A 230,686-nucleotide genomic window follows, 5' to 3' on the forward strand; every position below is an offset into this window, starting at 1 on the left:
CGGTCGAGCGCGGCCGGCGTCGGAAGAAGGTGCGACCTGCGCCGGCGCCCACGTCTGCCCGGAGCGCCTGCCCGCCTCGTGACCACCACGACCCGAGCCTACCTCGAAGGGGGGTCTGCGACCGTCGAGTTTCCTCGCCGTCGGCGCTTAAGAAGTCCGCTTCTCCGGGAATGCAACTACCATAACGGGGTGGTGGCAAAGATCGATGACCGGCCGGAGTCGAGCCTGCACGCCGCGTTCGATCGCTCGGACGCGCACCGCGGCTCGCCGGACAAGCAGCTCGCGTCGTGGCTGTCCGAGCTCGACGTCGGCGTGATCGAAGTCGACGCCGAGCAGCGCGTGGTGCGCGTCAACGGGGCAGCGGAGCGGCTGACCGGCTGGTCGATCGTCGAGGCGCGCGGCGCGCTGCTCGATCGCGTGCTCCGGCTGATCCCGGCGGCGGGGACGACGAGCGGAGATCCGGACATCGACGTCGGAGAGATGACGGAGCTGTTCGACGAGGGCGCGCCGGCGAAGGCCGCCGCGCCGCCCGCGCTCACGCCGCGGCGCGAGCCGGTGGCGCCGCTCGCGCCGGTGATCATCGACGAGGGCGCGCTGCGCACGCCGGGCGCGCCGCTCGCCGCGCCCGAGGCAGCTGCGGCGAGTAGACCGACGTCCGCGCGGTACACCGCGCTGCTCGAGCGCCGCGACGGCTCGGTCATCCCCGTCGTCCACACGATCGGCACGCTCACGGGGCGGCCCACGCGCGAGAGCCAGCGCGACTCGAGGCCGCCGCCCGCCCCCGGGCAGCTCATCCTCTTCCGCGAGCTCGGCGCGCCGGGGCCCTTGCCGATCCACCCGGCCAAGCCCCGCTACGACGCGCTGACGCGGCTCCTCGATCGGTACGCGATCATCGATCGCATCGAGGAGGCGCTGAACGACTGCAGGGCGAACAACACGCCGTACGCGCTCTGCTACATCGATCTGGATCGCTTCCGGCTCGTGAACGCCACGTGCGGGCACGAGGCGGGCGACGATCTGCTCCAGTGGGTCGCGACACGCGTGCACGAGATCGTCGGCCCGAAGGACGCGGCCGGGCGGATCGGCGGCGACGAGTTCGTCCTCTTGCTCGCGGACAAGAGCGAGCGGGAAGCGGAGCGGATCGCGCGCGACCTGCAGATCTGCCTGCTCGAGTTCCGGTTCGGGTGGGCGGAGAAGACGTTCTCGATCGGCGCGAGCATCGGGCTCGTCGTGCTGACCCCGCACTTCGAGCGGGCCGTCGACGTGCTCGGCGCCGCCGATCACGCGTGCCGCATCGCGAAGGAGAACGGGCGCGGGAGGCTGCAGGTCTACCTCGACGACCAGCAGATGACGACGAGCCGGCGCTCGATGCAGTGGGTCGCGAGCCTGCAGCGCCACCTCGCCGAGGGGCGGCTCCGGCTCTACTCGCAGGGCATCCACCCGCTCATCAAGCCGGGCGCGGCGCACACGCCCCACGGCGCGCACTTCGAGGTGCTCGTGCGGCAGCTCGGCGAGGACGGCCGGTTCTATTCGCCGGTCGGCATCATCCAGGCGGCGGAGCAGAGCGGCTTGATCCACGTGATCGATCGCTACGTCGCGCGCCAGGCGTTCCGGCTCATCGGCGCGCTGCCGCAGCACGCGCTGAGGCGCCTCGACACGTGCTCGATCAACCTGTCGGGCGTCTCGCTGCTGCGCGAGGGCCTGCTCGACTTCCTCGTCGAGCAACTGCACCGGGCGCAGGTGCCGCCGAGCAAGATCTGCTTCGAGATCACGGAGACGGCGGCGCTCGCCAACCTCGGCGAGGTGCTGTGGTTCATGCAGGAGCTCGGCGCCATGGGGTGCCGGTTCGCGATCGACGACTTCGGCAGCGGGCACGCGTCGTACGGCTACCTGGAGAGCCTGCCGGTCGACTACGTCAAGATCGACGGCATGTTCGTGCGCGATCTGAAGGACAACTCGCTCCACCGCGCGATCGTGGAGTCGGTGCACCGCATCGGCGACACGCTCGGCATCAAGACCGTCGCCGAGCAGGTGGAGAACCAGGAGATCGCCGATCTGCTCACGTCGATGGGCATCCACTACGCGCAGGGGTGGCACTTCGACAAGCCGCAGCCGCTCGTGGACCTCTGCGGGTCGCTGCGCGCCCAGGGCGAGCCGAGCATCCCGGACGCGACCGGCTCGCCGGAAGGCCGCTGACGCGATCGCGGCGGGAGCCCGGCCGGGCCCGCCGCGCGATCCGCTGGATCTTCCCTAGAAAAGAAGCGCTGACGACGTCGTGAGCGTGACGCCGGCGGCCTGCATCTCGGCGAGCGCGGCGGCGACCCCGGCCTCGGTGATGCCGGCGACTGCGTCGGTCAGGAGCACCGTGCTGTAGCCGCGCTGGGCGAGGCCGAGGGCTGCGGCGCGGACGCAGTAGTCGGTCGCCACGCCGTAGACCACGAGCTCCGGCGCGTCGCCGAGCGCCGCTGCGAGCTCGCGCAGGAACGCCTCGGCGAGCGGGTTCGCGAAGAGGCTGTAGACCTCCTTCTCGAAGTAGACGGCGTGGCTCCTGCGCGCCGCGAGCTCGCGCACCGCCGCGTCGATCGGCGCGCGCTCCACGTTGGGGAGGAAGCGGTAGCGCGGCGGCAGCGTCCCCTCGACCTTCAGCCAGCCCGGCGTCCCCTTCACGCAGTGGTCGGGGAAGCCCGGCTTGCCGCCCTCGGGGGCCGGCGTGTCGTTCGACGCGAACTCCCACGCGTCCCACGCGTGCGAGTCGACCGAGCCGACGATGGGGATCCCGTGCGCGACGGCGTGCTCGGTGAGCCTCCGAAACAGCGCGTTCGGCGAGCCCTTCACGTACAGCGCGCCGGTCTCCTCACAGAAGTCCCGCTGCACGTCGACGTCGACGAACACCCTCGGGGGCGAAGATTGTCGGGGCCATTTACCGCTCGCCATGTCGTCGTCTCCTGTCGTGGGGGGCGCGCGGCCTCTCGCGGCCGCGCACGCCAGGGGTCTCGCTCGCTACCGCTGTCCTGCGCCAGAGGCGACGCGGGCGCGCACCGCCTCCACGAGCGCGCCGAGCCGCGGCGACACGTCGGCCGCGAAGGGCGCGCCCTGCTCGGGCTCGTCGTCGATGGAGAGGAGCGCGTCCGGGAGCCCGGCGAGCTGCGCGCGCGCGCGCAGCCGGACGGCGTCGAGCCCCTCGGGCGGCGCGACCCGGGCGCCGCGCGCCATCACGGGCACGAGCAGCGGCTCGGCGTCGGGGCTCATCGGCTCGGCCTCGAGCGAGATCACGTCGCGGGCGAGCTTCCCCGATCGATCGCGGAAGCGGTGCACCTGGTGCGCGCCGGGCAGGGTCGCCTTCCCTTCCGAGAACTTCGCGATGGGCGTGCGCTCTCCGCCCGCGCCCCGCTCGACGTCGCCGATCTCCACGAGCTTGTAGACGCCGCCCAGCGCCGGGGCGTCGATCGACGTCACGAGGTCCGTCCCGACGCCGTAGAGATCGATCGGCGCCCCGGCGCGCCGGAGCTCGGCGATGCGGTGCTCGTTCAGATCGCCCGAGGCGACGATCTTCGCCGACGTGCAGCCTGCGTCGTCGAGGATCCTGCGCACGGCCACGCTGAGCGCGGCGAGGTCGCCGGAGTCGAGCCGGACCCCCTTCAGCTTGTTGCGCGCGATCGCCGCGGCGCGCGCCGCGCCGACGAGCGTGTCGTAGGTGTCGACGAGCAGGATCGCCGCGCTCGGGAAGACGGCGACGTAGGCCTCGAACGCGGCCTGCTCCGTCGGGTGAGCCATGGTCCACATGTGCGCGGCCGTCCCGAGCACAGGGATGCCGAAGCGCATCCCGGCCTCGACGTTGGAGGTGCCGACACAGCCGACCGCGTACGCGGCCCGCGCAGCGTCGATCGCCGCCTCCGGGTGTGCCCTGCGGCTGCCGAACTCGATGACCCCCGCGTCGCCGGCGGCCAGGACGACGCGCGCGGCCTTCGACGCGATCGCGGTGGCGTGGTTGATGGCGGACAGGGCGAACGTCTCGATGAGCTGCGCCTCGATGAGCGGCGCCGTGACGCGCAGGACCGGCTCGTTCGCGAAGAACGCGGTCCCCTCGGGGATGGCCCAGACGTCGCCGTGGAAGCGGAAGTCCCGCAGGTAGCCGCAGAACGCCGGCGTCATCGCGTCCGCGAGGGCGGGCAGCGCGCTCAGGTAGGCGATCTGCTCCTCGGTGAAGCGGAGCTCCTCGAGGTAGCGCATGACCCGCGCGAGCCCCATCGCGACAAGGAAGCGCCGGTGCCGGGGCAGCCGCCGCACGAAGAGCTCGCACGTCGCGACGCGCGAGGCCATGCCGCGGTGGAAATAGCCCGCCGCCATGGTCAGCTGGTAGAGATCGGTGTGCAGCGCGTCCACAGATCATGGCTAGAGACGCTGGACGTACGGGTCAACCGGAAGATCGCGTCGCGTGAGGCGGTGTGCCGGCCATCCTCACGATCGCTCCCCGGGCCGCCGCGGGCAGCCCCCCGCGACGGCCGCGGCTGGACTAAGCTCCGCGGCCATGGCGGCGAAGATCCTGGACGGCAAGGCGATCGCGCAGAAGGTCCGCGACGAGGTGCGGGAGGGGGTGGCGCGCTTCGTGGCCGCCCACGGTCGGCCCCCCGGCCTCGAGGTGGTGCTCGTCGGTGAGGACCCGGCCAGCGTGACGCACACGCGGAGCAAGGAGCGGATGTCGAACGAGGTCGGCATTCGAGGACGGCTCCGCGCGCTCCCGGCCGCGACGACCGAGGCCGAGCTGCTCGCCTGCGTCGCGGAGCTCGACGCGGACGACACCGTCGACGGGATCCTCGTCCAGCTGCCGCTGCCGGCGCACATCCGCGCGCACGCCGTGCTCGACGCCATCGATCCCGCGAAGGACGTCGACGGCCTCCACCCGGTCAACGCAGGGCTGCTCGCGATGGGCCGCCCGGGCGGCATCGCGCCGTGCACGCCGGTCGGCTGCATGCGCCTGCTCGCCGAGGCGGGCGTCGAGCTCGCCGGCGCCCGCGCGGTGGTGGTGGGGCGGAGCAACCTCGTCGGCAGGCCGATGGCGCAGCTGCTGCTCGCGCGGCACGCGACGGTCGCGATCGCCCACACGCGCACGCGCGATCTGAAGGCGCTCTGCCGCGAGGCCGACGTCCTCGTGGCGGCGGCGGGCAAGGCGAAGCTCATCGGCGGCGACTGGATCAAGGAAGGGGCCACGGTGATCGACGTCGGCATGAACCGCGACGACGCGGGCAAGCTGGTGGGCGACGTCGATTTCGACGCCGTCAGGGAGCGGGCCGCCTGGATCACGCCGGTGCCCGGCGGCGTCGGCCCCATGACGATCGCCTCGCTGCTCGAGACGACGCTGCGCGCCGCGGAAGCGCGCGTCGCGAAGCGGTAGCGATGGCCGTGACGAGGGGGCTCGCGCCCGCGCCGCACCCCGACGCCGACGCGGAGGACGCCTCCGCCGCCGAGCGCGCCGCGGCGTTCGTCGCGCGCGAGACGGCCGTCGCCTGCCCGCCGTTCGTCCCCGAGGTCAAGCTCCACCTGGCGACCGAGGTCACGCCGCTCTGGCACGCGACCGAGGCGGCGCTCACGCGCGCGGGCGTGCCGCCGCCGTACTGGGCGTTCGCGTGGGCGGGCGGGCAGGCGCTCGCGCGGTACCTCCTCGATCATCCCGCGACGGTCTCTGGCAAGCGCGTCCTCGACCTCGCCTCCGGCGGCGGAGTCGTCGCGATCGCCGCGGTGCTCGCCGGCGCCGCGCGCGTGAGCGCCGCCGACATCGATCCGTTCGCCGCGGCGGCGCTCCGGCTGAACGCGGCCCTGAACGGCGTCACCGTCGACGTGATCACCGAGGACCTCACGGCGAGCGCCGCGACGGCCGCGTGGGACGTCATCGTGGCGGGCGACGTCTGCTACGAGCGCGCGATGGTCGACCGCGTGCTCCCGTGGCTGCGCCGAGAGGCCGCGCGCACCACCGCGGTGATCGTCGGCGATCCCGGGCGCGCCTATTGCCCCTCGGAGGCGGTCGAGGAGCTCGCGCGGTACCAGGTCCCCACGTCGCTCGACCTCGAAGGCCGCGAGCAGCGCGAGACGCGGGTGCTGCGGCTGCTGCCGCGCCGTTCGGGCCGCGAGTGGAGGCAGCCCGGCCGGTAGGCGGCGTCCGGAGGCGCGGCGCCTCACGGGCCGAGGCGCCGCCTACTCCGCGCCGAGCCGTCCTCCGTTCAGCCGGCGCACGTGCCCCCCGGTCGCCGCCGCGAAGGCCGCGTCGTTCGTCGTGAGGAGCGTCGCCTTCCCCTCCGCGCGGCGCTGCTCGATGAGCTCCAGCACCGTGCGCGCCCCCTCGGCGTCCAGCCCGTTGGTCGGCTCGTCGATCACGAGCAGCCAAGGATCGCCCACCAGCGCCGCGAGAACGAGCGCGCGCTTGCGCTGACCGAACGACAGGCCGGAGAGCCGCTGCCGGTAGAAGGCGGCCGCGCCGAGCCGCTCGATCCACGCGCGCCACGCGCCGTCGAGCGGCGGCGCCTGCTTGAGCGCGCGCACGAGGGCGCAGAGCTCCGCGACCTGGAGATCGGGCAGCGCCTCGGTCGCGTCGGGCGCGTAGCCGAGCCGGCGCCGCGCCGAGGCCGCGGCGCCGTGGACGGCCTCCCCCGAGAGCGTCACGGCGCCGCGATCGGGCTCCAGCAACCCGACGACGACCCGCAGCAAGGTCGATTTGCCGGCGCCGTTTTCGCCCATCACGACCGCCACCTCCGAAGGTCCGCAGCGCAGTTCGACGCCCGAGAGCACGTCCCTGCCCGAGAGCCGCTTGTGGATCCCCGTCGCCTCCAGCGTCACAGCGCCCTCCCCTCTCCTGCCGCCGCGCCGCGCCCGCGACCCGGCGAGAGCCAGCGCGCGCCGGCGGGCCCCGCGAGCAGCGCGGCCGCCGGAGCGAAGGCCGCGAGCGCGAGATCACCCAGCGTCCACGCGGCCGCGATCGACGCCGCGATCGCCGCGAGCACCGAGAGCAGCACCCGGCTGCTGTCGCGGCCGTCCTGCCGCACGGACCACCGGACGCAACCGAGCGCGATCGCGGCGAGGAGCAGCCCCGCGAGCCCCGCGCCACCGACCAGGCGCAACGTCACCGAGGGGGCCGCGCCGGTGAGCGCGCCGACCACCGCGCCGTGCCCGAGCGCGAGCGCGACGAGCGGCGCGGCCACCGCCGCGGCGACGGCGCCCGCGCGGAGCCCGGCCGCCGTGCCGCACGCGTCGAGGAGCCACGCGAGCCGCCGCTCCTCGCGCAGGACCGGACCGGAGAGGCCAGCGCCCGCGCAGAGCACGACCGGCGCGAGCGCGACGAGCGACGCCGCGGCGAGCGACCCGCCGCCGAACCGCCCGCTGTTCCGGGCCCAGGCCGCCGCGGCGAGCGCGCCGATCGCCGCGAGGGCGAGGCCCCGCACGAGCACCGCGCGGTGGCCACGGACGAGCGCCGCCAGGTAGGCGAGCGCGAGCGCGACGAGCGCAGGCGCCGCCGATGGAATCATCGAGCGCTCGCGGCCGGCGGGGATCTCTGGCGCGCGGGCGACGGCCGCGCGCAGCCCGACGGCCAGCGCGGGCGCGGCGCACGCGAGCAGCACCGGCGCCGGGGCCCCGAGCGCGATGGCGCCCACGAGCAGCGCGAGGGCCGAGAGCTCGCGCGCGCCGCGCGGACGGGCGAGGAGCATGCAGCGCGCCGCGAGCGCCGCGGCGCCGGCGGCGCAGCCGGCGAGCGCGCCGGCGCCGACCGCCCAGAGCGCCACCCACGGGAGCTCGGCGACGGCGAGGAGCAGCGCGTGAGCCGAGAGCAGCTCGCGGCGCGGGACCGGCAGCGCGCGGAGAAAGAACGTCGCCGGAGCGCGGAGCAGCGCGCGCGCCGCCGGCGTCCCTACGAGCAACCACGCCCCCCACAGCGCGACCCGGAACAGGGGCGACTCGCCCGTGAGGCCCGTGAGCTGCGAGGGGTGCATCCCGTTGCCGCCGAACACGACCGCCGCGACGAGGCCCATGCCCATGTACAGCGGCATGGCGCGCGCGAAGGCGTCCTTCCCGGCCGTCGAGACCAGGACGCGCACGACGAGGGCGAAGCGGCGCAGCACGTCACGTGCTTGTACCCCACGGCGGGCCGGATGCTCCCCATCGGAAGCGCATGACGGGGCCGCTCCACGAGCCGATCGCGGAGAGGGAGCGGATCCCCTCGCCGCGTCGGTGTCCTGTTGCGATGGATCCGGACCGGAAGCGGCGGCCGCGCCGCCCCCTACCGCGCTGGCCAGCGCGGCGGTCGTCCCCGCCCGCGTGGCTGGTGTCGCGGAGCGCGCCGGAAGCAGTAGACTCGACCGGGTGAGCCGCTCCCCTGGGCGCCGTGGCCCCAACCCATCGCAGCTCTCGCTGTTCGGTGCAGCGCCGGAGCCCGCCGCTGCCGAGGCGGCGCGCGAGCGCGACGCGATGGCGGCGGTCTACGACGACGCCGCCCGTCTGGCGGCGCGGCTGCCGCCGGGGCTCCACCTCGGCACGAGCTCGTGGAGCTTCCCCGGCTGGCAGGGCCTCGTCTACGCCGCGCGGCAGAGCACGGAAGAGCTCGCGCGCGATGGCCTCGCCGAGTACGCCCGGCACCCGCTGCTCACGACGGTCGGAATCGACCGCAGCTTCTACGCCCCCGTCCCCGACAGCGACTTCCGCCGTTACGGAGCGCAGCTGCCGGACGGCTTCCGCTGCGTATCGAAGGCGCTGCACGCCGTCGTGTCCCAGACGCTGGAGCGATCGCAGACCCCGCCGAACGAGGACGAGGGGCGCGGCGCGGGCCCCCCTCGCCTCGAGCCGAACCCGGATTTCCTCTCGGTGCCGCTCTTCCTCTCGCGCGTCGCCGCGCCGCTGCTCACGGTGTTCCGGGCGCACGCGGGGCCGGTGCTGCTCGAGCTGCCCCCGGTCGGCCCGCCCCACCGGCTCCCGCCGCGCGCGTTCTTCGAGCGGCTCGACGCGTTCCTCGGCGCGCTGCCGCGCGAGCTCTCCTGCGCGGTCGAGCTCAGGGAGCGCGCCTATTTCACCGGCGAGTACCGGGAGATCCTTGGCGCGCGCGGCGTCGCCCACGCCTACAGCTACTGGCGCAACATGCCGTCTCCCGGGGCCCAGGCCGAGGTGGTGCCCGTCTCGAACGCCCCGTTCGCGGTCGTCCGGCTCTCGCTCAAGCCCGGTCGCCGCTACGAGGCGGAGAAGCGCCGGTTCCACCCGTTCAACCGGGTGGTCGAGCCGGATCCCGAGATGCGCGCGGAGGTCGCGCGGATCCTCTGCGAGGCCGCGGCGCTGCGCATCGAGAGCTTCACGCTCGTGAACAACAAGGCCGAGGGCTCGGCGCCCCTGACCGTGCGCGCCATCGCCGAGGAGGTCGCCGCGGCGTGGCGCGAGCCCACGGCGCCCACGACGACCGCCGGCGGGTGAGCCCGACCGGGGCAGGACGGAGCGGGCCGGCGCGACGCGCGCGCCAGCGCCGCGGAGAGGACAGGCTGGAAAGGGTCGCCGTGCGGGCAGCCTCGGGGCCGCGCGGCGCGCCCCTCCCCGCTACCGCGCGCGAAAAGGGCTCTCCTCGCCGTACCATTCGTGCAACACCTCGTGCGCCATGGCCCGAGCGCCGGCGCGCCGGCCGCGGCAGAGGACGCGCACAGCGCTTGGAGGTGCCCAGTGAAACGCAGTGAAGCTCCGGCCCGCGCCGATGTGGTCATCGTCGGCGCCGGCCACAACGGTCTCGTCGCCGCCGTCCTCCTCGCCCGCCGCGGGCTCGACGTGGTGGTGCTCGAGGAGAAGGACGCGGTCGGCGGCGCGGTGAAGACCGAGCACCCCTTCCAGAAGGCGCCGGGCCTCGGCGTCTCGAGCGGCGCCTACCTGCTCGGGCTCGCCCCCCCCGAGCTGCTCCGCGAGGTCGGCGTCGCCCTCCCCCTCCGGCGGCGCGATCCGCACTATTTCCTCCCGACCACGGACCGGCGCTACCTGCTCTTCGGCTCGGACCAGGCCGCGATGAAGCGGCAGTTCCTTGAGTTCTTCTCCCAGGACGACTGGGACGCGAACAGCGCGCTCCAGGCCGAGCTCGCCGCGCTCCGGGACGACATCGCCCCGACGTGGCTCGCGGAGCCGCTCTCCATCGAGGAGACGGCGGAGCGTTACGTGCGGCCCGCCCTCCGGCAGACGTTCGTGGCGCTCTGCCGGGGCACGATCTCCGACTACCTCGCGCGGTTCGGCTGGAAGAGCGATCTCCTCAAGGCGATGTACGCCGTGACCGACGCCTTCTCGGGGCTCGCGGGCGGCTTCGAGTCGCCCGGCACCGGCATGAACTTCCTCATTCACAACATGTGCCGCCTCCCCGGCGCCGACGGGACCTGGATGATCGTCGAGGGCGGCATGGGCACGATCTCCCGCCTCTTCGCCGAGAAGGCGAGGGCCGAGGGCGCGACGATCGTCACCGGCGCGCGCGTCGCGCGGATCGAGGCGTCCGGGGGCGCCGTCTCCGGCGTGCTCCTCGAGGACGGCGCGCGCATCGCCGCGAAGGTGGTCGTCTCGAACGCCGATCCGTACCGCACCCGCGCGCTCGCCGGCGAGGCGGCGATCGGGGCCTCGCTCTCGGCGCGGCTCGACGCGCTCGCGAAGGACGGCGCGACGCTCAAGGTCAACATGGCGCTGACCGGCCTGCCCACGTTCAGCTGCCTCCCGGAGGATCGCGGGCAGTTCGGGCCGACGATCCACCTCCTGCCCGACGAGGACGTCGTGATGGACACGCTGCGGCAGGCCCACCGCGACGCGATGAGCGGGCGCCTCCCGGAGTTCCCCGCGATCGAGTGGTACTTCCACACGCCGATCGACCCGAGCCTGCGCGACGCGGAGGGCCACCACAACGCGGCGCTCTTCGTGCAGTGGGTGCCCTACGCGCTCGCGGGCGGCGAGACGTGGGACGAGGCCGCGCCGCGCTACGTGAAGCACCTCCTCTCGATCTGCGATCGCTTCGCGCCTGGGATGAGCGACCTCGTGCTGGAGACGTTCACGCTGGCGCCGCCGGACATCGAGCGGCACTTCGGGATCACGAAGGGGCACATCCACCACATCGACAACAGCTTCGGCTTCGCCGATCGCGTACCCTACCGGTTCGGGCTCGCCGGGCTCTACTCGTGCAGCGCGGGGACGCACCCGGCCGGGTCGGTCATCGGCGCGGCTGGGCACAACGCAGCGAAGGCCGCGCTCGCCGACCTCGGGAGATGAAGTGGCACCTCGTGGCGATGGGAGCCCTCGCCGTGGTGGCCGGATGCAGCAGGGAGCCGCCGTCTCCAGACGGCCCGCCGGGCGCGCCGGCGATCAGCGAGGCGGAGGTGATCCTGCGCGAGCACCTGGAGCGACATCATCCATCCATCCGGCCTGGCACTCCGGAGTATGGCGTCTTCATCAAGGACGTCCTCTGGGGTGTCTACCCGGAGCTGTCCGAGCACCGGAAGGCGGATGAGATCCGCAGGTTTGCGACCGAGTACGTGAATCGCGCCGACGCACCGGCGCGGTGAAGCTCGCCCCTCCCTGGTCGCAGGGACTTCTCCACCCACGTGCTCACCCGGACGCGCGCGCGACCGTCCCCTTCGCCGTCACCACCGCGCGCTCGAGCGGGGCGCCGGCGCCGAGGACCACCTGCGCGCCCGGCCAGACCACACACCCGCGCGCCGCGCCCGCCCCCTCGACCCGCGCCCCCGCCCCGACGACGCTGCCCGCCACGTCCACGCCTTCGGCGACGGACGCCCCCGGGCCGACGTAGCTCCGCAAGCCGCGCTGCGAGAGCCAGCGCGCGCTCGCCGCCAGGTACGCGGCCAGCGTTCCGATGTCGTGCCACACGGCGGGCGCCGCGAACGTCGCGAGCGAGCGCCCCTCGCGCAGCCACGGCAGGTACACGTCCCCCACCATGCACCCGCGCGGCGGCAGCCTTCGCCGGAGCGCCCCGCCGACCACGTGCACGCCCACGAAATCGCCGCCCGCGACCTCGTCGCCGAAGCGCTCGCCGCGGAGCCGCACCACCTCGCCCCGCGCGCCGACGCCGACCGTCCCCTCCCCGGCCGGCCGCGGCGCGACAGCGAGCGTCGCGCCCGCGCCGTGATGGCCGTGCGCCGCCGAGAGCGCCGCCACGTCGAGATCGATCAGGATGTCGCCGTTCCAGAGGACCACGTCGCCCTCGCCGAGCGCGCCCGCCGCGTTCGCGAGGCCCCCGGCGGTGCCGAGGGGCTCCGGCTCGTGCAGGACCTCGACGGGCACCGGGAACGCCGCGAGCAGATCGCGCGAGAATCGCTCCGCGAGGTGGGACTTGTTCACCGCGACGCGAACGACGCCGCCCGCGGCGAGCCGCTCGGCGATGTGCGCGATGAGCGGCCGATCGCCGAGCCACAGGAGCGGCTTCGGCATCTCGTCCGTGAGCGGGCGGAGCCGGGTCCCGAGCCCCGCCGCGAGGATCATGGCAGCGGCCATGGCCGCGAGGATCGCCCCTTCACGGGGAACGTTCAAGAAATCGAGGTCGCCACGGCGCGACCGCGCAGCCGCGCGACGGCGCCAGCGGAGATCGCGGCCATCGGCCCGATCCCTCGTTCAGCTCACTCCCCCCGCTCGGGCAGCCCCCGCGCCGCGCGCTCGAGCAGCTCGTGCCCCGTCGCGTCCCCCTCCTCGATGTGCGCGACACCGATGCGGAGGGTCATCCGGAAGGGCGTCGTGGCCGCTCGCCGGAAGCGGTGCTGGCGCACCTTCTCACCGAGCACCTTCGCGAACGCGGATGCCCGCGTCCGGCCGATCCCGGGGCAGACGATCGCGAGGGTGTCGCGGCGGTAGCGCCCGAGCAGCCCGCCTTCCGGCACGTAGATCCTGACGATGCGCGCGAGATCGCCGAGGATGCGATCGACCCCGGCTCGGCCCTGCGTCTCCTCGACGCCCTGGAGCCCCTCCACGCTGAGCAGCAGCAGCGAGAGCCTCCTCGTCCGCTGCTCCCTGGCGCGCTGCACCTCCTTTTTCAGGAAGGCCCGGAGCCGCTCCTCGTGGACGACCGCGGCGAGGTCCTCGTCGCGCTGGCGTGACTCGCCGGCCTTGGGCCCTGGCTCCGGAGGCTTTGGCCCGGGGTCCGACGGCGAGCTGGCGCGCCGGTCGTCCGCGTCGACCCCGCGGGCCTCGACCCCGCGGCGGGACGACGGCGGCGGGTTCGTGGGCCGCTCGGGCGGGGGCGGCGTCGACGGGGCGGGCGCGCCGAGCGCCTCCGCCATCAGCGTGACGGCCGCCGTGGCGCGCTCGAAGCGGTCCTTCGGGTCGATCGCGGTCGCCTGCTGGAACCACGCGTCGAAGGCGGGCGGCAGCCGGATGCTGCTGCGGCGCCGCGCGGCGCGGGCGCTCGGAGGCTCGGGCAACCCCGCCACCATCCGCTGGAGGAGCGCGTAGACCGACGGCAGCACGTTGGCCTCGGTCAGCCAGTACGGGCTGCCCACGAGCAGCGCGAAGGCGACATGCGCGAGCGCATGGATGTCGGTCTTCGGCCCGACGGCGACGTCGCCGCGGATCTGCTCGGGCGCCATGTAGAGGGGCGTCCCGACCATTGCCGTGCGGTCCGCCATGCTGCGGTGCGCCACGACCTTCGCCAGCCCAAAATCAAGGACCTTCACGCAAGGGGAGCCGTCGTCCCGCCTCGTCAGGAAGAGGTTTGCCGGCTTGAGGTCCCGGTGGACGATGGCGGCCGCGTGCATCTTGTCGAGCGCGCGCGCGACCTGGCCCAGGTAGAGCACCACCTCGGCCGGCGGCAGCGGGCCCCGGCGCGCCGACAGGCTCGCGAGCTCCTCGCCCTGGAGCAGGTCCATGACGAGGAACGGCATCCCCGAGTCGGCGTCGATGCCGGCATCGGAGATGTGAACGATGTGGTCGCTCTCGATCCCGCCCGTGATCTTGGCTTCCTGGGCGAACCGGGCGCGCTGGGCCGGGTCCTGGATGGAGCCGGGGAGCATCACCTTGAGCGCTCGGCGGCGGTCCGTGACCACGTCCACGACCTCGTACACCGCCCCCATCCCGCCCGTCTTGATGGGGCGCACGACGCGGTACCGCCCATGGAAAGGCGTGTCGGGTCGGAGCTGCGCGAGGCTCGGCGGATCCATAGGGTGATCGCGGCCCTGGGAGCATAGATCGGACCGGGCCTTGTCCGGTCGCCGTTCGCGCCCCCCGAGGTGGGGTGGGCAGCTGGTGTGTGCCGGAAAACTCGACGCCTCCGGCGGCCGCGTGGTAGCTCCGCCGGGTGGGTTTCTCTGCGCTCGCCGTCCTCTCCGCCGCGAGGCGGAGCTCCGCGCCCTGGGCCGCGGCCGCGTTGCTCGGCCTCGGCGCCGTGACCCTGATCACAGCGCCGAGCTGCGGCAACGACGCTGTGGGCGTCGACGCCTGCCGGCGGATCGAGCAGGCCCGGTGCGAGGCGGCCGCCGTGTGCCCGGAGTGGATCGGCTCCGGGGACGCCGAAGAGCGGGTGAACACCTGCGTCGAGTTCTACTGGGACCAGTGCCTGCACGGCTTCGAGAGCGGCGCCGGCGGCGGCCAGACCGTGGCAGAGCCGACGCCCCTCCAGGTCGATGACTGCGTTGCCGCCGTCGGCGAGGCGCGCGCCTGCGCCAGCGCCAAGGTCGCGTCCATGGCGGAGTGCTCTGCGGCGCCGCTCGCCGCGGGCGTGGACCACGCGATCACCCCCTGCAAGGTGATCACCACGCAGGCGGAGGCGCTCGAGGCCTGCGCGTTCGTCGCCGCCCCGAACAGCGGCGGCGCCGGCAGCGGCAGCTCTGGCAACGCGGGCAGCGGCGGCTCCGGCGGCGGCAGCGCGGGCAACGGCGGCGGCAGCGATGGCTCCGGCGGCAGCGGCGGCAGCGGCGGCAGCGGCGGCTCCGGCGGCGGCAGCGCGGGCAACGGCGGCTCCGGCGGGTCCTAATACAGCTGCGGAAGGAGCCTGCGCTGACGCGATGAGCGGCGACAGCGTGCCCGCGGCGCTCCATCGACGTGGAGATGCGTTGCGGGGTCGGTTCCCGTAGAGAGCGGGCGCCGGCAGCTTCCGCGAGCTCATCACCGCCTCGCGAGCGCGAGCGGCGCATCGGGCAGCTCGCCCGCGAGCGCCGCCTCCGCCGGCGCCTCCTCTCGCGGGCTTCGCTCGGCCGCGCGCCGTGCCCGGCGCCGCGCCCGCGCAGCTGGGCCGCGTTTCATGTGGCGCCGTTCCCCGGCTTGGACTAGTGCCCCCTGCCGATGGGCCGAGCTCGAGCTGGTTTCGGAACGTTGTTCGCTGCGGATCACGCGCGCAGGCGCTCCCCGCGACCCCGGGCTGGCCGGTGCGCCCTGGCGCTCGCCGTCCTCGCGCTCACGGCCTGCGCCGACGGCTCCAACGGCGACGACGACCTGCAGCTCGGGACGTCGATGACCATCGACCCGCTCGCCTTCCTGGGCGACGTCCAGTGCTCGGGTTCGGACGAGCTGAAAGCCATCCGCAGCTACGTCGCCACGCTCACCGACAACAGCGCAGAGGGCGGGCCGTCCCCCCTCGCCTCGTCGCCGCCAATCTCCTGTGCGTGGAGCGTGTCGTTCACCTCCGTCGTCGAGGGGCACGAGTACACGGTCAGGATCGACGGCTACGGGGGGGAGTTCGCCGATGAGCTCACGCCCAAAGGTGGCGAGACCTCCGGAAACCCCGAAATGCTGCTCCCCAACGGTGACAAGGCCGACCCGATCTGGACGTGGGAGTGCCCCGACCCCGACGCCCCGGGCGGCGCCGGCTCGATCGTGGCGGAGAAGGACGTAGAAATCGTCGTCCGGACGTGCGCCAAGCCCACCCGCGTCGAGCCCTGACCCTTCCGGCGCCCCCGGTGTGTCGCCTCATGCTCCCACCGCGCCGTCCAGCTCCCCCGCCCAGGACGCTCCCGCGCTCTCGCTGCGCTGTCCGGCCCCCCTGATGCGCCCTCGCCGGACGCCTCGCGGCGTCCGGCGAGGAGCCGGCGGCAGGCCGCGATCCGCGACCGCGCGCGCGGTCAGGAACGCCCTCTGAGGCCGGCAAACCCTTTGCGCCGGCCTGCCCCTTGGAGTACCTGAACGCATCCGTCGCATCCCCTGAACAGCGTGGGTCATAGGGCGGGCGGCGAAGGCCGGACTCCACCTCGTCGTTCGAGGCCAGGGCCGCTTCTGCTGCTCCGCTCGACGCTCGAGCCGCGCTGGGATGGGCATCTACGACGGGGGCCGAGCGCGCGCCGCGCCCGCCCCCCGCGCCTCGGGTGCAGGTCCCCCATGGAAGAGACGTCGAACATCCAGCAGAAGGTTCCGGTCAGCATCCAGGACGAGCTCCGGACGAGCTACCTCGACTACGCGATGAGCGTGATCATCGGCCGCGCGATCCCGGACGTGCGCGACGGCCTGAAGCCGGTGCACCGCCGGATCCTCTACTCGATGAACGAGCAGAAGATCGGCCCCACCGGCTCGCACAAGAAGTGCGCGCGCGTCGTCGGAGACGTCCTCGGCAAGTACCACCCGCACGGCGATCTCGCGGTCTACGACGCGCTCGTCCGGATGGGGCAGACCTTCAGCCTGCGCTACCCGCTCATCGACGGGCAGGGCAACTACGGCTCGGTCGACGGCGACTCGCCCGCGGCCATGCGGTACACGGAGTCGCGCCTGTCGCGGATGGCCGTCGAGCTGCTCGCCGATCTCGACAAGGACACGGTCGACTTCGTCCCGAACTACGACGACTCGGAGCTCGAGCCGAGCGTCCTGCCGGCGAAGTTCCCGCAGCTCCTGGTGAACGGATCCGGCGGCATCGCCGTCGGCATGGCGACGAACATCCCGCCGCACAACCTCGGCGAGATCATCGACGCGACGATCGCCATCATCCGCAACCCCGACATCACCCTGGAGGAGCTGCTCCACCTCGTCCCGGGCCCCGATTTCCCGACCGGCGGCCTCATCTACGGCAAGAGCGGGATCGTGCAGGCGTACACGACCGGCCGCGGCTCGATCACGATGCGCGGGCGCCACCAGGTCGAGAAGACGATGAAGGGCGACCGCGAGCAGATCGTCTTCACCGAGATCCCCTACCAGGTGAACAAGGCCCGGCTGGTCGCGAAGATCGCCGAATGCATGAAGGAGAAACGCATCGAGGGGATCAGCGAGGTGCGCGACGAGAGCGACCGCGAGGGGATGCGGATCGTCATCGAGCTGAAGAAGGACATCTTCCCGCAGGTGGTCGTCAACCAGCTCTACCGGCTGACGGACCTCCAGGCGACGTTCGGGGTCATCAACCTGTCGATCGCGAACGGGCGCCCCGCGGTGCTGAGCCTGAAGGACACGCTCTCGCACTTCATCGAGCACCGGCGTGAGGTCGTGACGCGGCGCTGTCGGTTCGAGCTCCGGCAGGCCGAGGCGCAGCGCGAGCTCGTCGAGGGGCTCGGGATGGCGACGAGCGACATCGATCGCATCGTCGCGACGATCCGGGCCTCGAGCGATCCGGACGACGCGCGGGAGAACCTGCAGAAGCTGCCGCTCCGGGGGCTCGGCGAGTTCCTCCGGCGCGCCGGCCGCCCGGAGCCCGAGTGCGCCGAGGCCGACGGCCGCGGCGACTACTTCCTGTCGGAGCGGCAGGCCAAGGCGATCCTCGAGATGCGGCTGTCGCGCCTGACCGGCCTCGAGCGGGAGAAGCTCGCGAAGGAGTACGGCGAGCTGTCGCAGACCATCGAGCGGCTCCGGGCGATCCTGGCCGACATGGGGCTGCTCATGAATGTGATCGTGATGGAGCTCGAGGAGATCAAGGAGCGCTTCGGCGACAAGCGGCGCACCGAGATCGTCCCGGCCGAGGCCGAGATCCAGATGGAGGACCTGATCCAGGAAGAGGACATGGTCGTGACCATCTCGCACGCCGGCTACCTGAAGCGGACGCCGACCTCGACGTACCGGGCGCAGCGCCGCGGCGGCAAGGGGATGGTGGGGATGGAGGCGCGCGAGGAGGACTGGGTGAGCCAGCTCTTCGTGGCGTCGACGCACTCGTACGTCTTCTTCTTCAGCGACAAGGGCAAGGTCTTCGTCAAGAAGGTCTACGAGATCCCGCAGGCGCCTCGGAACGCGAAGGGCCGGGCGATCGTGAACTTCGTCGGGATGGAGCCGGGGGAGAAGGTCGCGGCGATCACGCCGGTGCCGAGCTTCGACGGCGAGACGTTCGTGGTGACGCTGACCCGCCGCGGGCAGATCAAGAAGACGGCGCTCAACGAGTACGAGAACTACCGGGACAAGGGGATCATCGGCGTGCGGATCGAGGAGGGTGATCAGCTCTTCACGGCGGCGCTCACCGACGGCAAGCGCGAGCTCGTGATCGCGACGCGGAGCGGGATGAGCATCCGCTTCCCCGAGGACCAGGTGCGCCCGACGGGCCGCGCGACGATGGGCGTGAAGGGCATCGAGCTCGACGAGGGCGACGTGGTTGTGGGCCTCGGCGTGAGCGGCGACGGGCGCGACCGGGTGCTCGCGGTGTGCGAGCGCGGGTACGGCAAGCAGACGCCGCTCGAGGAGTTCCGGCTCCAGAGCCGCGGCGGCAAGGGCGTCATCCTCATCGACGCGAGCGAGCGGAACGGGCCGGTCGTGGGCGTCGCCATGGTGAGCCCGAGCGACGAGGTGCTGATCGTGACCGATCGCGGGCAGATGATCCGCACCAAGACGAGCGAGATCCGCGAGACGGGGCGCAACGCGCAGGGCGTGCGGATCATGCACGTCGGCCAGGACGAGCGGGTCGTCGCCGTCGAGGCCTTCGCGGCGGACGCGGCCGAGGCCGAGGAGGGCGGGTCGACGCCGCCGGGTGCGGGCGTGGACGGGACCAACGGGGTCGCGGATCACGCGGGCGGGAACGGGAGCAGCGAGGTCAACTAGACGTCGACCGCGCGCGGAGCTCGATGGCCGACGAGGGCCGCTAACTCGGTCACGTGCTCGTCGTGGGCGCCCATCGCCAGGAGCGCATCGGCGAGCTGCAGGACATACTCGACGTTCGAGCCGCTCGGGCCGTGCGACGCAAGCACCTGAGCGGCAATCTCGGGGAGCGGCGCAGCGCCCAGGTAGTCGGGATTATCCGGCGTGGCCAGGTACACGATGGCCGATCGGGCCGTGATCTCCGCGCGCACCGCCGCCCCGTCCTCAAGGTGGAGCGGCACGTCGTGGCGCGCATAGCCGCCCTTCTCGCGGTGGTCCAGCGCGCGAAGCACCTCGTCGAGCTCGGTCACGGCAACGCGATAGGCCATCCCCCAGCAGCGCGCGCCAGGGGCCGCGATGAGCGTAACCACCCGCCCAGGCGCCCCAGGGACGCCCCGATGATCGGTAGACCCCTGCCAGAAGCGGCGGGTCCACCCCGTGATGTACCCGGGCACCATCTGCTCGAAGCGGAAGGCAGGACGCCAGATCAACGAGCCGTAACCGAAGATCCACGTCTCGCGGTGCACGGGGCGATTGTACCAAACCCCGCCGGCCGTCAGCCGCCGCAGCTCACCCCTCGAGCAGCTCGAACCGGATCCCCGCCGCCTGAAGCCGCTCGATGAGCCGCTCCCCCATCGCGACGACCGGCGTGATGACCCCGGCGCGCGCCGGCAGTCGCTCGCGGTCGAACGCCATGCAGAGCGCCGACTCTGCCACCATCTTGGCCGTCTCCGAGTAACCAGGATCGCCGCCGCTCACCCGCGTCACCACCTTGCGGGATGCGCTCTTCCCCTGGAAGGTCACCTGGAACCAGCTGCGCGCCCGCTCCTCCGCGCTCGGCCCCTCCCCCGGACTCCGCACCTTGCGGAGCAGCTCCCGCGTCGGTCCCACCTTGGCCAGCGCCGTGACCGCGCCGAAGCCGGCGATCCCCATCACGAGCTGCAGCCCGGACTTGACCTGCACGTTGTGGCTGTACTGGAAGTCGGGACCGTAGGCGTCGAGCTCCCGCGCGCTCCGCAGCACGACGAGCGGATCGATGCTGGGCATCGGGCAGAGCCATGCGCGCAGCCCCTTCTCGTAGTGGATACGCGTCTTGAGCCCCCGCACCCTGCGCGCCCCGTGCGCGTCCTCGCCGCGCGCGACGCCCTTCCTTGGGCCGGGGCGCGCCATGATCTCGAGCAGCGACTGCCAGGTGCCGCCGGAGAAGCTGCCGTGCGCGCGCACGATGCCCTCCACCACGATCGGCTCGCCCGCGGGGAGCTTCGTCACCGTGAAGAGCACCCCGAGGTCGTGCGGGATGCTGTCGAAGCCGCAGCAGTTGACGATCCGCACGCCCCGCGCGCGGGCAGCCTCGTGGTGGCGCTCGATGAGGCGGTCGACGAACCCGGGCTCGCCGGTGAGATCCGCGTAGTCCGTGCCCGCGCGGATGCACGCCTCGACGAGCGGCTCGCCGAGCGCCGTGTAAGGACCGACCGTCGTGATGACGACGCGCGCCTTCTGGGCCATGCGCTCGAGCGACGCCGCGTCGTCCGACGCCGCCTCGATGACGCCCAGCGAGGAGCACGCCGGATCGATCGCCTCCATCGCCGCCTTCACCTCGGCGAGGCGCCCCGCGTTCCGGCCAGCGATCGCCCAGCGGATGGGCCGCTCTTCTGCGCCGCGGGCAGAGGCGTCCTTGCCCTTGGTGGCGAGATACTCGGCGACGAGGCGACCGGTGAAGCCGGTCGCTCCGAAGACGATCACGTCGTACGCGCGGTCGCTGGTCATGGGGGCAGCCTTGATACCACGACCGCGGGCGGGAACGTCATCGCCGGCACCACGAGAGTGACGGCGGCACCCAGCCGCCGAACGAGCGCTCCAGGTGCTCCGCCACGGCGATCGTCACATGATCGTTGCCGTGGATCGCCGCCACCTGGACGCCGAGCGGCAGCCCCTCGCCGTTGAGGCCCAGCGGCACCTGCGTCGCCGGCATCTCCATGACGTTGAGCACCGCGGTGTATGTCCACTGGAAGGGCGGCAGGAGCGGCGCGTAGTGCCGCGGCGCGGGGCTCGGATAGGACGGGTAGAGCATCACGCCCTGCTCGCCGATGCGCGACACGAGCTCGGCGCGCAGCGCCTTGCCGAGCTCCAGGGCCCGCTCGACGCGCGCCGGCAGCAGCCCGCCGACGTCCTCCAGCAACGCGAGCCCCAGCGCCGGCAGCGTGTGCGGCGAGCGGCGGACCGACCAGCGGGCGAGCTCGCGCGGCAGGCTGACCGGGCGGCCATCACCGAGCAACGCCCGGAACGTGACGCCCCCGGACGTGCCCACCATCGCGGTCCAGATGTCGAGCGCCCGCGCCAGGAGGTCGACCTTCGCCTCGATCACCGTCGCCCCGCAGGCGGCGAGCGCCTCCGCCGCCCTCCGCTGCGCGGCCACGAGATCGGCGCTCACCCGGCGCACCCCGTCGTGCTCGACGGAGAGCACCGTCAACGTGCCGAGATCGACCGAGGCCGGATCACCGAGCGGCAGCGGCGCGCAGCCCGGATCGCGCGCGTCGGGGCCGGCGAGGAGGCGGAGCACCGGCATGAGATCCTCGGCGCGCCGAGCGATCGGCCCCGTCGTCATGAAGCGGAGCCCTCGCTCGCCCGGCAGCGGGAACTGGCCCGAGGTCGGCACGAGCCCGCCGGTCGGCTTGTGGCCGAAGACGCCGTTGAAGAACGCGGGCATGCGGATGGATCCGCCGATGTCCGAGCCGAGTCCGACCGGCGCGCCGCCCGCGCCGACCACCGCGGCCTCCCCGCCCGAGCTGCCGCCCGCGGTGCGCGCCGGGTCGTAGGGGTTGTTCGTCCGGCCGTAGAGCCGGTTGTTCGTCTCCATCCACATGCAGAGCTCCGACACGTTGGTGACGCCGAGCGGGATGAACCCGGCCGCGCGCAGGCGCGTGACCGTCACGGCGTCCTCCTCCGCGCGCACGCCGGCGCGTGCGACGAGCCCCGCGGAGTTCGGCATGCCGGCGACGGCGAAGCTCTCCTTGATGGAGCACGGGACGCCGAGGAACGGCGGCGCGCCCGCGGCCCCGCGTTGTTCGAGGAGGGCATCGGCCGCGCGCGCCTCGGCGCGGGCGGCGTCGAACCGGTCCGCCACCATCGCGTTGAGCGTCGGGTTCACGCGCTCGATGTGCCGGATATGGGCCTCCACGACCTCGGCCGACGTCACGGCGCGCTCGCGGATCAGCGCGGCGAGCCGGGTCGCGGAGAGCAGGAGCAGCGGATCTCGTGACAGCATGCGTGCGACCGAAGATCAGGCTCGGGACGACGACCCAGGTCAAGGGTCCGCCACCCCGGGTCCGTCGATCGCCCTCGCCCCATCCCGGGCGCGAGACGCGCGCGGCCCTCGCCGGGCGCCCTCTTGGACGCCGGAGGCGCGAGCCGCCTACTCCTCCGCGGCCTGCTCCGCGCCCGCGGCCTGCCCCGCGCCCGCGGCCTGCTCCGTACCCGCGCGCTGCACCCGCGCGGCGGCGACCGCGCGCGCCCGCGCTCGCTGCGGGAAGGCCCACCGCACCGCCCCGGTGACCAGCCAGTCGACCGCCCCCCGGTCATCGACCTGGACGCCGGGATCGACGTACACCTGCACCCGCTCGCTGAGCTCTGCGCCGACCTCCAGCACGCTCGTCGACACGACGCGGTGCGCTCCGCGGTGGTCGATCGAGAACGCCTGGTCCGGGCTCACCCAGAACCCGTGCGGCAGCTCGATGATCGCGAATTCCCTGATCGTCGACTTCTGGATGGCGTTCCGCCCCGGGTCGCCGCCGAACGACACCGCGTGCTGCAGCTGGGCCCCGAGCCGCGCGGGCCGCGCCACGCGGACGTACGCCTGGACGAGGGGCGCCACCTGGTTCTTTCCCGCGCCGAGCGCGCGCTTCGTCGCCGAGTCGAGGAGGAGATCCGTGCCCAGGACCAGCGCGAACCGCGGCGTGCCCACCACGCGGACGAGCGGCCGGATCAGGATGTCGCCGAGCCCCACGTCGCGCTGGCCCTCGATGTCGCCCGCGTACGCGAGCGGCAGGTCTGCGCGCAGCGAGAACGTCCTGGTGAAGGCGTAGTCCCCCCGGAGCACCGCTGCGTTGAAGAAGCCGTTCTTGCCGCTCGAGTAATCGTTCCGGAGCTCGAGGAACGTGCTGAAGTTGGCGGCCGCCCTCGGTTGCGTCCGGGGCGCCGCAGCGGCGGGCCGCTCCGGCGCAGCAGGTGGCTGCGCAGGCGGCGCGGGTGGAAGCGACGGCCGCGCGGGCTGTGCACCGGCGAGCGCCGTGGGATCCCCTGGCTGCGCAGGATCGGCGCGGGCTGCGGCGGCGCCGCTCAGCGCGAGGAGCCCGACCGTGCCGAGCGAGGCCACGCGGCGGCGCTTCAGACCCGAGGGCGAGACCGTTCGATCGGCAGGGCGCGCCTGCGCGACGCGATGCGCTTGCATGCCGGATTCATGGGTGTGTCGCGCGATCTGGCGGCAGTCAGTTCAAGACAGCAGTCTGCACTTCGGGGGCGCATGAGCCGACGTCCGGTGTTTGCGCACCTCTCCCCCGGCACCCCAGCATTCCTGGCCGCGCCCTCGCTTGCGCGCGCTCCACGCGACGCGCTCGGCGCGCCTCGCTCGACTCGCCCGGCGTCGCGCTCGAGCGACGCATCCGTGCACATCGAGCGCAGTGCATCGCCGTTCGAGACACCGCAGACCGAGCTCCCGGACAGCGCCGGTCCGTGCTGAACATCACGCGGTTCACGTGCGCGCGCTCGAACAAAAAACTGCACGAAATGCCGCAGAAACAAGCGATCTGTAAAGAAACAACTTGACGCGACGCAGCAGCTCTGTAGGGTAGAAGCATCTACGCCATGCAGAAGCCGATGTGCACCGCCAGCGCCCACGCCTCCGGCGATGGGACCCTCGCTGAGAAGGTTGTGCACCATGCTTCGTTGGCGTCCTCGGCGGCGCGTTCGTCCGTCGTCGTCGAAGGCGGCGTGTCCGTCGGGCTCCTAGCGGGCCTAGCCATTCCTGCGCTCATCAGCCTAGTTGACGTCGTCGGGCTGATTCGCGTCGGGAACGGGTGCGGGCCGCCGCTCTGAGCTGAAACAGCATGGAGATAGGCCCCCGCACCGAGATGGTCCGGGGGCTTTCGTTTTTTTCGGCCTGAGGGTTCACGGAGAGCAGCCGTCGTCGAAGGAGGATCAGGTGAGCAAGGAACATTCGAGGAAAAATCGGGAGGACGCCTCAATCGAGGCCGTCGGCCAGCGCATCGCGGAGCTCGCCGAGCTCGTCGCCGCGGGATGTGGGGTGCCCGTCGCGTCGAGCGCCGTGCGAGAGGAGTTCGAGGCGCTCGTCGACGAGATCCGCGCCCGAGCCAGCGGGGGCGCCGTCCGCGCGCCCCAGCGCTCCTCGACGCACCTCAAGGGCGCGCGCCCGCACGGCGACGCCGCGGAGGCATCGTTCGAGTTCCATGCTGACCCGCCCTCCGCGCGCTCCAACGTGGACCAGCGCGCGGATCTGCGCGCCAAGCCGGCGAGCGCACCGGGCAGCTCGCGCGTCGTGTCGCTCGACGACGCGCGCAGGGTGCTCGACGCGATCCGCCGCGAGGAGAGCAGCGGCGACGGCCCTCGGGAGGATCTGCAGCGCGCGATCGCCTAAGTTGCTGAGCCTCTGAGAAACGGCGGAACCCCGCGGCCAAGGCGCCCCCATGCGCCCCACCTTCACCCGCGTGACTCGATGGAGTCGGGAATTATGAAACGAACCGGTGCACAGATTATCTGGGAAGTCCTCGTCCGCGAAGGCGTGGACGTGGTCTTTGGCTATCCGGGCGGCGCGATCATGCCCGCCTACGACACGATCCTCGGTTACCCGATCCGCCATGTGCTCGTCCGGCACGAGCAGGGCGCAGCGCACATGGCGGACGGGTACGCCCGCGCCTCGGGCAAGGTCGGCGTGTGCGTCGCCACCTCGGGGCCGGGCGCGACGAACCTCGTCACCGGGATCGCGACGGCGATGCTCGACTCCTCGCCGATCGTCTGTATCACCGGGCAGGTGTCCTCCAAGCTGCTCGGGACCGACGCGTTCCAGGAGACGGACATCACGGGCGTCACCCTGCCCATCACCAAGCACAACTACCTCGTGACCGACGTGGAGGACATCGCCCCCGCCCTCCGCGAGGCGTTCTACATCGCGCGCTCGGGCCGCCCAGGCCCCGTGCTCGTGGACATCACCAAGGACGCCCAGCAGGCGTCGATCGAATTCGAGCCGCCGAAGGGCGAGGTCCGCTTGCCCGGCTACCGCCCCTCGCAGCACGCCGTCCAGACGGACATCGAGAAGGCGATCGACCTCATCGACGAGGCCGAGCGGCCGCTCATCCTGGCCGGTCAGGGCATCGTCAGGGCCGAGGCGACGCGCGAGCTCCTCGCCTTCGTGGAGAAGACGGGGATCCCCGTCGCCTCCACGCTGCTCGGCCTCGGCGGCTTCCCGGCGAAGCACCCCCTCAGCCTCGGCATGATGGGGATGCACGGCGAGGCGTGGGTGAACAACGCCATCCAGGAGGCCGACCTCCTCATCGCGCTCGGGATGCGCTTCGACGACCGCGTGACCGGCAACCTCAAGACCTACGCCGTCAAGGCGAAGAAGATCCACGTCGAGATCGACCGGTCCGAGATCAACAAGAATGTCAAGGTTGATGTCGGCCTCGTCGGCGACGTCCGGGACACGCTGCTGTCGCTCATCCCCGGGTGCAAGCAGCGCAACCGCGGCCCGTGGGTCGACCGCATCAACCTGTTGAAGGGCGACTCGGCGGTCCGTGACATTCAACAATTGCCGTACAACGACAAATTGTACGCCGCGCACGTGATGCACGACCTCTGGCGGCTCACCGACGGCAAGGCGCTTGTGGTAACCGACGTCGGCCAGCACCAGATGTGGGAAGCGCAGTACTACAAGCACGATTACCCGCGGAAGCTCATCACCTCCGGCGGGCTCGGCACGATGGGCTTCTCCCTGCCGGCGGCGATCGGCGCGCGCTTCGCGAAGCCGGAGGACGAGATCTGGGTGGTCGTGGGCGACGGCGGCTTCCAGATGACCGCGTGCGAGCTCTCGACCTGCGCGCAGGAGGGGCTCAAGGTCCACGTGGCCGTCATCAACAACGGCTACCTCGGCATGGTGCGGCAGTGGCAGGAGTTCTTCTACAACCGGCGCTACTCGGCGACCCCGATGCGCAGCCCGGATTTCGTGAAGCTCGCCGAGGCCCACGGGCTGACCGGCATCCGCGTCACGAAGCGCGAGGAGATCGCCGGGGCCGTGGAGCGCGCGCGCGCCACGCCGGGCACCGTGGTCGTCGACTTCCGTGTGGAGCAGGAGGATAGCGTCTATCCGATGGTCCCCGCCGGCGCCGACCTGAACGACATGATCCGGCGCCCGAGCCCCATCGTGGAGACCGGGGAGGACCCGTGAACGCGCCAGCAGACCCACGCGCCCTGGGCGCGCGCTCCAGCGTGAGCGTGCGCCCGTCGGACGGGCGGGGCGCGCCCGAGCGCGCCGCGGCCGGAGCCGGGCGCACCATAGACAAGAGGGACTTTCAAGAGGCATCCATGGATCGACCCATCCTGCGCACGTTCATCGCCTACGTCGAAGACCGCCCCGGCGTGCTCAACCGCGTCGCGTCCCTCTTCCGGCGGCGCGCCTACAACATCGAGTCGCTGAGCGTCGGGCGCACCCACATCGCCGGGATCTCGCGCCTGACCCTGGTCCTCGAGGCGGACGAGGACGGGGCGCGGCGCCTGGAGGCGAACCTCTACAAGCTGGTCAACACCCTCTGGGTCCGGGACGTCACCCACACCGCCTCGGTCGCGCGTGACCTCGCGCTCATCAAGGTGAAGGCGGACGCGACGAGCCGGGCGCAGGTGCTCCAGCTCTGCGAGGTGTTCCGCGCGCGCACCGTCGATGTCGCCCCCGAGGCGCTGACCATCGAGATCACCGGGACCGGCGACAAGATCGAGGGCCTGCTCGAGGTGCTTCGCCCGTTCGGGATCATCGAGATGGTGCGGACCGGGATGATCGTGATGACCCGCGGCGCCGAGGAGGCCGAGGCCAGGTTCGACTCGATCCCCGTGCGCACCGCCGAGAACAGCGCCTCCTGACGGTATGACGACGGTGTAGCGACGGTGTAAAGAGCGCGCGCAACACGTGAACGACGTGAAGGACGGGAGCCGCGAGGTGCGGGTCCCGGTTGTAAGGAGAGAGAGATGGCTAAGATTTTTTACGATAACGACGCGGATCTTTCGCTCATCCAGAGCAAGAAGGTCGCGATCGTGGGCTATGGCTCCCAGGGGCACGCGCACGCGCTGAACCTGCGCGACAGCGGCGTCACGGTGATCGTCGCCCTGCCCGAGGGCAGCAAGAGCCGGCCCAAGGCGCAGGCCGCGGGGCTGCAGGTGGCCACGGTGTCCGAGGCCGCGAAGGCCGCCGACGTCATCATGATCCTCGCCCCCGACACGTCGCAGGCGCGCATCTACAACGAGCAGATCGCGCCGCACCTCGGCCCGGGCAAGACGCTCATGTTCGCGCACGGGTTCAACATCCGCTTCAACACGATCACGCCCCCCCCGTCGGTCGACGTGTCGATGATCGCCCCGAAGGGCCCCGGCCACCGGGTGCGCGAGACGTTCGAGGCCGGCGGCGGCGTCCCGGCCCTCCTCGCCGTCCACCAGGACGCGAGCGGCAAGGCGGAGGCCCAGGCGCTCGCCTACGCCAAGGGCATCGGCGCGACGCGCGCCGGGGTGCTCCTCACGACGTTCGCGGAGGAGACCGAGACCGACCTCTTCGGCGAGCAGGCGGTGCTCTGCGGCGGCGCGAGCGAGCTCGTGAAGGCCGGCTTCGAGACGCTCGTCAACGCCGGCTACCAGCCGGAGATCGCGTACTTCGAGTGTCTGCACGAGCTCAAGCTCATCGTCGACCTCATGTACCGCGGCGGCCTCAACTACATGCGGTACTCGATCAGCGACACCGCCGAACACGGCGACTACGTGTCGGGCCCGCGGGTCATCACCGACAAGACGCGCGAGGAGATGAAGCGCATCCTCGCCGAAATCCAGAGCGGCGAGTTCGCGCGCAAGTGGATCGCGGAGAACGAGGCGGGCCGGCCGAAGTTCGAGGCGACGCGGGCGAAGGAGCGGGAGCAGCGGCTCGAGATCGTGGGCGCCAACCTGCGCAAGATGATGCCGTTCATCGATCCCGTCACCATCAAGCCCGGCGACTGAGCCTCTCCACTCGTGGGAGGCGGCGGAGAACACCATGCCTGAGATGATTGCGAATCAAGCGATGCCCCCGTCCGATTACGTCCGCATCTTCGACACGACGCTGCGCGACGGCGAGCAGTCGCCGGGCGCGACGATGACATCGTCGGAGAAGCTCGAGATCGCGCTCGCGCTGGCGAAGCTCGGCGTCGACGTCATCGAGACGGGCTTCCCCGCCGCTTCCCCCGACGATCTGCTCGCCGTCCAGACGATCGCCGAGCGCGTGGGCGCGGCCGCGGTCCCCGGCCGCCCCGCCGCGACCCCGCCGATCATCTGCGCCCTCGCCCGCGCCACCAAGGTCGACATCGACAAGGCGTGGGAGGGCGTCGCCCGGGCCGCGCACCCCCGGATCCACACCTTCCTCGCCACGAGCGACATCCACCTCAAGCACAAGCTCCGGATGACCCGGGCGGAGGTGCTCGACCGCGTGCGGGCCATGGTCGCGTACGCGCGCGACCTGTGCGCCGACGTGGAGTTCAGCCCCGAGGACGCCGGCCGGAGCGAGCCGGAGTTCCTCTACCAGGTGCTCGAGGCCGCGATCGCCGCCGGGGCCACCACGCTCAACATCCCGGATACCGTCGGGTACACCATCCCGAGCGAGTTCGGCGCGCTCATCGCGGGGATCCGCAAGAACGTCCCGGGGATCGACCGCGCCATCGTCTCGGTCCACTGCCACAACGACCTCGGGCTCGCGACGGCCAACGCGCTGGAGGGCATCCGCGCGGGCGCGCGCCAGGCCGAGGTGACCATCAACGGCATCGGCGAGCGCGCTGGCAACACCGCGCTCGAGGAGATCGTCATGGCGCTCGCCACGCGCCGGGCCGTCTTCGGGCTGCGCACCGGGATCGACACGACCCAGATCGCCACCGTGAGCCGCCTCGTCAGCGCGGCCACGGGCTTCAACGTCCAGCCGAACAAGGCGATCGTCGGCGCCAACGCCTTCGCGCACGAGTCCGGCATCCACCAGGACGGGATGCTGAAGCACCAGGAGACGTACGAGATCATGCGGCCAGAGATGGTCGGGGTGACGCAGACCCGGCTCGTCCTCGGCAAGCACTCGGGCAGGCACGCGCTCCGCAACCGGCTGGAGGAGCTCGGCTACCACCTCGACGAGGCCCAGCTCGCGGCGGCGTTCGCCAGCTTCAAGGCGCTCGCGGACAAGAAGAAGCACGTCACCGATCCCGACATCGAGGCGATCGTCTCGACCACGCGGGCGCAGGCCGACGATCTCTACACGCTCGACGCGCTCCAGGTCGCCTGCGGGACCACGGGCATGCCCACCGCCACCGTCCGCCTCCGCGGGCCGGACGGGGCGCTGCACGTCCGCGCCGCGATCGGCACCGGGCCGGTGGACGCCGCCTACCGGGCGATCGACGAGATCGTCCGCGTGCCGAGCAGCCTCCTCGAGTTCTCGGTGCACGCGGTGACCGAAGGCATCGACGCGCTCGGCGAGGTGAGCGTCCGCGTCCGGGCGGACGCGACGTCGAGCAAGCGGCACCCGCAGCACGACGCCGCGGCGCGCGTCTTCCACGGCCACGGCGCTGACACCGACATCCTGGTGGCCAGCGCGAAGGCGTACCTCACCGCCCTGAACCGGCTCCTCGCGACCTACGGCGTCGAGCCCAAGGACGACGCGGCGGCGTCAGAGAGCAACCAGAGCGGCCACGGCGCCGCCGTCGAGACCGCGAGGTAGGGCCGTGCGCCGAGCGCAGGAGGCCCCCCAGGGGGGCGACGAGCTCGGCGACCCGATCTCGCTGCACAAGGAAGTCGAACCTTATGAATCCGCCTCATAACGGCGCGGAGCAGGGCGCCCGCCCCTCGGACCGCGTCGACGTCTACGACACAACGCTACGCGACGGCACCCAGCGCGAGGGCATCTCGCTCGCGTGCGAGGACAAGCTGAGCATCGCGCGCCACCTCGACGCGTTCGGCCTGACCTTCATCGAGGGCGGGTGGCCTGGCTCGAACCCGAAGGACGCGCAGTTCTTCGAGCGGGCGAAGGACATCGAGTGGAAGCACGCGAAGATCGCCGCGTTCGGCTCGACGCGCCGGGCCTCGCTGGCCCCCGAGGACGACCCCGGGCTGCGCGCGCTCCTCGCAGCGGGGACGAGCGTCTGCACGATCTTCGGCAAGAGCTCGGTCCAGCACGTTACGGCGGTGCTGCGCACGACGCTCGACGAGAACCTCCGGATGATCGAGGAGACCATCGCCTTCCTGCGCGCGCACGGCCGCCGCGTGATCTACGACGCCGAGCACTTCTTCGACGGGTTCGCGCTCGACCGATCGTACGCGACCGAGACGCTGCACGCCGCCGTGCGCGGCGGGGCGGAGGTGGTCACGCTCTGCGACACGAACGGCGGCTCGATGCCCTGGCAGATCGAGGCGGTGGTGGCCGAGATGAAGGCGGCGCTGGGCCACCCGCTGGGCATCCACGCCCACAACGACGGTGAGTGCGCGGTCGCCAACTCGATCGCCGCCGTGCGCGGAGGCGCCCGGCACGTCCAGGGCACCATCAACGGCTACGGCGAGCGCTGCGGGAACGCGAACCTCTGCGCGATCATCCCGAACCTGGAGCTGAAGCTCGGCCTCCGGGCGCTCCCGGACGGGGCGCTCCGCGGGCTCACCGAGCTCTCGCACTACGTCGCCGACGTGGCGAACCTCTCCCCCGACGATCACATGGCCTACGTCGGGCGGAGCGCCTTCGCGCACAAGGGCGGCGTGCACGTCGCGGCGATGAGGCGCGAGCCTGCGTCCTACCAGCACATCGATCCCGCGCTCGTCGGCAACGCGATGCGGACCGTGGTCAGCGAGCTGTCGGGCCGCGGCAACCTCCTCAGCAAGGCCGAGGAGTTCGGGCTCGAGGTGCCGACGGGCGCCGAGGTCGAGGTGCTGGAGCAGATCAAGGAGCGCGAGGCGCGCGGCTCGTCGTTCGAGGCGGCCGAGGCGTCCGTCGCGCTGCTGCTCCGCCGGAGCTCGCCGGGCTACAAGCCGCCGTTCCGGCTGCTCGACTTCAAGGTCATCGCGGGCCAGCGCGAAGGAGTCGGCACCTTCGCCGAGGCGATGATCAAGATCGCGGTCGACGACGAGGTGGTGATCACGGCGGCCGAGGGGTCCGGCCCCGTCAACGCGCTCGACGGCGCGCTCCGCAAGGCGCTCGCGCCCGTGTTCCCGGCCGTGCGTGACATCCAGCTCGTCGACTACAAGGTGCGTATCCTCGACGGGCGCGACGGCACCTCGGCGACGACGCGCGTGCTCATCAACAGCCGCGACGCGCATCGCCAGTGGAGCACCGTCGGCGCGTCGACGAACATCATCGATGCGTCCTGGCATGCGCTCGCGGACGGGATCGAGTATGGGCTCACGCTCGCAGCGAGAGAGCCACAGCAGTACACATCCACGTTGCCTGCCAGCGAGGTCGCATGAAGGCCAATATCGTTCTTTTGCCCGGCGACGGCATCGGCGTCGAAGTGGTCGCCGAAACCCGCGCCACCCTCGACGCTGTCGCCGCCCAGTTCGGCCACAGCTTCAGCTACTCGGAGCACCTCATCGGCGGGTGCGCCATCGACGCGACCGGCACGGCGCTGACGCAGGAGACGCTCGACGCGTGCCGCGCGGCGGATGCCGTCCTGCTCGGCGCCGTCGGCGGCCCCAAGTGGGACAACCCGAGCGCGAGCGTCCGCCCCGAGCAGGGGCTGCTCGCGCTGCGCCAGGGGCTCGGCCTGTACGCCAACCTGCGGCCGATCCGCCTGTTCCCGGAGCTCATCCAGGCCTCTCCCCTCAAGGCGGAGCGGCTCGCGGACGTCGACATCCTGGTCGTCCGTGAGCTGACGGGCGGGCTCTACTTCGGCAAGCCCCGCCTCCGCGAGGAGGTGAACGGGCGCCGGCGCGCGGTCGACACGCTCGAGTACACGGACGAGGAGATCCAGCGCGTCGTCGAGCTCGCGTTCCGCCTCGCGTCGTCGCGCAGGCGCCTCGTCACGTCCGTCGACAAGGCGAACGTCCTCGAGTCGTCGCGGCTCTGGCGCACGGTGGCGACCGAGGTCGCCGCCCGCCACCCGGAGATCCGCATCGAGCACCAGCTCGTCGACTCGTGCGCGATGCGGCTCATCACCTCGGCCGCGGCGTTCGACGTCATCGTTACCGAGAACATGTTCGGCGACATCCTGACCGACGAGGCCGCCGTGCTCGCCGGCTCGCTGGGGCTCTGCCCGAGCGCGTCGCTGGGCGATGGGACGCGCGGGGTCTACGAGCCGATCCATGGCTCGGCGCCCGACATTGCCGGCAAGGGGCTCGCTAACCCGATCGGGACGATCCTGAGCGCCGCGATGCTGCTCCGGCACTCGCTGCGGCTCGACAAGGAGGCGGCCGTGCTCGAGCGCGCGGTGGCGCAGGCCATCGCCGGCGGCGCACGGACGGCGGACCTCGGCGGCAAGCTGTCGACCCAGGGGATGGGCGAGGCGGTCCGCGCGAAGCTCGCGGGCTGAGCGCTCCCTCCAGGCGGCCTCGGGCGAGCCCCTCACCGGGGCTCGCCGCGCGCATTGACGGCGCGATCGCTCTCTTCTCGCCCTCTTCCCTGCACGGCCATCGACGCGTGGACACAAGGCCCCTTCGCGGGCCGCTCCTACGCGGTGCTCCCAGGCTGTCCAGTCCACCGCTCTCCTCGCTCGAATCCATCGCTCTTCGCGCCCGACCATCGACCAGGACGGGACGGTATGTGTCGTGGACGGGTCCGATGGTGGCCCTGACGATCTCCTGTGTGAACCGCGGGAGCATGTGCTCCGGAGACGCAGTCGCGCGGATCTCCCCCATCAGCCTTCACGCTGGAGATCCTGGCGGACGACACGATCGCGCGAGCCTTCATGACGCATCCTTCGCCGCGCGGCGGTCGCTCGCGGTCGACGCCCGGGTGCTCCGCGCCATCCGATCCATCTCCGTTGATCGAGCTGTTCGCGTTCTAGGCACCACTGCCGAAGCCTCATAAGGACAGGCCTTCCCGCGCCCGGTCCTCGTAGCATCGCAGTCCGGCGCGCCTGCGCTCCTCTGCGCTGGCCAGCCAGAGCGATGACGCGGCGTCCGGCGCCCGGGATCTGCGAGGAGCGCGCGCAGCCGCCGGAGCACGTGGGAGGCCGGCGAGCGCCGCGCAGCCGCGGCTCGCGCCCTCCCAGGCAGCCGCGGCTCGCTCTCCCCGGAAGGAGCGCGTGACGCCTCCCTCGCGGCGCGCACGGCCTCGCAGAAAGCGTCCATGGTGTCTCAGGTGTCCTTTATGCGGTAATCGACATCACCTCCCGAACACCACACATGATCGTGCGGCGGGGGATCTCAGGTCCCCGCGTGTCAAAGCTCGTCGCCATGACGGGCGATGACTCCATTCGACATGGATTGATGTGCACAGGAGAACGGGAACATGAGCCAATTGACGAAGTTCGCATCGCTCATCGCCCTCTCGACGGCCCTCTCCGCGGCCGGTTGCATGGCCGAGGCGACGACGTCGGACGCGCCCACCGACGACGTGATGAGCGAGACCGACGAGGCGAAGCAGGCGTTCCAGGCCGAAGAGATGGATTCCGCTGATCAGGAGTCGAGCGCGAATCCGGCGATGGACGAGAGAGCGACGGATCCCGGCGCAGCAAGCGCCAGCGCGCCGGCCCCCGGCGCGCCCGATGTCGGCGCCGCGGACCCCGGCTCGACGAACCCGACTGGCGAGGAGGGCGTCGGCGAGAAGCCCGATGCGGCCCGCTGGTGGGGCGGCGGCTGGGGCTTCCGGCCCTGGGGCTGGGGCGGCGGCTGGGGCTTCCGGCCCTGGGGCTGGGGCTTCCGGCCCTGGGGCTGGGGCGGCGGCTGGGGCTTCCGGCCCTGGGGCTGGGGCGGCGGCTGCGGCTGGGGCGGCTGGGGCGGCGGCTGCGGCTGGTAGGACGCCGCGCTGACACGGTTCGCTTGAGAAGGCCCTGCTGACGCCCGCTCCGCGCCCCCGATGCGGCGCCGCCGCGGCTCGGTCCTCGCCACGGCAAGGCGCCGGCAAGGGGTCATGAGCGGACGATGAAGCGACGGGCCCTCTGACGGGTCGAGGCTCCCTCACGCGGCCGCGGAGGGGGCCTCGACCGCCACCGCGGTGCACCCGGATCGCCCGCACGGGTTTGCGAGCGGTCCGGGGTACCCGGGATCGAGCGTCGGCCTCGGCGAGGCTCGGGACGCAGCTTACGGGGAAGCGGGTCCTCGTGTAGCACCACCAAGTGACCCCCATGCAGGTGAGATAAAAGTCACGCGCGCGGCGCGACGGTGCGCTGGCTCTATCGAGCGGAGGCGGTCCGCGTCGAGCCCCCGCGCGCCGCGGTGGGGCGCTCGAGCGGCGCTTCCGGGCGGCCGAGCTTCTCCGCGCGCTCGGTCACCCAGAAGCGCTCCGCGTCGGCCGCGGTCCAGGCAGACTCGTCGAGCAGCGGGAGGAGCGCATCGAACAGCGCCCGCGCGCTCTGGAAACGGTGGCGCGGGTCCTTGGCGAGGCACCGCAGGACGAGGCGGTCGACCGCGCGAGGGACGGTGGGGCCGCGCCGCACCGACGGCGCGAGGGGCGCCTTCGTCATGTGCGCGACGAAGAGCTGCCCCGACGACGAGCCCTCGAACGGCAGCTCCCCGGTAAGCAGGAAGTAGAGCGTGCCGCCGAGCGAGTAGATGTCGCTGCGCGCATCCGCCCGATCACCACGACACACCTCCGGCGCCATATAGGCGGGCGTCCCGCAGAGCATTCCGCTGTTCGTGAGCTCGGCGTCCCGGCCGCCCTCGACCATCCGCGCGACCCCGAAGTCGAGCAGCTTGAGGAAGTCGTGATCGTCGCCAACGCGGGTGACGAAGAGGTTCTGCGGCTTGATGTCCCGGTGGATGATCCCGGCCTCGTGCGCCTCGATGAGCGAGCGGCAGGCCTGCAGGGCGAAGCGCAGGGCGCGCGCCACGGGCATGGGGCCGTAGCTGCGCACGATCGCGGCGAGATCGGCCCCGCGCAGGTGCTCCATGGCGATGTAGTAGATGCCGTCATCGCTCGCTCCGAAGTCGAAGATCCGGATGGTGTGTGGATCGCTGAGCTTGCTCGCCGCGTGCGCCTCCTGCTCGAAGCGCTTCGGCACCGCCGGGTCCGGCGCGTCCCGCGTCCTCAGGAGCTTGAGGGCGACGTCGCGGTGGAGCGTCTCGTCCCACGCGAGCCAGACCTCGCTCATCCCCCCTTTGCCGATCGGCGCCTCGAGCCGGTACCTGCCCAGCTTGCGCGCCTGATACACCTGCTGCTGCGCGGCCCACACGACGTGGCTCGACAGCGCCCCGATCACCCCCGAGGCAGGGACGAAGATGTAATGGCTCGCGGCCGTGAGCAGCGTCGTCGGATCGAGCCACGCCGCCTGGATGGACGGGGAGAAGATCGCGGCGATGCCCATCGTCGCCGGGAAGGCCAGGAACATCGGCGCGGAGGCGAGGAGCGCCTTGCTGAACGGCGCGGGCACGAGCGCCGTGCGGAGCAGCACAACGATGGAAAGCCCGTGCATGTACGCGCTCGTCAGGCCGCCGAAATCGAGCGCCATCAGCGAGATGAAGATCGCGGCGGTGAGGAACGCGGCCTCGTACCCGAGGAGCACGACGCGCCCCGAGAGCGTCGGGCGCCCCGAGAGCCGGTACACGGCGAGGGAGAGCGCCTGCTCGAGGACGCGCAGGACGATGCAGCGCCACACCGGCGCCGCGGGGTACAGCACGGTCGCCATGAACACGTCGACAAGCGTGAACGCCGGCCATATCCAGAGCGCGACCCGGAACGCGCGGCGGACCGCGCGACGGACGCTCTCCGCATCGTGGGCGCCCGGCGCGCTGCGCCGCGTGCCGAGCGGGCGAGTCTCGCGCTCTCTGAGCATGCGCGCCGCGGCCGATCGCTCAGCGCGGAGAGCCTCTCGGAGCAGCGCACGCTTCATGGCAATCTCGAGGGTCGCCAGAGCCACGCCGAACGTCAAGCGAGCGTTGTTGGCTTCTCGTGCGGCAGGTTTCCTCGGCCACGATGCCGGGCTGCGCTGCCCGCCGTCTCCCACCCCGGATGTCGTACCAACATGACCGTTCGCCGCCCCACATGCCGTGTTCGTCCGCCGTGCACACACATGCCCGTGAGGTCATGAATCCTGTCAGCGCCTCGGGGGAGCGGCGCGGCGGGACGCCGAGGCGCGGCGAGGTGACCGGGGCGCCTGGGGGCTGGGCTCTCGTCGCCTTGGCCGCCGGCCCGCGGCGCGGGTCAGGCGTCAGGCGCCGCTCGCGCCTCGGCGCCGCGGGCTCGAGCTCAGCGGGCCCTTACGCCTCGGGGCGCGGCGGTCGCCCTGGTCAACCGGCCGGATCCATGCTTGAAAGCTCGCCACTGTGCCGCTCTCGCCCGAAAGCTTTCGCCGGCTGTTCGCAAGCCGCCCCGTCGTCCTCGCGCCCATGGAGGACGTGACGGACGCCGTGTTCCGCCGCATCGGCCGGGAGCTCGGCGCCGAGCTGTGCGTGACGGAGTTCGTCAACGTCGAGGGGCTGCTGCGCGGGTGCAAGACCGCGCGGCGCAAGCTCGCCCTGGCCGACGGCGATCAGCCGACGGCGATCCAGATCTACGGCGCCAACCCGGAGCGCCTCGCCGAGGCCGCGCGCGTCGCCGAGCAGGCCGGACCGGCGTTCCTGGATATCAACTGCGGCTGCTGGGTGCCGAAGATCGCCGGACGAGGCGCGGGCGCGGGCTGGCTCCGCGATCCGGAGGCGATGGTGGCGATGGCCCGCCTCGTGACGCGCTCGGTCGCGCTCCCGGTCACCGTGAAGACGCGCATCGGCTGGGGACCGGAGTCCCATATGCCGATCGTCGACCTCGCGCGCCGCCTCGAGGACACCGGCGTCGCCGCGCTCACGATCCACTGCCGCACGGCCCAGATGGGGCACAGCGGCGCGGCCGACTGGAGCTGGGCCGCCCGGGCGCGCGAGGTCGTGTCCATCCCTGTCGTGGTGAACGGCGACATCAAGACCGCCGACGACGCGGACCGCGCCCTCCGCGAGACGGGCTGCGCCGGCGTGATGGTCGGCCGCGCCGCCATCGACCACCCCTGGATCTTCCGCGAGGCCCGGGCCCTCCTCGACGATGGCGTGCACCTCCCGCCGCCGACGGCCGAGGAGCGGCTCGGCCTGTGCCGCGCGCACCTCATCGCGAACACCGAGGCGCGCGGCGAGCCGCACGGCGTGCGCGTGACCCGGCGCCACCTGACCGGCTATCTCCGCGGCCTCCCCGGCGCGTCGGCCCTCCGGCGCGAGCTGCTCTTCTGCGACAGCCTGTCGGGGTGCCTCGACATCCTCGACAGCGCCGCGCAGCGGCTCGCGGCCTGAGGCGCGGCAGGCCGGCGGCCGCGCCGCCTACATGCCCACGGGCGTCGCGTCGTCGACCGGGGCGGGCTCGCCGTTCTGCCGCTCGGCGCCCGGCGGCGCGCCCATGGGATCGTGCGGCAGGCTCCCGCGGTGCGAGCGGAGCAGCACGTGAGGCGTCGCCAGGAGGAAATTGGAGACGCGGGACGTGTAGATGTCCGCCGAGCGCTCGATCTGCCGGGCCAGGTGGCTCTTGTCGTTGCCCGTGCGGAGGAGCAGCCCCCACCTCGGGTTCAACGTCTCGGCCGACGCCTTCGCGAGCGGCGCGATCCGCGCGTCGAGCGCCGCGAGGCTCGCCTTGAGCTCGTTCATCTTCGCCTGGATCTCGCCCTCCGTCGCCCCGGCGACCGGCCCGTAGCCGGCGCGCATCCGCTGGAGCTCCAGGCGCAGCCTGGCATAGACGCGCTCCGCGTCCTCCTTCTCCCGCATCCATAGATCGAGGCGCGCCTCGGCCCCGCGCGCCTCCTCGATCGCGAGGATCTCGTCCTCGAGCTCCCGGATGATGAGCGCCGTCCGCCACCGCAAGGCGCTCTTCGACACATGCACATCCCCATAGATGTGATCGCCGATGTAGAGGATCTCGTCGCCGGACAGCCCCAGGTGGTGCTCGACGAGCCCCGCGTTGCCGCCCAGGTAGTGCCCGCCCACGCGCAACCGGCCAGCCGGGCGCAGGAGGCCGTCCTCCGTGACCACCTCGAAGAGCGGGCTGCGGCTCGAGAAGAACTCCGGCTTCCGCGCGGAGACGATGACCACGTCGAACAGGTCGCGCCACGTCATACCGCCCGGCAGGAAGCGGTCGAACGCGTAGCTCATCATCGCGCGCGTGTAGACCCACTCCGAGTTCGTGATCAGGACGAGCTTCTTGCCCGCCTCCCGCTGGTCGAGCAGCGTGAGCGGGATCTCCGGATCGAGCAGCACGAACCTGTCCGGATCCCCGATGATCTCGGCCTTCAGCTGCCCCTCCATGTGCGTCGCGTCGAGGCGATCCTTCACGCGGCGATAGAGATCGCTGTAGCCGAGCACCTCGGGCAGCCGGCGCTGATCGAGCAGATCGACCAGCTTCGCGTACATGCACCCCTCCGACAGAGAGAAGAGCGTGTTCAGGAAGACGTAGCGCCCGTCGGCGAGGTCGACGATCGTCCGCGCGTAGGTCGCGCGCTGGGTCTCGAAGTCGATCGGCTTCGTGCCGTGGAAGGCCCGCTTCACGTAGCCGAACCGATTCACCTTGAGCAGATTGCCGAGCTCGGTGTCCAGGATGAGCCCTCGGATCACGAGGTCCGGCTCGAACGTCAGGTCCCCGACCGGCCAACCCTCGCTCTCCAGAAGATGCCGGAGGTGCTCATAGGCCCGACGCTCCCACGCCTCCACCCGGTAGTGGATCAGCGTGTAATCCATGTCGTATCCGATCGCCTTGATCGAACGGAGATTCAGCGTCCGGTTGCAGAAGATCCCCCGCTGCTTGGGCGGCGGGGCGGCGAGGCAATCCAGCTTGTCCATGGTGATCGCCCGGAGAGCGGTCGTGAGGCATACCAGGGACCCACGGCGTTGCCCACCCGGACAATCACCGTCACCCCGCCGTCAGGAGGGCGCGTTCGGCGTGTCGATGTCGTCACCGTCGTGGACGCGCACGCGCGGCCTCAGTCGTCGTCGACACGCACGCGCGGCCTCAGCGACGCCTGAGCCGGCTCTTCGCGCTCTGCCGCCGATCGATGCTCGTCGGGGGCCGAGCGGACCGCCCGTTCGTCGGCGCTCGGCGGGGGTCGCCGCGGTCGTCCGCTTCCCACCCGTCGTCTTCCTCGTCGTCCTCGTCCTCGTCGTCGAACAGGTCGTCGTCGTCCTCGTCGTCGTCCTCGTCGCGCGCCTCGGCCCGGCGCACCTCGAGCCCGAGCATCGTGAGCGCCTGCTCGAGCGTCAGCGCCGTCTTCACGGCCTCGAGCTCGACCCCCATGGCCTGAAGCGTCATCGCTATCTCGGGGCTCAGCCCGGACAGGATCGTCGGTGTGCCCATGAGCCGCGCGGCGGACGCCAGGTTCGAGAGCACCGCGCACAGGTGGCTATCCATGATCCAGACGGCCGTGAGATCGATGACCAGCCCCTTCGCGCCGCTCTCGTGGATGGCCCGCAGCACCTCGGTGTTCAGCTGCTCCGCGAGGTCATCGGTCACGTCCCCCTGGATGGGCACCAGGATCCGGTCCCACAGGTTGATGATGGGAAGGCGCTTGAGCTCCATGGTCATCCTAAGGTTCGATGTCGGCGATCAAGACCGTTGAGTCATCGTGCGAGCGCCGGTGTCGGCTCATGAGGGCGCGGCAAGCATCCGCGGCCTTCATTCCACGAAACAGCGATAGATCGAAGCGAGGGGAGACCCCGTCGGTGAACACGACGAGCCGGTCGCCCCGCGCGAGCTGCGCATCGAAGATCCGGACCTTGCTGAGCGATGCGCCGAGGATGCCCGGGCTCTGGAGCCACTGCACGCGCGTGCCGTGCGACATCAGCTCGACGTTGCCGATGCCGCAGCCCTGGAGCCGCCCCTCCCGGAAGCGACAGATCATGCCGGCGGCGCCGCGGGTGCCGCGGAGCCGCACGTGGAGGCGATCGATGAGGGCGCGGACGTCCTCGCCGCTCGGCGCGTCGGCGAGCGCCTTGAGCGCGACGTTCGCCGCGGCCGCCGCGTGCTCGCCGTGGCCGAGGGCGTCGATGACCGCGAAGAGGACGCCGTCTTCCCCGGCCCGCACGAACGCGGCGTCGCCGCTCACGAGCTCTCCGTCCTTGGGGAGGATCGCGTACTCCACGGAGAGCTTCACAGGTGGACCTCGATCTCCACCCGCGTGCCCTTCGGCCCCGAGTCGATATGAAAGCGATCGGCCAGCCGCTTGACCCCGATGATGCCGCGCCCCATACCGGTCTTGCTCTTGTAGCGCCCGGCGAGGATCTCCTGCAGGTTCTGGATGCCTGCGCCCTCATCCACGGCGACGATGAGGAAGCGGACCGGGCTGTCGCGCTGCACCGCGAGCTCGATCGTCCCGCCAGGGGTATAATGGACGATATTTCGCGCGAGCTCGCTGACGATGGTCGCGACCTTGTGCGACGTGAAGCTCTTTGCGCCGGCCGCATCGCAAACGGCCTTCGCGCTCAGGCGCGCCTCGCTGATGTCGGCCTCCACGTTGATGACCATGACCTTCGAGCGTCGCGAAGGTCGTTCGCCGCCAATCGCCGAAATTTCCGACCTGAGCCGACCGAGCCGCGTCGGATCCACATAGAGGCGGGCTCGGCGCTCGATGCTCGGAAGGATGTCGGGGAGGTCGTCGAGCGAGAACGCCTCGGGCTGGATCTCCGCCTCCCGCATGGCCCGGAGCAAGACTCCCTCTGCGTTCATCGCCGAGAGATAGCCGAGCAGGACGTTGAGAATCTGTTCGTGCGCGGGAGTCATCCGGAAAGCGCCTGGACCGGCAGGGTACCGGGGCCCCGGGTCCGCGTCGAGTACGCGGCGACGGCATCGCCGCGTTCGCCAGCTGTGAGGCGGAAACCGCCGAGCTCCGACCGGACAGCGCCAGCAGGGCTCGCTCGGTCAATCGTCCGCATCGCGCAGGGCGTCGCCCGGCCCGTGCCCGCGCCGACCGGACGGCCCACGGCCGGCTCCAAGCAACGCCCGTGCCTGGCTGACCGGCCCACCGAGGTCGCTCAGGCCGGGTAGTACGACGCCTGGCCTTGACGCAGCTCCTCGGTGATCTTGTTCTCCGCAAGGAGCTTCTTGAGCGGCTCCTGGAGCTCCGCCGCAGGGGTCCCCATCGCCAACGCAAGGTCGTCGATCCCTTGCCCAGGCTCGATCTCCACATGGGCGAGCAGCGCCTCGGCGATCTCGTCCCCGGAGCTCCCGGACGACAGGCTCGCGGGGTTCACCGGGCTCGCCGGAGCGGCCTGTTCGGCGATTTTCACGGGGGCCGCTACGGCGGGCGCCGGGGTGCGCGCGGCGCGCGACTTCGGCGCAGCGACGGCCGGACGCGCGCCACCTCCGCTCGTCCGCGGCGCGGCCGCCTTCTTGCGCGGCGCAGCGCGCGTCGGCGTCTTGGGCGACGGGGCGCTGCGGGGAGGCGCGGCCGGGCGGCTCGGCGCCGGAGCGCGCTCGCCCTTCCGGATCGGCTTGGCGGGAGTCGCGGCCGGCCCGGTCGATATCCCAGCGGCGCTGATGTCGACTTGCAGGTACCGCGCGGCGGTCCGGAGAACGTCCTTACGGACCAGCGCTCTCATGCCCTCCAAGAACTTGGCCACGGAAGCGCGAATCTCATTCTCGATCTCGACATCGGATATCACGCAGCCGCCGTCTCATGAATCCCTCGGAATGTCAACGTCTTCCACGCACAGTGGCCCGCACAGGCCGGAGAAACCAGGTGTTCCTGCGCCGGTCGGGGCTCGCGACCGGGCGCCGGATCCCTGGCTGGGGCCGCGCGCGTTCGGTGTGAATTTGCCGTTTTATCAAATGAAATGCTGGCAAGATCTGAAACGCATCGAGAGATCATGTCGGGACCCTCCGTCCGCACGCATGGGCCTCGCGCTCGGGCAGAGATCGACTCGCCGCTCACGGCCGCGCCAGGGTGGCGGCCCTGTGGGTGTGCTCAAGCAGCCTTGACGGCGCGGAGCGACGCGCGGCGCAACGGGCGGAGCTGCGACGCCGCAAAGGCCGCGCCGAGGGCGAGCCCGCGGAGCGTCAGCCGCATGCGGAGGACGTCGAGATACCCCTCGCGGTGCAGGGCGGTGATCGCCCGGCGAACGTCGGTCCGACGCACCTGAAGGGCCGTGGTCAATGTGTCGAGGGTCACCGTCTTGCCCTCGCTCTGGAGGGCAACCAGCGTCCGGAGAAGATGCGGAGCGAGGTCCTTGTTGGTCATGGAGCGCACCGTAACCGCCCCCTGAACGGCCGTACAGTTTGTAGCGGCGTTTTTCTCCGAGTCGCCTGCGGGGAGCGCTGGAGACGTCCCGAAGGCGACCGTCGTCTATGGTAGGTCCTCCCCGTGCGCTCCGACGCCTCACCTCCTCAAGCCGTGATCCTCGCCGGCGGACTCGGCACCCGGATGCGCCCCCGGACGGAGCGCACCCCGAAATTCCTGCTGCCCGTGGCCGGACGGCCGTTCGGGGCGTGGCTCCTCGAGCGGCTCGCCGCAGCGGGCTTTGGTGAGGTGGTCCTCTGCGTGGGCCACCTCGGCGACGCCGTTCGACGGGCGATGGGCGACCGGTTCGCGGGCCTGCCGCTCCATTATGCCGACGACGGCCCCGATCTCCTGGGCACGGCCGGCGCGCTGCGCCGCGCGCTGCCCCAGCTGGCTCGTGTGTTTCTCATGACCTACGGCGACTCCTACCTCCCGTTCGACTACCTGGCCCCGCTCCGGGACCTCTGCACACACCCCGGCGCGCTCGGAACGATGGCCGTGTACCGGAACGAGGGTCGGTTCGATGCGTCGAACGCCGCGGTCTCGGGCGACCTGGTGGTGCGTTACGAGAAGCGGCGCGCGGGCGCGCCGCCCGACCCTGCGCTCGACCACATCGATTACGGCGCCACCGCGCTCCGCCGCGAGGTCGTCGAGGCGCTGCCAGCCGACGCGCCGCTCGGCTTCGAGGTGGTGCAGCGCGACCTCGCGGCGCGCGGCCTCCTCCGGGCCTTCGCGGTCGCGGCGCGCTTCCACGAGATCGGCTCGGAGCAGGGCCTCCGCGATCTCGAGGCCGCCCTCACGACCGCCGCCGCGGCGGAGGAGCGGGGATGATCGTCTCTCGCGCCCCGGTGCGCTTCTCCCTCGGCGGCGGCGGGACCGATCTGCCCGCGTACTCCGGCCGCTTCGGCGGCTACCTCGTGTCGGCCGCCATCGACAAGTACATCTACGTGACGGCCAACAAGCGCTTCCACCGGGACATCCGCCTCGCGTACTCCAAGACCGAGATCGTCCCCTCGGTGGACGCGATCGAGCACCCGATCTTCCGGGAAGCGCTCCGGATGATGGGAATCGAGCACTCGATCGAGCTCACGAGCGTCGCGGATCTCCCCGCGAACTCGGGCCTCGGCTCGTCGAGCTCGTTCACGGTCGCCCTCCTCAACGCCCTGCACACGTACAAGCGCGACTTCGTATCGTCCGAGCAGCTCGCTCGCGAGGCCTGCTCCATCGAGATCGAGCGCCTCGGAGAGCCGATCGGCAAGCAGGACCAGTACATCGCCGCTTACGGCAACGTCACGGCGTTCACGTTCTCTCCGGACGGCTCGGTGCACGTCGAGCCCGTCCCGGTCCGCGACGAGGTGCTGGACGAGCTCGAGAGCAACCTGCTCATCGTGTGGAGCGGCGTCGAAAGAGCGGCCAGGATCGTGCTCTCGGAGCAGGGCCGGCGGCTGCAAGACCTGGAGCCCGCGGTGGTCGAGCGGATGCACCGCATCAAGGAGATCGGCCGCGACGTGCACCGCATCCTCGTCACGGGCAGGCTCGACGATTATGGCGAGCTCCTCCACGCCCATTGGACCCAGAAGCGTAAGCTCGCGTCCAAGATGACCGACGAGGTCCTCGACGAGATCTACGAGATCGCTCGAGGCGCGGGGGCGCTCGGCGGCAAGCTGATGGGGGCCGGCGGCGGAGGCTTCTTCATGTTCTACGTCCGGCCGGCGGAGCGGCGCCGGGTGCTGGAGGCGCTCGCCGCGAAGGGCCTGCGCGTCCTGCGCTTCCGCTTCGATCTCGACGGCGCACGCATCGTCGCGAACCTGCACCGATCGTGAGCGGGCGCGCCGGCGCACCCCTCCTGCTGGGCATTTCAACGGGACTCTGGCTATAGATCGGCCATGCCTCAGAGCACGCACGACTTCGTCGAAAAGTACCTCCGCGAGACGTCCGAGATCGCCCTCGCGACGAGCCCCGACGACATGGCTCGCGTCATCGAGATCCTCTTCGATGCGTACCGGAGCGATCGCACCATCTACACGTGCGGCAACGGCGGCTCGGCGGCCAACGCGAGCCACCTCGCCTGCGACATCGCCAAGTTCACGTGGGTCGATGGCAAGCGGCGCTTCAAGTGCACCTCGCTCTGCGACAACGCAGCGCTCCTCAGCGCCCTCACCAACGACGTCGGCTTCAACCGGATCTTCCTCGAGCAGCTCGACGGCCGCATGATCGCGGGCGACGTGCTCGTGTGCCTGAGCGTGCACGGCGGCTCGGGCGCCGATCGCGCCGGCCCGTGGTCGCAGAACCTCGTCGCTGCCGCGGATTTCGCGAAGAAGACGGGGGCCAAGGTGGTCGCGCTCGTCGGCTACGACGGCGGCGCCCTGCGCCAGATGGCCGACGCCAGCGTGATCGTGCCGAGGACGCGGGCGGGCTACACGTCGACGCCGCACGTGGAGGGCTTCCACGAGGTCTACCACCACCTCATCTGCGAGCGGCTCCTCCAGCTCGTGGCCGAGAGCTGAGCCTTCCGTGGCGAGGCGCGGGATCCTGCTCGACCGCGACGGCACGCTCATCGACGTGGTGCGCGATCACGAGCTCGGCGTCGTCGTGACCGCGTTTCATCCGGATCAGATCCGCCTCCTCCCCGGCGCGATCGAGGGCCTGCGGCGCCTCGCGGACGCCGGGTTCCTGCTGGCGATCGCGACCAACCAGCCGGGCGCGGCGAAGGGCCAGGTCCCGTGGGGGGCGATCGAGCGCACGAACCGCGCGCTCGTCGATCGGCTCCGCGAGGCCGGCGTCGCGATCGCGGCGCTCGCGGTGTGCCCGCACCACCCCGAGGGCGGGCCGGGCGGCGATCCGGCGCTCATCGGCCCGTGCGACTGCAGGAAGCCGCAGCCGGGCATGCTCACGGCGCTCGCGCGCGACCTCGATCTCGACGTCGCGGCGAGCTGGATGATCGGCGACGCGCCGAGCGACGTGGCGGCCGCGCGCGCGGCGGGCATGCGGGCGGGCCTCGTCATGGATGGACGCCGCTGCGAGCTGTGCCCGCTCCGCGGCGAGGTGGATCTCCCCTGCCCCGATCGCGCGGCGCCGCGCCTCGATCTCCTCGCCGCCGAGATCCTCGCCGAGCCGCGCGGCTAGCGGACTCTGGCGCGCCAGGCCGTGCCGCGCCGCCCGATGGCCCGCGCGCGGCGTGCTACCGTCCCGCCGTGACGCCTCCTCCGGATCACGACGGCGGTGCGCTCGACGATCGGGGCGCCCGCGACGACACCCCGGCCACCGCGGCCGAGCTCGACGCCCGCCTCTCGGCGGCCCGCTACATCTCCGATCCGGCGACCTCGCTCGCGCTCTGGCTCGCCCTCCGGATGGGGCGGCCGCTGCTGATCGAGGGGCCGGCCGGCGTCGGCAAGACCGATCTCGCCCGCGCCGCCGCCGAGGGGCTCGGCCGAGGGCTCATCCGGCTCCAGTGCTACGAGGGCCTCGACGAGGCGAAGGCGCTGTACGAGTGGGACTACGCGAAGCAGATGCTCTACACGCAGCTGCTCCGCGACGCCGTCGCGAAGGAGATCGCGGGCGCGGCGAGCCTCGCCGCAGCCGCGCGCGCGATCGCGGGGAGCGAGGCGTCGTTCTTCAGCGAGCACTTCCTGATCGCGCGCCCGCTCCTCGCGGCGCTGCGGAGCGCCGCGCCGGTCGTCTTGCTCATCGACGAGGTCGATCGCGCGGACCCTGAGTTCGAGGCGTTCCTGCTCGAGGTGCTCTCCGACATGCAGGTCACGATCCCCGAGCTCGGTACCATCCGCGCCGCGCACCCGCCGCTCGTCCTGCTGACGACGAACGCGACGCGCGAGATGACCGAGGCGCTGCGCCGCCGGTGCTTGCACGCGTTCCTGGACTACCCGCCTCCGTCGCGCGAGGTCGCCATCCTGAAGGTCGCCCTCCCGGGGATCGAGCCCCGCCTCGCGGCGCAGATCGTGGCGTTCGTCAGCGCCCTGCGGGCCATGGATCTGCGGAAATCGCCCGCGATCAGCGAGACGATCGACTGGGCCCGCGCGCTGCTCCTGCTCGGCAAGCGCGCGGTGACACCGGAGCTCGCGCGCGACACGCTCGGCGTCCTGCTCAAGCACCAGAGCGACCGCGGCGACGCGGAGGCGAAGCTCGGCGCCCTCGTGCGTGCCGCCGAGCACGCGGACGAGCCGGCTACCTGAGCTCGGCCACCTTCTCGCCGAACAGCTTCTCGAGCCGCCCGAGCATGGCGTCGTTCGGCTCGACGCGCAGATCACGCCCCAGAGACAGCACCGCCTCTGCACCGTCGTCGAGCTGGATCACGAGCTGCACCGGGCACACCCCGGGGCTCGCCCGCAGGAGCGCCCCGAGCCGATCGATGTGCTCGCGCCTGGCGCTGCGCGACTTCAGCGTGATCGCCACGCTCCGGGTCTGCGCGAGGATGGCGTCGGCGAGCGGCTGCACCTCGTCGAGCAGCAGGGTCGGCTCGCGCGGCGCGGCCTCGGCCTCCTCGGCCCCCTCCTCCACCATCGGGAAGCTGATCTTCCCCGAGATCAGGACCGGCTCCCCCCGGTTCAAGAGATCCGCATAGCTCTCGATCTGCTTCTCGCGCACCTTGACCTCGACCCGGCCCGTCGTGTCCTCGAGCACGAAGAACGCGATCTTGCCGCCGCCCCCCTTGAAGATGCGCTCTCGGTAGCCCTCGACCATCCCGCCGACGCGCACCCTGGCCCAGGCATCCATGCCGGCCAGCGCGCTCACCGCGGTCACGTCGAAGCGGTTGAGATCCACGCCGTACCGATCGAGCGGGTGACCCGAGACGTAGAACCCGAGCGACTGCTTCTCCCGCGAGAGCGTCTCGCGCAGATCCCAGTCCTCGACCATCGGGTAATCGTCCAGCCTCACCTCGCTCTTGGACGCCACCGCCGCGAACAGGCCGATCTGCGCGCTGTTCCGCTCCTTGCTCGCGGAGCGCGAGCGATCGAGCGCCCTGTCGATGCCGGCGAACGCCCGCGCCCGCGAGATGCCCCGCGCGTGGAGGCTCGCGTCGAACGCGCCGCACTGCACGAGCGCCTCGAACACGCCCTTGTTGACCCGCCGCGGATCGACCCGCTCGGCGAAGTCGAACAGATCCGCGAACGCGCCGCCCGCGTCCCGCGCCTCGAGGATCGCCTCGAGCGCCGACTCGCCGATGCCGCGGATCGCGCCCATTCCGAAGCGGATCTTCGGATCGTACGGGTCCCTTACCCGCGAGCCTCCGCGCCGGGTGCCGGCCACGCGCTTGCCGTTCGTCGCCGGCTTTGCGCTGTAGACGACGGTGAAGTCGGTCTTGGACTCGTTGATCTCGGGCGGGAGGATCTCGACCCCCCACGCGCGCCCCTCCGCGATGATCCGCACGACCTTCTCGATCTTGTCGCGGTCGGCCGTCATCAGGGCGCAGAGGAACTCGACCGGGTAGTGCGCCTTGAGGTAGGCCGTCTGGTAGGTCAGCAGCGCGTACGCCGCCGAGTGGCTCTTGTTGAAGCCATAGCCCGCGAAGTACTCGAGGAGCCCGAAGATGCGCTCGGCGTCCTCGGCCTTCACCCCGTTGTTGAGCGAGCCGTCGACGAACGTCGCCTTCTGCTTCGCCATCTCCTCGGGCTTCTTCTTGCCCATGGCGCGCCGGAGCAGATCGGCGCCGCCGAGCGTGTAGCCCGCGAGCTTCTGCGCGATCTGCATGACCTGCTCCTGGTAGACGATGACGCCGTACGTCGGCTGGAGGAGCTCGTCGACGAGCGGGTGCATCTTCTCGATCGGCTTGCGGCCGTGCTTGCAGTCGACGAAGTCCTTCACCATGCCGGTGCCGAGCGGCCCGGGCCGGTAGAGCGCCACGGCGGCGACGATGTCCTCGAAGGCGTCCGGCTTGAGGTCCTTGAAGAGCTGCTGCATGCCGCTCGACTCGAGCTGGAACACCCCGGTGGTCTCGCCCGACTGGAGGAGCGCGTACGTGGCGGTGTCGTCGAGCGGCACCGTGTTCACGTCGAAGCGCTTGCCCTCGTTGCCCGCTAGGTCGGGCCGCGCGTTCACGAGCCGCACCGCGATGTCGATGACGGTGAGCGTCTTCAGCCCGAGGAAGTCGAACTTCACGAGCCCGGCCAGCTCGGCGTCGTCCTTGTAGTACTGCGTGACGAGCTGCTCGCCGTTCTTGAAGCAGGGGACGTGATCCCAGAGCGGCCCCTCGCTGATCACGACGCCGGCGGCGTGCATGCCCGCGTGCCGCGTCAGGCCCTCGAGCTTCTGCGCCTGCTTCAGGAGCTCCGCGACCGTGGGGTCGCTCTCCTTGAGGGCCTTGAGCTTCGGCTCGATCTCGAGCGCCTCGGGGATCGTGTACATGATCCCCGGGCTCTTCTGCGGGATGAGGCTCGCGATCTTCTGCGCCTCGTTCGCGGGGAACGCCATCGCCCGCGCGACGTCCTTGATCACGCTCCGCGCCTTGAGCTCGTGGAACGTCGCGATCTGCCCGACGGAGGGTTTGTCGGCCTCCTTGCTGTACTTCTTGGTGACGTAGGAGATGACCTCGTCGCGCCGGTCCATGCAGAAGTCGACGTCGAAGTCGGGCATGCTCACGCGCTCCGGGTTCAGGAAGCGCTCGAACAGCAGGTTGTACGGGAGCGGATCGAGATCGGTGATCTCCATGGCATAGGCGACGAGCGAGCCCGCGCCCGATCCGCGGCCCGGCCCGACCGGGATGCCGTGGTCCTTGGCGTACTTGATGAAGTCCCAGACGATGAGGAAGTAGCCCGGGAAGTCCATCTGGACGATGACGTTGAGCTCGACGTCGAGCCGCGCGCGGTAGGTCGCCTCGTCCACTCTCCTGCCCGTCTGCGCGATCTGGGCGAGCCGCTTCGTGAGGCCGTCGTGCGCCACGTGCCGGAAGTACGACGCCGAGTCCGAGAACCCGCTCGGCAGCGGGAACGTCGGGAGCATCGGCTTGCCGAGCTTGAGCTTCAGCGTCGAGCACCGCTCGGCGATCTCGAGCGTCGCCCGCACCGCCTGCGGGTGGTCGCGGAACAGGTGCATCATCTCGTCGGCGGGCTTGAGGAACATCTCGAAGCTGCCGTGGTGCGCGGCGCTCGCCTCAGCGAACGTGCGGTTGGCCGCGATGCACGACAGGTAGAGCTGCCCCTCGCCGTCCTCGCGCGCGCCGAAGTGCGCGTCGTTGGTCGCGACGAGCGGAAGCCCCAGGTCGCCCGCCGCCCGCGCCAGGATGCCGTTGAGCACCGCCTGCTCGACCAGCCCGTGGTCCTGCAGCTCGACGTAGAGGCTCCCCGGCTGGAAGCAGTCCCTGAGCCGGCTGAGCGCCTCGCGCCCCTCCCCCTCGCCCTGCTCGAGGATCCGCTGGGCGACCACGCCGCCCATGCAGCCGGTCAAGCCGATGAGCCCCGCGCTGTGCTGCGCCACCGTGTCGAGCCGCACGCTCGGCGCGAGCCCGCTCACGGGATCGACGTGCCCTTGGGAGACGATGCGGACGAGGTTCTTGTAGCCCTCCTCGGACGCGGCGAGCAGCACGAGGTGATCGACGGGCGTCTCGTCCACGCCCGAGCGCGACACCTGCCCCGCGGCCGCGCCCCAGCTGCGGGCGACGTTGACCTCGCAGCCGATGATCGCGCCGATGCCCTGGTCCTTGCAGGCCTTGTAGTGCTGAATCGCCCCGAACATGTTCCCGTGGTCGGTCAGGGCGACGGCGCGCATTCCCAGCGATTTGGCGCGCGCGGCCAGATCCTTGACGCGCAGCGAGCCGTCGAGGAGCGAGTACTGCGAATGCACGTGGAGGTGGATGAACTCAGCGGTCACAGCAGGCTTCCAGGGGGCTTCTCATCGTGGTGGTAGTCGGGAAAGACCGGTAATCTGGGAGAGGGTGCGGAGCGCGAGATCGGGAGGCGCTGGGACAATCCACCAACGCTCGCCGGCGGGCTCACATATAGCGCATTGCGCAGCGGGGATCGCCCTTGATGAGCCGCGCAGGCCGGCGCTAGCATGTGCGCCCGTCTGAGAGCACTTGCCTGATCCGGGGTGGGGTTTCCAGAAAGTGAGGTCGATGATGCGTCAATCCCGTATCGCCGTCGCGGTGTATTTGGCGACCGCGCTCGTGTCCGCTGCCGGTTGTGGCTCCGAGGCCACGGCGCCTGTCGTTCAAGACGTCGACCTCGGCCAGCCGCCCGCGCCGGGGCCGGAGCAGGCAGGGGATGGCGAGAGCGTCGCGTTCGCGATCGACCGGCTCTTCCTCGGCGATACGGATCGCGACGGGAAGAAGGCGGCCGGCAGCTGGAAGCAGTACGGATTCAACCTCGACGGCAAGGTGTCCAGCACCGTATCACAGGACCTGTGCAAGCCGGTGGACGACACCGCCCCTTCGGAGGTCTATCCGGACGGCGCCGATGGGATCGACAACGCCTTTGGCAGCAAGCTCGTCGGCCTCATCTCCAACCTCCTGACCGACCCGTCGACCCGGGTCAGCGACGCCATCGGCAATGGCGATTTCACGGTGATCTTCAAGGTCGACGGGCTCGGCGAGCGGTCGTCCTACAACCCCCTCACCGCGAAGCTCTACGGCGGCGCCACGCTGGGCGAGGCGCCCACCTGGGATGGCGCCGACCGGTGGCCTGTCGTACCGGAGCTCCTCGACGACGCTCAGGACGTCGAGAGCTCCAAGGTGGTGTTCCCGGCCAGCTACGTCGTCGACGACACATGGGTTTCGGGCCCGGATTCACAGGTCACGTTCCAGCTGAACCTGACGGTCTCGGACACCATCATCGGTCTCACGATCCGCCACGTGAGGATCGCGATGGATCTCGCGCCCGATCACAAATCGGTGGTCAAAGGGACCATCGCGGGCGTGCTCGAGACGGCTGTCCTCGTCGAGGAGCTCCGCGGCGTCATCGGCGCCGTACAGCCGAATTTCTGCGAAAGCCCCGCGCTGGAGACGATCCTCGACCAGGTCCGCCGCGCCTCGGACATCATGAAGGATGGCAGCCAGGACCCGAGCAAGGAGTGCGACGCCATCTCCATCGGCATCGGGTTCACCGCGAAGGCGGTCCAGCTGGGCGAGATCGCGCCGCCTGCCGAGACGACCGGCGTGCCGTGCCAGCCGGCGCCCGCTGACGAAGGCTGATCGCCGCGCGACTCCCATCCACAGGCGGCCGCTGCGTCGCGCACGCCTCCTGGGCTCCGCGGGCACCTCCCGGGTGCCCGCGCCCGCCGGAATCCCCACAGCCTGCGACGTGCAACCTGCTCCGCTGGCCCCGACCACCCGCGAAGATCGTGCTCGCGCTTGAGCCGTCGCGCCCCCCGCGAGCGTCTCAAGGAGCGACCCCACCCGTCCAGGGTACGCGCTGAGGCAAGGGAGGTCTTGCCAGCGCGCTCTCTCGGTCCGCCCGCTGGTGGGCGGGCCGCGAGGCGCCCTCTTCCTGGTTTCGTTCGTCCTGACTTTTCGCTAGAAGTCGGCATCGCTTCGAGCGTCCACCACGCAAGTACCCGATGGCGGTGAAGATTCATGGCGAGCTGCCGTCCAAGGGCGTCAGCCCGGCGGGTCGCCGATGCGAGCTCTGGCTCGTGCCCCTCAGAGGAGAACAAGGTCCATGCGTAGATACGTCGCTTCCGTTCTGTGCGCCGTGATGATGATTGGCGCTGCCGCCGCGACGGCGGGTTGCACGGCCAGCGCCTCGTTCAACGCCGGCAAGGAGCCGGTGGCCGAGCCCCCGCCCCCGCCCCCGCCGGAGCCGAAGCCCGAGCCGAAGGAGGAGAAGAAGCCCCGCCCGCGCTTCAAGCTGACGTTCAAGCTCAAGGGCAACGAGGTCTCTCTCCCCGGCCCGGTGGTCTTCGAGACGAACAGCGACAAGCTCCTGCCCGAGAGCGACGAGGTCCTCAACCTCGTCGACGACTTCCTGAAGCAGCGGGAGGATGTCAGCCTGCTCCGCGTCGAGGGCCATACCGACTCGGATGGCGAGGACGCCGCGAACCAGACGCTGTCCGAGAAGCGCGCGATGGCGGTCGCTCGCTGGCTCGTCGCGAAGGGGAACGACTGCAAGCGCTTCATCGCCGTCGGGTTCGGCGAGACCAAGCCGGTCGCCGACAACAACACGCCCGAGGGCAAGGCCCAGAACCGCCGCACCGGGTTCTTCATCGCGGCCATCAAGGGCAAGGCGGTCGACAAGCAGCCCGTGGACGGCGGCGGCAAGGTCGCCGGCGACGCCTGCAAATGACACCGCTGCGCCCGGGCGCGCTTCGTGCCGCGCGCCGCGCTCACCGCGGGCCCGAGCACGTCGGGGCACTCCCTTTCTGCTGACGGCGGAGCCCAGCGGCCGGCGCGCGCCGGCCACCGGCGCCGCTGCGTTCTCCACGCGCCGGCGGCCGACGCCGCCCTGAGATCCTTCTTTTCTTGCCTCCCCCACCAGCTTCACTATCCGTACGTCTCCACGACATGCGGAGACGTCACGACAGGTCCCTGGGTCGCTTCCTTTCCATCGCCCTCCTCTCGGTCGGCCTCTTCGGCTGCAACTCCGGGGCGGGCGACGTCCGCCCGTGGACGCGGGACGACCACGATCCGCCGAACCCCGGCGAGGGGCAGGGCGGCAAGGTAGCCGCTCGGCCGGTCGCGTCCGATGAGACCGATCCAGGGCTGATCGAGCTCGCCTGGCAGCGAAACTGCTCCACCTGCCACGGCAGGGCCGGGCGAGGCGACGGCCCGCAAGGCCCGATGGTCCGCGCCCCGGACCTCACCGACGCGGCGTGGCAGGATCGGGTGACCGACGCCCAGATGGCCGACACGATCAGGAAGGGCAAGAACAAGATGCCCGCGTTCGACCTGCCGCAGCCGGTGATCGAGGGCCTCGTGAAGCGCGTCCGCACCAACCGAGCGCGCTGAAGCTCGATGAGCTCGACCCCGCAGCACGATCTCGATGAGGCGCCGGAGGAGAGGCCAGCGGAGCCGGAGGGCCGGCCGCCGTGGCTCCGGCGTCTCGCGCCAGCGATCCTCCTGCTTGGTGCGCTGGTTGCGGGGAGCATCCTCTTCAAGCGCCTGCCCGAAGAGCGGGAGGTCGAGCTGCGTCTCGACGACGCAGCGACGGTCGTGCAGCTCGACGTGACGTGGACGGATTCTTCGTCGGGCGACCGCGCGGAAGACACGGCGACGGTCATCGACAGCTCATGGCGCTTCGCCGAGGGCACGGCCCCACGGGCTGTCCTCACGAAGGTGTCGCTCCCGGACGGCCTCTACCAGGTGCAGATCACGGTCGGCAGGAAGGGCGGGCACGACGTGACGAGCCGGGCCATCACGCTCGCGGACGAGTCCCGGATCACGCTGTTCGTGCACTGAACGGCGCCCCGCGCATCCCGCCGGCCTCGCGGAGCGCGCTTCGGCCGGCGCTCCTGGAGCGAGCCCAACAGCATCCGGATGCGCCGGAGACCTGCCGCCGCTCATTGCGGCCGCCCGGCGCACGAGACCGTTGACGCCCGGAAACCGACAAGCAAGGCAGCGCCGTGAGTTGGACGCGTGTCTCTGAGGTACCACCTCGCGTCCAGCAAGCCGCACGCAGCCCTTGATGAAAGACCTTCGCCCTTAGTTATAAGTCATTGTTATTGTTTATATTTTTTTGCTTCCAGTGGCAGCGTTTCGGGTGGGAATGGAATGTGAGAACGAATTCCCTTGATGCGTTCCCCCCGAAACCGCTACTTCTTGGCCCGCGGAAGCAGGGCGTGGCACCTTATCCTACAACCACTTACACGCTCTGACTGGGACGATCGTGGTGCATCTTGGTGCCCCCCCGGAGGGAGCGACCATGCGGCCTGTACAGTGCCGCTGGAGGCGGAGAAGGAGAACCGATGAGGATCACCCCGTGGTATCTGGCTGCGCTCGCCCCGTTCGCCGCCATTGGTTGCAGTGGCGCGTACCTCGGCCACGCCGCTGTCGTCGCATTGACGATCGGCATCTTCCTCGGGACCCTTTCGCTCGGCCGCACCCCGAGTTCGAGCCCCGCCCCGCCGAACGCCCCTGTCTCCTGACTTTCTCGCCCAGCTGCCGCCTGCTGCACCTCGAAGCGAGGGTTTCCCGAGCGCGCGACAGCGCTGGCGCTTACGCTCGGGGAGCGTGAGGTCATGACGCAAGACGCCTCGGTCGGCCGGCTCAAGCGGCTCGAAGAGTTCACGCTCATGGACCTGGAGTCCGTGCACCTCATCCTGCGCGGCGACTCGGTCATCGACTGGAGGAGGCTCAACCTGCAGGGCGAGCAGGCGGCGCGGGATCTCTTGCTGGCGCAGGAGTTCCGCCCGGACGAGCCGGGGGATCGCGCCCACCTCGAGAGCGTCAAGAACGAAGCGATCGCGTACCTGCGCCGCCATTTCGAGTTCCCGATCCCGAGCCCGGTCGCACGCGCCTCGGTCGAGGAGATCCTGCTGCTCGCCTCGGGCAAGGGCCACCGCCAGCTCTGCGCCTGCACGATCCTCAAGGCGATGCACATCATCCATCACCTGGCCGGGCGCGAGCTCCTCTTCTCGATCCCCATGTCGGACCAGGACGTCTTCCACCTCGTCGAGGAGAAGGTGTACCGGGTGATCGGCGGCATGCTCGCGGCGGGCTTCCCGATCACCGAGTTCATCGGCGGGCGGAAGAACAAGGACTCGCTCTACACGAAGCTCCTGTCGAAGACGGACACGACCGCGGCGGCCATCTACGACAAGCTCCGCTTCCGCATCGTCTGCCGCACCGTGGACGATCTGCTGCCGGTGCTCCTGTACCTGTCCGAGCGGCTGTTTCCGTTCAATTACGTCGTGCCAGGCGAGAGCACCAACACGATCCTGCGGTTCCGGAGCTACTGCGAGACGCGGCCCTTCCTTCAGCCGATGCTCGACGCGTTGCAGACCGACGTCGACGACGGGCTCACGGCAGGCGACAACAGCTTCAGCGATCGGAGCTACCGCGTGATCCATTTCGTCGTCGATCTGCCGGTGCGGCTCCCCGCCGAGATCCTCGACATGGCGCCGCCCGCGGCCTGGGCGCTCGGGCCGATCATCTTCGTCCTGTGCGAGTTCCAGCTGATCGACCGCGAGACCGAGGCGGCGAACGAGGTCGGCGAGGCGAGCCACGCCAGGTACAAGGAACGGCAGAAGCAGGCCGTCATGCGCAGGCTCAAGCTCGGGGTCCGCTCCACCCGAGATCCGGCGAGCGGCGGACCCAAGCGAGATCGCTAGGCGCCGCGGTCGGCGCGAGTCGCCGTCCAGACGCCGTAACGACGAGGCCGCTGGCGCGCAGCACGCTGGACCGCGCAGCGCACGGACAGAACGGCCACGGCTGCGGCGGATGCGTGGGGTAACACCGCGACGAATCGAGCGGGCAGACTGGGGAGATCCGCGAGACATCCGGCCGGGGTGGGTCCCCGGAGAGCGGCACGCGTGAGCAGGGCGGCGAACGCCGCTGCGACGCCGGGAGCAGTCGGGCTATCGGAGCAGAGGCCGCCGAGCGAACAGCCTGGACGGTGACCGACGGCGCTCGATCGAGGAGGCCTGCCGGCCCCTCAATGACACCGCCGGACGAGCGGGCTCAGATGCGGCCCTTCAGCGCGTCGCGATCGAGGACGACGATCCGGCGGCGATCGATCTCGATCACCCCCTTGCGACGGAGATCGCCCAGGGTGAGCGTGACGGTCTCGCGCGTGGAGCCGATCATGCTCGCCATCTCCTGATGGGTGAACGGCGCGGAGATGAGCACCCCGCGCGGATCGGGGATGCCCCAGCGCGTCGCGGCCTTGAGCAGGAACTCACAGAGGCGGGCCTCCACATTGCGGAAGAGCATGGACGCCAGGCGCTCCTCGGTGTCCGTGTGCCGCTCGACCAGCGTGGTCACGATGGCGGCGGCGAAGTTGGCGTCGCTCGCCATCAGGTTGCGCACCGTCGCGAGGGGGATGAGGAGCGCCTCGACGTCCTCCGTGGCGATCGCGCTCTCCCGGTGGGCCGTGACGCCCCCGAGCGCAGCCTCGCCTAGCACGTCGCCGGCCCCTCTGTAGCCGAGCGACAGGCTGCGCCCGTCGCTCATCCCACGCACCAGCCGGACTCGGCCGAGGCTGAGCATGGCGAGCGCGGTCGCGGCGTCGCCCTGCGTCACCAGGTGACGCCCTTTCGCGACGCGTTGGATCGTCCCTCCGTCCGCCAGCGCCGACTGCGTGGCCGGAGAGGCCGCGTTGCCGATCGCGCCGCGCCGGACAACCCGCCGTTTGCGGGAGTCCAGGTCGAGTCCACCGTCGTTCCCGAGCGCGCCAGGCTGGACCCTGACGCTCCGTGCCATCGCATCCTTACCCATCATCATCGCGGCTGCTCCTGCGGTTTGCGGTGTCGCGGTCCTACTGTTCCGGGGGGCCCCACCGGCTGGGGGGGGCCCGACTTGTGCCGGAACCTCCCACTTGCGTTGACATCCTGGATACCCGGCCCGTACCTTTCGGTTCGAGCCGGGCACGCCCCGTGAATGAACCCCTGCACGGGGGAGCCAGTTCGACCGCTCCTCCAGCTACGGACGTTGGATGCGCCTCTTTAGCGGCAAAATTACTCCCCTCACAGAAGAACTCGTCCGCGCGCTCGTGGACAACCGCGATATCGAGTGCGAATCGAAGAAAGAGGTCGCGCTCGACGTCGAGTCGGTCTTCACGAGCTACCTGCACGCAGAGCGGGAAGCGACCGAGCGGGCGAAAGAGATCCTCCAGGCACGCGGACTGCCTCAGGGCGAGTTCAACCGGGTCAAGCGCCTGGCCGCGGAGCAGAAAGGGATCAAGACCGGCGAGGAAACGATGGATTATCTCCTCGACCAGCTGCTCGAGATGCTGATGCACTCGAACAACGTCGAGGAGGTGTTCGTCGAGGACCACGACCTGCGCCGCCGGATAAGGCCCATCCTTCGGAAGTACCTCGAGATGGACGAGGCGCTCGACACCGAGGTGCGCGGCAAGCTCCGCCACGTGCAGGAGGGCTCCCGCACCTGGGAAATCGAATACCAGCGGGTCATGGGCGAGATCCAGCGACGCAAGGGGCTGCTGTAATCGCCGCCGCCAGGCAGGCGGACTCTCAGCCGAGCAAGCGAACCGTCTGCGGCGTTTGCCGGTCCAGCGAGACGCCTCCGCCCCATGGCCTCGGTGCCCGATCCGCAGGGACATCGCCTGTGGGATAAACGCGTACCATCTGCGACCACGCCCGCGGCAGAGCGTTCCTTCTGCCGGATCGGGCTTCGTCGTGGTACCGGAGGACATCATGAGCTGGATTCCGAAGGTCGAGGCGAAGCGCCACTTCTGTCACAAATGCAAGAACGAGCTCATCTTCGAGGTGAAGCTCCAGCGCGCGGACACCTGCCCCCACTGCGGTGTCGACCTCCACTGCTGCAGGAACTGCGAGAACTGGGACCCGGCCGCGCACAACCAGTGCAAGGAGCACATCGCCGAGTACATCCCGGATCGGGAGAGAGCGAATTATTGTACTTTCTTCACGTTCAAGAACGGCGTACCGGAAGACAACTCGAAGCGCATCGCGGCTTCTCGCTCCAAGCTCGACAACCTTTTCAAGAAGAAGTAGGCGCCCGCCGGGGGAGCACGCACATGTCCACGCCTCGCTACTTGATCACCGGCGGTGCCGGGTTCATCGGAAGCAACCTCGCCGCGGCGCTGACCGCCGCCGGCGAGCGGGTCCGCGTCCTCGATAACCTCGCGACTGGCCGATGGGAGAACCTCGACGGGCTCCCCCACCAGTCGCTGATCGAGCGCATCACGGGGGACATCCGGGACGCGGCGGCGGTCGCGACGGCGGCCAAGGGGGTCGAGGTCATTCTCCACCAGGCCGCGCTCGGCTCTGTCCCGCGCAGCGTCGAGTCGCCCGTCGAGTCGAACTCCGTCAACGTCGGCGGCACGGTCACGGTGCTCGACGTGGCGCGCCGCCAGGGCGTGCGCCGGGTGCTCTTCGCCGCGTCGTCCAGCGCGTACGGCGAGACGCCCGTCCTCCCGAAGCACGAGGGCATGGAGCCGATGCCGCTGTCGCCGTACGCGGTCACGAAGCTCGCCTGCGAGCATTACATGAAGGTCTTCGCAGGCATCTACGGCATCGAGACCCTGAGCCTGCGTTACTTCAACGTCTTCGGGCCGAACCAGACGCCGGACGGCGCCTACGCCGCGGCGATCCCGCGGTTCGTCGATGCCGCCCTGCAGAACCGGCCGATCCCGATCTTCGGCGACGGCGAGCAGACACGCGACTTCTGCTTCATCGAGAACACCGTCCTCGCGAACCTCCTCGGCGCGACGTCGTCGAAGAAGTTCAAGGGTGAGGTCATCAACATCGCCGGGGGACGCAGGATCGGGCTGAATGAGCTCTGCAAGGAGATCTCGCGGGCCCTCGGGCGGGACGTCGCGGTCGAGCACCTCCCCGCCCGCGCCGGGGACATCCGTCACTCGCTCGCCGACATCTCGCGCGCGGCCGAGCTCATCGGGTACGAGCCCCGCGTACGCTGGGAGGACGGCATCGTCCCCACGGTCACGTACCTGCGGACGCTCCGTGAGAAGGGCCCCGCGGCCGCATCGGCCACGGTGACCTGTGGCAAGGTTCCGCTGCCCAAGGCCCAAGGGGCCTCGGACAGCGGGCAAAAGGCGAGCTAGGTAGAGCGGGGCGGCTCGTGCGGAGCATGACCGGCTTCGGGCTCGGTGACGCTTCGCTCACCGATGGGCGCGTCGTCGCCGAGATCCGCTCGGTGAACCAGCGCTTCCTCGACGTGCGCGCGCGGCTCCCGCGCGAGCTCGTCGATCTGACGATGTTCGCCGAGCAAGTGGCGCGCGAGCGCCTGCGGCGGGGACGCATCGAGATCATCGTGCGCACCGAGGGCGCGGTGCTGGCCCCGAGCACGCTCGACAAATCGAAGGCGCGCGCGGCGTTCCGCGCCCTGGCGGAGCTCCGCGACGAGCTCGCGCCGGGCGCCGACGTGCCGCTCTCGCTGCTCTGCGCCGTGCCGGACCTCTTCGCGCCCGCCGGCGGCCACGAGATCGCGGCCGTCCGCGCCGCGCTCAAGCTGGCCATCGAGCGCGCGATCGACGCGATGGAGGGCATGTGCCTGCGCGAAGGCGAGGCGCTCGCCAGCGACATGCGCGGGCGGGTGGCCACGTTGCGGGCGCTGTCGTCCGAGGTCGTGGCGCGCGCGGACGAGGCGCGCGAGGCGCTCAGGCGCCGCCTGCGCGAGCGGGTCGAGCGCCTGCTCCAGGGGGTCGAGGCCGGCTTCGAGGCGACGCGGATCGAGGCGGAGGTGATGCTGCTCGCCGAGCGCAGCGACATCACCGAGGAGGTCACCCGCCTCCGGAGCCACCTCGACCAGTTCGGCGGCGCGCTCGCGGCCCCGAGCGGCGACCCTTGCGGAAGGAGGCTCGACTTTCTGCTTCAGGAGATGGTACGCGAGGCGAACACGCTGGGCTCCAAGGCGCAGGACGCCGCCATCTCCCATCACGTCGTGGCGATGAAGGTGGAGCTCGAACGCCTGCGGGAGCAGGTCCAGAACATCGAGTGACAGGAGAGCATGTCGACCGAAGCACTCAGTGACGACTTCCTCCTCCTCATCGTGTCGTCCCCGTCGGGCGCGGGGAAGACGACGCTCTGCGGGAGGCTGCGCAGCGAGTTCCCCGACCTGCGCTTCTCGGTCTCCCACACGACCCGGCGCCCGCGCCCGAACGAGGTCGACGGCCGGGAGTACCACTTCGTCGACCCGAACACGTTCGAGCAGATGATCCGCATCGGCGCGTTCGCCGAGTGGGCCAGGGTGCACGATCACCTCTACGGCACGAGCCTGAAGGAGATCGAGATCGCCCGCGCCACCGCGCGCGGCGTGCTCTTCGACATCGACCACCAGGGCGCGCGGCAGATCAAGGCGAGCCTGCCCGAGGCGGTCGCCGTGTTCATCCTTCCCCCGTCGCTCGCCGAGCTCGAGCGGCGCCTGCGCGGGCGCGGCACCGAGGACGAGCCCACGACGCTCCGCCGCCTCCGCAACGCGAAGGGCGAGATCGAGCATTACGGCTTCTTCGACTACGTGATCGTGAACGACGAGATCAACCGCGCCTACGAGCAGCTGCGGTCGCTCGTCTTCGCCGAGCGGTGCCGCCGCCAGCGGCGCGCGGCCCTCTGCGAGCGGCTGCTCTCGGAGCGGAGGTTCGAGCGATGAGCGCGACGCGCGACGTGCTCGCGATCATCGGCGGCAGCGGCGTCTACGAGATGGGGTGGCTGGAGGACGTCGAGGAGGTCTCGGTCTCCACCCCCTTCGGGCTGCCGAGCGACGTGGTGCTGCGCGGGCAGGTCAAGGGCGGCGACGCGACGGTGCTCTTCCTGCCGCGCCACGGCCGCGGGCACCGCTTCTCGCCGTCGACGATCAACTACCGCGCGAACATCTGCGCGCTGAAGATGCTCGGCGCCACGCACGTGCTCAGCGTGAGCGCCGTCGGATCCCTGCGCGAGGACATCGTGCCTGGCGACCTCGTCGTCGTCGACCAGTTCATCGATTTCACGAAGCGGCGGATCTCGACGTTCTTCGACGAAGGCCTCGTCGCCCATGTGCCGTTCGCCGATCCGGTGTGCCCGATCCTGGCGAGCGCGGTCCACGACGCGGCGCTCGCCACCGGCGCGCGCGTCCACCGCGGCGGCACCTATGTCTGCATCGAGGGCCCTCAGTTCTCGACGCGGGCCGAAAGCCGCATGTTCCGGACGTTCGGCGCACATGTCATCGGGATGACCAACTTGCCCGAGGCGAAGCTCGCCCGCGAGGCGGAGCTCCCCTACGCCACGCTCGCGCTCACCACGGACTTCGATTGCTGGCACGTCAGCGAGGAGGCGGTGAGCGTCGAGACGGTCATCACCGTACTCAACCGCAATATCGGGTATGCGCGGGACGTCGCGAAGTCGCTCGCCCGCAATCTCCCCGATGTGTCGCAGAGCCCGGCCCGTCACGCGCTGGAGAAGTGCATCATGACCACGGCCGGCGCGTCATCGCCCGACGCAGAGGCGCGGCTCGAGTGGCTCATCGGCCCTCGGCGCAAGGCCGACTGAGCTGACCTCAGGGCCCCTCGCGCCCGCTCCTCCGCGCAGCGGGCGGGAGGGGGCGCGAGGGGGCGCAGCGGGCGCGAGGGGCAAGGCGGGCTCTGCTGGGGTCGGGTGCGGCCCGCGGCCCGGCGGCGCCGTCGCAGAAACGAAACGCGCGGCTAGCGGCTACGCACAAACCTGGCTAAGAGGCGTCCTGTGACGACCTCATCCGCGATCCTCATCATCGGCTCGATGGCGTTCGACGACCTCGAGCTCCCCGCCGGCAACGAAAGAGACGTCGTCGGTGGCTCTGCCACCTACTCGGCGTTCGCTGCCTCGTGCTTCGCTCCGGTGCGCACCGTGGCCGTGGTGGGCGATGATTTCCCCGAACAGACCCTCGCGGCGATGCGATCTCGAGGGATCTCGATCGAGGGCGTCGAGCGCGCTCCCGGGAAGACGTTCCGCTGGGCCGGGCGCTACGACGTGGATCTCATCCATCGCACGACGCTGGACACGCAGCTCAACGTGTTCGCGTCGTTCGCGCCGAAGCTGCCCGAGACCTACCGCGACACGCCGTTCCTCCTGCTCGGCAACATCCATCCCGCGCTCCAGCTCGACGTCCTCGAGCAGGTCCGCGCGCCGCGCTTCGTCCTCGCCGACACGATGAATTTCTGGATCGAGGGGGAGCCGAAGGCGGTCGCGGCGATGCTGCGCCGCATCGACACGCTCGTGGTCAACGACGAGGAGGCGCGCCAGCTCTCGGGCAAGTACAACATCCGCCGCGCGGCGAAGGAGATCCTGTCCCGTGGTCCGCGCCGGCTGATCATCAAGCGCGGAGAGCACGGCGCGCTGCTCTTCGACGAGGAGGGCGTGTTCGCCGCGCCCGGCTTCCCGCTCGAGGACGTCATCGATCCCACGGGCGCCGGCGACGCCTTCGCCGGCGGGCTCATCGGTTACCTGGCGTGCCAGCCGGAGATCACGCCGCTCGCGCTCCGGCGCGGCATGCTCCATGCGACGGCGACGGCGTCGTTCTGCGTCGAAGCGGTTGGCACGCGGCGGATCGCGACGGTGACTCGAGCCGACATCGCGGCGCGACTGACCGAGATCCGGGCGCTGTACGAGTTCGGCGCAAGCACCATGTGAAGCCCGCCTGGGGGCGGCGCTGGCGCGAGCGCCTGCCGTGTGCGGTCGCTGTTCACCTTCCGGCGCATAGCCGTGCTAGACGACCGTCAAAGTGAACATGAACCTCACCACCCGTACATTCGCAGGCATCGCCTTGCTGGCCCCCCTCGTCTTCGGCTGCGCGGCCCGTACGGCGCCGTTCGACGAGATGGACAAGGCGCAGATCACGGTCCTCCGCCTCCAGGGGCAGGAGCTGGCCCCGACGCCCGTAGCGACGACCGGGGCCCCTACCCTCATCCCGGGCATCCCGCCCGAGCTCCAGCAGATGGGGCAGGCAGCCCTTCAGGGGCTGCAGCAGGCGCTGCCCGGGCTCATCCCGCCCAACCTCATCCCGGGACAGACCGCCAGCACGCCGGTCCTCCCCGCGCAGCCGCGCTTCAAGAACTTCGTCATCCTCCAGCAGCGTCAGCTCACGACCAGCGACGCCGACGCGGAGCTCAAGGACCAGATCCTCGACGTCTTCGGCGACGAGGACAGCTTCACCGCGGACCGCGGCAACTGCTTCTATCCCGGCCTGGGCATCTCGATGGTGCGGCCGAACAACCCCACGCCTGTCGACCTGCTCGTCTCCTTCTCGTGCAACCAGGCCATGGGAGACGGCTTCCGCTGGCCTTACGCGACCAACGGCTTCTCGGCCGAGACCCACCAGAAGCTGAGCGAGATTTACCAGCAGCTCTGGGGACAGGCGGTCCCGCCCGGCGCGTGATCCACTGCCGCGGCGAGGAGCTCCGCTGGCCTAATTTGTAATCAGCACCACATATCGTGACCGCAGGGTCCGGATGGCTAGACTTGATCGAGCTTCCGAGGTCCCCGTGTATCGGTCAGGAGCGCGCCGCACGACGTCATGATGCCCCAACCCCAGCTGTTGCCGGGAAAGGAGCTCGGGCACTACGAGCTCCTCCTGCCCATCGCGCAGGGGGGAATGGCCACGGTGTGGGCCGCGCGCCACAAGGGTCGTCGTGGCTTCCAGAAGACGGTCGCCATCAAGACGATGCTGCCGTCGCTCTCGGATGATCCCCAGTTCGAGAAGATGTTCCTCGAGGAGGCGAGGCTCGCCTCGGGGATCCATCACCCGAACGTCGCCGAGATCCTCGACCTCGGCGAGCAGGACGACGTCCTCTACATCGTGATGGAGTGGGTCGACGGCGAGGCGCTGTCGGTCATCGCGAAGGCGGCGAACAAGAGCGGCGTGGCCATCCCGCTGCGCATCGCGCTCCGCGTCCTCGGCCGCGCTTGCCTCGGTTTGCACGCCGCGCACGAGCTCCGGGACCCGCAGAACGACGACCAGCTGCTCGGGCTCGTGCACCGCGACGTGTCACCCCAGAACATCCTCGTGACGTACGACGGCCACGTGAAGCTCGTGGACTTCGGGGTCGCCAAGGCAACCAATCGCACGCACAACGACACGACCGCGGGACAGATCAAGGGCAAGGTGCCGTACATGTCCCCGGAGCAGGCGCGAGGCGAGCGGGTCGATCGGCGCACCGACGTCTTCGCGATGGGGATCGTGCTCTACAAGTTGACGACGGGAGAGCACCCCTTCGCCGCAGAGAACGACCTCCTCACGCTCAAGTACATCACCTCGCGACCGGCGCTCTCGCCTCGCCTGAAGAACCCGGATTTCCCGCCCGAGCTGGACCAGGTCCTGATGAAGTGCCTGCAGAAGGAGCCGGAGCGGCGATACCAGACGATGCTCGAGCTGGAGAGCGCCCTGGAGACCGTGCTGGCCAAGGAGCCGACGGTGACGGACCACGACGTCGGGGCGTTCGTGCGCGGGCTCCTGGGAGAGCGCAACCAGCGCCGGCGCGCAGCGCTGCGCGACACGGTCCGCATGCTCGACGAGCGCGCCTCCCACCCGCCCGAGGTGATGCTCGTTCGCGACAGCATCAGCAAGCTCTTCTTCACGCAGCTCCCTCCTGGTCACCCGAGCGCAAAGCTCCCCGCGTCTCGCCGGAGCACCCCCGCGCCCTCGCGACCGACGCTGCCATCGCTGCCATCCGAGTCGCTGATCCCGAGCTCGCCTGGCCAGGACACTCAGCTGGGCCCGATCGAGGTCCCGGCGGCGCGCCGCCGCTCGGGGACGCGGGTAGCAGCCGCTGCGCTCGCGCTCATCACGTTGCTGGGCGCCGGGGTGATGTGGCTCCGGCGGCCCGCGCCGCAGCAGAGCATGTCCGAGGAGCTCACGGGGCACGCCCACGGCGCTGGCCCGGCGGCGACCGAAGCCACGACGGGCGCAACGCCAAGGCCGGACGGCGCGCCCACGCTCCTGGCCGACCACGGCGGCGTGGGTGCTCGGCCCGCCCCCGAGGCGAGCGACCCGGAGGGGCGCGGGGCGAGCGCTCCGGACCCGACGGCCAAAGGCGCAACGACCGCCGCGACGCCGAGCGCGACGGCTGCTGGATCGAGCGCCACCAGCGCGCGCAGAACAACCCCGGGCAAGCGTCCCTCGACAAAGTGGGTACCGACCGTGACCAACCCCGGGTTCTGAGCGGCCGCAGGGCACGGCAGCTCCGCGACGCGCTCCTCCTGGCAGCAAGCCTGGGCGTCGTAGGCGGCGCCCTGCTGTTGCGACGGAGCCGAGCGTCCAGCGCCTCGCCAACCCCGGCGCAGGCGAGCGCGTCCGCGGAACCGTCGCCCCTACCCAGGGGCGGTGAGCCCGAGCGCGCGGCGCTCGATCAGCACGAAACGCAGCACGAAGCGCAAGCGGGGTGCGGTTTTGCCGACCAAGGGTTCGGCGCCTACGAGCGATGGCGCCCGCTTCCGCTCGGAAGGCTCCTCGTCCCGCCGGCGCACGCGGTTCGCTCGGATGGCGGCTACGATCTTCTGATCCACTTCCACGGCGCCGAGCCTGTCCGGAAGGTGCTGGCTCCCAGGGACATGGATCTGGTCATCGCCGGGGTCGACGTGGGGACCCGATCGAGCGAATACGCGCGCGCGCTCGAGGACGGCGGCTGGGACGCGCTGCTCCAGACGATCGACCGCGAGGTCGAGAGCGCATCCGGGAGCGCGGGCGCGCACATGCGCCGCCTGGTGCTGTCGTCCTGGAGCGCTGGGTCCGGCGCGATCGGCAGGATCATCGAGCGCGGGAGCAGCCACGTGGATGCGCTGATCCTGCTCGACTCCCTCTATGGCTCCTACATGCCGGGGCATACGTCGCTCGCGCAGGGGCAGCTCGCCCCTTACGTTGCGCTGGCCAACGCCGCCGCGCGCGGCGCGCCGGTCTTCTACCTGACGCACACCGAGATCCCGACCAGCGGCTACGCGTCCACGAAAGAGGCGGCCACGTTCCTTCTTCGCGAGCTCGGAGCCACCCCCATCGCGGTGACCTCGAGCGGGGACGAGGCCCCCTCCGCCGCGCCGGGCGACCGCGCAGCGGAGGCAGGAGACGCGCTGCGGCTCACCCGGATGTACGACGGCGGCAGCCTCTACGTGCGCGGCTACGCGGGAGCGGGCCCCGGGGAGCACTGCGCGCAGCTGCGGCTGCTCCCCGCCATCTTGGCGGAGCACGTGCTCCCGGCCCTTCGCCGTTGAGGCGCCGCTGCTGCGAGGAAGCGCGCGGCGTCTTTTCGGTGAGGGAACGCGCCGATGCGTCGGCGCGCGCCCTGCGAACCGCCGCGGCTCAGTACGACTTCGCGAACACCACGCGCCGCGGGCTGGGCTTGCCGGTGAAGATGCACTGCCCTTCACCCGTCAGCGCGTCGGCCCACGGCGCCCCTTCGAACCCCCCGGTCGGGATGCAGCGAATGGTCACCTTGTGCGCATCCTTCACCGCCGTCTCGATCTCCGGATCGCCGGACCAGTGCGCCAGCGCGAACCCGCCTTGCGCCTCCTTGCCCCCGGTCGACGCGAAGAACGCGTCGAAATCTGCGCGGCTGTTGATCACGTGCGTGTTGCCGTCGCGCACGGCGAGCGCGCGCGCGTAGAGGGTCGCCTGAATGTCGCCAAGGATCTCCGTGATGCGGCCCACGAGCTCCCCGCGCGCCATGCTCGACTTGTCCTTCGGCGAGCGGTCCCTGCGCATCACCATGGCCACGCCGGCGTCGACGTCGCGCGGCCCGATCTCGATGCGCAGGGGGACGCCCTTCTTCACCCACTCCCACTGCTTGTCGCCGCCGCGGATGTCCCGCCGATCGATCTCGACCTCGACGCGACGCTCGCCGAAGCGCTGCGCCCGGAGCTCCTTCGCGAGCCCGTCGATGTACTCGTCGATCTTGGCGCGCGTGTCGTCGCCCCGGTAAACGGGCAGGATCACGACGTGCGCGGGCGCGAGGCGCGGCGGGAGCACCAGGCCGTCGTCGTCGCTGTGGGTCATGATCAGCCCGCCGACGAGGCGCGTCGATACGCCCCAGGACGTCGTCCAGGCGTGCTCTTCGGTCTCCTCCTTGGTCTGGAACTTGATGCCGCTCGCCTTCGCGAAGTTCTGCCCGAGGAAGTGGCTCGTCCCGGCCTGCAGGGCCTTCCGGTCCTGCATCATTGCCTCGATCGCATAGGTGTCGACCGCCCCGGGGAAGCGCTCGCTCGCCGTCTTCGGCCCCTCGAGGACGGGCATCGCCATGAAGTCGCGCGCAAACGTCGCGTAGACGCCGAGCATACGCAGCGTCTCCTCGCGCGCCTCGGCCTCGCTCGCGTGCGCCGTGTGCCCCTCCTGCCACAGGAACTCCGTCGTCCGCAGGAACAGGCGCGTCCGGAGCTCCCAGCGCACGACGTTCGCCCACTGGTTGATCAACAAGGGGAGATCCCGGTAGCTCTGCACCCAGCTCGCGAACGCCGCGCCGATGATCGTCTCGGACGTGGGGCGCACGATGAGCGGCTCCTCCAGCCGGGCCTGAGGGTCGGGAATGAGCCCGCCGCCGGGGCCGGGGACGAGCCGGTGGTGGGTGACCACGGCGCACTCCTTCGCGAACCCCTCGACGTGCTCCGCTTCCTTTTCAAGGAACGACTTCGGGATGAACAGCGGGAAGTAGGCGTTCTTGTGGCCGGTCGCCTTGAACATGCTGTCGAGCTCGCGCTGGATGTTTTCCCAGATCGCGTAACCCCACGGCTTGATGACCATGCAGCCGCGGACCGGGGAGCTCTCCGCGAGGTCGGCCGCGCGCACGACCTGCTGGTACCACTCCGGGTAGTCCTCGTTGCGGGTGGGCGTAATGGCGGTCTTCGGCGCTTCGTTCTTGGCCACGGTCTCTGCTCTCCTCGATGGGCGGCTTGGCCGGCGGCCTTCGACCGGGCCGCCTTCGTCCCGCTGCGGACGGTCGGCTGGCGCCGGCCCCGCTCCGGGCTGAGCGCGCGACGTATCAGGAGCGCGGCAGGGTGTCGAGCGCAGCGGTCCCAGCGCCGGAGCCGCGCCGCCCTCCCGCTGGCTGGAGCGATGCCGCTCGCCCCACCGGCCGCCGCGCGCCAGGCTGCCTTCGCGGCGGCGCGCCGTCGTGGTACGCGCAGGAGAACGACGTGGACTACGTCATCCTCACGCACGGCGGGGTGACCGCGCCGCAGAGCGGCTCGGAGAGCTGCGCCAGGGCCGCCGACGAGGCGCGCCGCGCGCTGGACGGGGGCGGAGAGGCGCTCGCGGCGGCGATCGGGGCGACTGTGCGCCTCGAGGACGACCCACGCTTCAACGCCGGGACGGGCGCGAACCTCCGCCTCGACGGGCAGACGATCGAGATGGATGCGGCCGTGATGGCCAGCGATGGACGGTTCGGCGCAGTGGCGTGCATCGAGCGGGTGAAGAACCCCGTCCTGGTCGCCGCGAAGGTGATGGAGACGCCGCACCTGCTCCTCGCCGGCGCCGGCGCGACGGCGTTCGCTCGCCGGCTGGGGTTCGCCGACCATGATCCGGTCACCGAGGAGGCGCGCCGGAAGCACGCCCGCGCCCTCGCCGCGCTGCGCGGCGAGGGCGGAGACGACGAAACCACGAACGACGCGGCGCGCTTCCGTGCGCTCACGGCGACGCGGTTCTGGAACTTCGACGCCGAGCCGATCGAATGCGACACCGTCGGGGCCGTCGTGCGCGACACGCACGGCCGGTTCGCCGCCGCAGCGTCGACGGGCGGGTCGACCTACTCGCTCCGCGGCCGCATCGGGGACGTGCCGCTCCTGGGCGCAGGGATCTACGCTGGCCCCCACGGCGCCGTGGCGGCGACCGGCGTCGGCGAGGAGATTGCGCGCCGCTTCCTCGCGCGGACCGTCTATGACTGGCTCGCCGATGGCGTCGCGCCCGCGCGCGCCGCGCAGCGCGGCGTCGCGATGTTCCCCGACGTGCTCGCCGTCGGCGTGCTCGTGGTGGGGCGGAGCGGCCAGGCGATCGCCTCGAACCGCACCATGGCAAGCGCGCAGCTCGTGGGCTGAGGAGCCGCAGACGACGATGCAAAGTGGAGACCCTGATGCGATCGTGGTGGGCGCGGGACCGAACGGCCTCACGGCGGCGGCGTACCTCGCCCGCGCGGGCTTCTCGGTGCTCGTGCTGGAAGCCGAGCGAGAGCCGGGCGGCGCGGTCCGCACGCGCGAGGTGACCCTCCCCGGGTTCCGCCACGATCTCGGCGCGGCGTTCTTCCCCTTCGGGCAGACGAGCCCCGCGCTGGTGCCGCTCGATTTGCCGGGGGCCGGCCTCGTGTGGCGGCACGCGCCGATCGACAGCGCTCACCCGGCGCCCGACGGGACGTGCGCCTCGATCGCGCGGGACGTCGAGGCGACGGCGCGGTCGCTCGGCGAAGATGGCCCCGCGTGGCGCCGGATCGCCGGCTGGCACGCGGCCACCCGCGAGCGGCTGCTGAACGCGCTCCTGTCTACGCCGCCCGCCCTCGGGCCGCTGCTCCGGCTCGGGCCCCTCAACCTGCTCCGCCTCGCGCAGGTGGCCCTCTCGAGCGGACGTGGCTTCGCGACGCGCACCTTCCGGACAGAGGCGGCCCGGCGCGTTGTCCCCGGGCTCGCGCTCCACACCGACGTGGGCCCGGACGATCCCTGCGGAGCGATCGTCGGCTTCATGCTCACCGTGCTCGCCTCGAGCGGCGGCTTCGCGGTGCCCGAGGGCGGCGCCGGCGCGATCACGAGCGCCTTGCTCAGGCGCGTCGAGGAGCGCGGGGGCGCCCTCCGCTGCGGCGCGCGCGTCGACCAGATCATCGCCAGGGAGGGACGAGCGGTCGCGGTCCGGCTCGAGGACGGCCAGGAGCTCCGCGCCCGCCGCGCGATCGTCGCCGACCTCGCCGCGCCGACGCTCTACCTCCGCCTGCTCGCGTCAGAGCTGGTTCCCGAGCGGGTGCAGCGCGCCATGCGCCGGTTCCGCCAAGGGTTCGGCACCTTCAAGATGGACTGGGCGCTCGACGGCCCGACGCCGTGGTCCCACGAGGACCCCGCGCGCGCGGCGGTCGTGCACGCGGGCGACAGCCTCGACGACCTCTCGGCCTTCACGCGGCAGGTGCGCGCCGGGGCGCTCCCCGAGCACCCCTATCTCGTGATCGGGCAGCAGTCGCTGGTCGATCCGACGCGCGCGCCGGCCGGCCGCCACACCCTGTGGGCCTACTCCCGCGTCCCCTCCTCCATCGAGGGCGGCTGGGCGGACTCGCGCGAGCGCTTCGCCGATCGCATCGAGGCGCGGATCGAGGAGCTCGCCCCTGGCTTCCGGCAGAGGATCATCGCCCGGAAGATCTGGGCGCCGGACGATCTCGAGGCGATGGACGCAAACCTCATCGGCGGCGATCTCGGCGGAGGCTCGGCCGACATCCGGCACCAGCTCATCTTCCGGCCGGTGTTCCCCTATTTCCGCTACCGCACGCCGCTCCGCGGCCTGTATCTAGGCTCGTCCTATGCACACCCCGGCGCCGGCGTCCACGGCGCGTGCGGGCGCAATGCGGCCCTGGCGGTGCTGGAGGACGAGGGCTAGCGCGCGGCGCATCTTCGTGCGCCACGGGCTCAGCCGCGTCGTTCGGCTCGCTGCGGCGTACTTTCGGATGCCTCACTCGCCCGTCTGGCGGCCGAGCCCGCATCCCACGGACCTGCACCCCGCTCCAGAGGCGCCGCGCTTCGCTACTTCGACCGCGACGACGGGCCGTCCCGGTAGTCGGAGCGCTTCAGGCCGTGGCTCGCGATCTTCTCCTGGAGCGTGCGCAGCGGCATCCTGAGCCGCCGAGCGGCCATCGCCAGGTTGCCGTTGGTGCCGCGGAGGGCATCGAGGATGATCTCCGTCTCCAGACGGTCCATCTGCGCCTTGAGCCCGATCGTCGGCGCGGAGCTGGGCGGCCCTGCCAGCTCGACGGGCGTCCGATCAGGCGGCGGCGTGGAGCGTTTGGGCGCCGAGAGGGAGTGGATGCTCTCCGGCAGGTCGAGCGGCGTGATGGCATGCCCCCGCGCGATGACGACGGCGCGCTCGATGGCGCTGCGCAGCTCGCGTACGTTGCCCGGCCAGGGGTACTGCTCCAGGAGCGCGAGCGTCTCCGGATCGAGCGAGCGCACGTTCCTGCGGTGCACCTCGCTCGCCTGCCGGAGGAAGCGCTGCGCCAGCGGTCCGATGTCCTCCCGCCGCTCGCAGAGCGGCGGGATGCGCAGCGGCGCCGCGTTGAGCCGGTAGAGCAGATCCGAACGGAACGTGCCCGCCTCGCACATCGCCTCGAGATCGCGGTACGTGGTCGCGACGATCCGCACGTCCACCTCGATCTCCTTGGTCGAGCCGAGGCGGACCATGCGACCGGTGTCGAGGACGTGCAGCAGCGCGGCCTGGCAGGAGGGCGGGAGATCGCCGATCTCATCGAGCACCAGGGTGCCGCCCGCGCACGTCTCGAAGACGCCCTCTTGCGCGTGGACCGCGCCGGGGAAGGCGTCGGCCTCGTGACCGAAGAGCGTGCTCTCGAGGAGCTGGGCGGGCACGCCGCTGCATCCGACGCGGATCATCTGCATCTTGTGGCGGGGGCCAGCCTCGTGGATCAGCCGCGCGAGCACGTCCTTGCCGGTCCCCGTCTCGCCCTGGAGCAGCACGGGCGCGGGCGAGCGCGCGAGGCGCATCGCGGTCTCGAGCACCGGGCGCATCGCGGGGCTGCGCATCACGAGCCCCTCGTCGCCGACCGTGCGCAGCCCACCCACCGGCGTGGATCCTCCCACCAGGTTCTCGATGCTCGGCATCTTTCTCCGCTCCGAGGCGCCACGACGCCCGTCGAGCGCGTCGAGGTTCAGCACCGGCAGCTCGGCGCTCGCGATCACGCGCAGCGACGCCGTGATCTCCCCGAGCATCACCTCGTCGCCGGGCTTCAAGACACCGTGCTCGACGCGCTGCCCGCTCAGGAAGGTGCCGTTCGTGGAGCCGAGATCCTGGATGAGCACGTCGCCGCGCTGGAACGTGAAGCGCGCGTGGCGTCGCGACAGGCTGCGCTCGGGGATCGCGACGTCGGCGCTCGGATCGCGGCCGATGACGACGCCGACCCCCTCGATCAGCCGCACCGTCTCGGCGCCTTGCCGGTGGTAGATGATGAGCAGCACGTGCGGCTGCGTCCCGCGCTCGCGGCTCAGCTGCGTCAACGCATCACGGACCTGCGACATGGCGATCGGGTCCGTCACGCCCAGCTGCGACTCAACCTGGACCTCCTGTGCTCCGAGGTCATCGTGCAGCATGGATGGCCGTGCGACCGTGGGCTCCACAGGCAAGTCGACGCCAGCGTGGCCTTCCTCAGACGCGCCCGGCTCGCGGACGTCCGGCGAAGATGGACTCGTCGGAGCGGCCGGACGCGAGTGATTCATACGTTCTCTCTCATGCGTGCCCGAGGAGCCTCCGGCTCCAAATGTTGGCCCGCGAGCCCTGCTCGCGCTCGTCCCGTTATCCTATGACCATAAGCCAGAGGTTGCCCGGCGCGCAAGGCGCGAGCAGCACTTCGTCGGCGCTGCGGCGGTAAGCTTTGTTTCTCCGCTTCCTCCGCTTCTTCTGCTTCCTCCGCTCCCTCGCTGCCTTTGCCTCTGCTGCCTCTACATCCCAGTTCTTTCTCTTTCGTTTCTGCAGTGTAGCCCTCGGACGCATCCTCTGCAGGCCACCTCGGCGCTCCGCTCAGATCTGGCGCACAACGCGCTCGCCAGAGGCGAGCGATCGCGCGGATGGCTCCTCGGCGCTGCAGTGTGCGCTGAAGCGAGAGCACGGGAGGTCCTCGAGCGATGGGAGCTCCGCATAGCCGCGGGGACCGGCGATCTCGTTGAAGCAGCGCCCGAGCCAGCCCGGAATGACGAGCGCATAGGTGCGCGCAAGCCGTCGAGGATCGTCCAGTGTGCGCAGCATCGCAAGGTAGGTCACTTCTCCATAGGTCGCCTTGAAGGCAGCCGCCTGCTCAGGGCGCGCCAACCAGCTCATGACGCCGGCGCGATCCGCCTCTGGGTGGAACTGGACCGCCTCGACGCCGGGCGCGACCTGCAACCCGAGGATCGCCCGCCCCTTGGAGATGCCGTCACGGCTCTCACGAGCGAGGAGCTGGCCGCCGAGGGAGCTCAGCTGGCGCTCGTCGAGGTTCACCGCCTCCCAGTTGCGGTGCTCGAACGCGAAGAGACGGTCCCCAAACGGCGCCAGCAGCGGGTGTTGCTGGCCGACGGGGGTCGTGTAGATCGGCATGACGCCGAACTTGCGATCGGCGCGGGGCACGACGTCGGCCAGCTTGTAGTGATGGACGACGAGCTCGAACGAGTAGCAGATCGCGAAGAGAGCACGCCGGTGCGCGCCCCCCTGGATCGCCGACTCGACCACGCCGTCCACGAAGCGCGCAAAATCCCGCGTCCAGGGCTCGCCCTCCCCATCGAAGGGAGAGCCGGGCCCCCCTGACGCGAGGTACAGATCGCAGTCCGTGGGGATGGGTGCGTTGGTGTCTCTGGGAGACACCTCGACGACCTCGCAGGATAGGCCCGGATTGCCCGCCTGAACGCGTTCGAAGAACCCCGCGGCGAGCCCGCGTAGACAGCGCATCGCCTGGTTCACGTGGCCATTGTTCATGTCCACGATGCACAACCGCAGCGGCCGGCCGTTCGCGACGGTAGCTTGCCGGCCGGGAGTAGGTGGAAGTGGATTCGAGCTCATCGGAAGGTGACAGTTCGCAGACGTAAACCCCCGCGTTTTTTACCCATACCACCCCTCTGACCTCGCGAAAAGAATGGTTTTCTCCGGTACACCCGTTACACCCGGTACGCCGGTTACGCCGGTTACGCCGGTTACGCCGGTTACGCCGGTTACGCCGACTGTTCCCGCTACTTCGGCTTCATCGGCTGATCCCTTTACGTTTACGTCGAGCACCTCCGTCACATCCGTCATGTCCGTCACATCCGTCACATCCGCTGCGCGTGTCATGCCCATCACACCAGTTATGTCCATTACAGCGGTTACATCCGCTTCAGTTACGTCCGCTACGTCCGCTACATCGATTACGCAGCGGACGATTCGCCACCTTCTGGAGGAGACCAAAACTCCTTCCTCGGACCCGCGTTCATGGGAATCCTGTGCGTGATGAACAAACGGAATGCTTCGACCCGTGATCCTCTGACCCGCCGCCATGTGCTGACCGGGCTCGGCGCTGCGCTCGGCGCCTCGGCCTTCGGATGCAGCACCCCAGAGGGCGCGATGTTGCTCGGCGACGCCCCGACGAGCGCGGGCAGCGCGGACGAGAGCGACGGAGCCGGCGGTGCGGGTGGCTCAGGAGGTGCGCTCGGCTCAGGACAGCCGGAAGGTGGGGAGGCCGGCGGCGCTCCGGATCGGTGCGCAGAGACGGGAGGTCTGAGCCCGGCGGAGCTGCTGGCGCCCATCAACACCATCGTCGTTCTCTGTATGGAGAACCGCTCCTTCGACCACTATCTCGGCTCGTTGCTGCTGAAAGAGGGCCGGCAGATCGACGGTCTGACAGGCACGGAGTCGAACCGAGCGCTCGATGGGACGCGGATCTCGCCCTTCCAGCTCGACAACTTCACGCCCGCCGACCCGCCGCACAGCTGGGACGCTGCCCACACGCAGTGGAATCAAGGGATGAACGATGGGTTCGTCATCGCGCACGCAGGGCCGGACCAGCGCGACGTCATGGGCTATCACGTGCGGGAGCATCTGCCGGTCCTCTACGCGCTCGCAGACGCGTCGACGATCTGCGAGCGCTGGTTCTCCTCGGTGCTCGGCCCGACCTGGCCAAACCGGTTCTACCTGCACGGCGCCACGTCGAGGGGCGTCTCGAGGAACGTGCCGGTCACCGGCTTCACGAGCGTGTTCGAGCTGCTGAGCGACGCAGGGATCTCGAGCAGGAACTACTTCCACGACGTCCCGTGGTGCTCGGGTGCGTACTTCAAATTCAAGGGCGTCTCCGGGATCGAGCGCTTCTTCGAGGACGCGGCCGCGGGGATCCTCCCCTCGTTCTCCGTCATCGATCCCCAGTTCTTCGGCGCCACCGCGAACGACGATCACCCGGACCACGACGTGCAGCTCGGGCAGGTGCTCATCGCCAGCATCTACAACGCGCTGGCGAAGAGCCCCCAGTGGGGCCAGTGCCTCCTCGTGATCACCTACGACGAGCACGGGGGCTTCTTCGACCACGTCGCGCCGCCGTCGACGACGGACGACGATCCCCTGTTCACCCAGCTCGGGTTCCGGGTGCCGTCGATCGTGGCGGGCCCGTTCGTCCGGAGGGGCTGCGCGGTGAGCACCTTGCTCGACCACGCGTCGGTGATCCGCACGCTGGAAGCGCGCTTCGATCTCCCCTCGCTGAACGCGCGCTCCGCCGGCACGAACGATCTCTCATGCTGCATCGATCCGGCGCTCCTCCGCGCTCCTCAGGCGCCGATCCTGCTGCCCGAGATGGACATCTCCCTGTCGCGGCTGCGCTCGCGCACCGAGTCCGGGATCTCTCAGCCGGAGCTGTGGGAGGCCGCGGAGCGTGGGCTCATCCCGCGGCACCTCGATCGCCGGGATGAGGGACCGGCCATCGCCCGGCGGGTGCTGGCGCACGCCGAGCGGCTCGGCACGGCGAGGCTCAGGGACTGAGGCGCCGGCCAGCCGGCGCCGAGGTCGCCCGGGGGCAGGAGGTCTGATAGAAGCGCCGCCGTGCCGCCCGATCTCAATCCGCCCGCCGCCAACCAGGCAGGGACCACGCCGGCGAGCGCAGCCCCGGGCGCGCCCCCGGCGACCAGCGCAAGCCCGCCGGCGGCCGGGCAGGAGAAGGCGACCAGCGCGGCGCGCTCGTCGGCGATGGTCACCGCTGGGATCATCCTCTCGCGGCTCGTCGGGCTGCTCCGCCAGCGGGTGACGGCGCACTTCTTCGGGACATCCGAGCTCGCCGACGTGCTCGCCGCGGCGTTCCGCGCGGGGAACATCACCCAGAACCTGCTTGGCGAGGGGACGCTCTCCGCGACCTTCATCCCCGTCTACGCGCGCCTCCGCGCGGCCGGCGACGCGCGACGCGCGGCGCACTTCGCGCTCTCCGCCCTCGGGATCCTGCTCGTCGCCGCCGCGGCCGCGTCGCTCGCCGGCGTGCTCGCGGCGCCGTGGCTGTCCTTCCTGGTCGCGGCGGGCTTCGACGACGACAAGCTCGCCAGCACGACCCGGATCGTCCGGATCATCTTCCCGATGACCGGCCTGCTCGTGCTGTCCGCGTGGGGGCTCGGCGTGCTCAACGCGCACCGGCGGTTCTTCCTCCCGTACGCCGCGCCCGTCGCGTGGAGCGCCGCCCAGATCGCGGGGCTGCTCGCGTGCGGCGCGTGGCTCGGCATGCGCGGGGAGCCGCTCGCCGAGGCGCTCGCGTGGAGCGCGCTCGCGGGCGCGGCGCTGCAGCTCTCGCTGTTGCTCCCATCGGCGCGCTCGCTGCTCGGCGGGCTCAGGCCGCGCCTCGACGCGCGCGACCCGAGCGTCCGAGAGGCCGGCAGCAAGCTGCCCGCCGCGCTGCTCGGCCGCGGGATCATCCAGGTGTCCGGGCTCGTCGACACGCTCCTCGTGAGCTTCCTCGGCGCTGGCGCGAACGCCGCCTTCAACTACGCGCAGACGGTCTACCTCCTGCCGATGAGCATCCTCGGTGTCGGCGAGGCCGCGGTCGCGTTGCCCGAGATGGCGCGCGACACGGCCGAAGCCGACGTCGCGCGGCGCAACGAGGCGCTGTCGCGCCGGCTCGGGGCGTCGCTCGCGCGGATCACGGTGTTGACCGTGCCGGCCGCGGCCGTGTTCATGGTGCTCGGGCGGGAGCTCATCACGCTGCTGCTGCAGACCGGGACGTTCGACCAGGCCTCGACGGCGAGGGTCGAGCCGCTCGTGTGCGCCTACGGGCTCGCGCTGCTCGGGAACGCCGCCGGGCGCGTGCTGATCACCGCGTCGTTCGCGCTGGGGGACACGAGGACCCCCGCCCGCTACGCGCTCTATCGCGTGGTCGTCAGCACCGCCGTCGCGCTCCTCCTGATGCAACGGCTCGACGTGCTCGGCGTGGTGCTCGGCGCCGTCATCGCGGGATGGGTCGAGGCGATCGCCCTCGGGTACCGCGTGCGGCGCGAGATCGGCGGGCTCGGGCTGGATCAGATACGGATCGGCCGCGTGGCCTTGCTCGCGGCGATATCGGTCGGCTGCGGCGCCGCGTTGAAGGCGGCGCTGCCCGAGGCGGTGGCCTCGGCGCCCTGGGGTGCCGCGCTCATCCTCGCTGCGTGCGGCGGCGCCTTCGCCGTCGCAGCGCCTGCGCTCGGGCTCTTCAGCCTGAAGTCCCTCCTGCGCCGGAGGTGATCACGGGCGGCGCCGCGCGCGCACGGCGCTCCGCGTGCGCACGGTGCCACGCGACGTAGCGCTCGACGAACGCGCGCTGCACGGGGCGCAGCGCGACGCGCGGACGCCGTCGCTCGATCAGGGCGAGCGCCTCGCCCACCTCGATGCCGCCGCGGGTGGCGAGGTAGCAGAGCGCGAGCGTGACGCTCCTGCCCACGCCGCTCGCGCAATGGACGTGGACACGGTGGCCAGCGACGATATGCCGCTCGAGGAACGCCACGCCGCGCGCGGCCTCCTCGAGCGTGGGAGCGCACATGTCCCAGCAGGGGATGCGCAGGTACTCGACCCCCGCCGCGCGCAGCGCGAGCACCGGATCGTACAGCTCGCGCGACACGTTGATCACGGCGCGGACGCCGAGGCGACGAAGCTCGACGACGTCGCCTGGAAGAAGGAACCCCCCGATCAGGAGGTTCGGGCTCACCCACGTGCGCCACGGGTGCCGCGGCCGGAGCGACGCGGAGGCGCGGCGCAACGCCAGGAATGCATAGAAAACGAGGGCATACGGCGCGAGCAGGAGGAACACCACCGCAGGGCGAAAGCGCACGCGCACCTCATGGCGTCGACGCTCGCTTCGCGCCAGCGGCCTGGCGGCACGCGCGCCGATGACGCACGCCCACGACACGCGCGCCGAGCGCACCGACGATGCGCAGGCGACGCCACGGAACTTGGCCCAGCGCGCGCGAACCGGGCATGCATCGGCAGATGCCGCTCGCTTCCTTGCCGACGGATCTCTCCCGCTCGGTCTCGCCTCCTCGCCTCCGGACGCCGCTGCCCTGCGCGCCACGGCGCCTCGACGGCGGCCCCCGCTCGCGACGCGTCGATGGGCGGCTCGCAAGCTTGCTCGTCGCGCTGACCATGTGCGGATGCAAGCCGGCAGGGGCGGCGGTGGAGCTGTCGAAGGAGGGGGCGAGCGACGATGCGCTCGAGGTCGCCGCGCTGCCAGCGGACGGCCCCAAGCTGGTCGCGCTTCGCGCAGGGACGCCCGTGCTCGCGCGTCCGCAGGCGGGCGCACGCAAGCTCGGCGAGCTCTATCCTGGCGCCGCCGTCGTGAGGTCCTCGGAGCCGTACGGACGCGCGGGGTGCAGCGGCGGTTGGTATGCGATCCGCCCTCGCGGGTTCGTCTGCGCAGGCGACGGCGCGACGCTGAACACCGACGTGCTCGCGCTCCTGCCGGCTCTGCCCGACACGTCGCGGCCCCTCCCCTACCGCTATGGCCGCGCGCGAACCCAGGGCGCTCCGATGTATTTCGGGGTGCCCAGCCGCGAGGAGCTGCAGCACGCCGAGCCGGATCTCGATCGCCATCTCGAGCGTGCGCAGCGCAGCGACGCGCAGCTCGGCGCGTCAGCCAACGACGTCCCGCTGGACGCGCGCGGCGTCTCCTCCGGGCCCCCGGTGCTGCTGCCGCGAGGCGACGGCATCGGCGAGGACGGGCGCAGGACCGAGGCCGGATACTTCCTCTTCCCCATCGCCGACGCGATCGCGCCGCTCCCGCCTGTCGCCGCGCTCGGCATCGACATCGGCGGAACGGGCGGCGCCCGCGTCGATCTGCGCGCCGCGCTGAAGACGGTGGCGCTGCGCAAAGGCAGCGGGGTCGCGATCACCCGCACGTTCACGGCGGGAGCGACCGACGGACGCAGGTTCGGCGTGACGCCGGAAGGACGGCTCGTCCCGACCGACCGGCTCCAGGCCGCGCTCGGATCACCGTGGCACGGCCTCGACGTCGAGAAGCTCGGGCTGCCTGTGGCGTTCGTCCATCGCCACGACGTTCACACGTGGTCGCTCAGCCGCGGCAAGGCGAACGCGAACGACGAGGAGCTCGAGCGCCACACGGGCGTGCCGCTCACGGGCAGGTTCAGGACGGTGGACGGCGTCCGCTTCGAGGAGGCGCGCGACGGCTTCTGGATGCGCGCGCAGGACCTTGTCGTCGTCGTGCGTCGCACCAAGCTCCCCGACTTCGCCAAAGGCACGCAGCGCTGGCTCGACGTCAGCGTGGTGAACCAGACCCTGACGGCCTACGAGGGGCAGAAGCCCATCTACGCCACGCTGATCTCGTCCGGACGCGACCAGCTGCGCGACCCTGAATCGACCGCGTCCACCGCGCGCGGCACCTTCCGCGTGCGGAGCAAGCACGTCACGCGCAACATCGATCCGCGCGAGGTCGCCGACAGCTTCGACGTCACCGACGCCCCGTGGGTGATGGACATCGCGCCGAGCCAGGCGATCACCGGCATGTACTGGGGCGCCGGGGTCGGCGAAGCGCAAGGCTTCCACGACATCGCGCTGACGCCCATCGATGCGCGGCGCATCTTCCTGTGGGCCGAACCGGAGCTCCCCGAAGGCTGGCACGCTGTGTACAGCAACGACGAGGAAGGAACCCTCGTTCACGTGAGGCCTTGATGTTCACGCAGCCACCGCTGGCCCTCCGAGGGAGGCCAGCGGCCGACTGTCACCATTGCTGGTGCCGAAGGAGGGAATCGAACCCCCGACCCGGCGCGTATGAAACGCCTGCTCTAGCCAGCTGAGCTACTTCGGCAAAAGTGAGGGCGGACTAGTACCGCCCCGTCTCCGCTCTGTCAAGCGAGGTCGTGCGCGTTGCGACGCGTGATCGTCGCGGTCATCTCCGACTTCTCGGTCATCACGGTCATCTAGGTCATCACAGTCATCCCCAAAGATCGCTCGGGATCACCGTTCGCGCTCTCGGTGCTTCGGCAGGACCGCGGGGTTCCTCGCCTCGAACGGCATCGACCACCGGAAGCTCTCGCCGAGCTCGGGCGGCACCGGGGGGTACGGCGAACCGCGCAGCACCGCGCGCCGGCAGTTCTCATCGAACTCGGGGATGCCGCTCGGCCGCGTCACCGACGCGCTCCCCACGGTCCCATCCGCGCGGATCACGAAGGTCACGATCACGGTCCCCTGAAGCCCCTCGCCTGCTGCCCACTTGGGAAACGCGTCGGCCCACAGCGGGTGCAGCTTGGCCATGACCTGCCTCATGTAATGGCTGCGCCTGCGATCGAGCGGATCGTTGTCGAGCAGCCGCCCGCGCCCTGAGCCGAGCGCGCTGGAACGCGCACCACGGCCCGCCACGCCACCCGCGCCGGTCGCGCCCGGTCCTGCCTGTCCGCCTGGCCCGAACCCACGCGCCCCTCCGGCCGAGCTGGCGTGAACGAGCGACTGGATCGCCGTCGCCACCTCCTGCTCGCTGTCCACCGTGTCGTTCGGGTGCCCCACGGCGTCGGCGGGGACGGATGGCGTGCCCACCGCGACCATCGGCCGCGCCAGCGGAACCGCCGCGCTCTCGCGGCGATCCTCGCCGGGCCGCCCGTCGCGAACGCCCAGCCCCGCGGACGCGCGCTCGCCTCCCTCGACGGCACCGCCTGTGGCGCGCGGGCTCGCCCCCAGGGAAAGCGTCGCGTCGCGCGCAGCGGACGCGTCGGTCGCGCCGTCGACGCCTGCAGGCTGGGCCGCAGCGCCGAGCTTACCGCCGCGACGCTGGGGCGCGCCTCCATCGCGCGCCCCGAGCGACGGATCGCGCTCGGCCGACGCGCGTCGCTCGACCCGACGGCCTACCCGCCCCCCCGCGAGGAACGTGAGATCCATGGGCTCCCGGCTGGCGCGCCAGTCCTCGCGCGATGCGCGCTGCGACGACGAGCGGATGCGCTGGATCTGGCTCCTGTCGAGGCGCGAACGGATCTCTGGAGACAGAAAGGTCGCGTCGTCCCTGTCGGCGAGGTTCAACGCAGGCAGCTCCGCCGCGTCGGTACCGCCACGCCCGCTCGTCCCCGTGTCCGGCCGCGGTGCGTCTTCCCCTCCGCCGCGCGAAAGTCGGACGGCCAGCTCGGACGCGGTCGCCGCCGCGTGGTCGAGCGTGCCGTCCGTGACGACAGGCAGCTCGATCTCGATCGGCGCGCTCATCGGGGCTGGCGACCCGACCGTCCGCGCGCGCGCTATGTCCCGTGCCGAGAACGAGCCAGCGACGACCAGCGCGCCTGCGCCCACCAGCCCTGCGTGGGCCGCGACGGAGAGCGCCCACGCGGAGGCGATCCGGCGACCGTCGCGAGACCTCTGCGCCATCGTGCTGTCACTATGCCTCGAAACGTGCCTGGGGCGAGCCCGCAGGCGCGGACCCGCGCGCGCTCGTCTCAGCCGGTGAGCGCGCCGTCCTGCGGAAGCCGCAGCCGCCTGCGGGTGTTCTCCGCCGTGCGCGCGGCAAGCGCCTCGAAGGGCTCGCCCCGGAGCTCCGCGACGAAGCGCGCCGTGTGCAGCACGTGCCCTGGCTCGCACCGTTTCCCCCGGAACGGCACCGGCGCGAGGTAAGGGCTGTCCGTCTCGACCAGGATCCGATCCGCCGGAGCCCAGGCGGCGACCTCCTGGATCGCGCGCGCAGTCTTGAAGGTCACGATGCCCGAGAACGAGAGGTCGAAATCGAGCGCGAGCGCCCGCTCGGCGAACGCGCGATCCTCGGAGAAGCAATGGATGATGCCGCCGACGTCGCTCGCCTGGGCGCGCTCCAGGATCGCGAGCGTGTCTTCTGGCGCCTCGCGCGTGTGGATGACAATGGGCTTCTCCACCCTCCGAGCGAGGGCGACGAGGTCGGCGAAGACGCGCTGCTGTGTGTCCTTCGGCGAGTGCATGTAGTGGTAGTCGAGGCCGATCTCGCCGACGGCCACGACCTCGGGCAGGCGCGCGAGGACCTCGAGCTCCGCGAGCATCCGGTCGTCCAAGGCAGAGGCATCGTGCGGATGGACGCCGACCGCGGCGTACACGTCGGCGCGCCGCGCCGCGAGATCCGCGGCGAAGCGCGCCGCGGAGAGATCCGCGTCGACGCCGACGACCACGAACGCGTCCACGCCGGCGGCCCGCGCGCGGTCCAGGACGGCGTCCGCTCCCTCGCGGAAATGACGCGGATCGACGTGGCAGTGCGAGTCGATGATCATGCTTCGCTTCAGGTGACGAGCTCAGCGAAGCGCGCGCGGAGCAGCGCGCTCGCGGCGTCGAGCGCGCAGCGGTCGCAGTAGCCCATCCCGCGCAGCCGCTCGAGCGCGCGCGTCGCGTTCCTGCGCTCTTCCTCGCGCAGCTCGCCCCAGCCCTTCTCGGACTTGCCGTCGCTCTGCGCGTCGCGGAGGAGCGCGACGAGATCGCGAACCAGGAGCGCCACGCCCTTGCGCCGCTCCGTGAACACCGCCTCCCGCAGCTTGCGGATCTGCTGCGGGAACACGACCGCGTTGACGATCTTCTGCCCAGGGTGGTCGATGGCCCACGCCGCGATGGCCGAGATCAGGCCGCGCCGGTGATCGTCGTGCTTCGTGCGGACCCCGAGGAGCGCCTCCACCTCGCGCATCATGCGCTCGTCAGGGTTCTCGAAGTCGCCGGTGTGCGGGTTCCTGATCTTCTCCCCCTTCACCCAGACGCCGACGTGGGAGACGTACCGATCGAACAGCTCGGCGTAGCGCGTCTCGTCGACGAGGCCGCTGGCCGTCCGCATCTCCTCCTCGGTCGTGTCGAGCAGGCGCGTACGCACGACCTCGCGGAAGAGCCGGTGATCGTGGTAGCCGCCCGCGAGCTGCTTCTCCTTGAGCCAGTCGTACTCCGCCTGCCGCTTGCAGAGCGCGTCGAGCTCCGAGAGCACGGCGAACGGGGAGAGGCACGCGTGGTCCTCGCTCTGCGCCGCGTCGAGCAGGAGCGTCCGCACCTCCCGCGGCGAGACGCCGAGGCGCCCCTCGAAGTCCACGGACGCGTCGCTCTCGTGGTAGATCGCCTCGATGCCCGCGCGCAGGACCTTCTGCGCCTCCGCGTCGAACCGCTCCGGCGCCGTGCCCGTCGCGAACAGCTCCATCTTCTCGACGGCCGTGAGGCTCGAGACGAGCGGCGCGAGCGCGTCGGGGTACCGCTTCGCCTCCGGCTGCCGCATGCGGGTGAGCACGGCGAACTGCGCGGCGACGCGCGTCGCGTGCGGGGCGACGTGGCGGGTCACGAACGGGACGATCTGCGTGTCGTAGATCGCCTGCTCGTCGGGGTAGCTCCGGAGGTAGGGCGCACGCAGGAGCTCGAAGCGCCCGCGGAAGCTCGGGAACTCCGGGTGCTCCCGGAAGGCGTTGAGGTGCACGTCGTTGGCGCTTCCGATCATCACGACGTTCGTCTGCACCGTCTGCTGCGGCAGGCTGACCTCCCCCGTCTCCAGCGTGAGCTGGAGGTACCGGAAAGCGTCGAGCGGTCGCTTGAGGAGATCGCTGAACTCGAGCACGCCCCCGGCGGCCTCGATCAGCTCACCGTGCGCCTCGAAGAGCGTCGTCGCCTGAAGCGAGGTCGGGAGCGAGGCGAGCGAGCGATCTGCCGTGATCTGCCGCTCGCCGGCGTCGACCGAGAGCTCCGGGCCGATCGTGACGGCGCCGACGCGGTAGTGGCGGGAGATGAAGTACCGCTCGACCTGGACGTGGCGCAACGTCTCGACGAGCGAGCCGCCGCTCGCCACGAGGAGCGCCTCGAAGACCTGCTGGTTCTTGTGGGACAGCTTGCCGCTCATCAGCCACTCGGGCGGCGGCTCCGTCGCGCCGGCGTCCTCGTAAAGCTTCAGGATGAGCGCCCGCCGCTCGCGCACCGGGAGCAGGAACAGCGGGTGATCCCTGAGCTCGATCACGAGCCGGGCGTCGATCTGATCGTCCTCGAGGTGGGCGTAGCTCGTGCCGTCCGCGGCGCTCGCCTTCACGTCGCCGCCGAAGCCGATCGAGCCGCGCATCGTCTTGCGGCTCGGGAACACCCAGTGGAAGCGGTACACGGCCCCCTCATCGAGGGTCGAGTAGTGCTCCAGGGCGCGCAGGATGCAGGCGGCGAGCGTGCTCTTCGCCGAGCCGTTCGGCCCGTGCATCAGGACGAGCCTGTTGGCCCTGCCCTCGCGCACGAAGTTGCAGAGCACCCGGTAGACCTCGGCCTGCAGCTCTTCGTGGCCGATCAGCGCGAAGTCCCGCCCGTGGTACGAAGCCGCGGCCGGCGCGCCCTGCTGCGCGGGCTCGGTTGCGGGCAGCTCCCACGGCAGATCGAAGAGCTGGAACCGGGTCAGCTCCCCCCAGGGCTTCTTGATCGTCCGCGTGCCGAAATGGTCGAACATGTCGCGGACGTAGCGAGCCGCGTCGCGTCCGAAGCGGACCGGATTGGAAGCGAAGAGCTCCAGGTACTGCTGGAAGGAGAGGACCCGCTGCTCTTCGTTGAACCGCCTGGCCATCGAGGAGGCGATGGCATCGAGCTCGGAGAGGGCCTTTCGAGCCCGCTCAGCCGCACTGCCTTGGACCGTCTGGCTGGGGCCGACCTCGCTGGGCTGGCCCCCCCGGTAACCGGAGGTGTCGTTGTTCACGTGAGGCTGAGTTTACCGTTCTGTCTACTGCACGTCGACGACCGCCTCGAGCTCCTGCTTCTGCATCAGGCAATTCGCGGCGCTGCAGATGCTGAAGGAGAGCACGCCCGCCACCTTGGTCTTGCCCTTCTTGGCCGCCACGAACGGGACCTTGAGGACGCCCTTGGTCTCCTCGAACGCGCCGTCCTCGCGCTTGAGCAAGGGCTTCGGGTACGAAACGCCCTCGGCGGCCGCCTCGGTGACCTTGAACTTGATGGGGTATTTGTCGTTGATGTGGTAGTCGCCCTTGGACAGGAGCGACACCTCCACGAGCCCCTCCTGGCCGGCCTTGTACGTCCCTGTCGGCTTCATTTCGAGGGTGTAGACCGCATCCTCGACCTTCGATTTTCCGCCCTGGGGTGGGGCTGCAGGTGCTGCCTCGGTGGCGCCGCGAGAGGTCGCCGCTTCGCTCTGGCTACAGCCGAGGACGGGGAGCCCGGAGAGCGCGATCAGGCACATCGCGGCGGAGAGGGGCTTGCCGGTCCGAGTTGAAGGATGAGTGCTCATGGTCAACACAAATAACACAGCGGCGGCGCCAGCGCGAACGCGGGGCCCCGGCGCCCAGGACGATGGCGCACTGAACCGGAGCGCGCGCGCCTTCGTCCTGCGCCGCCGCCGGCGCCGCGCGTAAGGCGCAACGTCGCACGAGCGCACGGCCCGGCGCCGCCGTCAGCGCGAAATCAGCAGCACGACGAGCGCACAGAGCAGCACTGCCACGCCGGCCACCGCGGGGATGACCCACCGCGGCAAGCGCTGTGGCACGCCCATCACGATGTCCTCGGCGAACGCCTCGGAAGCGTCCGGCGAGGGCGCGATGACCGCGGCGGCGATCGACCCGCCGCTCGCGCCGGCGGGGACCGCGCCCACGCTCGCCGAGGCATGCCGCTGGCGGGCCAGGACCGACGGCAGCGCGGCGCGGATCCGGGCCGCGAGTTCCTTCTGTGGTAGGTACGCCCAGTCGCGGTGCGACCCCGCGAGGCCGTACGCCTGGCCCACGCGATCGGCGAGCAGGCCGACGGAGGGCAGGCGCGCCTCCGGGCTCTTCATGAAGGCCTCCTCCATCACCGGATCGAGCGAGGCCGGCGCCCCGTACGCCTTGCCCGCCACGCTCGGAGGCAGCGGATTGTTGCCCATGATGGCCACGAGGATCATCGGACCGGTCGGCGCGTGGAACGGGACCTGCCCCGTGACGCACTCGAACACGATCGCCGCGACCGACCAGACGTCGGCGCGATGGTCGAGCGCGAGCAGCCCCTGCGCCTGCTCGGGGGACATGTAGAAGGGCGACCCGATCGTCGTGCCGACGACGGTCAGCTTCTTCGCGCCCTCGCTGTTGTCGCGCACGCTGCCGAAGTCGAGGATCTTCACCATGTCGCCGTCGTGCGTGCCGACCAGGAAGATGTTGTCCGGCTTGAGATCGCGGTGCACGACCTTGCGCTTGTGCGCCTCCTCGAGGCCGAGCGCGATCTGCGACAGCATCCGCACCAGGCGCTCGGGGGGCAGCACCTTGTCGCGCTTGAGGACCGTCCGGAGCTCCTCGCCCTCGAGGTACTCCATGACCAGCGCGAAGCTGTGGTCCTCGGTCTTCTCGAAGGCGAGCACGTCGACGATCTGTTCGTGGGGCAGCGACGCGCTGACCTCGAACTCGCGGTGAAAGCGCTCGACGCTCACCTCGTCGAGCGCGACCTCGGGGTGGAGGATCTTCAGGGCGACGCTGCGGCCGGTCCGAAGATCGAGCGCCTGGTAGACGCGCCCCATGCCCCCGTCGGCGACAATCCGCCAGATCTGGTAGCGCCCGCCGCAAAGGGTCGCGCCGACGCGCCTGTCCTCCGGGTGGACCGGCGGCGCGACCTCAGCCACCGGGATGAGGCGCTGCCCGTCGACGGGACAGAAGCCGCTGTCGTGCGAGAAGAGCCTGAAACAGGCGGAGCACGTCTTCAAGCCGCACCCGGGATCAGGCGCGGGAGGGGTCCGCGGCCGGCGTGCTGCCCGTCGCGGGCTCCGGCGGCATGTAGTAGAGGATCCGGTTGCAGTTCGGGCACCGCTCGAACTCCTCCTGGCGGCGCATCTTCTGGAACATCATCGGCGGCACGGACAGGTGGCAGCCGAGGCATGTGCCGTCGTAGGTGCGGGCGATCGCGACGGGCCTGCGCGTCCGGATCGACTCGTAGCGGCGGTACAGGACGACCGGCAGCTTGCCGACCACCTGCTCGCGCGCCTCGGCGCGCTGGGCGCGCTCGGCCTCGAGCGCGGCCAGCGACGCCTGCGTCCCCGGCGCGCTGCCGTCGATCGCCCCCGCCAGATCGACGCGCTTCGCCTCCGCCACATCGATCGCCGAGCGCGCCCCCTCGGAGGCCGAGTTCAGCCGCTCGATCTCTTCCTCGCGATCGCGGTGCAGCTTGCGCAGCTCCTCGATCTCGCGCTGCGCCGCGTTGGACTCGCGCTCGTTCCGGGAGCGCTGCAGCTTCTCCCGCGAGCGCTCGATCTGGCTCGACATCTGCCGGAGCTCGACGACGAGCTCGGAGCGCGTCTTCTCCATCGCCGCCAGGGTCTCCCGATCGCCCTTCAGCCGCTCCTCTAGCCGCTTCAGGTCGGACCGCATCCCTTCCAGGCTGCCGCGCTGCTTGTCGAGCTGCTCATCGATGCGGCGGATCTCGCTGTCGATGGCCGACAGCTCTTCGAGGAATGCGATCTGCTCGCGGATGCTCACGTGCTTCCTTGTCTCCTTGTGTTTCGTGGCTTTCGTGGGCCCACCTGGACTCGAACCAGGAACAGCCCGGTTATGAGCCGGGGGCTCTGACCGATTGAGCTATAGGCCCTGGTACAAGGGCGAACCCCCGATCGGGGCCGCCCACTTTCGCACCGGCGGACAACGTAGTCCAAGCGGCGCGCAGTTGGAAGGGGAGCGGTTCGGCCGGACCGGGTTCGACGATGGCGCCACGGCGGTCAGGGGTGGCTCGACCGTGAGGGAAGCCCGTTCGCGGACCGGGCGCAGCGCGAGGGGGGCCTCGCCGGGCATGGCGCAGGGACATTGCGCCGGCGCGCGCGGTCAGTCCAAGCCAGAGGCCACGCCAGAGGCCCGGGCTGCGGCCCCTCACGGCCCCTGCCGCCCGCCCGGATCGACCATCGGGCTGCGGCGTGGGATGCGCGCTGTCTTGGCCGCCGGGGTCACGGCCTTGCCCCCGTCGAGGGCGTCGGAGCAGCACCGGAACCCGACCTGATAGAAGCGGAACCACCGGTTGTGCGTCGACGTGACCGGGCGGCATCGCGAGCGGATCGGCCCCCAGTAGCCCCCTTTCAGCGTCGATCGAAATGGCTTCTCGTCCAGCGTGCCGAGCTCATTGTTCACCCACTCGTCGACGTTGCCGGTCATGTCGCGCACGCCGAAGGGACTGACGCACCGGTGCATCTCCCCGGACGCAACCCGGCGATCGAGCCGCTCGACCTCCGCCGAGATCTTCCATGGGTCGGCGAACGTCTCGAGCACCGGCATCGAGATCTTCTTGTCGATGTTGCAGGCGTCGGGATCGCGAGCGATCCCGTAAGGATAGGGCCACATCTGCGGCCCCTCGCACGCGAACTCCCACTCCTCGCCGGAGCAGAGCCGCTTGCCCTCGATCTCGCAGGCGCGCTTCGCCTCCAGCCAGTTGACCATCACCACCGGGCGGACGCCCTCGATGTTCGGGTACTCGAAGACGTCGATGCAGAAGCGCCGGTGCTGGAGGCGCCCCTCGCAGAGGACCTCCGGCTCGAACCGCGCGCAGATGTCCTTCTCCTCATCGATGTAAGCGGCGCAGTGGTGCCCGACGTACGGGCAATAAATGCCGTCGACGAGCACCATCCCGCCGAGGCACGCCGCGCGGCTCTCCGGGTCGACGCGCACGTACGCAGGCAGCGGCGGTGGCGCCGGAGGCGCCACCGCGGGCGCGGGCGGGGCCGGCTCTGGCGGGGCGATGCTCGCAGCCGGGGCTGCGCTCGCCGCGTCGAGCGGCCCAGGCGACCTCTGGAAGCGGGGGGCAAAGAGGAGCGCGCTCACCAGGGCGGCGACGACGAGGGCGGCGATGAAGGCGATGCGCTCGCGCATGTCAGTCGTACACGCCGTCCTTCTCGCGGTCGCGCTCGATGAAGGGCCGCGGCGGCGGCGTGACGACGCCGTCGACCGTGTCCGCGCAGCAGCGGAAGCCGACCTGGTAGAACTTGAACGTCGGCCCGTGCCCTCCGGTCGTGAGGCGGCAGGTGTTCCGAACAGGACCCCAGTAGCCGCCGTTGAGCGTGGCCGGGCGCGACGTGCCCGGATCGTCGGCGAGGTTGTCGGTCCACTCGTCGACGTTACCGGAGAGGTCGTACGCCCCGTAGGCGCTGATGCAGTTCGGGTGCGATCCGATGGGATCGGCCTGCCACAGCCGGGCGATCTCGCCCTCGCGGGTCGCCTCGTCCACCATGGCGTCGATGTCGAACTCGATCGCGGCGCGGTCGATGTTGCAAGGGCTGGGCGTGCGCACGAAGCCCCAAGGATACGGCAGGCGCTTCGGTCCTTCGCAAGCGAGCATCCACTCGGAGCGCCGGCACAGCCGCCTGCCGATCGAGGCGCAGAGCGACTTCGCTTCGTGCCAGTCGACGTAGACGCGCGGGAGCTCGCCCACCCGGTTCGGCCACTCGTGGCGATCGATGCAGAAGCGCCGGTGATCCACCGGAGCCCGACAGCGGGCGCCGCGCCCGTACTCGGGGCAGCCATGGCCGGCTCCATCGCCGCTGCGGGTGCAGACATACGGGAGGGATGGACAGAAATCGCCCTCCACGAGGCTCATGTCGGCGGGGCACGCAGCGCGCGCCACCGGATCCGCCGCGAAGGGATCGACCAGCGGGGCCGCCGCGGCGGCCTGCAGGCTCGCGCTTCGCGGAACCGGGGCCGCACCGGGAGGCGAGCCCGGAGCGGGCGCTGCTGCCTCCTCCTGACCAGCGGCCGTGGCGGGTGCAGGCGTGGACGATGCTGGCGCCGCGGGCCCGGCAGAACGCGCCGCAGCGGGGCCGGGCTCGGAGCGCCCGGACGGAGAGGGCGGCGCGAGCAGCAGCGCGTCGAGCTCAGGGGCGTACCGCGCAAGGAGCGCGACCACGCCGAGCGCAGCGCCGGCGCCGACCGCCATCAGGACACTCCTTGCACGCGCTTTCACCTGCGCGCCCTCTCATAGTCCAGCTCGCAGCCCAGCGACGTGAGAAGAATTGTAAGACAACCGGAAGACCTGGCGCGCGCGGTGCGGTGCGGTGCGGGGCGCGTCGCGGGCGCGGCGCGCGACGGGGCGGGACCGCAGGGGCAACAGGGGCAACAGAGCCAACTGAGCAGCGAGCGACGAGCAGGAGCGGCGCCACGCCCGCTTCCGTGTGTGATAGCTCTCCGGTTCCCCCTATGGATCGACTGGTCGTTCGAGGCGCCCGGCAGCACAACCTCAAGAACGTCAGCGTGTCGCTTCCGCGCGACCGCCTGGTGGTGATCACCGGCCCGAGCGGCTCGGGCAAGTCGTCCCTGGCGTTCGACACCATCTACGCGGAAGGGCAGCGCCGCTACGTCGAGTCGCTCTCCGCCTACGCGCGGCAGTTCCTCGAGCAGCTATCCAAGCCAGACGTCGAGTCGATCGAGGGCCTCTCGCCCGCCATCGCGATCGAGCAGCGCGCGCTGGCGAAGAGCCCGCGCTCGACCGTCGGCACGGTGACCGAGATCTCGGACTACCTCCGCCTGCTCTTCGCGCGGGTCGGCACCCCGCACTGCCCCGCGTGCGGCAAGCGGATCGAGGCCCAGACCGTGCAGCAGATCGTCGACCGCATCCTCGATTTCGGGGACAAGACGCGGGTCACGATCATGGCGCCCATCGCGCGAGGCCGCCGCGGAGAGCTGAAGCTCGACATCGAGCGGCTACGCCGGGAGGGCTTCGTGCGAGCGCGCATCGACGGCGAGATCGTCGATCTCGGCGACGAGATCGTCCTCGACCGAACGCGCGCGCACGACCTCGATGTGGTCGTGGACCGGATCGTGGTCAAGGACGGCATCAAGGGCCGGCTCACCGACTCCGTCGAGCTCGCGCTCAAGCTGGGCGAGGGCAGGCTGCTCGTCGACATCTCCAGCGACGGCATGAAGATCGAGCCGCTCTGGATGAGCGAGCGCTTCGCGTGCATCGACTGCGGCATCTCGCTGCCGCCCATCGAGCCGCGGATGTTTTCCTTCAACGGCCCGCACGGCGCGTGCCCGGCCTGCGACGGCATCGGCGCGAGGACCCGCATCGATCCGGACCGCGTCGTCCCCGATCCTCGGCGCACGCTCCGCGAGGGCGCGGTGGTGGCCTGGGGGCGCCGCGGCTCGCTCTCGCTCGCCACGGAGACGGAGCGGGCGGTCAGCACGCTCGGCTGCGATCCGGACGTCCCATGGGCGAAGCTTTCGGCGGCGGTGCGGCAGGCGATCCTCGAGGGGGGCGACGCCCAGGGCGCCGGCGGCCGGGGGAAGAAGAGGGCCGCCTATGAGGGGATCATCCCGCGGCTCGAGCGCCTGCTGAGCAGCGGCGAGCCCGCCCTCGCCGACGAGGAGGAGGCCGATCCCGACGAGGACAGCGCCGCGCTCTCCGACGAGATCGGCCGCTTCGTCATCACGCGCGTGTGCGACGCCTGCGACGGCAGGCGCCTGCGCCCGGAGGCGCTCGCCGTGCGCCTCGGGGATCGCAACATCGCGGACGTCGGCACCCTGCCGCTGCGCACGCTGCGCGTCTTCCTCGAGGGCCTCATGCCGCCGAAGGAGGGAGCGCCGCGGGCCTCCGCCGATGCGCAGGCCGCGGGCGAGGCCCACGTCGACGGGGCGCTCGCGCCGCGCGAGCGCGCGATCGCCGAGCCGCTGCTCCGGGCGGTGATCGCCCGCCTCGGGTTCCTCATCGACGTCGGGCTCGACTACCTCACGCTCGACCGCTCCGCGCAGACCCTCTCCGGCGGCGAGGGCCAGCGCATCCGCCTCGCGACGCAGATCGGGGCCGCGCTCGTCGGCGTGCTCTACGTGCTCGACGAGCCCTCGGTGGGCCTGCACGCGCGCGACAACACGCGCCTGCTCGAGGCGCTCAGGCGGCTCGTGGACCTCGGCAACACCGTGGTCGTCGTCGAGCACGACCGCGACGCCATCCTCGCGGCCGACCACATCGTGGACATGGGCCCGGGCGCCGGCGTGCACGGCGGCAACGTGGTGGCGCAAGGCACGCCGGAGGAGCTGAGCGCCGATCCGGCGTCGATCACCGGCCCGTACCTCAGCGGCAAGAAGCAGCTGGCGATCCCCACGAAGCGCCAGCGCCCCGACGGGCGCTTCATCCGCGTCAGCGGCGCGCGGGCCCACAACCTGCTCAACGTCACGGCCGAGATCCCCGTCGGCCTCTTCTGCACGGTCACCGGCGTGTCGGGCTCGGGCAAGTCGAGCCTCATCGTCGACACGCTGCTGCCGGCCGCGAAGAACGAGCTGTACAGGAGCTCCGCCCCGATCGGCGCGTGCGACGGCATAGAGGGCCTCTCGCACATCGACAAGGTCATCTCGATCGATCAGGCCCCGATCGGCCGCACGCCGCGCTCGAACCCGGCGACGTACACGGGGGTCTTCGGGCTCCTCCGCGAGCTCTACGCGGGCCTCCCGGAGGCGAGGACGCGCGGGTACAAGGCGGGCCGCTTCTCGTTCAACGTGAAGGGCGGACGGTGCGAGGCCTGCCAGGGCGACGGCGTGCTCCGGATCGAGATGCACTTCCTGCCCGACATCTTCGTGACGTGCGAGACGTGCGGCGGTCGCCGGTACAACCGCGAGACGCTCGAGGTGCTCTACCGCGGGATGTCGATCGCCGACGCGCTCGACCTGACGGTCGAGCAGGCGATTGACCAGTTCGAGGCGCTCCCCCGCGTCCGGGAGCGGCTCGCCGCGCTCGCGCGGGTCGGCCTCGGCTACATCACCCTGGGGCAGCCCGCGACGACGCTCTCGGGCGGCGAGGCGCAGCGCGTGAAGCTCGCGCGCGAGCTCGCGCGCAAGGCCACCGGCCGCACGCTCTACGTGCTCGACGAGCCGACGACGGGCCTGCACTTCTCTGACATCGAGGTGCTCACCGGGAGCCTGATGAGCCTGCGCGACGCCGGGAACACCGTCCTCGTGATCGAGCACAACCTCGACGTGATCGCATGCAGCGACTGGGTGATCGACCTGGGCCCCGAGGGCGGCGAGCGCGGCGGGACGATCGTCGCTGCTGGCACCCCGGAGGACATCGCGCAGGAGGAGGCGTCATTCACCGGCGCGTACCTGCGCGAGGTGCTCGCAGCGTCGAAGCGTCGCACCCCACAGCAGCCGCGCAGCCGCGCAGCCGCCCGTAAATAGCAGAACGGGCGTGGCCCCGCCCGGTCCGCGCGACGTGGACCGGGAGCAGGAGCGCACGCCCGACGGCGCCGAGGCACCCTCGCGCAAGGAGGCGACCGACGGCCGGCCTCCTCGCGTGGCGCAGCGTCAGCCGTAGTCCTTCTCGACCCTCTCCTGATCCTCTTTGCAGCGGATGCACAGGGTCGTCTCGGGGCGCGCCTCGAGGCGCTTCGCCGAGATCTCCTCCTCACACTCCTCGCACTTGCCGAACGAGCCGTCCTCGATCTTCACGAGCGCCTTCTGGATCTTGTCGAGGAACGACTTCTCGCGGCCACGGAGCCGGAAGGTGAACGACTGCAGGTACTCGCTCGACGCGAGGTCCATCTCGTCAGGGAGATCGTTCGCGTCGAGCATCATGTCCTCGGTCAGCGTTTGCTTGGCCTTCTTGACGATCTCGTCGCGCTTCGTCTCAAGCAGGGTCTTGAACTTTTTCAGCTGGGCCTTGTTCATAGGTCCTCTCGCGTCGAATGCGCCGTTCGGCGCTGCCGTCTGAGCTCCCTGGCGCATGCAAGCCGCGGGGCGCTGACCCCGGCTGCCGGGACTTACGGCTCCGCGACATGTCCGAAGAGGCCAGACAACCCCCCGAAATTGCGAGGCGCGGGATTCTAGGCGTGGGGGCCGAGCCCGTCAACGACGCCTCCGTCGTAGGCAGAGATCGCCCGAGCGCACTGCAGCCGACGCCTCTCGATTCGCCATCGCTCGCCATCGAGCACCATCACGCCCGCGACCGACCGCACGCTGCGGCATCGGTTGGCATCGGTTGTCGGGACAGCGTGGAAAGCATCTGCGGGAAGTCCCCGAGCCACCGGAAAAGGCGGCGGACTTGGCCTCAAACCCGCATGCTCACCCCAGAGCACGCCGGAAATGAGACGCAGCGGACGGTTTGACGAAAGGCAGCTCACGTGGAACAAATTTATCCCATATTGCTGGATTTCGATCAGAACCGAACCCAGGTCCGTCCCCGCGATGCCTCCACGGTGATCGTCCTCCGTGACGGTCGCGCTGGAATCGAGGTGTTCTGCGTTCGCCGCCACGCGAGCTCGAGCTTCATGGGGGGCGCCGTGGTGTTCCCTGGTGGGAAAGTGGACGCGCAGGACGGCGCGGAAGTCTGGGCGGATCGGGCGACCGAGCCACCGGCGCGCGCCGCAGCGTTCGCGACGGGCGAGACGCCGGCGCGAGCGCTGTGCGTGGCCGCGTGCCGCGAGACGCTGGAGGAAGGGGGCATTCTGCCGACCGATCTTCCGCTGCCCGGCGACGAGGTCGACGCGGTGGGGCGGGAGATCGCCGCCGGGGCGCCGCTCGATGCGGTCCTCGCGCGGCGCGGCCTGAAGCTCGCGCTCGCGGCGCTCGTCCCGTGGGCGCGGTGGATCACGCCTCTCGCCGAGGCGCGGCGCTTCGACGCGCGCTTCTTCCTGCTACCGCTACCGCCAGGCCAGATCGGGCGACACGACGGGCACGAGACGACGATGAGCTTCTGGGCAGCGCCGTCCGAGGTCCTGGAGCGCGCCGCGCGTGGGGAGATCCTTCTCGCTCCGCCGACTTCACGCACGCTCGATCTCCTCGCCGCGGTCGCAGACGTGCGCAGCGCCGTGGCGCTCGCGGAACGCCAGTCGCTCCTGCCGATCTGTCCGCGCTTCGTCCCGGGCGATGGGGCCGAGCCGCCCTACCTGGCGCTGCCAGGCGACCCTTCGCACGAGGCCCGCGATCGGCCCACCGAGGGTCCGACCCGTTATGTCCTGCGCAATGGGCGCTTCGTCGCCGAAGAATGCTGCGCACATGGATCCCTGATCCACATCAAACAGGAACGAGAGCCAGATCCACCCGTGCCGACCAGCTTCGACACCCCCCAGACGAATGCCCCCTCCGTGCCGGCGACGCCTGATCTCGAGGAGTGAGCCATGGAAACGAACCCGAAAGAGAACACGACGCAGCCTGAGCTGTTCACCGCGAGCGACGTCGCGCGCTTCTGTCAGGTGGACCTCAAGACCATCCACAATTGGGCGGACAAGGGGGAGATCCGCCACTTCCGCACGCCCGGACGGCACCTCCGTTTCCGGCGGCTGGACGTGCTCGATTTCCTCCGAAAGTACGGCTACCCGATCCCGGAGATCCTCCGGATGGGCAAGCCGAAGGTCGTCGTGGTCGACGACGACCCCTCCGTCCTCGCCGCGCTCCGCAAGACGCTGTCGCGGAGGTTCGACCTGACGACGTTCCAGGATCCGTTCGACGCGCTCGTCGCGGTGGGCAACCTCCAGCCCGACGCGCTCATCCTGGACATCATGATGCCGGGCCTCGACGGCGTGCGCTGCCTGGAGCGGCTCCGCTCCATCGACGCGACCTCGCACATCCGCTGCATCGTGTACTCGAACCACGAGGACATGAAGAAGAACGCGACCGAGGCCGGCGCCTACGACTTCATCAAGAAGGGCGAGGCCGGCGAGCTGCGCGACTCGCTCGAGCGGCTCATGGGCCTCGAGCGAGGGTGACGCCTGAGCGGGCGACGCCCGCGCAGGCCAGCGGCACCCCTCACTTGCCCTCGCGGTAAGCGCGTATCGCGTTCACGATGGCGTCCGCCATCTTCTGCCGGAAGTCGGCGGTCGCGAGGCGAGCCTCGTCCTCGGGGTTCGAGATGAACGCGGTCTCGAACAGCGCGGCCGGCATGTCGGCGCCCGCGAGGACGAAGAAGCCCGCGCCCCTGACGCCCTGATCCTTCGTGTCGGGGTAGCGGGGCGAGAGCGAGGCGAGCGACGACCGCTGGAGGAGCTCGGCGAAGTGGCGCGAGCGGGCCGCCATGTCGCCGACGTTGAGGTTCGACAGGATCGCCGCCACCTCGAGGCGGGCGCCGGGATCACCTGGGTCCACGCCCTGCCCTGTCCGCCCGGCGCGGGCGGCGTTCTCGCGCGCCGCGAGCTGCGCCGACGTCGCCTCGCCGTCGTGAGGGGCCGCGAGCGAGAACGTCTGGACCCCACGAGCGCGGCCGTTCTCGCTCGCGTTGCAGTGGATCGAGACGAACAGGTCGGCGTGGAACGCGTTCGCGCGCGCGGTGCGGAGCTCCAGCGGGACGTAGGTGTCGCTGTCCCGCGTGAGGAGCGTCTCGATCTTGAGCTCGCGCGCGAGGAGCGGGGCGACGCGGTGGGCGACGTCGAGCGTCACGTCCTTCTCCTTCAACCCGGTCGGGCCGACGGCGCCGGTGTCGTTGCCGCCGTGCCCCGGGTCGATCGCGACGCGCCGGACCTCTCGCGCGCCGCCGGGGTTGTCCTTGTCATCGCGCAACGGAGGGCGGGTGCTCACGTCGACGACGATCCGGAACGGATCGGGGAGGTAGAAGATCCGGCGGTGCAGGTTGGCGGCGAGATCGAGGACGACGCGCGTTCCATCCGGCTGGACGCCGACGCGCACGCGCCGCAGGACGCCGCCGACCTCGATCTCCCTCGCGATGCCGCGCGACGTCGCCCTCGCGATGTCGACGAACACGCGCGCGTCCTTGCCGGCGCTCTCGTCGGCCGCGAGCGTGCCGACGTCGAACGTCGTCGGCGCGGAGAGCTGGACCACGACGCGCGCCCCTTTGTCCGAGCCGTGCCGCTCGATCGAGGTGATCTTCACCGGGCCGGTGGGCGCGGCCGGCGCACGGGGGGCGACGACGACGTCGCCGGTGGCTTCGGCGGTCGTCACCTGCACCGGCGCCGCGCCCGCGGAGCTCGCGGGCGCGGCGGAGGAGCCCGGCGCGGGCCCCGAGGCGAGCGCGAGCGCGACGCCCTCGATCCGGTGTCCTTCCTGCTCCAGCGCGCGCAGCGCATCCCCGCTCGGCCGATAGGCAGCGGCTTGCGCGAGCGCGAGCGCGAGCGCGCCCAGGCACTGCGAGCGCGGCGCGCCGCCGGACGGCGCGGGCGGGGCGAGGGCCGCGTAGCGCCGCGAGACCAGGTAGAGCTCGCGGTACGCGACGGCCGCGTCGTGAGCGAGCTCGCCGGCGAGCAGCGCGCGGCGGCGCTCGGCCTGGCACGCGCGCTCGACGTGGGCCGGATCGGCCGAGGCGCGGAAGGCCGTCGCCGCCGCGCTGTAGAGCTCCATCGCCTCGCGCGCGTCGGTGACCGCCTGATCGAGGCGGAAGAGCCGCACGCGAAGGTCGCCGGCCAGCTCCGCGAGCGAGGCCGCCTGCGCCGGCGCCCCGGCGCGCGATGACGCGATGGCGACGGCATCGGCGAGGGCGACCGTCTCGGCGCGGGGTGGGAGGAGCGCAGCCGGATCGAGCAGCGCGGCGGCGCGCTCCTCGTCGGAGATGCCGGCGGGCGCAGCCGGCGCGCCGCCCTCCGCGCTGCACCCGAGGGTGGCGTGCGCCACCACTGCAAAAAGCGCGATCGCCGCGAACGCCGGAGCGCTACGATGCAACCACGCCGGGCTGGTGTGCTGTCGGTTCGCCAGTTCAGCCCCGCGCGCCGAGCGACTGGCGATGCGTCCAGGAGGTTTCACGTGCCCGACCTCACGCCCACTTCATCCACAGGACCCCTCTACGCGGACCGCGCGTCGGGGGAGAGGTTTGCCGACGCGACGAGCATGGTCAACGCGTATCTCGCCCGGTACAACGCGAGCTCTCAAGGCGGGGCCAGAGCGCCGAGCGGCGCTGGCGCCAGCACGCTCGACGAGACGGGGTACGCGCAGCTTCAGCACGGGAGCGCGACGATCGGCGTCAACGTGCTGGAGGCTCAAGGCGTCCTGATGGTCTTTTCTCCCATCATGGCCGTCCCCCTGAGCGGGCGCGAGGCCTTCTACAGGCGTCTCCTGGAGCTCAGCTTCATCACCACCTCCGACGCGGCCTTCGCGATCGACAAGTCGCGCAACGAGGTGGTGGTGCGCTGCCTGCGGCGCCTCAGCGCGCTCGAGTACGAAGAGTTCGAGGATATCGTCACGACGGTGAGCCAGGTCGCCGACACCTGGGATGACGCGCTGCTGCGCGATGTGCGCGGCGGGTGAGCCGTTCGCGGTGGTTTCCGGGGGCGCCGGGGGCGCGCGCGCTCCCGCCGTGCGCGGCAGCCCGTGATGCGCCGATCCGTCGCGAGATTGCGGTGCAGCAGACCCGGGTGGTAAGTTCCTCACCGCGATGACTGCGGGGGAGCAACCGACGACCGCGGAACCTGGTGAGCGCTCCCTCTCTGCTGAGGAGGCGGAACGGATCGCGTCGTCGATCCGGCCATCCTGGGAGGGGTTCGACGAGCTGTCGGGCGCCCGAGGCGACGCGCGCGGCGGCGCCGTTGCTCAGGAGCCCGGCGCATCCGCTGCGAAATCGTCGGAAGCCCAGGCGGCCTCCCCCGCCGAAGCGCCGGCGGTGAAGCCTGGACCCGCGGTGGCGCCTTCTCCTGCTGCACCTGCGGCGCCCACGACGCGTGTCATCGAGGCCCCACCAGCCGGCGCGTCCGGCGTGTCCGACACCGTGATCGAGGGGGTCCCGACCATCGCGATCGGCGAGGACCCGCCGGGACCGCCCGCGGCGGGGGCCACGTCCCGCGACGCGGGAATGGCGGGGGCCGGTGAGCAGGCCAGCCCCTCGCCTCAGCCGGTCATCGACGCCCGGACGGCCGGAGGCGCCTCGGACGCGAGCGCCCCGATCGCGCTGGAGGGCGGCGCGGTGGCGCGGGACCAGCCCCCCGCGCCGGCAGGGAAAACACAGGTAGGAATGGGTGAGCCGGCGGCTGCGGCCGGCGCGCCAGGCGCCGCGGCCGGCACGCACGCCGCTGAGCCGCAGCCGCGGGTGGACCGGTCCCCCTCCCCGCCCCCGGAGAACGAACCGCCGTCGGCACGGCCGGCGCGCAGAGGCTCCCGCGCGGCGCATCCGGCGAGGGAGAACGTTGATTCCGTGGCCGCGTCCGGCATCCGCACGGAAGACCACGATCCGATCGAGATCCCCGTGTCCACGCCGAACAAGACGGCGCTGCGGGTCGTGCTCGCCCTCGCGGGCGTGGCCTTGCTGCTCTTCGTCGTTCGCACCTTGCGTCAAGACGACGCCGGAGAGGATCCCGGGCCCCCGGCGGCATCGTCGACGGCGGAGACACCCGCCGCAGCGACCACGCCCCCCGCCGCCTCGCAGGCGCCCCCCGCCGCCTCGACCGCCGCCACCGCTACGGACGACGGCGCCTCGCCGGCGTCGAGCGCCTCAGCGTCGCCTCCGGCTCCCACGGCGACAACATCTGCCGCCGCGGCGGCGCCTACCTCTGTCACGACGCCTCCTGCGGCCACGGCGCCTGCATCTGCCACGGCGCCCGCTTCCGCCGGGAGCGCAGCGACGCCCACGGTGCCAGCGACCAGGCCGAAGGCAGCCCCCCCTGCACAGAGGCCCGCGCCTCCAGCACCGGCGCAGCGTGGCACGAGCTCGACCGGAGGCAGCAAGGGCGGCGGCATCATCCGCGATGCGCCGTTCTGAAGCGCACCTCTTTCTCGCCTCGGCAGCGAGGCCTGCTGCAATCGTATCCTTTCGCGGACGCCGACGAGGCGAAGCCCGATCTGAGGAGCCATGAAAACACGCGCCTGCGCCCCAGTCCTCCTGCTCTCGCTGATCGCTCCCGCCGTGCTCACGGAGGCCGGGCTCCCCCCTTCTCTCTTCAGCGAACCGCTGAGCTTCGCGCAACCGTCCGACCCCGTGACCGAGGTCGCGCGCCAGCGCTACGAGGAAGGGGTCAAGGCGTACGACGCCGGTCGGTTCGAGGAGGCACGCACCGCGTTCCTTCAGGTCTACGCGCTCAAGCGACACCCGGCAGTGCTGCTCAACCTCGGACAGAGCGAGCTTCGCTCCAATCACCTCCAGGACGCCGGCAAGCACCTGCAGCAGTTCCTGCGCGAGCACGCCGCGGCGACGCCGGAGCAGCGCGCCGCAGCGGAGAAGGCGATCGCCGATGTGAAACGGAAGACCGGCTTCCTCGTCGTGACCGCCGACGCGAATGGCGCGGACATCAGCGTTGACGGCGTCCTCATCGGCAAGGCGCCGCTGCTCGATCCGGTGTTCGTGACGCCCGGCAAGCACACCTTGTTCGCGACCTACCTGGACCGATCAGCGACCACGCAGGTGGACGCGAAGATCGGCACAGCCACGCCCGCGACGCTCACCCTGGGCACGAGCGGTGCGACGCCCGCGACGCCGCCTGTCGGCGCGCCCCCCCCGGCGACGCCGACCGCTGCGCCCGCTTCAGTCCCCCCGGGCGCCGTGTCGCCACCGCCTCCGGCGACGAACATCGCGCCGCCAGCGCCGGGCGCGACCGCTCCCGGCGCGATGGCTCCGGGCGCAGCCGCGCCGAGCCCCTCACCGTCACCCGCAGCGCCGACGAGCTCGGGCGCCGTCAGCGTCTCGACGAGCAGCACGATGGGCTCGATGAGCCCGGCGCAGGCCTCCGGCGGACGCGAGCCGTTCTTCCACTGGTACGCTCGCAAGCCGCTCGCCTGGGCAGGGACCGGCGTCGCCGGGGTCGGCTTGGTCATGGGGATCGTCGGCTCGGCCATCACGGTGGACGCGCGCAGCAGCGCCGACGACATCGGGCAGCAGATCGAGACGTACGTCGCGGGTCACCAGAGCGCGATTCCTGCGAACCGCAGGTCTCAGCCCTGTGGCGCGCGCGAAGATCCGTCGGGCGACCTCCCCGACTTCAGGAACGCATGCGGAAAGCTCCGCGAGAAGCTCGACCGCTTTGACGGCGCGGTCCCTTGGGCGATCACAGGGTGGGTCCTCTTCGGCGTCGGGGTCGTCGGCACCGCGACCTACGCCATGATCGATTGGTACCCGCAGAAGCAGCAGACCGCGGCCGACGGGCCGCGCATCACCGCGATCGCGCCGTTCGTGGCGCCAGGTCAGGCCACGCTCAGCGTCGCAGGCGCCTTTTAGCGCTGCAGTCCGGTGCGCGGGCGCCGCGGCTCGAGCTCACGTATCTCTCGCGATACGAAGCAGATCCCGCATCGTCGACCGCGGGACATCCGCGAGGCGGGCAGCGGCGCTGACGTTGCCGCCCACCTCCTCGAAGGCGCGGAGCGCATCGGCGGGCGTGATCTTCCGGCGGACCGGGGGCTCGCGATCGGCGATGACCGCCGTGATGTGCTCGGGCAGCACACGGCCATGCGCGCGCAGCGCGGCTTGAATGAGCACGTTCCGCAGCTCCCGGACGTTGCCTTGCCAGCGGTGCGCCCTCAGCGCTGCGAGCGCCCCAGGGGACAGCTGGCGCCGGCCAATCTCGGAGCTCGCCAGGAGGTGCTCGGCCAGGAGCGGGATGTCGTCGGGCCGATCGCGCAGCGCGGGGAGCTGAAGACGGCACACCGCCAGGCGCTCGTAGAGATCCGCGCGGAAGCGACGCTCACTGACGAGGGTCTCCAGGGGCTCGCAGGTGGCGACGACGAGCCGCACGTTGACCTGCGTCGCCCTCTCCGCGCCCAGCGGGCGGACCATCCCCTCCTCGACGACGCGCAGCAGCTTCGCCTGGACCTCCAGCGAGAGCGCCGCGATCTCGTCGAGGAAGAGCGTCCCATGGCTGGCCTCGACGAACGCCCCCTGACGCTCCCGAACCGCGCCGGTGAACGCACCCCGACGATGGCCGAACAGCTCGGACTCGGCGAGCTCCCGCAGGATCGTGGCGGCGTTCAGGACCACGAACGGCCGGTCGGCCCGGGGGCTCTCCGCGTGGATCGCCCGGGCCACGAGGTCCTTGCCCGTGCCCGACTCGCCGCGCAGCAGCACGGGGAGCTGGAGCGGCGCCACCCGCCGCACCGCCGCGGCGAGCTGCCGCATGGGCCGCGAGCGGCCGATGAGCCCGGGGAGCGGCGGCCCATCCTCCTCGATCACCGGGACTTTTCGGGCCGCCTCGACGCACATCGCCGTGCGACCGATCTCGAAGCAGCCGCCAGGAACGAGCATCGCCTGCCGCACACGGACGCCACCGACGCGAACGCCGTTGCGAGAGCCGAGGTCCGTCACCTCGATCGATGCGCCGCGGTGCGCGACGCGGCAGTGCCGGGCGCTCACCGCGGCATCATCAAGCCTCACGTCTGCAGCCGGAGCGCTTCCCAGGATGAGCTCGGCCCCCGGCGCGACGGCGATGCGCACTGGAGCGCCTCCGCTGGGATGCTCGCAGCGGAGCCACACCGTGGCGAGCGCGTCGCTATCGTCCACGATCTCCACGGTGACGTCCCGGGTCGAGAGGGGCTCACCGCCGCGCGCGCCGGGGTCCGATCGACCGCCGGGCGCTCCGACGAGCGCTCCCGGCAGCGCCACGAGGGGCGCGGCTGGCGCCGCAGGCGGCGCGGACGCCGCCATACCGCCGTGAGCCGAGGTGAGGGGTCTGGAAGGGCTGTCGTGGTCGCTGCGGATCTGTGCGTCGTCCATGTCCAGGTGGTTTGTCGTCGGCACGCGAGGCGCAGTTGCGTCGCCCGGGCGACATTCCTGCTCGTCGGCACGCGCCTCCCTTTGCGCTCTGGACCGCGCTGTTCTAGAGGCCGTTCGTGAGATCGCGCTCGACAAGGTGGACCGCGCCGCTGCTCGGCGTGGCGGCAGCGGGCTGGGTGCTCTCGGCCAACCAGGCCCTCGCCCAGCCCGCAGATCAGGCGACGGCCGCAGCCGAGGAGACGGCCGCGGCCGAAGAAGAAGAGGAGGCCGGGCCGGAAGCCGGGGTGAAGCGCCCGGCCGGGCCCGACGATCGAAGCGGACACCTCCTGCTCCAGGGACGGGCCGGGTACAGCCAGCCCTTCGGCGGCATGGCCGCCGGCCAACCGGTCGCCGACACGGTCTCTGGCGGGTTCGCCTTCGGCGCCAACCTCGGCATCGGCTTGAGCCGCGTGACCGTCCTGGAAGCAAGCGGCTCCTACACCCTGCTCCCGGGAGCGGCAGGCTGCAGCGACTGCTCCGGCCGAAGCCTCGATCTGGGTCTGGGGTTCGTCTACCACGTCGCCCAGGGGATCGCGGTCGACCCCTGGATCAGCTACGGCGTGGGGTACCGGCGAGCGGTCTTCACATGGCCGGAGGCCTCGGCGGCCGGTCCCACCGGGACCGATCACGTGTTTCACGGTCTCGATGTCGCCCGCATCGCGCTGGGCGCCGACTTCTACCCGGCGCCGATCCTTGGCGTCGGTGTGTTCGCAGAGCTCGACGCCGGCACCTACCTCTCGCGCCCTGACGAGGGTTCCGACCCCACGGCCTACGGATTCTTCCAGATCGGTGTGCGCCTCGCGCTGGATCCCCTACCCCGGGGCACGCGACCACCGGCAGCCTCGGCCGGTACGTCACCGAGGATCGCCGCTAAAGCGACCGGCTTCCAGGGAGCAGCCCGCCGCTAAAGCAGCCGGAATGTGGGCGGTCCAGAGCGAGGGGCAGGTATAATCTGCCGCGAATGGGCGAGTTCAGGACGAGCAGCCGCACCCGACCCGTCGCGGCTGCCGTGACCGACGTAGGTCGCCAGCGAAAGCACAACGAGGACAACGTCCTCGTGAAGTCCGATCTCGGCCTCTTCGTCGTGGCGGACGGCATGGGCGGGCACAACGCGGGCAACGTCGCCAGCGCGCTCGCGACCAAATCGCTCGACAACTTCTTCGAGGCGACCCGCGCCGGCAGCTTGCCAGGCCCCGTCCCGGCCGACGAACAGGAGCTCGATCCGGAAGCACGCCGCGTCGTCGCGGCGATCCGCAAGGCGAACCACGATGTGTTCGTCATCTCGAACACGTACACCCAGCACCAGGGCATGGGCTCGACGGTGGTCGCCGCCTACGTGTCGTGCGAAACGGAGCAGATCCATGTCGGGCACGTCGGCGACAGCCGTTGCTACCGGATCCGACACGGCGAGATCGAGCAGCTCACGAAGGACCACTCGCTCATCAACGACGCCCTCGCGCTCAAGCCCGACCTGAGCCAGGACGAGCTGGCGAGGCTCCCGAAGAACATCATCACGCGCGCGCTCGGCATGAAGGACGCCGTGAAGGTCGACATCCGCTCGGAGCCCACCCAGCCCGGCGACGTCTTCCTGCTCTGCTCGGACGGGTTGAGCGGGATGATCTCGGAGCAGCAGATGCTCGATGTGTTCGACATCACCCAGGATCCGCACGAGGCCTGCGAGCTCCTCATCGAGATGGCCAACGAGGCGGGCGGGACCGACAACATCTCGGCGCTGATCGTCCGCATCCAGCTCGACGCGCAGGACGAGCGGCAACCGAACAGCGCCGAGCTCGACGACACCCGGCCCCTCCACGTCGATGAGTTCGGCGAGACGGTTCCGCCCGCGGCGGTCCACGACGGACAGCTCCCGGTCGACGAGGTCGATCTCGACATCGCGGCGCAGCAGGTCCACTCCATCGCGGACAGCGGTCTGCGGAGCCAGGCCCACAGCGCGCCAGGCACGGTGGCGCGCATGGCCGCCGCGCCGTTCACGGATCGGCGCTCGCGGGCCGCCGCTGGCTCCGGCCGCTACACCGCGGTGACGACGGCGGCGAGATCTCCCGTGAAGGAAGCCCCGCCATCGAAGCCCGCAAAGCGCGCGACCGAGGTGCGGGTCGCGCGGTGCGCGCACTGCAAGCACGAGCTCTTCATCGGCAACCGGTTCTGCGTCGAGTGTGGCGCCCCCATCAAGCCGTGAGCCGCGCCGCGGGCGCGTCGGTGCGGCCGCGGCGGCGTCGACCTGCGCGCCGCCCCGAGCGCCGGTCGCTGCTCGCGACCGACGCCGCGGGGCCGACGCGGCAGATCACTTGACCGCGAGCAGCTCGACCTCGAAGACGAGGGTAGAGTTCGGCGGGATCACGGGCGGGAAGCCGCGAGCGCCGTAGCCGAGCTCCGGCGGGATCGTCAGCTTGCGGAGGCCGCCGATCTTCATGCCGGCGACCCCCTGATCCCATCCCTTGATCACCTGCCCGGCCCCCAGCTTGAACGAGAATCCCTGGCCGCGGTCGCGCGAGCTGTCGAACTTGTCGCCGTTGGTCAGCGTGCCGACGTAGTGCACCGTCACGAGCTGGCCGTGCTTCGCCTCCGCGCCTGTGCCTTCCTTGAGGTCCTCGATCCCGAGCTCTGCTTGCATGGTCGACTCCTTTCGGCGCGATGGGAGGAGCGCTGCACGGTCGCGTCAAGCCGAAGCAGCAGATGAGCCCTCCGGACGAGCGCCCGCGAGCGCAGAGACGCTCGGGTAATCGTGGCTCAGCCGCCGAAACCAGGGAACGTGAACACGGGCGCGCCTCCGGTCATCCGCCAGGTGTTGGCGGTCTGCTGGACGACGGGCTGCCGCAGCAGCGGGTGCGGGTGCGTCTGCTCGAAGGCAAACAGGATCGTGGCCGGCGTGAGCTGATCGAGCGACGCGAAGAAGCCGAGCGTGAGCATCGCGCCGCCCTCGGTCCAGCGGTACCCCTGCTGCCGCGCGCCGGCGGCGAGCAGGTTGTTCACGCCCGCCACGTCCGCCGCGATCTCGTTCGGCTGGTTGAAGATAGGGAGCGTGCGCGACAGCATCCGCCCGAGATCCGCGGGCGTGACGCCCCGGCTCCCCCCCTGCCCGTTCGCGCAGCCCGTGTGCCCGAGGTGATGGTGGCCGAGCTCGTGGCCGAGAACGAACGCGAGCTGCTCGTGGTAGAGCTGGCGCTGCCGCTCGACCTTGCGCGCGTCGGTGTGCTGCACCGGATCGACGAAGCCCACCGGCGGCCGGACGATCGGCTGCCCAGGCCGCTGTCGCTGCGCGAGCATCCGCAGGAACTCGTCGAGCTTCCTCGTCCCGAAGACCTCGTCGGTCGCCTTGAACTGCGCGATCTGCGCCTCGACCTCGAGCAGCCCGTCGGTGATCGCCATGAACGGCATCCGCTGGTCGTCACAGCCGGCGAACGCGTTCACCTCGCCCACCGTCGGATCGGCGATGAACGGGATGCCCCTCACCTTCTGCTGCGAGGCCGCCGGCAGCGCGCCGATCAACGCGCCCATGACGACGCCGGCCTCGGACTGGAGCCAGCTGACGTTGATGTCATTGATGGGATCGCCGAGCACCGGCAGCCCCGGCATCGTGGGCACGTTGAAGGTAGGCGCCGGCACAGGCCCGGTCTGCGCCGGCGGGTACCCGGGTTGCTGCGGGTACCCGGGCTGCTGCGGGTACCCAGGCTGCTGTGGAGGAGCACCCTGCTGGGGCGCGCCGTACGGAGGATAGGCCTGGCCGTACGACGGCTGAGACGCAGGCCGGCGCGAGCTGCCTCGCTGACAGCCTGCGACCAGTCCGAGAGCCAGAACGAGGGCGCCGATCGGTCGAAGCAGATTCATCGCCGCGAGCATAGCGCACGGCGAGGGGGTCAACCTCGCCGCGCCGCACGCAAGATCTCGGCGCGCTGTCCGCGACGCCGCGGCGCCGCGATGAGCCGAAAGCCGGGCGCCGGGCGTCAGGCGCAGGAGGACCGATGAACAGACACCGTGCCTGGTCTGCCGCCGCCGCCACCCTGTGGATCAGCGCCGCCACGCTCTCTGGCTGCGGCGGCGCCTCCGTCGCGCAAGCCCCGGTGGCGCCGGAGCCCGCCGCTGCGACCTCGATGTCGGCGCACAAGGGAAGCGCCGTCGAGACGGCCGATGATGCGCTCGCGGAGCTCGAGCGCGCGGAGGACGAGCTCGATCAGGCGATCGGCGCTCCCGCGCAGCGCGACGAGGGCCGGACCGTGGCGGAAGCGGCGCAGCCGGGAGCGCCGCCGCCGGCGGCTTCGCCGCCGAGTCCGAGCGTACCCGACAGCCGCGCCGCGCCGTCACCGCGGGCGACGGCCGCCGGCGGCGAGCCCCCTGCCAAGAAGATCGAGGCCGAGCCGACGTCCGCGTCGCCGTGCGAAACCGCGTGCCGCGCGCTCGCGTCCATGAGCCGCGCCGCGCAGCACCTCTGCGGGCTCGCCGGCGATGCGGACCAGCGGTGCGACTCCGCACGCGCCCGGGTCAAGAGCGCGACAGACCGGGTCGAGGCGCGGTGCCCGCGCTGCGCCGAGCTCTGAGCCTCGACCAGGGACGCCCCGCCGGCCGCTCCAGCTCGACATGAGCGGTGCTGCCGTCGCGCACAGCTGTGCCCACCTCGATACGGGCCGAGCGCGCCTTCCGCTCAGACGGTGACCTCACGGGCCCGGCGCGAGGAGCTGAAGCAGCCGCACATTTTTGTACATATCCCCGAGCGAGCCTGCCGCCGCATGGCCGGCCTTCGCGAGCAGCTCGATCTCCTCGGGGCGCACCTCCACCTGCACCGTCAGCCGGCCGGCGCCCGGCTCCACGGCGAGGGTCGCGCGCTTCGCGATCTCGGCGAGCGCCGCCCCGGGCTCCGGGCCAACGAGCGCCTTCAGCGCATCGACGTTCGCGCGCTTCTCCTCGAGGAGCTTCCGGAGCTCTTCGGCCGCGTCGGCCGACGCGGCGTCGATCGCCACGGTCGCCGAGAGCCCGCCCTTCGTCGAGACGCCGACGGTGACGGCGCGCGGGCCCGTGGAGCCGGTGAGGATCGCGCGGAGGCTCGGCTTGCTCTCGGAAAGGAGGGCGACGCCCAGGAAGGGACGATCCCACCCGATGTGCGCGAGGCGCGACGTCGCCTCGTCCCGGCTCGCCAGCGACGTCCCGGCCTCCTCGGCGTCGATGCTCGCGCGGATCTCTGGCTCGGCGCCATACAGCAGGATCGATCCGTCGCGCACGGCGATCGCGTCCTCGCCGGCGCGGAGCAGGTACTTCACGCTTTTGTACTCCGCCTGGACGTAGCTGTGCGTCGCCAGGCGCTCCGCGAGCTTCTGCTCGTTGAAACGCCCGCGCGCGACCACGAGCGACGGGGCGACTACCAGCTTGTCGACGTCGAACCCGAGATCGATGCCCGTCGCCTTCTTGATGTCGTCACGGGTGCGCTCGATGTGCAGCCGCACCGCGCTCCCCTCCGCGCCGAGCGCCTGCAGATCGATCTGGTGAGGGTCGACGATCACCACGCCGGGGACGTTGCCTTGGACATATTCGAGCAGCGACTCGTCTCTCGGGAAGGTTGCGGCGCGGAGGTGCGCCACGCCGAAGCCGAGGAGCCCCGTCTGCTGGGCGAGGACGATGATGAGCACGAAGCCGACGAGCACGATGTACTTGGCCTTGCCTCGCTTCTTCGTAGCTCCGGCGACCTGGACCGGCTTCGACGCGCTCTCGGTGCTCATCTGTGCTCGCTGCGCCCTCTCTGGGATGCCGCACGCCGCCAGGCCCCTGCGGGAACCGCCTCCGCAGAACCGCAAGCGCCGCTCGTGGACCCGGGGCGCGCTGCGGCAGAGCATAACCGGAAGCGAGACGCCGGCCAGGCCTTCCGCCGGGGCCGCCGGCCGGATAGAACCGACGCGACGTGCCTCGATCCTCGTCCTCCGATGGCGGCGGCGCGCTCGCACAGCCGAGCGATAGCTCCGTGCTGCCCGCCGCCCTCGGCCGCTACCACGTGCAGCGCCTCCTCGGCGAGGGCGCGATGGGGCGCGTGCTGCTCGCGCACGATCCGCTGCTCGATCGCGACGTCGCGCTGAAGCACCTGCGCGACGACCTGCGCATCCCGCGCGACGTCCGCGAGCAGCTCATCGTGAGGATGCGCCACGAAGCGCGCGCCGCCGCCCGGGTGACCCACCCGAACCTCGTCACGCTCCACGACGTCGGCGAGGACCCGGACTTCGGGCTCTACCTCGTCTTCGAGTACGTCGAGGGGCCGACGCTCAAGCAGCACCTCCTCGGGCGGCCGCTCTCGGCGTCGCAGGCGGCGCGCCTCGCGTGCGAGCTCGGCGAGGCCCTCACGATCGCGCACCGGGCAGGCATCGTCCACCGCGACATCAAGCCGGAGAACATCATCCTCTCCGCGAACGGCGGCAAGATCGCCGACTTCGGCATCGCGCGGATCCCGGACTCGACGCTGACGCACCAGGGAGGGCTCATGGGGACGCCCGCGTACAGCGCGCCGGAGACGTTCCGCGTCGGCAAGTTCTCGCCCGAGAGCGATCAGTTCTCGCTCGCCGCCGTCATGTACGAGGCGATCTCCGGGAGCCGCGCGTTCCCGGGCGACGACGCGGTCTCGGTCGCCTCGAAGATCGCGAGCGACGAGCCGCCGCCGATCGCGAAGGAGCTCGGCCTCCCCCCGTCGCTCGATCAGGTGCTCGCGCGCGGCCTGTCGAAGCGACCCGAGGACAGATACCCGAGCTGCGACGAGTTCGGCGCCGCGTTCGCGAACAGCCTCGAGTGGGCCGTCTCCAGCCAGATGCCGAGGCGGATGCTGGACAGCGCCGTCACGGCGACGCCGGCGCTGCCCGCCGAGCCAGCCGCGGTGCGCGCAGATCCGCTCGACGCCGACTTCCCTCCCCGCGAGCGGAAGGCGGGGCAGATCGCCGTGGGTGCGGCCGTGGTCGTGGCCACGGCCGCGCTGCTCCTCCACACCGCGCTGCGATCTGCAGACGCGCCCGCCGAGGAGCCCGCCGTCGGAGCAGCGCCGATCGCCTCGTCGGCCACCACGGCGCCGCGACCGCGCGCCATCCCGTCGACGCGGCCTGCGCGCCCGAAGCACGACCCCGCCGACACCACGGCGCGCGCGACGGTCAGCGCGGAGCCCAGCGCCGCGGAGCCCAGCGCCAGCGCGCCGGGCAGCGCCACGACCTCGCCCGTGCCGACCGCGCTTCCCGAGGACGAGCAAGGCGCGGACGCCGGAACACCGGAGACCGACGACCTCGGCGTGCCAGAGACCACAGAGCCCGGCACGCAGGACGCCGGTGGTGCCGATGCTGCTGCGCGTTGAACGGGTGACATCGCGGATGCGTTGTCACGCGGAAAAAACTCCCGTAAAGGAGCCCGAGTAAGCACCGTCGCTGTCCTGCACGGCCGACGCCAAGCGCCTCGCTGGGTCCATCGCAAGCCCCGGAGAGGGCGCCCTGGAATCACGCCGATCGCTGCGCTAGCGACTGTCTGAATTGCTGTTCTGCCCCTTGAGATCTCCGCGATGACTACCCTGACAAACGGCGACGATCTCCATCTGTCGCTCTACCGAAAGATGTTTCAGATACGCCGCTTCGAGGAAGAAGCGGCCCGCGCGTACGCGCAGAGCAAGATCGGCGGGTTCCTTCACCTGTACATCGGTCAGGAGCCCATCGCCGTCGGTGCTTCCGCGGCGCTCCGCCCCGACGACTACGTGATGACCACCTACCGCGATCACGGCCTCGCGCTCGCCCGCGGGATGAGCTCGCGCGCCGCGATGGCCGAGCTCTACGGCAAGGTCACCGGGTGCTCGAAGGGGCTCGGCGGCTCGATGCACTTCTTCGACAAAGAGCACAACATGCTCGGCGGCTACGGCATCGTCGGCGGGCACATCCCCATCGCCGTCGGGACCGCGTTCGCGTCGAAGTACCGCGGCGAGGACCGGGTCTCGATGGTGTTCTTCGGCGAGGGCGCGGTGAGCATCGGCGACTTCCACGAAGGGATGTCGCTCGCGGCGCTGTGGAAGCTGCCGATCGTGTTCGTCTGCGAGAACAACGAGTACGCGATGGGGACGCCGCTCTCCCGGACGCTCTCGGTCGAGGACGTCTCGCTGAAGGCGCTCGCCTACGGGATGGAGCGCGATCGCTTCAACTCCGAGCACGTCCTCCAGGTGCGTGATCGCCTCGCCGAGGCCGTCACGCGGGCGCGCACGCAGTCGGAGCCGACGCTGGTCGAGATCAGGACGTACCGCTTCCGGGGCCACTCGATGAGCGATCCCGGCAAGTACCGGACGAAGGAGGAGCTCGAGGAGCGCAAGAAGAAGGACGTGCTCCTTCGCTCTCGCATCGAGCTCGAGGAGAAGGGCCACAAGGCCGCCCTCGAGGCGATCGAGAAAGAGGTGGAAGACGAGATCACCGACGCGATCCGCTTCGCCGAGGAGAGCCCCGAACCCGGGCCCGAGGTGCTCGAGCCCACAACCTATGCAGGACCTTTTGCGCGATGACCGTCCTAAGATTCCGTGAGGCGGTTCGCGCCGCCATGATCGAGGAAATGGAGCGCGACGAGCGGGTGTACCTCGTCGGCGAGGAGGTCGGGCACTACCAGGGCGCCTACAAGGTGACCGAGGGGATGCTCGACAAGTTCGGGAGCAAGCGCGTGATCGACGCGCCCATCACCGAGAGCGGGTTCACGGGCATCTCGATCGGCGCGGCGATGGTCGGGCTCCGGCCGATCGTCGAGTACATGACGTGGAACTTCTCCGCCGTGGCGTTCGACCAGATCCTCAACAACGCGGCGAAGCTCCGGCAGATGTCCGGCGGGCAGCTCACCATCCCGCTCGTGCTGCGGGCGCCGAACGGCTCGGCGAAGCAGGTCGGCTCGCAGCACTCACACTCGATGGAGCACTTCTACGCGCACGTCCCCGGCCTCAAGGTCCTCGCGCCCGCGATGCCGGCGGACGCCAAGGGTCTCCTCAAGTCGGCGATCCGGGACGACAACCCGGTGCTCTTCATGGAGAGCGAGACGCTCTACGGCGTGAAGGGCGAGGTGCCCGACGACCCGGATTTCGTCGTGCCGCTCGGGGTCGCCTCGATCGTGCGCGAGGGGACCGACGTCTCGATCATCGCGTGGAGCCGGATGGTGCACGTCGCGCTCGAGGCGGCGGCGGAGCTGGAGAAGGAGGGCATCAGCGCGGAGATCGTGGACCTGCGATCGCTGCGCCCGCTCGACGAGGAGACGATCGTGCAGAGCGTCACGAAGACGCACCGCGCGGTCGTGGCGCACGAAGGCTGGCCGTACGGCGGCGTCGGCGCGGAGATCGCCGATCGCATCCAGCGGCTCGCGTTCGACGAGCTGGACGCGCCCGTGCTGCGCGCGACGACGCTCGACGTCCCGATGCCCTACAACGCGCGGCTGGAGCAGTACGTGATCCCGCAGGCGTCGCGGATCATCGAAAATGTTCACCGCGTTCTCTACAAAAGCTGACTGAGCGGACCCACATCCCCGATCAAGGTTGATAGACCCATGGCGAAGGTTCTGGAACTTCCGAAGCTGTCCCCGACCATGGAGGAGGGGCAGATCAGTGCCTGGCACAAGAAGGAAGGCGACGCGATCGACATCGACGATCTGCTCGCAGAGGTCGAGACCGACAAGGCGACCATGGAGTACAAGTCCTTCGATCGAGGGACGTTGCTCAAGATCCTCGTGCCTGCGGGCAGCGTGGTTCAGCTCGGCCAGCCTGTCGCGATCATCGGCACCCCGGGCGAGGACGTAAGCGCCCTCGCCGGTGGGAGCGGCGGCGCTGCCGCGGCGAAGCCGAGCGCGGCGGAGGCTCAACCCAAGGGAGAGCGCGCCGCGCCGCCGGCCGGCGGCGACGCGCCCGTGACGAGCCCGCCGCCCGCGGCGCGCGGCGAGGCGGTCTCGCCGCCCACGCAGCCAGCCGCGCCGCAGCCGTCGTCGAACGGACGCGTGAAGGCGTCGCCCTACGTGCGGAAGCTCGGCCGAGAGCGCGGGCTCGACCTCAGCAGCGTCGCCGGCAGCGGTCCGCGCGGGCGCATCGTCGCGCGCGACCTCGAGGGGTTGAAGCCGGCGCCGGCCGCCGGGGCGGCCAAGGCGACCGCCCCCGGCGAGCTCGCTGCGCCGGAGGTGCGGCCGCTCAGCATGATGCGCAAGGCGATCGCCCGGCGCCTCACCGAGTCCAAGCAGACGGTCCCGCACTTCTACCTCTCGATCGACGTCGACGCCGATCCGCTGAACGCGCTTCGCGAGCAGATCAACGCGGATCTCGCGGCGACCGCCGCCGAGGGGGAGAAGCCGGCCAAGGTCAGCTTCAACGATCTCCTCGTCAAGGCGTGCGCCATCGCGCTCGTGCGCGTCCCGGAGTGCAACGCGCAGTTCACCCCGGACGCCATCCTCATTCACCAGCGCGTCGACATCTCGGTCGCGGTCGCCGTCCCCGAGGGCCTCGTCACGCCGGTGGTGCGCGACGTCGATCGCAAGCAGGTGCTCGACATCGCGGCCGAGGTGCGCGAGCTCGCCGGGCGAGCCAAGGCGAAGAAGCTGCGGCCCGAGGAGATGGCGAACGGCACGTTCTCGATCTCGAACCTCGGCATGTACGGGATCGACAACTTCGGCGCCGTCATCAACCCGCCCGAGGGAGCGATCCTCGCCGTGGGCCAGGTCCGTCGCGAGCCCGTCGTGCGCGGCGAGCAGATCGTGCCGGGCCGCCGCCTGAGCATGACGCTCTCCTGCGATCATCGCGTCGTCGATGGCGCGGTCGGCGCGACCTTCCTCAAGGTCCTGCGCCAGCTCCTGGAGCACCCGACGCAGATCCTGATCGGCTAGCTCAGGTCGCCTCGGCGCTGCTCCCCAGGGCGTCGCCGAGGCGCGCCAGGTTCCGCGAGAAGATCTGCACGGACGGGTGCGACGGCCCGAGCGCCTTCGTGGCGATCGCCACGGCGCGCTCGATCTGCTGCCACGCGCCCGACAGATCGCCGAGCGCCTGCAAGACGCGGCCGAGGTTGTTCACGATGCTCGCCACGACCGGGTGATCCGGACCGTACGTGGTTTGCGCGATGCCGAGCGCGCGCTCCAGCTGCTCGCGCGCCCCGGGCAGCTCGCCGAGCGCTTGCAGCACGCTGCCGAGGTTGTTGCAGCCGATCGCCACCGCCGGGTGGTCCGGGCCGTAGGTCGCCTCCGCGATCTTCAGCACGCGCGCGAAGTTCGCGCGCGCGCCCTCGAGATCGCCGAGGTCCCGCAGCACGCTGCCGAGGTTGTTGATGTCCCGCGCCACGTCCGGGTGATCCGGCCCGTAGGTGTCCTCGACGATCGCGAGCGCCCGCTCGAAGTCGGCGCGCGCCCCGGCCAGGTCTCCGAGATCGCGCAGCACGCGCCCGCGGTTGTTCAGCGCGAGCGCGAAGCGCGGGTGGTAGAGGCCGTAGCTGTGCTCATCGATCTTGAGCGCCTCCTCGAACTGCTCGCGCGCTCCCTTGAGGTCGCCGAGATCGTGGAGCAGCCGACCGAGGTTCGTGCGCCCGATCGCGACCGTCGGGTGGTCCGGACCGTAGGCGCGGATGTCGATCGCGAGCGCCCGCTCGAGGTGCACGCGCGCGCCCGCGAAGTCGCCGAGGTCGCGGAAGAGGGCGCCCAGGTTGTTGAGCCGTATCGCGACGCTCGGATCGTCGGGGCCGTACGTCGCCTCGTCGATGGCGAGGGCGCGCTCCAGGTGCTTGCGGGCGCCCGGCAGATCGCCCTGATCCATGAGCACGCTGCCGAGGTCGTTCACGTCGCGCGCGACGTCCGGGTGATCGGGGCCGAAGCTCGCGATGTCGATCGCCAGCGCGCGCTCCAGGTGCGCCCGCGCGCCGCCGAGATCGCCGAGGTCGTGGAGGACGCTGCCGAGGCTGCGCAGCACGGCCGCGACCTTCGGATCGTCGTGGCCGAACACCGCCTCGTGGAGCGCGAGCGCCCGCTCCAGGTACCCCTTCGCCTCCCCGAACGCGGCGCGCCCCTGCAGGTAGACGGCGAACCGGGCGAGGAGCCGCCCGCGCACCTCCCGCGCGACGTCGTGCGCTTCGGCCTGGCTCGCCGCGGCGAGCGCGTGCGGCAGCCATCGGGCGCAGAAGGGCCACGTCTCGACCTCGTCGCTGCTCTCGGGGAACGCGTGGTCGACGAGCCGTACCGCCGCCTCGGCCCACACCTTCCGGTCCTCGGGCGAGAGGCGATCGCGGACCACCGCCTGGACGAGCCGGTGCACGGAGAGCGCGCCTTCGTGCACGTCGATGAACGAGTAGCGGCGGAGCGCGGCGACCGCCTCGTCGAGCATCAGCGGATCGCTCAGCGCCTCGGCGAGCGCCGCCGGCAGGTGCGGCGCGGCGTCGGCGAGGCCCTCGCGCGGGATGTCATCGGGCGCCAGGTACGCGCACAGGCTCAAGAGGTCGACCGCGACGGGCGAGAGGCGCTGCGCCTCCTGGAACGCGAGGCCCCAGGTCGTGGCGATCGGCGTCGGGTAGTCCATCGGCATGCCGTGGAGCAGGAGCCCGCGCTGGTGATCACCGAAGGCGGCGTGGTAGGTCGCGATGGACGATCCCGTCTCCTTGATGGTCGCCGCCGCCTGCACCAGCGCGAGGGGGAGATCCCCGAGCGTCTCGGCGAGCTTCTCCGCGGCGCGCGCGTCGCTCTGCCCGGTCCGATCGAGCAGGAACTTCACCGAGTCGGCGCGATCCAGCGCCGGCACGGTGAGCGGGGTGGCGATGCCGCGGAAGCTCGGGTTACGGGAGGTGATAACGATGTGCCCGGTGCGCGGGTGCGGGAGGTACGGGGCGACGTCCTGCGGGTCGTTCACGTTGTCGAAGATGAGGAGCCACCTGTCGTTGCGCGACAGCCACGACCGGGCCGCCTCGATCGCGATCCGCTGGTCGGCCTCGTTCTGCTCTGGCAGGTCGAGGGCCGCGGCGAGGCGCGCGAAGTCCTCGGCCGCCGTGGCCGGCTCCTCGGCGCGGATCCACCAGACGACGTTGTACTGGCTCGCGTACCGGTGCGCGTACTCGGCGACGAGCTGCGTCTTGCCGACGCCGCCGAGGCCGCTGATGGACTGCGTGAGCGCAGCGGGCCCCCCCGTGGTGAGCGTGCTCCGTAGCTCGCTCAGGAGCTGGTCGCGCCCGGTGAAGCCCGGGTTCCGCGGCGGCAGCTTCTTGATGTGAGGCTCCGCGTCGGGCGAGCTCGACGGCCTTCGAGCGGCCGGCCGTTGCGTCGGCGGCTCCGTCTCGCGGACGGCGCTCCGGATCCCCTTCGCGATCTCCGTGAACGCCTCGCTCTGGTTGGGGTAGCTCGTCACGGGCCGCGCGCGGCTCGGCAGCGGCTGCAGCTCGCCGAGCAGCGTCTTCTCCCAGGCGCAGGGCCGAAGGATCACGGGGATGACCCGGCACTCGCCGGCCTCGTGGCGAGCGATCGCCTCTCGCATCTCCGGAGAGAGCCACGCGTCGGTGGCGAGGAAATCCGCGCTCACGAGCAGCAGCACGACCCGCGCCTCGCGCAGCCTCGCCGCGGTCGCCTCTCGCCGCTCCCTCCCTCCGCCGAGCGCGAAGCCCTGGTAATTCCGGATGACCCCCTGCCGTTTCAGCGCGTCGAGGTGGGTCTCGATCTTGGGCCGCAGGTCCTCGTCCCTCGGAGAGTAGGAGAAGAACACATCGGCGGGGCTCGTCGCCAAGGCAACCATAGTTCCTCTCGCGGGCCTTAAAGTCTCACGACCGACCTGACGCGCAACGAGAATACGCGGTCGGAAAAGACCCAGGAAGAGACGGTAGTTGACGCTCTCGGATACATGCGGGTCGAACCTCCATCGTCTCGTGGGGGGCTTGCCTTACCCCGACTCCGGCTCCGTCCTACCTTCGCGCTCCTCTTCCGTGCTCGGGGAAATCCGGCCGGAAGCCTGAACGATGCGGCGCGCCGCATCCATCCATCGCCGCCGATCGTCCCGCCGCAGCTGGTTGCGGACGACGATCTTCACGAGGCGGTGGACGCTGAGCGCGTGCGGCCGCACCTCGATCAGCGAGTGCAGCCGCAGCATCGCGATGGCGTCGTCGAGCGCGAGCGGATCGTATTCGCTGAGCGACCGCCGAGGGATCGCGTCCATCGGCAGGAACGAGCACAAGCTGAGGAGCTCCGCCGCTGCCTGGTGGCTGAACACGGCCGCGAGCGAGCTCTCCCAGGCGGTCGCGACCGTCACCGGGAAGCTGACGGGGCGCTCCAGGAGCGCGGCCGGCCGCTGCCGGAACAGGGCGAGGTACTCCGCGAGCGGGCGTCCGGTCTCCTCGATGTAAGCGCCGGCCTGCGCCAGGGCGAGCGGCAAATCGCCGAGCTCCTCTGCGAGCGCGTCGGCCGACTCCGCGTCGGTCTCGCCCGTGCGCTGGAGCAGGAAGCGCACCGACTCGGCGCGCTCGATGCCGCGGACGTTCACCGTCGTGAGACCGCGCCAGATAGGGTTCTGCGACGTCGTGAGGATGTGGCCGCCGTGGGAGACGCTCGGGATGTACGGCTCGACCTCGCTCGGGTCGCGCACGCCATCGAAGAGGAGGAGCCAGCGACCGCGGCGCCCGAGCTTGCTGCGCACCACGCCGACTGCGCGAGCGGGATCCAGTTGCTCGTGCTCGGGCAGCCTCAGCTCCGCGGCGAGCGTGACGAAGGAGGCGTCCATCGTCGCCTGGCTCTGACCGTCGATCAGGAAGACGGTGTCGTAGGCGCCGGCGTTGCGGTACGCGTACTCGATCGCGAGCTTGGTCTTGCCGGTGCCGCCGAGCCCGCAGAGCGGCGCCACGCCGCGCCTGGCGAGCGCGGCGCCGATCTCGGCGAGCAGATCGTCGCGCGCGGCCAGGTTCCGGCTGGTCGACGCGGGGACGCTCCAGATCCCGGGCGGCGGTGGCACCTCTGAATGGCTCACCGGCTGGGCGCCGGCGCTCGGTGAGCTCAGGAGGGGTTTTGGGTGAGCTGCTCGACCTGCTTTCGGATGCCCTTTGCGATGTCGGTGAACGCCTCGCTCTGGTTGACCCAGCTCGTCACCGGGCGCCCGCCCCGCGGCAAGCTGGCCAGCCTGCCGAAGGGCGCGCCCTCCCAGTCGCAGGCGTCGAGGATGACGGGGATGACGCGCGCCTCACCCCGTTCGTGGCGCTCGATCGCCTTCTGCATCTCGACGTCGTAGCAGAAGTCCGACGCGAGGAAGTCCGCGCTGATGAGCAGGAGGATGACCTTCGCGGTCTCGAGGTGCTCGGCCAGCGCCGTGTCGCGCTCCTCGCCAGCGCCGATCTCGCCGTCGTGCCAGCCGCGGATGACGCCCTTCCGCTTGAGGATGGTGAGGTGCGTCTCGAGCTTGTCGCGCAGCTCGCGGTTGCTCTCCGAGTACGAGAAGAACACCTCGATCGGGCTCGCCGGAGGCGCGGAGACGCGCTCGCGCCGCGACGCTTCGAGCGCCCCCGTCATCGTGACCGTGTCGTCGTACGGGGCCGAATCCGGCGGGAGATCGTACAGCGCGCCGAGCGGCGACGACGAGGGCGGGAGCTCGAGATCGGGGATCGGGGGCGGAAGGATCGAGCGACCGCGCGACGTGATCGCGCGCGGCCGGGGAGCGCACGTGCGCTCGAGGATCGCGAGCACCCGGTCGTGGCTGCCGTCGGGGGTGTCGTAAGGCAGGAGCAGGAACCCCATGTCCGCGAGCGTCTTGCGGCGGAGCGGCGTCAGGCTCGAGCCCGGGGCGATGACGAAGCGAGGCGGCGGCGAGGCCCCCGAGAGCGCGTGGATGTCCGTCAGCATCTCGTCGAAGTTCCCGTCGGCGCGCCCGAAGCCGATGAAGAGCACGGGGCACCGCGAGAGCACGGTCGTGAGCGACTTGCGCACGTCGGGCGGCGCGATCGACGCGAGGAAGCGCTCGCGCGCGAACACCCAGCTGTGTGGCTCCTTCAGCGTGCCGTGCAGCTTGAGGATGAACCGCCGCCGCCACGCGACCTCGTCGGTGACGCGCCACATGGTGTCCCACTCGAAGCCGAAGGCGCGCTCGAGCAGGTGGTTCAGGTTCGTGGTGAGCACGGCGCGCAGCTTGTCTCGCAGCGCGGCGATCGCGATCGCGATCCGCGGCGGATCGAGCCCCTCGTCGTCGAGCGCATCCTCGACGAACGCGTTGAACTCCGCTGGGCCGAGCGCCTGCTCCGCCGCGCCCAGCGCCTCGCTGTAGCGCTGCGATCGCGCGAGGGACGCGACCTCGGCGATCGCGACCTCGTCGCTGGTCTGCTCGCGCACCCTCTCGACGAGCAGGTCGACGAGCTGACGCCACGTCGGCAGCCCGGCCGCGGCCGAGATGCCTCCCCCCACGAAGAGCACGAGCTCTCCGCTCTCGAGCGCCTCATGCAGCGCTTCGATCACCGCGGCGTCGACCTCCGCGCTCACCGTGTTCGCGTTGTCCATAAGGGTTGACATCGAGCCCCTCGAGTCTATCGCTCCTCGGCGCGCAGCGCACTTTTGCGGCGCGTCGCGTGGTGCGCCTTCGCCGCGCGTCGCGCGACGCGCCGCAAAAGTGCGCCGCGCGGCGCAGGGTCGAACGCTCGACCAGGCGGCCCGCTGCGGTCATGACGTCCGAGACGACTGACCGCCGCATCGAGCGAAGTCGGAAGAGGCGGAAACAGTCCGCGAGGCTGGAGCATGCTACGTCTCCGACATGCGCCCGGCGGCCCTCTTCACGCTGGCGACGGTGGCCACGCTCGTCGCGTTCTCCCTGGCCGGCGTGGCCGCTCCACCACCCCGCGCGCGGCGCGCCCCGCGCCTCCCGGCGCGCGCGGAGGCCGCGCTCCCGGCGGCCGCCGCGGGCGAGCGCGCGCGCTCGCCCGCGAGCGTCGTCGCGCTGCGCGCGCCCGGTCCGCCTGCCGTCCTCGTGCGCGCGGGGAGCTTCACGATGGGATCGAGCGAGGTCGAGATCGCGCACGCGGTGACGCTCTGCAAGCTCGAGCCGGCCGGTGAGCTGTGCGTCGACGAGACCGAGGCGAGCTTCGCGAACGAGCTCGTGCCCCACGAGGTGTACCTGTCGGACTTCTGGATCGACCGAACCGAGGTGACCGTCGCGAGCTACCGCCGGTGCGTCTCGGCCGGCGTCTGCGCCGAACCTCCGTACGCCTCCGGCGGGCAGCGCTTCGATCGGCCCGAGGTTCCGGTGGTTCTCGTCTCGTGGAGCGACGCGCAGCGCTACTGCGTCTGGGCCGGCGGTCGCCTGCCGACCGAGGCCGAATGGGAGCGGGCGGCGCGGGGCGTGGCCGGGCGCCGCTACCCCTGGGGTCATGTCTACAACCCATTCCACGCGAACCACGGGAGGCTGTCGTTCGACGAGCTCGACGACGGCGACGGCTTCCTCGAGCTCGCGCCCGTCGGCTCGCTCGTGGCCGGCCGCACCCCCGATGGCATCGACGACCTCGCCGGCAACGTCGAGGAGTGGGTCGCTGACTACTACCATCCCGAGTATCCAAGCGGCAGCGCGAAGAACCCGCGGGGGCCCGACATGGGGGAGGAGCGTGTGCTGCGCGGCGGCAGCTACATCCTGGGTCGGCCCTGGCTGCGTGGCGCCGCGCGGGGGCACGACTCGCCGACCAGCCGCCGCGCGTGGCGCGGCTTCCGCTGCGCGCGAGACGCCTGAGCCGCGGCGGGCGACGCTCGAGCCGAGGCGCGCGCGACGAGCGCTCGAGGAGCGCGGCGGTTGGCCGCTGCGCGGGCTGAGGCGCGCGGCGGTTGGCCGCCGCGCCGGAAGAGCCCATACTGCGCCCGTGAGGATCGCGCACCTCTCTGACCTGCACCTCCTCTCCCTCGAGGGGGCCTTCCCGTTCCGGCTCCTGAACAAGCGTCTCACGGGCTACCTCAACCTCCGCTTCCGGCGCCACGCCATCCACAAGCCGCACGCGGTGCACGCAGCGGCGCGGGAGATACGGCGGCTCGGCGTGGACCACGTCGTCATCACCGGCGATGTCTCGAACCTCGCGCTCGAACGAGAGTTCGTCCTGGTCCGCAACTTCTTGCAGAGCGATCTCGCTCTTCCGCCCGAGCGGGTGAGCATCGTCCCGGGGAACCACGACGCGTACACGAAGGGCGCGCACCGCTCGCAGCGCTTCTCTCAGTACTTCGCGCCGTACCTGCGCTCCGACATCGTCCTCGACGCGCCTGGGAAGAGCGACGACGGTGGGGCCCCCCGCGATGGCGGAGGCTCGGCGTTCCCCTTCGTGCACCTGCGCGGGCCCGTCGCGATCATCGGCCTCTCGACCGCCTGGCCGCGTCCCCCGCTGGTGGCATCGGGGCGGCTCGGCCCGGTCCAGCTGCGCGCGCTCGAGCGAGCGCTAGAACACCCGGAGGTGCGGCGGCGAACGCCGGTCGTGCTTCAGCACCACCCCTTCCATAACCCGGCGAGCCGGGCGAAGACCTTGCTGGAAGGCCTGGGTGATGCCGCGGCAGAGGGGCGGCTGCTGCGGCAGGTGCGCCGCGGCTTGCTGCTGCATGGGCACCTGCACCGGCGCATTCACCGCAAGCTGCGCACCGAGCGGGGTCACATCGACGCCGTGGGCGCCACCAGCGCTTCGCTCCTTCACGACAGCGACGAACGGATGGCCGGGTTCAATGTCTACGAGATCGACGACGCGGGGACGATCGGGGGCATCACGTCGCACCGCTTCGTCCCGGGTCAAGACGCGTTCCGCGAGGTCCCGGTCCCCGAGCGATGAGCCCGCCGCGCGCTCGGCGCTCCGCCGAGCGCCCCACCGGAGCCGCGCGCAATCCATCCGCCGCACGCAGGACCGTCCAGGCGGGCGCGCGATGTTCGGGGCTCGGCAGTGCCGTGACTCGAGCGCAGCGGGGGCGCTGCGCGGGCAGTCCGGTGGGGCTCTGGTCAGGAGGAAAGTCAGGCGGTGGCGCGGATCACGTTGACCGCCTGCAGACCTTTGGGACCTTCTTTGATCTCAAATTCAACGGTCTCGTCCTCGAACAGACGACGGCGCCCCTCCCCGTTGATCTGCGAATAGTGAACGAAGACGTCGGGGCCAGTCTCTTGCTTGATGAAGCCCCAACCCTTCTCGTCGTTGAACCACTTAACCTTGCCAACTGCCATATTTCCTCCACTTCAGAGCTCGTCGATACCCGAGGCGCGCAGGCTGGCAGTCGGGAGGTGACCACGGCTGCGGTCCCTGATTCCGATGCGGGCTTGGCTGCATGCAGCAAACCCCCCTCGTAGACAGATCCAGCTTGCGCAGGGCGGCTGCCCAGCCGCTGGTTGATGTGCGTGCGCGGCGACTTCGACGATTCTCCCCGGTCCGAGCGGGCGCCAACGTAAACGGCTCGATGCGCCAAGGTCAAGCAGCGATGATGGTTCGGCGGGCGCTTGCGCGAGGCAGTACCGCTTCACCGGCAGTCTCCGGTTGCAGCAGCCTCCGATGAGAATTTCGCGTCGTACAGCGGATCCTGACGGCGAGTACACGATCACGCGCGGTGACGGCGCGCCGTAGGGTGCGAAGCAGAATTCGCGCAACCGTCAAGATTTGCGCTTTTATCGAAGAACTTTGTCCTTCGGCCCGCGCAGGGCGTCGTGGTCCGTGAGGGCTTCGCCATGTCACGCAGCGAGCCTCGCGCGTCGGGCAGCGATCTCCTGGCCTCCGCCGCAATGGCGCGGCGACTCGGGCGCGCTCCTCGTGCTGCGCGCGTCGTGGGAGCGAGCGACGCAGCGCGCTCCGGGCGGTCTCCGAGCGCAGGCCAGGCGCTTGCGGAGCTTTTGCCGAGAACATCGATCGAGCGTTGCAGCGGAGCAGGCGACCTGCTCGGAGGACATCACGCACCTGGCGGCGCCGGCTCAGCCTGTTCGCCGACGTTCCCCCTGCGCGCTGGCGCGACAGCTCGGCGGATCGATCACCGGACCGGCATCGCGCGCTCGACCTGCACCGCGCCCGGTGCGTGCGCGCAGGGGGCGTGGGCGGCGCAGTCCCGGGCTCGAGCCCGCTCGCCGCCCGGGAGCAGGAATCGAAGGCATCTCGTTGACATGTCTGTTCGAGCTTGCTCGTATGGCGTGGCGAGGGCATCGGGTCTCACCTCCGCCCTGGCCCCGCGAGGCGACGAGATGTTCTCGGTGATCATCAGCGAGAAAGGGGGCGCGGAGCGCCGCGAAACCTTCGACCGGACAGAGATCAACGTCGGCCGCGTGCAGGGCAACGACCTGATGCTGCCGAAGGGCAACGTGTCGAAGCGACACGCTCGGCTGCTCTTCCGCGACGGACGCTTCATCGTCACCGATCTCAAGAGCACGAACGGCACGTACGTCAACGGCCGGAAGATCGCTCAGGCGACGATCGTTCGCGAAGGCGACAAGATCTACATCGGCGACTTCGTGCTGCGGATCGAGACGGCGGCGGCCGGGACCGCCCCTCCGGACAGCACGGCGCCTCCGCGCGCGCCGGAAGAGATGTCCGGCGAGCCGGGACCTCTGCCCGATCGCGGGCCGCCGCCGTCCGCCGAGAAAGGGCTGCACCGGTCGGCGCCGTTGCCGCTGATCAACGAGAGGGGCGAGCCGTCGCGCACCAGCCAGGGCGTGATCAGCCACTTCCCCCTCGAGAACGATCCGGACGAGTCGGTCGACGCGGCCGCGGCCATCCCCGTCCCCGGTCCGCCGCGCATCCCCTCGCCTCGTCCGCCGCTCACGCCGGGCTCGCAGGGCGGTGCGTCCGTCCCGCCGCTGCCTGCGCACCCGGCGATGACCACCGCACCGCCGGCGCGCGACGGCCGCGCCGTCAACGCCGCCACCCCGCCCCTACAGGCGCCGCGCCCGTACGCGACCGCGACCCCGCTGCCTGCACAGAGCACAACGAGCACCGCCGCGGTGTCGCCGCAGGGCGCCTCGAACGTCGCCGTCCATCCGAGCGTGGTCCCCATCCCGAGCCGGCGCGCCATCCCGCCCGTCTCGGATCGGGTCGACCGGGGACAGGGCGACTCGGCGCATGCCGTGGCGCACCGCCGGGCGCTCGGGCGCCTCATGGAGCGGCTCGCCGACCTGGTCGACCTCACGCCGCTCGACAGCGGCGCGCCGCCGGACAGCGCGCTCGCCCAGCGCATCGCGCAGGCGAGCGCCGCGGGCGCGGAGGCGCTGCGCGCGGCGGGCGAGCTCCCCCCCGAGGTCGACGTCGAGGCGCTCGTGGGCGATGCGCAGCGGGAGCTCCTCTCGCTCGGCCCGCTCGACCGCTTGCTCGAAGACGCCGAGGTGAGCGAGATCCAGGTGTTCCGCTACGACCACGTGATCGCGATGCACGGGCGCAGGCGCGTCATCGCGGAGGTCGGGTTCAGCAGCGAGCGCGCGGTCGGCCGGGCCATCCGCCGGCTCTGCATGGCGGCCGGCCAGCCGATCGAGGCGGGCGCGAGCTTCGTCGAGCGGACCCTGCCGAAGGGGCGCCGCCTGTTCGCGGTGCTGCCGCCGGCCGCGACCTCCACCCTGGTGATCCGGAAGCCGCAGCGCCCCGACGTCACGCTGGACGACCTGGTGCGCAACGGGACGATCTCGCGCGCGATGGCCGGGCTGCTCGCCCAGTGCGTGCTCGGTCGCGGCAACCTCCTCGTCACCGGGACGCGGGACGCCGGGACGGGCTGGCTGCTCGGCGCGCTCGCTGCCGCGGCGCAGCCCGACGACCGGTTCGTGGTGCTCCAGGAGGAGGACGAGCTCGCCCTCGATCAGCCGAACACGCTGTCCATCGCGCTCGGGGCCACGACGGACGAACGCACCCGGGCCGTGCGGGCGGCCGTACGCATCCGGCCGGAGCGGGTCGTGGTGAGCTCGTTCTCGGGCCACGTCGCGGCCGAAATCGTGGACGCCATCGGCGGCGGCATGGACGGCGTGCTCGCGGCCTCCCGCGCGCCGACGTTGCGGCAAGCAGTGACGAGGCTCCCCGCCGACATCGCCGCGACCCGCCCCGGGATCACGCCGGAGACGGCGCGCGAGTGGCTCGCCTCGTCCTTCGACCTCGCGATCGAGATCGCGCTGCTCCGCGACGGTCGCCACCGGGTGCTCCGCATCGCGGAGCTCGCGGTGGAGGGCGGGCAGATCGCCATTCGCGACGTCTTCACGTTCGTGGTCGAGCGGACGGCCGCCGGCGGCGCGCTCGAGGGGACGTTTCACCCCTCCGGGCTGGTGCCGGACATCGTGGAAGATCTTCAGTCCCGCGGGGTCAGCGTCGATACGTCGACCTCGTTCCGGCGAAATCGCTAGCGGCTGTCCGCGCGAAGGCTGGCCAGCGTGGCCAGCGCGAAGCACGCGGAGCCCAAGCAACACGCGAGATGAGAGCGTCTTGACGGGCGCCAGCTAGGAACGGAGGTTATGATGCTCAGTAGCCATGGCCATCCGCACCATCCTCCACTATCCCGACCCGCGCCTGCGTCAGAAGGCACAGCCGGTCGGGGACATCACGCCCGAAATCACGAAGCTTATCGACGACATGGCCGAGACCATGTACGCGGCGCCCGGCGTCGGCCTTGCGGCCACGCAGATCGGGGAGCCACACCGCGTCTTCCTCGTTGACATCGCCGCGGACAACGAGCCGAGCAACCTCCTCGTGTTCATCAACCCGGAGATCGTGCGGCAAGAGGGGCAGCTGACCGGCCCCGAAGGGTGCCTCTCGTTCCCTGGCATCAGCGAGGACATCAAGCGGGCCGAGCGCGTCACCGTCCGCGCCCGCGGGCGCGACGGCGCGACGTTCGAGATCGCGGCCGACGGCCTGCTCGCCGTGGCCGTCCAGCATGAGCTCGATCACCTCGACGGCGTGCTGATGATCGACCGGATGGGCACGCTCAAGAAGCGCATCGTCCAGCGGAAGATGCAGAAGCGCGGCGCAGAAGCCGCGAGCTGACCTGCCCGGGCGCGCCGATCAGCTGCGCGCCGGGAAGGCGAGCGGGCCGCTGACGTACGCGTCGCGACCGCAGAGCTCCCAGCGTGGATCGACGATCCGGGGCGCGTCGCCTGGCGTGTCCGGACCCGCCCAGTCGACCGCGCCCGGCCGGCCGCGGGGGCCGAGCAGGATCGGGGCGACGAAGGCGTGCAGCTCGTCGGGCAGGCGCGACGCGAGCAGGCTGCCGGCGAGCTCGGCGCCACCTTCGACCAGGATGGAGACGATCCCCTGCGAGGCGCAGAGGCGCATCGCGGCGGTCACGTCGACCCGGCCCTCGGCCGAGGTTGGCGCGCGCAGGACGACGCAGCCAGCGTCGACGAGCACCTGCTCCGCCTCCTCGGGCGCGTCGGCGCCCGTGAGCACCCACGTCGGCACCTCCCGCGCCGTCTGGGCGAGGCGCGTGTGGAGCGGCAGCCTGAGCCGCGTATCGAAGACGAGCCGGATGGGGCTCCGCCCCCCGGGCGCGAGCGCAGACTCGCGCAGGGTGAGCCGAGGGTCGTCGGCGAGCGCCGTGCCGATCCCGATCGCCACCGCGTCGTGCCGCGAACGGAGCTCCTGGACCTTGGCGCGCGCCTCGGGGCCGGTGACCCACTTCGAGGCGCCCGTGCGGGTCGCGATGCGACCGTCCAGCGACAGGGCGAGCTTGAGCGCGATGTGGGGGATGCCTGTCGTGATGAACTTGGTCCAGGGCGCGATCAGCGCGCGAGCCTCGGCGCCGGCGACGCCGATCTCCACGGCGAGCCCGGCGTCGCTGAGCCGCTGCGCCCCGCCGCCGACCACCGCGGGGTTCGGATCGGGCGCGCCGACGACGACGCGCTTGATGCCGGCGCTCAGAACCGCGTCCACGCAGGGCGGCGTGCGCCCCTCGTGGTTGCAGGGCTCCAGCGTCACGTAGAGCGTCCCTCCGCGCGCCGCGTCGCCGGCGGCCGCGAGCGCCAGCCCCTCGGCGTGCTCCTCACCAGCGCGCGCGTGGTGCGCGACGGCGACGACCTCCCCCGCGGCGTTCAGCACCACCGCGCCGACCGGGGGGTTCGGCGACGGCATCGCCTTGTGCGCCTCCTCGATGGCGAGGCGCATCATCGCGGCGTCGAGCTCGGGATCGGGGCTGGGGGGCTTCGCAGACATCGAAGTGCCGGATCTACTAGGGCGCCTTGGCCTTCACAAGCTTGCCAAGCTCGACCATGAACTGGTCAATGTCCCGAAAGGAACGATAAACGCTTGCGAACCGGACATAGGCGACCTCATCGAGGGTACGCAGGTGGTTCATCACCCGCTCGCCCAGCTCGGTCGATAAGATCTCCCGCCGCTCGGACTCCTGCGCCTCGCGCTCGATCGCGTCGGCGATGGCCTCGATCTGGTCGGTGGACACGGGCCGCTTGTTGCATGCGATCCGGAGCCCTCGCACGAGCTTCTGTCGGTCGAACGACTCGCGCCTACCGTCCTTCTTGACGACCGTCGGCAGGATGTCCTCGACGCGCTCGTACGTCGTGAAGCGGCGCTCGCACGAGGCGCACTCGCGCCGACGCCGGATCACCTCACCCGCGCCGCCAGCGCGGGAGTCGATGACCCGGTCCTCGAGATGGCCGCAAAATGGGCACTTCATCGAGCCATCCAGCGCGGCGCGCGATCAGCCGTCGAACTGGGAGAAGACGAGCGACACGTTGGTGCCACCGAAGCCGAAGGAGTTCGACATCACGTGCTTCAGGCGGCGCTCGCGAGAGGTGAACGGGACGTAGTCGAGGGTGCACTCAGGATCGGGATCGTCCAGGTTGAGCGTCGGCGGCACCGCGCCGTGGCGCAGCGCGAGGGCGCAGACCGCCGCCTCGACCCCACCTGCGCCCCCGAGCAGGTGGCCCATCGCGGACTTCGTCGAGCTCACCCAGAGGCGCTTCGACGCCGCGTGATCGCCGAAGGTCTTGAGGATCGCCCGGGTCTCCTCGATGTCCCCTTGCGGAGTCGAGGTGCCGTGAGCGTTGATGTAGTCGATCGCGTCCGGCGCGAGCTTGGCGTCTTCGAGTGCCATCTTCATCGCTCGCTGCGCCCCGGCGCCGTCGGGCGCCGGCTTCGTGATGTGGTACGCGTCGCACGAGGCGCCGTACCCGACGACCTCTGCGTAGATCTTCGCGCCGCGCTTCTTCGCGTGGGAGAGCGACTCGAGCAGCAGCGACCCGGCGCCCTCGGAGCAGACGAAGCCGTCGCGACCCTTGTCCCAGGGGCGACTCGCCCGCTGCGGCTCGTCGTTGCGCCTCGAGAGGGCGAACATCGCGCAGAAGCCGCCGATGCCGAGGCCGGTGATCGTCGCCTCCGCGCCGCCCGTGAGCATGATGTGCGAGCGACCCCGGCGGATCCACTCGAACGCCTCGCCGAGCGAGTGCGCGCTCGACGAGCATGCGCTCGTGTTGCAGTAGCTCGCGCCCCGCAGATCGAGCGCCAGCGCCACCTGCCCTGCAGCGAGGTTGGCGATGACCGTCGGGATGAAGTACGGGCTGACCTTGTGGGGGCCCTTCTCGTGCAGCGTGATCGAGTGCTGGAACAGGTACTCGAGGCCCCCGAGACCGACACCGATGAACGTGCCGCACTGATCGCGGTCCTCGTCGGTGAGCTCGATCCCCGCGTCCTGCATGCACATCTGCGAGGCGGCGATGGAGAGGTGGGCGAAGCGGCCCATCTCCTTCACCTTCTTCTTGGGGATGTACTCCTCGGGCACGAAGCCCTTCACCTCGCCGGCGAAGCGCGTAGGAAACGTGCTCGCGTCGAAGAGGGTGATGGGCGCGATACCAGACTGACCAGCCAGCAAAGATTGCCAGGTGGCCTGGGTGCCGAGGCCATTGGGCGTGACGAGCCCGATACCGGTGATGACAACGCGTTCCATGGCTCTTCTTGCCCTAGCGCCACCACAGAGGTGAGAGCGCGTGCATCGGCGAAGAGCAGAGCCTTCGCTGGCTCACGCGCCAACCCACCTCCATGGTGACGCCGCGTCCGGTAGGGCGGTGGGGACGCTACTTCTTGTCCTTGGCATTCCTTTCGATGTAGTCAATCGCGTCCTGGACAGTCCGGATCTTCTCCGTGTCCTCGTCCGGAATGTCGATCTCGAACGCCTCCTCAAACGCGAGGACAAGCTCCACCAGGCCCAGCGAATCGGCGCCCAGATCGTCGATGAAACTCGCCTCAGGCTTGATGTCCTTCTCGTCGACGTCGAGCTGTTCCTTGATGATCCGCTTTACTTCGGCCGTGATGTCGCGACCTTCAGCCATGGTATTCCTCCCGGGAAAACGGAACCCCTAGTAGCCCATCGCCATCAGCGTTGCACCATCGAATTACCTGCGACCGCTTTTTTCGTGTGCGCCTGGTTTGCCGCTGTGCGTGACGCCTGGCAGCCGGGGTCCTCAAGCCAGCGCTCTCACACGTACATCCCGCCGTTGACGCGCAGCGTCTCGCCCGTCACGTAGCTCGCCTCGTCGGAGCATAGGAATGCGATCGCCGCGGCGACCTCCTCTGCTCGGCCCGTGCGCCCGAGCGGGACCATCCTCGTCAGCCCCTCTTTCATCTCCGCGCTGATCGTCGTCGTCATGTCGGTGTCGATGAACCCGGGCGCCACGGCGTTGACCGTGATGCCGCGCCCCGCGTACTCGCGGGCGAGCGACTTCGTCACGCCGAGCAGGGCCGCCTTCGTCGCGGCATACGCCGCCTGGCCGACGTTGCCCATCTCCGCCACAACGCTGGAGAGGAAGACGATGCGGCCTGTGCGCGCGCGCATCATGACCTTGGTCGCCGCGCGCGCGGACGCGATCGAGCCCTTCACGTTCACGGCGAAGAGGCGATCGAGGTCTTCCTCCTTGATCCGCAGGAGCAGGCCGTCGATCGCAATCCCCGCGTTCGCGACGAGGATGTCCAGCCGGCCAAGGCGCTTCGCCGCCTCGGCGATGGCGGCCTCGGTCGCCGGCATGTCCGCGACGTCGAACCCGAGCGCCTCGGCCTTCCCGCCGCGCGCGGTGATCGCGTCGACGACCGCGCGCGCCTCGGCCTCTCCGCGCACATAGTTGACGATCACGTGCGCGCCCTGCGCCGCGAGCGCCTCCGACGCAGCACGCCCGATCCCTCGCGATCCACCCGTGACGATCGCAACTTTGCCCGTAAGGTCGAACATCGATGCCTATGCCTCCGAAAGGAACGCGCTCACGCGCTCAATCCCCGCCATGTCGCTCACGCTGAGCACCTTGATCTGCTTCGTAATCCGCTTCACCAGCCCGGCCAGCACCTTGCCAGGGCCGATCTCGAGGGCGTGCGTCACGCCATCCTCTGCCATGCGCTCAATCGTCCGCATCCACTGCACGGTGCCATCGATCTGGCGCAGGAGGAGCGACCGCACCCGCTCCGGATCGGCGTTCGGCGCGGCGTCGACGTTCGCGATCACGGGGAAGGCGAGCGGCATCAGCTGCGTGCGCTCTAGCTCGGGACGCAAGCGTTCGGCCGCAGGCCGCATCAGCGCGCAGTGGAAGGGAGCGCTCACCTTGAGCGGGATGGCCTTGCCGCCGCGGGTGACGGCGAGCTCGCCCGCGCGCGCGACCGCGCCGGCGTGCCCGGCGATGACGATCTGCCCCGGCCCGTTGTAGTTCGCCGGAGCGACCACCTCGCCTTGCGCCGCCTCGGCGCAGATCGCGAGCACCACCTCCTGGTCGAGCGCGATGAGCGCCGCCATGGCCCCCTCGCCCGCCGGCACGGCCTCCTGCATGGCGCTGCCCCGGATCCGGCAGAGCCTTACCGCATCCTCGATCTCGAGCGCGCCGGCAGCGACCAGCGCGCTGTACTCGCCGAGCGAGTGGCCGGCCGCGTACAGCGGCGGATCGAGGTTGGGCAGGTGCTCGATGAGGGCCGCGGCCACGGCGCAGCTCGTCGCGACGATGGCGGGCTGGGTGTTGCTCGTCTGCGTCAGCGCCTCCATCGGCCCCTCGAAGCAAAGCCGCGAGATCGGCTCGCCGAGCGCCGCGTCCGCCCGCGCGAACGCGCCGCGCGCAGCCGCCGAGACCTCCGCGAGGGCCTTGCCCATCCCCACCTCTTGCGCCCCTTGCCCTGGAAACAGCCAAGCGATTTTCACGTTTGCCCTCAATTCCAAGCCAGGGAGGCGGACGTCGTCCGTCCCCCGAACCACGTCATGCGGCCGGCGCGCGCGAGACTACCTCAGGCAGGATCGCCCGGCGAGCTCAAGCGAACGCGCATACCTCGACCCCGACGCAGGCAGACGCGCATGGCCCGCTCACATCCGGATGACGGACGCGCCCCAGGAGATGCCAGCGCCGAGCGCGCAGAAGAGGACGTTTTGCCCCGGTTTGATGCGCCCGTCGCGCACCGCCTCGTCGAGGGCGATGGGGATCGATGCGCTCGACGTGTTGCCGTACTCCTCGATGTTGAGCACGAACCTCTCAAGAGGGAGGCTGAGCCGCGCGGCGACCTGGCTGATGATCCGCAGGTTCGCCTGATGGGCGACGACCCAGTCCAGGTCGCCGGCCGCCATGCCCGCCGTGTCGAGCGCGATCAGCGAGGCGCTGGAGAGGTTCTTCACGGCGACCTTGAAGATGTCCTGCCCCACCATGTGGACCTTGTTGCGGCTCTGCTCGATGCCCTCGGGCGTCAGCGGCTCGGCCGTACCGCCGCCCGGGATGACCAGCGAGTTCGCGAGCGTGCCGTCGCTGAAGATCCGCGTCGAGATGATGCCCCTGCCGTCGCCCGACGCAGGCCCGAGCACGACCGCGCCAGCGCCGTCGCCGAACAGGACGCACGTCGTGCGATCCTTCCAGTTCAGGATGCGCGAGAGCAGCTCGACGCCGATCACGAGGACGTGCCGGGCCACACCGTTCGCGATGAACTGATCGGCGATCGTGAGGCCGTAGACGAAGCCGGCGCAGGCCGCCGAGATGTCGAACGCGGGGATCTCCTGAGCGCCGAGCTTCTGCTGCACGTACACGGCGCAGGAGGGCATCGGGGTGTCGCCGCTGATCGTCCCGACGATGATCATGTCGAGGTCAGCCGCCGAGAGCCCGGCGGCGTCCAGCGCAGAGCGGCCGGCCGCAGCGGCCATGTCGCTCGTGAGCTCTCCCTCGGCAGCGATATGACGTCGACGAATCCCCGTTCGCTCGCTGATCCAGCTGTCGGAGGTGTCGACGATCTTCTCGAGATCGGTGTTGTGCACGACTCGGGCGGGCGCGTAGCTGCCCGTCCCGAGGATGCGGCTCCTCGGCTGCGGGGAGCTCATGCGACGGCCCCTCGCGCATCCGCGCGAGCCGGCGCCGCGCCCAGGTGCGCGGGCGCAGCGTTCGCGCGCGCCGGCGCACCCGCGCCCGTCATGAGGCCGCGGTCGCCTTGGTCGCCTTCGCCTTGCGCCCGTTGTAGTGCCCGCAGGCGCCACAGGCGCGGTGCGGGAGCCGGGCTTCCCCGCAGTTCTCGCAAGAGACGAGCTGGACGGGGGTCACCTTGTCGTGGTTGGCGCGCCGCATGTCGCGCTTGCTGGGGGTGGTTTTCCTCTTGGGGACGGCCACGGAACTACTCCTTCTTGGTCTTCTTCTTCGGTGTCCCGGCCTTGGCCGGGGGGGGCGATGCAGGTTGCGCGCGCCTGTCAGAGCCGCTGGGCTTCTGTCCAAGCTTCTCTCGGAGCGCGCTGAGCGGCGCGAGCCGCGGGTCGAGGCCTGGAGCGGCCTCATCCTCCTCCGCCGCCCCGCGGACGAGGGCCGAGGAGCCGCCTTCGCGGTCCTCTCGGGACGCGGCAGGACCGATACCCGGGCAAGCCTCCGAGCACAAGGGGAAGTTCGGCATCTCGAGGAGAATGGCCTCGCGGATGAACGGATCGAGCTCGACCGTCTCGCCGTCGTACGTGTCGACGTCGGCCTCGTCCGCCGTGAACTCGTACTCGGCCTCCTTGACCTTGCTCGCCCCAGGCTTCGCCGCGCCGTTGCGGGCAGCGCCGTCCCGCCGGTGGCCGTGACCGTCCGCCTTCGGGGCAGGACGCAAGAGGAGCGAGAGCTCGGCGTCAACGTCCAGCGTGGCAGGGGCAAGGCACCGCGCGCAGGGCGTGGCGACGGGCGCCTTGACGCGGCCACGCACGACGATCTCGTTCCCCGTCCGCGAGAGGCGGGCCGAGAGGTGACCTGGCGCGCGCCCGGTGACGTCGGCGTCAGCGAGCGCCGCGTTCATCCAGTCGAGCGGCAGCGGCATGTCCAGCGAAATACCGGAGATGTCGATGTCATTGGCAGAGACGGCAAACTGGGACATGGGGTTCCGGGCCAGTGAAAGCGGAGCGTTTAGCGCGGGGTGCGTTGGCTCGCAAGAACGACCGGCGGCCGCCGTCACATCAGGCTGCATGGTAGCGTCGCCCGCGCATGGACCGTAGCGCCACGCCCGAGGCCCGCGCCGCGGGCGCCGCCAATCGGCGGCCGGAACCTTCAGGGGAAGCACGGCGCGCAGGCCGCCGCGCAGCGGTCGCGATCGCCCTCTACGCGCTCGTGACGCTCGTGTACGCCGCGAGCTCCTCCCGCGAGATCTTCGCGGCTCACACGCCCTACAACCACTACGCGCTGCTCGCGGAGGCGTGGCTCCACGGCCGCCTCGATCTCGGCGGACCGCCGCCGGCGCACGCGGGCGGCAACGACTTCGCCGTGTTCGGCGACCGCTACTACGTCAGCTTCCCCCCCTTCCCCGCGGTCCTCATCGCGCCGCTCGTCAAGCTCGCCGGCAGCGCGGAGCGCGTGCGCGACGGGCAGTTCTTCCTGGCCTTCGCCGGCGTCGGGCCTGCTGTCCTCTTCCTCGCGCTGGAGAAGCTCTCGGCCTCGCGCCGCAGCCACCGCACGCAGGCCGAGAACGTCGCGCTCTCGCTGCTCTTCGCGCTCGGGAGCGTCTACTGGTTCAGCGCGGTGCAAGGGACGGTGTGGTTCGCGGCGCACGTCGTCGGCGTCGCGCTGGCGTGCGTCTATCTCTACTGCGCGCTCGAAGCCGCCCATCCGCTCGCGGCGGGCCTCGCCCTGGGCCTCGGCTTCGCGACCCGCACGCCGCTCGGCTTCGCCCTGCCGCTGTTCTTGTTCGAGGCGCTCCGCGTGGACCGTTCGGACCCGCGCGCCCTCCTGCGCCGGCTCGCCCTGTTCGCCGCGCCGGCGGCGCTCGTGCTCTCGGCGCTGCTCTGGCACAACCACGCGCGCTTCGGCGACGCGGCCGAGTTCGGCCACCGGTACCTCCACATCGCGTGGCGCGCGCGGATCGAGAAGTGGGGGCTCTTCTCGTACCACTACCTGCCGCGCAACCTCGCGGTGGTGCTCACCGGCCTGCCGTACACCCACGTGCAGGGCGCCCCCTTCCAGATCAACGCCCACGGGCTCGCGCTCTGGGTGACCACGCCGATCTACGCGTGGGCCCTCTGGCCCCGACGCACGCCGCCCCCGTTCTGGGCGCTCGCCGCCACGGTGTCCGCGGTCGCGCTGCCGAGCCTCCTCTACCAGAACACCGGCTGGCTCCAGTTCGGCTACCGCTTCTCCAACGATTTCGCCCCGTTTCTCTTCGCGATGATCGCCGTCTCCGGCCGCCGCTTCGGCGCGCCGTTCTACGCCCTCGGCGCGGCCGCGATCGCCGTCAACGGGTTCGGCGCGCTCACGTTCCAGCGCGCGGGCTTCGAGCGGTTCTACTTCGTCGAGCGCACCCAGCGGGTCCTGCACCAGCCCGACTGAGGCCGCCCGCGCCTCCGCGCCGCTGCCGCGACGCCGCGCCGACGGCGCTCCTCCTCCTCAGCACGGCCGGATCGCCCGCGCGCCCTCGGGCGCACGGGCGATCCGGCGGACAGCGCACGCGGGCCTTGGGTGCAGGGCGCTCGCCGTGCTAGCCCTCGCCGCGCCATGGAAGCTCTGCTCGACCCGGCCGCCATCGGGCGCGGCCTGCGGCGCATCGCGCTCCAGATCGCCGAGCGCGGCCGCGGCGTGGAAGATCTGGCGCTCATCGGGATCCGGCGGGGCGGTGAGCCGCTGGCCAAGCGGCTGGCCGCGCTGCTCCTCGAGATCGAGGGGCACGCGCCGCCGGTCGGCGCCGTCGACATCACGCTCTACCGCGACGACGCCGCGACCGCCCTGCCGAACCCGCGCATCGGCCCAAGCCACATCTCCTTCCCCGTCGACGGCCGGCGCATCGTGCTGATTGACGACGTCATCTACACCGGTCGCACCATCCGCGCGGCGCTCGACGCGGTGCTCGACTACGGGCGACCGCAGCGGATCGAGCTCGTCGCGCTCGTCGATCGCGGCGGCAGGGAGTTGCCGATTCACCCCGACTACATCGTCCGCGCGGTCGAGCTCGCCCCCGGGCAGCGCATCGACGTCGTGGAGCGCGCGGGCGAGCTCTGGGCTCTCGTCACCGCCGCCGGCACAAAGCTCTCGGAGCCCCCCCCGCCACCGGAAGGAACGTAAGCCAGCGCATGAGGAGGATCTACCCGCACCGACACCTGCTCGGCATCGAGGGTCTCTCGCGTACCGAGATCGTGGCCCTCCTGGACGCCGCCGAGTCGCTCTTCGACGTCTCCCGGCGGAGCGTGCGCAAGGTGCCCACGCTCCGCGGCAAGACGGTCGTGAACCTCTTCTACGAGCCGTCGACGCGCACGCGGACGTCGTTCGAGCTCGCGGGCAAGCGGCTCAGCGCCGACGTCATCAACATCAGCGTCTCCACCTCGAGCGCGGTCAAGGGGGAATCGCTGCTCGACACGGTGCAGAACCTCCAGGCGATGCAGCCGGACGTGCTGGTCATCCGGCACGCCGCGTCGGGCGCGCCGCACCACGTCGCCGCGCACACGCGCGCCGCGGTCGTCAACGCGGGGGACGGCACGCACGAGCACCCGACGCAGGCGCTGCTCGACGCGTTCACGATCCGGCGCGCCAAGGGACGACTCGAAGGGCTGGAGGTCGCCATCTGCGGCGACATCGTCCACAGCCGCGTGGCCCGCTCGAACGCGCACCTGCTCACGACGATGGGCGCGCGGGTCCGCTTCGCCGGCCCGCGCACGCTCCTGCCGATCGCAGGCGAGTCGCTCGGCGCGACGGTCTACGATCGGATCGAGCCCGCCCTCGAAGGGGCCGACGTGGTGATGATGCTGCGCGTGCAGCGCGAGCGGCTGAGCGGCAGCTTCCTGCCCAGCACGCGCGAGTACAGCCGCACGTTCGGGCTGAACCCAGCCCGGCTCGCGCTCGCCAAGCCAGACGCGATCGTGATGCACCCGGGGCCGATGAACCGCGGCGTGGAGATCGATCCGCGCGTCGCGGACGGCGCACAGAGCGTGATCCTCGACCAGGTCGAGGCCGGCGTCGCGGTCAGGATGGCCGTGCTCTGGATCCTGGCCGCGGAGGCCAACGAGTTCTCCGCGACCGGCGAGCCACGGCCCGCGCCCTGACGATCGCCCCGGCCCTCCGGGCGCGGCGGCGCAGCTGGGGCAGACGGACGCCCTGGCCCATGAAACCCACGGAACCATGAAAGACGCGGCCCCCGCGCGCGGCTCCCCCTGGCATACGCCCGCTGGCAGCGAACAGGGTTCCCTGTTGCGCCCCCTTTTAATAGGCTGGTCCATCTTTTTGAAAGGGTGGAGCCAACCATGTTTTCGCGAGACGTCCTCAGGATCGATGCCCCGGCAGTAGCGCAAGAGATCGAGCAGGCCATCCGGGATCAGGTGTTCGGTACGCTGCGGCGGCGCGGGGCCGTGGTCGGGATCTCGGGCGGGATCGACAGCTCGGTCGTCTCGACGCTGTGCGTCCGCGCGCTCGGCAAGGACAAGGTGCTGGGCATCTTCATGCCCGAGCGCGACACCTCCGATGACGCGCTCCGCCTCGGCAAGTTGCTCGCCGAGGGGCTCGGCATCGAGGCGGTCATCGAGAACATCAAGCCCGCGTTGACCGGCCTCCGCTGCTACGAGCGGCAGGACGAGGCGATCCGGATGGTCTACCCGGACTACAACGAGAGCTGGAAGTTCAAGATCACGCTCCCCTCGATCCTCGAGAGCGACAGGCTGAACGTCTCGCAGCTGACGGCGCAGCCGCCCGGCGAGGAGCCGCGCGTGAAGCGGATGCCCCTGAACGCGTACCTGCAGCTCGTCGCCGCGACGAACTTCAAGCAGCGCATCCGCAAGATGATGGAGTACTACCACGCGGACAGGCTCAATTACGCCGTCGCCGGCACGCCGAACCTGCTCGAGTACGATCAGGGCTTCTTCGTCAAGCAAGGCGACGGCGCCGCGGATTTCAAGCCGATCGCGCACCTGTACAAGAGCCAGGTCTACGCGCTCGCCGAGTACATCGGCGTCCCTGCCGACATCCGCAGGCGCGCGCCGACGACGGACACGTTCTCGATGCCGCAGGGGCAGGACGAGTTCTACTTCGCGCTCCCCTACGACAAGATGGACCTCTGCCTGTACGCCTACAACAACAACGTTCCCGCCGCGGACGCGGCCTCTGCCGTCGGCATCACGCCGCAGCAGGTCGAGCGCGTGTTCAAGGACATCGAAGCGAAGCGCCGGGTGGCGCAGTACCTCCACGCGCAGCCGCTGCTCGTCCGCGATCAGGGCCACGCCTGACGAGCCGCGCCGTCAGACCGCGCTCGCCGCTGTCAACGGCATTCTCAGCTTGGGACGCCGTTCCCCGGTCGTGAAACCCGCCGGAAACAGCGCGGAACCTCGCTGAAATTCACTCACGTTGACGACGGTGGCGGACGGGCTCACAGCGAGATCGTCAGTCGCCAATCTCACCTCCGCGGCGCGCCCTGGCGGCGGCTTTCGAACACGGACGGCACGGGGAACACCGCACGCGAACGAGCGCGGACGCGTGCATGCGTGAACGTGAACGTGAACGATGAACCGCGACCGCGTCCTGCCGCGATCCGCGCGCTGGCCGTCGCTCCGCGGAGTGTTCTCGACAGGAAAGCCGGGGGGGTGATAGACGTGGAGACTACCTCCATGAGCACTTCCAGCATCGAATCGACGATTCGCAACTTCCTGGTCACCTCGTTCGGATACCGGGGCGCTACCGCCGATCTCGGGTCCGAGGTCGCTTTGCTCGATCAAGGGATCCTGGACTCGACGGCCGTCCTCGAGATCGTTCAGTTCCTCGAGCAGGATCTCGGCATCCAGGTCGCCGACGAGGAGATGGTGCCGGCGAATTTCGGCTCGATCGCCAGGCTCGTCACCTACGTGAGCGGGAAGAAGAGCAGCAACTAGCCCGAACCCCGGGGGGCGCATGAGCACGCAGCACACCGCTCGTCGCGATCCGCGCTCGGATCGCTTCCTCATCGACTCCGCGCTGCGATCGTTCGCCGCCTCTCGCCCCGACCACGTCGCGCTGGTCTGCGAGGGACGGCGGATCACGTACCGGGAGCTGGACGCGCTGGCCGATCGCTGCGCCGCCCTGTTCCGCGAGGCGGGCGTGCAGCGCGGCGATCGCGTCATGGTCGCGCTCGACAACGGCGTGGACGCGGTCGTCGCGTACTACGGAGCGCTCCGGGCCGACGGCGTGCCGTCGCTGCTCGGCACCGCGATGCGGCCGCGGCGCGTCGGCCAGGTGATGGAGCTCGCGGGCCCCCGCGTGCTCGTGGCGGCGCGCGGCATGCGCGAGAGCCTCGCCGCCGTGGCCGAGCTCCCGCCCGGCGCGAGGCCGGCGGCGACGTTCCTGAGCGGCGCGGCTCCCCCGGCCGCGGCCGGGCCCCCGCCCGACGGGCGCGACTTCCAGGAGGCCCTGGCCGGCGCGCCCGGCGAGCCCCCTGCGCGCCGCGCGATCGAGCTCGATCTGGCGACGCTCTGCTGGACGAGCGGCAGCACGGGCGAGTCGAAGGGGGTCATGCTGACGCACCAGAACCTCCGCAACAGCACCGCGGCCATCGGCGCGTACCTCGAGCACACGGCGGACGACGTGATCCTCTGCGTGCTGCCCCTGTCGCACACCTACGGGCTCTTCCAGCTGCTCGTGACCCACGCGTTCGGCGGGACCGTCGTGCTCGAGAAGGGCTTCTCCATGCCGTGGCCCATCGTCCAGCGGATGGCCGAGGAGCGGGCCACCGGCTTCGCGGGCGTGCCGACGATCTTCGCGTCGATGCTCTCGCTCAAGAACTTCGCGAAGGCCGATCTCTCGGCGCTCCGGTACATGACGAACGCCGCGTACGGGCTCCCGGCGCCGCAGCTCCTTCGCCTCCGCGAGCTCCTGCCCAACGTCTCGTTCTTCGCGATGTACGGCCAGACCGAGTGCACGCGCGTCTGCTACCTGCCGCCCTCCCTGGCGCTCGAGCGGCCGTCCTCCGTGGGCATCGCGATGCCGAACGAGGAGCTCTGGATCGAGCGAGAGGACGGCGCGCACGCGGAGCCGGGCGAGGTGGGCGAGCTCGTCGTGCGCGGGCCGAACGTGATGCGCGGCTACTGGAGGAACCCCGACGCGACCGCACGCGCGCTCCGGCCGGGGCCCCTCCCGGGCGAGGTCGTGCTCCACACCGGCGACCTCTTCAAGATGGACGAGGACCGGTACCTCTACTTCGTCGCGCGCAAGGACGACATCATCAAGACCCGCGGCGAGAAGGTGAGCCCCCTCGAGGTCGAGTCGGTGATCTGCAAGGTCCCGGGCGTCGTCGAGGCGGCGGTCGTCGGCGTGCCGGATCAGGTGCTCGGGGTCGCGGTGAAGGCCGCCGTGGTGAAGGCCCCCGACGCCGCGGTGACCGCCGACGATGTCCGCAAGAAGGTGCGGGCCGAGCTCGACGAGGTCGCCGTGCCCAAGTTCGTCGAGTTCATGGATTCGCTCCCCAAGACGGCGAGCGGCAAAGTCAAGAAGAGCGAGCTCATCTGATATGTGCGGTATCGCCGGCCTCATCAACCTACGCACCGACGCGCCGAACCCCGACCGCGAACTGGCCCTCAAGATGGCGCGGGCGCTCCGCCACCGCGGCCCTGACGGCTTCGGCATCTACCGCGATCGCCACGTCGCGCTGGCCCACTCGCGCCTGTCGATCATCGACCTCGACGGCGGCTGGCAGCCGATGGCCAACGCCGAGGAGACGCTCTGGGTCTGCTTCAACGGCGAGATCTTCAACTACATCGAGCTCCGCGAGGAGCTCACGGCGAAGGGCCATCACTTCCGGACCAAGAGCGACACCGAGGCGCTGATCCACGCCTACGCCGAGTACGGCGAGGCCATGGTCGATCGGCTGAACGGCCAGTGGGCGTTCGTCATCTGGGACGTCCAGCGGAGGCGCGCGTTCTTCTCGCGCGACCGCGTCGGCATCAACCCGCTCTTCTGGACGGTCCACCGCGGCGTCCTCCGGTTCGCCAGCGAGGTGAAGTCGCTCTTCCAGGACCCCACCATCCCCCGCGCGATCTCCCGCGAGGGCCTCGACGAGGCGCTGACGTTCTGGGCGCCGACCGCCCCGCTCACGCCGTACGAGGGCATCCAGCAGATCCCGCCGGGCGCGGTGGCGACGCTCGACCTCGATCGCGACGTGGCGCCGCGCGTCTCGGTCCGCTTCCGCCCCGAGTTCCCCGTCGGGCGCGCGCCCGGCGGCGACGAGGCGGGGCTCGTGTCCAGCGTGCGCGAGGCGGTCCGCGGCGGCTCGACGATCCGCCTGCGCGCCGACGTCCCCGTCGGCAGCTACCTGAGCGGCGGGCTCGACTCCACGATCGTCGCGGCGCTCATCGCCTCGAACCGCGAGGTGCCGCTGCGCACGTTCTCGGTCGAGTTCGCCGAGCGCGAGTTCGACGAGGCCGAGTACCAGCGCGCCGCCGTAGCGCACCTCGGCACGTCGCACGCGTCGATCCAGTGCGGTGACGCCGACATCGCCGGCGTCTTCCCGGAGGTCGTCTACCACGCCGAGGCCCCGCTCCTGCGCACCGCCCCGGCGCCGCTGTTCATCCTGGCGCGCCTCGTCCGGCAGAGCGGCTACCGCGTGGTGCTGACGGGCGAGGGCGCCGACGAGTTCTTCGCCGGCTATGACATCTTCCGCGAGGACCGGGTACGCCGCTTCTGGGCGCGCCACCCGGACAGCAAGCTCAGGCCGCAGCTCCTCCTCCGGCTCTACCCCTACCTGCAGCGGTCGCCGGTCGCGCAGGTCGAGATGGCCAAGGCCTTCTTCGGGCGGAACCTCGCGCAGACGGACGACCCGTTCTACTCCCACCGCCCGCGCTGGGACGCCACGAGCCGCATCAAGCTGATGCTCGATCCCGCGATGCGCGAGGGCATCGGCGACACCGCCGCGGCCGATCGCCTGAGGGAGCAGCTGCCGCGCGACTTCATGCGCTGGACGCCGCTCGCGCGCGCGCAGTACCTGGAGATCACGACGCTGCTCTCCGGCTACCTGCTCTCCTCCCAGGGCGAGCGCATGATGATGGCGAACTCGGTCGAGGGGCGCTTCCCGTTCCTCGATCCCAACGTGATGGACGTGGCGGACGCGCTGCCGGACGCGCTCAAGCTCCGCACCCTCGACGAGAAGCACGTGCTGAAGCGCGCGATGGGCGATCTCCTGCCGCCCGGCGTCCTCGAGCGGAAGAAGCAGCCGTACCGCGCGCCCGTGGTGCAGCCTTTCTTCGGGAGCGGGACGCCGGACTATGTCGAGGCGTGCCTGTCGCCGGATGCCATCAAGGACGCCGGCATCTGGCAGGCGCAGCCCGTCGCGGCGCTCGTCGCGAAGTGCCGCAAGACCGGCGGCAAATCGATGAGCAACACCGACGACATGGCGTTCTGCGCGATCCTCTCCACGCAGCTCATGGCGCGCGACATCCTCCAGGGCGCGCGCGTCGTCTCGGCCGCCGACGACACGTCAGGCCGGCTGGGCGTCGACGTCGATCGGGTACGCGACGCTGCAGGCTGATCGGCCGCGCTCGGCCCCGCGCTGAGCGGCGGCGTGACGCCGCGGGGCGCATGTGCGCCGCCCCTCAGCGGGGGAGCTTGCGTATCGTGCCGCTGCTCTCGTCCGCCCAGTACACGACCCCCCCTGCGAGCGCGATCCCGCGCGGGGTGCCGCCCTCGTACAGCGGCCGAGCCCTGCCGGTGCCGTCCTTGAGCTTCCGCATCACGCGGGGCGACCCCTGATCGGTCCAGTAGACGAACTCATCGAGCCCATCGACGGCGATGCAGTCGGGGGACGCATGCGCCACGTCATCATCCTCCGCGGCCGTCCAGACAACCACCGCGTCCTCCGAGCCGTCCTTCGGCGCCCTCATGACGGCAGACAGCTCGCTGGCGTGATCCCCGCGCGGGCTGTTGGTCCAGTAGACGTGGTCGTCGTCCACGGCGATGGCGTACGGAAACGGCTGCTCGTCGGCCAGCCGCTTCGTGTCGCGGGTCTGCCGATGCGTCTGGTTCACCGTGCCGCGCAGGCTCCTGTCGACCCAGTACACGTGCTCTTGGTCGAGCGCGATGAGGTGCGGCGAAGCATTGCTGACCTCGAGGAACTCGTCGTCCGCCCATTCGCCGGGCATCAGGATCTGGCCGATGAGGCTCCCGTCGCCCGGCGTGCCGATGCCAGCTGCGCGCTGCGCCCAGAACACCGCGTTGTCGTCCGCAGCCACGCCGAGGGTCGCGAAGTCCGAGTCGAAGAGAACCTCTGGCGCGCGTGCTCCGTTGCGGTCCACCATCAAGACGTCCTTGTCGTTGAGGTTGGACCAGAAGACGCCGTGCTGGTTGACGGCGATCCCGTACGGAGCGTTCTGGCCGACGGCGAGCGTCGTGACGGCTCCGCCGAGGATCGACACTTTTTGCACGCTGCCGTCCGTGCCTTCGCCGGCGGTCCAGTAGACCTCGCCCTGGTAGACGGTGAGGAGGTTCGCGTTCGGAGCCTCGATGGTGGGAAACCCGCGCGCGATCTCCGTGGCCCCGCTGCAGCCGGTCGCGCTGCACGTCCCGCCGTCCAGGCACACCGCGCCGCAAGCGCCGCAGTTCTGGGGGTTCTCGAGCAGGTTCACCTCGCAGTCGTCGGGGTTGCCGTCGCAGTCCGCCGTGCCGGTCGCGCACGCATCGGATCCACCGGCCGAGCTCGCGCTGGCTTCGCTCACCGTGAAGTCCCCGAGCACGCTGGTGCATGCCGCGGCGGTCATGATGGCAACGCAGACCATCGAGCCGATTCCGAACGCCTGGCGCATCAGAAACTCCCCTTCGCTCCCGCGGAGCCGAGCCCGATCACGGGCGTGATCGATATCCCGGCGCGCTGCGGCGATCTCGGCGCTGTGAGCAGCAGGAACGCCCCCGCGCCGACGCCCGCCGCGCCGATCGCAAACCCGATCGTCGAGAGGGTGCCCATCGCGTGGTAGCTGTCGATCTCGCCCTTGAGCGACGGGGCGCACCGGCCGCCGGGGCAGCGCTCCGAGAGATCGCCGTGCTTGCCGAACGCGAGCACGCCGCCGACGGCGCCGGCCGCGAGCCCGGCGCCGCCGAGCCCGAACGCGGCGATCGCCAGCACCGTGCGGCTGCTGCCGCCGGAACCGGAAGCAGGAGCGCCCTGGTCTGGCAGCGGCGCCACCGGTGGACGCGGCTTGACCGGAGGCGGCGGCGCGACCGGCTTGAGCTGGAGCGCGACGGTCTCGCTGGCGCCCTCGGCGAGCGTCACCTTCACCTCGATCGGAGCGAACCCCGCGGCCGACGCCCGGACGACGTGGTCGCCTGGATCGACCGGCCTCCGGACCCCGAGCGCGGCGCGCGGCACCGGCGCGTCGTCGATCGTGACGGCGGCGGTGTCCGGCCCGCTCACCGAGATGAGCACCTGCGGGATCCGGGGCGCGAGCGCGTCGAGCTCGCGTTGAGCGGCCGCGATCGCCTCGAAGAACTGCTCGGGCGACTTCTCCGGCACCCCCTCGCGGAGGATGCGGCTGTACGACTCCTGGGCCGCGATCCACTGGCCCACGCCGACCTGGGCTCGGGCTACGCCGAGCAGCAGGGTCGGCGCGTGGATGATGGCGTCGGCGCGGCTGAACCGATCGAGCGCGGCCGCGAAGTCCTTTCGTTCGAGGGCCTCCTGCCCTTCCACGGCGAGCGAGCGCGCGGTCGCGCGATCGGCGTCCGAGACCTGAGCCAGCGCGGCGGGCGTGAAGGTCAGGGCGAGCAGCAAGGAAGCGATCCCTAGTCGACGAGCCATACGAAGGAGGTCCGTGCGAAGTGCTGCGGGTGAACGTCAGATGCCGAAATCCGTCGGCTTCGGCTTGCGGCGGACGCTCCCCGGCGGCGCGGGGGAACGCGGCTTCGCCTGAGCGGGCTGAGCCGATGGCGCACGCGGGCCGCTCGCCGGCGTCGCCGAGACCGAGGACGCCGTCGCAGAGGCTACAGCCGTCGAGGCCACAGAGGGGGGCGGCTCCGGCGCCTGCGCGGAGGCGGTGGCCGGCGCCACGACGTCGGGCCCCCGCGGCGCATCGGACATCGAAGCCGTGGGGGCCGGCTGCGCGAGCGGCTGCCCCGTCGTGTCAGGGCTCCCGCCGCGCAGGACGAAGAACGCGATGGCCACGAGGACGACCGCGCCGGCCGCCGCGGCGGCGAGCGCGCGTCCGACGACAGGCCGCCGGACTGGGGGAGATACCACCGAAACCAGCGCGCTGGTGGTCTGCGGCCGCATCTGGCGGCCGGACATCGCGGACGCGCCCACCGCTGCTCCTGGCGAGGCCACCGTCGCGCCGGGCCCAGCCGAGGTCCGCGCAGCCTCGCCGTCCGCCGAGGCGATCAGCGTGACCGCGTCCCCGAAAGAAGGCGCCGCGCTGTCGGGCCCCGCGTCGGGGAGCGCCGCGCTCTCCCTCGATCGTGGCGCGAACCCGAGCTCCACCGAGATGCGCTCGCCGGACACGCGGAACGGGCCGACGATGCTCGTCCTGGGCTCGAAGCTCTCGCTCGCGATGTCGAGCGCGATCGCGAGCGCGTCGCAGAACTCCTTCGCGCTCTGGAACCGCGCGTCCGGCTCGCGCGACGCCGCGCGGGCCCACCAGGCGTCGAAGCCAGGCGGCACGGGGGCGAATTGCGACGGCACGGGCAGCGGCTTGACCATGATCTTGAGGAGCAGATCGCCGAACGCCTCGCTGTTGAACGGGAGCTTGCCGGTGAGGCACTCGAACACGACGACGGCGAGCGACCAGAGATCCGAGCGGTGATCGATGCTCTTGGTGCCCTGCGCCTGCTCCGGGCTCATGTACGCGGGCGTCCCGAGCAGCGAGCCGGTCTTCGTGGTGGAGGTGACCTGCGGCGTGCTGTCCTTCGCGATGCCGAAATCGAGCACCTTGGCGATCTCCCTGTCGTCGTCCCGGACGAGGAAGATGTTGGCCGGCTTGAGATCGCGATGGACCAGGCCGCTCGCGTGAGCCTTGGTGAGGGCGCGCGCCACCTGCGCCGTGATCGCCATGGTGTCGTGCGGGTCGAGCCGCCCCACGCGCTGGATGCGGGTGTCGAGGTCCTCCCCCTCGAGGTACTCCATCGCGATGTACGGCGTCCCCTGCCAGACGCCGTGGTCGAGGATCTGCACGACGTGCGGGCTACGGATCTGCGCGGCGACCTTCGCCTCGCGCTCGAACCGGAGCCGCACCTCCTTGGAGACGCCCTGCGCGTTCATGAACTTGATCGCGCACGGGATGTCGAGGCCGAGGTGCTGGGCGAGCCACACCGAGCCCATCCCGCCTTGCCTGAGCGGACGCACCAGGCGAAAGCGATCGGCAACGGTGTTCCCCGCGGCGGGTGTCACGCAGCCTCCCAGACCTTTTGGAATAACACAGGTCGTCATCCAGGGGCACGTTCGCGCCATGCAAAAGTGAACTGGGGCCGACGGCATGAAATGGCGTAGAAGCCCCGCCATCCCCCGCGCCCTGCATTTGCGACGTTTGCGTCGTTTGCGTCGGTTACGACGCTTCGCGGCGGAAGCTAGCGAGAACCCGAGCTCGCGGCGGCGGGCTCCTGCAGAGACCGCCGCTCGGCGGGCCGGCCCGGAAGCACGCCGCCGCCGTCGGCCTTGTCCGTCTTGTCGGTCGTGGACGTCTTGTCGAGCGGCGTGCCCGTCGTCTGCGCGAGCTGGCTGCCCCGCGGATCGTCCGGGAACGCATCGAGGAACTTGCGGACGTGGTGGCGCGACTCCTCGGCGATGCCCGCACGGAACGTCAGGAGCGCGAGGTTGTAGCGCGCATCGGCGCTCCTGGGCTCGGCCTTCAGGGCGGCGAGGTAGCCTTGACGTGCGCCGTTGTAGTCCCCGCGCTTGTCGGCGATGAGCGCGAGGTTGTAGAGCACCTCGGCGTCCGAGGGATCCTGCTCGGCGAGCGGCGTGAGGCGCGCCTTCGCCCCGTCGAGATCTCCGGCCAGGATCGCGAGCGCTCCCGCAAGGAGCTGCGCCTTCCGGCCTGCGCCGGCGCCGATCGCGCGATCCGCCTCGGCCCTGGCCTCGGCCAGGCGACCCGCGCGCTCGAGCGCGAGCGCGAGCGCATAGCGGAGCCGCGACGGGTCGCCGCCCTCCTCCAGCGCGGCCCGCGCCTCGGCCTCGGCACGCTCGGGGCGGCCGGCGACGGCGAGCGCCTCGGCCAGGACCGCGCGCGTGCTGCTCTGCTCCGGGCACCGCTCGCGCGCGGACTCCGCGTCGCGGAGGGCGGCGCCAGCGTTGCGGGCGTGCAGCCTCGCCTCGGCGCGCAGCGCGAGGCAGGCGCACGTGGCCGGCGCGGCGGGCGCGGCGGCGGGGTGCATCCTCAGGCAGCGCGCCGCGACGCCGTCAAGCTCGTCCACCTTGCGCCGCTCGCGGAGCGGCCTCGTGAGCTCGTCGATCGCGCGCAGGTGTGCGCCGTCGCGGCGCAGCGCTGCCCACCACATCCTCTCGCGCGACCCGAGCAGGGGCGCTGCCCCGTTCAGCTGGACGACACCGAGGCCGATCACGACGATCGCGGCCCCCATGCGCCGGTGCTTGAAGCTCGATCCGAGCCAGCGCTCCGCGGCGGCGGCGGCGAGGGTCGCGAGCGCCGCCCACAGGGGAACCGCGACGAACACGACCCCCTGCGCGAGCGGCGCGCGAGGCCCGCGGTAGTAGAGCGTGGCCGCGAGCGCCGCGGCGATCGCGATCCACAGCAGCGCCGCGCCGTTCCTGGCGAGCCGTGTATCGAGCCGCGCGGCGAACCACGCCGACAGGCCGAGCGCCGCGGCGAGCCCGGCCGCCGAGAGCGATCCCGAGAGGGCGAGCGCGCCGGCCGGGAGCGGCTCAGGCGAGAGCGACGTGGGCGCGATCGCCAGGACCACCAGGTGCAGCACGCGGCAGAGGTGCAGGGCGAGCTCGGCAAGCCAAGGCACGGCGTGACCTTAGCCCACCGTCCATCGCGGACCAAACGGCAGAGAGGCATCGCTGCAGCGCGGCCGCCGCGGTGAAGGCGCGCTCACAGCCACGGCGCGCTCACGGCAGGGTCATCTCGACCTCGACGGAGACGCGCGTTCCGGGCGGCGACACGACGAGCCCCAGCGGCATCATCCGGAGGCATTGCGCCGCGTCGGGACGATCCATCCCTCGCACTTCGCTGATGCCGCGGGCGATCTCGTCCCCGGACGCATCGAAGGTCATGTTGAAGATGTACCTGGCGCGCGCTGGAGCGGGGTTCTTCCTGAGCGAAGGCTCCCAGCACTGCTTCACGAAGAGCGACCGGCGCGCTTCGAGCTCCTTGGCGGCATCCCCCTCGACACGCTTGTAGAGCTCGCTCGTCAGCGGCGAGGCCCCTGCCGACGCAGGGTGATGCACAGGCAGCGAAGGGGCGCGCGCGCCCGCAGTCGCAGGCAGCGCGCCCGCGCGTGCTGTCGAGGCCTCCACGCTGGCCGACGGAGGCGCAGGTGGCGGCGGACGCTGCAGCCCGAGGTAGAGCCCTGCTGCGATGAAGAGGCTGCCGAGCAGGATCGCCGCGGGGGTCATCAGCTCCTTCTGCATGGTGGCGATCGGAGGGCAGGCGCCGCGCGCCTCGCGGCGCGCGAGGTTGGCCGCCCAGCCCGACCTTACTGCATCGAGACGACAGCGGAGGTGTACGAATAGTCGTTGTTGGTCCAGAAGGGGCTATCGGACTTCCCGCAGAGGCCGACGTTGTACTGGCCTGGGGGAGGCGACAGCACTGCGCTCAGCCCCATGGTGATGCGGGTGTGCGCCGGGACCTGGACCGCATAGACGCCCGTCCCTTCTGGGCTGAGCTCCCCGAGAGGCGAGAGCTGCTGAGAGCAGATCCAGAGGTGGAGCTGGTCCGCCGGGGTCGACGCGGCGCCGAGCGCCTTGTTGGAGACGACGATGACGCGCTGCCCCGAGGCGGTCACGCTCACGGTCGCGGGCGCAGCCAGGAACTGCAGCGGTTTCTGAGGAGCGGCACCCGCGGCGGAAACGTAGGTGCTCGAGATGACACCAGGAGGTCCCTGCGGCCCCTCCGCCCCCGGCGCCCCCGGGGGCCCGGCAGCGCCAGGCGGCCCAGCCGGACCGGCCGGACCGGCCGGACCGGCCGCGCCGGGAGGGCCCGCGGGCCCCGGCGCGCCCTGCAGGCCGATCGGATCGCCGACCCACACGCCGCTGCTGTCGATGACGACGCGACCGCCGATGGAGATCGAGTTCGGCGTGATGTCCCCCGCGACGTTGCTGGCCTGGAGCGCATACGGAACGCTCGCGATCTTGGCGCGGGGCACCATCTCGGGGTCGTCCCCCACGGTGATCCCCAGGTAGCGCGCCGCGCCGTCGAAGACCGGCTTGTCGACGGGCGCGAGCTCGCCGAGGTCGACCGAGAAATAACCTTGGTCGAACGTGATGGTGTGGAGCTCGCTCCAGACGGGCACGGGCGCGTCGGGCGCGTCGTAGAACGCGAACACCACGTCGAGCGTGTCGTCGATGGGCTGGCCCACCGAATCGAAGAGGCGTCCCTGGTGGGTGATCGTGACGGGGACCGCCGCGGCAGCGGGCCCGGACAGCGCGGTCACCGCCGCAAGGACCGGCGCGTGGATGGTTCGTGCCTTCATCGCGAGCTCCCCTCGTTCGCCCTCGCGAGCCGGCGCCAGGTGCGCCGTGGGAGGCGTCGCGCGGCGCGCGCTGAGCGATCGCGGCCGGAGGCGCCGATGATCCTGGAGCGGGCCGCGAGCCCTGCCACGATCTCGCGAAGGAGCAGCGCCTTGGATGCCGGCGGCCGACGGGCGGTTCCGATCGCGCTCCCGATCGTCCGACGCCGCTCGGACAGGCCGCCGGCGTCGCCAGCGCCGAGGCCTCGCCGCCGCGGGGCGAGATCGCCCGAGACGGCGCGCGCCCGGGTCTCGCGGCCTGCGCGCCGCGACGTGATCGACCTCGGCGCGGCGCCGGCTACTCGAGATCGTACGGCTCGATCTTCACCTCGGCCAGCTTCGGGACGGCCGCGGCGATCGCCTCGCCGATCTCCTCGTGCGTGCCGACGACGCCAATCACGAGATCGTCCTCGGAGATCCGGCGCCGCACGGCGGCGTTCGCCTCCTCGAGAGTGACGTCCTCGATCCGCTTCAGGTAGGTCTCGTGGTACCCCTCCGGCAGATCGTACAGGAGCTCGTCGAGCTTCTGGTGCACGCGCTTCCTCGCGGTGTCGATCTCGAATGCGTGCGAGCGGACGAGGTAGCGCTTCACGAACGTGAGCTCGTCCTCGGTGATCCCATCGCGCCGCAGCGCCTCGAGCAGCCCGAGCTGCAGGGAGAGACAGGCGGCGGCGTCCTGCGCCGCGGGCGCGGTCCACATGGTGAACGCGTCGCGGTGCCGATCGAAGCCCGCGCGCGACGAGGCGCCGTAGGACCAGCCACGCTTCGCGCGTACCTCCTGCATCAGCCGCGACGAGAAGGTGCCTCCGAAGGCGGTGTTCGCGACCAGGAGCGCCATGTGATCGGGGTCGTGGGCGTCGGTGCCGAGCCCGCCGATGACCATCTGCGTCTGCGTCCGCTCGGGTTTGTCGACGAACACGAGGCAACGCCCCGGCCTCGCCCCGGGATCGGTCACCGGATCGGGGATCGCCTCGCCCTCGGGCAGGCCGGACAGGAGGCGCTCGGCGACCCCGTGCGCCTCGCCGGGCTCGATGTCGCCCGAGATGGCGACGATCGCGTTGCGCCGGCTGTAGTGCCGCGCATAGAACGCGGCGACGTCGTCGCGCGTGATCTCCCGCAACGTCGGGATGGTGCCCGCGGTGCGGCGGCCGTACGGGTGCCCGGCGAACAGGGTCCGCCGGAAGGCGCGGCTGCAGAGCGAGCGATCGCTGTCGCGCGCCTCGATGAGCTCGGCCTCGGCCTCGCGCAGGAGCCGCGCGAGCTCCGGCGGCGAGAACGTCGGGCGCGCGAGGAGCGTGGCCCCGAGCTCGACGAACCGGTCGAGCGAGCGCTTGATCACCTCGAAATGCACCGTCGTCGCGCTCGTCGCCACGTCGGTGCCGAACTCCCCGCCGAGCGCGTCGATGGTCTCCTCGATCTCGTTCGCGCTGTAGCCCTCCGCGCCGCGGCGGAGCATGCGCGCCGTGACGCGCGCGAGCCCCTCGCGCCCGGCCGGATCGTGCGCCGAGCCAGAGGGGAACGCGACCACGATGCTGACGATGGGGAGCGCGTGGCTCGTCTCCACGAGCACCGCGCCGTCGCGGGGCGCCACGCGACCCCCCGTCGCTCCCCTGCCCTGCCCCTCGGCGCCCCAGGCGAGGCTGCTCTTCACGCTCTGGCTCACGATGCCTCCTCGCTCTCCGCGTCCGTCCCGTCCTCGTCGTCCTCGTCGCTCGTCCCGTCCGGGATCACGTGGATCACGGTCCGCGCCGAGCTCACCAGGTAGCGCCGCGCCACACGCAGCAGATCCCCCACGGTCGCCCGCCGGTAGGCGGCGAGCCGCTCGAACAGGGCCGCAGGATCGCCGAGCACCGTCTCGTAGAAGCCGATTTGCTCTGCTTTGCCGGCGACGGTCTCGAGCCCTTGCAGGACCGAGAGCTCGATGCGCGCCTTCGCCCGATCGAGCTCCGCCTCGGTAACGGGGGCGCGGCGCACCGCCTCCAGGAGCGGCTCGAGGGCCGCGAGCAGCGCCTCCCCCGTGTGCTCGCCGCGAGCCGAGAGATAGATGTCATAGAGCGAAGGATCGCGGAACGAGCCCACCCAGCCCCGGACCTCGCTCGCGATCTCCTGCTCCTGAACGAGCGCGCGATGCACGCGCGACGACCGCCCGGAGAAGAGGATCTCGTTCAGCAGGGCGAGGGGCGCGTGGTCGAAATCCCCGAGCGCCGGCGCGCGATAGCCGATCGCGACCTTGTGCGTCGCGGTCGGCTTCACCACCTCGGCGCGGCGCTCCGCGATCTGCGGCGGCTCGGGGCACACCTCTTCGACCGGGATCTTCGAGGGCTCCTGCGCGCCGTAGTGGTCCTGCACCCCGCGCAGCGCCTCGTCGAGCGCGACGTCGCCGACGATGACCAGCGCCGCGTTGTTGGGGGCGTAGTACGTCCGGTAGAACTCGACGCAGTCCTCGGTCGTGAAGCCCTTGATGTCCTCCATCCAGCCGATGGTCGGCCACCCGTAGGCGTGCTTGGTGAACGCCTCCTTGTAGAGCAGCTCGCTCACCGCCCCGTCGACGTCGTCGTCGACCCGCTGCCTCCGCTCGTTGGCGACGACCTCCTTCTCGCTCGACACCTGCGGATCGCGGAGGACGAGCCGCGCCATGCGCTGCGCCTCGAGGCGGAGGGTGAGCTCGAGCGCGTCCTTCGGCAGGTTCGTGTGGTAGTAGGTCCAGTCGAGGAACGTCGCCGCGTTCGTCTCGGCGCCGGCCTCCTCGAGCATCCGATCGAACGCGCCGTGAGCGACGCTCTCCGTCTCGCCGAACATGAGGTGCTCGAAGAGGTGGGCGATGCCGGTCTTGCCCACGCGCTCATGGCGCGAGCCGACGCCGAACCAGGTCTGCAGGCAGACCACGGGCGCTGAGGGGTCGACGAGCACGAGCACCTTGAGCCCGTTCCCGAGGGCGAAGCGCTCGACGCGCATCGTCGGACCGAACGCGACGGTGGCGTCGTGGCGCAGCCGGGCGAGCGGCGGGCGTTCGCGGTTCAGCTCGACGAGCATCTCGGCGAGCGGACCCGTTCGAGGGAGGGCGTTGGCGCCGGGGACCGAGTAGGCAAGCGTCTCCTGCATGGCAGGCGCAGCCCATACCACGCTCAGCGCCGCGGCGCTGCGTGGCACAGGACGTCGCTCGGATCCCGCGTCGACTGGTGGCACTCCCATCGGTCGTCGTGGCAGGAGACGACGAGGATCCCCGCGTCGTACGCCTCCTTCAGAGAGGAGCCTGCCCGCTGCGCGAGCAGGTTGGACGGGGTGCGCTCGGTGCACCCCTTGCCCATGTCGACCTCGATCTTCCTGTTCCCCTTGGTCGCCTTGACAGGGTTCGGCGGGGTCTTGCCCTTGTCGGCGGTGCGCACCGCCGCGGCGAGCTTCGGCAGGATGCCCTCGAGGTAGGGCTTGTCGACGAGCGGGTCGGTCGACCGCGGCGACACCATGGCGAGCGTGTACTGGATCGCCATCATCTGCTGCTCCGCCGGCGCGCTCGGCTGGATCGGCCCGCTCGACCCGATCGGGATCGGCCGCGGCGGCAACTCTCGCTTCGCGGCCTCCATGGCCGCGAGGGTCGCCGCGGCGCTCGGGGCCGGCGCCGCGCTGTCCGCGCCCGGCGGCGCGGGGGCTGAGGTGGACGCTCGAGGCGCCGGAGCGGGCGGCTCGTCGCACGCGAGGACGGCGAGGGCGAGGGCGAGGGCAGAGAACGCCGCGCGGAGCTCGCGCGGCCGGACGGGGGCGGGCTGCATGGGCGGCTTATACGAGCGTGCGCCGTGCGCCGCCACGCTCGCGTGGCCGCGCGGCGCGCGGTGACCAGCGCCCCCGCGCGTCAGTCGATCTTCAGGATGGCGAGGAACGCCTCTTGCGGGATCTCGACGCTCCCGACCATCTTCATCCGCTTCTTGCCCTCCTTCTGCTTCTCGAGGAGCTTGCGCTTGCGGCTGATGTCGCCGCCATAGCACTTGGCGGTCACGTCCTTGCGCATCGCCTTCACGGTCGTCCGCGCGATGACCTTCGACCCGATCGCCGCTTGGATCGCGACCTCGTACTGCTGGCGCGGCACGATGTCCTTGAGCTTCACCGCGAGGTCCCGGCCCCGGGCGTACGCCTTGTCCCGGTGCACGATGACGCTGAGGGCGTCGAGCGGGTCGCCGTTCACCAGCATGTCCAGCTTGATGAGGTCGTCGGCGCGGTACCCGACGAGCTCGTAGTCCATCGACGCGTAGCCGCGCGACACGCTCTTCAGCTTGTCGTGGAAGTCGAAGAGCACCTCGCTGAGGGGCATGTCGTAGGTGATGATCACGCGGTCGGACGAGGCGTACTGGATCGACTTCTGCTCCCCGCGCCGCTCCTGGCACAGGGCGAGGACCGCGCCGACGTACGTCGATGGCACGTGGACGGTCATCCGGAAGATCGGCTCCTCGATGCGATCGGTGAGGTTCGGCGGCGGGAGCTTCGCGGGGTTCTCGATCGACTTCATCGAGCCGTCGTTCAGGTAGCAGTGGTAGACGACGCTCGGCGCGGTCGTGATGAGGTCGAGGTTGTACTCGCGCTCCAGCCGCTCCTGGATGATCTCCATGTGGAGCAGGCCCAGGAAGCCGCACCGGAAGCCGAACCCGAGCGCCTCGGAGGTGTCGGGCTCGAAGACGAACGCGGCGTCGTTCATGTGGAGCTTCGACAGGGCGTCGCGGAGGTCCTCGTACTGGGCCGAGTCCGTCGGGAAGATCCCGGCGAAGACCATCGGCTTGACCTCCTTGAAGCCGGGAAGCGGCGTCGTCGCCGGGTGGACGGCGTCGGTCACCGTGTCGCCGATCTTCGTGTCGACGACGCTCTTGATGTTGCCGACGAGGAAGCCGACCTCCCCTGGCCCGAGCTCGGTGATGGCGGTCGCGTGGGGCGTGAACACGCCCATCTCCGTGACCTCGTAGTCGCGGCCGGTCGCCATGAAGCGGACCTTCTGGCCCTTCCTGATGATGCCGTCGACGACGCGCACCATGACGACCGCGCCGCGGTAGCTGTCGTACCAGCTGTCGAAGATGAGGGCGCGGGGCGCCGCGTTCAGGTCGCCCTTCGGCGCCGGGATGCGCGCGACCACCGCCTCGAGGATCTCCGCGATGCCGATCCCCGTCTTGGCGCTGGCGGGGATGGCGCCGGAGCAGTCGAGGCCGATGACGTCCTCGATCTCGCGGGTCGTCCGCTCGACGTCGGCCGAGGGGAGGTCGATCTTGTTGAGGACCGGGAGGATCGCGAGGTTGTTGTCCAGGGCGAGGAAGACGTTCGCGAGGGTCTGCGCCTCGACGCCCTGGGTGGCATCGACGACGAGGAGCGCGCCCTCGCACGCCTGGAGGCTGCGCGAGACCTCGTAGTTGAAGTCGACGTGCCCGGGCGTATCGATGAGGTGCAGCCGGTACGTCTGGCCGTCGTTCGCGGTGTAATCCAGGCGAACGGTCTGGGCCTTGATCGTGATCCCCCGCTCGCGCTCGATGTCCATCTTGTCGAGGAACTGCTCCTTCTGCTCGCGGGCGGTGAGCGCCCCGGTCGCGTCGAGGATGCGGTCGGCGAGCGTGGACTTGCCGTGGTCGATGTGGGCGATGATCGAGAAGTTGCGGATGAGCTTGGAATCAACGGGCATAGCGAGCTTCAGGGCGCGGCGACCTGACCAGCGTTAGCGGCCGCAGCGCGCGGCCTCGACCGAGATGCGAGGGAGCGGACTGGAACGTCCGGGCCCCTCAGGGGGAGCGAGCCGCGGCGCGCGGCTCTACGAGCGCCGCGGAAAATGGAGGACCGCGGCGTGCCTGCTCCTAGCGCGACCCGCGCCGCGAAGCTATCCACCCCGAGCGACCGGCGCCCAGGCGTCCGGCACCCCGGGCCCAGAGCCTTGCGGCCCCCGGCGCCGGTCATTTCTTCGGGATCGGCGGCGCGGCGACCGGCGGGCTCTCCAGGGACATCTGCCCTGGCAGCACGTGCTCGTAGTGCTTGAGGACCATATCTATCCCTTCGCGGATGTAGACCGCGATCGGGACCTTGGTGCGTTCGTGCAGGATCTTCAGCCGCTCGGCCTGCTCGGGCGTGATGTAGATGGTCGTCGAGACTTTCTTCCGCGACATGTCACGCCCGGGAGGGTAACCCGCCAGTCTCGAAGGGTACGACTGACAAGACGTTACCCTAGATGCCGGTACGTATGATGTCAATCGGAATGGCGCCACCGTGCTCGCCGGGGTTCGGGGATCGGCCGGGCTGGGCCGCGGGTCGCGTCCGTCGCGTCCGTCGCGTTTGGTGGGCTTCTTGATGTGCGCGCGGGCCGCGGTCTAGACTGCGGCTTGAAGCTGGTCCGCGTCGGGACGGCTCGCCCGGCGCGTCGAGCTTCTGTCCCGAGGGTTCCGGGCTGGCCGGAGGAATCTCTTGATGACGCGATTCCCGCTCACCTGGCGGTCGTCCAGGTGCTCGCTTGTGGCCCTGATCACCATTTCGGTCGCCTCCTGCGCGTCCTCGACGCCGGAACCCTCGAGCGCGAAGGGCTCCACCAGCGAACGGGACACGGCGGTCGTCCACGAGCCCTGCGACAAGGACTCCGCCTCTGCGGAGAAGGTCGATGTGAACGGCGACCGGATACCCGACATCATCCACGTGAAGCAAGACGGCCGGGAGGTCTGTCGGGTCGTCGACCTGAACCTGGACGGCGCGATCGACGCCTTCATCTACTACGACGGCAAGGGGGTGGAACGGCGGCGCGAATCGGACTTCGACCGCGACGGGCGGGCCGACGAGATCGCTCACTACGAGCGCGGCGCCATCGTGTTGAAGGAGCGCGAGACCAACTTCGACGACAAGCTCGACACCTGGGACCACTACGAGGGTCCGCGCCTCGCGCGCCGCGAGCGCGACTCCGACGGCGATGGGATCGTCGACCAGTGGTGGCAGTTCAACAACCCGAACGACGCGAAGTGCGCGGTCGTGGCGAGCGATCAGAACGCCGATGGCAAGGCCGATCCCGGAAGCGTGGTGGATCTCTGCGCCGAGTCGTACGGCGCGCCGAAAGCGCCCGTGCCCCCGCCGGCCGGCGCCGCGCCCGTGGAGGGAGGGGCGGGCGCAGGGCAGCCTGCGGCCGCCGGGGCGCCGGGCGCCGCGCCCACAGCTGCCCCCGCCGCGGGCGCGGCTGCATCGACGACCGCCGCGCCCACCGCTGCCCCCGCCGGCGCGGCTGCATCGGCGAGCACCGCGCCCGCGGGCTCCGCGCCCGGCCAGCCGGCCGCCAAGAAGGGACCGTGACATGAGGAGACAAGCGCTCATCGCGCTGGCCACGCTCAGCCTGCTCGGCGCGGCGTGCGGCTCGGATCCAGGGTTCGAAGGCGCGAAGGCGCCGAGGGTCGAGGCGGCTCGCAACGCCGACGGCAGCATCGACGATCGCTCGATGTGCGACTGGAAGGGCAAAGAAGATCGCGAGACGAGCGAGACCGCCGGGCCAGGCGCGATCCAGCCCAACGTGAGGCGCGTCTGGCAGATCGTGGGCACCGGCGAAGACCGCCAGAGGGCGCTCGTCTGCCGCGAGATCGACACCAACTTCGACGGGGTGAAGGACGTCGTCCGCAAGTACAACGACAAGGGCGAGAGCCTTCACGAGGAGTCCGACTCGAACTACGACGGCCGGATCGACACATGGCTCACGTTCGCCGGCGGAAGGCTGGCCGAGGTGAAGGTCGACTCCGATCGCGACGGCAACCCCGACGAGTGGAAGTACTACAGCGGCGGCAAGCTCGCGCGCATCAAGCGCGACACGAACCGCGACGGCAAGCCGGACGTCTGGGAGATCTACCGCATGGGTCGGCTCGAGCGGATGGGCGTGGACGTCGACGCCGACGAGCGGGTCGATCGGTGGGATCACGACAACGAGCTGAAGCGCCGCCTCGAGGACGACGAGCGAAAGAAAGAAGAGGAGGCCACCGCTGCAGCCGCGAAGAAGGCTGCGGAAGATCAAGCGGCCGCGGACAAGGCAAACGAGGCCGTGGGCGACAGCGGGAGCGCGGCGCCCTCCAGCGACAAGAAGAAATAGAGCGCGCCTCCTTCGAGCCGAGGTCGGGTCAACTTCGCCCCCTGCCCTGACGGCGCAAGCGCGCACAGGTGCTCCTGCCGCCGCAGCCGTTCGCCAGGGCAGGCGTGCCGGCCGTCGGCCTCGGATCCCAGCAGCGTACCGCCCAGGTCGGTCGACGCGGCGCGAGGAGCGTGCTTATCAGTGCCGTCGGCCGACACCATCGCGTCGGCGTAGGTCCCGAGCACACCATGGAAGAACGTCTGCAGAAGATCATCGCGCGCGCCGGCGTCGCCTCGCGTCGCGCATCGGAGGAGCTCATCCTCGCCGGGCGGGTGCGCGTGAACGGGCGCGTCGTGACCGAGCTCGGCTTGAAGGCCGACCGGCAAAAGGACCGCATCGAGGTCGACGGCAAGCGCCTCGTCTCCGAGGCGCCGGTCTATGTCGCGCTGCACAAGCCGCGGAACGTCGTCTCGACGCTGCGCGATCCCGAGGGGCGCCCGACGGTCGCCGACCACGTGCGTGGCACGGGCGCGCGGCTCTACCCCGTGGGTCGGCTCGACTTCGCGACGAGCGGCATCCTCCTCATGACAAACGACGGCGACTTCGCCAACGCGCTGCTCCATCCGCGCGGCGGCGTGCCGAAGACCTACGTCCTGAAGGTTCAGGGCGCCATGAGCGAGGACGACCTCACGCCGTGGCGCGAGGGGATCCGCCTCGAGGATGGCGTCACGCTGCCGGCCGAGGCGCGGCTGCTCCGCCACGAGGGCGACAAGACGTGGCTCGAGGTGACCCTCCGCGAGGGCCGCAACCAGCAGATCCGTCGCATGGGCGAGGCGACCGGCTGGCCCGTGATGCGCCTGGCCCGGACGACGTTCGCCGGCGTGAGCTCGGAAGGCCTCCGGCCGGGAGAGTGGCGCGCCTTGACGGTGGATGAGCTCCTCCACATCCGCGAGGCGTTCGGCGTGCCCAAGCGGATCCGCGGCGCGATGATGGGCGCGTCGTCGGGTCCGGTCGACCACCGCCGCACGGCCAGCTCGGCCCGGTCAGGCGCGAAGGCGTCACCTCGGCCTACACAGGAAGCCGCTGGTGCTGCCGCACGCGGCCGGGGACCGGCACAGCCGAGGGTTCGCTCCAGAACCAACGCCGACGCCCCGAGCGCACCTGGTCAGGGCCCGGCCGGGCGGATGGCTCGCTCCAGGACCGACACCACCCCGAGCACGCCCGCCCGGAGCCCGGCCGGGCGGATGGCTCGCTCCAGGACCGACGCCGCCCCGAGCACGCCCGCCCGGAGCCCGGCTGGGAGGACGGCTCGCCCCAGGACCGACGCCGCCGCGCCCGCGACGCCCGGACCGGGCGCCGCTAGATCTGCGCGAAGCGTCCGCTCCGAAACGAAGCCTCGAGCAGCTGAGACACGCGCGCCTCGAGCTCGCGGGCGCGAGCGTCGTTGATGCCGGCGAGGGCCTGTTTGATCTCGCCGAGCGCCTTCAGCTGACTGAACAGCTGGACGTCGCCGAGCGAGGCGCCACCCGTGAGGATCTGCCGGATCCGATCGATCTCCGCGGCGAGCGCCTCCACGCCGACGCCGAGCGCGCCGACGCGGCGGCGATCCGGGTGCTCGCGAAAGAAGGCCTCGAGCACCGGCTGCACGATGCCCTCGAGGATCGCCGCCTGATCCTGGTTGTTCCAGATGTGCTTGAGCACGAAGAAGTCGCTCGCGTCGGTCGTCTGGCGGCCATCGAGGTAAGCGCTCGCCGCGAAGAGCTTGAGCATCTTCACGACACGACGATCCGAGAGCGATATCCCCTCGGCGCGGATCTGGAACACCAGCCCCTTGTAGGCCGACAGGAACGCATCGCCGAAGTTCATCCGCGCGCCGAACCCTCGGCCGAGCTCGGCGAGCTCGCGCGCCGCGACGAGCGGGCGAAGCGGCTCGCCGGCCATATGCCGGATCTCCTGCTGAATGCCGCGCTGGAGCAGCTCGCTGAAGTGGTAGGCGTCGAGGTTGTCGGACTGCACCCGCAGGAGGAAGCGGTCGAAGATCGCGGTCAGCGTCTCGTCGCCGGGCACCTCGTTCGAGGCAGCGAAGACGCTGATGAGCGGGCAGCGGAGCACCTGGCCGCCGCTCGCGAACTTGCGCTCGTTCAGCAGCGTGAGCAGCGCGTTCAGGATGGCGCTGTTCGACTTGAAGACCTCGTCGAGGAAGACGATCTCCGCCTCGGGGAGCATCCCCGAGGTGTTCCGGCGGTAGACGCCCTCGCGAAAAGCACCGATGTCGACCGGGCCGAAGATCTCGTTCGGCTCGGTGAAGCGCGTGAGCAGGTACTCGAAGTACCGCGCCTGCATCAGCTCGGCGAGCGTGCGGATGAGCGCGCTCTTCGCGGTCCCCGGCGGGCCGAGGAGCACGCAGTGCTCGCCCGCGACGACCGCGATCATGAGCAGGCGGATGATCTCGTCCTTGCCTAGGAACTGCCGCTCGAGGCTATGGGCAAGCAGGCGCAGGCGCTCGTGGAGCGGAGCGGACATGAGGCGAATCCTCGTATCACAGGCCCGCCGCCTGGCGCACCGTTCGGCGCATCGCCCCGTGCGTTCCCACGACGCCAGCGCGCCGAGCGGTTGAGCAAAACGTTGAACAAAACACAGAGGCCGGTGGGTCACACCGGCCTCGCAGGGTCTGCTCGCTGCCGCAGAGCCTATGTCGTGGAGCGGGAGACGGGATTTGAACCCGCGACGTCAACCTTGGCAAGGTTGCACTCTACCACTGAGTTACTCCCGCAGATGTCAATCACTTAATTCAGGAAACCACTTCTAAAGGCGTTTGTCAGAAAAATCCTGATTCGCGCCGGGTCATCACCGGAGGTTCGCTCCGTCGATGCGTGGCGGATGAGTACCAATCGGCGTGGTGGGAGTCAAGCTCTCAACAACAAAACCTCAAAACTTCCGTCGCCGGCAGGTTGCACGGCCGCTCTGGTCGAGTATTGTGTGGCCATTGCGAGCGAGGGGGCTCGCCAAGCAGCACCACGAACGGTGCCGCTCACAAATGCCTTCGCGTTCGCGACAGCGGCACCGTGTGGGGGGCTCTTACATCATAAGGGGTGCCCGCCACTCGGCGCGCTCTTGGTTGGCCTGGGTCGACCAGGCAGGTCCTTTGGACTTGGGGGGAGCATGAACGAACAGACTGCTTTGCGAGTGGACGTTGCGGAGACAACGGCGCCGGTCCTTCAGAAAGAGTACCGGTCCGGAGTCCACGCCAAACGACAGGATGACGACGGCGGGTGGGGGCTCGTCCTGATCGGGCTCGACGCTCCGCCGCGGATCGTGAGCCTCATGGACGGCGCCGTGATCGGCAGCGCCGCGCGCGACGGGCGCATTGAGGGCCACGGGATCGCGCCGGAGCACGCGAAGATCAGCGTCCGTTCCGACGGTTGCTACATCGAGGACATGGACACCCACGACGGCACGTGGGTGAACGGCGTCCGCGCCCGGCGCATCGGCGTGATGCACGGCGACGTGGTGCGCCTCGGGCATCAGCTCGGGGTCTTCGTCGAGCGGCACCTCGCGCTGTATGACGGCGCGCCGTCTCGGCTCGGGCCGCTGGTGTTCGGCTCGAAGCAGCGCAAGGACTGGATCGACCCGGTGATGAAGCTCGTGCAGTCGGGCTCCAGCGTCTGCATCGAGGGTGCTCCCGGGGTCGGGAAGCGGACGCTGGCTCGCCTCGCCGCAGCGGTGCGCGAGGGCCTGGGTGAGACGCTGGTGGTCGACGGCAGCGCCGAGACGAAGCCGGCCATTCCGCCGGGCGCACGACCGATGACATGGCTCGTCCTCGACGCCGATCGCCTGCCGCGCCCGCAGCAGCTGGAGATCGCGCACTCGGTCGGTCGCTCGAACGGCGTCAGCATCATCGCGACGACCGGACAGCCGCTCGACCGTGCCGCCGGCGACGGGCGCGTGGCGCCGTGGTTCGCTTCGCTCTTCTCCGGCAAGCGGATCACGATCCCGACGCTCGAGATGCGGCGCGAGGACGTGCCGCTCATCGTGCGCGACATCGCGGAGCGCAACGCGATCGGCCTCGACCGCTTCACTCCGCAGCTCCTGGAGGCGCTCGTCCGTGCTGGCTGGCCGGGCGGCGTCCCGCAGCTCGAGTCCGCGATCGTGACCGCAGCCCAGGCTGCGCCGGACGGTCCGCTCTCCGTCACGCCGATCGCGGGATCGCTCGCGCGCGGCCCGCGGGTGAAGCCGAACCTCCCGCCCGCGACGGATCCTTCGCTCGCGCGCGCCCGCCTCGAGGACGCCCTCGCCCGGGCCAACGGCTCCGTCGCGTCCGCTGCGCGTGCCCTGGGCATGTCGCGGCAGGCCATCTACCGCGAGGCCGACCGGCTCGGCCTCGACATCGCGCGCCGCAGGGTCCCGCGCGGCTGAGTGACGCCCGTTCATCTGCGGGAGCCTCGCGTCGCGCCAGCGCGGGGGGCTCTCGGCGAGCTCGGACGAAGCGCCAGCGCGCGCCAGGCGGACGCCCAGGCGCGGATCTTCAACCGTAAAATCCGAGAGACGTATGGCTGACGATCGATCCCTCCTCGGGGTCGACGCACTGCTCGTAGTGCAGCATCTCGCCGCGTGACGACGGCGGGAGCGCGCGGAGCAACGTGTAGATGGGGCCGAGACCGCAGACGCGACGGCTGGCGAGGTCACGTGCGACGTCGACGAAGAAGCCCGGCGCATCGATCGACGTCGCGCGCTCGATCGATGCGAGATCGCGGTCGCGCAGCGCCGTCCGCTGCCGCTCGTCCAGGGGCGCGGGATCACCGAAGCGCGGGCCGACGTGGGCGAGGTCCGCTCCTGCGATGACGAGGACGCGACCGGGGCGCTTCGCCAGGGCGTCGCGGAGCGCCCTCAGAAACGACTCGGCGCCATCGTCTTGCGCGGGGTCGCGACGCCGCGCCTGACACTCCGAGAGGCCGCAGAGGATGGGTACGATCGACGCCGCGCGGCCGCCAAGGAGGTGCCGCACAAACACGGCCTGAAATTCGATCGAGTGCTCGTTCTTGTGCAGGTACTGGTCCTCGCGCACGTCGAAGCGGCTCGCCGCCGCGAGCTCTGCGATCATCTCTCGATCCGGCTCGAGAGGACCGAGCGGCGTCGCGAACGTCTTCTCGCAGACGGCGTACGGACGGCGCATCGCGGCGTGCGACGTCCCGAGCAGAACGAACGTGTCGATCTGCTCGAGCCCTGGACCCGCCAGCGCCTGCTCCAACGCAGCATAGGCATGCCCGTAGCCCGCCGCGGCGCGCCAGAGATCCATGTGCGGCGCGCAGAGCCCGACCATGCGCGATGGCGCGCTTTGCGGCGCTACAGCGCGCGTCGCTCCGCCCTGCGGCCGCGCGACCTGGAGGCACTTTCGTTCGATGAAGTCGGCGAGCTTCCGCCGATCGCCGTGGTACGCGCCGCCCGCGTGCGCGGCCATCCGGATCGGCGCCGCGTCGAACGATTGCACGACGCTCCGCCGGCGCGCTTGGAATCGCGGGCTGTCGAGCATCCACGCGCGCTCCAGCTCGTCGGCCAGCTGCGACACGTGGGCGGCGTCCACGTGCTGGCCCGTCGACCGGGCGACGTCACGCGCGATCTCGTCGATCGGTCGCCTCCCGTCGAAGCGCGCGAGCACGGCAGCGCTCGCGGCGGGAACGACGACCGGAGACGGCGCGATGCCCTCGGTGTCGCGCAGCATCAACGCGCGGCCATGGCGCTCATCCTGGATGACGACGATCTCAAGGGCTCGAAGCTTCGGGCGCAGCACCGGCATCCAGCGCGAGAATAGCGCGTGCGCGCTCGCCGCCCAGCGCGCGGCCTCGCGCCTCCGGGAACAGCGCCGACGCCCCCGCGGTCGCAGCGGCAGCTCGCTCCAGAACGGACAGCGCTGGTGCCCTGCGTCAGAGCGCCCGTCAGGATGGCGGATTGCTGCTTCGCAGCGGCGCTGCGTGGCACTAGGGTCGCTGCTTGAAGCTCCGCCCGGCTCCGCACCCCTCCCCTTGCATCGCGGCCGCTTCGGGCTGGCAGTACGTCCGATCACCACGAGAGCGCCTCCGAACGAATGCGTCGAACCACGACCCTCGATCCACCCGTCCGTGAAGCCGATCTGCTCACCGAGCTCTCGGCCGTGTACCGCGAGGCGGAAGAGGTCTTCAGTGGCTGGACGTGCGAGGCCTCGACCGAGTGCTGTCGGTTCGGGATCACAGGCCGCGAACCGTACGTGACCTCCGTCGAGCTCGCTGCCGTCCGGCGCGCGATCGCGGCTCGCGGGGGCCGCCGAGCGCTCGAGGGGATCGTGCGAGCGGACGGGGCAGGAGCGCCCGAGCCGGGGGCGTCCGCCGGCGGCCCGAGCCGGCGACGCGCGCTGCCGCAAGCGTCGGAGCGGCGGTGCCCGATGCTCACCGACGCCGGCCGCTGCGCGATCTACGCCGCGAGGCCCCTCGGGTGCCGCACGTTCTTTTGTGATCGCGCCTCCGCTGGATCCCCGGTCCGCCACCACGACGTGACCCGGCTCGTCCGCAAGATGCAGGAGATCGCCGCGCGACACGAGCCGGGCGGCGACCTCGGCCGTCCGCTCACCCGCGCCCTGGCGGAGGCTGGACCGAGCGCCGCGGGCGCGCCGCCCAGGACGAGCAGCTCGGCGCGCGCTCGCCGTGGCCGCTGAGCCCCGCCGCTCAGGTCCGCTCGACGGCCATCACGCCGGGGATCCGCTGCAGCCGCCGGATCACGCTCTTCAGCTGCGCGAGGTCGGAGCACAGGAACGTGAACGTGTTCATCGCCCGACCGTCGTCGCCCGCGCGACAGGTCGCCTCGCTGATGTTGATGCCCTGCTCGTGGAACGTGTGGCCGACCGTCGCGAGGATGCCCGGCCGGTTCGCCGTCATCACCTTGATCTGCACGGGGCGGTTGATCTTCGCGCGCGAGTCCCAGGAGATCTCCACGCGGCGCTCCGGGTCCGTGTCGAACGCCTTGGCGCAGTTGCGGCGGTGGACGGTGATGCCGCGGCCGCGCGTGATGAAGCCGACGATCTCGTCGCCTGGGAGCGGGTTACAGCACTTCGTGTAGCGGACGAGGACGTCGTCGATGCCGTTCAGCCGGATGCCGTGGCTGTCGCGCCCGGTGACCTTGCGGACGAGCGACTCGATGCGCCCCTCCTTGATCGACTCGGGCGGCGGGGTCGGCGTGCCCTTCTCGTTCTCCTTGGGCGTGGGCGCGAGAAACTCGCACACCGCGCGGACGCTCACCTTGCCATACCCGACCGAGATGAAGAGCTCGTCGGCCGAGGTGACCCCGAAGCGCTCCATGACCTTGCGCAGCTCGCCCTCGTGCTTCGTGAGGCGACTCAGGCTCATGCTGCGCTGGTGCATCTCCTTCTCGAGGAGCTCACGACCGAGCTTGAGCGACTTCTCCCTTTGCTCCGTGCGCAGGAAGTTGCGGATCTTCGAGCGCGCGCGGCTGGTCGAGACGTAATCGAGCCAGTCCTTCGAAGGGTGCTGGCTCGGGTTGGTCATCACCTCGACCACGTCGCCGTTCCGGAGCTTCGATCGGAGCGGGACGATGGCGCCGTTGACCCGTGCCCCCGAGCAGTGCTCGCCGACCTGCGTGTGGATCGCGTACGCGAAGTCGATGGGCGTCGAGCCGCGGGGGAAGACGCGCACGTCGCCCTTCGGCGTGAAGACGTACACTTCGTCCTGGAACAGGTCGACCTTGACGCTCTCCAGGAACTCGGCCGGATCCTTGAGCTCCTTCTGGAACTCCATCAGCTGGCGGAGCCAGCCGAACCGCGCGGCGTCCTTCGGGTCGATGCCGCCGGAGTTGTTCTCCTTGTACTTCCAGTGCGCCGCGATGCCCTGCTCCGCGACGCGGTGCATCTCGTGGGTGCGGATCTGGATCTCGATCCGCTCGCGCCCGGGTCCGATGACCGTCGTGTGCAGCGACTGGTACATGTTCGGCTTGGGCAGCGCGACGTAGTCCTTGAAGCGGCCGGGGACCGGGGTCCACTGCGAGTGGATCACGCCGAGCGTCGCGTAGCAGTCCGCCACCGACTCGACGAGGACCCGGAACGCGATGACGTCATAGACCTGATCGAAATCGCACTGCTGCGCCTGCATCTTGCGCCAGATCGAGTAGAGGTGCTTCGCTCGGCCGGTGACGTCGACCGCGAAGCCCTGCTCCGCGAGCTTGCCCGCGAGCACCTTCGAGACCTCGTGGATGTACTTGTCCCGCTCCTTCGCGGTCGTCTTGACCTTCTGCGAGAGGTCCGACCAGGCTTCCGGCTCGATGTACCTGAACGACAGGTCCTCGAGCTCGCTCTTGAAGCGCGCGATGCCGAGGCGGTTGGCGAGCGGCGCGTAGATCTCCATCGTCTCCCGGGCGATCCGGTCCTGCGCCTCGGGCTTCATGAACTCGAGCGTCCGCATGTTGTCGAGGCGGTCGCACAGCTTCACGAGGAGCACGCGGATGTCCCGCGCCATCGCCACCAGCATCTTGCGGAAGTTCTCGGCTTGCCGATCTTCCTTGGAAGCGAAGTTGATCTTCGAGAGCTTCGTCACGCCGTCGACGAGGAACGCCACCTCCTGGCCGAAGCTGTTCTCGATGTCGGTGGTCGTTGCGAGCGTGTCCTCGACGACATCGTGCAAGAGCCCGGCGCAGACGCTCGCCGTGTCCAGCTTGAGCTCGGTGATGATCGCGGCGACGCTCGCCGGGTGGGAAAAGTAAGGGTCGCCGCTCTTGCGGGTCTGCCCCTTGTGAGCATCAGAGCTGTAGGCGTAGGCCCGGGCGATGAGATCGACGTCTGCAGCGGGCTGATAGGTCCGGACGCGATCGACAAGCTCCGTCAACGTCAGCATGAAGAGTTCGGTGGGCGCAATGCGCCCCCTCCCTTTCGCACGCTAACACCGCGATCTAGACCCCGCAATTGTGTCACCATGCGCGACGCGCGCGCGCAGAGTAAGGTGCCCAGGCGCGTTGCCCGGCGCAGGGCACGCGCGCTCCGCCGCGCGTCCTCGTCGCCATCCACGCCATCCACGTCGTCCTCATCTCGGTTCATCTCGGAGTTTCCGCTTCGCCCGCTTGCGTCGGGTCGAATGTTGTCGCGGATTCATGAAAACCATGGAGCCGATCACCGTCTACGTCCACTTCCCCTGGTGCCTCAAGAAGTGTCCCTACTGCGACTTCGTGTCTTTCGCGAAGGCGCGGGAGGCGATCGACCACCGCGGCTATGCCGACGCCGTGCTGGCCGAGCTCCGGAAGCGGGAGGATGTGCTGGGCGAGCGCGAGCTCCGGAGCATCTTCTTCGGCGGCGGGACGCCGTCCCTGTGGGAGCCGGACGAGATGGGCAGGGTGCTGTCGGCCATCACCGCGGCCGCCGGCCGGCTCTCGCCGGACCTCGAGGTGACCGTGGAGTGCAACCCCACCTCGCTCGATGAGCAGCGGGCCCGAGCGTTCCGAGCGATCGGAGTGAACCGGCTCAGCATCGGAGTTCAGGGCCTCGACGTCGAGCGCCTCCGGTTCCTCGGGCGCCTGCACGACCCAGACGGCGGGCTCGGCGCGCTCTCGGCGGCGCTCCGGTCCGGGATGCCGCGCGTGAGCGGCGATCTCATCTACGGTGTCGCGGTCGGAACGGTCGAGGCGGCGCGGGAGCAACGCCCCGAGCACGCGGCCGCCGAGGCGCGCGCGGTGGCCTCGACGGGGGTGACCCATATCTCGGCGTACAGCCTGACGGTCGAGCCCGGCACCTCGTTCGGAGAGCTCGCGCGGCGCGGTCGCCTGCCGCTCGCCGGAGACGATGGCGTTGCGGACACGTTCTTCGCCATCGACGAGGCCCTCGAGGCCGAGGGGCTCGCCCATTACGAGGTATCGAACTACGCGAGGCCGGGCGACGAGGCGCGCCACAACCTGGGTTACTGGCAAGGCATCGACTACGTCGGTCTCGGGTGCGCCGCCTACGGGACGGTGTCTCGCCCGGATCCGCGCTGGGGCCTGCGCTCGGCCGGCGCGGAGGGGCATGGAGAAGCGTTCGCGGTCCGGTACCGGAACATCGTGAGTCCAGAACGGTACATGGCTGCGATGGCCGAGGGCGGCGAGGCGATCGCCGTGGAGAGCGAGGAGCGGCTCGACCCGGAGACGCGGCTGTCCGAGCGGATCATGCTCGGGCTGCGGCTGCGCGAGGGGCTCGATCTCGAGGCCGCCGCGGCGGCGCTCGGGGTGCCGGCGTGGCCGCCCTCGCGGAGGCAGGCCGCCGAGCGGCTCGAGCGCGCCGGCCGCCTGGAGGTGGCCGGCGGGCGGGTCCGCGTCCCGCGAGCAGCCTGGGTCTTCGCCGACGGCATCGCGGCCGACCTGTTCTGAAGCAGCGCCGCGAGGGCGTCACGTGGGCTCGCGGTGGACGCCGGGCCGGGACCACGCTCCGATGAGCGTCCCATGAGCCGTTTGCCTACCGTCGAGGACATCCGCGGCGCCGCCGTGCGCATCGCGCCCCACGCCCACGTGACGCCCGTGATGACCAGCCGCACGATCGACGGCATCGCGGGGGCGCGCGTCTTCTTCAAGTGCGAGAACCTGCAGCGGGTCGGGGCGTTCAAATTCCGCGGCGCGTGCAACGCGGTCCTGTCCCTCTCGGACGAGGAGGCGCGGCGCGGCGTCGCGACCCACTCCTCGGGCAACCACGCCGCCGCGCTCGCGCTCGCGGCCCGAATCCGCGGCGTCGCCGCGTACATCGTCATGCCCGAGAACGCGCCCGCTGTGAAACGCGCCGCCGTGGAAGGCTACGGCGCCCGGGTCGTGAGCTGCGCCCCCACGCTCCGGTCGCGCGAGGAGACGATCGCCCGCGTGATCTCCGAGACGGGCGCGATCTTCGTCCATCCTTACAACGACCCGCGCATCATCGCCGGCCAGGGCACGGCCGCGCTGGAGCTCGCGGCCCAGGTGGACGATCTCGACGCCGTGGTCGCGCCCGTGGGCGGCGGCGGGCTGCTCTCCGGGACCGCCATCGCCACCGGCTCGCTGTCGCGCGCGCGCACGATCGGCGCCGAGCCCGAGGCCGCGGACGACGCGGCGCGATCGATGCGCGAGGGGAGGATCATCCCCTCGAACGACCCGGTCACGATCGCCGACGGCCTCCGCACTTCGCTCGGCGAGCTCACCTTCGCGGTCCTGCGCGAGCGCGGGGTCGAGATCGTCACCGTGAGCGAAGAGGACATCGTCAAGGCGATGCGCGTCGTCTGGGAGCGAATGAAGCTCGTCATCGAGCCGAGCGCGGCCGTCCCGGTGGCGGCGGTCCTGCGGCGCTTGGTCCACGGGGCGCGGATCGGCGTCATCGTGAGCGGAGGCAACGTCGATTTGACCCGGCTCCCGTTCACCTGAGCGCGATCGCGGGAGCCACGCCGGCTCCCAGCTTCGCCGCGCCCGCGCGGGGGAGCTCGACCTTCACCTGAGCGCGCTCAGGCGTTCGAGCCTACGCGCGAGGGCGCGCTGGCGCTCCCCGCGCCCACGCTCACGTGCCGCGCCGCTCTCGCGCGAAGCGCAAGGCGGCGCGTACAGCGCTCGGCCCTGGGCCGGGCGGCGCCGCTGCGACCGACCGCCCTTGCGCGTCGAGGATGCGCGAGCCGCCCTGGCCGTCGATCGCAGGGCGGGAGGGCCCCCAGTTGGCGTTCACGATCGAGATGCGATGGCGCCGGGCGAGCACGGGCAGGAGATCGGCGCGCATGTCCCCTTCCCCGGGCGAGTCGACCCACGCCGTAGGAAAGAGCAGCAGATCGGCCTCATCGAGCGCGTCGCCCGCGTCTTCGGAGACGAAGTGAACATCGAAGCAGATCGCGACGGTGAGCTTGACGCCGCGCAGCTCGAGGACCGGCGTCCCGAGATCCCCCGGCGCCGCCCAGCGCTCCGGGAACCACGGATGACGCTTGCGGTAATGGCCCACGCGCCGTCCGTCGGCGTCGAAGACGAGCAAGCTGTTGTAAAAGCGGCCCCCGCTCGCCTCGACGAGGGGGCCGGCCAGCGCGATCCGGTGCCTTCGCGCGAGCTCGGCGAGCCGCTCCGCCGACTCCCCGTCGATCGGCTCCGCGAAGCGGCGCAGATCGCTGTCGCCCCGCGGCGAGACATAACCCGTGAGGATGAGCTCGGACAGCAGCACCAGGTCTGCCCCCGCCAGCGCTGGCGAGCCGAGGAGACCGTCGATCTCGGCAAGCGCGCCCCCTCGGTCGCCGAAGCGCTGCGGCAGCTCGAGCGCGACCACGTCGAGGGAGCGATCGCTCAAGGACACCACCGGACGCCCCCGCACCGCGAGCATGCTCCCGCGCCGCCCGCCGGCGATCCGGTCGCATCGCCCCGGACAGCGCACGGCGAAGCCACGGGGCGCCTTCGGCTCAGCGGTGGTTCCGCGCGACCTGGAGCTGGTGGAGGCTCACCGCCAGATCGACCTGGCGGCGAAGATCCGAGGCGATCCAGGGCTTCGTGATGATCCGGAAGGCCGCGCTCTCCCGGGAGATCTTCTGGATCTGCTCGACGTCGGTCGGGGCGCAGACCAGCACCGGGACGTAGCTCAGCCCCTGCCGGCGCAGCTCGCGCAGCAGCGCGAGCCCGCTGAAATGAGGCATCCGGTAGTCGGCGACGACCACGGCGGGCGGCTCCTTCACCGCGGCCGCCAGCGCGCGGCGAGGGTCCCCGAAGGTGCGGACCTGGTAGCCGGAGCGGAGCGCCCGATCCATGAGGTCCAGGTTGAGCTCCTCATCGTCGACGGCGTAGAGGAGGGCTCCTTGGCCCCGACCACTCGAAGGTGGCGGCATGCTGCCGGAGTGCGGGGCATTGCCCATCAAGCGCGAGGGTATCAGACCTCGTTCTCCTGCACCACGCGCTCAAGCCGAGGCGATCTGGTTGCCTGCATCACGCCCAGCGAAGGACAGCCAGGCACGCGACACAGCGGGAAGGCCGGCAGAGGTGGGCGCCGCTTCGCCCCGGCGCCCTGTCTCGCGTCGCTTCAGCGGGCCTCGCGATGCGCCGCGAGCGATCAACCTGGACCGGCAGCGGCGTTCACGATCCACTCCGGCGGCGTTCGGCGGTAAGAGATCAGGGGATGCCCGCTCGCGATGGATTGCTCGAGGTCGGCGCGCTCGTGGACGGCCGGTATCAGGTGCTCGGCCACCTCGGGAGCGGCGGCCATAGCGTCGTCTACGATGCGCGCCAGATCGTGACCACCCAGCGCGTGGCGCTCAAGCTGCTTCGGCCCGAGGTGCTGCGGCGCTCGCGCGAGTCGAGCTCCCAGGAAGCGCGCTTCGAGCGGGAGATGCAGGTCATCGCCCAGCTGAGCCACCCGAACATCGTTCGCCTGCTCGACGCCGGGCGCCTGCCCGAAGGCGAGCTCTACCTGGCGCTCGAGTACGTCGACGGCGAGACGCTGACCGCGCGCTGCCAGCGCACGAGGGGGGTCGAGCCGAACGAGGCGAAGCGGCTGATGCTGCAGGTGCTCGACGCCATCGGCTTCGCCCACGAGCGCGGCGTCGTGCACCGCGACCTCAAGCCCCACAACATCATGGTCGCCGGATCGGGCAAGCGGACGCACGCCAAGGTGCTCGATTTCGGCATCGCCGCGCTCATCGGCGAGGCCCGCTCCGCCGACTACCGCGCCCTCACCCCCACCGGGGAGTTCAACGGGACCCCGGCCTACATGGCCCCGGAGCAGCTCGTGCAGTCCACCCCGACCACAGCGGCGGACATCTATGCATGGGGGCTCACCTTTCTCGAGTGCCTGATCGGCGCGCCCGTGATGCACGAGGCGACGATCGCCGAGGTCATCTTCCGCCAGCTGAGCCCCGAGCCGGTGCCGATCCCCCGCGCCCTCCGCGGCCACCCCCTCGGCGTGCTGCTCGAGCAAGCGACCGCCAAGTCGCCGGCGCACCGCTTCCGGTCCGCCCGCGACGCCTACGAGCTGCTGGAGGAGTGCGACGTGTCGGGGATCCCGTGGCCGCTGCCGCCCGATCCTGGACATGGACACGCCGCCTCGCTGAAGGAGCGCGGCGGCGCCCTGGAGCAGCGGGCGATCGCGACGCGACCGGCGCGGCAGGTCGAGGCCGAGCAGGAGACCCAGCTCGTGCCCTCCGAGCAACCCGAGCCGCCGCCGGGCACGGTGCGCAAATCCCCCGAGCAGCAGCGGCAGGACGAGCGGCTCGGCGCCGCGCCGACGCTCGCGATCCCAGGCCGCAATGTCGCGCCCGCCGCGGCGCCGGCGAGGCCGATCCGCAACGCGTCGATCCACCTCGGCGCCTCGGGGAGCCCGCAGACGGCGCCGGCGACGAACTTCACGTCCCGCCCCAGCGTCGCGCCCGGGACGCGGCCGATGTCCACCACCGGCCGCGGCGAGCGCCGCCAGCTCACCGTGCTGGTCTGCGGGCTCGCCGGCGCCGAGCGCATCGCGGACACGGTCGACAGCGAGGCGTTCCACGAGCTCGTCCAGATGTATCAGGCGGTGTGCGCCCAGGTGATCGGGGCGCAAGAGGGGGTCTTCCTCCGCTCCCCAGGCGAGGAGACGATCGCGTATTTCGGCCACCCCGTCGCGAGGGAGGACGACGCCCTCCGCGCCGTGCAGGCGGCGCTCGATCTGGTCGAGCACATGTCCCGCCTGAACGCGCGCGAGCTCGTGTCCATGCCGCTGTCCGTGCAGGTCGGCGTGCACACCGGGATGGTCGTCGTGGCGGACAGCGACGCCGCGCCATCGCTCGCAGGCCCGACCTTGAACGCAGCGACGCAGCTGAAGGCCCACGCGGAGCCGGGCACGGTGCTCGTGAGCCGCGCGACGCTGAAGCTCGTCGAGGGCTATTACCACGTGGACGCGCTCGGCGAGATCAGCCCGAAGGAGGCGCGCCAGCCAATCGAGGTCTTCGCGGTGCACGGGCGCACGACCGCGCGGGACCGGCTGGACGCGAGGATGCAGCACGGGCTCACGCCGCTCGTCGGGAGAGACAGCGAGCTCGACGAGATCGCGGCCCGGTGGACGCGGGCCGCGGGGGGCGCGGGCCAGGTCGTGCTGATGACGGGCGAGGCGGGGATCGGCAAGTCGCGGAGCGTGCGCGCCTTCCGCGATCGGCTGGCCGGGACGCCCCACCTGTGGCTCGAGGCGCGCTGCTCGCCGCAGCTCCAGAACAGCGCCTTCTATCCGGTGATCGAGCTGCTCAACGCGCTGCTCGCGGGCGATCGCGAGCGCGCGAGCACGCTGAGCGGCGCCGCGCCGCCGACGGAGCGCGGCGCAGGGCTCGAGCCGCGCGAAGACCGGCTCGCGCGGCTGGAGACGCTGCTCGCCGAGGCGGAGGCGGGGCCGCTCGCCGTGCCGCTGCTCGCCGCGCTGCTGTCGATCCCGACCGAGGGACGTCACCCCGTGCCGGCCCTCACCCCGCAGCGCCAGCGACAGGAGACCATCTCCTCGCTCCTGCAGCTCTTCCTCGGGCTCGCCGATCGGCAGCCGCTCGTGCTCACGGCCGAGGACCTGCACTGGGCCGACCCGTCGACCCTGGAGCTGCTCGGCCGGCTCATCGACGAGGGGCGGCCGTCTCCGCTGCTGCTGCTCCTGACCGCGCGCCCGACGTTCGCGCCGCCGTGGCCGGTGCGTTCGCACTTCACCCAGATCTACCTCGCCCCGCTCAGCGCCGAGCGAATGCGGGCGCTCGTCCAGCAGCTGGCCGGCAAATACGCGACGAGCGGCGCGCCGGGCATGAAGGCGTCGCTGCCAGACGAGATGATCCGGACGCTCGCGGAGCGCAGCGATGGCGTCCCGCTGTTCGCCGAGGAGCTCACGCGCATGGTGGTCGAGTCAGCCGCCGCGCAAGCCGCCGCAGAGGAGTCGACCGGCGCGCCGAGCGCCGCGCGCCAGGGGGTGGGCGCGCCCGAGATCCCGACCACCCTCCAGCACTCGCTGATGTCGCGCCTCGATCGCCTGGGCCCTGCCAAGGAGGTCGCGCAGCTCGCCGCGGTGTTCGGCCGATCGTTCGGCTACGAGGCGCTCGAGCTGTGCGCGGCGGGCAGCGCGGGCGCGGAGCCGCTGCTCATGGCGTCGAGCCCCGAGCTGCTGCGCGAGGCGCTCGCGCAGCTCGTCGACGCAGAGCTGCTCTTCCAGCGGGGGCGCCCCCCGCGCTCGACGTACACGTTCAAGCACGCGCTGGTGCAGGACGCCGCCTACCAGTCGCTGCTCCGCAGCACCCGGCAGGTGTACCACGCGCGCATCGCCGCCGTCCTCGCCGAGCGCTCCACGGATACGCCGCCCGAGCTGCTCGCGCGGCATTACACCGAGGCCGCGCTGCTCGGCCCCGCGATCGCGGCGTGGCAGCGCGCGGGTGAGGCCTCGCTGTTCTCGTCCGCGCACGCCGAGGCGATCAGCCAGCTCAGCCGCGGGCTAGAGCTCCTCAAGCAGCTCCCGGAGACCAAGGAGCGGACGCGCGACGAGATCACGCTGCAGACCACGCTCGGCGTCCCGCTGATGATCACGCGCGGCTACGCCGCCCCGGAGGTCGAGGCGACGTACGCGCGCGCGCACGCGCTCTGCCACGAGGCGGGCTCCTCGCCGCAGCTCTTCCCCGCGCTGTGGGGGCTCTGGATCTTCTTCCACGTCCGCGGCGACTACGCGCTGGCGGAGCAGCACGGCGAGCAGCTGCTCGCGCTCGCCGAGAGCACGGGCGACGCCGGCATCACGCTGGGCGCCCACCAGGCGCTCGGCGCGACGCGCTTCCTCCGAGGGCACCTCCGCGAGGCCCGCGAGCACTTCAACAAGGTGCTCGCGCTCTACGATCCCGCGCGTCACCTCCCGCTCGCCTTCCTCTTCGGCCAGGACGCCGCGGCGTTCTCCCTGTCTCACCTCGCCTGGATCGCGTTCCATCTCGGCGAGCCGGAGCGCGCCAGGGCCTCGGTCGACGAGGCGATCGCGCTGTGCGAGGAGCTGAACCAGCCCGTGAGCCGCGGCTTCGTCGAGCACTTCGCGGCCGTGCTGTGCTGCCTGCTCGGCGATCTCGCGGGCGCGGAGGCGCACGCGCACGCGCTCAGCAAGCTCTCCGAGGAGGTGGGCATGCCCCACTGGGCGGCGCTCAGCCAGATCGACCTCGGCTGGGCGACGGCGGCGCGCGCGGCCGAGGGGCCGGCCGGCGAGGCGGCGCGCGCGCGGTATGCCGAGGGCGCCGCGCGCATCCGCGGAGGCCTGGCGATGCTGACGGGCGTCGGCAGCCGCGTGTCGCTCACCTACTGGCGGTCAGCGCTCATCGAGGCGGAGCTCGGCGCGGGCAACGTCGACGAGGCGAGCGCGCTGCTCGCCGACACGCTGGCCTTCGTCGAGAAGAGCGACGAACGCTACTTCGAGCCAGAGCTCTACCGTCTCGAGGGCGAGATCGCCCTCGCGCGCGGCGCGCCGACGGCCGCGGAGGCGCGGGATCGGGCCGAGGCGGCCTTCCGGCGCGGGCGCGAGATCGCGGAGGGCCAGGGCGCGCTCGGCCTTCTGGCGCAGCTCTCAGAGCGCCGCGCGGCCCGCCCCTGAGCGGAGGGCGGCGCGCTGGAAGAGAAGGAGCAGCGCGCCTCGGCGGCGCGCGAGGCGCGTCCCGCCGCGAGGCGACCGCGGGAGACGCCGCAGGAGCTCCGGAGCGCGGCGCTAGAGCTCGCCGTGCATCGGCACCCGCCAGGCGACGATCTCGGCGTGCTGCTCGCGGCTGAAGGGCCGCTCGAGGAGCCGCGTGCAGGACTGCCGTGAGCGGAACAGCTCGAGGATGTAGCCCATGCGCTCGGGCAGCGACGCCCAGTCCTCTGCGCCGCAGCCGTGCGTCGTCTGATCGTGCGCGTTGTACTCGCTCAGGAGGTCGAAGAGCTCACGATCCTCGATGGTCGCGAGCTCCGCGCAGTGGAGCGGCAAGCCGGGCGGCGCGGGCAGGTCGTGACCGAGATCGAGGAGCTCGTCCGGCAGGCGCATGGTCATCATTTCCTTCGTGGCCAGCAGACGCCAGATCTCCTGCACCTTCTCGGCCTGCTCGCGGATCACGGACCTGAGCGCGTCGGGCAGGTGCCGTCCGGGAACGCCGATCGAGTCGCGCAGGCAGCGGACGGGCGCGTTGAGCGCCCTGGCGATGTACGGCTGGAGCCGCACCTGCTCGTGCAGCCCGACGAGCGCGTTGGCGAGGAGGACCAGCTCCGCTTTCCTGTCCTTCTCCTCCGTGAGCATCGCCTCGTGGTAGCGCGCCATGGCGCTGCGGAGCAGCCCCTGTCCGCCCTCACGAGACTGCCCTGTCTGCAGCCCGTCGAGCAGCGCGGCCAGCTGCGCGTCGCCGGGCCGCGGGCACTCTCGATAGAGGTGGATCATGCGGACGAACAGAGGTCCGAGCTCCTCGAAGACCTTGAGATTGCCGAGGGCGATGTCCGAGCTCAGCTCGCGCAAGATCCGCTCTGGGATCTCCATCAGATCGAGTCCATGACCCCACCAGGGCGTGAGCAGGTTGACGCCGCTGGCGAGCGGCGAGCGCTCGGGCTCGCCCTTGCCGCGCCCCGTCACGATGCCGGCGCGCTGCGAGATCACCTCCCGCTCGTCCTCGTCCGAGAGGATCAGCTGCCGGAGCACCGCCGGCACCTCCTCGTTGCGGATGAACCGCCCCGCGGTCTTCGAGGCCCACGTGGCGAAGGTGCACCAGTGGGCGTTGCGTCCGCCGAGCAGCTTCACGAGCTCCGCGGAGATCTCGTAGTAGCACTGGGTGATGAGCAGGTTGCGCAGCACCGGCTGCCTCTCCAGCGCGATGACCGCAGGCACGTGGTCGAGAAGCGAAGGCAGCTCGGACACCTCCGAGAACCGCACGCCGGAGTGCGTCCTCGCGGTGGTCCGCGTCGCGCGCTCCACGACGCCGCTTCGCGTCACCCGCAGCGCCTGCGCCTCCGCGGACGACGAGAGAGAGGGCCGATAGACACCGTCCTGGAAATGGCCGGAGTGCTCGCTCGCCGGTGCCGCAGCCATCAGCGGCTTCACAGGGGTCGTCATTCTCCCGTGCTACCTCCAATCGTTACCAGCTGTCCATACCTGTCCATAAGTTCATGGTAAAAAAGCCGGCTGGCGCGCGGGGCGCTGAACATGTGACGCCGATTACACGCCGACCTGTTCAGGGGCGTTCGGGCACGTTTGGGCACGCTCGGCCGCGTTCGTCCGATTGAACAAGCGCCAGCGGCCTCACCGCTGCTGCGGTGGAGCGAGCGGCGGGAGCGTCGAGGGTGCCGCGGTCGCCACGGCGCTTCCGCCGCTTCCGCCGCGCGGCCAGGTCGTGACGCTCACCCGACGCTCTCGGCCGAAGGTCCGCGCGACCACGGCGCGCACATCGGCCGGCTCGACCTCCTCGAGCGCACGGAGCAGCCTCGGCAGGCTGCCCGGGTCGAGCGCAGCGCGCAGCCGCAGATCGGTGATCGGCCGAGGAGACGCGGGCGGCGGCGCGACCGTCGCGCGCCGGGTGAGCTCTCTCTCGAGATCCAGCTTGAGCAAGGCCTTCGCGAGGGCCAGCTCCTTCCAGGTAGGCCCGGACGTCGCGAGCGACGCGAGCTCGGCGTCGAGGCGCTGCTCCAGCTCGGCGGCGCTGCGCGACGGCGCGGGCGTGAGCTCCACCGCCGCGACGCTCGCCTGCGCGCCGAGCGACAGGCGCCCCGTCACCTCCGACGCGAGCTGCCCCTCGGCCACGAGGGCCTTCGCGAGCCGCGCGACGCGCGGGCTGACGAGGATCTCCATCGCCACCCGGAGCGGCGCCTCGTCCGTGCCTCCCTCCGGCGGCGCGATCCAGCCATAGAGCAGCCGCGGCGCCGGCACCGCGTCCTCGATGACGATCCGCTCCTCGCGCGGATGCGGCCCGATGGGCCGCTCCGGCTCCTCGACGGCGCGCTGGAGCGAGCGCGCGAGCGCCTGCTCGACCGCCGCGCGGGAGACGTCGCCCGAGAGCGCGATCGTCGCCTGGGCCGCGGCGCGCTCGCGCCGGAGCGACTCGGTGAGCAGGAGATCGCTCGCCGCGCCTGCGTCGCCGCGCGCCCCTATCAAGGTGCCCTCCAGCGGGTGGCCGGCGGGGAACAGCGCGTCCCCGAGCGCCAGCCACGAGGGGCCGTACGGCGCCCGCTCGAGCGCGCGCCGCGAGGCCGCGCTGGCCTGCCGCCTGAGCTCGGCCACGCGCGCGCCGCTCGCCTCGCCGAGCAGCATCCTGAGCCGCGCGGCGACCAGGTCGATGCCGACGTCGAGATCCCGCGGAGGCACGGTGATCGCGACGCGCGCCTCGCTGGCGAGCGCGGGCCCCGCCGCGCCGGCGTCGCCCGCGGACCGCGCCGGCACGGCGACGGCCGCGCTGATCGAGACGAGCGGCGCCGCGGGATCTTCCCGGAAGTCGACCGCGATGCCGTTCGGGAGGCGGAAGCGCTGCACCTGCTCCTGGCCGAGGCCCGCGAGGAGCCCGATCTGCTTCTCGATCGCCGCCTCGCGCCCCTTGAGGGCGCGGCGCGCGCTCGGGCCTCCGACGTCGTCGAAAGGCGACACCGGGACGAGGCGCCCGCTCCGGACGCCGAGCGGGTCCTCCTCGAAGGCAGGGCGAAAGCCGACGCCGCCGCCGATCATCACGATCGGGAGCCTCGCATCGAGCGCCTCCGGGTTGCCGAGGAGCGGCATGGGCGCCGGCGCCTGGCCGGGCGGGGTGAAGAGGGGGAGCCGGTTCCGACCGAGCGACACGGGGCGGGGCGGCAGCGACGCGCCGTCCAGCGCGAGCTCGCCGATCGCAGCGCGCTGCGGCAGCCCAGCGCTCGCGCCGTCGCCCTCGTCCTCGTCGAGCTCCTCGTGGTCGAGGTAGGCGGGGAAGAGGGCCATGGCGCGCGCGACGCGATCGGCGGGCAGCGAGATCAGATGGTCGACACGGCCGGGCGGGACACGGTCGCGCAGGAGCTCGGGGTTGTGCTCGCGCAGCACGGCCGTCGAGATGCCCGCGGCGCGCGCGATCGTGCGGAGCCGCGTCCCCGGCGGCACCGCGACCTCGCCGAGATCGAGCGGCGGGAGAGGCGCGACGTCGGGCAGGTCCAGCCCGAAGCGCCCGCGGTTCGCCGCGACGATCGCGAAGGCGATGATCTGCGGCACGTAGTCCGCGGTCTCCTTGGGGATGGCGCCCGCCTGCGAGAGCTCAGCGAGCCCGACGGGCCCGCGGGCCTCGGGATCGCGCGCCGTCGCGACCTTCGACAGCGCGCGGAGGACGCCCTCGTGGCCGAGGTTGTACGCCGCCAGCGCGAGGTCCCAGCGGCCGAATCGCTCGTACAGGTCGCGCAGGTGCGCGGTCGCGGCGCCCGTGGCCCGCGTGATGCCCATGCGGGCGTCGATCCACTCGGACTGCTCCAGGCCGTAGGCCTCGCCCGTCCTCGGCATGAACTGCCAGAGCCCCGCCGCGCCGGCCGGCGAGACCGCCCGCGGGTCGAAGCCGCTCTCGATCGCCGCGACCCAGAGCAGATCCTCCGGGAGGCCCGCCTCGCGGAGCGAGCGCTCGATGATCTCGCGGTACGCGCCGGCGCGCCGGAAGCGCCGCTGGAAGAGGGCGCGCCCCTCGTCGGACTGGGCGAAGAAGCGGACGAACCGCATCGTGCGGCGCGTGAGGGGCACGTCGAGGTCCGGCATCGCCAGCGTGGCCAGCACCGCCCCGTCGGGGTCCTCGAGATCGTCGTCCGCCGCGGGCTGGAACTCGTGCACGAGGAGCGCCGTGAGGGCGGGCGGCGCGTCGCCAGCGGGCGGAGGGCACGCGTCGGCCGTCGCCGCGAGGGCGGGCGCGCGATCGAGCAGGCCGGGATCACGGAAGGCGCGGTACGCCGCCGAGAAGGACGCGCGCACCGATGGCGCCTGGCCGACGGCCGCGCCCGAGATGCAGAGCAGCGCGCCGAGCCCGGTCCACAGAGCGGCTCGCCGTGCCCAGCTCATCGACGTGGATCTTGCTCCGAAACCGCCCGCCAGCGCTACGGCAAAGCGCGGAGACAACGGCGGCGCCGTGGGTTGCTCGACATCGCCGCGCTTCCCGGTGCGTCCCGGTGCGCCCGCGGCTTCCCGCGATGTTCCGGCCCGAATTCCTCGGCGTTCTGCACCGGCGCCGCGCCCCGCGCCTGCCCGGGGCCGACGGCCCTCGCTGCGACCAGCACTAGCCGCCCGCGTCCGGGCGAGCTAGCAAGCACCGGCGATGCGCTCGTCTCCAGCCGGACCCCCTTCAGAGAAGAGCTCTCGGCTGGGCGAGGTGCTCGACTTCATGAAGCTCCTGTGGGCCGTCGATCACGGCCTGCAGTCGACGTCGAAGCGCATGGAGGCGAAGATGGGCGTGACGGGCCCGCAGCGGCTCGTCATCCGAATCGTCGGGCGCTACCCGGGGATCTCCGCCGGTCAGCTCGCCGAGATCATGCAGCTGCACCCGAGCACCCTCACGGGGGTGCTGAAGCGGCTGCAAGAGCGCGGGATCATCGAGCGCCGGGTCGACCCGAAGGACGGGCGCCGCGCGCTCCTGGGCCTCACCGCGCGCGGACGCGAGCTCGACAGCCTCCGCACCGGCACGGTGGAGGCGGCCGTGCGACAGGCGCTGAAGTCGGTGCCGCGACGCAAGCTCGACGCCGCGCAGGACGTGCTCGCTGCCGTCGCCGAGGCGCTGCAACCGCAGCAGGGCGACGAGTAGCGCCGCGCGGTCGGATCCGCGCGCGCGGCGCGCGATCCAGTCAGGGCAGCGCCGATCGGAGAATGCCTGCAGGCGCGCACGGCGCTGGAGCCGCGACGCGCTGAGCGAACGGCGCTTCGCGGCCTGAAGCTCGGCGCACGCTGCGTGATCTGCGTGAAGCGCAGGGCTGGGCCGCGACCCGCAGCCCCTCGGGACATCGAACAGAGAAACGGCGGTCGTCCCGCACGGCGATCTGCGCCTCGCCGTCTCCGAGACGGAGGACGTCGCCGCGCCGGACCCGTGAATCGAGGCATTCGGTGCGATCTCCGCGCGGCGCGCGCCGCGCCGAGCGCCTCCATCACCACGACGGGGGAACAATGAGGCACTGGGTTCTTGGCTCGATCAGCGCGGCGATCATCGCGGCGTCATGGGGCTGCGGCTCCGGAGAACGAGGCAGGCAAGCAGAGACGGGAGGCGGCGGGCACGCGGCGGGAGGCGGAGGGACCGGGAGCCATGCCGCAGCCTGCACGATCGCGGCCGAGGGCCTGAAGGTGAGCAGCGGCCGCGGGATCACGCCCTCGATCGCGTGGACCGGGGCGGGCTTCGCCATCGCGTGGCACGAGCGCGCGGCCGACGAGGGCGACATCCTCCTCGCCACGGTCGACGCGGAGGGCAACAAGCTGCGGGAAGAGGTGATCGACGACGGGCCGGGCGTCTCCAGCCACCCGAGCGTTCACCGCGACGGGCAGGGCCTGCTCGTCCTCTGGCAGGATCAGGACGGCGCGGGCAGCGTCGTGCGCGGCCGCCGCGCGACGCTGGAAGGCGTCGCCGAAGGCGCGGCCTTCGATCTGGCCAGGAGCGGAGCGGCCGAGTCCTGGCCCACCGCGGCGGCGAGCCAGGACGGGACGCTCATCGCGTGGATGGATGCGGGCGGGTCGCAGCTCGGCCACCTCGACAGCGGCGCGCTGAGCAGCTCGATGCCGCTGGATCAGGCGCAATTTCCGGCCGTCGCTTCGGACGGCGAGAGGACCGCGCTGGTCTGGAGCCAGGGCGACGCGCTCGGATTCGCCAGGCCGGGCCAGGAGAGCGCTCCGCTCGATCCGATCGCGCACCAGGGCGTCACCGCGAAGGTGCCGCGCGTCGTGCTCGGCGAAGACGACGCCTTCCTCGTCTGGGAGGACACCCGCAGCGGCGCGGAGCAGATCCGCGCGCTCCGGATCTCCGCGCAGGACGAGGTGTCGCCCGAGGCCATCGTCTCGCGCGGCGAAGACAGCGCCAACTGGCCGGCGCTCGCGTGGACAGGGCACGGCCTTGCCGTCGCGTACTACCAGTTCCGCGACGGTCCCCCGGGGGTCTTCGTCACGCTGCTGAGCCGGGACCTCGAGCCCATGGGCGACGAGATCGAGGCGAGCGGCGGCGCGACCGCCCGGTACCCGGCGCTGGCCTGGACAGGCCAGGAGCTCGGTATCGCCTACACGGAGCAAGACCAGGGCATCCGGCTCTCGCGCGTCAGTTGCCCCTAGCTCCGCCCGCCCACGCGGCGCGATCCTCCGCGACCGTTCACCGCATCCCGCCCGCACGGGCGGCGCGCGGGGACGCGGCCAGGCCGCCCGCGACGGCGCGAGGTCGTCGCTCGCAGCAGCGCAGCCCGATCGCCCGCGGCGATGCGCCCGCGTCGCCTGACGCGGCCCCGGATCGAACCCTGCAACCGCCCTCGGCGTGGCCGTCCTCCCCTGCGCCTTTGCGATCCTAATCTGCACAGCCGTGCTCGGCGCCTACGCCGTGCGCGTCGCGCGCCGCGGCCGACCCGCGATGCCGCGGCTCGGCGCCTCTCCTGGGAGCGCGCTGCTCCCCAGGCCGGTGGTCGAGGCCTTCTACTGGTCGTTCCACGCCCCGGCACGCGCGCTCGTGCGCATCGGCGTCTCGCCGGACGCGCTCACCTACCTCTCGCTCGGCCTGTCGCTCGCCTGCGCGCCGCTGCTCGCGGCCGGCCGCTTCCGGTCCGGCGCCGCGCTGCTCATCGCCGGCGCCGTCCTCGACGCGCTCGACGGCATGGTGGCGCGCGAAGGCGGCAGGGCGTCGCGCGCCGGCGCGGTGCTCGACTCGTGCCTCGACCGCCTGTCCGACGCGGCGCCGCTCATCGGCCTCGCCGTCTTCTACCGAGAGCACCCCGCGGCGCTCGCGATCCCGCTCGTCGCGATGGTCGCCTCGTCGCTCGTCAGCTACGCGCGCGCCAAGGCCGACGCCTACCGGATCTCGCTGCCCGACGGGCTGATGCGCCGGCACGAGCGGCTCACGTACCTCGTCGCGGCGCTCGTCTTCGGTCCGGCCGTGCCGACCACGCGGCTGACCGGCGCCCTCCCCTTCCCGATCACGCTCGCCTGCCTCGCCCTCGTGGCAGGCGTCGGCCTCGCCGCGGGCCTGCGGCTCGTGCAGCGCACGCGCGCCGCCCTCGCGGCCGCCGACGCGGCGGCGCTGCCCGAGCCGAGGACGACCGCGCGCTCCGGTGGAGAGCACCCGCGCCTGCTCCGCGGCGGAAAGGCCACGAGCGCGCCGCTGTGATGCCGGCCAGGCCGGCGCGGCTCAGGCGGGCGGCGCCTTGCCGCCGCTCGCCGAGGCGTCGGGCTCCCAGAGGAGCTCCGGCGTGCCGAGGAGCGCGGCCGCCCAGCGGCTCCAGACGAAGAGCGCGTCGCTCAGGCGGTTCAGGTAGCGGACCGCGTGCGGATCGGCGTGGCCGGCCTGGGCGAGTCGCACGCAGCAGCGCTCCGCCCGGCGGCACACCGTCCGCGCCACGTGGAGGTCCGTGTTGAGCCGCGAGCCGCCGGGGAGGACGAACGAGCGCAGCGGCGGCAGCTCGACCTGGCAGCGGTCCATCTCGGCCTCGAGGAGATCGATCTCGGCCTGCGTCACGCGCGGCTGCTTCGGGTGGACGTCCTCCGGGAGCGTCGCGAGGATCGACCCGAGGTTGAAGAGCTCGTGCTGGACGCGGAGCAGCGTGCGCCCGAGCTCCACGAGGCGCTGGGCGCCCTCGCTCGGCGCCCCCGGGAGCAGCTCGATCAACGTCTGCCGGGCGGCGCCTACGAGCGCGTTGAGCTCGTCGACGGTGCCGTAGGTCTCGATCCGCGCGTCGTCCTTCGGGACGAGCTGCCCGCCGACGAGCCGGGTCAGCCCGCCGTCCCCCTGCCGCGTGTAGACGCGGTTGATCGTGATCTTCGGCGCCTTGAAGACGCGCGCGCCGCCGCTCTCCCCGGCGTCCGGCGTCTGGGCACCCGTCCCGCGCGTATCGTCGTCGCTCACGGGGAGCTCACGTAAGGCCTCAGCGCACGAGGGTCAAGAAACGCCGCCGGAGGCGATGTTGACGATCCTCCGGGGGAAGTGGAACAGTCCTGTCCCTATGCGCTCAGCAGGGCCGCCGCTCCGTCATCCCGTCTCCATCGCACTCGTCCTCGCCGCGATCCCCGTCGCGGCCGGCTGCGCCGCCGAGCCGGCCGCGCGACCGGCGCCGAAGCCCGCCGTCACGGCGGAGATGGCGCGCATCGCGGAGAGCCAGCGCCGCGTCGACGAGGCGAGCCGCGCGCTGTCCGACAAGCGGTACGCCGACGCCCGCGGGCTGCTCGACAAGGCGAGCGGGCTCGGCGTCGACTCGCACCGGTACCAGATCGGCGAGCTGCGCGAGAAGGTCGACAGGCGCGAGGCGAAGGTCTGGGCCAACGACGCCGCCGAGCTGCTCGACCAGAAGGAGTGCGAGGCCGCGTTCCACGAGCTGTCGGCGCGGATCGACGAGCTGAAGAGCGAGGCGTTCACCCACGAGGTCCGGCGGCTCGTGGCGTCGCAGGCCGCGGCGTGCGCGAGCAGGAAGGTCGACGACGCGACCATCGCCGGCAAGCTCGCGGAGGCGCGCGCGTTCCTCGCGGCCCCGCCGACGAGGGCGGTCCTCGGCGACGCCGCCACGGACCGGCTCACCGCGGAGCTCGACGCCACCATCGCCGAGGTCCTCTATGGGCAGGTCGAGGCGGACGTCTCGGCCGGACGCTGGGCGAGCGTGGTCGAGAAGATCGACGCCGCCGTGAAGCGTGGAGACACCTCCGAGGAGCAAGGGCGCGCGATCCTCGGGCGGGTCCGCGCGGCCGCGGCGCCACGGCTGGCCGAGCTCGCCGGCAGGGCGCTCGGCACCCAGGACGCGGCAGCCACGCTCGAACAGCTCGACGCCACCATCGCGCTCCTGCGCTGGGAGGCGCCCGCGCCCGACGCGGCCGAGCTGCCAGGGAGCGGCGCGCTGCCCGAGCTGCTCGCGCGGAAGCGCGCCGCCCTCGCGGCGTGGGTCGAGGCGCGGAAGGTCCGGATGAAGCCCATGAAGAAGCCGGAAAAGCGCTGGTCTCACGGCACCGTCGCGGTCTCGCCCGCGTCGGACAGCGACGGCGAGCCGACGCGCAGCCTCCTGCCCTCGACGCCCGTGTGGGTCATCGGCCAGACCAAGGATCGCGCGCTGGTGACCGAGGTCGACCCCGGCACGGCCGTGGTCACGGCGGCGTTCGACGTCGCGATCGGGTGGGTGCCGCTGCCGCGCCTCGCCCAGGAGCCGACCGTCGACTGGCTGCCGCCGAACGACCAGCTGAAGGGCGAGCGCGTGTGGGGCCCGCTCCGCGAGAAGCAGCCGACGCTCGAGCTCGGTGTGGTGAGCGACGTCCAGGGAGCCGACATCACCGTCCGGCGGCTCGCCGACGACGCCGAGATCAAGCTGCCGCGCAAGCAGCTCCGCAGCGGGCGCCTCGCCCCCGGCACCAAGGTGCTCGCGCTCTGCAAGTCGGAGAACGAGCCGGCGACGATCATCGACGTGCCGCCCGCAGGTCGCGTCGCGCGCATCGAGTGCGAGGGGGGCATGCAGAAGGAGGAGCCCCTCGCCTCGCTCCGATCGCGGCCCGATCTCTTGCCCCGCAGCCGCTAGCTCCGCCCTGGCGGAGCCCAGCCCTCCGGCCGCCGCCGAGCGGCTGGCTGCGCCGCGCCGGCAGGCCGAGCCGACGCGCCTCGCCCCTGCCGACAGGCGCGGCGCTCGCTCTGCCCGCGTGGCCACAATTCTCGACCGCCGGCCGTCCGTCGTTGACTCGTAGCGCCGGGCACCTAAGTCTCTCCATCCCTGAGGAGCCACGATGCCTACGACCTATAGCGACCTCATCTCCGACGTCCGCAAGTCCATCCGCGAGCTCTCGCTGACTGAGCTCAAGCGCCGCCTCGACGACAAGGTCCCGATGGTGCTCCTGGATGTGCGTGAGAAGGAGGAGTACCGCGCCGGCTTCATCCCGGGCGCGATCTCGATCCCGCGAGGCTTTCTGGAGATCCAAGTCGAGCAGAAGCTGCCGGACAAGTCGGCCCACATCGTGGCCTATTGCGCCGGCGGCACGCGCTCGGCGCTCGCCGCGAAGACGCTCCAGGAGCTCGGCTACACCAACGTGGAGAGCGCCAACCCGGGCTTCTCCCGCTGGAAGGACATGGCCTACCCGGTCGAGATGCCGCCCAACCTCACGGACGCGCAGCGGGATCGGTACTCCCGGCACCTGCTCCTGCCCGAGGTCGGCGAGGCGGGGCAGGCCAAGCTGCTCGCCTCCAAGGTGCTCCTGCTGGGCGCCGGCGGCCTCGGTAGCCCGGCGGCCCTCTACCTGGCCGCCGCCGGCGTGGGGACGCTCGGCCTCGTCGACGCCGACGTCGTCGACCACTCGAACCTCCAGCGGCAGATCCTCCACGCGACCTCGCGCGTGGGCCAGCCCAAGGTCGACAGCGCCGAGACCGCGATCCGCGACCTGAACCCCGACGTGAAGGTCGTGAAGTTCCAGGAGCGCGTCGACAGCGGCAACGTCGACCGCATCTTCGAGCAGTTCGACATCATCGTCGACGGGTGCGACAATTTCCCGACGCGCTACCTCGTGAACGACGCCTCGGTCTTCAAGAAGAAGCCGGTCGTGCACGGCTCGATCTTCCGCTTCGAGGGCCAGGTGACGACGTTCATGCCGGGCGTCGGCCCCTGCTACCGGTGCCTCTACCCCGAGCCGCCGCCCGCCCACCTCGCGCCGAGCTGCCAGGAAGCGGGCGTGCTCGGGATCCTGCCGGGGATCATCGGCATCATCCAGGCGACCGAGGCGGTCAAGCTGATCCTCGGCAAGGGGGCGCCCCTCATCGGCCGGCTCCTCACCTACGACTCGCTGCGGATGAAGTTCGGCGAGCTCAAGCTGCGCCGCGACAAGAACTGCCCCGTCTGCGGCGAGTCGCCGACCATCACGAGCTACATCGACTACGAAGGCTTCTGCGCGCTCGGCTGAGCGGACGCGCCACGCGCGGCGCGCTCGACGACGAGCGCCCGCGCGGCGGGGCGTGCACGACGACGACCAGGACCGCGTCCACGACGACGAGCGCCCGCGCCGCGCGGCCGGGCGCTCCGCTGTGTCACGAGGGGTACTGGAGCACCGTGGCCTTCTCGGGCCGCTCGATCGCCTCCACGCGGCTCGTCACGATCTGCCGCTCCATTCCGTCGTGATCCATCTGGGTGAAATAGATGGGGCTGCCGACGCGCGCGTTCTGCGGCTCCGGGATCACGACGCCGTTCGGGTTGATCCGAACCGCGCCCTGGAGCTTCAGGTGCAGCGCGAGGTGGGCTGGCCTGAACTTGCGCGCGGCCCGATCGCGGACCGCGACGCAGATGTCGTCGCGGACGTGATACTCCGTGTTGCGGGTGATGAAGACCCGGTGCTTGCGGCGGTCCGTGCCGGTGTAGTCCATACTCGCTCCTTCGCGCCCTTCGGCGCGGCACGCATCGTGGCAAGGCGCGCCGCGCGTGGCCAAATTCGTCGCGGCCGCGCGGCCCCCGGCGTCCCGCACGAAATCAGGTGCCGCAGCAACTTTGTGCGAATCTCCGCGCGCTTTTGGGACGCAGCGCGCAGCGGTGCCACGATCGCGATCGCCATGTCGCGCAGCGAGCGTCTACCCGGTCCCGGTCTGGCGAAGGTCCAGCGTCCACCGCTCCTCCAGCGGAGGCACATCGAGCTCGTGACCTGCTCGGCGGGGCGCCTCCACGCGCTGTTCGACAGCGCCGACGTGCTGAGCGAGGGCAGCACCCGCGACGAGGGCGGCGCGCTCGTCTACTACGGGTCGACCAGCCTGCACGTCGCGCTGCCGCCGGACGCGCCGCTGGCGGCGCGGCTCGATCGGGCGCTCGCGCTCGACCCTCACCTCAGGCTGCGGGCGCTCCGCGTGGCGCACCGAGAAGCCGCCGCGCGCGCGGGGGGCCCGCTCGGGCCGATGCAGGCCGAGATCCGCTGCGGCTTCGCGCCGCACGCCGCGGCGGTCTCGTTCGCGCTGACCGTGGACGTCACGGCGCGCGTGCTGATAACGACGGACAGGACGGCGCGCGCGTGACGGCGATGCAAGGACCTTCCCGACGAGACCGCGACCGCGGGCCGTGCCCCCTTGACGCGCGTGTCCACGTGGAGAACGGGAGCACTCCGGCGCGAGGCGGGGTACGCTCCCCACGACGCGCTCTGCCTCCGCCGATCCTCGGCGCGGAGCCGGTGACGCTGCGATGAGCAAGAAGGACCGTTCCGCCTCCGGAAATTCCGACAAGGTGATCCACGTCGTGTTCGGCCCTGGTGGCGGGCGGGTGTCGCAGCCCCCGCCTGCGCCGCGGGCGGACGCGACAGAGGCGCCGCTCCCTGCGCCGGGCGCCCGCGAGCCGGTCACCGACATGTTCACCGGCACCGAGGTCGCGCGGCTGCTCGGCATCTCGCCCGGGCGACTGCGCTCGCTCGATCGCGCCGGCATCGCGGCGCCGAGCGGCCGGCGGCGGGGGCGGCGCGCGTACACCTTCTCGGACCTGATCGCGCTGCGCGCCGCGCGCGACCTGATCGCCCGCAAGGTGCGCCTGCGCGACGTCGCGCGGGCGATCGACAACATCCGAACCGCGCTCCCCAAGGTGACGCGCCCCCTCGCCGAGCTCCGCGTCGCCTTCGACGGCAAGGCGGTCGTGGTCCGGGGCGCGTCGGGCGCGTTCGAGCCGCTCACGGGGCAGATGGTGCTCGACTTCGAGGTGAAGGAGCTGCGCGACGACGTCGTGCGGGTGCTCCGCCCGAAGGTGGGTCGGGAGCGCGCGCGCACGGCCTACGAGCTCTACATGCAGGCCAGCCAGCTCGATGAGGATCCGGCGACGATGGACGAGGCCGAGGCGCTCTACCGTCGCGCGCTCGAGATCGACCCGTGGCTGGCCATCGCCTACACGAACCTCGGCAACATCTGCTTCCGGCGCAACGCCGAGGAGCAGGCGGAGGCGCTCTACATGAAGGCGCTCGATCTCGACGCGGCCCAGCCGGAGGCGCAGTACAACCTCGGCTACGTGATGCTCGAGCGCGGCCAGGCGGCCGATGCCATCCGCTATTTCCAGGGCGCTATCGGGAGCGATCCGCGCTTCGCGGACGCCTATTACAACCTCGCGATGGCCTACGAGCAGATCGGCGATCCGACGAAGGCGCGCCCGTGCTGGCGCAGGTACCTCGAGATCGAGCCGACCGGCACGTGGGCCGAGATCGCGCGCAGGCACCTCTGAGGCGGGCGCCGCGGGCGTCGCCGACGCGCCCGCGACGTGGCAGGTCTTGGCGGTCGGAACCAGCGAGTGAGCGCGAGAGGTTGCTAGAGCGCGCTCCAATTCAGGAGAGGTGAACGAGATGAGCGACGTGGGATCGGCCCGGCGGGCCAAGGACGAGCTCAAGGCCAAGATCAGCGGCGAGCCGTGGTGTGTCGGCATCGGGGTCGAGCGGGAGGACGGGGTGGGCTTCATCGTCCGCGTCAGCATCCGGTCCGGAGGAGCCGACGCGGCGCGCGCGGTCATCCCGGAGCGCATCGGCGGCGTGCTGATCAAGGTGATCGAGAACGACCCCTGAGCACGGCCGATCCGCGGTCTTCAAATATCGCCAGGCCGCGCAAACCGTGTAAGCTGCGCGCCTCGTGAACGAGCGCAATCTCTCCCGCCGACTTTCCACGAGCATCGTTGACGCGTTGAAGGCGCACGGGCACATCCTCGTGGCCAGGGGCGGCGCGACGGCGCTCGCGCGCGAGCTGGAGGACAAGATGGCTGCGGACATCGCGGCCATCACGCCCCGGCTCGAGCCGTGGGCCCTCGTCGACGGAGAGCCCACGACCACGTTCGGCACCGACGAGATCGACGACCAGGTCGAGGAGCTCGTGGCGAGCCTCACGAGCACGTTGATGGAGTCCGAGCACGTCGAGGACATCTTCACCGAGGACAACGTGATCAAGCGGGATGTCTTCCGCGTGATGCGCGACGCGCTGCTCGGGCCGCGTCCCGAGCTCGGCCTCGAGGACGACGGCCCTGTGCACGTGCGCCTGGACACGCTCGGGTACGTCGCCTCGACGGTCGGCAAGCGCGCGCCGGCGCAGGTGCTGCGCGAGTCGCTGACGCGCGCGGCCCAGAGCGCCGGCGGCAAGCTGACGGGCTACGATCCCGATCTCCGCGAGGCGACATTCTCGCTCGAGAGCAGCGACCCCGACGCGCGGCTCGAGATCGAGGAGGCGGTGGCCGACGAGCTCTCCGATCTCGTCGAGGCGAAGGTGGTGACGCTCCCGGTGATGGAGCGCCGCTTCGAGCTGCAGCGCAAGATCGAGGCCGGGGCGCGCGGCGGTCTGCGCCAGCGGATCGACTCCATCGCCTCGAGGATGCTGCGCGAGGGCGGCTGTGCCGCGTCATGGGAGCTCGCGGGCGATCGGGTCCTCAAGCTCAAGCTCACGCCGCTGTCCGAGCAAGATGCGCTCGAGGTCGACAGTCACATGACCGACTTCAAGCGTGAGATAGCGGTGGTGCTCGGCGACCCGCTCGACGAGCTCGACGTTGCCCGGAAGCCGGCCGCCGCTCCCCTGCGCAACGACGCCCCGCCGTCGCGACGCCGCGAGCCTGCTCCGGTGGCGGTGGCGGAAGAGAGCGAAGACCTCGACGACGGGAGCGAGGACGAGGACGAGGACGAAGACCTCGACGACGAGGACGAGAGCGAGGCGCTCGACGAGGAGGGAGAAGACCTCGACGAGGAGGAAGAAGAAGACCTCGACGAGGAGGAGGAAGAAGACCTCGACGACGAGGACGAGGACCTCGACGAGGAGGAGGCGCCCTCCAAGAAGGCCGCTCCGCGGGAGAAGCCCCGCAAGCCGGCCGAGCCGGCGACGGAGCAGCCCGCGGCGAGCAAGCCCAGGGCCGTGGCGGTCCGAGGCGCGAAGAAGGAGCCGGCGAAGAAGCCGGCGGCCGCGACCAAGAAGGCGAGCGCGCCGGCGGAGAAGGCGGCGACCGGGAAGGCCGCGGCGCCGGCCTCCGTGAAGAAGGCGGCGAAGGCGCCCGCCAAGAAGGCGGCGAAGGCCCCCGCCAAGAAGGCGGCGAAGGCCCCCGCCAAGAAGGCGGCGGCGAAGAAGCGCTGATCGCGCTCAGCGGGCGCGGTTGCGATAGACCAGGATCACGGGCACGCCATCGGGTCCGGCGATGTGATCCGGGCTCGTGGTCCCGAACGCGACCCACGCCTGATACGCCTGCCCCAGCATGTGCTTCTCGTGGTGGTAGAGGGCGAAGTCCGCGCCCGCGACCGCCCCCACGCCGCGGATGTCCTCTCGCAGGCGCCCGTCGCGCAGCAACATCTCCCACGCCGGGCCAGCGGTGTCGTGGATGTACACCGTCCCTCGGGGTGGGACGTGCTCGTTGAGGTACGCGACGACCGCGCCCGTGGTGTACCCCCAGAACGTGCGGTTCAGCCCGAGGTTCGCCGCGCCGGGCGCGCCGCCGACCAGCGGCGTGTAGCTCGAGAGCGCCCACGGGTGCGCGTGCAGCGTCTCGGCGATGGGCGCCGCGACCACCGCAGCCCCGAGCAGCGCCGGGACCAGCGGGCCGCGCGCGGCGAAGCTGGTCCGCGCGCGGGATCCGCGCGCGCGCCGGGAAAGCAGCAGCGCGCGTAGACCGACGCGCGCGCGCCGCACGGCGGCGGAGAACGCGGCGCCGGCGAACAGGGCGATGAACGGGTAGGCCGTCATCCAGTGCTTCGTGCCGCCGAAGATCGGCGTGCTCGGGGAGAGCCAGGCGCCGTACACCGCGGCGATGGCGAGGAACCAGAGGAGCGCCGTGCCGCCAGGATCGTCCGCGGGCGGGCGGAGCCGCGCGGCGAGCGCCCGCTCCGCGGCGAGCGCGAGCCTCCCGCCTTCGGGGGCGAGCCGCGCCGCCGCGCACGCGAGCGGATAGAGGAGGCGCTCGCGCGCTGCCGCGCAGAGCCCCGCGGCGAAGAGGCCCAGCGTCACGACGGGGACCGTCGCCGCCGTCATCACGGGCGCGTAGGCCCTCGGCATCGGAGGCGTCCAGTAGTTCCGGCCGAGGAACTCCATGTTGTAGTACTCGTGGTTCAGGTGAAACGACGCGTACTCGCGGAGGCGCGGGAGCGTGTCGCGCCAGATCCACGGCCAGAGCGCGTAAAAGACGAGAGGGCCGATCGTCGCCATCGCGGCGAGCGCGGCCAGAGGTCGCCGGACGCCGCCGGGCCGCGCAGGCGACGTCGCGGCCGCGGGCGCCGCCCTCGCCGCGCTCGCGCGCGCGACGATCCGGTCCCTGAGCTCCATGCCGACGGCGTGCGAGACGCAGACGATCGGCAAGAACCAGGAGTTGTGCTTCGTGTCGAGCGCGAGGCCGAAGGCGACCCCGGTGAGCACGGGCCACAGCGCCCCGCCGTCCCGCAGCGAGCGCCAGTAGGCGTAGGCGCACAGGGCCCACACGGTCACGATCGGCGCGTCGAAGCACGCGAGGTGCGCCTGGTAGAAGTACCGCGGCAGCATCGCGAAGAGCGCGGCCGCGACCGCGCCGGCGAGCCGATCGCGCGCCTGTGTGCCCCAGAGGTACACGAGCGCCACCCCCAGGCCCGACAGGACCATCGCGGGGAACCTGTAGCTCGTGCCCTCCATGGCGAAGAGCCCGAGCCGCTTCTGCAGGACGAGGTTGGAGAGCGCGAAGAGCGACTTGATGAGGCCGGGGTGCTCGTGGTTCACCGACCAGGCGGCGTCGACGCTCCGCGGATCGAGCGCCGCGCGCGGCGCCTCGAGGAGCGCCTGGAACCACGCGCCGTAGCGGTTCGCGGCGAAGAAGTAGAAGCCCTCGTCGCGCGCGTAGCCGAGATCACCCGCGGTCGCGAGCAGCAGGGCGACGTACGCCGCCGCGAACGCGAGCGCGATCAGGCCGTCGGCGGGCGCGAGGGGCGCCGAGCGCTTCATCGGGTGTCCGCCTCGAAGCAGTAGTGGCGGTGCGTGAAGTCGGCGGATCTCACGGCGAACTCCACCTCCGCCTCGGCCGCGCCCGCGTGGGCGGCGAGCGGGAACTCGAACGTCGCCCACCCGTCGCCGTCGGCGTGCGTCGCCTCGCCCACGGTCTCGCCGTTCACGCGCACGGACAGCGTGACCGGCGCGCCCCGCCGCTCCCGCTCGATCATCCAGTACATGCCCGCGTGCCCTCGGATCACCGAGCCGAGCGGGACGCCACGGAAGCGCGTGACGATCTCGCCGTCCCTCGGCGGGTGGGACCAGATGCACCGACGAGGGCGGAACTCCTCGTCCGCGATCACCGTGACGCCCACGTTGAAGAACGGGCCGCCGGGGCACTCGAAGCGCTCGGCGGGGAACGTCGGGTTCCCGCCGAGCCCGCCGGCGACGATCCGCGCGCGCGGGTTCCAGCGGCACGCGGCCGGAGGATCCGTGACGCGCACGTCGGCCGACGCCGGCGCGACGCTGTCGACGAAGTCGTAGACGACGCGCGCGGGCGACGGGTTCACGAGGCGCCGGAGCACGAAGGGGCCGCGCTCCTGCCGCGCCTCCTCGCGGAAGCCCGCGAGCTCCTCGGCGCGCTCGCCGAGGACGCTGATCTCGACCGCGGCCGCGTAGCGGCTCTCGTCGGGCCGGGCGGCGTCGCGCAAGGGCATCAGCTCGTCCCCGAGCGCGCGGCGCGCGGCCGGATCGGCCCATCCAGGCGCGACGACCACGAGGTCCCCCGGCTGCTTCATCGCCGCGAGGGGCGCCCCCACCTCGCGCCAGGCGTCGAAATCCGGAGCGCTTTCGCTGAAGTACACGTGCGCCACGAGCTCTCCGAGGCCGAGCGCCGGCAGGCCGAGGAGGGCGAGCAGGCCGAGGGCGCGGCGCCGGCCGCGCGCGCTCGCCGCCTCGCCCGCGGGCGGGGCCGTCTCATGGAGCTGCGCCGAGGTCACGCCGTCCTCCGGGCGAGCCGATCGGCGCGTGCCGCCGGCAAGAGCAGCGCGGAGACGGCGATCACCGGCTCGGGCCTGTAGCACGACGGTGCGAGCGCGGCGCGGCGGATGAGGTCCATCACGTCGGTAGCCCTACACGATGGAAATTGTGGAGGAAACGCGACGGATGGCGCCTGCCCCGCGGCCGGTTTTCTGGCGGTGTGGAGCTTAAACGTCCCTGGCGCCGGTCTTATGTTGGTTACCCCACAAAACCATGTCGTACCGTTCCCGCCAACCCGCCGAGGTCGGCCATGTCGACCTCCCCCGCACGCGCGCCGCCCGTGGATCGAACTCCCGAGCCCCGACGCCGGTGGATGTCCAGGCGCGACTGCGCACTGTGCTCACCCATGCGCCGCTCGCGCTCTTCTCCTTCGACGAGCGCGGGATCATCACCCTCTTCGAGGGGCGCGGGCTCGAAGCCCTGGGGCTGAAGCCTGGCGAGCGCGTGGGCCGCTCCGTGTTCCACGTGTTCGCCGCCTACCCGTGCGTCACCGAGAACGCGCGCCATGCCCTCGGGGGACGAGCGGTGACGACCGTCGGGCAGATGCCGGAAGGCTGGTTGGAGGCTCGCTACATCCCCCTGCGGGACCCGGCCGGCAAGGTCACTGGCGCCCTCGCCACGTGCATCGATATCACCGCACGACAGCGGGCGCTGGACGTGCTCGACCAGCAGCAAGCGGTGCTGAAATACGTCATCGCCAATGTCCCACACGCCATCTTCTGGAAAGATCGACAGGGCCGGTTTCTCGGAGGAAACCAGAACTTCCTCAACGACACCCACACAAGGGTCCTGGAGAACCTGGTGGGCAAGACCGATTTCGACGTCTGGGGCATGGGGGAGGACGCGGCCGCTTTCGTGAAGATCGACCGCGAGGTCATGGAGCGAGGCGTCCCGATGCTCGACATCGAGGAGCCCCTGCTCCGCCCGGACGGCCAGCGGCGGGTCCTGCTCACCAGCAAGGTGCCCATCCGCGACGAGAGCGGCGAGGTGACGGGGCTGCTCGGGATCTACGCCGACATCACCGAGCGCAAGCAGATGGAGCTCGACCTGCACAAGGCCAAGGAGGCCGCGGACGCCGCTGCCCGCGCCAAGGGAGAGTTCCTCACGATGATGAGCCACGAGCTGCGGACGCCGCTGTCGCTGATCCTCGGGCCGCTCGAGTCGCTGCTGTCGAGCCCGGACGAGCCGCTGTCGCCGAAGGTGCGGACGCACCTGGAGCGCATTCAGCGCAGCGGGCGGCGGCTGCACCGGCTTGTCGACGACGTGCTCGACTACCAGAAGATCGAGGCCGGCAAGATGGTGCTCGATTGGGAGGCGGTCGACGTGACGACGCTCGTCGCCGACCTGGTGGAAGAAGCTCGGCCAGCGGCGGAGCGGGGCCGCCTGCAGCTCGCGCTAGAGGTCGACCCCGCGCTGGACACGGTCCCCCTCGATCGGCGCAAATTCGAGAAGATCGCGCTCAACCTGCTGGGCAACGCGCTCAAGTTCACCCCGCCGGGGGGTCGGATCGCGGTCGGGTTGCGGCCGCGCGACGGCGTCTTCGAGCTCTGCGTCGAGGACACCGGTCCTGGCATCCCGTCGGACAAGATGCACCTCTTGTTCCAGAGGTTTCAGCAGATCGACGCGTCGATGACGCGCAAGCACGAAGGGACCGGGATCGGGCTGTCGCTGGTCAAAGAGCTCACGGAGCTGATGGGCGGCACCCTCGGCGTGGAGAGCGAGCCCGGCGCTGGCTCTCGCTTCTTCGTGCGGCTGCCGCGCGCTGCGGCCCCTCGGATCGCGCCGCCGCCCCTTGGCTCGCCGGTTCGGACGAGCGCGAATGCAACGCGCGCCGGCGCGGGCGATTTCGCCCAGTCCGAGCTGCGCGCCGCAAGCGCGAGCGGCGCCGGGGTGCGGCGGACCGAGCCCGCGCCGCGCCTGCTCGTGGTGGAAGACAACCCGGACATGCGGTCCTACATCGAGGACATCTTGCTGGCCGAGTACGAGATCGCGCTGGCGACCAACGGCCGCGAGGCGCTCGAAGCGGTCAAAGCGAGCCGGCCCGACGTCATCGTATCGGACGTGATGATGCCGGAAATGGACGGCTTCGAGCTGGTCCGGCAGCTCAAGCGGGAGCCCGACCTCCGCTCTATCCCGATCATTCTCCTGACGGCCAGGGCGAGCCGCGCCGAGACGGTGGGAGGGCTGGAGGTCGGCGCCGATGACTACCTGGTCAAGCCGTTCGATCCGCTGGAGCTCAAGGCGCGGGTCCGCGCGGCCGAGCGCCTGCACCGCGCCTACCAGGAGCTCGAGGCGAAGAACAGCGAGCTCGCGACGGCCCTGAAGAGGCTCTCGGAGACGCAGGAAGAGCTCGTCCAGGCCGGCAAGATGGCGGCGATCGGAACCCTGGTCGCGGGGCTGTCGCACGAGCTGAACAACCCGGTCGCCATCATCCTGATGAACGCCCAGCTCGTCCTCAAGCGGCAGCGCGACGGCCACGGGATGCCCGATGAGCGCCTGCTGCTCAAGGTCCTGCGCACCATCGAGCAGCAGGCCCACCGCTGTTCAGACCTCACGCGAGCGCTGCTCGATTACTCGCGCGGCAAGACGATCGGCCGGGAGACGTGCGACATGTCCACCGCGCTCCGCCGCGCGTACGAGCTCTCCACGCCGCGGGCGCGCGAGCGCGCCGTCCACCTCAAGGTGAACAGCTCCACCGCGGCGCCGCTGCCCACCGTGCTCGTGAATCCGGCGCAGCTGGACTCCGCCTTGCTCAACGTGATCGGCAATGCGATCGATGCGACCCCGCGCGGCGGCACCGTCGAGGTCGAGGCTCACCCCCTCCCCTGCAGGGACATCGAGGGGGTGCAGATCGAGGTGCACGACACCGGCTGTGGTATCCGCCCCGAACACCTGGACCGCCTGTTCGAGCCCTTCTTCACCACCAAGCCGCCGGGAAAGGGGACCGGCCTCGGGCTCTCGCTGACGCATCGGTTCATCCAGGAAAACGGCGGCGACATCCGCGTCGAGAGCGAGCTCGGCGCGGGGACGACGATCCGCATGTGGCTGCCCGCGTCTCACGCGCGAGGCCCCGACGGGGACACGACGTGAACGACCAGCCGAGCAAGCCCCCGGGCAGCAGGCCGCGGGTCCTGGTGATCGACGATGAGCCGGCGATCCGAGAGGCACTGGATACGGTCCTGTCCTTCGAGGGGTACGACGTCGCTACCGCAGCGACCGGCGAAGCGGCGGTCGAGCAGGTCAAGGGCGAGCCGTTCGATCTGGTGATCACCGACCTGCGGATGCCAGGCATGGGCGGCGATGAGACCCTGGCCGCCCTGAAGCGGCTCCACCCGAACCTGCCGGTCATCGTGGTGACGGCGCACGCTTCCGACGCGGCCGCCGCGCGCTGCTCGAAGGAGGGAGCGCTCTGGATCGTCCGCAAGCCCGTCGATCTCGACGATCTGCTGCGGCTGGTCAGGGCTGCGGTCCGCTGAGCGCGCGGCTCGGCATGGATGCCAGCGCGGAGCCCAGGGGGACGACCCGCTACAGCTCGATCGCGTAGACGACGCTGCCGAGCGGCATGCGCTGCATGCGCTCCTCGATCACGCCGCGGAGCGCCTTCCAGGCGCCGGCCTTCTCGACGTACGTCTCGCGGAGGCGCAGCGCGCCGGCCTTGTCGCCGCGCGCCTTGATCCCGAGCACCGTCCTCGCGAGCGCCTCCGCCGCGGCGGGCAGCTTGTCCGACTGGATGGAGAAGCACCCCTTGTCCGCGCCGTTCGCCGCGGTCTCGCCGCGGTGGAAGCCGATCGCTCCTGCGTCGAGCAGGCTGCCGAGCTGGATCGCGGCGAGGTGACCATACGGCCGCGGCTCGCCGCCCGCTGTGTACATGCCCTGCCCCGCCTGCCCGAGCGCCCAGATCACGTCCCTCACCTCGGACATGCGGGCGAGCGCCGGGTCGAGGACACCCTTCTGCGCGAGCCAGCCGGTGAAGAAGAGCGCGCCCGTCTGGGCCTTGAGCTCCTCGAGCATCACGGCGAGCGGCCCGCCGAAGAGCTCGTCGTCGGTCTTGCCCTGCACCTTGTAGCCCTGCGCCGGGCCCAGGTTGTGGGCCGCCTCGTGCAGCACCGTCCCGAGCGCGGCCACGGGGCGCTCGAGGGAGACGCTCTCCATCGTGGTCTTGCAGAGGAGCGAGGCGGCGGCCTCCCGGAGCGCGGCGCGGCTGTCGTCGTCCTGCAGGAGGTTCACCATGACCACGGTGCGGCCGCGGCCTTCGGTCGCTACCGGCCCCCAGTTCGGCAGGCTCTGCCCTGACGTCCCGCCGGTCGCGGCGCGCGACTCGCCGGCGTTCAAGAGGACGTCGATGAAGTCGGGCAGGTGGAAAGCGACCCTGCGCGCCCTGTACGGCGCGCCCGCGAGGCTCGCGAAGGCCGTCTCCATGTCGGACTTCACCGGATCGAGCTTCTTCTGCCAGGTCAGCGACTCCTGGTTGATCCGCGCGAAGCTCACGTGGAAGCCCGCCTTGCGGCTGCACGGCTCCCAGTAGGTCTCGTCCGGCCCCACGCGCAGGTACCACGCCGAGTTCTCGGCGTTCATCTTCGCCCAGGGCTCGTCCGCGATCTCCCAGCGGTTGTCGAGGAACGCCTGCGACGCCGCGAGCAGGTAGGCCTTGAAGGCGGCCTCGCTCGGGCTCTGGATCGCCTCGGCCGCCGCCTTGAGCTCCCGGCTCACCGCCTCCATCTCGGGCTTGTAGGCCTCGCTGTAAGGCACGGCCTTGAGGGCGCCGCGCTCCTCGACCACCACGGTGAAGGGAGAGAGGAGCGCCTTCTGATCCGGGCGCGCCTCGAGCGCGGCGCAGAACTTCTTGTCCTGCTGGAGGCGCGCCGGATAGACGCCGGTGACGCGGGGCGGCCTGCTCGGCAGCGCGCTGCAGCTCGGATCGTCGCGCGTCCTGGGTTGCTGGCACCAGGGCCCCTGGTTGCGCCAGAACAACGCCCGGCTGGCGGGGTCGTCGGCCGGGATCTTGTCGGCCATGCCGGCGGAGCCGAGCTGCTTCGCGTGGATCTGCTCGATGAGCTCGGCCACCTTGAGCAGGTGGCCGACGATGGCGCGATCCTCGGCGGGCGCGCCGCGGAAGTCGGACCGGAGGAGCGAGGGGCGGCCGGCCGCGAGCTCCGCGAGGACGGCATCGCGGCGGCGCACCTCGGCCTCGTCGAGGCCAGCGCGCAGGTGACCCTCGGCCTTGACCTGGGTCATCGCGGCATAAGCCGACGTGAACGCCGGGGTGAAGGCCCCGGAGGCGACCCAGGTCGGCGCCGGGGTGTGGCGCCAGAGGGCGGAGACCTCGTCGGGGTCGACGGCGCCCGAGCCGTTGCGGTCGGCGATCCAGAACAGCGGGAGATCGAGCTCCACGGCGATGCGGTTGAGCTCGAGCCGGGGGATCTGATCGAAGCGCGGGGCCTGGGGCGCGGCCTGGGTGGGCGTGGGCGCAGGTGGCGCGGCCGGCGGCGGCTCGGCCGGCAGAGGGGGGTGCGGAGCCGAGCAGGCGGCGCCCGCGGCGAGGGCGGCGAGCCCGGCGAGGGCGCCGAGCGGGGCGCGGCGGGACGGCGGGATCGGGAGGGAGATCTTCATGGCTGCAGCTCCGAGGGGCCTTTGACCTGCGAGGCGCGCGGGGCGGCCGGGAGGCCAGCGAGAGCGAGGAGGCGCGCCGCGAGAGCGCCCGGCACCCTGGTCGCGTCGCGAGAACGCCTCCCCGCGCGATCGGCCGCCGGACTGCCAGACGCGCAGGAGCGTAGATCAATGGCGCCCGGAGAGGGGGTGTTTCTACGCGCGGGCAGGAAGGAGCGTTGTCCGGCGGCGCGGGAGCGGCCTCATGCGGAGGGACGGACGCCCGCCGCCCTGGGCAGCCGCTGCCCGAAGACGCCTGCCAGGAGCTCCCCTGCCCCGTAGTAACAGAGATAGCCGGCCAGCACGAACTTGAGAGGCACCGCCGACGCGGGCAAGAGCAGCAGGACGAGGCCGGCGAGCGTCGAGCCAGCGCCCACGATGAAGAGCCACCTCGACTCCACCATTCCCTTGAGCACGATCGACGCCGCGACGCGCAGCGCGCCGGAGATGAACGCAAAGAACCCCACGAGGACCACGAACATCTCGACCACGTGACCGCGACGAAGCACGACGAGGCCTAGGAGGAGGCTCGCCACGCCGCGCACGCGGGAGAGGAGGCGTCGGATGGGCGGCTCCCGCAACGCACCGACGAGCGACAGGGCGCCATCGACGAGCGCGTAGGCAGCGAAGGCCAGGACGAGCAGGCGCCACCCCGCGGAGGACCCCTGACCGACGGAGATCGTCAGTGCGCCGGCGCCCACGGAGAGCGCGAGGGCGCCTTGCGCGATGAGGATCCATCGGGAGCGCTCCGGGCGCGTCGGCTTCGGGAAGATCGTCCTCGCGGCGGAGAGGGCCGCGGCGACCGGGCTCTTCGTCGCCGAACGTGCGCGATCGGGCTTCGCATCCGGGAGCACGAGGGGCATCCCGCGCTCGACGGCGCGACCGTCTTTCCACTCCAGATAGCGGACATGTCCGTCCGGAGAGATGCGAAGGAACGAGTTGAGAGGCCCGGCCCATGAACCGCTGTTGAAATACCAGTCACCGATAGAGCCTGCCTTGTGGGTGTGCCCGAGGACAGCCACGTCGTATGCGCCCGTGTCGAGCTCCGCGCGGACCCCGACCACGTGCTCGCCGAGCCGGTCCGGGTTCTGCGCCGGCGTCAATGCCCCGCTGGGGGACGGGTCCCCCTCGGTCACGCGCTGGCTCATCGTCGCCAGGGTGCGTTTCCAGATCGTCAGTATCGAGTCGCCGAATTGCTCGAGGACGTCCTCCACGCTCTCGCCGCCCTTGAGGAGAGGAGAGCCGTTCTCGTCCTCGGCGACGCCGGCGAGGATGGAGAACATGCGGCCGAAGCCAGGCTCGTCCCCGGCGTTGAACGGATCGGTCTCGTGCCCGTGGCAGAAGTGGAACCGCTTGCCGCCGAGCTCCCGGGTGAACGGCGCGCGCATGCACGCGAAGAAGGGGTGCTTGAGGAGGTCCGTCTCGATGAAGTGCACGAGATCGACGTCATGGTTGCCGGGCACGTAGACGAGCCTCAGCGCGGCGAGCTGGTCGAGGAGCGCCCGCCGCTTCACGAACAGGAGGCTGAGGTTCATCTGCCAGAGCTCGAAGAGGTCGCCGAGGATGAAGAGCTCGCCCCCCTCGCTGCCCACGTGGTCGAGGAATGCACGCAGCTGCGACGTCTTCTTGCCTGCCTCGAAGTTGTCGCGCGCGCCGCCGTCACCGATGTGCAGATCGCTGATGACGAAGATATCCCTGGCTGCGCCATCCATTGCCCTGCTCCAGGGTGGAGCGATCTCGCCATGAGCAGCGGCCGCGTCCCCCACCCCGCGCGCGTCGCAAGCCGCGTGCCGCGACGATTCGCAGGAGGACGAGCGCCGGGCGAGCGGACGGCTCGGCCGGCATCGACGCGCCCGCCGGCTCGCCGCCGGTCGGCGTGCGCGAGCGCCCCCGGGCCGTCACTCGCACAGGGCGGTATCGACGAGGTCGAGGACGTCCATGTACGCCTGCTCGGCGCCCGCTTCGCCGTACAGCAGCTGACGCACGGTGATCTCGCGGCCGTCGATGCCGTCGGCGCGCACGAGGTCCGGCTGGTGGGTCTCGATCGGCGCGTAGATCGACCTCGCCCTCGCCGACGAGCTGCAGACGGGTGGTCGTCTTGCGTCACCCTCACCTCGGCGCGCTCAACTCCCGTTCGTGAGGGGGGCTGTCAGGACCGGGTTGGTGTTCCGTGCCGCGCCGCACGGGCGCTTTCGGCCGCACGCGGCGCGGTAGGGGTGTCGAGCAACCACTCGCTCAAGCCGCTCATCCAGCCGATGTGGCGAGGCTCATCACGAATACTGGGGTCACCCCTCTGCCTCCGTCGCGACCTGGGCGAACGGGTCTCGGTAAACCTCGTCGACCGACAGAGCGCACCCGATCGCCTCGAGATGCGCGCCCCCTCCAGCGCGGGCCTCCCGGAGCGTCCACGAGTCGTCCTCGTTGCGATGAAACACCTCGATGCGCTGCTCGTGCCGCGTGACGAGCACGTACTCCCGGAGGGAGGGGATCCGCCGGCCGTGCGCGAACTTCTGCCCACGGTCGTAGGCCTCCGAGCTCTCGGAGAGGACCTCGACCAGGGCGATCGGGTTGAGCGCCGCGTCCTTGTCCTCGATATCGCACTCGAGCCTCCCGCAAACGGCGCTGACGTCAGCGTACGTGGAGAGCCCGGTCGCCTGGACCCGGACGCGCAGATCGGAGGAGTAGACCGCGCAGGGCCGCCCGCGGAGCTGCGCCCGGAGCTCGGCGCCAACGCTCGCGCACAGGCGCGCGTGCTCCGGCGTTCCGCCTGGCATCGCGAAGATCTCGCCGTTCAGGAACTCGTGCTTCGTCGGGCTCGCCCGCTCCTGCTCGAGATATTCAGCGTATGTCCCGACGATCCTGCGCGCCGGCTCGTTCATGGTCCGGCAGTATGCCACGCCAGCGCGTCACGACCCTATCCTCGGCGCCATGCCCACGATCCAGAGCACCGCCGAGATCGACGCCGCCGCCGACGAGCTCTTCGCGCTGTCCCAGGACTACGCTCTCCGGCTCGAGTGGGACCCGTTCCTCCGCGAGATGCGCTACCGCGACGGCGCGACCGAGCCCGCCGTCGGCGTGCGGGTGTGGGTGCGGGCGAAGAACGGGCTGTCCATGGAGGCCCGTTACATCACCCTGAACCCGCCGGAGCAGGTGGCGATCACCATGGTCGATGGGCCGCGGATCTTCCGCCAGTTCTCTGGCGCATGGCTCTTCAAGGCGCTGTCGCCGCAGCAGACCCGCGTCACGTTCCGCTACAACTTCACCGCGCGCCCGCAGGCCCTCGCCCCGGTGCTGGAGCCGGTGATGGCGGCCGTGCTGAGGCGCGACATCGTGCAGCGCCTCGCCGGGCTCAAGCAGAGCGCCGAGACGACGGACATCCTTCAGCGGCTGCCGAGGCGCGGCCCGGCAGCCGTCTGACGCGCGGCAAGGCCGCGCCGCAGGAGCTCAGCGCGAGCCGCGCTCCGTGGACCCGCTCACCGCGAGGCCGCGCGCGTCCGGCGACGAGCGCCCGCGAGCCCGAGCCCGAGCCCCGCGAGCGCGAAGGCGAGCCCGCCGCCCTGCCGCCCCTCGCCGCCGACCCGGCACCCGCAGCCGCCGTCGTCGTCCTCCGCATCTGGCTCGGACGCCGCGCCGCCGCCGCCCCCACCCGCGCCACCCCCACCCGCGCCGCCCCCGCCGGCGCCCGCGTCGGGGCCGGGCGGCGCCACGCAGGCGTGCGCCTCGAGGTCGCAGACCTCGCCGTCATCGCAGTCCGCGTCGCCCACGCACGCGACGCACGCCGGCGTCCCCTCCACGAGGGCGCAGCGCGGCGCCTGCGCGCTGCACGGGTTGCACGAAGGCCCGCAGAAGGCGTCGACGGCGCACGGCGCACACAGCGCGGCGTCGTTGCAGTAGGAGCCCGCCTCGCAGCCGGTGTTTCCGCTCTGGCCGATGAACTCGCGGCCGCACTGCGCACAGGCGTCCTCGTCCGACGCGGGGGCGTCGCCCGCCACGCTCCGATGGAACGCCGCCGGCTCGAGGAGCGTGAAGCCGGACTCGGCGAGGTTCGTGCTGCCCGCCTCGCCGGCCTTGAGCTGAAAATCCGCGAACTCGCCTACCAGGAGCGACACCTCGAGCTCTGAATGCTCGGCGATCGCGGCATAGAGGATCTCGACGGGGTACAGGCCCTGCTCGGCGAACGTGACGGTATTCGTCATTCGCCAGCTGGGTGCGCCGAGCGCGGGTGGCTGCACCAGCACAGGATAGGGGGCCTGGGCCGAGTCGTAGATCACGAGGGCCACGGCGTCGTCGGCGTAAATGCCAATGTGGACAGGCTGCTCGACGTAGTCGGGCGGCACGGCCAGGTACCCGCGCAGCCGCATGCCGAACGCCACGTCGGGCTCGTTCGCGACGAAGTCGCACCCTCCTGCCGGGCAGTCGGAGACAGCGTCCAGAAAATCGCCGAAGCTCGCCTCGCTCCCGGCGTCGTACCTGTTCGAGAGATCGAGCGGTGTGCGCACCACGGAGCTCACGAGTTCTTCCTGCCCCGCGTCGAAGAACGTGCTCATCTTCTCGATGAAGCCCGCCGTGTCGCTCGTCGGAACCCAGAAGTCGACATCTGGCGCGGACGATGGCCTTTGCGCGCCGCACAGGCCCGTACCTGCCTCGGCGGGGAGCGGAGCTACTGGACCTCCTTCGATGATCACTGGCTCGGCGTTCGCGGAGCCCGGTGCTCCCAGCGCCGTGGAGAGGGCGAGCACGAAAGAGATCGTCAGCTTGGGACGTCGGTGGAACATGGTCGCTCCTGGCAAGGAAAACAGCGCAACTACGCGGCCGCTCGCATGCGACCCGCGATTCACGGCACGTCACGTTATCCCGCGCTCGTAACGCGGAGCCCAGAAATCCCCTTCGCGGGCACGATCCCGACAGCGAGCAGCGGAGTGTCCGCCCGCGGCGCTCCGTTCGTCGCCGGCGCGCGCGCGGGGCGCGCCCTCATCCGCCCAGCCGCGCGAGCGCCTCCCGCGACGCTCCGGCCCCGGGGTGGCGCAGGCGCGCCCGCAGCGCCGCCGCCTCGGCGAGCAGCTCCCGCCCTCGCGCGCGCTCCTCGCCGCGCGCCGCCGCCGCGCGCGCCACGCCCGCCCAGTGCAGCGCGTCCGCCCTCGCCCACGCGTCCTCACCCGCCCACGCCACCGACGAGTCGGCGAGCGCCGTCGCGGACGCCGCCGCCCCCGCGCCGCGCGCGAGCGCGCACCGCGCGGCGACGACCGCGAGCCGGGCGCGGAACGGGCCGAACCCGCACGCCTCCGCGACATGCAGCCCCTCCAGCGCCTGCCGCGCGCCGTCGTCGAGCCGGCCAGCGGCGAGCGCGATCCGCGCCGCGAGCTCGTGGCACCGCAGCGCGACCTCCACCTCGCCCGTCGCGGCAGCCCAGCGGCGCGCCTCGACGAGGTGCGCCTCGGCCGACGCGACGTCGCCGTCGCCGTCGCCGCCCTCGCCTCCGTCCAGCAGCGCGAGGCCGAGCAGCGTGTGGCCGTGCGCGACGTGCCCCTCCCATCCCCTCCGCCTGCACTCGGCGATGTTCCGCTCCGTGGCCTCGCGCGCCTCGTCGCGGCGCCCGAGCGCGAGCGCGTGCTCCGCCTCCCAGAGCGCGCGGCGCGCCACCGGCGCGTCGCCCAGCGCCCGCAGGCGCGCGAAGCGCTCGCCCGCCGCGTCGACCTCGCCGAGGTCGTGCAGCACCGCGGCGAGCAGCGCCAGCGCGCGCACGGCGTGGACCTGGTCCGCGGCGCGGCGGGCGCCCCCCGCGGCGCCGCCGGCGATCTCCGCCGACCGCTCGAGCAGGCGGCGCGCGCCGGTCAGGTCGCCCCGCAGCCGCTCCGTATACGCCAGCGTGCGCAGGCCGGTCGCGATCGGCGCCGGGTCGGCGAGCGCCCCGGCGATCTCGTTGTGCGCCTCGTAGCAGGCGCAGGCGAACGCGAGATCCCCGAGCGCGCCCGCGTAGAGCCCCGCGTCGTACGCGAGCGACGCGCGCACCCGCGCGGGCAGCGAGGCCGGCATGCCGCGGGGGTCGTCGCCGCCGGCGAACGCGCGCAGGATACGGGCGCCGCGGGCCATGTCGCCGAGCTTGAGCCCGAGGTGCGCGAAGCCGCCGAGGGCGAGCGCGTAGATGTCGTACGCCTCGCCCGCCCGCCCGGCGCCGAGCAGCTCGGCGAGGATGGCCTCGTACGCGTCGACCGCCTCGCGTTCCCGCGGCGCCCGGCGCGGCGCCTCGTCGAGGCGCGGCGGCGGCGCGGCGCTCCCCGCGGCGTGGACGCGCTCCGGCGGCACGCCGAGCAGCGACTTGAAGTGCTGCCGCACGAAGGGGTGCGTCGAGTAGCAGCGCTCGCCCGGGCGCGCCGCGAACACGAGCCCCAGCCGCTCCAGCCGGGCGAGCCCGCGCGCGAGCTCCGCGGCGCCCCACCCCACCATGGCGCCCGCGATCTCGCCGCCGGCCCGGACCAGCTGGAGCAGCGCCTCCTCGCCCGCGCCGCCGGGGAACACCGAGAGGCGCGCGAGCAGATCCCGCTCACCCGGCGGCAGCGCGCGCGTAGGCCGACAGCACCGAGCTCAGGCGGCGGGCGAGGACGTCGTCCTGCTCGGCCTCGGCGAGGTGCGCCGCCTGCGCCGCGGAGAGCCGCCCCGCGTCGCCGCCGAGGAACGCGCCCACGTAGGAGCCGACGACGGCGACCGACAGCGCGTGGCCGCCCGTCGTCTCGAGCAGCGCGCCGAGGGCGCCGTCATCGCCGCGGATGCCCCAGCGGCGCAGGAGCGACGCAGCGTCGCCCTCGCAGAGCGGCTCGGGCCGGATCGTCGCGAGCCCGCCCTCGGCCCAGGCGGACAGATCCGCGAGCTCGAAGCGCGACGTGACGAGCGCCCGCGCGCCGCCGAGCCCGGACGCGATCGCGCAGAGCAGCCGCCGGAGGAGCGCGTCGTGGAGCTCGCCGTGCGCGCGCCCTGCGCCCCCCTCGGCCTGCACGGTCTCGAGCCCGTCGAGCACGAGCAGGTGCGGCGGCCCCTGCCCCAGCGCCGCCTTCAGCCGCGCGAGCTGCTCTCCGGGCGCCGCCTGAGGCCGCGGCGCCGCCGGGCCCGAGGCGCCCGCGCCCGGCGCGAAGTAGGCCGCCGCCTGATCGAGGAACGCCTCGGTCCTGGGGTCGTCGTAGAAGCTCCAGACGAGCACCCCACCGGGCCGCGGGGCGTCGCCGAGCCCCTGGAGGAAGCGCTCGGCGATCGCGGTCTTGCCCGCCCCGCCGACGCCGAGGAGCGCGATCACCCGGGGGCGCGGCGGCGAGCCGTCGGCCCACGCGGCGAGCCGATCGAGGATCTCCGCGCGCCCGACGAAGTGCCGCGCTCGCTGGAGCGTGTGCGCGTGCAGCGGGCACCATGCCGGGGCGGCTCCCTGCGACGGCGCGGGCGCGCCGGCCGGCGCCTTCTCCGCTGCCTCCTCGTCGGGCGCCTCACCCGCCCCGGCGGGCGCCTCCGCGGCCCGGCTCGGCGCACCCGCTTCCTCTGCGGCGGGATCCGCCGCCGGCGCGGCTTCGGCCTCGGCCTCGACGACGAGCAGCTCCGCCTCGACGAGGCCGAGCTCGGCGCCGAGCCGCTCGATGATGCGCCGCCGGGACGGGCTCCGGACCGAGAAGCCGAGCCGCGGATCGTTGACGGCGCCCGACTCGTAGCGGCGGTAGGTCCGCACGTCGACGCCGATCGACGCGGCGACCTGCTCCTGCGTCAGGTCGAGGTCGAGCCGCGTCCGCTGGAGGAGCGTGTGGTTGAAGCGGACCGCGGGCTCCGCGCCGCGGCCCGCCCTGGAGACCCGTGCCATCGGTGCGAGCGCTCGATCATCGGCGATGCGGCGCTCTCCTGTCCACCGCGCTGCCCGGTCCTGCCCGGTCCTGCCCGGATCCCGCCCTTCCGGATCCGGTCCGCCCGGACCCACGCTTCACGCATGAGCACCTTGCACGCCGAACGGACCGCCCAGTGCACCGACTACACCGACGATCTCCGCATCTTCACGGTGACGAACGTCCTGTCGCCCGAGGAGTGCGAGGGCTTCATCGCGCTCGCCGAGGCGCGAGGCTTCGAGCAGGCGCCGATCGGGGGCAGCGAGGTGATCAACCTCGAGGTGCGCAAGAACGGCCGCGTCATGATCGACGATCCGGACCTCGCCGCGAGCCTCTGGGAGCGGCTCGCGCCCTGGACGCCGCCGAGCTTCGGCCTCCATCGCGCCGTCGGGCTGAACGAGCGCTTCCGCTACTATCGCTACACCGAGGGCGAATATTTCAACTGGCACGGCGACGGGTCGTTCGTGCGATCCGGCGGCGAGCGGAGCCTGTTCACCGCGATGATCTACCTGAACGACGACTTCGAGGGCGGCACGACCGATTTCTGGGGCGGCCGGAGCATCGCCCCGCGGCGCGGGATGGCGCTCCTGTTCGAGCACCGCCGGCTCCACCGCGGCGCCGCCGTGACACGGGGGAGCAAGTACGTCCTCCGCAGCGACGTGATGTACCGGCGCGGGTGATGCCAGCGCCGCGCGTGCGCCGGCGCTCGGCGCCTCAGCGGGGCGCCGCGGTGGCGCCGGCGCCGAGCGCCTCGGCGAGGCGCGGCAGCACCTCGCCGGCCCGGGCCTCGATCTTCAGCGCGCCGAGCTCCTCGCCGCGCGCGGAGCCGAGGTTGATCATGGCGATCGGGGTGCCTCGCTGCGCGGCGCGCAGCACGAAGCGGTAGCCCGAGAAGACCGCCAGCGACGAGCCGACGACGAGGAGCGCGTCCGCCGCGTCCACGAGCGCGAACGCCGCGTCGACGATCGGCCGGGCCACGTTCTCGCCGAAGAAGACGACGCGCGGCTTGAGCGGCCCATCGCAGCGGAGGCACGGCGGCGCACGGAAGCCCGCCACGTGCTCGGCAGGCAGGTCGGCGTCGCCGTCGGGGGCGAGGTCGGCCGCGAGGCCCAGCCAGCCGGGGTTCTGGGCGAGGAGCCGCTCCTGGAGGGCGGCGCGCCGCTCCATCGCGCCGCACGCGAGGCAGGCGACCTCGGAGAGCGTCCCGTGCAGCTCGATGACGCGACGGCTGCCCGCGGCCTGGTGGAGGCCGTCGACGTTCTGCGTGATGAGGCCCTCGAGCTGCCCCGCGTGCTCGAGCCGCGCGAGGGCGCGGTGGGCGGGGTTCGGCTCGGCCCTGGAGAACCGCTCCCAGCCGATCACGGCGCGCGCCCAGTAGCGCTGCCGGATCTCGGCCGAGCGGGAGAACTCCCGCCCCTGGATCGGGTTCCGCGCGCGGCGCCGCGTCTCGGGCCCTCGATAATCGGGGATGCCGGACTCGGTGCTGCACCCCGCGCCCGTCAGCGCCACGATCCGCCTGCCGCGCAGGAGCGCGACGAGGTCGTCGAGCGGATCGGCCGGACGCGCTTCGCTGAGCGGCATATGCCCGGGTTGTGGCCCGCCACGGCGCGCACCGCCAGCGTCCACCGCGCAATCATGCAAACGAGCTCACCACAACATCTCGCTTGACCGGCCCACCGCACCACCACACGTGGTGTCCCATGTGGGCGCCTCGGGCTTCAGCCCGGGGCTCAACAGCGAACTCGGTGTGGATCCGGGGCCGGTCAGCGAGAACGATCTCCACGACGTCAACCGACGTACCGCCCGCGGGGCCGATCAGAGCCCGCCGATCCCTCGCGGCGGGAGCCCGATCTCGGTGTCGACGGTCGCGTCCTCCAGCGGCTCGAGCGCGCCGTTCGCCGCCACCTTCCAGCGCCGGAGCTTGCTCCTCTCCGCGTCGCTCAGCAGGCAGACATCGCCGCAGCCGGGCGAGCAGTGGACGCCGCCGAAGGCGTAGGACTGGGTCGCCTCGGCGAGCGTCGTGACCTCGCCCGTGGCGATGCTCACGGAGAAGGCGCGGTCCCCGGCGGACGCGCCGCCCGCGTAGGCCGTCCCGAGGAGGACGTCCTCGGAGGCGAAGGCGAGCGTCGGCTGGACGGCGGCGCCGAGCGCCCTGGCCACGCCGAGCCGCTCGATCTCCTCCGGGGGCGAGGTGCGAGCGTCGTAGATCACGATGTCGCTCGTCGCCGGGTCGTACTCCATCGCCTCGGCGTCGAAGCGGCTCGAGCAGGCGACCGCCAGCCGCTCTCCCGAGGGCGACACGGCGAGACGCCCGCAGCCGTAGAGCCCCTGCACGTCGACCGTCCATGTGACGGCGCCCTGCTCCGGCGAGACGCCCACGAAGCGCCCTTCGCCCGCGGTCGAGAGGTCCGCGGCGAGCCGGCCGAGGGCCACGACCACCTCGTCACCGACGCGCGCCATCCCCGACGGGCGCGGCAGGAGCCCCTCTTCCTCCTCCGGCAGGGCGATGCGCCCGACGATGGAGTACTCCTTCGTGTCGACGATCAGGAGATCGCCGCCCTCGTCGAACGGCTCCACGCCCGGGCTCGGGTTGCTCCCGTAGCGCGACACGAGCGCGCGGTCCGCGCCCACCTCGATGTAGTCCTGAGGGTTCGACTCGAACCCCTGCCCGACCGGGAGCTGCGCGAGGACCTCGGCGGTCTCGAGATCCATCCAGGTGATCACGTTCGTGCCGAACCGATCGAGCAGGACCACGCGGCCGGACGGCGGCGCCGCCCCCGGGACATCGACGTCGCCGGACAGCGCGAGGCTGAGCCCCGGCTTCGCCGCGCCGCTCGACACGAAGGAGGGCGACAGGGTGGTCCCGTCGAGCGCCGACACAGCGATGTTCGTCGACTGGTAGTCGCTCGTCACGATGACGACGCCGCTCTCACACGCGTCGCCGTCGCCGCCGCCGTGGACGCCGCCCGTCGACGGCGGCGGCGAATCCACGTTGCACCCGAGGATCGGAATCGAGATCGCGAACGCAAACAGTCTGATCTTCACCATGTTGACTCCAGTGTGAAAAACACGCTCCGTCCCGGGAGCGGAAACCCGACGACATCCGTACGCCGCGCGTCCAGGAGGTCCGCGACGCGGCCTCTCACCGCGAGGTGCCCGCCGAGCCACCTCGCCTCCGCGTCGAGGTCGAGGGTCGCTTGCTCCGCGATCACGCCGAGCCCGGCGGGATCGGCGTACCGGCTCGACTGGTACACGGCCCGGATCTCGCCCGACGCGCCCGAGAACACGGCGCCGCCCGGGCGCTTCCACTCGGCGTGCAGGCGCGGCGCGACGACGAGGCGCGAGCGGAACGGGAGGAGGTCGTTCCTCGTCGTCCGCCCCGGCGTCGTGTCCCGCGGATCGAGCAGCGTCGCCGCGATCTCGGCGCGGAGGAACCGGGTCACCTCGACCCCGGCCAAGAGCTCCGCGCCCACGACGCGGGCGCGGCCGACGTTGTACGGGTTCACGTAGCCCTGGCCGGAGCGCTCGTACGCGACGAGCCCGGAGACCGCGCTCCCGAACGCGAACACGTCGATGAAGGCGCCGCGCAGCACGGCGCCGCGCCCCGTCTGCGCCCGGATCCCGGCCTCGATCGTGGCGCCCGACTCCGGCGCGAGCTCCGCGTTGCCGTGGACGACGCCGGAGACGCCGTACACCTCGCCGAGCGTCGGGACGCGGACGTAGCGGCCCACGGTCGCGAGGAGCCGGAGCCGGTCGCTCCCCGCCTCCACGCCGACCCGCCCGGTCGGGACGAGCACGTCGCAAGGGCGCTCGCGGTCCGCCCCGGTGGCGTGGCACTCCCCGCTCGCGAGGGCGTGCAGCGCGAGCCCCTCGCCGAGGCGCGCCTCCGCGCTGACGGCGCCGCGCGCGAACGAGCGCCGCGCCCGCGCGAGCGGTACGTCGTCCGGCGCGCGCGAGATGCCCTCGCGCGCGACCGAGAGCACGGGCCGCACCCGGAGCCGGTCGGCGAAGGAGAGCGTCGCCCCGAGCGTCTGCTCCAGGCGGCGGCCGGCGAGGCGGAGCTCCGGCGTGAGCAGCGCGAGCTCGAAGAGGGGATCATGGACCTCCGACCGCGCCTCGATGAACGAGGTGCGCGCCTCGAGCGTGTGCTGCGCCTCTCCGCCGAACGGCACCCGCGCCGCGACGGACGTCAGCGCGCGCCGCGACTCCCCCCGCGCCTCGCGGGACGGCAGGAGCGCGAGCCTCGGCACGCCCTGCTCGCGGCCGGTGCCGTTCGCGATCACGTCGACGATCGCGCCGCCCCCGAGCTCGACGCGCGCGAGCGCCCAGGCGTCGATCGTGCGCACGTCGGCGTTCTGCCGGCGTTCCAGGGTGTCGTCGCTCTCGTCGAAGAGCGTCCCGCCATCGTTGACGAACGCGTAGCGGTTCTCCGCGGCCTCCGCGCTCACCCCGACGATCGCGCTCACCGGGCCCGCGCTGGCGCCGGCGAACGCCCACCCGCGCCGCGCGCCGAGCGAGCCCGCCATGGCGCCCGCGCCGGCCGTCGTCCGGGAAGGCCGCCGCGGCTCGAAGAAGATCGCGCCGCCGGGGCCGAGGCGGTCGGCCTCGATGGGCGCGTGGCCGCGGTAGATCTCGATGCGCTCGATGAGCCAGAGGGGCACGAGGGAGAGATCCGCCGTCCCCACGACGTCGTCGTTCAGGCGGACGCCGGCGAGGTACACCGGCGTCTGCGTGGCGGTCGCTCCCCGGAGGGCCGCGGTCGCCGGCCCGCCGAAGCCGCCCGACTCGATGATGAGGACGCCCGGCTGCGTGCGGAGCACGTCCGCTGCTCCGAGCCCCGCGCCGGTGAGGCGCTCGCGGCCCAGCACCGACCCCGCGACGGACCTGTCCTTGGGCGGCGCGGGCGCGCGCATGCGATCCCCCTCGACGCGCACCTCCAGCGGGTCTGTCCCCGGTGGAGCGGCAGCGCGACCGCCCTCCTGCTCGGCCTCCGGCCTGCGCGGATCGTCGGCGCGGGCGGCCGGCAGGGCCGCCACGGCGCTGCAGGCGGCGAGCGAGAGCCAGCACGCCACGCCGGCGCTCCGGCGCCGCCGCGACCGACGATCCGAGGAATCAACCATTCACGCGCCGCCTGCCCGCGTCGACCCAGCGCTGCTCCGGGTGAGCTGAGAGCCGAAGCGAGGGGGCTGCGTGACGGGCCACGGCACCGCGCGCGAGCGTGGTGGTCCAGAGCCTGCGCGCCTTCCCCTCGAAGGCTCAGGTCAGCGCGCGCCAGAGCACCGGCGCGCGCACCTTCGGCAGGTCTTCGGACTCACGGGCGATGCGGCCGTCGCCGGTCGCTCTCCTACACATCACCGCTTCCCAGGCTGCTCTGGTGCATGCCCAGTGCTTCTTGGTGATGGTCGTTCCCGTTCACCGCTGCGGGGGCAGTCCCGGATTCTCACCGGGTTCCCTTTTCAGCTCGCCAGGGGATGGCCGGACGAGCACCGATGGCGGGGCGACTCGTCGCACCCGTCACGCAGGATGTCAACGCAGAAGCGAAGGCCCGGAGCGCCCCGTCCACCGGCCCACCGGCGACGCACACCCGAGACAGAACCGGGAGTCCCTTGACAGTCTTGCACGCGCGTGCCATGAGTTACTTGAAACTGATTTTCTTTATCAGTTATCAGAAACGAGCGGCCCGAGACCTGACGTCCAGCGCCCGATGATCCGAGCCCACGTGGCTCTCGACGCCCATCGGAGCTGAATGTGACGAGTTCCATCTCGATACCGGCCTCTGTCGGGCTGCCCGCGGTGAACGCAGGGCAGCTGTTGAAGCAATACACCCCTGAGTCGGCGTTCTTCTTCGCGTCGCCGACACGCACGCTCCTCGCGCAGGGCGTACACGACATGATCCTCGAGCCGAACGGCGCGGATCAGGGCGACCGCCTCGCGGACCGCGTCACGAGGGTGCTCGCGGCGGCGTCGAGGGCCGGCCAGGGCCTCCCCATGGTGGTCGGCGCGGTGCCGTTCAACAGCACGTCGCCGGCGCACCTCATCGTGCCGAGGGCGATCCAGAGCGCGGGCCCGCTCAACCACACGTCGGAATCGCCGCGGTCGCACCTGCCGATCACCATCCAGGAGCTGCGCCAGGTCCCCGAGCCCCGCGACTACGTGCGCGGCGTCGAGACGGCAGTGGGCCTGATGCGGTCCGAGGCGCTGAGCAAGGTGGTCCTCTCCAGGATGCTGGAGATGGTCCTGCGAGAGCCTGTCGATCTCCGCCTCGTCCTCCAGCGCCTCTCGCAGCAGAACCGGAACGGCTACACCTTCGCCGCCAACCTCTCGGATCCGACCGCGGGGCTCTCCAGCGCGGAGCGCGGCGTCCCGACCTCGCGCGCGCGGACGCTCATCGGCGCGAGCCCGGAGCTGCTCCTGTCCCGCTCCGGGCTCCGGGTGATCGCCAATCCGCTCGCCGGCTCCGCGGTCCGCAGCCCGGACCCCGACGAGGACCGCCGGCGGGCGATCGCCCTGCTCGCGTCCGAGAAAGACCGGCACGAGCACGCGATCGTCGTCGACGCCGTCGCCGCCGCGCTCCGGCCGTTCTGCCGGCGCCTGAGCGTCCCCGACGAGCCTTCGCTCACGCAGACCCCGACGCTGTGGCACCTGTCGAGCCGGCTCACGGGGGAGCTGCGCGATCTCTCGATCTCCTCGATGAAGCTGGCCACCGCGCTGCACCCGACCCCCGCGGTGTGCGGATACCCCACGGACCGCGCCCGCGACGCCATCGAGGCGATCGAGCGGTTCGATCGCGGGTTCTTCACGGGGCTCGTGGGCTGGTCCGACGCGAGCGGCGACGGCGAGTGGGCGGTCGTCATCCGCTGCGCCGACGTCGCCGGCCGGGCGCTCCGCCTCTATGCCGGGGCCGGGATCGTCATCGGTTCGAACGGCGAGCACGAGCTCGCCGAGACCACCGCCAAGCTCGGGACCATGCTGAACGCGCTCGGCCTCAACCAGGCGCCGGAGATGGCATGAGCGCTCCGGAGGAGAGCCGGCAGGCGCCCGCGCAGGCGCGGCCGCAGGCGCTCGACGGCTGGACTCCGTGGCCGGCCGAGATGGCCGATCTCTACCGGCGCGCCGGCTACTGGCGCGGCGAGACCTTCGGGCGCCTGCTCCGCGAGCGGGCCGCGCGGCACCCGGATCGGATCGCGCTCGTCAGCGGCGATCGCCGGCTGAGCTACGGTGAGCTCGATCGGCGCGCCGATCGCCTCGCCGCGGGCCTGCTGCACCTCGGGCTCCGGCCGGGGGATCGCGTCGTCGTCCAGCTCCCGAACATCGCGGAGTTCTTCGAGGTGTGCTTCGCGCTGTTCCGGCTCGGGGCGCTCCCCGTGCTGGCCCTGCCCGCGCACCGGCGCGCCGAGATCGCGGTTTTCTGCGAGCACACCGAGGCGGTCGCGTACGTCATCGCCGACCGGGACGGCGGGTTCGATTACCGCGCGCTGGCGAGCCAGATCCGGCGCGACGTCAGGACCTTGCGGCACGTGCTCGTGGCCGGCGATCCGGGCGAGCACACCGCGCTCTCCGGCCTGGACCGGGAGCCCGTCGAGCTCCCGGAGCCCGCCGCGGGGGACGTCGCCTTCTTCCAGCTGTCCGGCGGGAGCACCGGCGTACCGAAGCTCATCCCGCGGACGCACGACGACTACCTCTACAGCGTGCGGGCCAGCGCGGAGATCTGCGGGCTCGACGAGGGCAGCGTTTACCTCGCCGTCCTCCCCGTCGCGCACAACTTCACGCTCAGCTCACCCGGGAGCCTGGGCGTGCTCCACGCCGGCGGCCGCGTGGTGCTCTGCCGCCGGCCCAGCCCGGACGAGGCGTTCCCGTGGATCGAGCGGGAGCGGGTCACGATGACCGCGCTCGTGCCGCCGCTGGCCTCGGTCTGGTTGGAAGCGGCCCGGACGGCGCGGCACGACCTGTCGAGCTTGAAGGTGCTCCAGGTGGGCGGCGCCAGGCTCCCCGCGGAGGTCGCGCGCCGCGTGGGGCCGACCCTGGGCTGCAAGGTGCAGCAGGTGTTCGGGATGGCGGAGGGGCTCGTCAACTACACCCGCCTCGAGGACCCCGACGCGATCGCGATCGAGACGCAGGGGCGGCCCATCTCGCCCCACGACGAGGTCCGCGTCGTGGACGACGACGACCGCGACGTCGAGCCCGGACAGGTCGGTCACCTGCTCACGCGAGGGCCCTACACGATCCGCGGGTATTACAGGGCCGACGCGCACAACGAGAAGGCGTTCACGCGCGACGGCTTCTACCGCACGGGCGATCTCGTGCGGCGGACCCGAGAGGGCTACCTCGTCGTGGAGGGCCGCGCCAAGGATCAGATCAACCGCGGCGGCGAGAAGATCGCGGCCGAGGAGGTCGAGAACCACGTCCTCGCCCACCCGGCGGTGCGCGACGCGGCGCTCGTCGCCATGCCGGACTCGCACCTCGGCGAGCGATCGTGCGCGTTCCTCGTGGCCCGCGGGCAGCCGCCGCCAGCGAGGGAGATCAACGCCTTCCTGCGCGAGCGCGGCGTCGCCCAGTTCAAGGTGCCCGATCGCATCGAGTGGCTCGACGCCCTCCCGACGACGAGCGTCGGCAAGGTGGACAAGAAGGCGCTCCGCCGGTGGATCGCCGACAGGCTCGCGCAGGGCGCGCGCGCCTGAGAGGACAGCGCGGGCCCAGGCGGCGCAGCGACGCCCGCGGCCCGTTCCATCGACAGGAGCGCTGCGATCACGAGAGAGAGAGAGAGAGAGAGAGAAGAGGAACGACCATGGCCATCCCCCGCATCCAGACCTATCGCATGCCACGAGCCGAGGAGCTCCCGGGGAGCCGGGCGTCATGGCGGCCGGACCCGGGGCGCTCCGTCCTCTTGATCCACGATATGCAGGAGTATTTCCTCGGCTTCTACGACGCGAGCGCGTCCCCGATGGTCGAGCTGATCGCCAATGCCCGCCTGCTCCGGGAGCGGTGCGCAGCGAGCGGGATCCCGGTCGTCTACACGAAGCAGCCCGCCGAGCAGACGATGGCCCAGCGCGGCTTGCTGACGGATCTCTGGGGGCCCGGGCTGACGCAGCAGCCCGACAAACACGAGATCGTGCGCGAGCTCGCGCCGGGAAGCGCCGACACCGTCCTCACCAAGTGGCGGTACAGCGCCTTCCAGCGCACGGAGCTGCTGGATCTCTTGCGCCGCTGGGGCCGCGATCAGCTGATCGTGTGCGGCGTGTACGCGCACATCGGGTGCCTGCTGACCGCGTGCGAGGCGTTCATGAACGACGTCCAGCCGTTCCTCGTGACCGACGGGACCGCCGATTTCTCCCGGCAGCAGCACGACATGGCCATCGCCTACGTCGCGCAGCGGTGCGGCGTCGCGCTGCCGACGAGCGACGTCCTGGCCGCGCTCGCGCCCCGCGAGCGGACGAGCACCCCGCAGCGCGACGCGCCGGCGCCGGCGCAGCTCGGGGCGACGCAGGACCGGGCGCCGTGGGTCGAGCGCCTGCGCGGCGACGTGGCCGAGGTCCTCGACCAGCTCCCCTCGGCGATCTCCGATCGCGATGGCATCCTCGATCTGGGGCTCGACTCGATTCGGCTCATGACGCTCGTCGAGCAGTGGCGCGCCGCGGGGATCGACGTCGCGTTCGTGGACCTCGCCGAGCTGCCGACGCTCGGGCACTGGTGGGAGCTCCTGTCGGCCCGGCTGCCGCGCGAGGCGAGGCCAGCGCCCCGGCACCGCGCGGAGGCGCCCCTCCAGGAAGCCGCCCGCTGACCGGCCGAGCTTGCCCCACGACGGCTTCCCCATGGCACAGGTCACCATGAATCAGGTCGCGACATCCCCACCCAGGACGGTGGCGCGCACCCCGCCGCGCCTCCTCGAGGTGCTGCGCACGACCGCGATCTCCCCCCGCATGCGGCGGATCACGCTGGGCGGCGAGGCGATCGCGGGGTTCCCCGCGCGCTGCGGCGGCGCGCACATCAAGGTCTTCTTCCCGCGCGGCGGCCAGGCGGCGCCGGAGCTGCCCACGCTGGGCCCGGACGGCCCCGCCTGGCCTCCGATGCCGCGGCGGCCGATCACGCGCACGTACTCGGTGCGCAGGTACGACGCGCAGGCCGGCGAGCTGGACGTGGACTTCGTCCTGCACGGAGACGACGGCCCCGCGTCGCGGTGGGCCCACCACGCCAGGCCGGGCGATCGCATCGGCATCGCCGGGCCGGGAGGCCCCGATCCGATGCTCGGCCCCGCGGACTGGTACCTCCTGGCCGGCGACCTCTCCGCGCTGCCGGCCATCGGCGCGCTGCTCGAGGCCCTGCCGAAGACGGCGCGCGGCCACGCCATCGTCGCGGTCCCCGACGCGGCGGACGTGCAGGAGATCGATCGCCCGCCGCACGTCGCGCTGACCTGGATCTACCTGCAGGGCGAGCACGCCCCGGGCCCCCGGCTCGAGGCGGCCGTCCGCGCCCTGGCGTGGCCAGCGGGCCGCGTCTTCGCCTGGGTCGCGGGCGAGTCGTCGTCCGTCGTCGCGATCCGCGATCACCTGCTCGACGAGCGCGGGCTCGGGCGCGAGGCGCTGTACGCGATCCCCTACTGGAAGGCCAGCCAGTCCGAGGAGGCGTATCACGCGGAGCGGCACCGGATCATGGACGGGCTCGACAGGGCCTGACGGGAGCGATCGATGGAGTTCAAGCACAAGGCGGCGCTCGTCACGGGCGCGGCCCAGGGGATCGGCGAGGCCGTCGCCCGGAGGCTCGCCGCGCGGGGCGCCGCGGTGGCGGCGGTGGACGCGAACCGGGAGCGCCTGGGCGCCGTCGTCGCCGGTCTCCAGGCGAGCGGCCATCGCGCCGCGGCGTTCGCGGTGGACGTGGCCGACGGCGAGGCGGTCGACGGCGCGGTGGAGCGGATCGAGCGCGAGCTCGGCCCCATCGAGATGCTGGTCAACGTGGCCGGCGTGCTGCGCGTGGGCGGCGCCCTCTCGCTGAGCGACGACGACTGGGAGCGCACGTTCGCTGTCAACACCCGGGGGGTGTTCAACGTGAGCCGGGCGGTGGCCCGCCGCATGGTGACGCGCCGATCGGGGTCGATCGTGACGGTCGGGTCCAACGCCGCGCGCACGCCGCGGATGAACATGGGCGCTTACGCGGCCTCGAAGGCCGCCGCGGCCCAGTGGACGAAGTGCCTCGGCCTGGAGCTCGCGCAGCACGACATCCGGTGCAACGTGGTGTCCCCTGGCTCGACGGACACGCCGATGCAGCGCGCGCTCTGGGCGGATGATCGCGGCGCTCAGGCGGTCATCGCCGGCGCTCCAGAGGCGTTCCGGCTGGGCATCCCGCTGCGCCGGATCGCCACGACGGACGACGTCGCCAGCGCGGTGCTGTTCCTGCTCTCGGACGAGGCGCGGCACATCACGATGCACGACCTCTGCGTCGACGGCGGCGCCACGCTGGGCGCCTGATCCCCGCCCGGCGGGAGCGCCGATGTCCGCGAGCGCGGACACCGCGCGCCGGGCTCACGGGCCTTCCTCTCCCACGTTCCCGAACAGCGCGTCCGACGCCGCGCCGACCATCACCACCGCGGCGAGCGCCACGGCGGCGGCGATCGCGAGGGCTCCGAGGACCCGCGAGGGCTTCATCTGCCACCACATGGCGAGGCCGCTGAGCGCCCACACGACCAGCGTGATCCCGGTGATGTCCGCGAAGAGCGCCCAGAGCCACGCCACGCCGCCGTGCACGGGGAAGTGGTGCGTCTTGTGGAGCGTCTCGAGCACCTCGACGAAGCGAGGCCACCCCCGCGCGCCGGCTGGCCGCCCGTCGAGCCACCCCGTGCCCAGGTTGTACGTGACGTTCCAGGCGCGGCCGTCCGCGTCCCGCATGCCGAAGCGCAGCTCCGGGCTGATCTTCGGGTGGGCGCGCAGCGGCGCCGCGGCGTCGACGCCGATCTTGGGCAGGAGATCCTTTATCTGCTCCTGCACCGCCGCCATCCTGTGTCCAGGCAGGTCGATCGCGACGCCGGCGAACGGGGGCGCGGGGGCCTCGGGCTCGGGAGGGTGGCTGGAGACCGTCGCGCTGCCGTCGTCGAGGCGCAGGATCACCACCTGGCGTCCCCCGTCGGCGCGCGGCGCCGCGAGCAGGGGCCACCCGGAGAACGCGCCCGGGGTCCCCGGATCGAGCGTGTAGCGCGAGGGCGAGCCGGCGTTGAGCTGCTCGACGACCTGGCGCGCGAGCTCGCCGGGATCCCAGGGCTGGAACCCGGTGAGCGCCGACAGCCGCTCTCCCGAGAGCGACCGGCTGTCGATGTCTCGCCCGATCTGCGGGTGATTGAAGAGCGTGCCGCTGATCCCGAACAGCAGTATCCAGGGGAACAGCAGCAAGCCCAGGTACATGTGCACGCGCCGCACGACCTTCATGATCGCGCCGTAACGCGGCCGCCCGCGGGGGCCCCGTGGCGAACGGGGCCCTCGCGCGGCGTCGTCCCTCATCGCTCCTTCGTGATCGGGCGCGAGCGTCATCGGATCTTCGCGACGGAGAAGGTGAGCCCAGGCGCGCTCACGCCCGCCTCGCCCGGCCCGTCCTCGCCGATCTCGCGGAGCGTCGTCGACTCCTGGCCCTCGAACTCCAGCAGGAAGGTGCGGTCGCCGAGCGCGACGCTCAGGACGCTGCCGCCGCCGGGCGCGGCGTCGAGCACCGTGGCGGTCGGCGTATCGCCGAGCGTCACGCTGGCCCACCGCCACGCCGCGGCGCTCGCCAGCACGCGCGGGTGGGTGTCGTCCGCGATCGCGAAGAGGCTCTCGTCGAGCACCCGCAGGAACGCCTTCCCGTCCGGACCGCCGAAGAGCGAGCCGGCGGCGTCGCCGTCGAACAGCGTGCTCAGCTCGACGTGGAACTCGGGGTCGAACTGCCTCGTCTCGGGGTCGAAGCGCAGCATGCAGGGGGCGGCCGCGTTGTCGGGGTTGAGCCGGTGCACCGCCGCGCCGTACGCCTCGGTGGCCACGTAGATCATGCCGTCGGGCCCCTCGACTCCATCGCGCACGTAACCGCAGCGATCGTCGGTGACGACGGTCGCCTCGTCCGTCGCGCTGTCCACGACGACGACCGCGGCCACGCTCGGGACCTCCGGGCCGATCCGCCAGCCGCCGAAGGTGATCACGTCGTCGCCCTGGACCAGCGGCGACGACGAGGAGTACGTGAGGGTGGCGTCCTGGATCACGAGATCCTCGAGCGGGATGTCGCCGGTGACCGTCATTTCCTGAGGGTTCCAGACGACCACCTGGGCGGTGGGACCATCGAAGAAGTACGCCTTGGTCTCCGAGACGAAGTGGAACTGGGTGCCGTACTCGCCGAGCTTCGCGAGGCCCTTGCCCTGGAAGCTGATGGTGTCCCCTTCCTCGAGGCTGCCGTCCTCCTGCAGGTCGTAGCGGGTCACGGTCGCCGCGGCGTCGCTCGCCACGAACACCGCGCCTCCGCCGTCCAGCCCGACGCCGAGGGCGCGCCCCTGCACCTCGATGGCGTCGTCCAGCGACAGCGTCTCATCGGAGTCGATGTCGTCCGTCACGATGACGTAGCTCTGCGTGTCGCCGCCGTCCGGCCCGAACACCTGGACCGTGAGGGCGTACGCCGGCCCTGCGTTGGGCGTCCCCCCCGTGCCGCTGGTGGCTCCGCCGGCGCCGGTGCCTTCACCGCCGGCGCCCCCCGCGCCGCCGGTGCCACCGCTCGTCGCGCCGCTGCTCGTGCCATCGCTCGTGTCGTCGCCGCAGGCGACGAAGCACGGGAGGAGCAGGGTCAAGAGGAGGGCATTCGCGTAGCGCGCACGAGATAACATGAAGGATCTCCTTGTGTCGGGTTTCAACTGCTGTCGCACGAACATCGGCTCACAGGCTCAAGGCGAGCTTGGCGTACGCCGCTCGCCCGGGGCGCTGGACGCCGTAGAAGCTGAAGGCCTTCTCGTCGGTGAGGTTCTGCACCTCGACGGTCGAGCTCACCGTCCATCCGCCGCGCTCGACCAGGTACGTGAGCGCGAGCGTGTGCACGAGCTGCGACGGGATCTCCGCCTTGGAATCGGCTGCGCCGCGGCCTTCCGGGCCGACGAAGAAGGCGTGTACATAATCGGCGTGCCAGGTCATGGACAGGACATCACGCCGCGCCGCGATCTCGGGCCACCGCGCGCGCGCGACGACCCCGCCGAACAGGTACGGCTGGTTCTGGATGCGAACGCCGGTCGAGCCGTCCCGGAAGTCCTGCCAGGTGACGTGACCGTCGATCGACAGCCAGTCGCCCGGAGCGGTCCACCCGGCCGTCGACTCGATACCGACGGATCGCGCCGACAGCGTGTTTCCGTACTCCGAGTAGCCCAGGTGCCTTCGCAGCGTGATGAGATCCTCGGTGAAGCGACCGAAGCCGTTGGCGCTGAACCGGAGCTGTCCCGCGCCGGTCTCCGCGCGCTCCAGGGTCACGCTCAGGTTGACGTTGTGGCTCGCCTCCGGCTCCAGGTGGACATTCCAGACGATGAGCCCTCCGTCGCCGAACAGCTCCTCCGGCGTCGGCAGGCGGGTGGCGTACTCGTACGAGGCCTTGGCGTAGAGGGCGTCGGTGAAGCGGAAGCGCAGGCTGTCCCCTGCCCCCACCCGGTGCGTCGCTCGATCGACGTCGCCGATCCGGCCGCTCGGCAGGTGCTCCCGGGTGCGGACGCCGTGCAGGTAGAGCTTGGCGAAGGCGATGTTCGCGAGCCGGCCTTCGAGGGGCCTGGCCTCGTACTCGACGCCTGCCACGCCGCTCCACAGCTCCCGCTCCGCGGTCAGCGGGTCCTTCTCGGGCTCGGCCACGACAAGGTTCCTCCCGGTGCGCGTCACGTGGCTCGGCGAGAGCCCGAAGCGCAGGAGGTGCTCGGTCGCGGGGTGCCAGGCCAGGTTGACGCGAGCGAAGGCGGTGTGCTGGCGGACTTGCTGGTCGTTCGCGTCGTCCCCGACCTCCCCCCGATACGGGCGCTCCACGCAGCCGCCCGACCAGTCGTAGGTGCACGTGGCCACGTCGAGGAAGGTCGTGCGCGCGTACGAGTACCCCACGAGGGCGTCGAGCCGCGCCCTCCCGGAGAACGGCTGCGCATACCGCAGCAGCGCGCCGCCCGTCTGCCTGCCGAAGGTGACCTCTCCGAAGGGCGGCGACTTGACCCTGCCGTCGAGCATGTCGACGAGCAGGCCGTGCTGCACCTCCTTGTCGTGCGAGGCGAAGAAGGCGCGGAGGAGCAGGCGGTCGGCCCACGGCCGCCGGACGACCCCCACCTCGGCCGCGCCGCCGGCCGCGACATAGCCGTCGTGGAACCGCCGGGCGCGCGCGGGCGACAGGCGCCCGCTCTCGTCGGACGCCATGACGTCGATCGGGGTGTCGTTCCGCGCGCGATCGACGAACCCGCTCGCGCGGGCGAAGAGGCCGCTCGGCGCGTGCGCGTGGCGCGCGCCGAGGGTCAGCCGGTACGTGCCGAAGGAGCCGACCTGATAGGACGCCGACGCGCTCGTACCGCGCGTGTCTTGATCGGTCACCAGGTTCACCGCGCCGCCGAGCGCGTCCGTGCCGAAGCGCAGCGGGACGACGCCGCGGTAGATCTCGGCGCGCTCGACGAGGTTGACCGGCACGTTGGCGACCCCGAAGGAGTGCCCGGCGAGGTCGAGCGGCACGCCGTCGAGGAAGAAGCGGATCCGGTCGTCGGTGAGGCCGTTCAGCGAGAAGCGCGCGTCGGAGCCGAGCCCGCCGAGGCGGCGCACGCTCACGCCCTCGGCGCGCGCCAGCACCTGGCCGAGATCCGCGGCCTGACGCTTGGCCTCGACGGTCTCGATCACCTGGACCGCCTGCGCGGAGGTACGGAGCCGCTCGGCCTCGGAGGCCCCCCGCACGCTCACCTCGATCGCGGGCAGAGCTGGCCCTGCGGCGCCAGCGACCGGCGCGGCACCGACGGGTCGTGTGACGGGCGCGGCACCGGCGGCGCCCGCGACGGGCGCGGCCGCGGGGGTCGGCGCAGGCAGCCGGAAGTCGTGGCGGTAGAGGATGCGCGACGCGACGCTCCGGTCGCCTCGCCGGGCGGGCGTGAAGCGGAAGCGCAGCGCCGCTTGCTGCGCGGCCTCGTCGAACCCGTGGCCCGCGGGCTCGGCGATCTCTGCGCTGGTGACACGCCCTTCCGCGTCGATCGTCAGCCGCAGCACGACGCTCCCCTCCAACCCCGCCTCGCGCGCCGCCTGCGGATACGCCGCCTCGACGGCGCCCGTGAGCTCGGGCGGGCGCACCGCGAGCGCGGCGCCATCGCCCGGGGCGCGCGCCGCCGGCGCTGTCTCGGCCCCGGGTGCCGCTCCCTCGTCGCCCTCGTCGGCAGGGGCCTCTTCGCTCGCCCGCGCGTCCGCTGCGAAGGCCAACAGGGCACCGCAGGGGGCGAGGACCAGAGTCCCGGCCAGCGCGGCGCAACGCAAGGGCTGTAATCGAATCATGAGATCACCGGGCATGCTCACCGGAGCGTGACGAAGCGGCGCTCTGGCCGGCTCTGCGCAAGCTGGTTGTCGTGGCGTCTCGCTCGCCGGCTCTTCAGGCCTCTTCGGATGGCGCAGACCGCGCTGGCCAGGGGTCGCCGCCGCGAGCTGTCATGTCAGCGCTCTGGGAGATTCAACCGCTCACGTCCTCCGCCGCCGCCGGGACCGGGACGACGACGACGCGCTTGCACCGCCGGCACTTCAGCTCGACGCCGCCGGGCACATACCGGGCGAGAAGGCTGCCGCAGCCGCAGCGCACGGAATTGGGCTCGGCACGTCCAGCAACGCCGCAGTGATCACACCGGCTGTCGGGCGGAACAGTCGCCTTCGACATCAGGTTGTCCATCGTGGAACCCCACTTTCAATAATGAAAGTCACTTTCACTTTCAATCCGGAACCTGCCATGCTACCGACAGCGTTGTCAAGCGAAAGCGGTCGGAGAGCGTCCGCGAAGCGTCGCGACGTCCGCAGGTCCGAGCAACGCGAGATCGCGGCCGAAACCGGCGCGATCTGCGCGCTCGCTCGGGTCGCCGGCGCCGTGCCTCGCTGGCGCGGACAGGCCCACCACGGGACGGTAGCCCGCGGCGGGGGTCCCAACGAATTCGCTTGACAATGCCCACCCTACCTCACCATAAACGAACTTGAAAGTAGTTTTCATTTTCATTCGCTCGTCGATGCCTAGGTGGCCGCGCCCATCGCGGCGTCATCGAGCTGGGTCCGCTGTCGGGACGACGTCCGGCGCCCCTGCCCTGCGTGCTCTCGGGGCTCGGGCCCCGCTGCGCCGGCGGGCTCCGCTTTCGTTCCAACGGCGCTGGCTCGGGCGTCACGGCCGCCTCTGCGCCGTCGTCGCGGGCCGCGGATCGCCTGCCGCGAGCGTGCCTCTGGCGGCTGTCCCGTCGAGCGCCGGTTGAACCAGGAGGGTTGTCGTCATGGTCGCTCCTCAGGACGCGCGCTGGCCGCTGTCGGCCGCGCAGCACGGTATCTGGCTAGGCCAGCAGCTCGACCCCGCGAGCCCGGTGTACAACGCGGGCGAGTGCGTCGAGATCTGCGGGGCCATCGATCTCGCGACCCTCGAGGCCGCGATACGCCAGGCCGTCTCGGAGGCAGAGGCGCTGCACGTGCGCTTCACGAGCGAGGCGGATGGGCCGCGCCAGCGCCTCGACCTGTCCCCTGACTTCCCTGTCCACCGCGTCGATGTCAGCGCGGCGCCGGACGCGTTCGCCGCGGCCGAGGCGTGGATGCGCGAAGATCTCGCGAGGCCGGTGGATCTCGCGCGCGGGCCCCTCTTCACGGAGGCGCTGTTCACGGCGGGGCCCGATCGGCTCTTCTGGTACCAGCGCGCGCACCACATCGCGCTGGACGGCTACGGCTTCTCGCTGATCGCGCGGCGGGTGGCCGAGATCTACACCGCGCGCGTCGAGGGCCGATCGAGCGAAGGCGGCGCCTTCGGGTCGCTGCGCCGGGTCGTCGACGAGGATCTGGCCTACCGCGCCTCCCCCGATCTGGAGCGCGATCGCGCCTTCTGGACGCAGCGCTTCGCCGACCGGCCCGAGCCGGTGAGCCTCGGCGACGAGCCGGCGCCCGCGTCGCGCGCCTGCCTGCGCCGGACGGCGTCGCTCGCGCCGTCCACCATCGACCGGCTGAAGGACGTGGCGCGCCAGGCGAAGGCGACCTGGCCTGACGTCGTGGTCGCCGCGACCGCGGCGTACGCGCACCGGCTCACCGGCGCGCCCGAGATCGTCCTGGGGCTGCCCGTGATGGGGCGCCTCGGCTCGGTGTCGCTGCGCATCCCGGGCATGGTCATGAACATCGTCCCGCTCCGGGTGCCGGTCGCGGAGGGCGCGAGCCTGGTCGATGTCGCCCGGCAGGTCGCGGCCGAGCTCGCGGCCATCCGGCCGCACCTGCGGTATCGCTACGAGCAGCTCCGCCGGGATCTCAAGCTGATCGGCGGCGGCCGCCGGCTGTTCGGCCCGGTGGTCAACATCATGCCGTTCGATTACGACCTGCGCTTCGCGGGGCATCGCGGCGTCGCGCACAACATCTCCGCCGGCCCGGTCGAGGATCTGTCGTTCGGCGTCTACGCGAGATCGGACGGGCGCGGGCCGCGGCTCGACCTCGACGCCAACCCGGCCTGCTACGGCGACGACGATCTCTCGGCGCACCAGCGGCGCTTCCTCGCGTTCCTGGAGGCGGTCGCCGCCGCCCCCGAGCAGGCCCTCGATCGCGCCGAGATCGACCTCCCCCGGGCCGCGGCGCGCGCGCCCGGCGCGCAGGCGGCCGGGCAGCCCGGCGCGCTGCTCGACGGGGGCCCGCTGCCCGCGCCGGCGCGCCCCGTCGTCGAGCAGATCGCCCTGCGCGCGCGCGAGCAGCCGGACGCGACCGCCGTCCACCACGGCCTCGAGCGCGTGACCTACGGCGAGCTCGACCTCGCCGCCCGGCGGCTCGCCGCCCGGCTGGCCGCGCTCGGCGCCGGGCCGGACACGCTGGTCGCGGTGCTCCTGCCGCGCAGCATCGGCGCCATCACCGCGATCCTCGGCGCGCTCTACGCTGGCGCAGGCTACCTCCCCCTCGATCCGGACGGGCCGCAGCCGAGGACGACGGCGATCCTCGACGACGCCAGGCCGGCGATCGTCGTCACGACGTCGCAGCACGCCGCGAAGGTGGGGAGCGATCGCGCGGCGCGCCTCGTGCTCCTGGACGAGGCGATCCACGGCGCGCCGGCGCGGGCGCTGGTCCAGGGCGCGGAGGAGCACCTGGCGTACGTCATCTACACGTCCGGCTCCACGGGCCGCCCGAACGGCGTCATGATCGAGCGCGGCGCGCTGGCCCACTTCGTGGCGGCCGCGACCCACCGCTACGATCTGCGCCGCGACGACCGGGTGCTGCAGTTCGCGCCGCTGCACTTCGACGCCAGCGTCGAGGAGATCTTCCTGACCCTGTGCGCGGGCGCCGCCCTGGTGCTGCGCACGGACGAGATGCTGCAATCCGTGCCGCGGCTGCTCGACGCCTGCGAAAGGCACCGGATCACCGTCCTGGATCTGCCGACCGCGTTCTGGCACGAGCTCGCCTACGGCCTCTCGACCGGCGCGGCGTCGCTCCCCGAGCGCGTCCGCACCGTCATCATCGGCGGCGAGGCGACGCTGCCCGAGCGCGTCGAGCGCTTCCGCCGCGCCGTCGGTCGGCGCGCGCGGCTGCTCAACACCTACGGCCCCACCGAGGCGACCGTCGTCGCCTCGGCCGCCACGCTGAGCGGCGGCGACGCGCCGGACGAGGCGCAAGAGGACAGAGACGAGGCGCCGATCGGTACGCCGCTGCCCGGGGTTCGTGCGGCCATCGTCGACACGCAAGCGCACGGCCGGCTGGTCCCGCAGGGCGCCGTGGGCGAGCTCCACCTCATCGGGCCCGGGCTGGCGAGGGGATACCTCGGGCGGCCGGACCTCGACGCCGCGCGCTTCGTCGTGCTCGACCAGCTGGAGGGCCGCCCGCGCGCGTACCGCACCGGCGACCTGGTCCTCCAGCGGGCCGACGGGCAGATGGTCTTTGTCGGGCGCGTCGACGACGAGCTCAAGATCAGCGGCCACCGCGTCGATCCGCTCGAGATCGAGGCCGCGCTCCTGCGCCACCCTTCCGTGCGGGAGGCGGCCGTCATCGGGCACGCCTCGGCCGGCGGCGGCAAGCGCCTGTCCGCGTTCCTCGTCGCCGGAGACCCCGCCCCGTCGCCGGCCGAGCTCCGCCGGCACGCGCGCTCGCTGCTCCCCGCGGCCGCCATCCCCTCGGCCTTCGTGCTCACCGATCGGCTGCCGAGGACGAGCTCCGGCAAGATCGACCGCAAGGCGCTGCGGGAGGCGCCGATCGCCGCGGCGGCGGAGCCGCCTGCCGCCGCGACGGCGCTCGAGCGGCAGCTGCTGGAGGTCTGGGAGCAGGTGCTCGGCGTGAGCGGCCTGTCGGCGCACGACGATTTCTTCGAGCGCGGCGGCCAGTCGCTGCAGACGATCCAGATCGCCAACCGGCTCAGCGTCGATCTCGGGCGGGAGATCCCCGTCGCGATGATCTTCCGCCACCCGACCGTCGCGGCGCTCGCGCGCGCCCTCGACGAGGCGCAGGGCGCGGCGGCGGCGCAGACGAGCGGCGAGCCCCCCGGCGCCATGCTGGCCGACGCCGAGCTCCCCGAGGACGTCGTCCCCCGATCGCTCGCGTGGTCCGGCGGCGGCGGTCGCCCGCGGCAGGTCGTGCTCACCGGCGCGAGCGGCTTCGTCGGCGCGCACCTGCTCCACGAGCTCCTGACGCAGACGGACGCGACCGTGGTCTGCCTGGTGCGCGCCGCGAGCGAGGCGCACGCAGCGGAGCGGATCCGGCAGGCGCTCTCGAAGCAGCGCCTGCCGGTGGACGGCATCGACGCGCGGGTGCTCGCCGTGCCCGCCGACCTGACGCAGCCCCGCCTCGGCCTGAGCGCCGCGCGGTTCGGCCAGCTCGCCGCGGAGTGCGACGCCATCTACCACAACGCCGCGGTGGTGAGCCTCGTGCGCGACTACCGCAGCCTGCGCGCCGCCAACGTGATCGGCACGCGCGAGGCGCTCCGCCTGGCCGCGGCGGCGCGCCCCAAGCCGCTGCACCACGTGTCGACGCTCGCCGTGGCCCCGGGCATCGCGGCGAGCCCCGAGGTCGCGGAGGCGTTCGTGCCGCCGCACCCCGGCCTGCGCGACGGTTACCAGCAGAGCAAGTGGGCGGCCGAGCGCCTGGTGCAGCAGGCCGCGGAGCGCGGGCTGCCGGTCGCCGTGTACCGCCTGGGCCGCGTCGTCGGCGCGCCCGACACCGGCGTCGTCAACGAGCAGGATCTGGTCTTCCGGCTGCTGCGGGCCGGCATCCCCGCCGGCGTCCTGCCCGATCTCGACGTGAGGGAGGTGTGGACGCCCGTCGACTACGTCGGGCGCGCGATCGTGCGGCTCTCGCTTACCACGCTTACCGCGCAGACCACGGGCGCCGTGGTCAACGTCGCCCCTGCGCCCGAGGTCCGGCTGACGGAGCTCTTCGACTGGGCGCGCGACTACGGCTACCCGGTCGAGCGGCGCCCGGTCGCGGCGTGGCGCGCGCGGCTGAAGGACGGCGCCGACGCCGCGGACAGCGCCACGCTCGCGTTCTTCGATCTGCAGTCGGCCCCGGCCGACGGAGAGGCGACCTTCGGCATCGGGCGCGTGCGCTGCGACAACCTGGAGCGCGGCCTGGCCGGCACCGGCATCACGTGCCCGTCGATCGATCGCGCGCTCCTCTACCGCTACCTCGATCGCTGCGTCGAGGAAGGCCTCCTGCCGCCCCCTTCCAGCGCGGCGCGGCGAGCGCCGCGCCCCTCATGACACCGGCTCACGGACGAGAACCTCTAGCCAAAGAGAACGACCACGATGACCACACAGACGATCGACCCACGGGACAGGAAGCAGGGAGGCGGCGCGCCGCAAGGCGCCGCGGAGGGGCTCCGGCTCGACCGCTCGAACGCGCTGCTCGCCGAGGCGCGCCGGCTCATCCCCGGCGTCACGCAGTCGCTCATGAAGCGGCCGGAGATGTTCGCGCTCGGCTCGTTCCCCGTGTACCTCGAGGGCGGCGAGGGCGCGCTGGTGCGCGACGTCGATGGGAACCAGTACATCGACTACATCTGCGGGCTCGGGGCGAACACGCTAGGGCACAACCACCCGGCGGTCGTCGACGCCATCCGGCGGCGGCTCGACAGGGGCATCCTTCACTCGCTGCCGACGGAGGTCGAGGTCACCGCCACGCAGGACCTCGTCGCGATGACCCCGGGCGCCGAGATGGCCCGCTTCTTCAAGACCGGCGCGGACGCGACGTCGGCGGCCATCCGGCTCGCCCGCCACGTGACCGGCAGGGAGAAGGTCGTCACCATCGGCTACAACGGCTGGCACGATCACTTCATGTTCGACACCCCGGGCGTCCCGGCGGTGCTGCGCGAGTACACCCACCGCATGCCGCTCATGGCCGAGGCCGACGAGCAGCCGCTGCTCGATCTCATCGCGGGCAAGGGCCCGGAGCTCGCGCTCGTGCTGCTCTCGCTGCCCTACAAGCGGTGCGTCTCGGCGGAGTACCTGCGCAAGGTGCGCGAGGTGTGCCGCGCCCAGGGCGTGCTGTTCGTCCTCGACGAGGTCGTCACCGGGTTCCGGCTCGCGCGCGGCGGCGCGCAGGAGTACTACCAGATCGAGGCCGATTTCGTCTGCTTCTCGAAGGGCATCGCCGCGGGCATGCCGCTGTCGGCGATCGCCGGGCCGCGCCAGGTGATGAGCCGGCTCTCGGAGCTCCAGGTGTCGACGACGTTCGGCGGCGAGATGCTCTCGCTCGAGGTCTGCAGGGCGGCGCTGCGCGAGTACCGCGAGACCGACACCATCGCGAAGGTCGCCGCGCTCGGGAAGCGGCTCCGCGAGGGCGTCAACCGGCGCGCGGAGCAGGGCGGCTTCCCGCTGCGCGTCGTGGGGTACGACGCGATCCCCTTCTTCCTCATGGCCGAGGATCTGGCCGTCCACACGAAGCGCATGGAGCCGTTCGTCGGCGCGATGGCGAGGCGCGGCGTCCTGCTGCGGCGCGACGTCAACTTCCTCTGCGGCGCGCACACCGAGGCGCAGATCGATCACACGATCGACGCGGCGCACGACGCGCTGCTCGAGCTGGCGAGCCGCGGCGTGATCGAGCGCGGCGTGGGCGCGAAGGCCCAGAGCTGAGCCCACGGTCGTGCAGAACGCTCGCTCCGAACGGACCCTCCTGTTCCTCATCGCCGCGGTCCAGTTCGTCAACCTGCTCGACTTCATGGTCGTCATGCCGCTCGGGCCGGACTTCGCGGTCGCGCTCGGCATCCCGATGTCCGACATCGGCCTGATCGGCGGCAGCTACACCGCGGCGGCGGCGGTCTCGGGGGTCGCCGGCGCGTTCTTCCTGGACCGCTTCGACCGGCGCAGCGCGCTCGCCGTCGCGATGCTCGGCCTCGTCCTCGGCACGGCCGCTGGCGGCCTCGCCACCGGCCTGCCGAGCCTCCTCGCGGCGCGCGTGCTCGCCGGGGCCTTCGGGGGGCCCGCGACCTCGATCGCGTTCTCCCTCGTCGCGGACGCGATCCCGCCGGAGCGGCGCGGCAAGGCGATGGGCGTCGTGATGGGCGCCTACTCCCTGGCCGCGGTGCTCGGGGTGCCGGCCGGCCTCGAGCTCGCGCGGCGCGGCGGCTTCCAGGCGCCGTTCTTCGCCGTCGCGGCGCTCGGGCTCACCGTCGCGGCGCTCGCGCTGCTGCTGCTCCCCTCGATGCGCGGCCACCTCGCCGGGGCGCGGGCGCGCGCCGAGGAGGACGCCCTGCGCGAGCTCCGCGCGCTCGTCGGCCGCCCGCTCGTGCTGCTCTCGTACGCGACGACGGCGGCCATGACGATGGCGTCGTTCCTCGTCATCCCGAACATCTCGGCCTACGTGCAGCACAACCTCGGCTATCCGCGCGAGCGGCTCGGCCTGCTCTACCTCGTGGGCGGCGCGCTCACCTTCGTCGTGATGCGCACCGCGGGCGCGCTGATCGATCGCGTCGGCGCGCTCCGCACGAGCCTGGTCGGGGCGGCGATGCTCGTGGCCGTCCTCTATGGCGGGTTCCACTCGTACGTGCCGGGGCTGCCCGTGCTCGTCGTCTTCGTCGCCTTCATGACCGGGACGGCGATCCGCAACATCTCCCACAGCACGCTCGCCTCGAAGGTCCCGCTCCCCTCCGAGCGGGCGCGCTTCGGATCCATCCAGTCGGCCGTGGATCACCTCTCGTCGGCGCTCGCCGCGTTCCTCGCGGCCAGGATGCTGCACGAGCTCCCCGACCAACGCCTCGACGGCATGGGCGCCGTGGCCGCGCTGGCGATCGCCTTCACGCTCGCGTCGTCATGCTTGATCTTCCTGATCGAGCGACACCTCGCCCTCGGCGCGTCGAGCAGCGCCGGCGCCGCGCGCGCTGGAGGGCCGGGGCTAGTCGACGAGCGCGGGCGTCCAGAGAGCGCGCCTCCAGCCGGGCGCCCCTCACCTGGCTGACCTGGTTTCCATCTCCGATTCCCCTC

General features: G+C 71.6%; 184 protein-coding genes, 3 tRNA genes, 1 pseudogene and 1 riboswitch. Of the genes and pseudogenes, 97 read left to right on the top strand and 91 right to left on the bottom strand.

The features are described 5' to 3' along the window. Window positions 1-192: 192 nt before the first annotated feature. Entirely contained in the window at window positions 193-2,196 is a 2,004-nt protein-coding gene (locus WME82_RS20555) for a putative bifunctional diguanylate cyclase/phosphodiesterase (RefSeq protein WP_438044203.1), read from the top strand. 54 nt (window positions 2,197-2,250) lie between these two features. On the opposite strand, the gene WME82_RS20560 is transcribed toward WME82_RS20555, so the two are convergent. Both WME82_RS20560 and WME82_RS20565 read right to left on the bottom strand, forming a co-directional pair. Beyond that, complete coding sequence (locus tag WME82_RS20560) at window positions 2,251-2,934, bottom strand: cysteine hydrolase family protein (protein ID WP_437747194.1); 684 nt, start codon at window positions 2,932-2,934, stop codon at window positions 2,251-2,253. A 66-nt stretch (window positions 2,935-3,000) separates the two neighbouring features. After that, on the bottom strand, window positions 3,001-4,383 hold the full coding sequence (locus WME82_RS20565) for a nicotinate phosphoribosyltransferase (RefSeq protein WP_438044204.1): 1,383 nt from the start codon (window positions 4,381-4,383) through the stop codon (window positions 3,001-3,003). A 145-nt stretch (window positions 4,384-4,528) separates the two neighbouring features. On the opposite strand from WME82_RS20565, the gene folD reads away from it, so the two are divergent. Next, complete coding sequence (gene folD / locus WME82_RS20570; RefSeq protein WP_437747196.1) at window positions 4,529-5,392, top strand: bifunctional methylenetetrahydrofolate dehydrogenase/methenyltetrahydrofolate cyclohydrolase FolD; 864 nt, start codon at window positions 4,529-4,531, stop codon at window positions 5,390-5,392. Between the two features lie 2 nt (window positions 5,393-5,394). Next, window positions 5,395-6,147: a class I SAM-dependent methyltransferase gene (locus WME82_RS20575; protein ID WP_438044205.1), complete on the top strand. Its 753-nt coding sequence runs from the start codon at window positions 5,395-5,397 to the stop codon at window positions 6,145-6,147. A 42-nt stretch (window positions 6,148-6,189) separates the two neighbouring features. Here WME82_RS20575 and WME82_RS20580 read toward each other — a convergent pair whose 3' ends face one another. Next, entirely contained in the window at window positions 6,190-6,828 is a 639-nt protein-coding gene (locus tag WME82_RS20580; protein WP_438044206.1) for an ATP-binding cassette domain-containing protein, read from the bottom strand. Further along, window positions 6,825-8,105, bottom strand: coding sequence for a hypothetical protein (locus WME82_RS20585; RefSeq protein ID WP_438044207.1), 1,281 nt, complete (start codon window positions 8,103-8,105; stop codon window positions 6,825-6,827). The genes WME82_RS20580 and WME82_RS20585 overlap by 4 nt, the downstream gene beginning before the upstream one ends. 241 nt (window positions 8,106-8,346) lie before the next feature. Here WME82_RS20585 and WME82_RS20590 point away from each other — a divergent pair, with 241 nt between their 5' ends. The 3 genes from WME82_RS20590 to WME82_RS20600 all read left to right on the top strand — a co-directional run bounded on the left by WME82_RS20590 (window position 8,347) and on the right by WME82_RS20600 (window position 11,540). Beyond that, window positions 8,347-9,441: a DUF72 domain-containing protein gene (locus WME82_RS20590; protein ID WP_438044208.1), complete on the top strand. Its 1,095-nt coding sequence runs from the start codon at window positions 8,347-8,349 to the stop codon at window positions 9,439-9,441. A gap of 240 nt (window positions 9,442-9,681) precedes the next feature. Next, complete coding sequence (locus WME82_RS20595; RefSeq protein WP_438044209.1) at window positions 9,682-11,247, top strand: phytoene desaturase family protein; 1,566 nt, start codon at window positions 9,682-9,684, stop codon at window positions 11,245-11,247. Beyond that, on the top strand, window positions 11,244-11,540 hold the full coding sequence (locus tag WME82_RS20600; RefSeq protein WP_438044210.1) for a hypothetical protein: 297 nt from the start codon (window positions 11,244-11,246) through the stop codon (window positions 11,538-11,540). Before WME82_RS20595 ends, WME82_RS20600 begins: the two co-directional genes overlap by 4 nt. 43 nt (window positions 11,541-11,583) lie before the next feature. Here the strand turns inward: WME82_RS20600 and WME82_RS20605 are convergent, their stop codons facing one another. Together WME82_RS20605 and WME82_RS20610 are read right to left on the bottom strand one after the other, a co-directional pair. Further along, window positions 11,584-12,522, bottom strand: coding sequence for a sugar phosphate nucleotidyltransferase (locus WME82_RS20605; RefSeq protein WP_438044211.1), 939 nt, complete (start codon window positions 12,520-12,522; stop codon window positions 11,584-11,586). Window positions 12,523-12,608: 86 nt separating this feature from the next. Further along, on the bottom strand, window positions 12,609-14,141 hold the full coding sequence (locus WME82_RS20610; protein ID WP_438044212.1) for a protein kinase domain-containing protein: 1,533 nt from the start codon (window positions 14,139-14,141) through the stop codon (window positions 12,609-12,611). Window positions 14,142-14,278: 137 nt separating this feature from the next. On the opposite strand from WME82_RS20610, the gene WME82_RS20615 reads away from it, so the two are divergent. The 3 genes from WME82_RS20615 (at window position 14,279) to gyrA (ending at window position 18,912) form a co-directional block, all read left to right on the top strand. Then, on the top strand, window positions 14,279-14,953 hold the full coding sequence (locus WME82_RS20615) for a hypothetical protein (RefSeq protein ID WP_438044213.1): 675 nt from the start codon (window positions 14,279-14,281) through the stop codon (window positions 14,951-14,953). A 338-nt stretch (window positions 14,954-15,291) separates the two neighbouring features. Further along, the gene (locus tag WME82_RS20620) at window positions 15,292-15,858 is read left to right on the top strand and encodes a hypothetical protein (protein WP_438044214.1); all 567 of its coding nucleotides are present in this window, start codon (window positions 15,292-15,294) and stop codon (window positions 15,856-15,858) included. 432 nt (window positions 15,859-16,290) lie between these two features. Further along, a complete protein-coding gene (gene gyrA, locus WME82_RS20625; protein WP_437873102.1) occupies window positions 16,291-18,912 on the top strand; it encodes a DNA gyrase subunit A in 2,622 nt (873 codons plus the stop codon). Here the strand turns inward: gyrA and WME82_RS20630 are convergent. The 4 genes from WME82_RS20630 to WME82_RS20645 form a co-directional block, all read right to left on the bottom strand. Then, window positions 18,909-19,475: a gamma-glutamylcyclotransferase gene (locus WME82_RS20630; protein ID WP_438044215.1), complete on the bottom strand. Its 567-nt coding sequence runs from the start codon at window positions 19,473-19,475 to the stop codon at window positions 18,909-18,911. The genes gyrA and WME82_RS20630 overlap by 4 nt on opposite strands. 43 nt (window positions 19,476-19,518) lie before the next feature. Beyond that, window positions 19,519-20,715 carry a saccharopine dehydrogenase family protein gene (locus WME82_RS20635; protein WP_438044216.1) on the bottom strand — a complete coding sequence of 399 codons (1,197 nt, stop codon included), beginning with the start codon at window positions 20,713-20,715 and terminating at the stop codon, window positions 19,519-19,521. Window positions 20,716-20,752: 37 nt separating this feature from the next. Continuing rightward, on the bottom strand, window positions 20,753-22,213 hold the full coding sequence (locus WME82_RS20640) for an amidase (protein WP_438044217.1): 1,461 nt from the start codon (window positions 22,211-22,213) through the stop codon (window positions 20,753-20,755). A 147-nt stretch (window positions 22,214-22,360) separates the two neighbouring features. Beyond that, entirely contained in the window at window positions 22,361-23,395 is a 1,035-nt protein-coding gene (locus WME82_RS20645) for a hypothetical protein (protein ID WP_438044218.1), read from the bottom strand. Between the two features lie 413 nt (window positions 23,396-23,808). Here WME82_RS20645 and WME82_RS20650 point away from each other — a divergent pair, with 413 nt between their 5' ends. From WME82_RS20650 to WME82_RS20690, 9 genes are all read left to right on the top strand, one after another. After that, the gene (locus WME82_RS20650) at window positions 23,809-24,039 is read left to right on the top strand and encodes a hypothetical protein (RefSeq protein ID WP_438044219.1); all 231 of its coding nucleotides are present in this window, start codon (window positions 23,809-23,811) and stop codon (window positions 24,037-24,039) included. Window positions 24,040-24,145: 106 nt separating this feature from the next. After that, window positions 24,146-24,598, top strand: a complete 453-nt coding sequence (locus WME82_RS20655) for a hypothetical protein (RefSeq protein WP_437747212.1) — start codon at window positions 24,146-24,148, stop codon at window positions 24,596-24,598. A 93-nt stretch (window positions 24,599-24,691) separates the two neighbouring features. Next, window positions 24,692-26,401 carry a biosynthetic-type acetolactate synthase large subunit gene (gene ilvB, locus WME82_RS20660; protein ID WP_437747213.1) on the top strand — a complete coding sequence of 570 codons (1,710 nt, stop codon included), beginning with the start codon at window positions 24,692-24,694 and terminating at the stop codon, window positions 26,399-26,401. A 137-nt stretch (window positions 26,402-26,538) separates the two neighbouring features. After that, window positions 26,539-27,087: an acetolactate synthase small subunit gene (gene ilvN, locus WME82_RS20665; protein WP_438044220.1), complete on the top strand. Its 549-nt coding sequence runs from the start codon at window positions 26,539-26,541 to the stop codon at window positions 27,085-27,087. Window positions 27,088-27,192: 105 nt separating this feature from the next. Beyond that, a complete protein-coding gene (gene ilvC, locus WME82_RS20670) occupies window positions 27,193-28,206 on the top strand; it encodes a ketol-acid reductoisomerase (RefSeq protein WP_012236362.1) in 1,014 nt (337 codons plus the stop codon). A 34-nt stretch (window positions 28,207-28,240) separates the two neighbouring features. Further along, window positions 28,241-29,935 carry a 2-isopropylmalate synthase gene (locus WME82_RS20675; protein ID WP_438044221.1) on the top strand — a complete coding sequence of 565 codons (1,695 nt, stop codon included), beginning with the start codon at window positions 28,241-28,243 and terminating at the stop codon, window positions 29,933-29,935. An 83-nt stretch (window positions 29,936-30,018) separates the two neighbouring features. Continuing rightward, entirely contained in the window at window positions 30,019-31,665 is a 1,647-nt protein-coding gene (gene cimA, locus WME82_RS20680) for a citramalate synthase (RefSeq protein ID WP_438044222.1), read from the top strand. Then, window positions 31,662-32,726: a 3-isopropylmalate dehydrogenase gene (gene leuB, locus WME82_RS20685; RefSeq protein ID WP_437300774.1), complete on the top strand. Its 1,065-nt coding sequence runs from the start codon at window positions 31,662-31,664 to the stop codon at window positions 32,724-32,726. The genes cimA and leuB overlap by 4 nt, the downstream gene beginning before the upstream one ends. Window positions 32,727-33,646: 920 nt before the next feature. Then, entirely contained in the window at window positions 33,647-34,153 is a 507-nt protein-coding gene (locus WME82_RS20690) for a hypothetical protein (RefSeq protein ID WP_438044223.1), read from the top strand. A 376-nt stretch (window positions 34,154-34,529) separates the two neighbouring features. Here WME82_RS20690 and WME82_RS20695 read toward each other — a convergent pair whose 3' ends face one another. Beyond that, a complete protein-coding gene (locus WME82_RS20695) occupies window positions 34,530-36,128 on the bottom strand; it encodes a serine/threonine-protein kinase (protein WP_437747218.1) in 1,599 nt (532 codons plus the stop codon). 490 nt (window positions 36,129-36,618) lie between these two features. Between WME82_RS20695 and dusB the strand changes: the two genes are divergently transcribed. After that, window positions 36,619-37,605 (top strand): tRNA dihydrouridine synthase DusB, encoded by a 987-nt coding sequence (gene dusB / locus WME82_RS20700; RefSeq protein WP_438044224.1) that lies wholly within the window; start codon window positions 36,619-36,621, stop codon window positions 37,603-37,605. 27 nt (window positions 37,606-37,632) lie between these two features. Here dusB and WME82_RS20705 read toward each other — a convergent pair whose 3' ends face one another. From WME82_RS20705 to WME82_RS20730, 6 genes are all read right to left on the bottom strand, one after another. Then, the gene (locus tag WME82_RS20705; RefSeq protein WP_437873115.1) at window positions 37,633-39,138 is read right to left on the bottom strand and encodes an HAD-IG family 5'-nucleotidase; all 1,506 of its coding nucleotides are present in this window, start codon (window positions 39,136-39,138) and stop codon (window positions 37,633-37,635) included. A 169-nt stretch (window positions 39,139-39,307) separates the two neighbouring features. Next, window positions 39,308-39,871 carry an STAS domain-containing protein gene (locus WME82_RS20710; protein WP_438044225.1) on the bottom strand — a complete coding sequence of 188 codons (564 nt, stop codon included), beginning with the start codon at window positions 39,869-39,871 and terminating at the stop codon, window positions 39,308-39,310. A gap of 7 nt (window positions 39,872-39,878) precedes the next feature. After that, window positions 39,879-40,445: a SpoIIE family protein phosphatase gene (locus WME82_RS20715; RefSeq protein WP_272099468.1), complete on the bottom strand. Its 567-nt coding sequence runs from the start codon at window positions 40,443-40,445 to the stop codon at window positions 39,879-39,881. Further along, entirely contained in the window at window positions 40,442-41,071 is a 630-nt protein-coding gene (locus WME82_RS20720) for an ATP-binding protein (protein ID WP_437910250.1), read from the bottom strand. Before WME82_RS20720 ends, WME82_RS20715 begins: the two co-directional genes overlap by 4 nt. A gap of 251 nt (window positions 41,072-41,322) precedes the next feature. Beyond that, entirely contained in the window at window positions 41,323-41,910 is a 588-nt protein-coding gene (locus WME82_RS20725; protein WP_438044226.1) for a hypothetical protein, read from the bottom strand. Between the two features lie 344 nt (window positions 41,911-42,254). Further along, window positions 42,255-42,527, bottom strand: coding sequence for a hypothetical protein (locus tag WME82_RS20730; RefSeq protein WP_437747223.1), 273 nt, complete (start codon window positions 42,525-42,527; stop codon window positions 42,255-42,257). Window positions 42,528-42,650: 123 nt separating this feature from the next. Between WME82_RS20730 and WME82_RS20735 the strand changes: the two genes are divergently transcribed. From WME82_RS20735 to WME82_RS20755, 5 genes are all read left to right on the top strand, one after another. After that, window positions 42,651-43,397: a nucleotidyltransferase family protein gene (locus tag WME82_RS20735; RefSeq protein ID WP_438044227.1), complete on the top strand. Its 747-nt coding sequence runs from the start codon at window positions 42,651-42,653 to the stop codon at window positions 43,395-43,397. Further along, complete coding sequence (locus tag WME82_RS20740) at window positions 43,394-44,389, top strand: GHMP family kinase ATP-binding protein (RefSeq protein ID WP_437916882.1); 996 nt, start codon at window positions 43,394-43,396, stop codon at window positions 44,387-44,389. Before WME82_RS20735 ends, WME82_RS20740 begins: the two co-directional genes overlap by 4 nt. 63 nt (window positions 44,390-44,452) lie before the next feature. Beyond that, window positions 44,453-45,073 (top strand): D-sedoheptulose-7-phosphate isomerase, encoded by a 621-nt coding sequence (locus WME82_RS20745; protein ID WP_437747226.1) that lies wholly within the window; start codon window positions 44,453-44,455, stop codon window positions 45,071-45,073. Between the two features lie 7 nt (window positions 45,074-45,080). Further along, window positions 45,081-45,692, top strand: a complete 612-nt coding sequence (locus tag WME82_RS20750; RefSeq protein WP_438044228.1) for a D-glycero-alpha-D-manno-heptose-1,7-bisphosphate 7-phosphatase — start codon at window positions 45,081-45,083, stop codon at window positions 45,690-45,692. A gap of 68 nt (window positions 45,693-45,760) precedes the next feature. Beyond that, window positions 45,761-46,756, top strand: coding sequence for an AAA family ATPase (locus WME82_RS20755; protein ID WP_438044229.1), 996 nt, complete (start codon window positions 45,761-45,763; stop codon window positions 46,754-46,756). Here the strand turns inward: WME82_RS20755 and dnaE are convergent. Then, window positions 46,749-50,387, bottom strand: a complete 3,639-nt coding sequence (gene dnaE, locus WME82_RS20760) for a DNA polymerase III subunit alpha (protein ID WP_438044230.1) — start codon at window positions 50,385-50,387, stop codon at window positions 46,749-46,751. The genes WME82_RS20755 and dnaE overlap by 8 nt on opposite strands. 244 nt (window positions 50,388-50,631) lie before the next feature. Between dnaE and WME82_RS20765 the strand changes: the two genes are divergently transcribed. The 6 genes from WME82_RS20765 (at window position 50,632) to WME82_RS20790 (ending at window position 55,778) form a co-directional block, all read left to right on the top strand. After that, window positions 50,632-51,705: a hypothetical protein gene (locus WME82_RS20765; protein ID WP_438044231.1), complete on the top strand. Its 1,074-nt coding sequence runs from the start codon at window positions 50,632-50,634 to the stop codon at window positions 51,703-51,705. Between the two features lie 466 nt (window positions 51,706-52,171). Further along, entirely contained in the window at window positions 52,172-52,795 is a 624-nt protein-coding gene (locus WME82_RS20770) for an OmpA family protein (protein WP_437554177.1), read from the top strand. 218 nt (window positions 52,796-53,013) lie between these two features. After that, window positions 53,014-53,457 (top strand): c-type cytochrome, encoded by a 444-nt coding sequence (locus WME82_RS20775; RefSeq protein ID WP_437873125.1) that lies wholly within the window; start codon window positions 53,014-53,016, stop codon window positions 53,455-53,457. A gap of 6 nt (window positions 53,458-53,463) precedes the next feature. Beyond that, window positions 53,464-53,907: a hypothetical protein gene (locus WME82_RS20780; RefSeq protein WP_438044232.1), complete on the top strand. Its 444-nt coding sequence runs from the start codon at window positions 53,464-53,466 to the stop codon at window positions 53,905-53,907. A gap of 506 nt (window positions 53,908-54,413) precedes the next feature. Further along, window positions 54,414-54,593: a hypothetical protein gene (locus tag WME82_RS20785; protein ID WP_012236385.1), complete on the top strand. Its 180-nt coding sequence runs from the start codon at window positions 54,414-54,416 to the stop codon at window positions 54,591-54,593. A 93-nt stretch (window positions 54,594-54,686) separates the two neighbouring features. Beyond that, on the top strand, window positions 54,687-55,778 hold the full coding sequence (locus tag WME82_RS20790; RefSeq protein WP_012236386.1) for a TIGR04552 family protein: 1,092 nt from the start codon (window positions 54,687-54,689) through the stop codon (window positions 55,776-55,778). Between the two features lie 349 nt (window positions 55,779-56,127). On the opposite strand, the gene WME82_RS20795 is transcribed toward WME82_RS20790, so the two are convergent. Continuing rightward, window positions 56,128-56,868, bottom strand: a complete 741-nt coding sequence (locus tag WME82_RS20795) for a Crp/Fnr family transcriptional regulator (protein ID WP_437747234.1) — start codon at window positions 56,866-56,868, stop codon at window positions 56,128-56,130. A 232-nt stretch (window positions 56,869-57,100) separates the two neighbouring features. Between WME82_RS20795 and WME82_RS20800 the strand changes: the two genes are divergently transcribed. The 9 genes from WME82_RS20800 to WME82_RS20840 all read left to right on the top strand — a co-directional run bounded on the left by WME82_RS20800 (window position 57,101) and on the right by WME82_RS20840 (window position 65,274). Beyond that, on the top strand, window positions 57,101-57,613 hold the full coding sequence (locus WME82_RS20800) for a DUF507 family protein (protein ID WP_012236388.1): 513 nt from the start codon (window positions 57,101-57,103) through the stop codon (window positions 57,611-57,613). 208 nt (window positions 57,614-57,821) lie between these two features. Further along, a complete protein-coding gene (locus tag WME82_RS20805; protein ID WP_437747235.1) occupies window positions 57,822-58,139 on the top strand; it encodes a hypothetical protein in 318 nt (105 codons plus the stop codon). 23 nt (window positions 58,140-58,162) lie between these two features. After that, on the top strand, window positions 58,163-59,209 hold the full coding sequence (locus WME82_RS20810; RefSeq protein WP_438044233.1) for an SDR family oxidoreductase: 1,047 nt from the start codon (window positions 58,163-58,165) through the stop codon (window positions 59,207-59,209). 26 nt (window positions 59,210-59,235) lie between these two features. Further along, the gene (locus WME82_RS20815; RefSeq protein WP_437555443.1) at window positions 59,236-60,105 is read left to right on the top strand and encodes a YicC/YloC family endoribonuclease; all 870 of its coding nucleotides are present in this window, start codon (window positions 59,236-59,238) and stop codon (window positions 60,103-60,105) included. Window positions 60,106-60,114: 9 nt separating this feature from the next. Continuing rightward, window positions 60,115-60,753 carry a guanylate kinase gene (gmk, locus tag WME82_RS20820; RefSeq protein WP_012236392.1) on the top strand — a complete coding sequence of 213 codons (639 nt, stop codon included), beginning with the start codon at window positions 60,115-60,117 and terminating at the stop codon, window positions 60,751-60,753. Next, window positions 60,750-61,631: an S-methyl-5'-thioadenosine phosphorylase gene (gene mtnP, locus WME82_RS20825; RefSeq protein WP_437916889.1), complete on the top strand. Its 882-nt coding sequence runs from the start codon at window positions 60,750-60,752 to the stop codon at window positions 61,629-61,631. The genes gmk and mtnP overlap by 4 nt, the downstream gene beginning before the upstream one ends. Before the next feature lie 189 nt (window positions 61,632-61,820). Continuing rightward, window positions 61,821-62,747: a PfkB family carbohydrate kinase gene (locus WME82_RS20830; protein WP_438044234.1), complete on the top strand. Its 927-nt coding sequence runs from the start codon at window positions 61,821-61,823 to the stop codon at window positions 62,745-62,747. Window positions 62,748-62,844: 97 nt separating this feature from the next. After that, on the top strand, window positions 62,845-63,492 hold the full coding sequence (locus WME82_RS20835) for a hypothetical protein (RefSeq protein ID WP_437747238.1): 648 nt from the start codon (window positions 62,845-62,847) through the stop codon (window positions 63,490-63,492). Between the two features lie 138 nt (window positions 63,493-63,630). Next, window positions 63,631-65,274: a serine/threonine protein kinase gene (locus WME82_RS20840; RefSeq protein ID WP_438044235.1), complete on the top strand. Its 1,644-nt coding sequence runs from the start codon at window positions 63,631-63,633 to the stop codon at window positions 65,272-65,274. Between the two features lie 149 nt (window positions 65,275-65,423). Here the strand turns inward: WME82_RS20840 and WME82_RS20845 are convergent, their stop codons facing one another. Beyond that, window positions 65,424-65,624: a hypothetical protein gene (locus WME82_RS20845; RefSeq protein ID WP_438044236.1), complete on the bottom strand. Its 201-nt coding sequence runs from the start codon at window positions 65,622-65,624 to the stop codon at window positions 65,424-65,426. 21 nt (window positions 65,625-65,645) lie between these two features. Between WME82_RS20845 and WME82_RS20850 the strand changes: the two genes are divergently transcribed. Further along, a complete protein-coding gene (locus WME82_RS20850; RefSeq protein WP_438044237.1) occupies window positions 65,646-66,317 on the top strand; it encodes a hypothetical protein in 672 nt (223 codons plus the stop codon). 88 nt (window positions 66,318-66,405) lie between these two features. Here WME82_RS20850 and proS read toward each other — a convergent pair whose 3' ends face one another. Beyond that, the gene (proS, locus tag WME82_RS20855; RefSeq protein WP_438044238.1) at window positions 66,406-67,962 is read right to left on the bottom strand and encodes a proline--tRNA ligase; all 1,557 of its coding nucleotides are present in this window, start codon (window positions 67,960-67,962) and stop codon (window positions 66,406-66,408) included. A gap of 269 nt (window positions 67,963-68,231) precedes the next feature. Here proS and WME82_RS20860 point away from each other — a divergent pair, with 269 nt between their 5' ends. Both WME82_RS20860 and WME82_RS20865 read left to right on the top strand, forming a co-directional pair. Further along, a complete protein-coding gene (locus tag WME82_RS20860) occupies window positions 68,232-69,128 on the top strand; it encodes an isoaspartyl peptidase/L-asparaginase (protein ID WP_437873137.1) in 897 nt (298 codons plus the stop codon). 16 nt (window positions 69,129-69,144) lie between these two features. Then, the gene (locus WME82_RS20865; RefSeq protein ID WP_438044239.1) at window positions 69,145-70,659 is read left to right on the top strand and encodes a phytoene desaturase family protein; all 1,515 of its coding nucleotides are present in this window, start codon (window positions 69,145-69,147) and stop codon (window positions 70,657-70,659) included. 143 nt (window positions 70,660-70,802) lie between these two features. Here WME82_RS20865 and WME82_RS20870 read toward each other — a convergent pair whose 3' ends face one another. Together WME82_RS20870 and WME82_RS20875 are read right to left on the bottom strand one after the other, a co-directional pair. After that, window positions 70,803-72,323 carry a sigma 54-interacting transcriptional regulator gene (locus WME82_RS20870; RefSeq protein ID WP_438044240.1) on the bottom strand — a complete coding sequence of 507 codons (1,521 nt, stop codon included), beginning with the start codon at window positions 72,321-72,323 and terminating at the stop codon, window positions 70,803-70,805. 481 nt (window positions 72,324-72,804) lie between these two features. Further along, window positions 72,805-73,731: a hypothetical protein gene (locus WME82_RS20875; protein WP_437873142.1), complete on the bottom strand. Its 927-nt coding sequence runs from the start codon at window positions 73,729-73,731 to the stop codon at window positions 72,805-72,807. A 507-nt stretch (window positions 73,732-74,238) separates the two neighbouring features. Between WME82_RS20875 and WME82_RS20880 the strand changes: the two genes are divergently transcribed. After that, the gene (locus WME82_RS20880) at window positions 74,239-75,753 is read left to right on the top strand and encodes an alkaline phosphatase family protein (protein WP_438044241.1); all 1,515 of its coding nucleotides are present in this window, start codon (window positions 74,239-74,241) and stop codon (window positions 75,751-75,753) included. 60 nt (window positions 75,754-75,813) lie between these two features. Next, complete coding sequence (gene murJ, locus WME82_RS20885) at window positions 75,814-77,469, top strand: murein biosynthesis integral membrane protein MurJ (protein ID WP_438044242.1); 1,656 nt, start codon at window positions 75,814-75,816, stop codon at window positions 77,467-77,469. On the opposite strand, the gene WME82_RS20890 is transcribed toward murJ, so the two are convergent. Continuing rightward, window positions 77,438-78,052 carry a protein-tyrosine phosphatase family protein gene (locus WME82_RS20890; RefSeq protein ID WP_438044243.1) on the bottom strand — a complete coding sequence of 205 codons (615 nt, stop codon included), beginning with the start codon at window positions 78,050-78,052 and terminating at the stop codon, window positions 77,438-77,440. The two genes, murJ and WME82_RS20890, sit on opposite strands and share 32 nt — an antisense overlap. Before the next feature lie 158 nt (window positions 78,053-78,210). Here WME82_RS20890 and WME82_RS20895 point away from each other — a divergent pair, with 158 nt between their 5' ends. Beyond that, entirely contained in the window at window positions 78,211-79,905 is a 1,695-nt protein-coding gene (locus tag WME82_RS20895; RefSeq protein WP_438044244.1) for a L,D-transpeptidase, read from the top strand. 59 nt (window positions 79,906-79,964) lie between these two features. Here WME82_RS20895 and WME82_RS20900 read toward each other — a convergent pair. The 10 genes from WME82_RS20900 to WME82_RS20945 all read right to left on the bottom strand — a co-directional run bounded on the left by WME82_RS20900 (window position 79,965) and on the right by WME82_RS20945 (window position 90,036). Continuing rightward, a tRNA-Met gene (locus tag WME82_RS20900) sits at window positions 79,965-80,041 on the bottom strand. Between the two features lie 149 nt (window positions 80,042-80,190). Then, window positions 80,191-81,579 carry an energy transducer TonB family protein gene (locus WME82_RS20905; protein ID WP_438044245.1) on the bottom strand — a complete coding sequence of 463 codons (1,389 nt, stop codon included), beginning with the start codon at window positions 81,577-81,579 and terminating at the stop codon, window positions 80,191-80,193. A gap of 68 nt (window positions 81,580-81,647) precedes the next feature. Beyond that, complete coding sequence (locus WME82_RS20910; protein ID WP_438044246.1) at window positions 81,648-82,442, bottom strand: TatD family hydrolase; 795 nt, start codon at window positions 82,440-82,442, stop codon at window positions 81,648-81,650. A gap of 8 nt (window positions 82,443-82,450) precedes the next feature. Beyond that, window positions 82,451-84,853, bottom strand: coding sequence for a PrkA family serine protein kinase (locus WME82_RS20915; RefSeq protein ID WP_437916897.1), 2,403 nt, complete (start codon window positions 84,851-84,853; stop codon window positions 82,451-82,453). Between the two features lie 24 nt (window positions 84,854-84,877). After that, on the bottom strand, window positions 84,878-85,399 hold the full coding sequence (locus WME82_RS20920) for a hypothetical protein (protein ID WP_437747253.1): 522 nt from the start codon (window positions 85,397-85,399) through the stop codon (window positions 84,878-84,880). A gap of 162 nt (window positions 85,400-85,561) precedes the next feature. Beyond that, complete coding sequence (locus WME82_RS20925) at window positions 85,562-86,833, bottom strand: serine/threonine protein kinase (protein WP_438044247.1); 1,272 nt, start codon at window positions 86,831-86,833, stop codon at window positions 85,562-85,564. A 13-nt stretch (window positions 86,834-86,846) separates the two neighbouring features. Then, on the bottom strand, window positions 86,847-87,602 hold the full coding sequence (locus WME82_RS20930; RefSeq protein ID WP_437873158.1) for a zinc ribbon domain-containing protein: 756 nt from the start codon (window positions 87,600-87,602) through the stop codon (window positions 86,847-86,849). A gap of 35 nt (window positions 87,603-87,637) precedes the next feature. Beyond that, window positions 87,638-87,711 (bottom strand) — tRNA-Ile (locus WME82_RS20935). Between the two features lie 275 nt (window positions 87,712-87,986). After that, the gene (locus tag WME82_RS20940) at window positions 87,987-88,976 is read right to left on the bottom strand and encodes a formylglycine-generating enzyme family protein (RefSeq protein WP_438044248.1); all 990 of its coding nucleotides are present in this window, start codon (window positions 88,974-88,976) and stop codon (window positions 87,987-87,989) included. 1 nt (window position 88,977) lies between these two features. Further along, window positions 88,978-90,036, bottom strand: coding sequence for a formylglycine-generating enzyme family protein (locus tag WME82_RS20945; RefSeq protein WP_438044249.1), 1,059 nt, complete (start codon window positions 90,034-90,036; stop codon window positions 88,978-88,980). 260 nt (window positions 90,037-90,296) lie between these two features. Here WME82_RS20945 and uvrA point away from each other — a divergent pair, with 260 nt between their 5' ends. Continuing rightward, complete coding sequence (gene uvrA, locus WME82_RS20950; RefSeq protein WP_438044250.1) at window positions 90,297-93,266, top strand: excinuclease ABC subunit UvrA; 2,970 nt, start codon at window positions 90,297-90,299, stop codon at window positions 93,264-93,266. Between the two features lie 126 nt (window positions 93,267-93,392). Here the strand turns inward: uvrA and WME82_RS20955 are convergent, their stop codons facing one another. Continuing rightward, window positions 93,393-93,755, bottom strand: a complete 363-nt coding sequence (locus tag WME82_RS20955) for a TraR/DksA family transcriptional regulator (protein ID WP_012236416.1) — start codon at window positions 93,753-93,755, stop codon at window positions 93,393-93,395. 452 nt (window positions 93,756-94,207) lie between these two features. Here WME82_RS20955 and WME82_RS20960 point away from each other — a divergent pair, with 452 nt between their 5' ends. Continuing rightward, window positions 94,208-95,200: an NUDIX hydrolase gene (locus WME82_RS20960; RefSeq protein ID WP_438044251.1), complete on the top strand. Its 993-nt coding sequence runs from the start codon at window positions 94,208-94,210 to the stop codon at window positions 95,198-95,200. A gap of 3 nt (window positions 95,201-95,203) precedes the next feature. After that, window positions 95,204-95,791 (top strand): response regulator, encoded by a 588-nt coding sequence (locus WME82_RS20965; protein WP_012236418.1) that lies wholly within the window; start codon window positions 95,204-95,206, stop codon window positions 95,789-95,791. A 40-nt stretch (window positions 95,792-95,831) separates the two neighbouring features. On the opposite strand, the gene WME82_RS20970 is transcribed toward WME82_RS20965, so the two are convergent. Further along, a complete protein-coding gene (locus WME82_RS20970; protein WP_438044252.1) occupies window positions 95,832-97,643 on the bottom strand; it encodes an N-acetylmuramoyl-L-alanine amidase in 1,812 nt (603 codons plus the stop codon). Window positions 97,644-97,856: 213 nt separating this feature from the next. Here WME82_RS20970 and WME82_RS20975 point away from each other — a divergent pair, with 213 nt between their 5' ends. Next, window positions 97,857-98,273: a YbjN domain-containing protein gene (locus WME82_RS20975; protein WP_438044253.1), complete on the top strand. Its 417-nt coding sequence runs from the start codon at window positions 97,857-97,859 to the stop codon at window positions 98,271-98,273. Window positions 98,274-99,807: 1,534 nt separating this feature from the next. Then, window positions 99,808-101,166, top strand: a complete 1,359-nt coding sequence (locus tag WME82_RS20980; RefSeq protein ID WP_438044254.1) for a hypothetical protein — start codon at window positions 99,808-99,810, stop codon at window positions 101,164-101,166. 36 nt (window positions 101,167-101,202) lie between these two features. Here WME82_RS20980 and WME82_RS20985 read toward each other — a convergent pair whose 3' ends face one another. Continuing rightward, entirely contained in the window at window positions 101,203-102,654 is a 1,452-nt protein-coding gene (locus WME82_RS20985) for a sigma 54-interacting transcriptional regulator (RefSeq protein ID WP_437747264.1), read from the bottom strand. A gap of 176 nt (window positions 102,655-102,830) precedes the next feature. Between WME82_RS20985 and WME82_RS20990 the strand changes: the two genes are divergently transcribed. Further along, window positions 102,831-103,601, top strand: coding sequence for a hypothetical protein (locus WME82_RS20990; protein ID WP_438044255.1), 771 nt, complete (start codon window positions 102,831-102,833; stop codon window positions 103,599-103,601). Between the two features lie 53 nt (window positions 103,602-103,654). After that, window positions 103,655-104,890 (top strand): Stp1/IreP family PP2C-type Ser/Thr phosphatase, encoded by a 1,236-nt coding sequence (locus WME82_RS20995; RefSeq protein ID WP_438044256.1) that lies wholly within the window; start codon window positions 103,655-103,657, stop codon window positions 104,888-104,890. A gap of 105 nt (window positions 104,891-104,995) precedes the next feature. Here WME82_RS20995 and WME82_RS21000 read toward each other — a convergent pair whose 3' ends face one another. Together WME82_RS21000 and WME82_RS21005 are read right to left on the bottom strand one after the other, a co-directional pair. Next, complete coding sequence (locus WME82_RS21000) at window positions 104,996-105,325, bottom strand: FKBP-type peptidyl-prolyl cis-trans isomerase (protein ID WP_012236426.1); 330 nt, start codon at window positions 105,323-105,325, stop codon at window positions 104,996-104,998. Between the two features lie 116 nt (window positions 105,326-105,441). Further along, entirely contained in the window at window positions 105,442-106,317 is an 876-nt protein-coding gene (locus WME82_RS21005; RefSeq protein WP_437747267.1) for a M48 family metalloprotease, read from the bottom strand. Between the two features lie 356 nt (window positions 106,318-106,673). On the opposite strand from WME82_RS21005, the gene WME82_RS21010 reads away from it, so the two are divergent. Further along, entirely contained in the window at window positions 106,674-107,246 is a 573-nt protein-coding gene (locus WME82_RS21010) for a hypothetical protein (RefSeq protein WP_438044257.1), read from the top strand. Window positions 107,247-107,363: 117 nt separating this feature from the next. Here WME82_RS21010 and WME82_RS21015 read toward each other — a convergent pair whose 3' ends face one another. After that, the gene (locus WME82_RS21015; RefSeq protein WP_438044258.1) at window positions 107,364-108,419 is read right to left on the bottom strand and encodes a hypothetical protein; all 1,056 of its coding nucleotides are present in this window, start codon (window positions 108,417-108,419) and stop codon (window positions 107,364-107,366) included. Between the two features lie 179 nt (window positions 108,420-108,598). On the opposite strand from WME82_RS21015, the gene WME82_RS21020 reads away from it, so the two are divergent. The 4 genes from WME82_RS21020 to WME82_RS21035 all read left to right on the top strand — a co-directional run bounded on the left by WME82_RS21020 (window position 108,599) and on the right by WME82_RS21035 (window position 113,538). After that, window positions 108,599-110,020 carry a protein kinase domain-containing protein gene (locus tag WME82_RS21020; protein WP_437747270.1) on the top strand — a complete coding sequence of 474 codons (1,422 nt, stop codon included), beginning with the start codon at window positions 108,599-108,601 and terminating at the stop codon, window positions 110,018-110,020. Between the two features lie 201 nt (window positions 110,021-110,221). After that, entirely contained in the window at window positions 110,222-111,199 is a 978-nt protein-coding gene (pdhA, locus tag WME82_RS21025; protein WP_437747271.1) for a pyruvate dehydrogenase (acetyl-transferring) E1 component subunit alpha, read from the top strand. Beyond that, a complete protein-coding gene (locus tag WME82_RS21030; protein WP_438044259.1) occupies window positions 111,196-112,179 on the top strand; it encodes a pyruvate dehydrogenase complex E1 component subunit beta in 984 nt (327 codons plus the stop codon). The genes pdhA and WME82_RS21030 overlap by 4 nt, the downstream gene beginning before the upstream one ends. A gap of 39 nt (window positions 112,180-112,218) precedes the next feature. Then, the gene (locus WME82_RS21035; protein WP_437747273.1) at window positions 112,219-113,538 is read left to right on the top strand and encodes a pyruvate dehydrogenase complex dihydrolipoamide acetyltransferase; all 1,320 of its coding nucleotides are present in this window, start codon (window positions 112,219-112,221) and stop codon (window positions 113,536-113,538) included. Window position 113,539: 1 nt separating this feature from the next. Here the strand turns inward: WME82_RS21035 and fxsT are convergent, their stop codons facing one another. The 3 genes from fxsT to WME82_RS21050 form a co-directional block, all read right to left on the bottom strand. Further along, complete coding sequence (gene fxsT, locus WME82_RS21040) at window positions 113,540-116,410, bottom strand: FxSxx-COOH system tetratricopeptide repeat protein (RefSeq protein ID WP_438044260.1); 2,871 nt, start codon at window positions 116,408-116,410, stop codon at window positions 113,540-113,542. A 144-nt stretch (window positions 116,411-116,554) separates the two neighbouring features. Next, on the bottom strand, window positions 116,555-117,631 hold the full coding sequence (locus tag WME82_RS21045; RefSeq protein ID WP_437747275.1) for an ATP/GTP-binding protein: 1,077 nt from the start codon (window positions 117,629-117,631) through the stop codon (window positions 116,555-116,557). A gap of 26 nt (window positions 117,632-117,657) precedes the next feature. Further along, window positions 117,658-119,145 carry an SIR2 family protein gene (locus WME82_RS21050; protein WP_438044261.1) on the bottom strand — a complete coding sequence of 496 codons (1,488 nt, stop codon included), beginning with the start codon at window positions 119,143-119,145 and terminating at the stop codon, window positions 117,658-117,660. 250 nt (window positions 119,146-119,395) lie between these two features. On the opposite strand from WME82_RS21050, the gene WME82_RS21055 reads away from it, so the two are divergent. Next, on the top strand, window positions 119,396-120,361 hold the full coding sequence (locus WME82_RS21055) for a formylglycine-generating enzyme family protein (protein ID WP_438044262.1): 966 nt from the start codon (window positions 119,396-119,398) through the stop codon (window positions 120,359-120,361). 127 nt (window positions 120,362-120,488) lie between these two features. Continuing rightward, window positions 120,489-121,433 (top strand): metallophosphoesterase family protein, encoded by a 945-nt coding sequence (locus tag WME82_RS21060; RefSeq protein WP_438044263.1) that lies wholly within the window; start codon window positions 120,489-120,491, stop codon window positions 121,431-121,433. A 176-nt stretch (window positions 121,434-121,609) separates the two neighbouring features. Here the strand turns inward: WME82_RS21060 and WME82_RS21065 are convergent, their stop codons facing one another. Further along, window positions 121,610-121,816: a cold-shock protein gene (locus WME82_RS21065; RefSeq protein ID WP_012236438.1), complete on the bottom strand. Its 207-nt coding sequence runs from the start codon at window positions 121,814-121,816 to the stop codon at window positions 121,610-121,612. A gap of 999 nt (window positions 121,817-122,815) precedes the next feature. Between WME82_RS21065 and WME82_RS21070 the strand changes: the two genes are divergently transcribed. Both WME82_RS21070 and def read left to right on the top strand, forming a co-directional pair. Continuing rightward, window positions 122,816-124,948: an ATPase, T2SS/T4P/T4SS family gene (locus tag WME82_RS21070; protein ID WP_438044264.1), complete on the top strand. Its 2,133-nt coding sequence runs from the start codon at window positions 122,816-122,818 to the stop codon at window positions 124,946-124,948. Between the two features lie 124 nt (window positions 124,949-125,072). Beyond that, a complete protein-coding gene (gene def / locus WME82_RS21075; protein WP_272099591.1) occupies window positions 125,073-125,585 on the top strand; it encodes a peptide deformylase in 513 nt (170 codons plus the stop codon). An 18-nt stretch (window positions 125,586-125,603) separates the two neighbouring features. Here def and ribD read toward each other — a convergent pair whose 3' ends face one another. The 9 genes from ribD to WME82_RS21120 all read right to left on the bottom strand — a co-directional run bounded on the left by ribD (window position 125,604) and on the right by WME82_RS21120 (window position 132,887). Then, window positions 125,604-126,749: a bifunctional diaminohydroxyphosphoribosylaminopyrimidine deaminase/5-amino-6-(5-phosphoribosylamino)uracil reductase RibD gene (gene ribD / locus WME82_RS21080; RefSeq protein WP_438044265.1), complete on the bottom strand. Its 1,146-nt coding sequence runs from the start codon at window positions 126,747-126,749 to the stop codon at window positions 125,604-125,606. 16 nt (window positions 126,750-126,765) lie between these two features. Beyond that, a complete protein-coding gene (gene nrdR / locus WME82_RS21085; protein WP_012236442.1) occupies window positions 126,766-127,227 on the bottom strand; it encodes a transcriptional regulator NrdR in 462 nt (153 codons plus the stop codon). Window positions 127,228-127,251: 24 nt separating this feature from the next. Next, entirely contained in the window at window positions 127,252-128,496 is a 1,245-nt protein-coding gene (gene fabF / locus WME82_RS21090; protein ID WP_437747281.1) for a beta-ketoacyl-ACP synthase II, read from the bottom strand. Between the two features lie 127 nt (window positions 128,497-128,623). Then, window positions 128,624-128,878 (bottom strand): acyl carrier protein, encoded by a 255-nt coding sequence (acpP, locus tag WME82_RS21095; protein WP_012236444.1) that lies wholly within the window; start codon window positions 128,876-128,878, stop codon window positions 128,624-128,626. A gap of 146 nt (window positions 128,879-129,024) precedes the next feature. Beyond that, entirely contained in the window at window positions 129,025-129,771 is a 747-nt protein-coding gene (locus tag WME82_RS21100; RefSeq protein WP_437747282.1) for a 3-oxoacyl-ACP reductase family protein, read from the bottom strand. A 6-nt stretch (window positions 129,772-129,777) separates the two neighbouring features. After that, complete coding sequence (gene fabD, locus WME82_RS21105) at window positions 129,778-130,719, bottom strand: ACP S-malonyltransferase (protein WP_437747283.1); 942 nt, start codon at window positions 130,717-130,719, stop codon at window positions 129,778-129,780. Window positions 130,720-130,878: 159 nt separating this feature from the next. Then, complete coding sequence (locus WME82_RS21110) at window positions 130,879-131,874, bottom strand: beta-ketoacyl-ACP synthase III (RefSeq protein WP_437747284.1); 996 nt, start codon at window positions 131,872-131,874, stop codon at window positions 130,879-130,881. An 88-nt stretch (window positions 131,875-131,962) separates the two neighbouring features. After that, window positions 131,963-132,157, bottom strand: coding sequence for a 50S ribosomal protein L32 (gene rpmF, locus WME82_RS21115; RefSeq protein ID WP_012236448.1), 195 nt, complete (start codon window positions 132,155-132,157; stop codon window positions 131,963-131,965). Between the two features lie 4 nt (window positions 132,158-132,161). After that, on the bottom strand, window positions 132,162-132,887 hold the full coding sequence (locus tag WME82_RS21120) for a YceD family protein (protein WP_438044266.1): 726 nt from the start codon (window positions 132,885-132,887) through the stop codon (window positions 132,162-132,164). Window positions 132,888-132,994: 107 nt separating this feature from the next. Here WME82_RS21120 and WME82_RS21125 point away from each other — a divergent pair, with 107 nt between their 5' ends. The 7 genes from WME82_RS21125 (at window position 132,995) to asnB (ending at window position 141,467) form a co-directional block, all read left to right on the top strand. After that, window positions 132,995-134,329: a hypothetical protein gene (locus WME82_RS21125; RefSeq protein WP_438044267.1), complete on the top strand. Its 1,335-nt coding sequence runs from the start codon at window positions 132,995-132,997 to the stop codon at window positions 134,327-134,329. A 165-nt stretch (window positions 134,330-134,494) separates the two neighbouring features. Further along, on the top strand, window positions 134,495-135,058 hold the full coding sequence (pyrR, locus tag WME82_RS21130; RefSeq protein ID WP_012236451.1) for a bifunctional pyr operon transcriptional regulator/uracil phosphoribosyltransferase PyrR: 564 nt from the start codon (window positions 134,495-134,497) through the stop codon (window positions 135,056-135,058). 8 nt (window positions 135,059-135,066) lie between these two features. Continuing rightward, complete coding sequence (locus WME82_RS21135; RefSeq protein WP_272099608.1) at window positions 135,067-136,032, top strand: aspartate carbamoyltransferase catalytic subunit; 966 nt, start codon at window positions 135,067-135,069, stop codon at window positions 136,030-136,032. A gap of 198 nt (window positions 136,033-136,230) precedes the next feature. Further along, window positions 136,231-137,205 carry an NAD(+) synthase gene (gene nadE / locus WME82_RS21140; protein ID WP_012236453.1) on the top strand — a complete coding sequence of 325 codons (975 nt, stop codon included), beginning with the start codon at window positions 136,231-136,233 and terminating at the stop codon, window positions 137,203-137,205. A 378-nt stretch (window positions 137,206-137,583) separates the two neighbouring features. Next, window positions 137,584-137,844, top strand: coding sequence for an acyl carrier protein (locus tag WME82_RS21145; protein WP_438044268.1), 261 nt, complete (start codon window positions 137,584-137,586; stop codon window positions 137,842-137,844). Between the two features lie 19 nt (window positions 137,845-137,863). Next, on the top strand, window positions 137,864-139,453 hold the full coding sequence (locus WME82_RS21150) for a class I adenylate-forming enzyme family protein (protein WP_438044269.1): 1,590 nt from the start codon (window positions 137,864-137,866) through the stop codon (window positions 139,451-139,453). 1 nt (window position 139,454) lies between these two features. Continuing rightward, on the top strand, window positions 139,455-141,467 hold the full coding sequence (gene asnB / locus WME82_RS21155) for an asparagine synthase (glutamine-hydrolyzing) (RefSeq protein WP_438044270.1): 2,013 nt from the start codon (window positions 139,455-139,457) through the stop codon (window positions 141,465-141,467). A gap of 64 nt (window positions 141,468-141,531) precedes the next feature. On the opposite strand, the gene WME82_RS21160 is transcribed toward asnB, so the two are convergent. The 11 genes from WME82_RS21160 to WME82_RS21210 form a co-directional block, all read right to left on the bottom strand. Beyond that, window positions 141,532-142,737: a lipoprotein receptor gene (locus WME82_RS21160; RefSeq protein ID WP_438044271.1), complete on the bottom strand. Its 1,206-nt coding sequence runs from the start codon at window positions 142,735-142,737 to the stop codon at window positions 141,532-141,534. Further along, complete coding sequence (locus tag WME82_RS21165) at window positions 142,737-143,699, bottom strand: hypothetical protein (RefSeq protein WP_438044272.1); 963 nt, start codon at window positions 143,697-143,699, stop codon at window positions 142,737-142,739. Before WME82_RS21165 ends, WME82_RS21160 begins: the two co-directional genes overlap by 1 nt. Before the next feature lie 63 nt (window positions 143,700-143,762). Further along, a complete protein-coding gene (locus WME82_RS21170) occupies window positions 143,763-145,307 on the bottom strand; it encodes a protein kinase domain-containing protein (RefSeq protein ID WP_438044273.1) in 1,545 nt (514 codons plus the stop codon). A gap of 176 nt (window positions 145,308-145,483) precedes the next feature. Continuing rightward, on the bottom strand, window positions 145,484-146,884 hold the full coding sequence (locus WME82_RS21175) for a tetratricopeptide repeat protein (protein ID WP_438044274.1): 1,401 nt from the start codon (window positions 146,882-146,884) through the stop codon (window positions 145,484-145,486). A gap of 100 nt (window positions 146,885-146,984) precedes the next feature. After that, complete coding sequence (locus WME82_RS21180; RefSeq protein ID WP_437747294.1) at window positions 146,985-147,506, bottom strand: hypothetical protein; 522 nt, start codon at window positions 147,504-147,506, stop codon at window positions 146,985-146,987. A 65-nt stretch (window positions 147,507-147,571) separates the two neighbouring features. Further along, window positions 147,572-148,567, bottom strand: coding sequence for a collagen-like protein (locus WME82_RS21185; RefSeq protein WP_437873193.1), 996 nt, complete (start codon window positions 148,565-148,567; stop codon window positions 147,572-147,574). Window positions 148,568-148,901: 334 nt separating this feature from the next. Continuing rightward, window positions 148,902-150,266 (bottom strand): M16 family metallopeptidase, encoded by a 1,365-nt coding sequence (locus tag WME82_RS21190; protein WP_438044275.1) that lies wholly within the window; start codon window positions 150,264-150,266, stop codon window positions 148,902-148,904. Continuing rightward, window positions 150,263-151,705, bottom strand: a complete 1,443-nt coding sequence (locus tag WME82_RS21195) for a M16 family metallopeptidase (RefSeq protein WP_437873195.1) — start codon at window positions 151,703-151,705, stop codon at window positions 150,263-150,265. The genes WME82_RS21190 and WME82_RS21195 overlap by 4 nt, the downstream gene beginning before the upstream one ends. 23 nt (window positions 151,706-151,728) lie before the next feature. Then, entirely contained in the window at window positions 151,729-152,370 is a 642-nt protein-coding gene (locus tag WME82_RS21200) for a hypothetical protein (RefSeq protein WP_438044276.1), read from the bottom strand. Window positions 152,371-152,450: 80 nt separating this feature from the next. Continuing rightward, complete coding sequence (lepA, locus tag WME82_RS21205; protein WP_438044277.1) at window positions 152,451-154,253, bottom strand: translation elongation factor 4; 1,803 nt, start codon at window positions 154,251-154,253, stop codon at window positions 152,451-152,453. Between the two features lie 265 nt (window positions 154,254-154,518). Beyond that, window positions 154,519-154,728: a ribbon-helix-helix domain-containing protein gene (locus WME82_RS21210; protein ID WP_012236467.1), complete on the bottom strand. Its 210-nt coding sequence runs from the start codon at window positions 154,726-154,728 to the stop codon at window positions 154,519-154,521. A gap of 298 nt (window positions 154,729-155,026) precedes the next feature. Between WME82_RS21210 and WME82_RS21215 the strand changes: the two genes are divergently transcribed. The 3 genes from WME82_RS21215 (at window position 155,027) to WME82_RS21225 (ending at window position 158,098) form a co-directional block, all read left to right on the top strand. Then, complete coding sequence (locus WME82_RS21215; protein WP_438044278.1) at window positions 155,027-155,890, top strand: hypothetical protein; 864 nt, start codon at window positions 155,027-155,029, stop codon at window positions 155,888-155,890. Between the two features lies 1 nt (window position 155,891). After that, the gene (locus WME82_RS21220; protein WP_437873198.1) at window positions 155,892-156,671 is read left to right on the top strand and encodes a hypothetical protein; all 780 of its coding nucleotides are present in this window, start codon (window positions 155,892-155,894) and stop codon (window positions 156,669-156,671) included. A 227-nt stretch (window positions 156,672-156,898) separates the two neighbouring features. Then, window positions 156,899-158,098, top strand: a complete 1,200-nt coding sequence (locus tag WME82_RS21225; RefSeq protein WP_438044279.1) for a pseudouridine synthase — start codon at window positions 156,899-156,901, stop codon at window positions 158,096-158,098. Here WME82_RS21225 and WME82_RS21230 read toward each other — a convergent pair. Both WME82_RS21230 and WME82_RS21235 read right to left on the bottom strand, forming a co-directional pair. Further along, on the bottom strand, window positions 158,010-159,173 hold the full coding sequence (locus WME82_RS21230) for an AAA family ATPase (RefSeq protein WP_012236471.1): 1,164 nt from the start codon (window positions 159,171-159,173) through the stop codon (window positions 158,010-158,012). The genes WME82_RS21225 and WME82_RS21230 overlap by 89 nt on opposite strands. A 175-nt stretch (window positions 159,174-159,348) precedes the next feature. Then, a tRNA-Gly gene (locus WME82_RS21235) sits at window positions 159,349-159,423 on the bottom strand. A 413-nt stretch (window positions 159,424-159,836) separates the two neighbouring features. On the opposite strand from WME82_RS21235, the gene WME82_RS21240 reads away from it, so the two are divergent. Continuing rightward, window positions 159,837-161,066: an FHA domain-containing protein gene (locus tag WME82_RS21240; RefSeq protein ID WP_437301585.1), complete on the top strand. Its 1,230-nt coding sequence runs from the start codon at window positions 159,837-159,839 to the stop codon at window positions 161,064-161,066. A gap of 109 nt (window positions 161,067-161,175) precedes the next feature. Here WME82_RS21240 and amrB read toward each other — a convergent pair whose 3' ends face one another. After that, window positions 161,176-162,714 (bottom strand): AmmeMemoRadiSam system protein B, encoded by a 1,539-nt coding sequence (amrB, locus tag WME82_RS21245; protein ID WP_438044280.1) that lies wholly within the window; start codon window positions 162,712-162,714, stop codon window positions 161,176-161,178. Between the two features lie 18 nt (window positions 162,715-162,732). On the opposite strand from amrB, the gene WME82_RS21250 reads away from it, so the two are divergent. Beyond that, window positions 162,733-163,335 (top strand): YkgJ family cysteine cluster protein, encoded by a 603-nt coding sequence (locus WME82_RS21250; protein WP_438044281.1) that lies wholly within the window; start codon window positions 162,733-162,735, stop codon window positions 163,333-163,335. Window positions 163,336-163,345: 10 nt separating this feature from the next. On the opposite strand, the gene WME82_RS21255 is transcribed toward WME82_RS21250, so the two are convergent. Beyond that, window positions 163,346-165,520 carry a RelA/SpoT family protein gene (locus WME82_RS21255; protein ID WP_437538533.1) on the bottom strand — a complete coding sequence of 725 codons (2,175 nt, stop codon included), beginning with the start codon at window positions 165,518-165,520 and terminating at the stop codon, window positions 163,346-163,348. 253 nt (window positions 165,521-165,773) lie between these two features. Here WME82_RS21255 and hemW point away from each other — a divergent pair, with 253 nt between their 5' ends. Together hemW and WME82_RS21265 are read left to right on the top strand one after the other, a co-directional pair. Further along, window positions 165,774-167,018, top strand: coding sequence for a radical SAM family heme chaperone HemW (gene hemW / locus WME82_RS21260; RefSeq protein ID WP_438044282.1), 1,245 nt, complete (start codon window positions 165,774-165,776; stop codon window positions 167,016-167,018). A 72-nt stretch (window positions 167,019-167,090) separates the two neighbouring features. Next, window positions 167,091-168,032, top strand: a complete 942-nt coding sequence (locus tag WME82_RS21265; RefSeq protein WP_437747306.1) for a pyridoxal-phosphate dependent enzyme — start codon at window positions 167,091-167,093, stop codon at window positions 168,030-168,032. Between the two features lie 130 nt (window positions 168,033-168,162). On the opposite strand, the gene WME82_RS21270 is transcribed toward WME82_RS21265, so the two are convergent. Beyond that, entirely contained in the window at window positions 168,163-168,933 is a 771-nt protein-coding gene (locus WME82_RS21270) for a carbon-nitrogen hydrolase family protein (RefSeq protein WP_438044914.1), read from the bottom strand. A gap of 103 nt (window positions 168,934-169,036) precedes the next feature. Then, on the bottom strand, window positions 169,037-169,483 hold the full coding sequence (locus WME82_RS21275; protein WP_012236479.1) for a response regulator: 447 nt from the start codon (window positions 169,481-169,483) through the stop codon (window positions 169,037-169,039). A 260-nt stretch (window positions 169,484-169,743) separates the two neighbouring features. Between WME82_RS21275 and WME82_RS21280 the strand changes: the two genes are divergently transcribed. After that, window positions 169,744-174,177 (top strand): protein kinase domain-containing protein, encoded by a 4,434-nt coding sequence (locus WME82_RS21280; RefSeq protein ID WP_438044283.1) that lies wholly within the window; start codon window positions 169,744-169,746, stop codon window positions 174,175-174,177. A gap of 111 nt (window positions 174,178-174,288) precedes the next feature. Here the strand turns inward: WME82_RS21280 and WME82_RS21285 are convergent, their stop codons facing one another. Together WME82_RS21285 and WME82_RS21290 are read right to left on the bottom strand one after the other, a co-directional pair. Beyond that, window positions 174,289-175,656: a hypothetical protein gene (locus WME82_RS21285; protein WP_438044284.1), complete on the bottom strand. Its 1,368-nt coding sequence runs from the start codon at window positions 175,654-175,656 to the stop codon at window positions 174,289-174,291. A gap of 186 nt (window positions 175,657-175,842) precedes the next feature. Then, window positions 175,843-178,590, bottom strand: coding sequence for a transglycosylase SLT domain-containing protein (locus WME82_RS21290; RefSeq protein WP_438044285.1), 2,748 nt, complete (start codon window positions 178,588-178,590; stop codon window positions 175,843-175,845). Between the two features lie 253 nt (window positions 178,591-178,843). On the opposite strand from WME82_RS21290, the gene WME82_RS21295 reads away from it, so the two are divergent. The 3 genes from WME82_RS21295 (at window position 178,844) to WME82_RS21305 (ending at window position 181,867) form a co-directional block, all read left to right on the top strand. Next, window positions 178,844-179,326, top strand: a complete 483-nt coding sequence (locus tag WME82_RS21295; protein WP_437554343.1) for a MarR family winged helix-turn-helix transcriptional regulator — start codon at window positions 178,844-178,846, stop codon at window positions 179,324-179,326. A 356-nt stretch (window positions 179,327-179,682) separates the two neighbouring features. Continuing rightward, window positions 179,683-180,828, top strand: a complete 1,146-nt coding sequence (locus tag WME82_RS21300) for a hypothetical protein (protein ID WP_438044286.1) — start codon at window positions 179,683-179,685, stop codon at window positions 180,826-180,828. A 241-nt stretch (window positions 180,829-181,069) separates the two neighbouring features. After that, complete coding sequence (locus tag WME82_RS21305) at window positions 181,070-181,867, top strand: CDP-alcohol phosphatidyltransferase family protein (RefSeq protein WP_438044287.1); 798 nt, start codon at window positions 181,070-181,072, stop codon at window positions 181,865-181,867. A 21-nt stretch (window positions 181,868-181,888) separates the two neighbouring features. On the opposite strand, the gene WME82_RS21310 is transcribed toward WME82_RS21305, so the two are convergent. After that, window positions 181,889-182,602, bottom strand: a complete 714-nt coding sequence (locus WME82_RS21310) for a cob(I)yrinic acid a,c-diamide adenosyltransferase (RefSeq protein WP_437747312.1) — start codon at window positions 182,600-182,602, stop codon at window positions 181,889-181,891. Between the two features lie 97 nt (window positions 182,603-182,699). Here WME82_RS21310 and WME82_RS21315 point away from each other — a divergent pair, with 97 nt between their 5' ends. Then, window positions 182,700-184,250, top strand: coding sequence for a hypothetical protein (locus tag WME82_RS21315; RefSeq protein ID WP_438044288.1), 1,551 nt, complete (start codon window positions 182,700-182,702; stop codon window positions 184,248-184,250). A 202-nt stretch (window positions 184,251-184,452) separates the two neighbouring features. Further along, entirely contained in the window at window positions 184,453-185,616 is a 1,164-nt protein-coding gene (moeB, locus tag WME82_RS21320) for a molybdopterin-synthase adenylyltransferase MoeB (protein ID WP_437747314.1), read from the top strand. Window positions 185,617-185,740: 124 nt separating this feature from the next. On the opposite strand, the gene WME82_RS21325 is transcribed toward moeB, so the two are convergent. Further along, a complete protein-coding gene (locus tag WME82_RS21325; RefSeq protein ID WP_437747315.1) occupies window positions 185,741-186,073 on the bottom strand; it encodes a hypothetical protein in 333 nt (110 codons plus the stop codon). 183 nt (window positions 186,074-186,256) lie between these two features. On the opposite strand from WME82_RS21325, the gene WME82_RS21330 reads away from it, so the two are divergent. From WME82_RS21330 to WME82_RS21345, 4 genes are all read left to right on the top strand, one after another. Beyond that, window positions 186,257-186,709: a hypothetical protein gene (locus WME82_RS21330; RefSeq protein WP_437747316.1), complete on the top strand. Its 453-nt coding sequence runs from the start codon at window positions 186,257-186,259 to the stop codon at window positions 186,707-186,709. A 163-nt stretch (window positions 186,710-186,872) separates the two neighbouring features. Next, the gene (locus tag WME82_RS21335; protein WP_437873213.1) at window positions 186,873-187,889 is read left to right on the top strand and encodes a tetratricopeptide repeat protein; all 1,017 of its coding nucleotides are present in this window, start codon (window positions 186,873-186,875) and stop codon (window positions 187,887-187,889) included. 118 nt (window positions 187,890-188,007) lie between these two features. Further along, on the top strand, window positions 188,008-188,223 hold the full coding sequence (locus WME82_RS21340) for a hypothetical protein (RefSeq protein WP_272099673.1): 216 nt from the start codon (window positions 188,008-188,010) through the stop codon (window positions 188,221-188,223). Between the two features lie 64 nt (window positions 188,224-188,287). Further along, window positions 188,288-189,763, top strand: coding sequence for a hypothetical protein (locus WME82_RS21345; protein ID WP_438044289.1), 1,476 nt, complete (start codon window positions 188,288-188,290; stop codon window positions 189,761-189,763). A 6-nt stretch (window positions 189,764-189,769) separates the two neighbouring features. On the opposite strand, the gene WME82_RS21350 is transcribed toward WME82_RS21345, so the two are convergent. From WME82_RS21350 to WME82_RS21360, 3 genes are read right to left on the bottom strand one after another with little or no spacing between them, the layout of a single operon-like run. Beyond that, a complete protein-coding gene (locus tag WME82_RS21350; RefSeq protein WP_438044290.1) occupies window positions 189,770-191,587 on the bottom strand; it encodes an ArnT family glycosyltransferase in 1,818 nt (605 codons plus the stop codon). Next, complete coding sequence (locus tag WME82_RS21355) at window positions 191,584-192,570, bottom strand: hypothetical protein (protein WP_438044291.1); 987 nt, start codon at window positions 192,568-192,570, stop codon at window positions 191,584-191,586. The genes WME82_RS21350 and WME82_RS21355 overlap by 4 nt, the downstream gene beginning before the upstream one ends. Beyond that, the gene (locus tag WME82_RS21360) at window positions 192,567-192,692 is read right to left on the bottom strand and encodes a hypothetical protein (RefSeq protein ID WP_437747321.1); all 126 of its coding nucleotides are present in this window, start codon (window positions 192,690-192,692) and stop codon (window positions 192,567-192,569) included. Before WME82_RS21360 ends, WME82_RS21355 begins: the two co-directional genes overlap by 4 nt. 131 nt (window positions 192,693-192,823) lie before the next feature. Between WME82_RS21360 and WME82_RS21365 the strand changes: the two genes are divergently transcribed. Then, a complete protein-coding gene (locus WME82_RS21365) occupies window positions 192,824-195,700 on the top strand; it encodes an ATP-binding protein (protein WP_438044292.1) in 2,877 nt (958 codons plus the stop codon). Continuing rightward, the gene (locus WME82_RS21370) at window positions 195,697-196,086 is read left to right on the top strand and encodes a response regulator (RefSeq protein WP_438044293.1); all 390 of its coding nucleotides are present in this window, start codon (window positions 195,697-195,699) and stop codon (window positions 196,084-196,086) included. Before WME82_RS21365 ends, WME82_RS21370 begins: the two co-directional genes overlap by 4 nt. Before the next feature lie 49 nt (window positions 196,087-196,135). Here WME82_RS21370 and WME82_RS21375 read toward each other — a convergent pair whose 3' ends face one another. The 4 genes and pseudogenes from WME82_RS21375 to WME82_RS21390 all read right to left on the bottom strand — a co-directional run bounded on the left by WME82_RS21375 (window position 196,136) and on the right by WME82_RS21390 (window position 201,135). Beyond that, window positions 196,136-198,220: a hypothetical protein gene (locus WME82_RS21375; protein ID WP_438044294.1), complete on the bottom strand. Its 2,085-nt coding sequence runs from the start codon at window positions 198,218-198,220 to the stop codon at window positions 196,136-196,138. A gap of 239 nt (window positions 198,221-198,459) precedes the next feature. Beyond that, window positions 198,460-199,968, bottom strand: a complete 1,509-nt coding sequence (locus WME82_RS21380) for a metallophosphoesterase (protein ID WP_438044295.1) — start codon at window positions 199,966-199,968, stop codon at window positions 198,460-198,462. Between the two features lie 257 nt (window positions 199,969-200,225). After that, window positions 200,226-200,350, bottom strand: a pseudogene (locus tag WME82_RS21385) (serine hydrolase); the annotation flags it as partial. Window positions 200,351-200,541: 191 nt separating this feature from the next. Continuing rightward, window positions 200,542-201,135 carry a Uma2 family endonuclease gene (locus WME82_RS21390; RefSeq protein ID WP_438044296.1) on the bottom strand — a complete coding sequence of 198 codons (594 nt, stop codon included), beginning with the start codon at window positions 201,133-201,135 and terminating at the stop codon, window positions 200,542-200,544. Between the two features lie 49 nt (window positions 201,136-201,184). Here WME82_RS21390 and WME82_RS21395 point away from each other — a divergent pair, with 49 nt between their 5' ends. After that, window positions 201,185-201,673 carry a type II toxin-antitoxin system RatA family toxin gene (locus tag WME82_RS21395; RefSeq protein ID WP_438044297.1) on the top strand — a complete coding sequence of 163 codons (489 nt, stop codon included), beginning with the start codon at window positions 201,185-201,187 and terminating at the stop codon, window positions 201,671-201,673. Window positions 201,674-201,729: 56 nt separating this feature from the next. On the opposite strand, the gene traA is transcribed toward WME82_RS21395, so the two are convergent. The 3 genes from traA to WME82_RS21410 all read right to left on the bottom strand — a co-directional run bounded on the left by traA (window position 201,730) and on the right by WME82_RS21410 (window position 206,090). Beyond that, complete coding sequence (gene traA / locus WME82_RS21400; protein ID WP_438044298.1) at window positions 201,730-203,031, bottom strand: outer membrane exchange protein TraA family protein; 1,302 nt, start codon at window positions 203,029-203,031, stop codon at window positions 201,730-201,732. Between the two features lie 196 nt (window positions 203,032-203,227). Further along, entirely contained in the window at window positions 203,228-204,772 is a 1,545-nt protein-coding gene (locus WME82_RS21405) for a hypothetical protein (RefSeq protein ID WP_438044299.1), read from the bottom strand. 25 nt (window positions 204,773-204,797) lie between these two features. Beyond that, window positions 204,798-206,090 carry a helix-turn-helix domain-containing protein gene (locus WME82_RS21410; RefSeq protein ID WP_438044300.1) on the bottom strand — a complete coding sequence of 431 codons (1,293 nt, stop codon included), beginning with the start codon at window positions 206,088-206,090 and terminating at the stop codon, window positions 204,798-204,800. A 123-nt stretch (window positions 206,091-206,213) separates the two neighbouring features. Between WME82_RS21410 and WME82_RS21415 the strand changes: the two genes are divergently transcribed. Further along, the gene (locus WME82_RS21415) at window positions 206,214-206,789 is read left to right on the top strand and encodes a prolyl hydroxylase family protein (RefSeq protein ID WP_437873225.1); all 576 of its coding nucleotides are present in this window, start codon (window positions 206,214-206,216) and stop codon (window positions 206,787-206,789) included. A gap of 34 nt (window positions 206,790-206,823) precedes the next feature. Here the strand turns inward: WME82_RS21415 and WME82_RS21420 are convergent, their stop codons facing one another. The 3 genes from WME82_RS21420 to WME82_RS21430 all read right to left on the bottom strand — a co-directional run bounded on the left by WME82_RS21420 (window position 206,824) and on the right by WME82_RS21430 (window position 211,229). Next, complete coding sequence (locus tag WME82_RS21420) at window positions 206,824-207,690, bottom strand: NAD-dependent protein deacetylase (RefSeq protein ID WP_438044301.1); 867 nt, start codon at window positions 207,688-207,690, stop codon at window positions 206,824-206,826. A 234-nt stretch (window positions 207,691-207,924) separates the two neighbouring features. Continuing rightward, complete coding sequence (locus tag WME82_RS21425; protein ID WP_438044302.1) at window positions 207,925-209,157, bottom strand: YncE family protein; 1,233 nt, start codon at window positions 209,155-209,157, stop codon at window positions 207,925-207,927. Further along, window positions 209,151-211,229, bottom strand: a complete 2,079-nt coding sequence (locus WME82_RS21430; RefSeq protein ID WP_438044303.1) for a TonB-dependent receptor domain-containing protein — start codon at window positions 211,227-211,229, stop codon at window positions 209,151-209,153. The genes WME82_RS21425 and WME82_RS21430 overlap by 7 nt, the downstream gene beginning before the upstream one ends. A 159-nt stretch (window positions 211,230-211,388) precedes the next feature. Continuing rightward, window positions 211,389-211,615: riboswitch (cobalamin riboswitch) on the bottom strand. Between the two features lie 242 nt (window positions 211,616-211,857). On the opposite strand from WME82_RS21430, the gene dhbC reads away from it, so the two are divergent. The 5 genes from dhbC to WME82_RS21455 all read left to right on the top strand — a co-directional run bounded on the left by dhbC (window position 211,858) and on the right by WME82_RS21455 (window position 217,568). Then, window positions 211,858-213,120, top strand: a complete 1,263-nt coding sequence (gene dhbC / locus WME82_RS21435; RefSeq protein ID WP_438044304.1) for an isochorismate synthase DhbC — start codon at window positions 211,858-211,860, stop codon at window positions 213,118-213,120. After that, the gene (locus WME82_RS21440; protein WP_438044305.1) at window positions 213,117-214,787 is read left to right on the top strand and encodes a (2,3-dihydroxybenzoyl)adenylate synthase; all 1,671 of its coding nucleotides are present in this window, start codon (window positions 213,117-213,119) and stop codon (window positions 214,785-214,787) included. The genes dhbC and WME82_RS21440 overlap by 4 nt, the downstream gene beginning before the upstream one ends. A gap of 107 nt (window positions 214,788-214,894) precedes the next feature. Continuing rightward, window positions 214,895-215,887, top strand: a complete 993-nt coding sequence (locus WME82_RS21445; protein ID WP_438044306.1) for an isochorismatase family protein — start codon at window positions 214,895-214,897, stop codon at window positions 215,885-215,887. Window positions 215,888-215,933: 46 nt separating this feature from the next. Continuing rightward, on the top strand, window positions 215,934-216,779 hold the full coding sequence (locus WME82_RS21450; protein ID WP_438044915.1) for a siderophore-interacting protein: 846 nt from the start codon (window positions 215,934-215,936) through the stop codon (window positions 216,777-216,779). Between the two features lie 12 nt (window positions 216,780-216,791). Next, window positions 216,792-217,568 (top strand): 2,3-dihydro-2,3-dihydroxybenzoate dehydrogenase, encoded by a 777-nt coding sequence (locus tag WME82_RS21455; protein WP_438044307.1) that lies wholly within the window; start codon window positions 216,792-216,794, stop codon window positions 217,566-217,568. A 54-nt stretch (window positions 217,569-217,622) separates the two neighbouring features. Here the strand turns inward: WME82_RS21455 and WME82_RS21460 are convergent, their stop codons facing one another. From WME82_RS21460 to WME82_RS21475, 4 genes are all read right to left on the bottom strand, one after another. Next, window positions 217,623-218,519, bottom strand: coding sequence for a PepSY domain-containing protein (locus tag WME82_RS21460; protein ID WP_438044308.1), 897 nt, complete (start codon window positions 218,517-218,519; stop codon window positions 217,623-217,625). Window positions 218,520-218,617: 98 nt separating this feature from the next. Continuing rightward, window positions 218,618-219,931, bottom strand: coding sequence for a hypothetical protein (locus WME82_RS21465; protein WP_438044309.1), 1,314 nt, complete (start codon window positions 219,929-219,931; stop codon window positions 218,618-218,620). Between the two features lie 49 nt (window positions 219,932-219,980). Beyond that, window positions 219,981-222,509, bottom strand: a complete 2,529-nt coding sequence (mxcH, locus tag WME82_RS21470) for a TonB-dependent siderophore myxochelin receptor MxcH (RefSeq protein WP_438044310.1) — start codon at window positions 222,507-222,509, stop codon at window positions 219,981-219,983. 244 nt (window positions 222,510-222,753) lie between these two features. Continuing rightward, window positions 222,754-222,954, bottom strand: a complete 201-nt coding sequence (locus tag WME82_RS21475; RefSeq protein WP_438044311.1) for a hypothetical protein — start codon at window positions 222,952-222,954, stop codon at window positions 222,754-222,756. Window positions 222,955-223,549: 595 nt separating this feature from the next. On the opposite strand from WME82_RS21475, the gene mxcG reads away from it, so the two are divergent. The 3 genes from mxcG to WME82_RS21490 are packed head-to-tail and all read left to right on the top strand — an operon-like array spanning window position 223,550 to window position 230,660. Continuing rightward, window positions 223,550-227,971: a myxochelin non-ribosomal peptide synthetase MxcG gene (mxcG, locus tag WME82_RS21480; protein WP_438044312.1), complete on the top strand. Its 4,422-nt coding sequence runs from the start codon at window positions 223,550-223,552 to the stop codon at window positions 227,969-227,971. Window positions 227,972-228,016: 45 nt separating this feature from the next. Continuing rightward, complete coding sequence (locus WME82_RS21485; RefSeq protein WP_438044313.1) at window positions 228,017-229,339, top strand: aminotransferase class III-fold pyridoxal phosphate-dependent enzyme; 1,323 nt, start codon at window positions 228,017-228,019, stop codon at window positions 229,337-229,339. 10 nt (window positions 229,340-229,349) lie between these two features. Then, on the top strand, window positions 229,350-230,660 hold the full coding sequence (locus WME82_RS21490; RefSeq protein ID WP_438044314.1) for an MFS transporter: 1,311 nt from the start codon (window positions 229,350-229,352) through the stop codon (window positions 230,658-230,660). Window positions 230,661-230,686 lie beyond the last annotated feature (26 nt).

This window comes from Sorangium sp. So ce128, assembly GCF_051525245.1.
Lineage (GTDB): Bacteria > Myxococcota_A > Polyangia > Polyangiales > Polyangiaceae > Sorangium > Sorangium cellulosum_B.

Coding starts and splice junctions, on each gene's coding strand:
- WME82_RS20600 (WP_438044210.1), top strand. CDS start 11,244: ATGAAGTGGCACCTCGTGGCGATGGGAGCCCTCGCCGTGGTGGCCGGA.
- WME82_RS21255 (WP_437538533.1), bottom strand. CDS start 165,520: ATGCTGACGTTGACGGAGCTTGTCGATCGCGTCCGGACCTATCAGCCC.
- WME82_RS20805 (WP_437747235.1), top strand. CDS start 57,822: ATGAGCTGGATTCCGAAGGTCGAGGCGAAGCGCCACTTCTGTCACAAA.
- moeB (WP_437747314.1), top strand. CDS start 184,453: ATGCCTACGACCTATAGCGACCTCATCTCCGACGTCCGCAAGTCCATC.
- WME82_RS20730 (WP_437747223.1), bottom strand. CDS start 42,527: ATGACCAACAAGGACCTCGCTCCGCATCTTCTCCGGACGCTGGTTGCC.
- WME82_RS21195 (WP_437873195.1), bottom strand. CDS start 151,705: ATGCAGGAGACGCTTGCCTACTCGGTCCCCGGCGCCAACGCCCTCCCT.
- WME82_RS20575 (WP_438044205.1), top strand. CDS start 5,395: ATGGCCGTGACGAGGGGGCTCGCGCCCGCGCCGCACCCCGACGCCGAC.
- WME82_RS21135 (WP_272099608.1), top strand. CDS start 135,067: ATGAGGAGGATCTACCCGCACCGACACCTGCTCGGCATCGAGGGTCTC.
- WME82_RS21330 (WP_437747316.1), top strand. CDS start 186,257: ATGTCGCGCAGCGAGCGTCTACCCGGTCCCGGTCTGGCGAAGGTCCAG.
- WME82_RS20945 (WP_438044249.1), bottom strand. CDS start 90,036: ATGGCGGTCGGCGCCGGCGCTGCGCTCGGCGTGGTCGCGCTCCTTGCG.
- ilvN (WP_438044220.1), top strand. CDS start 26,539: ATGGATCGACCCATCCTGCGCACGTTCATCGCCTACGTCGAAGACCGC.
- WME82_RS21430 (WP_438044303.1), bottom strand. CDS start 211,229: ATGGTTGATTCCTCGGATCGTCGGTCGCGGCGGCGCCGGAGCGCCGGC.
- acpP (WP_012236444.1), bottom strand. CDS start 128,878: ATGGCTGAAGGTCGCGACATCACGGCCGAAGTAAAGCGGATCATCAAG.
- cimA (WP_438044222.1), top strand. CDS start 30,019: ATGAATCCGCCTCATAACGGCGCGGAGCAGGGCGCCCGCCCCTCGGAC.
- WME82_RS21415 (WP_437873225.1), top strand. CDS start 206,214: ATGAGCACCTTGCACGCCGAACGGACCGCCCAGTGCACCGACTACACC.
- WME82_RS21225 (WP_438044279.1), top strand. CDS start 156,899: ATGGAAGAACGTCTGCAGAAGATCATCGCGCGCGCCGGCGTCGCCTCG.
- WME82_RS21250 (WP_438044281.1), top strand. CDS start 162,733: ATGCGTCGAACCACGACCCTCGATCCACCCGTCCGTGAAGCCGATCTG.
- WME82_RS20965 (WP_012236418.1), top strand. CDS start 95,204: ATGGAAACGAACCCGAAAGAGAACACGACGCAGCCTGAGCTGTTCACC.
- WME82_RS21220 (WP_437873198.1), top strand. CDS start 155,892: ATGAGGAGACAAGCGCTCATCGCGCTGGCCACGCTCAGCCTGCTCGGC.
- WME82_RS21145 (WP_438044268.1), top strand. CDS start 137,584: ATGAGCACTTCCAGCATCGAATCGACGATTCGCAACTTCCTGGTCACC.
- WME82_RS20975 (WP_438044253.1), top strand. CDS start 97,857: ATGGTCAACGCGTATCTCGCCCGGTACAACGCGAGCTCTCAAGGCGGG.
- WME82_RS20815 (WP_437555443.1), top strand. CDS start 59,236: ATGACCGGCTTCGGGCTCGGTGACGCTTCGCTCACCGATGGGCGCGTC.
- WME82_RS20940 (WP_438044248.1), bottom strand. CDS start 88,976: ATGCGCGAGCGCATCGCCTTCATCGCCGCCCTCGTCGTCGCCGCCCTG.
- WME82_RS21335 (WP_437873213.1), top strand. CDS start 186,873: ATGAGCAAGAAGGACCGTTCCGCCTCCGGAAATTCCGACAAGGTGATC.
- pyrR (WP_012236451.1), top strand. CDS start 134,495: ATGGAAGCTCTGCTCGACCCGGCCGCCATCGGGCGCGGCCTGCGGCGC.
- WME82_RS21035 (WP_437747273.1), top strand. CDS start 112,219: ATGGCGAAGGTTCTGGAACTTCCGAAGCTGTCCCCGACCATGGAGGAG.
- uvrA (WP_438044250.1), top strand. CDS start 90,297: ATGGATCGACTGGTCGTTCGAGGCGCCCGGCAGCACAACCTCAAGAAC.
- nrdR (WP_012236442.1), bottom strand. CDS start 127,227: ATGAAGTGCCCATTTTGCGGCCATCTCGAGGACCGGGTCATCGACTCC.
- WME82_RS21265 (WP_437747306.1), top strand. CDS start 167,091: ATGAGCCGTTTGCCTACCGTCGAGGACATCCGCGGCGCCGCCGTGCGC.
- WME82_RS21455 (WP_438044307.1), top strand. CDS start 216,792: ATGGAGTTCAAGCACAAGGCGGCGCTCGTCACGGGCGCGGCCCAGGGG.
- hemW (WP_438044282.1), top strand. CDS start 165,774: ATGAAAACCATGGAGCCGATCACCGTCTACGTCCACTTCCCCTGGTGC.
- WME82_RS20955 (WP_012236416.1), bottom strand. CDS start 93,755: ATGAACAAGGCCCAGCTGAAAAAGTTCAAGACCCTGCTTGAGACGAAG.
- WME82_RS20790 (WP_012236386.1), top strand. CDS start 54,687: ATGACGCAAGACGCCTCGGTCGGCCGGCTCAAGCGGCTCGAAGAGTTC.
- WME82_RS20745 (WP_437747226.1), top strand. CDS start 44,453: ATGCCTCAGAGCACGCACGACTTCGTCGAAAAGTACCTCCGCGAGACG.
- WME82_RS21425 (WP_438044302.1), bottom strand. CDS start 209,157: ATGGTGAAGATCAGACTGTTTGCGTTCGCGATCTCGATTCCGATCCTC.
- WME82_RS21120 (WP_438044266.1), bottom strand. CDS start 132,887: ATGTCCCAGTTTGCCGTCTCTGCCAATGACATCGACATCTCCGGTATT.
- WME82_RS20610 (WP_438044212.1), bottom strand. CDS start 14,141: ATGGATCCGCCGAGCCTCGCGCAGCTCCGACCCGACACGCCTTTCCAT.
- WME82_RS21290 (WP_438044285.1), bottom strand. CDS start 178,590: ATGAGCTGGGCACGGCGAGCCGCTCTGTGGACCGGGCTCGGCGCGCTG.
- WME82_RS20795 (WP_437747234.1), bottom strand. CDS start 56,868: ATGGCACGGAGCGTCAGGGTCCAGCCTGGCGCGCTCGGGAACGACGGT.
- mxcG (WP_438044312.1), top strand. CDS start 223,550: ATGGTCGCTCCTCAGGACGCGCGCTGGCCGCTGTCGGCCGCGCAGCAC.
- WME82_RS21340 (WP_272099673.1), top strand. CDS start 188,008: ATGAGCGACGTGGGATCGGCCCGGCGGGCCAAGGACGAGCTCAAGGCC.
- WME82_RS20985 (WP_437747264.1), bottom strand. CDS start 102,654: ATGGACGACGCACAGATCCGCAGCGACCACGACAGCCCTTCCAGACCC.
- WME82_RS21055 (WP_438044262.1), top strand. CDS start 119,396: ATGCGCCCGGCGGCCCTCTTCACGCTGGCGACGGTGGCCACGCTCGTC.
- WME82_RS21125 (WP_438044267.1), top strand. CDS start 132,995: ATGGACCGTAGCGCCACGCCCGAGGCCCGCGCCGCGGGCGCCGCCAAT.
- WME82_RS20690 (WP_438044223.1), top strand. CDS start 33,647: ATGAGCCAATTGACGAAGTTCGCATCGCTCATCGCCCTCTCGACGGCC.
- ilvC (WP_012236362.1), top strand. CDS start 27,193: ATGGCTAAGATTTTTTACGATAACGACGCGGATCTTTCGCTCATCCAG.
- WME82_RS21230 (WP_012236471.1), bottom strand. CDS start 159,173: ATGTCCGCTCCGCTCCACGAGCGCCTGCGCCTGCTTGCCCATAGCCTC.
- WME82_RS21050 (WP_438044261.1), bottom strand. CDS start 119,145: ATGGACAACGCGAACACGGTGAGCGCGGAGGTCGACGCCGCGGTGATC.
- mtnP (WP_437916889.1), top strand. CDS start 60,750: ATGAGCGCGACGCGCGACGTGCTCGCGATCATCGGCGGCAGCGGCGTC.
- WME82_RS21460 (WP_438044308.1), bottom strand. CDS start 218,519: ATGAAGGTCGTGCGGCGCGTGCACATGTACCTGGGCTTGCTGCTGTTC.
- WME82_RS21285 (WP_438044284.1), bottom strand. CDS start 175,656: ATGACGACCCCTGTGAAGCCGCTGATGGCTGCGGCACCGGCGAGCGAG.
- WME82_RS21070 (WP_438044264.1), top strand. CDS start 122,816: ATGTTCTCGGTGATCATCAGCGAGAAAGGGGGCGCGGAGCGCCGCGAA.
- WME82_RS21440 (WP_438044305.1), top strand. CDS start 213,117: ATGAGCGCTCCGGAGGAGAGCCGGCAGGCGCCCGCGCAGGCGCGGCCG.
- WME82_RS20995 (WP_438044256.1), top strand. CDS start 103,655: ATGGGCGAGTTCAGGACGAGCAGCCGCACCCGACCCGTCGCGGCTGCC.
- WME82_RS20895 (WP_438044244.1), top strand. CDS start 78,211: ATGCCGCTCGCTTCCTTGCCGACGGATCTCTCCCGCTCGGTCTCGCCT.
- nadE (WP_012236453.1), top strand. CDS start 136,231: ATGTTTTCGCGAGACGTCCTCAGGATCGATGCCCCGGCAGTAGCGCAA.
- WME82_RS20835 (WP_437747238.1), top strand. CDS start 62,845: ATGAACCTCACCACCCGTACATTCGCAGGCATCGCCTTGCTGGCCCCC.
- WME82_RS21010 (WP_438044257.1), top strand. CDS start 106,674: ATGAACAGACACCGTGCCTGGTCTGCCGCCGCCGCCACCCTGTGGATC.
- WME82_RS20840 (WP_438044235.1), top strand. CDS start 63,631: ATGATGCCCCAACCCCAGCTGTTGCCGGGAAAGGAGCTCGGGCACTAC.
- WME82_RS21185 (WP_437873193.1), bottom strand. CDS start 148,567: ATGAAGGCACGAACCATCCACGCGCCGGTCCTTGCGGCGGTGACCGCG.
- WME82_RS21100 (WP_437747282.1), bottom strand. CDS start 129,771: ATGTTCGACCTTACGGGCAAAGTTGCGATCGTCACGGGTGGATCGCGA.
- WME82_RS21180 (WP_437747294.1), bottom strand. CDS start 147,506: ATGCAGAAGGAGCTGATGACCCCCGCGGCGATCCTGCTCGGCAGCCTC.
- WME82_RS20920 (WP_437747253.1), bottom strand. CDS start 85,399: ATGAGCACTCATCCTTCAACTCGGACCGGCAAGCCCCTCTCCGCCGCG.
- WME82_RS20710 (WP_438044225.1), bottom strand. CDS start 39,871: ATGGAGCTCAAGCGCCTTCCCATCATCAACCTGTGGGACCGGATCCTG.
- WME82_RS20765 (WP_438044231.1), top strand. CDS start 50,632: ATGATGCGTCAATCCCGTATCGCCGTCGCGGTGTATTTGGCGACCGCG.
- WME82_RS20875 (WP_437873142.1), bottom strand. CDS start 73,731: ATGAACAATGGCCACGTGAACCAGGCGATGCGCTGTCTACGCGGGCTC.
- fabF (WP_437747281.1), bottom strand. CDS start 128,496: ATGGAACGCGTTGTCATCACCGGTATCGGGCTCGTCACGCCCAATGGC.
- WME82_RS20770 (WP_437554177.1), top strand. CDS start 52,172: ATGCGTAGATACGTCGCTTCCGTTCTGTGCGCCGTGATGATGATTGGC.
- WME82_RS21280 (WP_438044283.1), top strand. CDS start 169,744: ATGCCCGCTCGCGATGGATTGCTCGAGGTCGGCGCGCTCGTGGACGGC.
- WME82_RS20695 (WP_437747218.1), bottom strand. CDS start 36,128: ATGCTCAGAGAGCGCGAGACTCGCCCGCTCGGCACGCGGCGCAGCGCG.
- WME82_RS20675 (WP_438044221.1), top strand. CDS start 28,241: ATGCCTGAGATGATTGCGAATCAAGCGATGCCCCCGTCCGATTACGTC.
- WME82_RS20980 (WP_438044254.1), top strand. CDS start 99,808: ATGAAAACACGCGCCTGCGCCCCAGTCCTCCTGCTCTCGCTGATCGCT.
- WME82_RS20800 (WP_012236388.1), top strand. CDS start 57,101: ATGCGCCTCTTTAGCGGCAAAATTACTCCCCTCACAGAAGAACTCGTC.
- WME82_RS21210 (WP_012236467.1), bottom strand. CDS start 154,728: ATGTCGCGGAAGAAAGTCTCGACGACCATCTACATCACGCCCGAGCAG.
- WME82_RS20910 (WP_438044246.1), bottom strand. CDS start 82,442: ATGATCATCGACTCGCACTGCCACGTCGATCCGCGTCATTTCCGCGAG.
- WME82_RS20785 (WP_012236385.1), top strand. CDS start 54,414: ATGAGGATCACCCCGTGGTATCTGGCTGCGCTCGCCCCGTTCGCCGCC.
- WME82_RS21375 (WP_438044294.1), bottom strand. CDS start 198,220: ATGAAGATCTCCCTCCCGATCCCGCCGTCCCGCCGCGCCCCGCTCGGC.
- WME82_RS21450 (WP_438044915.1), top strand. CDS start 215,934: ATGAATCAGGTCGCGACATCCCCACCCAGGACGGTGGCGCGCACCCCG.
- WME82_RS21365 (WP_438044292.1), top strand. CDS start 192,824: ATGTCGTACCGTTCCCGCCAACCCGCCGAGGTCGGCCATGTCGACCTC.
- pdhA (WP_437747271.1), top strand. CDS start 110,222: ATGACTACCCTGACAAACGGCGACGATCTCCATCTGTCGCTCTACCGA.
- asnB (WP_438044270.1), top strand. CDS start 139,455: ATGTGCGGTATCGCCGGCCTCATCAACCTACGCACCGACGCGCCGAAC.
- WME82_RS20810 (WP_438044233.1), top strand. CDS start 58,163: ATGTCCACGCCTCGCTACTTGATCACCGGCGGTGCCGGGTTCATCGGA.
- folD (WP_437747196.1), top strand. CDS start 4,529: ATGGCGGCGAAGATCCTGGACGGCAAGGCGATCGCGCAGAAGGTCCGC.
- WME82_RS21390 (WP_438044296.1), bottom strand. CDS start 201,135: ATGAACGAGCCGGCGCGCAGGATCGTCGGGACATACGCTGAATATCTC.
- WME82_RS21315 (WP_438044288.1), top strand. CDS start 182,700: ATGCGCTCAGCAGGGCCGCCGCTCCGTCATCCCGTCTCCATCGCACTC.
- WME82_RS21150 (WP_438044269.1), top strand. CDS start 137,864: ATGAGCACGCAGCACACCGCTCGTCGCGATCCGCGCTCGGATCGCTTC.
- WME82_RS21380 (WP_438044295.1), bottom strand. CDS start 199,968: ATGGATGGCGCAGCCAGGGATATCTTCGTCATCAGCGATCTGCACATC.
- WME82_RS21350 (WP_438044290.1), bottom strand. CDS start 191,587: ATGAAGCGCTCGGCGCCCCTCGCGCCCGCCGACGGCCTGATCGCGCTC.
- WME82_RS21295 (WP_437554343.1), top strand. CDS start 178,844: ATGCGCTCGTCTCCAGCCGGACCCCCTTCAGAGAAGAGCTCTCGGCTG.
- WME82_RS20775 (WP_437873125.1), top strand. CDS start 53,014: ATGCGGAGACGTCACGACAGGTCCCTGGGTCGCTTCCTTTCCATCGCC.
- WME82_RS21275 (WP_012236479.1), bottom strand. CDS start 169,483: ATGGGCAATGCCCCGCACTCCGGCAGCATGCCGCCACCTTCGAGTGGT.
- WME82_RS20740 (WP_437916882.1), top strand. CDS start 43,394: ATGATCGTCTCTCGCGCCCCGGTGCGCTTCTCCCTCGGCGGCGGCGGG.
- WME82_RS21475 (WP_438044311.1), bottom strand. CDS start 222,954: ATGTCGAAGGCGACTGTTCCGCCCGACAGCCGGTGTGATCACTGCGGC.
- lepA (WP_438044277.1), bottom strand. CDS start 154,253: ATGCCCGTTGATTCCAAGCTCATCCGCAACTTCTCGATCATCGCCCAC.
- WME82_RS21000 (WP_012236426.1), bottom strand. CDS start 105,325: ATGCAAGCAGAGCTCGGGATCGAGGACCTCAAGGAAGGCACAGGCGCG.
- gyrA (WP_437873102.1), top strand. CDS start 16,291: ATGGAAGAGACGTCGAACATCCAGCAGAAGGTTCCGGTCAGCATCCAG.
- WME82_RS21110 (WP_437747284.1), bottom strand. CDS start 131,874: ATGAGCTCCCCGCAGCCGAGGAGCCGCATCCTCGGGACGGGCAGCTAC.
- WME82_RS20650 (WP_438044219.1), top strand. CDS start 23,809: ATGCAGAAGCCGATGTGCACCGCCAGCGCCCACGCCTCCGGCGATGGG.
- traA (WP_438044298.1), bottom strand. CDS start 203,031: ATGTTCCACCGACGTCCCAAGCTGACGATCTCTTTCGTGCTCGCCCTC.
- WME82_RS20635 (WP_438044216.1), bottom strand. CDS start 20,715: ATGACCAGCGACCGCGCGTACGACGTGATCGTCTTCGGAGCGACCGGC.
- fxsT (WP_438044260.1), bottom strand. CDS start 116,410: ATGGTTGCCTTGGCGACGAGCCCCGCCGATGTGTTCTTCTCCTACTCT.
- WME82_RS21160 (WP_438044271.1), bottom strand. CDS start 142,737: ATGCGCCAGGCGTTCGGAATCGGCTCGATGGTCTGCGTTGCCATCATG.
- WME82_RS21325 (WP_437747315.1), bottom strand. CDS start 186,073: ATGGACTACACCGGCACGGACCGCCGCAAGCACCGGGTCTTCATCACC.
- WME82_RS21395 (WP_438044297.1), top strand. CDS start 201,185: ATGCCCACGATCCAGAGCACCGCCGAGATCGACGCCGCCGCCGACGAG.
- WME82_RS21445 (WP_438044306.1), top strand. CDS start 214,895: ATGGCCATCCCCCGCATCCAGACCTATCGCATGCCACGAGCCGAGGAG.
- WME82_RS21420 (WP_438044301.1), bottom strand. CDS start 207,690: ATGCCGCTCAGCGAAGCGCGTCCGGCCGATCCGCTCGACGACCTCGTC.
- ribD (WP_438044265.1), bottom strand. CDS start 126,749: ATGTCTGCGAAGCCCCCCAGCCCCGATCCCGAGCTCGACGCCGCGATG.
- WME82_RS21015 (WP_438044258.1), bottom strand. CDS start 108,419: ATGAGCACCGAGAGCGCGTCGAAGCCGGTCCAGGTCGCCGGAGCTACG.
- leuB (WP_437300774.1), top strand. CDS start 31,662: ATGAAGGCCAATATCGTTCTTTTGCCCGGCGACGGCATCGGCGTCGAA.
- WME82_RS20865 (WP_438044239.1), top strand. CDS start 69,145: ATGCAAAGTGGAGACCCTGATGCGATCGTGGTGGGCGCGGGACCGAAC.
- WME82_RS21030 (WP_438044259.1), top strand. CDS start 111,196: ATGACCGTCCTAAGATTCCGTGAGGCGGTTCGCGCCGCCATGATCGAG.
- WME82_RS21465 (WP_438044309.1), bottom strand. CDS start 219,931: ATGTTATCTCGTGCGCGCTACGCGAATGCCCTCCTCTTGACCCTGCTC.
- WME82_RS20640 (WP_438044217.1), bottom strand. CDS start 22,213: ATGCTGTCACGAGATCCGCTGCTCCTGCTCTCCGCGACCCGGCTCGCC.
- WME82_RS20705 (WP_437873115.1), bottom strand. CDS start 39,138: ATGGACAAGCTGGATTGCCTCGCCGCCCCGCCGCCCAAGCAGCGGGGG.
- WME82_RS20560 (WP_437747194.1), bottom strand. CDS start 2,934: ATGGCGAGCGGTAAATGGCCCCGACAATCTTCGCCCCCGAGGGTGTTC.
- def (WP_272099591.1), top strand. CDS start 125,073: ATGGCCATCCGCACCATCCTCCACTATCCCGACCCGCGCCTGCGTCAG.
- gmk (WP_012236392.1), top strand. CDS start 60,115: ATGTCGACCGAAGCACTCAGTGACGACTTCCTCCTCCTCATCGTGTCG.
- WME82_RS21065 (WP_012236438.1), bottom strand. CDS start 121,816: ATGGCAGTTGGCAAGGTTAAGTGGTTCAACGACGAGAAGGGTTGGGGC.
- WME82_RS21215 (WP_438044278.1), top strand. CDS start 155,027: ATGACGCGATTCCCGCTCACCTGGCGGTCGTCCAGGTGCTCGCTTGTG.
- WME82_RS21485 (WP_438044313.1), top strand. CDS start 228,017: ATGACCACACAGACGATCGACCCACGGGACAGGAAGCAGGGAGGCGGC.
- WME82_RS20880 (WP_438044241.1), top strand. CDS start 74,239: ATGAACAAACGGAATGCTTCGACCCGTGATCCTCTGACCCGCCGCCAT.
- WME82_RS21410 (WP_438044300.1), bottom strand. CDS start 206,090: ATGGCACGGGTCTCCAGGGCGGGCCGCGGCGCGGAGCCCGCGGTCCGC.
- WME82_RS21300 (WP_438044286.1), top strand. CDS start 179,683: ATGAGGCACTGGGTTCTTGGCTCGATCAGCGCGGCGATCATCGCGGCG.
- WME82_RS20645 (WP_438044218.1), bottom strand. CDS start 23,395: ATGCAAGCGCATCGCGTCGCGCAGGCGCGCCCTGCCGATCGAACGGTC.
- ilvB (WP_437747213.1), top strand. CDS start 24,692: ATGAAACGAACCGGTGCACAGATTATCTGGGAAGTCCTCGTCCGCGAA.
- WME82_RS21200 (WP_438044276.1), bottom strand. CDS start 152,370: ATGCAGCCCGCCCCCGTCCGGCCGCGCGAGCTCCGCGCGGCGTTCTCT.
- WME82_RS20780 (WP_438044232.1), top strand. CDS start 53,464: ATGAGCTCGACCCCGCAGCACGATCTCGATGAGGCGCCGGAGGAGAGG.
- WME82_RS20905 (WP_438044245.1), bottom strand. CDS start 81,579: ATGGCGCAGAGGTCTCGCGACGGTCGCCGGATCGCCTCCGCGTGGGCG.
- WME82_RS20720 (WP_437910250.1), bottom strand. CDS start 41,071: ATGACTCCCGCGCACGAACAGATTCTCAACGTCCTGCTCGGCTATCTC.